Genomic DNA, 181,880 nt, shown 5'->3' on the forward strand with positions numbered 1-181,880 from the left:
GCTGGAAAACACCTTATGAAGTTTTCTATGAAGAAAATGTGCACTTATTTTGACAATTCAAGGCTTTAAGAAAGGATTTTCTTGGTTGCTGGCCTTGAAAACATTGAGCGATTCTATCTCATAGTCACTATCAGTATTAGTTCCCAACCCGTGATATATAAAATGCTTGCAGTTAAGAATTGTCTATACAAAATAAGAAAATTGAGCTATACTAGGAAGGAAAAGGAGGAAGATATGAAAGCAATTCTAAAAAAATTAGAGTACATCCTACTGACTCTGTTTGTCTTATTTCTCAGCCAGATACCATTTATATTTATCCGGCAAATGACTGCTTCTGAAAGGAATTTTTCAGCTGGACAGACTATCTTTGTGCTGGTGGTATATATTTTGATTATCTTTTTTGTTCTGAGAATGGCTAAGCAAGAAGAACTGCTGAGCCTTGACTTTAGCTTTTTTAAATGGTCTTCGTTTGGCTGGTTAGCTGTTTCTAATGTTGTCATGATTGGCGTCAACATGCTGGGAGCAATTATCATGCTACTAGAAGGTCAGGCTATTTCCACTGCTAATCAGGATGCCTTGAATGCATTATTTCAGCATGTACCCAAGATTTTATTAGTGGTAGGAGCCGTGATTCAGGCTCCTATTTTGGAGGAAGTGGTCTTTCGCGGCCTGATTCCTCAGAAGATTTTTACCAAGCATTATGTTTGGGGATTGGTTGTAGGAGTTATTCTTTTCGGTCTTTTTCATGGTCCGACCAATATCGGCAGTTTTGTTATATATGCAGGTATGGGTGCTGTTTTAGCCGCAGTTGCTTACATATTTAAGCGTTTGGAAATGTCTATTTTAGCGCACATGCTGAGAAATGGAGTTGCAGTACTCATTATGATACTGACAGGTTTGGTGAACAAGTAAGAAAGCAGAGAATATCTGCTTTTTTGGTCATTTGAGGCACAAATTAGGACATTTGAGGGGATTTCTACCAGCTTGCTCTTACTTCTTCTATAATGATAAGAGAAGAATGGAGAGAATATGTTGAAATTAGAAAAAATCATCCAATTGTTATTGCTGGCTATGTTGACTCAGACGGGACTGCTGCTCATGCTTCATCCAATGCCTCATCGCTTGGTCTTTAGTCAGGCTAATCTGCTTTTTATGGTGGGCTTGCTGGGGTTGCTTTTTTGTTGCGCCTTTTATTTTTCCAGAGAACTTCAGGAAATCAAAGGTTCCTTGCGTCAGTCAAGCAATTATCGACACTTGCTTTTCTTGTATTTTTTGATGATTTTGGTCAATGCTGCGGGGATTCTTCTGCTGTGTGGCAAGGAGGTGCAGTCAGGACAGGCGGTGGAGCAGATGCTGACGGAGAGTTTTCTGTCATCTTCTCTTTTGCTTCTGGGGATTGACATCGCCGTTTTATCCCCCGCGGCACCGAAATTTGTTAACAGGGACTGGTCTCTTCGCTATCGGAAGAGCTGGGGGATTGCACTAGGTTTGCTCTGCTTTTCCCTTGCGAAAAATCCTCAGGAAACTCTGTGTTTTCTGTCCTATCTGGTTTTGGGACTGGTCTTTGCCCATCTCCTCAGGCCTTATTTTCAGCGTTTGGAGCTGTCTATGCTGGCCCATATTCTCCGAAATATGATTATTCTCAGCCTTTTACCCTTTTGCTTTTAGAAAGTGTTTTGTCAAATAGAAGAATTATGGTAAAATGGTAAATGAAACAAGGGACTAGATAAGGTTTTCTTGTGAAGTCGAGTGCAGTTCATAGGACTGGATGCTGCATCTGCTGAGAGCTTTGCGGTACACTAGATGAGTGTGCCTTTTTTGTTGAAGAGCAGGGCAGCCGATAGAAATGAGATGAAAGTCAAATGGTGAATCTAAAAGCAATTGCTCCAGATGGTCGAACGGGCCTCTGTGGCATTATCAATGCGACGCCGGATTCCTTTTCAGATGGTGGGCGCTACAATACGGTTGAGACGGCATTGGCTCAGGCTAGAAAGCTGATTGCTGAGGGAGCTCACATGCTGGATATCGGTGGTGAGTCTACTCGGCCAGGCAGTCATTTTGTGGTTATTCAAGAAGAGATAGAGCGGGTCGTACCAGTCATTGAAGCTATTCGTCAGGAAAGTGATATTCTGATTTCTGTGGACACTTGGAAGTCGGAAGTGGCTGCAGCGGCATTGGCTGCGGGTGCAGATATCATTAACGATATTACCGGTCTTTTGGGTGATGAAAAGATGGCAGAGACTGCTGCGAAATATGGCGCGCCAGTCATTGTCATGTTTAATCCAGTGATGGCTCGTCCTCAACATGCCAGCTCAAAAATTTTCCCAGAATTTGGCTTTGGTTCAGCCTTCACAAAGGAAGAGTTATCTCTTTTTGCAGAGCTGCCGATTGCAGAACTAATGTGGAAGTGTTTTGAGAAATCTTTGAAGGTGGCTGAAAATGCTGGCCTTTCGCGTGATAATATCATGCTGGATCCAGGGATTGGTTTCGGTTTGACCAAGCGGGAGAATCTTCTCATTTTGCAGGAGCTGGGTAGTCTCCATCAGGCTGGTTTTCCTATTTTTCTTGGGGTTTCCCGTAAGCGGTTTCTAGTTAGTATCTTAGAAGAAAACGGCTTTGAGGTCAATCCTGATACTCAGGAAGGCTTTGAAAACCGAGATACAGCTTCAGCCTATCTGACTAGCCTTGCGGCCAGCAGAGGCGTTGAAGTTGTCAGAGTGCACGAAGTGGCTAAGCACCGGATGGCTGCTGCCGTTGGCGACGCGATTCGTCTAGCACAGCAGACAGAAGATCTCAATCTAGGTCAGTATAAGTAAGATGAAAAAACAAGAATTACCTGATTTAAGCTGGCTGGAAGCCTATCGGACAGCCAGTCCCAATTTTGGCTTGGAGCGGATGGAGCGTTTACTGGAGTTGCGGAGGAATCCGCATTTGCAGCTGCCAGTCATTCATATTGCAGGGACTAATGGCAAGGGTTCAACCATTGCCCATCTGCGCCAACTTTTGGAGGTGCGAGCCCTGCGTGTTGGCACTTTCACCTCTCCCTACCTAGTCAGCTACAATGAGCAGATTGCCATTAATGGCAATGCGATTTCCGACCAAGATCTTCAGCGATTACTGTCTCTTTACCAAGAGCTTTTGGCCCAGTATGCGGCAGACTCTAGCTTGCAGGGGGTGACTGAGTTTGAGATTGTGACTGCTCTGGCTTATGATTATTTTGCTCAGCAGCAGGTGGATGTGGCTATTGTCGAGGTCGGCATGGGTGGGCTTTTGGACAGTACCAATATCTGCCAGCCCTTGCTGACTGCAATCACAACAGTCGGTCTGGATCATGTGGCCTTGCTAGGTGACAGTCTAGAGGCTATTGCCCAGCAGAAAGCTGGCATTATCAAGCATGGAGTTCCCATTGTGACCGGTAGGTTGGAGCCAGAGGCTCTGGCAGTAGTCGAGCAAAAGGCTGCTGAAAAAGATGCTCCGCTCTTTTCTTGGTCTCAAGCTTATCAAGTGGAACCTCAAGAGTCAGAGGAGGGGGAGTGCTTTTCCTTTTCGAATGCCTATCGGGCCAAAGACTCGTATCAAACAGCTCTGATGGGATTGCATCAGGCAGATAATGCTGGACTAGCTCTGCACTTGTGTGACCTATACTGTCAGTTGCAGTCGCTGCCCTTATTGACAAAAGCAGAGGTTGAGAGGGCTTTGCTTGCTGCTGTATGGCCAGGGCGTTTGGAAAGGATATCGGATCAGCCGCTTATTCTTCTGGATGGAGCCCATAATCCCCATGCCCTGCGGTCGTTAGCAGCGACACTGGACCAGCATTATCCGACTTATAAGAAGCACATTTTATTTGCTTGTATCCAAACCAAGGCCTTGGATGATATGGTGGAGCTGCTGCAAAAGATTCCCAAAGCAGCTATAAGCTTGACAGCCTTTGCTGATCCGCGGAGTTTTTCTAAAGAGAGCATGCAATCCTTGGCTGAGCAGCAAGGGCTGTCTTACAAAGAATGGCCGGATTATTTAGCAGATTATTTAGCAGTAGAGCATGAGTCAGATGAGCTTTTGCTGATTACGGGTTCTCTTTATTTTCTAGCTCAGGTTAGAAAATCAATCCTTGAGAATCGCAAGTTAGACTTTGCTGAGCGTCCTTCTCAGTCAAGTCAGTTATCAAAAAATAAAAATGAACATAGGAGCGTATATGGACACGAAGAAAATTGAAGCAGCTGTTGCCCAGATTATTGAGGCGGTTGGAGAAGACGGAAGCCGCGAAGGTTTGCAGGAGACGCCACAGCGCATTGCTAAAATGTACCAAGAAATCTTTGCTGGGTTGGGCGAGACTGCTGAGGAGCATCTGGCCAAGTCTTTTGAAATCATTGACAATAATATGGTAGTGGAGAAGGATATTTTCTTTCATTCCATGTGTGAGCACCACTTCCTGCCATTTTACGGGAAGGTTCACATCGCCTATGTGCCTAATGGTCGGGTAGCAGGCTTGTCCAAGCTGGCTCGAACGGTAGAGGTCTATGCCAAGAAACCGCAGATTCAAGAGCGATTGACCGTAGAGATTGCTGAGGCCTTGATGGACTATCTGGGTGCTCAAGGGGCCCTGGTCTGGGTGGAAGCTGAGCATATGTGTATGAATATGCGAGGAGTCAGAAAGCCTGGCACTGCAACGGTTACTACAGCGGCGCGTGGCATTTTAGCGACGGACAAGGACCTAAAAAATGAAGCTTACAAACTGATGGGACATTGATTTTATCAGTGGTGGAGCATGTCAGGAAAGACCAAATAGTTTTATCAAGGATAAAATGCAGAAACTTGAATCAGAAAGGATAAGAGAATGGATCAGCTGCGCATTAAGGATTTGGAAGTGTATGCCTATCACGGTCTGTTTGGAGCAGAGAAGGAATTGGGCCAGCGTTTTGTGCTGGATCTGATTTTGGACTATGATATGACTCGGGCTGCCAAAACAGGCGACCTGACAGCTTCTATCCACTATGGAGACTTGGCTCATGATTTGACCCACTGGTGTCAGGAAAGCAAGGAAGACTTGATTGAGACGCTGGCTTATAAGCTGATTGATCGGATTTTTCTGACTCATCCTTTGGTGCAAAAGGTCAGCTTGGAGGTCAAGAAGCCTTGGGCACCGGTGCCGCTGCCTTTAGAGACCTGCTCAGTTAAGTTAGTGCGTCAAAAGCGGAAGGCTTTTATCGCTCTGGGAAGCAATCAAGGCAACCCAGCTGCCAATCTGGATGCAGCTCTGGAAAAAATGGCAGAGCAAAATATAAGAATTTTGCAGGCATCAAGCCGTATCGAGACAGAGCCTTGGGGTGGCATTGAGCAGGATCCGTTTCTCAATCAAGTTGTTGAAGTTGAGACTTGGCTCAATCCTGAGGAGTTAATGCAGACGCTCTTAGCTATCGAAGCGGATATAGGGCGCGTGCGGGAAATCAAATGGGGTCCGCGTGTGATTGACCTGGATATTCTTTACATAGGACAGGAAGAGCTATACAGTCCGGACTTGATTGTTCCTCATCCTTATGTGGCTGAGCGAGCTTTTGTCTTGCAATCTCTGGTGGAAATCGCGCCACACTTTGTCGATCCCGTGCAGAAAAAAAGCATCCACCAGCTCTGGGATGCGGTTGAAAAATGAGAAAAGAAACTTGTCGCAAGGCAAGTTTTTTTATTGTCTGAACTTTCTCTGAACTTGCCCCTGTATACTAAAGAAAAATCAAAAGGAGTTCAGTATGGAACATATAGTGAAAATAGAAGGAGTCTGCAAAAAGCATGGCAGCAAGCAGATTTTAGAAGATATTTCTTTTACAGCTAGAAGCGGGCGGATTACAGCCTTTCTGGGCCCAAATGGTGCTGGTAAAAGCTCGACCTTGAGGATTCTCTTGGGGTTAGATCGGGCGACAGCAGGGACGGCGACTTTTGATGGGCAAACCTATCAGTCAATGACCTATCCGCTCAGAACGGTAGGTGCAGCCTTTGACGGCATTGGCGGTCTGCCAAATCGAAAGGTTTATGACCACCTGAGAATTATTGCGGCGAGTAATGCTATTCCCAAGTCTCGGATCGATGAGGTTTTGGAGATGACTGGAATCGCTCATAAGAGGAAGGACCTCTTGTCAAGCCTGTCTTTGGGAGAAGGTCAGCGGTTAGGTTTGGCCGCAGCTTTGCTGGGTGATCCTCAGTTTCTTATATTAGATGAGCCGACTAATGGCCTGGATCCAAGTGGGATTAAGTGGTTTAGAACGTTCATCCGTCAGCAGGCTGATTTAGGGAAAACGGTACTTCTATCTTCTCATATCCTATCAGAGGTGCAAATGGTGACAGATGATGTAGTCTTGATTCATCATGGGCGAATTATTGAGCAGGGACGATTGGAAGAGGTGCTGCAAGATTCAGACAGTCTAGAAGATCTCTTCTTTGATTTGACAGAGGAGGTTTAAGATGAAAGAAACGATGTCTTTATTGCATTCAGAATGGTTGAAAATTCGCTCAACCAAGGCTTTCAAAGTGAGTATGGCCTTCATGCTGCTATTGGTGCCTGCCGTATCCTGGCTAGAGGGCCGACAGTATTTATCTGTCGGCTTGGATGCCACGCCTGAGACGGTTCCCGGCCTGGCAGAAGCCATTGACCCGTTGGAATATCTAGGTCTCAATGGGGCTTCTATGGCAAGCATGGTTTTGGTCATCTTAGCTGGAATTTTGGGAGCTATGGAATTTCAGTCTCATAGCTTGAGAACCAGTCTTTTGACCTGTAATAACCGCCTGAAGTTGCTTGTGGGGAAACTCATGACCTTTGCTTGCTTTTCTCTTGCCAGTAGCTTTTTATCAATCTACTTTAGTTATATGGTCATGCATCTGGCTTTAGGAAAGGAAGGGCTTGATCCGATTCTGCTCAATCAGGCAGCTTGGAGTTTGATTTTGTGGAAAACCTTATCTCTAACCTTATTAGGAATCCTTTCATTTTTATTAGGTTTATTGGCTCGGACCATGATAGTTCCTCTGCTATTTCTCGTACCCCAGATCTATAATCTGGGAAACTACCTGGCAGCTCACACGAGCTGGGGAGCTTATTTACCACAGCCAGCAGGAGAGTTGTTTGCTGCAACGCCAACTTCCCAATATGCCAACAATCCCTTGCAAGGACTGTTGATACTTGGTGCATGGTTACTAGTCATCGGCGGTATGACCTCTCTGTGCTTTTTGAAGACGGATTTAGGAGGACGATACTGATGATAAAAGCTCTACTTAGAAGCGAATGGATTAAGTTCCGTTCTTACTATCTCGCTCTTGGTGCAGCCTTGGTGGCTCTGGTAATCGTTCCATTTTTTCTAATGAATCTTGACTACAGTCAAACAGCAGTTGGCCAGACGAAGGCTCTGAGCGAGGCTTTGCATGCCCTCTATCTGGCGCAGCCTGTCATCGTCATCTTTACTTCCCTCTATTTTGCCCAGGAGTTTGTCAAGTCTGGGATGCGAACGAATTTTCTAACCGTATCAAATAGAAAGGCTTGGTTAGCTGGGAAAATCCTTTTTCTGGCCATGCTGCTCCTGATCCTCTACAGTATCATGATAGGCAGCTGTTTCCTTGTTATGCTGGCTCGTTTTGACCTAGACTTTAGCTGGTCCTTACTGGGGAAATTCCTTTATTACAGCTTTTTTGGTCTTCTCAGCAATCTTTTTCTGGCTTTTTTAACTGCCGGCCTCGCTTTGCTATTTCAATCTTGGGTTGTGCCGGTGTCGGTGCTCTTTCCTCTCTTGATTGGTCTTAGCCGTTTATTGGCAACTTTTATCAAAGAAGCAAAATACCTGCCCGATCTGGCTACCCTAAATCTCTTTGAGTATGAAGGGCTTCAGCATTCAATAGATTTATCAGGTCTGGGGATACAGCTGTTCTGGCTAGCTTTGGTTTGGAGCTCTGCTATATTCTTAAGCTTGAAACGAGATGTTCGCTAGAGGTATGCTATAATGGAAATTATGAGACAGTATCGTATTTTGGTGGTTGATGACGACCGGAGCATTTTGAAGCTGGTGAAAAATGTCCTAGAGCTCGATGCTTATGATGTGACGACGCTTGACCGGATAGAAGAGCTGGAGCTGACGCATTTTGTCGGATATGACTTGATTCTGCTGGATGTGATGATGGAGCCTGTTAATGGTTTTGAGCTGTGTTCCTACATTCGTCCTCATCTTTCGTGTCCAATCATCTTTCTGACGGCCAAGGAGTTGGAGGCGGACAAGGTGGAAGGGCTCTTTCGCGGAGCAGATGACTATATTGTCAAACCTTTTGGGACCAAAGAATTGCTGGCGCGTGTCAGAGCTCATCTTCGGCGGGAGGAAAGACGTGAGGAGCGATATTCTGAAATTGCTTCTTGTCAATTTTATCCTGAGCGTTATGAAGTTGCTTATTTTGGTAAAGTCTTGAAATTTTCAGAGCGAGAGTTTAAGTTACTGCATTTACTTGCTAGCAATCCCAAGCAGACCTTTTCAGCTGAACGCCTGCATACCTTGCTTTACCCAGAAAGCTCAGAAACACAGCTTCGCTCCATCTCAGAATACGTATATCAGATTCGCCAAAAATGCAAACAAGAAGGGCTGCAAGCAATCGCAACAGTGAGAGGAGTAGGCTATAGATGGCAATTAGAACTCGAAATTTTCAAAGCCTAGTCTGGACAACCAGCTTGAAAATCGTCTTTTTTCATGTTTTGATTTTTGTGCTTATAGGCTATGAATTTACGCAAGGAAGTGATCATGTTCTTTTTACCTTGTTCTTTTGGGCAGGGAGCTTGCTACTGATTACTTTTTATCATATTTTGAAATTGCTCCGAAAAATCGACAGGGAAATAAAAATGCTAACGAGCAAGAAGCTTTTAGAAGAAAATCAAAGCCAGCTTTTTCGGATCGAGGAAATGCTCGAAGTCTATAGCGATTTACGGAGCAGCCACCAAGAAAATGCTCGTCTTCTAGAAAGAGAGCAGCAGCATAATCAGGAGTTGATTTTACAGCTATCAGCGACATCGCACGATTTGAAGACGCCCCTAACTGTGATTAAGGGGAATGCTGAGCTCTTGGAATTGGCGCAGTTGGGCCAGCCACAGGCAGACTATGCTGCTGAGATTTTGCAGGCCAGTCACAAGATGGAAGAGTATTGTGGCTCTTTGATTGATTACGCTAAGACTTTTCAGATTGATTCTAATCAGTTCAGTCAGCTTTCCTTAGGGGACTTTTTGGCTTATCTCCAGGACGATTGGGCACTGTTCAGCAAACAGGAAAGATATCGTTTTTATCTCCAAGAAGATTGTGATCTTAGTCTGATTTTGTCAATTCATTTGGACTATCTCAAACGAGCTTTGCTCAATATTTTACTGAATGCGCTTGAACATGCTGACCAGAACCAAAAGGAAGTCAAGCTGACGGTATCAGTGCAGCAGGACCAGTTGGTTTTTTCTATCTGGAACAACGGCCCTGCATTTTCAGAGGAGATGCTGCTAGGAGCGGAACAGCTCTTTTATCAGAGTGACCAAAGCCGCAATTCAGCTAATCCCCATCATGGTATCGGCTTAGCCTTTTCTAAGCAGGTAGCTCTCTTGCACGGTGGTCGTCTGACCCTGCTCAATCCAGACCAAGGAGGAGCCTGTGTCAAGTTGACTGTAGCTTTAAAAGGCAAATAACAAAGGAAATCAATAAAGATGATAAAAGAGAGTGGGACAGAAATCGGTAATTCGTTAGAATTCGATTTCGTCGTCCCACCTCCGCACAGTTGAGTAGGGCTGTAAAAGCTGATGAAATCAGCGTAGTAGAGCCCACTCAACCACTGCGTCTTGCTCGACGATCCAAAGACAATTGAGAGGCTAGGACTTTTGTCCCAGCCTCTTTTTTGCCGCTTTCTTCTTGACAAAAGATGTAAAGGAGACTATACTATATTTGAAAAGTAAAGTTTGTTTTACATTGTGGAAAGGAGGCAGCCTTGGAAAATCGAATTCAAGAATTACGAAAAAGAAAAAAGCTCAGCCAGGAGGAGCTGGCTGAGAAGCTAGAGGTCACGAGACAAACGATTATTTCTTTAGAAAAAGGCCGCTACAATGCCTCGCTGCTTTTGGCTCATAAAATTGCATCCTTTTTCAATTTAAGGATTGAAGAAGTGTTTCTCTTTGAGGAGGATAAATCATGAAATTGACTTATTTGTGTAAATGGATATTGGCTATTTTGGTGGTGGTTGGCTTATCTTATCTCCATTTTCAAGCCAATTTTATCCCTAAGGAAATCCTGCCTTTTGTGGGAGTTATATTGATTGTGGTGATGTTGAAAATTTTTCAAGCGTATGAAAAATAGGAGGTTGACATGGAAACACTAACGAAACAAGAATTTAGGAAAAAACTTCAAAGGAAAGTTATCGTGGGGCGTATCTTAATCTTTATCATCTTAGTAGGACTGGCCTGGAGCCACTTTCATTCTCTGGATGATCAGCAGGAAGGAGTCATGGTCGGCATACTGCTGGGGCTTTCTTTGATGACCATTCGGTATAATCTGGCCCTAAGACGGGAGGAAAATTTTGAGAAGCTCTACATTCAGGTGACTGACGAGCGCAATCGCATGATTGACGAAAAGACCCGCACTTTGCTTTTTAATATCCTTTTGCTGCTGGCAGCGTGCTTGAGCGTTTTGTCTATGGTTTTCCCAATCATTTTAAGTCTCAATCAGTTTCTGACCTTGGCCATTATCCTGGTTTTGGGACTTTACTATCTCTTGCGTTTTCTCCTGTCTAAGCGTTATTAACAAAAAAAGCTGGCAGAGCCAGCTATCTCAACAAGCTTATAATAGAGCTTGTTTTTTCTACTATTTCAAACCAAGGAATGGTTCATTTAAATCAATCAGTACCTCTCCCATATAATCTGGGAAACTAGTCATCATAGCCTTTTTATATTGACTGAAGGTCTCTACTTTGCCTAAGGTTTCCTGCGCTAAGTTTAGGTAATCTGTCATGTGTATAAAAACGTCCTTATTTGTTGGTAAACCATGACCTGGTAATATGAGATTCCAGTCGCGACCATTTAAGTTAGCTAAAACTTCCTTCCAATTTTCTAACTCTTGTTGAGCAACAAAGAGATGAATGCCGTTGTAAACAATATCCTGCGTGATAATGACCCCCTGCTCTACCAATTCTAAAGTCGTGATGAAGCTGCTTTCAGTATCTGCTACTTTTGCAACACGGATGGTTACACCATCAACCTCAAAATCTCCCTCATCTAGAATCAAGTTTGGAAGAACAGCTTCTTCTTGAGTTGGGACTAGATCACCCAAGGCTTGTCTGTTACGCTCAATTGATTCTGCACCGATTTCATCTAGCTCACTTATCACTTCTTTGATAGCGTAGATTTTTTCACCTTCAAATACAGAGGTACCAAACCAGTGGTCAGGGTGACTGTGTGAGATGATGACTTTTGCAATCGGCTTGTTCAAACGATCGATAAAGGCTTTCACTTCCTTAGCGTATGGTAAGAGCATTTGAGTATCAACTACGATTAAATGATTTTCTGTTTCAATAATATGTGTGTTGACCAGAGCGCCGTCTTCTGGCGCGGTATAGGTATGGGTAGTAACTTTATCAAATTTTCTGCTTGTCATTGTCATATAAATGATCTCCTTTAATTTTTCTTGCTTTTTTCAAGCTATGGGTATATAATATCATCGATAGTTACTTTTGAAAAGTATGCACCTTAAAGTACCCTAGTAACCAAAAAGTTACTATTGTTTGTTTTCAAAGAAAGTTCAACGATATTTTAAAAAATAGGAGAAGACATGACTAGTAAAAAACTACCAAAAGATTTACCAGCTTGCCCAATAGAAACAACCTTGCTCCTTATTAGTAGCAAATGGAATATTCTTATCCTGCGTGATTTAATGGAGGGAACGAAGCGCTTTGGAGAATTGCAACAATCAATTGGTCTCATCAGTCAAAAAGTCTTAACAGCTAGCTTGCGAGACCTAGAAAATAAGGCTATTGTTGACCGAAAGGTCTACGCAGAGGTACCTCCTCGTGTTGAATACTCTCTGACTGAATTGGGTCGTTCCTTAAAGCCAATCCTAGATTCAATGTGGGATTGGGGGAGTTGGTATCAAGAACAACAATCGTAATCAGAAAAACCTTAGACGTGAGTGCTATCGTCTAAGGTTTTTATATTGTATTGCCCTCAAAAAGTGAGTTTTTGTGTTTAAGTTTTGGGGTGCAGTTCAATTTCTGTATTAGAGTTGTTTTTATTTTCTATAGAGTCGATCATACTGGTAAACGGGGTCCATGGTAACGTGGATGCCTAGCTTGCGCAGGACGTTTTTGTCTTCATCAGTCAGAGTGACGGTGGAGTGGGCCTCGCTGCCCTTGAGATTGCCGAGTTGTTGCATAGCATTTGCCGCATCTTGATTTTCCATGGCTGTGATTGCCAGAGCCATCAAGATTTCGTTTGAGTGGAGGCGAGGATTACGGCTGCCCAGATGATTGATTTTCAGGCCTTGGATTGGTTTGACATACTCAGGCTCAATCAGCTTGGTCTCTTTGGCAATATTGGCTAATTTCTTAATGGCATTAATCAATACAGCTGCCGTAGGACCAAAGAGTTCAGAGGTCTTACCAGTTACGATTTCACCGTTTGGCAATTCCAAGGCCAGAGCTGGCTCACCAGTGCTTTCAGCCTTAGCACGCGCAGCAACTGTTACCTTACGGTCCAGTGGTGTGATGCCCAAGTCGTTCATCAAGAGTTCGATTTTCTTGACAGCAGATTCAGAAACGCGCTCCGCCTTGAAGTCCAGAATAGTCTGGTAGTAGCGACGGATGATTTCCTGTTGAGATGCCTCAATAGCTGCATCATTATCTACAATGGCAAAGCCGACCATGTTGACGCCCATATCCGTTGGGGATGCATAAGGTGATTTTCCAAGGATACGTTCTAGCATACGCTTTAGGACTGGGAAAATTTCAATATCACGGTTGTAGTTGACTGTAGTCTTGCCATAAGTCTGCAGATGGAAAGGATCAATCATATTAACATCGTCGAGGTCTGCTGTCGCTGCCTCATAGGCTAGATTGACTGGATGGTGCAGGGGCAGATTCCAAACTGGGAAGGTTTCAAACTTGGCGTAGCCTGATTTGATGCCATTGATTTGGTCGTGGTACATGTTGGACAAGCAAGTAGCTAACTTCCCAGAACCAGGACCAGGTGCGGTAACAACGACTAGATTACGGCTGGTTTTGATGTAGTCGTTTTTCCCCATACCTCCAGGTGAGATGATATGGTCCATGTCGGTCGGATAGCCCTTGATTGGGTAGTGGATGTAGGAGGCGATGCCATTCTTTTCCAGCTGGCTGCGGAAGAGGTCAGCTGCTGGCTGGCCGGAATACTGGGTGATGACCACGGAGCCCACATAAATATCCAGCTCGTTAAAGGTATCGATTAGTCGTAGCACTTCCTGGTCGTAGGAAATGCCCAAATCACCACGCGCCTTTGAGTGCTCAATATTATTGGCATTGATAGCAATGACAATCTCTACTTGGTCCTTGAGCTCTTTGAGCAATCTGATTTTATTGTCCGGCTCATAGCCTGGCAGGACACGGGCAGCATGGAAGTCTTCCAGCATTTTACCGCCGAATTCCATGTAAAGTTTGCCCTCAAATTGATTAATGCGCTCCAAGATATGGTCGCGCTGCAGGTTTAAGTATTTCTCAGAATCAAAAGCAATTTTTTTCATGTATATTTTCACCTCTGCTAAGCATTATAACAAAATTTTCTTTAAATTGGAAAGTTGAAAGGGAAAGTATCAGACAAAAGAGATAGCAGCCCGAATGAAGAACGGACTGCCTTTTGAAATTAATAGTTGGTAATCGTGTCCACCGTTGAGCGATCCAGCTTTTTGACCAAAGCTTGCAGAAAAGCTTGGGCTTGCAAGAAATCGTCCATAGCATAGAGAGTTTGGTGGGAATGAATGTAACGAGCGCAGACACCGATTGTAGTAGAGGGCACGCCGCCGCTTTGGAGATGGGCAGCACCAGCATCCGTTCCGCCCTTGCCGCAGTAGTATTGATACTTGATACCAGCTTCCTCTGCGGTTGTCAAGAGGAAGTCCTTCATAGCTGGCAGCATGAGATGACCAGGATCAAAGAAGCGAATCAACGTTCCATCGCCAATGGCCCCTTGACCGCCGTAGATGTCGCCCGCTGGGGAGCAGTCCACAGCTAGGAAGACTTCAGGGGCAAATTTTGTCGTAGAAGCATGGGCACCACGAAGGCCAACCTCTTCTTGAACATTGGCGCCGATATAGAGTTGGCTGCCTAGTTTTCGACCAGACAAGGCTTGAGCTAATTCGCTGACCATAAGGACGCCGTAGCGGTTATCCCAGGCTTTGGAGATGATATTTTTACCGTTAGCTGTGAGAATAGCAGAGCTGTCTGGTACGATCGTGTCTCCTGGACGGATGCCATAGCTCTCAGCTTCGGCCTTGTCCGCAAAGCCACCGTCAAAGACAATATCTGCAATTTGTGGCATAACTGGTCCGCCAGATCCGCGCGTTAGATGAGGAGGAACTGAACCTGAGATAAGAGGAATTTTCCGACCTTCACGGGTGAAGAGTTTGAAGCGTTGGCTGCTAACGACCAGAGGGTTCCAGCCACCGATTTCCACCACGCGGAAGGTCCCGTCAGATTTGATCTCGCTGACCATAAAGCCAACCTCGTCCATGTGAGCCGCTACCAACACACGGGGAGCATTTTCAGCTTCTGCATGGCGTACCCCAAAGATACCGCCCAGGCCGTCGGTGACAACCTCATCGACATGGGGAGTTATTTTTTCCCGCAGGTAGCTGCGAACAGGTGCCTCGTGACCTGAAATAGCAGAAAGCTCTGTTACTTCCTTGATTTTTGAAAATAATGTTGTCATAAACTTACCTTCTTTCTGCCCCCTATTTTATCACTTTTTGCGGTAAATGAGTAGGGAAATCTTATAGCTTATATGAATCAAGAGGGCTGCCCACACAAGAATCCAGCTTCTCCCAGGAAAATCTGGAATATTGTTTGTCGCCTCTGCTCTTTTGTGTTAAAATATTCTACATGAAAGCTAAAAAAATCATTTTAACCACAACCGCCCTTTTGGGGGCTGGAGCGCTGGCTTTTGGGGCAGCCAAAGTCGTACAGGAACAGAAAAGACTGCGTAATCGGGAGGAAATCGTTGAGCTTGTGCGAGATTTCTTTTCCAGTCAGGGTAGTATTTCCTGTCTCTATGTCAAGCTCTACGAGTCCACAGATGACCGCTTGGTTGGTGGTCTGACCCTGGAAGACGACCGTCATTTCACCTTTGTCTATGAAAATGGCCAACTAAGCTACGAGGAAGAAGCATGATTTTTCCTGTAAATATAGAGGAATTGGCTTCTTATGTCAGTGATGGGGAGAAGACTGTCTTCTTTTTCACGGCTGACTGGTGCGGAGATTGCCGATTTATCCAACCTTTTCTGCCAGAGATAGAAGCGGAAAATCCTGACTATCGCTTTATCCAAGTGGATCGTGATACCTATCTGGAACTGGCCAAGGAGTGGGACATTTATGGGATTCCCAGCTTAGTAGTGCTGGAAAAGGGACAGGAGATTGGCCGTCTGGTCAATCGTGATCGCAAGACCAAGGGACAACTCAATGAATTTTTAGCTAGTATAAGAGAAAAAGGGAGCGTAAAATGATTTTTACCTATAATAAAGAATATGTCGGTGATGTGCTGATGATTATTGCTGCGGACAATCAAGGAGCTAAACTGGCGGCTGAGCGCAAGGGACGGATAGCGCGTGTTTACCGCCAAGACAATGGCCAGACAGTAGCTTGGAATATTTTTGAGCAGTCAGACCTTTTTGAAATTGCAGAGCGCGGACAGGTCTTTTTGACAGATGAGCAAGTGGCCATTCTCAATCAGGAGTTGAGCAAGGCAGGCTTCCCAGCGGACTTGGTTAATGACAATCAGCCGAAGTTTGTGGTTGGAGAAATCGTTGATATGGTAGCTCATCCAGATAGTGACCACCTGAATATCTGCCAAGTGCGGGTAGCTGCTGATAAGACTGTTCAAATCGTGGCCGGTGCTCCTAATGCCAAAGTCGGCCTCAAAACGATTGTGGCTCTGCCAGGTGCCATGATGCCTAAAGGAAATTTGATTTTTCCTGGAGAATTTCGAGGCGAAAAGAGTTTTGGTATGATGTGCAGCCCACGGGAACTTCAGTTGCCTAATGCGCCTCAAAAACGCGGCATCATTGAATTAGCCGATAGCGAACTAGTTGGAACTGCCTTTGACCCAGCTAAACACTGGACTGCCTAGGAAGTTGTCAGTATCTGATACACCAGATAGGAGGGAATAAGGTGGCGAAAAATGTTGTGATTACAGGAGCGACATCAGGAATTGGTGAAGCGATTGCGCGTGCTTATATGGAAATGGGTGAGAATGTCGTTCTAACAGGGAGACGGACAGACAGACTAGAAGCCCTCAAGTCGGAGTTTGCAGAAACTTTTCCAAATCAAACGGTTTGGACTTTCCCACTGGATGTGACGGATATGGCCATGGTGAAGACCGTCTGTTCCGATATTCTAGAAACGATTGCTCAGATAGATATCTTGGTCAATAACGCTGGACTGGCTTTAGGACTAGCTCCTTATCAGGACTATGATGAGTTGGATATGCTGACTATGCTAGATACCAATGTCAAGGGTTTGATGGCGGTTACTCGCTGTTTCTTGCCTTCCATGGTAGCAGTCAATCAAGGTCATATTATCAATATGGGATCAACAGCAGGAATCTACGCCTATGCGGGTGCAGCGGTCTATTCAGCCACCAAGGCTGCCGTCAAGACTTTTTCAGATGGGCTTCGAATCGATACCATCGCAACAGACATCAAGGTGACAACCATTCAACCGGGGATTGTTGAAACAGATTTTTCTGCAGTACGTTTTCATGGTGACAAAGAGCGGGCTGCGACGGTTTATCAGGGAATCGAAGCCTTGCAAGCTCAAGATATCGCAGATGCAGTGGTCTATGTGACCGGTCAACCTCCTCGTGTGCAGATTACAGATATGACCATTATGGCCAATCAACAGGCGACAGGATTTATGGTTCATAAAAAGTAAAAAATTTTCATCGAAAAGTTACAAATTTCTGTAACTTTTTTTGATTTCCTGCGAATAAATAGATAGGAGGAAAGAATATGTATAATAAAGTAATTGTAATCGGCCGGCTGACGGCTACGCCTGAACTTCACAAGACTGCGAATGAAAAATCTGTGGCCCGCGCAACGGTCGCGGTTAATCGCCCTTATAAATCTCAGAACGGTGAGCGTGAGGCGGATTTTGTAAATGTGGTTGTCTGGGGGCGCCTAGCTGAGACTTTAGCCAGCTATGCAAGTAAGGGCAGCTTGATTTCTCTGGATGGTGAGTTGCGGACTCGTCGCTATGAAAAGGAGGGGGCCACTCATTATGTGACAGAGGTGCTTTGTCATAGCTTCCAGCTGCTGGAAAGTCGGGCTCAGCGCGCTCTGCGTGAAAATAACAGCGGAGCTGATTTGGCAGATTTAGTATTGGAAGAAGAGGAACTTCCCTTTTAAGCAAGAAGCAAAGACTGGGAAATGACCTTGCTCTAAAAAATCATCATTCAGTTTTGCAGGATGCAAGATCTGTTTGACTGAATTCTATTTCTCTCAAGCTTTTAAAAGTTTAATTATGATTGTCGAGGTGGGACCAAGAATCAAAAATCATGGATTTTTTAGATTCTGTCTTGCCTCTTTTATTATAACCATTTCTGGAAAGATTTTGCTTTTTGGCGGCTTTGTAATATAATAATCCTATATGTTTCATAAAGGTGCTTACGGCATGGGGGGTGAAAAATGATATCAGCTAAAGTCAAAAAACGGATACAGCATTATCAGAAAAAGGCTCTCTGGCCGCTTTTCATTCTGCTTATCTTGGGTTTGCTTTTTGTTTATTTCAAGGGCGTTTTGCCAGATGAGAAGCAGGTCAAGATTGGGGTGACTTACATGACCATGAACAATGACTTTTACAAGACCTTAAATGCGGAGCTGGAGAAGAAAACCAACCAGCAGGGCAGCAGACTCTACGTTCGGGATCCTGAGCTAGATGAGGGCAAGCAGAGCCAGCAGATTGACTTTTTTGTCCGAGAAAAGGTTGATGTCATTGTCATCAATCCGGTAAAAAGCAATAGTCCAAGTATTATTTCCTCTCTTCAAAAGGCCAAGAAAGCTGGGATTAAAATCATCGTAGTGGATGCGCCTATCAGTCAGGATGTAAAAGTGGATACGACCATTGTGTCTGATAACTACCAAGCAGGCGTCCTGATTGCCCAGGACATGATGAAGCGTCGGCCTTCTGCCAATATTCTCCTTCTAGAGCACCGTAATGCCGTCTCTGCCATGGACCGGATTCAGGGATTTATTGATACGATTGAAAAACAGCCCGGCTACAAGATTATTTCCCAGAAAGAAACACTAGGCCAGACCGAGGAAACCATGCCACAGGTCAAAGGGGCTCTAGACGAAGGTTTGGACTTTAATGTGGTTATGGCGCTCAATGATCGGGCAGCCATCGGGGCCTTGGCTGCTATTAAAAATCAAGGTCTTGATAAGAAAATCTCAATCTATGGCGTGGATGGTTCACCAGATATCAAAAACTTTCTGGCTACGACTAGCGACATAGAGGGGACCGTGGCCCAATCGCCCATTCAGATGGGACGCAAGGTGGCGCAGGTAATTGAGCTGATGCAAGAGGGGAAATCCTACGACAGCCAATACCTGATTCCCGTTCACTTAGTCAACAGGGATAATATCAGTCAATACACAGTTACAGGGTGGCAATAATGAGACCTCAAAAAAGTATATTTTACAGCAAAATAGCCTTGATGGTCATCAATCTGGTTGCCATTGTCTATAATGCGTCCATCTATCTCTTTGCGACCAACTATGTAGCAGCTAAGGGCTTCAGTCACTCGCTTTTGGAGCGTTTGGATGCTATTCCGGGCTCTCCCAGCTTGATTTTCTGGGTATCAATTAGCCTCTATGCCTGTCTGCTTTTGGTCATGTACTACCGGGAGCGCCACCCCAATCAGCTGTCCGTCTATGACAAGGCGACTATTATTGAAATCCTGCTCATGCTGGTCATCTTTTCCGTCTTGCACTCGTCCTACAATGGCTTGATTCTCTTGGTGTTTGCGGATATTTTCTATGGCTCTAAGGAGTTCAATTCTTCCAAGGACAAGAAGTACTGGTTTTCTTTCATTATTTTGAGCTTTGGCATGCTACTCTTGTCCAACTATGACCTCATGTCGCTCTTTATCAAGTTGCCTTCGCTGGATACCTATATTCGGTTTTACCCAGAGTCCGTCCGGTTGTTGCTGCTTTTTGGCAAGAACTTTCTCTACTCCCTCAATATCGTTGTCTTTATGATTTCCTTGCTCTTCTACATCTTGTCGGCTATTACAGAGCGTCATCGGATTGAGGAAGAGCTGCGCATGGCTTCTCAGGCCAATCGCGAGTTGAACTCTTATCTGGCCTTGTCCGAAAAAATAGCAGAAGATCGAGAGCGGAAGCGGATTGCCAGAGAAATTCATGATACATTGGGCCATGCCCTAACGGGAATTTCAGCGGGTATTGATGCGGTCAAGGTCTTGGTTGATATTGATACCAATCGGGCTAAGGAGCAGCTCAATAATGTCTCTGTCGTCGTTCGAGATGGTATCCGTGATGTCCGCGGCTCGCTCAATAAGATGCGACCGGGAGCTCTGGAAAATAACACTTTGAAGGAAGCTCTGATTAAGATTATCCGTGAGTATGAAGCCATCTCTAATTTGGAGATTCATCTCCGCTACGAATGGGATAATATTGACTTGGATATCGCCAAGGAAGACATTGTCTTTCGGGTGATTCAGGAGTCTATTACCAACTCTGTCCGCCATGGGCATGCCAAGACTATCTGGATTGAGTTACTGGAGGAAGAGTCCTATGTAACGACCATTCAGGATGATGGTGTTGGTTTTGATGAACTCCACTATGGCTATGGCCTCAAGCAGATGCAGGAGCGCCTAATGATTATTGGCGGAAGCGTCCGTTTTGAAAATCGGGACGGTTTCTACACGCATATCGAAATCCCAAAAATAGGAGGAAGACATGATTAAGGTTTTAATAGCAGATGATCAGGCCTTGATTCGCGAGTCTCTGCAAATCATCTTGTCAGCCCACGCTGATATTGAGGTTGTCGGGACAGTTGGAGACGGCAAGGAAGTGCTGGAAAAGCTTCATCGGGTGCGCCCAGATGTGATTCTGATGGATATTCGCATGCCAGTCATGGACGGTGTTCTCTGTACCAAGGCTGTCAAGGAGCAGTATCCAGATGTTAAGATTATCATTCTGACGACCTTTGACGACGATGAATTTATCTTCTCCGCTCTTAAATACGGTGCGTCTGGTTATATTCTCAAAGGAGTTTCGACAGAAGAGCTTCACGAAGCCATTCAGACAGTCTATCGAGGCGGAGCTATGATCAATCCCAATATTGCCACCAAGGTCTTCAAAATCTTTTCACAGATGGCCCAGTCCAACTTTGCTATCACGGTGACGGAGGAAAATATAGAGGACATGAGCCGGACGGAGTGGAAGATTATCCAGCAGATTGGCTTTGGGATTTCTAATAAAGAAATTGCTGCCAAGCTCTTTCTGTCAGAAGGGACAGTCCGAAATTACCTGTCAGGCATCCTAGCCAAGCTAAACTTGCGCGACCGAACCCAGCTGGCTATCTGGGCTGTGCAGACCGGAGTCACCCAGAGAGATTTTAGTAAGGAAAGCGACAAATGAAGTGGAGACTGAGACATTTGGCCCTACTGGTTGTCCTGATTATATCTGTTGCTTTGGCTTTTGTCTTTTGGGCTTCAGCTCAGGAAAAAGTCCTTCGTATCGGTGTCTATGCTGGCTCTAGCTGGGATGTGCCTAACAGCCGTGAAAACAAGGTCTTGGACAGCCTGATTAAAAAATTTGAAAAGACGCATCCTCATGTCAAGGTCGTCTACGAAAGCGGTATTCCCAAGGATGATTACGCTGACTGGCTGGCAGAGCAAGTCTTGAAAGGCGAACAGCCAGATCTCTTTACGGTACCGGAAAACGACTTTAGCATGTTGGCTTCGACTGGCGCGCTCAAATCCTTGGATACCCTTTTAACGGATGATGAACGAAAGGCTTTTTATCCGGTGGCTTATGAAGCTGGGCGATATCAGGGAGTCAGCTATGCTCTTCCAGTTGAGAGCAATCCTATCATGATGTGTGTCAATAAAGACCTGCTTGAAAAAGAAGGGATTAGCATTCCTGAGTCAGGTTGGACCCTGGCGGATTTCTATGCGATTTGCAAGAAAGTAACCAAGGATACCAATGGCGATGGTGTGGTGGATCAGTACGGTATTACGGATTACACTTGGCAGCAGGCTCTGGTAGCTTATGGCGGCCACCTTATCGATAAATCCGGTATCAATGTAGACAGTTCAGAGATGCACCAAGCCTTGGCCTTTATGAGCAAGCTAGACATGCTCAGCCAGCATTATAAGGTGACTTCTAATGACTTTGATGAGGGGCGGGTGGCCTTCTATCCTATGAGTCTGGCTCAGTATCGGACCTACAAGCCCTACCCATACCATGTTGCCAAGTATTCTAGCTTTTCTTGGACCTGTATCCCGATGCCGACAGCCAATAGCCAGGTGATGGGAACACAGGTTAAGACTTCGCTCTTTGCCATGTCTTCCAATACCAAGCAAGAGAAGCTGGCTTGGGAATTTATGCTCTTGCTGTCACAGGACAAAGAAAGCCAGCAGGCCTTGTTTGAAAAATCGCAGGGAACCTCAGTTTTACCATCTGTGGTGAAAAGTCAACAGGCTAGAGAAATCTTACAGGCTGATGATTTTGGCTTGGATTCCTTGACTTCTGAGAGGCTAGACCACATGATGAATCGCTCTATCATTGACATCAGTCTAGAAGTAGACCGTCATACGATGGACCGGATGGACTATCTGATTCAAAATGCTATGCAGAATCAAGAGATTGACAGTGCCTTGCCGAGCATTCAAAGAGAAATAGAAAGCGGAAAATAATCTGCTTTCTTTTTTATTGCTAATTAAGCCAGAAAAAGCACAGCTGACTAGACCAATATGACAAATGTCATATTTTTCCTAACAAATGTCATCTGGGCAAAGTGACATTTGACAATATGAAACCGGTTCCATATTCTGTACAATAAAATCATCAATAAATCCTTCGTCATCTAAAGCCTGACTTGGCTAAGAAGTTGAAGGATAAAGGAGGCAGGAAAGATGAAATACCTTGTACTGGTCAGCCATGGGGGACTGGCTGCAGGCGTGCAGAGTTCCTTGAAGATGTTTGCCGGAGACAAGACGGATCAGGTGATTGCGGTCGGTCTTCAGGAAGGCAAGTCAGTTGATGATTTTGCAGTTGATTTTACTCAGGCCTTGTCTGGCTTAAGCGCTGATGACAGTGTCTTAGTTCTGGCTGATATTGTAGGAGGCAGTCCTCTGACGACAGCAGCTAGCGTCTTAGCTGACATGGGTAAGCTCGACTCAGCAGTTATCTTGGGAGGTTTGAACCTAACCATGGGACTGACTGGCTTGGTTATGAAAGACATCCTAGATGGAAAAGATCTGGCTCAGGCTATCCTTTCCGAGGCCACAGCTGCTTTGCAGGAATTTGAAGTCATAAGCGATGCAGCTGACGAAGATGAAGACGACATTTAGTGCTTCCGCCATACATTATAAAAGATAAAAGGAGATTTTAAAGATGACAGTATCATTTGTACGGATTGACGACCGCATGATCCACGGTCAAACAGTCACTCGCTGGGCTAAGGAATACCCTTGTGATGGCTTGATTGCAGTTAATAATGCTGCAGCAGGAAACAAGGTTTTGATTCAGGCCTACAAGGGAGCTTCTGACAAGAAGACTTTTGTTTGGACCAAGGAAGCCTTCAAGGAAAAATCAGGTAAGGTTACAGAGTCAGACAGCCGCTATTTCCTCATTACGAAAAATCCTGTAGACATGAAGGAAATCCTAGTGGACCAAGGTTTTGTACCTGGGGATGTTAAGGAAATCATCATCGGTCCTGCTAATGACCGTCCGGGAGCTGTTAAACTGGGCAACAACCAGTCCATCACTCAGGAAGAAGCAGAAGCGATTGAGGCGATCGAAAAAGCTGGCTACAAAGTCAAATTCCAGCTCTTACCAGATGTTTCCATCGGTTACTGGAGCGATTTCAAGTCTAAATTTGGTTTTTAATTACAATAATGAAAAGGAGAGTCTATTATGACAATTTCTTGGCTGCAAGCCGCTTTACTGGGTCTTTTTGCTAGTTTAGCTTCTATGCCTGGTATGGGTGGTTCTAGTATTGGTAACTACACTCTGGGACGTCCTCTGGTCGGAGGTTTGATTAGCGGGTTGATTCTTGGAGATTTAAAAACAGGGATTATGGTTGGGGTAGCCCTTCAGGTCCTCTATATCGCTCTGGTAACACCAGGTGGTACAGTTTCCGCTGACGTGCGGGCGATCTCTTACATTGGGATTCCTCTCGCAATCTTGTTTGTTCACTCTAAAGGAATCACGTCTGAATCTGCTATCGCTGCAGCAGCTGCACCAATCGGAGCAGCAGTTGGTACTATCGGTACAGTTCTCTTCTATGGAACAGCAACTACAAACTTGCTTTGGCAGCACATTGGCTGGAAAGCTGTTGAAAAAGGCGAATTCAAAAAGCTTTACGCTGTTGACTGGGTCTATCCTTGGATTTCCCACTTTGTCTTCTCTTTCCTTCCAACTATGATCATCACGAAGTTTGGTCCCAATATGGTTGAACTGATGAAGACCCACCTGCCAATGGATGGCTTCATCATGAAATCCCTCTTTACAGTCGGAGCTCTTCTCCCATGTGTCGGTATTGCCATTCTTTTGAAACAAATCGTTACGAAAGCTGCTGACTTTATCCCATTCTTTGTGGGCTTCACCTTGGCTAAGTCACTTGGTCTTAATTTGGTTGCCAGTGCAGTTGTTTCATTGATTTTTGCAGTAATTTACTATGAATTGGAAGTAATCAAATCAGCTCGTGTAACCGCGCCAGCTGGTGGGGCTGACTTTGATGACGATGAGGAGGATATCTAAGATGGCTGAAAGAAAGAAAATAACTAAACAGACTTTAGCGAAATCATTCCACCATTGGTACTATGGTCATTTGACTTGCTTCTCTCAAGAGCACATGCAGACTTTCGGCTACTTGACCTCTATGCTGCCAATCGTGGAAGAACTCTACAAAGACAAAGCAGAGCAGAAAGAAGCTATGCAGACCTACACGGCTTTCTTCAATACAGAACCTCAGCTTGGAGCTTTGGTAGTGGGGATTACAGCTGGTTTGGAAGAAGCACGTGCCAATGGTGACGCTGTTGATGGCGAAACTATCAATGGTATGCGTGCCGGTCTCATGGGACCTATCGCAGGTATCGGTGACTCTTTGGCGGTTGGAACTTTGATTCCAGTTCTACTGGGGATTGCCCTTGGCCTCTCGAAAGGTGGAAATCCTATTGGGGCTCTCTTCTACATCCTTGTCTGGAATGTTCTCATCTATGGCGGTATGCGCTTTGCCTACTTCAAAGGCTATGAATTAGGAGACAAGGCGGTTGAATTCCTTGTAGGACCTAAAGGACAGGCCCTTCGTAAGGCAATCAGTGTCATTGGTGGTATGGTTATCGGGGCAGTTGCTGCAACTTGGGTATCTGTAACGACTTCATTAGAGCTGAAAAATGCTGATGGCGAAGCCTTCCTGAAGCTGCAAGAAAAAATTGACGGTGTTTATCCAGGTCTCTTAACAGCTGGCTTTATCACCCTTTGCTGGTGGCTGATGGCCAAGAAAAAAATATCACCAAACCTCGTTATGCTCCTCTTGGTTGTCATTGCTTTGATTGGTGTAGCTCTTGGCATCTTTGACCCTCAACTGAAATACTAATCCTCGCTCAATTTTAGGCTAGCAGTAAGTCCGATGTGCTGCTAGTCTAATACAAATTTTTTTGAGCAGAGTAAAAGAAAGAACGGAGAAGATCATGACAGAACAAGAATTGATTCAAGGCTATGAAACAGAAATTCACTACCAGAAGCATATGATTGAAAATCTAGGACGCTGGTTCAGTCTCTTCTTTGCCATTGCCAGCATGGGTCTTGTTCTGATTTATCTCTTTCATGAGACCAATCTCCTAGCGCTGATTGCAGGAATCGTCCTAGCTCTACTGGGTATTTTAGCCATGCTTTTGTTTGGCTATGGTATCTATAGAGGACGCCTAAATCTGCAAAAAGTGATTGATGATTTTGAAGCAAAACTAAAACTTGCAAGATAGACATTCCCCCTAAAGACAAGTCTGAGAGGATTTTAGCTCGGACTTGTTTTTTTCTTTGACTTTAGGAGGCAGTGAAGAAAAAAATAAAATTTTTCTTTCATCTAGCCGGTTTTTTTCTTGACTATTTCTGACCAAGTGATAAAATAATAACTATAGATTAGCACTCGATAGTTTAGAGTGCTAAAAATTCAATATTTGGAGGAAAACCATGTTAAAACCATTAGGAGACCGTGTGGTCTTGAAAGTAGAAGAAAAAGAGCAGAAAGTTGGCGGATTTGTCATTGCAGGCAACGGCCAAGCAGCGACTAAGACAGCAGAAGTTGTCGCAGTCGGTCAAGGCATTCGTACTTTGAACGGTGAGCTGGTAGCCCTGAGCGTTAAGGAAGGGGACAAGGTTCTCGTAGAAAATCACGCTGGTGTGGAAGTCAAGGACGGAGATGAAGCTTATCTCTTAGTCAGTGAAGCCAATATTCTAGCAGTTGTCGAGTAAGATTAGAAGAGAGGAATAATAAAATGGCAAAAGATATTAAATTTTCAGCAGATGCAAGAAGCAGTATGGTTCGTGGAGTTGACATCTTGGCGAATACTGTCAAGGTGACTTTGGGTCCTAAAGGTCGCAATGTCGTTTTGGAAAAATCCTTTGGCTCACCCCTTATCACCAATGACGGTGTAACCATTGCCAAGGAAATCGAACTGGAAGACCATTTTGAAAACATGGGCGCTAAGCTGGTGTCAGAAGTTGCTTCAAAGACCAACGATATCGCTGGTGACGGAACAACAACAGCAACTGTTTTGACCCAGGCTATCGTCCGTGAAGGGATTAAAAATGTTACAGCTGGTGCTAATCCAATCGGTATCCGCCGCGGGATTGAAGCAGCCGTTGCGACAGCTGTTGAAGCCCTGAAATCTAACTCAGTTCCAGTTTCTAACAAAGAAGCTATTGCTCAGGTTGCTGCCGTATCTTCTCGCAGCGAGAAAGTCGGTGAATATATCTCTGAAGCTATGGAAAAAGTTGGAAATGACGGTGTCATTACTATCGAAGAGTCCAAAGGAATGGAAACTGAGCTGGATGTAGTTGAGGGAATGCAGTTTGACCGCGGCTACCTGTCTCAATATATGGTAACTGACAATGAAAAAATGGTAGCCGAACTGGACAATCCTTACATCCTGATTACTGACAAGAAAATTTCTAACATTCAAGAGATTCTGCCATTATTGGAAAATATCTTGAAAACCAACCGTCCGCTCTTGATCGTTGCGGATGATGTGGATGGAGAAGCTCTGCCAACGCTGGTTCTTAACAAGATTCGCGGAACTTTTAATGTTGTAGCTGTCAAGGCACCAGGCTTTGGCGATCGTCGTAAGGCTATGTTGGAAGACATTGCTATCTTGACAGGCGGTACAGTGATTACAGATGATCTTGGCCTAGAGCTCAAAGATGCTACGATTGAAGCGCTTGGACAAGCTTCTAAAGTCACTGTTGATAAAGACAGCACTGTGATTGTGGAAGGTTCTGGAAATCCTGAAGCTATTGCCAACCGTGTGGCAGTCATTAAGTCACAGATTGAAAGCAGCACTTCTGAGTTTGACCGTGAAAAACTGCAAGAACGTTTGGCTAAATTGTCTGGTGGTGTAGCTGTGATTAAGGTTGGAGCTGCCACCGAAACAGAACTCAAAGAAATGAAACTCCGCATCGAAGATGCCCTTAATGCAACTCGTGCAGCGGTAGAAGAAGGAATCGTATCCGGTGGTGGTACAGCCTATATCAACGTACTGGACGCTGTCGCAGGTCTTGAGTTGGCAGGGGATGAAGGGACTGGACGTAACATCGTTCTTCGTGCCTTGGAAGAGCCTGTTCGTCAAATCGCTTTGAACGCAGGCTTTGAAGGATCAATCGTCATTGACCGTCTGAAAAACTCTGAAGTTGGTACAGGCTTCAATGCCGCGACTGGCGAATGGGTTAACATGATTGAGGCTGGAATCATTGACCCAGTTAAGGTGACTCGTTCAGCCTTGCAAAATGCCGCTTCTGTTGCTAGTCTTATCTTGACAACTGAAGCAGTAGTGGCTAATCAACCAGAACCAGCAAGCCCAGCTCCAGCTATGGATCCAGGCATGATGGGCGGTATGATGTAGATCACAGTCACAAAATGCTAAATGATAAAAATAGAAGATTGCCCCAGTCTGATGGTGACTGGGGCAATTTTTTGTTAATCTTTCTACATCGTCTAGATATGCTTGAAGGATTTGCTCTTAGCTTTTTAAATTATCTTTATAAACATACTTTAAAATTCCAGCAAAACCCGGAAATAATTGTAGCTTTCATATATAAAAACAGGTAAAAACTTAAATATATTAGAAGAAGTTGACAATTTGTATACTAATTCCGAACTTTGTACAAAAATACGGTCTAATATTTGACTTATATAAAATCCTATGATAGGCTAATATATGTAGTACACCAGAAAAGTAAGCTGGATTTAATCTAATTTCAACATTTCTGGTAAAAAAGTAATATTGGAGGGATTATTTATGAAAAAAATATCTCATACTATTGCACGCTTTTTCTCAGTGGCCTTTGTGCTCCTCTTTAGCCTGTTTTCTAGCAGTCAATCTGCCAGAGCTAACACGGTAGATGATGTTATCACATCAATCAATGTCTACAATCAGAAGGGTGAAGATCTGACTGACGGCCTTTCCCCTTGGGAAAAATTTCAAATTGACGCAAACTTTGCCTTCAATTACGGCAAGGTTCAGCCAGGAGATACTACTACCATTGGACTTCCTGTTGAGTTTGCTTTGGAGGGAGCTGATTTTGAAGTCAAAGATGATGACGGTAATCTCGTAGCGACAGCTGTGGTTGATGCAAGCTCTAAGCAGCTTACACTGACTTATACAGACTATGTCCTGACTCGCTCTCATATTGAAGGGAAAGTTCACCTTTTAGCACGCGTTGACCATAATGTGGTTCGAGAAAAAGGTTCTATCCCTCTGAAACTTATCGTTGGCAAGAAGATCATCGAGTATGGGAAAATTGACTTCAAAGGTCTTCCTGGCCAAGCAACTCCTTATACTTTCATAAAATACGGTTGGAATAATGCGGATAATATTAAGAGCATTACTTACAGCCTGAATATCAACCAACAAAATCAAGAACTGGATAATGTTGTTATTTCGGATACTCTGGGCTTTAATACCGGAGAAATAGATCTCAACAGCTTCCAAATCCTTAAAGGCTCATGGGTTGTTGACCCAGCTGATAACTCTTACCGACTAAGCCAGCAGCGCGAGGATGTGACAGGAAACTATACGATTAATCTTGCGGCTGACAAGCGCTCCTTTACCATTAACATGGGACATATCGGTGCTAATGAAGGCTTCTATGTCCGCTACCGTGTTAATTTCCCAACAATTCCGGCTGACGGAACAGTCTTCCCGAATGATGCTATCTTGCGAGCAGATAATATTGAAGAGCAAAAATCTTCGGTTGCTGTCCGCTACCAACGTGCAAACGGCTATGCACATGGGGATATCTATGGTGTACAGGTGACTAAGAAAGATGAAGCTGGTAAACCTTTGGCAGGTGCTGAATTTACATTGTACGATGAGGATGGTGTAACCATTGTTCAAAAAGCAACTAGTGATGCTAATGGGATTGCTTCCTTCAGTAACTTGATTAAAGAGCATTATGTGATTAAGGAAACCAAGGCACCAGCAGGCTACCAACTGTCAGATGAAGAGATTCAGGTCAATGCTGCTCAGCTCAAGAATTATGGTTCTGGTATTATTTACAAAGACTTCACCAACCGTCAGGCCTTGATTACCGCTTCAGGTACCAAGACTTGGAATGACGACAATGATAAAGATGGCAAACGTCCAGACAAGATTACGGTTCGTCTCCATGCTAATGGTGTTGAAGTTGCTTCTAAGGAAGTTGGTCCAAATGCGCAGGGTGAGTGGAAGTATGAGTTTACTGACTTGCCAGCGACCGGCGCAGATGGAAAAGATATTGTCTACTCTGTTACTGAAGACCGCGTTTATGGTTATACATCTACTGTTGATGGTATGAGCATTACCAATACACCAGTTCCAGGAGTTCCAAGACCGCCGAAGCCTAGCTCAGACAGTAGCTCTAAGTCTAGCAGCAGCAGTAGTTCCAGCTCAAGTAGCAGTAGCACGACTTCTAGCTCAAGCAGCAGTACAGGAAGCACTGATGTGATTATCGAATCAGATAATGGTAGTGGCGGAGGAAATGCCTATAATGTTGTAACTAAGAAGGCTCTTCCTAAGACTGGTGAGAATGCCAGCTGGATTATGATTGCTGCCGGAGTAGCTCTGGTAGGCTTGGTAGGCTTCATTGCCTTCCGTGCGAAGAAGAAATAAATTTTATCTCTGTTCCCTTAAGGGACAGAGATTTTTTATCAACAGTTGTTTTTTAGAAAGTAGGAACAAGCAAGCTTTGTTTTACAATCGGTCATTATCTTGTATTCTTTTATTAATCAATACTATGATATTCCGTAATATAATTGTTTTAAAATAAAAAGCAACTAAGATGTTTCCTAGAACAGATTAGTTGCTCAAAACTACGGGGAAAGCCGCTTGGATATGCAAGCGTGAGGCACATCAAAACTTGATATATATAATCTTTCTTAATTCCTAAACCAAAAAATTTATAAGACATCCTTAGGAATATGCTCGGTGTGTGATCATCTTTATCAAGTTTTCGTCAAACTTATTTTACTTCAGTCTTCTCTCGTAGTTTTTGCTATGCAATGCCCCCTCCTTTCTTGTGTCAAAAGGAAGGGAATTTTTTTGTGTGGAAATGATATAGAGGATTATATGTATGCGTTTTCATTTATCTTCTTTTCTGTTATACTTGTACTAGAAACCTGAGGAAAAGATTCACTCAATTTGAGGAACAATCATTTGGAATAAGGAGATATAAAAAATGTCAGAGGAGCTATTGAAAGAGACTGTTATTGAACTAAGTATTGCGGATAATTGGGAAGAGGCAAAAATGTAGTGGACAAAAGCAGAACTTGTAAAAATTGATGCTGATAGAAAACAAAGTTGTTTATGTGGTCATAAAAGCCTCAAGAAAGTATTTGCTATTACTAGGAATGATGGCTCTGGTATAGAGCTTTCTCCAATCGGTTCTTCCTGTATTGAGAAGTTTGAAAATGAAGAACTAACTAAAAGTATAAAGAGAGCAGAAAAAACTTATAAATTAAAAAAGAATCTAAAGTTTGAAGATCTTCGTGAAGTGATGGATGAAGAGATGCTGGAAGATTTTTATAGTAAGGGTTATTTTAAAGAGGATAAAGAAAATGAGTTTAATCCATGGAACGATTATATTCTTTTTAAAATGGCTTTAAGCAGAAAAAATGAGGAACGTTAGTTGGCGTATAATAAGATTGAGCGTATCATTTATGTCATAAATGATTATCTTCATCCAGAACTTAATGAAATATTTGATATTGAAAGCTACAAAGAAAAATTGAAACAGTGGAGGAAGGAGGCGAAGCAAGAGGAGCAGGAGGCTGAGAAGAGGAATAGAGTTGCTAAACAAAAAGAAGAGGAGAGGCTTGCTCGGTTGCGGGAACAAGAGGAAATTGAACGGAAAAATAAGTTAGAAGAGGAAAGGAAATTAGAGGAGGAGCGGCTCCAAAGAGAAGAGGAGATAAAGCTGCTAAAACGGAAGAACCTTTATGAGAGCTTTGAAGAATTAAAAAAATGGCTACAACAACAAGGAAACAGTATAAGAAGCGAATATGAAGAAAAGCTGAGTAATTTAACAGATATTGCTGAAAAAGTAAAGGTATTAAAGGAGCTAAAACAATCAGAATTGAAGCAATCCCAAGAAGAAGCAAAGAAAGATGAAGATCTGGTATTAGAGGCATTAGAAATGAGGGAAAAGATAAAGGCTCTATATTCAGTCACTCCTAGAGCTAGGAAATGCTTGGAATACCTAGATGCTAATGTACATACAAATAAAGGACACTTGATCTATATGACAAGATTTTTAAAAGAGATAGAGGAAGGGAAGCTGTGATATACGTTTTAAAATTGAGAAAGATTTGAATAACCAATAAAAGTACAAACAAAAAAGCCTTGTAAATCAAGGCTTTTTTCTTCTCTATTTCTATGCCCCCTGCAGGGATCGAACCTGCGACCCACGGATTAAGAGTCCGCTGCTCTGCCAGCTGAGCTAAGGAGGTAATAGAAAAAGCTGTATTGGTGCCGGACCTTCACGATTTGTATTGAACCCGCGCAATTAAGCAGGTGGGCAACTCGCTCTAACTGAAGCTGCTTCCGCGTGACACGGCTTGCATGCTGTTAGAAGTCTTTTGTTTCCCTAATAATACAAAAAATAGTCGGTCAACACTTAAGTGTGAAGTCGTACACCACAGCGTTTCTATAATTATGATACCATAAATTTTGAAAAATTCAAGAGAAAAATGTGATTTTTTGCAAACGATGTCATCATTTTTTTAAGTCATCAATCTTATCCTTGGTCATTCCAAGGGCTCGCTCATATTTGCCATTCTCATTAGGAGTGAAATAATTGGCGTCTTTGATTTTATCAGGCAGATAGTCCTGCTTGACCCAATTGCCAGGATAAGAGTGAGGGTAGAGATAGTCCTGTGCGTTGCCCAATTCCTTGCTGCCGGCATAGTGGCTGTCTCGTAAATGGCGGGGAATAGGAAGATTTCCATTCTTTCGTAAGTCAGCTAGGGCCTTGTCCATGGCTAGATAGGCTGAGTTGGACTTGGGCGATAGAGCCAGATCAATGACAATATTGGCAATGAGGATCCGGGCTTCAGGAAAACCAATCCGCTGGGCAGCCTCCAGAGCTGTGACAGTGTGGACTTGGGCGTCGGGATTTGCCAGGCCGATATCTTCGTAAGCGATAACGGTCAAGCGTCGAGATAGGCTAGGCAGGTCTCCAGCTTCAACGAGGCGAGCTGCGTAGTGGAGGCTGGCATTGACATCGGAGCCACGGATGGACTTCTGCAGGGCAGAGAGGACATCGTAATGGCCGTCTCCGTCCTTATCCATGGTGATATAGCTCTTTTGCAGGCTGTTTTCCATGACATCGAGCGTGATGTGGCGGATGCCCTTGCCATCTTCTGGGGTAGAGAGTACGGCTAGGTCCAGCGAGTTATAGGCGGAGCGCAGGTCTCCGTTGGTAGAGATAGCAATGAAGTCTAGAGCTTCATCGTCTAGCTCCACTGGGAAATCAAATCCTCGTTCCTTATTCGTCAAGGCTAGCTGAATGGCTGTCCGGATGTCGTCGTTGCTGAGGGGCTCAAGTTCAAATATCTGAACCCGGCTTCGAATAGCAGGGGTGACAGAAAAGAAAGGATTTTCTGTCGTCGCTCCAATCATGATGACCAGACCGCTTTCTAATAGCGGCAGCAGGAAGTCTTGCTTGGTCTTGTCCAAGCGGTGAATCTCGTCCAGCAGGAGCACCAGTCCGCCGGAAAATTTCGCTTCTTCAGCGATTTCCTGCAGGCGTTTCTTGCTATCTACGGTGGCGTTAAAGGTCCGAAAGGCGAACTTGGTTGTGCCGGCAATAGCTGAGGCGATAGAGGTCTTGCCGATGCCGGGTGGTCCGTAGAGGATCATCGAGGACAGGCGGTTAGCTTCAACCATGCGACGGATGATTTTTCCAGGTCCGACCAGATGCTGCTGGCCGATGATCTGATCAATGTCAGTAGGCCGCATGTGCAGGGCGAGGTTTTCTGGCATAAGATTTCCTTTCTGCAAGTGTTTTTCTTGGCTTTTTGTGTTACTATTGTAGATAGTAATATTTTATCACAATGAAAAGAGGAAATCATGGCTAAGTACGGTTTTTTGGAGATATTGGACGAGGAAATGGGGAAGAGTTTTCCTTTTGACTATGAGATAAACTGGGACAAGAAGAACCACGTAGTGGAAGTAGCCTTTCTCCTTGAGGTGCAAAATCCAGGCGGAGTTGAGACTGTTGATGCTGAGGGCAATGCCTCGGCTGAGGATATTTACTTTGAGGAAGCCGTGCTTTTCTATAATCCGACCAAGTCTCGTTTCGAGGCTGAGGACTATCTGGCAGCCCTGCCCTATGAGCCTAAGAAGGGCCTTTCGCGGGAGTTTCTGGCTTATTTCGTGGATTTCCTAACCCAAACGGCTGAGTCTGGTCTCGATGCACTCATGGACTTTTTAGCAGATCCAGAGGCAGCAGAGTTTGAGATGGCTTGGAATGCTGAGGCTTTTGAAAATGGCAGAGCAGATTTGACTGAGACTGACTTTTATTCCTATCCGAGGTATTAGGAGGCGCTTATGGAAAATGCAGAAGGACTAGATTTACTGCACAAACAGATGGAATTTTCTGGCTGCAAGATTGCTTTGCTCTGTGATGACAAGTTGCTGACTATCTTGCGAGATGATATTTCAACCATTCCTTGGCCCAATATATGGGAGCTGCCGGGCGGTGGCCGAGAGGACGAGGAGACACCTTTTGAATGCGTCCAACGAGAGGTTTTTGAAGAGCTTGGTTTGAAGCTTGAAGAAGCGGATATTCTCTGGGCTAAGGACTATCAAGGAATGCTTGATCCAGACAAAATCTCTATTTTTATGGTAGGAACCATCACTCAGGAAGAATTTGCTGGCATTGTCTTTGGCGATGAGGGCCAGGCTTATCAGATGATGGATGTGAGCCAGTTTTTAGCAGATGAAAAGGTTGTTCCGCAGCTGCAAGACAGGTTGAGAGATTATTTGGAGGTGCGAGCATGATTTATATTGAACGGGCAGGAGCTGAGGATTTAGAAACCATTATTGCCATTCAGCGAGCGAGTTTTAAGGCCGTTTATGAGAAATATCAGGATCAATACGATCCCTATCTGGAGGAGCGTGAGCGGATTCGCTGGAAACTGGTTGAGCGGCCCAATAGTTTTTATTATTTTGTCAAAGACGGCGAGAAGATTCTGGGCTTTATTCGATTGAATACAAATGACGAACATACAGCAGGCTGGATTGGGACAGTGGCGATTTTGCCAGAGTACCAGAACAAAGGATATGGCTCTGAGGGGCTTGGTCTGATTGAGGAGAAATTCTCCACCATTATGCAATGGGATTTGTGCACGGTTTTCCAAGACAAAGGTATGGTAGTTTTTTATGAGAAAAACGGCTATCATCAGACTCATACGGAGCCCGAAAAAGAGGGCATGGATATGGTTTACATGACGAAGACAATGAAATAAACAAAGAAAGGATTGTTCAGTTAAATTTCTAAACTGAACCCGCCCTAAATACTATGCCAAAAAGATAAAGTTCTCTTATACGCAAGCGTCGTCAGAGAATTTCCTATTTTGGCTTTGTGTTTTACGGGCCTGGTATTTAATAATGGACACTTGGCAGGAATTAACGATTGAAGTGAAGCGTGAGGCAGAGGAAGCGGCCTCGAATATTCTGATTGAGCTGGGCAGTCAGGGCGTGGCTATCGATGACAGCGCAGATTATCTGGGGCAGGTTGACCAGTATGGTGAGCTTTTTCCAGAAGTGGAGCAGAGCGATTGGGTCAAGATTACCGGCTACTACCCGGATTCGGTGGATATAGAGGCTGTTGCGGCTCAGGCCAATGAGCGTCTGGCTGAGCTGGATGGCTTCGGTTTGGAGACGGGAAATATTCAGCTGACTCGGCAGGAACTGGCTGAGGAAGACTGGGCGGACAATTGGAAGAAGTACTTTGAGCCGACTCGTATCACCCATGACTTGACCATTGTGCCGTCATGGACGGACTATGAGGCGACAGCTGGTGAGAAAATCATCAAGCTGGATCCTGGTATGGCCTTTGGTACAGGCACTCATCCGACGACCAAGATGAGCCTCTTTGCTCTGGAGCAGGTCTTGCGGGGCGGAGAAACGGTGCTGGATGTAGGCACAGGCAGTGGGGTCCTCTCCATTGCCAGCTCTCTCTTAGGCGCTAAGGACATCTATGCCTATGATTTAGACGAGGTGGCGGTGCGCGTGGCCCAGGAGAATATTGAGCTCAATCCTGGTATGGAGAACATTCATGTGGCGCCGGGGGATCTTCTCCGAGGTGTAGAAATCGAGGCGGACGTCATTGTTGCCAACATCTTGGCCGATATTCTCGTCCATCTGACAGAGGATGCCTACCGTCTGGTCAAGGATGAGGGCTATCTGATTATGAGTGGGATTATTTCTGAGAAGTGGGAAATGGTGCGCGAGTCAGCAGAAACGGCAGGATTTTTCTTGGAAACGCATATGATTCAGGGCGAATGGAATGCCTGTGTCTTTAAGAAAACGCAGGACATTTCAGGCGTGATAGGTGGTTAGATGCAGCAGTATTTTATAAAAGGAAATTCTCAGACCCCTCTGGTGGTTACGGATAAGGACACGGCCAAACATATGTTTTCAGTCATGCGGCTCAAAGCGGGCGACCAAGTCACATTTGTCTTTGATGATGGTGTGAAACGGCTGGCTCGGGTGTTAGACCCCAGTCAGCAGAGCTTGGAAATCGTGGAGGAGCTAGCAGACAATACCGAGCTGCCGGTTCAAGTGACCATTGCTTCAGGCTTTCCCAAGGGTGATAAGTTGGAATTTATCACTCAAAAGGCAACGGAGCTAGGAGCCAGTGCTATCTGGGGCTTTCCAGCTGACTGGTCGGTGGCTAAGTGGGATGGCAAAAAGCTGGCCAAAAAGAGTGAAAAACTGGAGAAAATTGCTCAGGGAGCAGCTGAGCAGAGCAAGCGCAATCTGATTCCAGAAGTTCGGCTTTTTGAAAAAAAATCAGATTTTTTGAATCAGCTGGCTCAATTTGACACAATCGTTGTAGCCTATGAAGAATCGGCCAAAGCAGGAGAATCTGCAGCTCTAGTCCGGGCTCTGTCAGGCTTGGAAGCCGGCGCAAAAGTTCTCTTTATCTTCGGACCGGAGGGCGGTCTCTCGCCAGAGGAAATAGCAGCCTTTGGCCAAGCAGGCGCTGTGTCAGCAGGCCTAGGCCCACGCATCCTGCGGGCTGAAACAGCTCCGCTCTATGCCTTGACCGCAGTCAGTGTTTTGTTAGAATTGAGCAAGGACAGTCTTTAAAAAGTAAAATCAGCAACCAGAATGGTTGCTGATTTTTTAATCATTATTGTTTTTCTCGTTTTTTGAAGGCGAAGATTCCTGCAAGTCCGGTCATGACAAGTCCCAAGAGTCCAAGTGAGGACGTCTTTTCTCCGGTTACTGGGAGGCTTTCTGCTCCTGCCTGTCTGTGGGACGCTTGCTTGTTCGTGCTAGGGTCAACAGCAGTCAAGACAGGGAAGTCTACTCTACTATGCTGCAGGTTGGCTGCTTCGACAGCGATAGTAGGAGAGCTTGGTTGCTCAATAGGAACCGGTTCAGTTTTCGGTGCGACGTAGACGAATTTGTATTCGCCGAATCCTTCTTGGGCAGATGCCGCTAGATAGACGATGTCTCCGTCAGTACCAATCAAGTTCTTGGCCTTATCAGCTGTCAGGAAGCGCAGGTCCAGTCCCTTGATGGTATCAGCGAAATGCCAGTTCTGATCAGCACTTGGATTGATATTTTTGACAGCCAAGATATAGTTGATGATAGCTTGACGGTTTTCCAGATTGAGGAGACGATTGAGGCTGGCTTCTCGAACACCAGGGAAGTTACCGTTAGACCGGTAGTTGTTGGTCACGACGATAAATTCCTGATTTGGGTCAATCTCCTTGCCTTGGTATTTCAGGTTGCGGACCCGGCTGGCAGTTGGATTGGCCAATTTGCCTTCGCGGTCGTATTTGTTCGGCTGGGTAATGTCAAACTCATAGGTAACACCGTCGATAACATCAAAGTTATAAGTCCGGTAGTCAGTATTGACCAGATTTTGCGGTTGGCTATTATTTGGGTCAATGGTATTGAACTGACCAGCTGACATTTCCAACCATTCTTTGAGCTGAGCACCGTTGACCTTGAGGATAGCTGTGACATTATCGTAGAGATAGAGGTCTGCTACATTCTTGATGGCAATAGGACCAGCTGGAATGTCTGTGTAGGCCGTTGCATCCCCACGAGTTCCTGCCTTGAAAGGAGCTGCTGCAGACAGGATAGGAAGGTTGGCTTCAGGCGTGCCAGCTAGCTCTTGCTTAGCATACCAAAGCTGAGCATTATTGACGATTTGCACGGATGGATCGTCTTTGACCAGAGAGAAGTAGCTTGTAATCGGTGCAGTCGTAGTACCGACTTGCTGGCGGACATAGTTAATAGTCCCTTGATGGGATTCCTTAGCAATGTCAATGACGCGCTGATCGGCTACATTAGACTTAGTATCCACCTTACGGATGGAGCCCTTGCTGTCAGTAACTTTCCATTTGCCGTCGGTATAGTTTAGCTTGAGGTCAATGACGCCCAGATGGTCGCCGTATTTTCCAGCCATGGTTACTGGAGTACCGTTGATTTTCCCGTTGACACCGTCTACGCCAGGGTATTTTTCGTAGAAGCCAGTTCCGTTTCCACTTGGGAATTCGGCGTGGGAGTGGCCTGTTACAACAGCATCCACACCTGGCAGGCTGGCGATTTGATAGCCTTCATTTTCCTCGCCTTTTTCATACTTGTCATCTCCGATACCAGAGTGAGAAAGCACCAAAGTGATGTCTGCACCAGCCTTGCGCATCTCAGGAATGATGTCTCGAATAGCTTCAACAGAATCGCGAACGACCACTTTTCCTTCTAGGTTTGCCTTATCCCAGTTGAGGATTTGAGGCGGTACAATCCCGGTCACACCAATCTTGACAGTCGTCAAGCGGCCCTGAGTATCCGTAAAGGTCTTTTCGATGATTTTGTAAGGCTGATAGATGAATTTACCAGTCGCTGGATCCAGCACATTGGCATTGACAATAGGCAGGCCAGCAGTCTCAATCACACGATTCAGGTAGTCCAGACCGTAGTTAAATTCATGGTTTCCTAGTGTACCAGCTTCAAAGCCCAGAGCCTGCAGAGCAGCGTACATAGGGTGCTGCTCGTCCTTCTCCACAGGATTCACAATGGCCTTATAGGTTCCCAGCGGCGTTCCTTGAATGGTATCGCCATTGTCGACCAAGAGGACGTTCGGATTTTCTTTCTTGGCCTTCTCGATTAGCACGGCTGTTTTAGCCAGTCCTAAGGTCTCCACCGGCTTGTCCTGATAGTAGTCGTAGTTGACCAAGTTGGTATGGAGGTCGGTCGTTGCCAAGATACGAACATCGACAGTCTGTCCCTCCACGGGTTTAGTATCCTCAGTAGCCGCGACATTGCGAGCCATAGCCATCAGAGCATCAGCGTTTCCGCTGGCATTTTCTGGGGAAATAGCAGAGTTAGGCTCCGCGCTCTCTGGTGTCGCAGTAGCTTCAGTAGGATTTGCAGCAGTCGTTGGTTTTGCTTCCGCTGCGCTGCTTTCTACTGGGGCAGGATTAGCAGTGACTGCTGGAGCATTCTCATCAGCCTGAACAGCATTTACAGCTGCCGCAAGAGCCGCTGCGCTCAAAAGCACAACCGTTTTTTGAAGGGATGATTTAGACATAATATCTCCTTTGTTAAAATGAATTTCAGACTTATATTATACTATATTAAAGCGCTATCATCAAGAAGAAATTTCCAGTTTAGAGATTTCATACTTTCTAATATTGGTTTGAAAATGTTGAATGAAGACATCAGCGGATAAGTGAATAATCGGATGGAGGCAGAATAAAATAGAGTTTCAAAAATTTATGGTACACTATACAGTGACTGAAATAAGTTACTTTGTTAAGCATAATAATCAAGGAGAATATCATGAAGAAGAGAATTTTTCTCAAAATATTGCTTTTAGGGGGAGCCATGATAGGATTAATAGGATGCGGAGAAAAGAGGAGCAGCCGAGATTGGATTGAGAATAAGGTAGCTGAAGTGAGTCGCGTCTATCCCACTGAAAATCTATTTGATTTGTTTAAGCAATTTCCGGATGGGTTTAAAGTAGAGCAAGTGTATATCAAACGTGGGACTTATCTTATCGAAATAACTTTACAAGGGGATAGTAGCAATCACACAATTTCTGGAGTGCTAACCAAGACACGGGCTTCTGATGATATTACTGAAAAACCAGAAGAAACAATAAGAGTTGATTATATAGATGGGAAATTTATCTTTTCTGATGAGGGGAAAGCGAAAGAATTATGGCCTTTTGATGGATTCTTATTTCAAAAGTTAACGATTAATCAGTCTTTTCTATCTTCTTTATCTATGAAATCCAAAAGTTATAATGGCAACAACGGGGCGTTTGATATTGATTATTCGATTCAAAATCAAACTATCAATCAGTATTTTCACAAAAATGAAAGAGAGCAGGCGATTTTAGGTTTTGGAAGCTCAAACCGAAACGACGATTATTACTATTATTCAGTGACTGTCAACTATGATAATGTTTACTCATTTAGAGAAACCGTGTCAAATTAAAAGGAGATAAAAAATCTGTTAACAGTGATATTCCTACGTTAGATGCTTCAAATTTAGCATGTTATCTACTTTGATAAAATCATTATTGGGAGTAGCTGTCTCACTGTCTTGTATCCGCTTTCGTGTTTTGGTATAATAGTGATGAGCTCACTTAGGTAAGTCGGAAAGGAAAATAAAACGGAAAAAATCAGACTGCCTAAGCTGGGAAGCGTATCTGCATTCTTTGCCTGATAAGGAGAGGAGGTTCGCCATGACTATGTCTGCCTTATTTGAGTTGTTTGTCGCCCTTTTAGGTGTGGCATCTACTTGCTACCTTGTCTACGCTTATTGTCAATTTATCAAGGAAGAAGTTCATCACTTTCTTCACCACAACCCGCCCGTTTAAGGCGGGTTTTTGCTTTTGGGAAAATATATTATATAATGAAACTGATAAAGATTGAGGAATGTTTATATGTCTAAGAGAAGAAATAGGATTATGGGGCTTATTGGCCTAACTGTATTGATATTGCTGGGAGGAGGCCTCTGCCTAGCTCATAAAAATCAGGAATTCCGGAATGAGATGACAAGAATTGTCCACAGTAAGAAAGTGAAGAATCTAATAGAAAAGAAATTAAAAAAATTAGATCCTCGTGCTTTAACGGACAAAGGGAAAGTTAGGTCCTATAAAATTGATGATAGAAGCATTCGCCATAATCCAATGGGAGGCATTATGTTTGATATTATCATTAATGATGACCCTGATATTGTTGGGTCAACAGGCCTTAGAAAATATGGAGAGAATGAGGACATACGAACTGTTGGTATGGATAGGTCAAAAGATCTTCAGAAGTTGCTAGGGGAGTGATGGCCAAAGAGTCATAAGGTGATTTCTTTTTTTAGAGGTGAATACATGAAGCAAAAACATAAAATTATCTTATCAATTGTTAGCTTGTTTGTGGCTGCTTGCATAGGAGTAGGTCTCTACTTAGCTCACAAAAACCAAGAATTTCAAAATGAAATGTTCAGGATTGTTCATAGTGAGGAAGTAAAGAAATTGATTGTGGAAGAATTAAAAGCAATTGATCCAAATGCTTTAACGGAGAAAGGGAAAATCCATTCTTATAAAATAGATGATAGCTCCATTAAGCATAATCCGATGGGAGGTATTATGTTTGATGTTGTCATTAATGATAGTATAAGTATGGTTGGGAAGACTGGTCTTCAAATGGATGGAGAGAATGGGAAAATTCGTACGGATGGTATGACTGAATCAGCGGGTTTGCGGGCGTTGTTGGAAAGTGATGACAAGTGATTCACTATTCTAGTTATAGCGAAAACCTCTTGCTTTAATTGGAATTGCAAAATCTATACCACATACTAAATTATAATAGTCGTAGGAGTATCTCATGAAGAAAAAGCATAAAATTATACTAATTATAGTCAGTTTGTTTGTGGCTGTTTGTCTAGGAGGAGGAGTGTATATGGCTCACAAAAATCAAGAATTTCAGAATGAAATGACCGAAATTGTCCACAGTGAGGAAGTGAAGAATCTAATAGAAAAGAAATTAAAAAAATTAGATCCTCATGCTTTAACGGATAAGGGGAAGATTCGCTCTTATAAAATAGATGACAAGACCATCCGTCATAATCCTATGGGCGGAATCATGTTTCATATTGTGATTAATGAAAACCAAGATGTTATAGGTAAATTTGGCATTCAAAAATATGGGGAAGACGAACCAATTAGTACAGTGGGAATGTCAAAATCAAAGAAATTTCAAGATTTGCTTAAGGAGTGATTTCGATGTTTTACAATGATGAAGAAAAGAATAAGATTGCTTGGCAAGAATATGCTAGTTATAAAATTGGTGATAAGTCAAAGAAAGTGCCCAGCAAAAGAGAAGTGGCATTCAGGAATTGCAGGATAATAAGTAAGGCTTTGTTTTTACCGGCCTCACACCGGATAACTCCCGCCCGTTTAAGGCGGGTTTTTATATGGACCGTCTTCTAGGTTTTCATATTGGGTTAAAAGTGATAAAATAGTAGGCAGGAATTGGAGAGACGAGATGCCAAAAGAAGTGAATTTGACGGGCGATCAGGTATTGGCCCTTACGAGAAAATATCTGGTTGCGGAGGATGTGGCCTTTATACAGAAAGCTTTGATCTATGCGATTGACTGTCACAGTGGGCAGTTTCGCAGGTCAGGTGAGCCTTATATTGTGCATCCCATTCAGGTGGCAGGGATTTTGGCCAAGCTCAAGCTGGACGCAGTAACGGTCGCCTGCGGCTTTCTGCATGATGTGGTTGAGGATACCCGTGCGACGCTGGATGATTTGGAAAGAGAGTTTGGGACTGATGTTCGCGTGATTGTGGATGGGGTTACCAAGCTGGGTAAGGTCAAGTACAAATCCCATGAAGAGCAGCTGGCGGAAAACCACCGTAAGATGTTGATGGCCATGTCGGAGGATATCCGGGTTATTTTGGTCAAGCTGGCAGACCGTCTCCACAATATGCGGACGCTCAAGCACTTGCGCAAGGATAAGCAGGAGCGGATTTCTCGAGAGACAATGGAAATTTACGCACCCTTGGCTCATCGCTTGGGGATTTCCAGTGTCAAGTGGGAGCTGGAAGATTTGTCTTTCCGTTATCTCAATGAAGTGGAATTTTACAAAATTTCCCACATGATGAAGGAGAAGCGTCGGGAGCGTGAAGAACTGGTAGAAGAGGTGGTTCAGAAGATTGAGACCTATGCTGGCGAACGCAATCTGCACGGTAAAATTTATGGCCGGCCCAAGCATATCTACTCGATCTATCGTAAGATGCAGGACAAGAAGAAGCGTTTTGATGAGATTTATGATCTGATTGCTATTCGCTGTATCTTGGATACTCAAAGTGATGTTTATGCCATGCTGGGCTATATTCATGAGCTTTGGCGTCCTATGCCAGGGCGGTTCAAGGATTATATTGCCAACCGCAAGGCCAATGGCTACCAGTCTATCCATACGACCGTTTATGGCCCCAAAGGTCCGATTGAGTTTCAGATTCGGACCAAGGAAATGCATGAGGTCGCTGAGTATGGGGTTGCGGCTCACTGGGCTTATAAAAAAGGTGTTAAAGGACAGGTAGACAGCAAAGAATCAGCCATCGGGATGAACTGGATCAAGGAGCTGATGGAGCTGCAGGACCAGTCTAACAATGCCAAGGACTTCGTTGACTCGGTCAAGGAGAGCTATCTGGCTGAGGAAATTTATGTCTTCACACCGGATGGAGCGGTGCGCTCTCTGCCTAAGGATTCGGGTCCCATTGACTTTGCCTATGAGATCCACACCAAGGTCGGTGAGAAAGCCACGGGGGCCAAGGTCAATGGTCGCATGGTTCCTCTGACAACCAAGCTCAGGACAGGTGATCAGGTGGAAATCATCACCAACGCTAACTCCTTCGGACCGAGCCGCGACTGGCTTAATATTGTCAAGACCAGCAAGGCCAGAAATAAAATCCGCCAGTTCTTTAAAAATCAAGACAAGGAGCTGTCTATCTCCAAAGGGCGGGAGCTCTTGCAGGCTCAATTTCAGGAGCATGGCTATGTAGCCAATAAGTACATGGATAAGAAGCACATGGAAGAAGTGCTGCAGAAGACCAGTTATAAGACTGAAGAGGCTCTTTTTGCAGCGATTGGCTTTGGTGAGATTGGTGCCATTAGTATTTTCAACCGTTTGACAGAAAAAGAGCGCCGTGAGGAAGAACGGGCCAAGGCCAGAGCAGAAGCGGAGGAATTGGTCAAGGGCGGCGAAGTCAAGGTCGAAAACAAAAAAGACACACTCAAGGTTAAGCACGAAGGCGGTGTGGTTATTCAGGGTGCGTCTGGTCTCCTCATCCGGATTGCCAAATGCTGTAATCCTGTACCGGGTGATGACATTGTCGGTTATATTACCAAAGGACGAGGTGTAGCCATTCACCGGCAGGACTGCATGAATCTCAAGGCCCAGGAAAATTACGAGCAGCGGCTGATTGATGTGGAATGGGAAGATAACAACACGACCAAAGAGTACACGGCTCACATTGATATTTACGGTCTCAACCGCTCTGGTCTCCTCAATGATGTGCTGCAAGTCCTGTCCAATACTACCAAGAATATCTCAACAGTTAATGCTCAGCCGACCAAGGATATGAAATTTGCCAATATCCACGTTTCTTTTGGTATTGCTAATCTGTCCATGCTGACGACGGTGGTGGATAAGATCAAGAGCGTGCCGGAGGTCTACTCGGTCAAGCGGACTAATGGTTGATCCATTTCGGAAATCATTATCTAGCTGTAAGCTACTCTTGGTGATTTGCTTAAATCAAAGGAAAAGATATGAAAATAGTGATTCAGCGCGTAAAACGTGCTCAGGTCAGCATTGACCAGCAGCTGCACAGCAGCATTGGACAAGGCCTCCTGCTCCTAGTCGGCGTAGGCCCTGACGATAGTCAGGAAGATATGGACTATGCAGTCAGGAAGATTGTCAATATGCGGATTTTTTCCGATGCTGAGCGCAAGATGAACCTGTCTATCAAAGACATTGACGGAGAGATTTTGTCGATTTCTCAATTCACTTTGCATGCAGATACCAAAAAGGGTAATCGGCCAGCCTTTGTTAAGGCTGCTCCGCCAGAGATGGCTAGCAATTTTTATGATGCTTTCAATCTCGCCTTGCAGCAGGAGGTGCCGACTCGGACGGGGATTTTTGGGGCAGACATGCAGGTAGAACTAGTTAATGATGGTCCAGTGACCATTATCTTAGATACAAGGAATCGCTGATAAGAAGCATGAAAAGGAGTTTGAAAAGAGGCTGGGACAAAAGTCCTAGCCTCTCAATTGTCTTTGGATTGTCGAGCAAGACGCAGTGGTTGAGTGGGCTCTACTACGCTGATTTCATCAGCTTTTACAGCCCTACTCAACTGTGCGGAGGTGGGACGACGAAATCGAATTCTAACGAATTACCGATTTCTGTCCCACTCTCTAATTTTTTCAGCTTTTGCAGCAATGAATAGATAGTTTTCTACAACATTACTAAAAACCATCAATAATTTCTTGAGGAATGACTTCTTTGATGGTCGCCGCTAGCTGATTGATAAGGTTTATGGCTTCAGCGGGTTCTGTGTAGAGTTTTTGAAAATAGGTCTGTATATTTTCTTCAAAATGTTGAGGTAATAGCATGCAGTTGGTTTTTGCAAACTCTAGCATTCTCTTTTCTCCAGGGTGCGTCTGTTCGTTTAGGGCGAAGAGCAAGTCAAAATAGGAAGCAAAAAATTCACTGCTACGGTGATTGATACTGAGCAAGTCCTGACGCTTGAGCGCTTTTTCTATTTGTTTGGAGAAAGCTGGCATGGCTTGATCGAGTAGGAGGAGCTGCTTCTTAATAATATTCTTTTTCAGCTCAGCTGGATAAGGTCGTCTGTATTTGTTCTGAAGTGCCTCATAGCGACCATTTCGGTCGTAGATGATTTTGCTGTGGAGCAGATTGTGCCACATACAGGTGGTATAGGCATTCTGGGCTTGGTGGTTTAGGACTACAGTCTGCAGGTCTTTATCAAAGCTGTCCAGTGTACGGTAAATGAGCTCAATTTCGATGTTACTCTTCAGCACACAGTCATCCTCTAGTTCCCAAAACTGATTGCCGATTTCCATGTAGGAGCAGTACTTGTTGAGGATATCGCGTCGAGTCGTGGGAGCAATGGAATCTGTCAAGTAGATATAAACATCATAGTCTGAGTCTTTGTCAAAATGCTGTCCAGCACGAGAGCCACCGAGAACAATAGCTTCCACTTGATCTAGCTGCGCAAATTCTTTAAAAAGTTGTTGTGGCATAATTTTTCCTTACTGATTTTTGACATCATTTTAGCAAAATGTAAGCGAGTTGGCAAGAAGGAAAAAAGCTTTTGGCATGGTTCCGAGCCTGTAAAATTAAGACCCTGAGGGGGATGAAATGGATGAGCAGGAGCTGGAAGTATTGGACTAAAAAGAAAATAATCTAGGATCGATAGGCTGAAAATTTGACTTTGTGTGATAAAATTTTAGGGCTTTTTTTCTTTAACTCATTGTCAGTTTTCTATTTTTTTAAACTCATCGCCTTATTTTTATCTGCAACTTTTCTTAGATTTTGAGATAAGTTTTTAAAGATTTTTTGATATCATTTAGTCCAAAAATGAGAAGCATAGTAGACAAGTGGAAGTGGCAGTAATCGTTGATTTATTTATGATTTCTTTCATTCTTTAGAAATATTTTAGAATTACTTTATAAATTCTTGAAGTTCGTCTTGTATAATCATATTAAAGAAAAGAAAGGAGTCTCTTACCATGGGAAATCTAGTTCAACAGATGCTGAATGCTCTGATTCAAATTGCTTTGTTTGCGTTTCTTCCTTTTGTTTGGTGGTTGATAAGGGCTAGAAGAAAAAGTCCATTTTTAGAATGGCTTGGCTTAAAACCGCTAAAAGATACTGGCAGCCGGAAGATCTGGCTGTGGATTTTGTTGGGTTCGCTATTTTTCCTGTCCCTTTCGTTTTTGCTACTATATACGACTGTAAAAAGTCTTAAGACAGCGACTTCAAACTTTTCAGGCCTCGGCTTTCAAGCCTTGCCTGCTATTCTGATTTATGGTCTGTTTCAAACTGCTCTGCCAGAAGAACTGCTATTCAGAGGTTTTCTTTTAAAGAGATTGGCTAGCCGCTTACCCTTTGTAGTGGCCAATAGCATACAAGCTGCTCTTTTTGGTCTGATCCATGGTCTGATGTTTATAACAATACTCTCTTGGCATCAAACCCTGCTCATCATTTTGTGTACGGGTGGCATCGCGGCTTATCTGGGCTTTGTCAATGAAAAGAAATCTGATGGCTCCATTTTAGCCAGCTGGATCATGCATGCCCTAGCAAATGTAGTTGTGGGTAGTTTATCGGCATTTATGCTGATTTGATAAATCAATAATTTCACTTCAAATCAAAAAGTTCCGTTTTTCCTTGAGAATCGGAACTTTAGATTTGATGACAGGTGAGCAAAGGTTTAGGTGTAAGTCAAACGAAGCTGTTTCTACTGATTTGTAGGGCTGTCCAGTTTCATTTGCTCAAAAACATAAAGGAAGAAGTCTTTCGAAACTTCGAAATGTCCGTATCTTATCTGAGAAGCATACTTTCGCCACTGAGGATGTTGGCGGACTTGGTCAATGGGGCAGTCTTTGACAGGTTGGTAGTAGCTGACATCTCGCCGAAATGGGACAAAGCCTTCGAACATCTCTACTTGGTAGGCAGTGTCATCTAGAATCTTACCAACTGCTGTAAAGGCCTGCAGCTTTTCCTGACCATTCAGTTGATACTTGGGACTGTAGTACAAAAGATAGTCCCCCTTTTTCATTCGGTTCAATGGTGCTTTCTTTCCATGGCAGACTTGGCAAAAACCACCTTCCACACCTCTTAGTACATGTTCTTTTGATACGACACCAATCCAAAATCTAGTCATTTTCTGCCTCCAGTTCTATTAAGAGTTGGTTTAGTGTTTCTGTATTATTTCCTAATTTTCCGAAGAACGCCTGATCGATGCCTTCTACCAGAGGAAGGGCTTGGTTGACCTTTTGCAGCCCCATATCCGTTAGAAGTATGATGTTGGCGCGGCTGTCCTTGGGATGGACTTCCCGCATTATCAATTCTTTTTTGACCAAGAGGCGGATGATTTGGGATATGGTCATAACATCCATGTCAGAAAATCGGGCAATATCGGTCTGACTCACCCATTCTTGCTGACGCAGAAGCGCTGCAAGAGTGGTTAGAACGACAAACTGGGGATGGGTCAAATCAATCGTTCTCAGTTTGTTTTTTATCAACCCATGCCACTTGTGGTAGGCACGGATAAAGAGCAGACCGGTTGATTTTTTGTATTCATCCTTGTAGATGGAGTTAAACTGCGATTTTTCCATTAGCTTTCCCTCTAGACATTTTGTAAGTATGCTTATTATAATTCGACATCTTATTTTTGTCAATAAAAACCCAGTTTAGACTAAAAAGTCCGAACTGGGTTCTGTTTATAGTTTTTCTACATAAATCTGCTGGGCAATCATAGGATTGATTTGGATTTCTTGGGTTTCTGTCTTGAGAAGATAGACCTGAGCGAAAGAATCGTATTGGATGAAGGTGATGGTTTGGCCGATTTGCAGGTTGTATTTTTCCAAGTATTTGAGCAAGTCAAAGTCGTCGTGCACCCGTTTGATGATATAGTCGCCAGGGGCAGAAGCCTCTTCCAGAGTCAGTTGGTTTTCTTCGTCCAGAAGCTCTCCCTTGGCTGGGATGGTGCCTCCGTGAGGACAGATCTTGGGGTACTGGAGCATGGCATCCAGACGCTCAACGAAGCGCTCAGAAACAGTATGCTCTAGGACTTCGGCTTCCTCATGGATTTCATCAGTCGAGTAGCCGAGATGGTTGACCAGAAAGACTTCAATCAGCCGGTGCTTGCGATAGAGGTCAGAAACTAGCCTTAGCCCCAAATCAGTCAGCAGGTAGCCGGCTTTTTTATCCTTGACCAGAAGTTCTTCCGCCAGCATTTTTTTCATCATTTCCGTCACAGCCGGAGGTGAAACCTGCATGAGCTGGGCGATTTCTTTATTGGTGATTTTTTTGTGGCGACTGCCAATCTCATAGATACACTTGAGATAGTCTTCTTTATTTGGGGTCATCTTGCATCCTCGCTGAACTTTCTATCATTAGTATAACAAAAATCGCTGCAAGAATACAGTGTCTAAGCCTTTCTTTGATGTTTAGATTTTCTTCATTCGCTTGTAATCGTTTTGCGATTATTATATAATCAAAGCGTACGATTTAAAAAATAAAAAGTAAAAATTCTTTAGCTGGTTTGCAGAAAATTGGCTTGCTTTTTACTTTTTTGCAAAAGGAGAATCCTATTATGAAAAAAAGACGAATGATGGCGTCTCGAGCAGAGAAGTTTACTCGTTTTGGCATTCGCAAATGCAGTCTGGGAGCAGTCTCAGTAGCGATTGCGACTGGTCTGGCCTTTCTTGGAAGTGGAGCAGTGCAGGCAGAACAGCTGGCGCCTAGCCAGACAGCTGACAGTGTCGCTGTCAGCCAGGCTGTGGAGGACCAAGCTAGCACAGCTACAACTCCGACTGTGACAGAAACCAGTCTGTCAAGCATGGATAAGGCTGCACCAGCAACGGAGGCTGTTAGTCCTGACGCTAGTCAGATACCTGCGTCTTCCGATACCAGTGCTCAGTCTACTTCTTCAGATCCTGTAGAAAATGCCCAGCCGAAAAGTGACACTGTAGCTTCGACAGAAAATCAACCTGCTGTGGCTGAGAACTCAGAAAAAAGTGATGCTTCTAATCAGCCAGCACAAGCAGCTTCTGCTACAGAGCGCCCCTTGGCAGCAGCAGAAGTCAAAAAGCCTCAAGGCAAGATTACCATTCAGAACAACAATTCACAGACAGGTGAATTTGATATTGTCGTGTCCGATATTATCGCTCCAGATGGTCTGAAGTCTGTTTATCTACCGACATGGTCAGCTGCTAACGACCAAGATGATGTGCAGTGGTACACAGCCGAAAGACGCGCTGATGGAACCTATTTTAAGCATGTCAGCTACCGCAATCATAAGAACTCTCTGGGGGAGTATAATGTTCACCTTTATTTCGTGAATAATGCAGATCAGCTGCAGGGTGCAGGCTCAACAAAGACGGTGGTTGACCGCGTGCAACCAAAAGGCAAGATTACTATTCAGAACAACAATCCGCAGACAGGTGAATTTGATATAGTCGTGTCAGATATTGTAGCCCCAGATGGCCTGAAGGCGGTCTACCTGCCGACTTGGTCTGTTGCTAACGACCAAGACGATGTGCAGTGGTACACAGCCGAAAGGCGCGCTGATGGGACCTATTTTAAACATGTCAGCCACCGCAACCACAAGAACTCCTTGGGCGAGTATAATATTCACCTCTATTTTGTGAATGATGCAGGCCAGCTGCAGGGAGCGGGTTCAGCTAAGACAGTGGTTACTCGCGCACAGCCTCAGGGTAAAATCACCATTCAGAACAACAATCCGCAGACAGGTGAATTTGATATTGTTGTGTCCGATATTGTCGCCCCAGATGGTCTGAAGTCTGTTTATCTACCGACTTGGTCAGCTGTTAACGACCAAGACGACGTGCAGTGGTACACAGCCGAAAGGCGCGCTGATGGGACCTATTTCAAGCATGTCAGCTACCGCAATCATAAGAATTCTTTGGGAGACTACAATGTTCACCTCTATTTTGTGAATGATGCAGGCCAGCTGCAGGGAGCGGGTTCAGCTAAGACGGTAGTTACTCGCGCCCAGCCACAGGGCAAGATCACCATTCAGAACAACAATCCACAGACAGGTGAATTTGATATTGTTGTTTCTGATATTGTCGCACCGGATGGCCTGAAGGCGGTCTACCTGCCGACTTGGTCAGCTGCTAACGACCAAGACGATGTGCAGTGGTATATCGCTGAGCGCCAAGCTGACGGAACCTATAAGAAACATGTCCGAGCTCAGGATCATAAGTTTTCAGTGGGTGAGTACAAGGTTCATCTTTACTATCTGAACGAGGATGCCCAGATGCAAGGTGCAGGTGGCGAGAAGCTGATGGTTTCTGTAGCACCTGAGAACATCCGTGCAACTGGAAAAATCAATATCCAAAACAATAATGCTCGAACAGGAACTTTTGATGTAGTTGTGACAAATATCTCCAATCCAGGCGGAATTCAAGCAGTCTATCTGCCAACTTGGTCCACAGATAAGGATCAGGATGATGTCAAGTGGTATTTAGCTCAAAAGCAGGCGAATGGTACCTATAAGATCACAGTCCGAGCTAGTGACCATAAGCTTTCTACCGGCGAGTACAAGATTCATCTTTACTATAAGCAGGACAATGGTCAGCTCATCGCTGTTGATGCTACTACGACCCAGGTCTCCAAAGCAGTTTACAATACTCCATACTACTCACAGCGTGATGGTCGCTGGGGCGGCAGGAAGTATGGTTCTTACAGCATGGATGCGACAGGATGCGTGCCGACAACGCTAGCCATGGTTATTTCTGGAATTACTGGGACAGAAGTGCTTCCGACAACCGTTGCGGATTACCTATATAACTATACCAATGAATTTAATAAAGATGGATTTGGTACTAGCAGCCGTGGTATAGTCCGAGCTGCCCAGCACTGGGATCTGACGACTGAGACCCTGTTTACAGCCTCTGCAGTCAAAGAAGTGCTTTCACAGGGACATCATGTCCTAGGTGCCGTTGGTACTAGCATCTTTGCCCATTATCCAGTGACTCATGAGCTAGTTCTTAAAGGCTATGACAATGGAAAAACCTATGTCCGTGACCCTTATAATGCGGCTAATAATGGCTGGTATCCAGTAGACTATCTCTTTGGAGTCAAGAGTGTAGATCCGACGGATAATACTGAAGGCTCCCCCTTTATTGCCATCAAAGGATAAGAAATTCGTGAATAAGAAGATCGCTCGTTGTTTGACGGGCGGTTTTCTATGTGGGTATAATAGAAAAAAGAAAGGAGGGGAGCCATGTATCCAAAAGAAAGGAAAGAACAGCTTTTTCAGCAATTGCAATCAATCGGTTGGTCTCAAGCGGCGCTAGAACAAGTTTTTGCAGGGTTCAATAACGGGCAAGGAAAAACAGTGTCAGAAGAAAGAAATTACCTGCAGGAGGCTCAGCTTTTTGGCAGTCCCTTCTTTCAAGAGCTTTGGCTAGCTGAGGAGGTTCAGAACAGCAGGTTAGGAGCTCAGGAGCTGCTGGTTCTGGCTATGAGTCTTGTTAATATGCCTGAGGAGTTGAGCGGAGATAAGACAGAGGCGAATCTTTTACTGGCTCGAATTGCTCCAGACCTAACACCGCATGATCGTTTTTGGAAGATTTTTTCAAGTACCTTACGCCAGGCTTTTCCGGCAGATGATTTTAGCCAAAAGGATGGCAATCAAAGGCTCAAGCGCCAACTGCATCAGTTTCGCTATGTCATTTCCTGCCAGCAGGCTCAGTGGGTCAGAGATCACTACCGTCAGACTGGTATGACAGATGCAGAAGCCTTGGCGGCTTATTTCAAGGCCGACCCCGGACTGCCCTACAGTTTTCAAGAATCTTCTCGCTTGCACAATAAAGCCTATATTGATAAGAGATCAGAGCAAGCTATCTATCCGGATGGTCAAGCTAGTCAGACCAATATAAAAATCCTGATTGATTTTCATACAGAGTTTATTCTGAATCAGACAGGTCGTTTTCTCAATATTATCGATCCAGAGGGGGCTAGCCAAAACGGTATTGTGAATGGCGCCAGCTTTAACTACGGTGAGCGCAATCGTCCGGTCAATCAGGCTTCTCATACCCGCTATGACGTCAAAACACCTGCAGTATGGGATCCTTGCTTTCGCAGGCTTGCCATTGAAAATAGCGGCTGCAAGTTCAAGTCACCTCAGAATAATCGTGGTCCGCTGGGCTATCGCTCGGCTAAGAGCCCTTATGCTCGAAAGGGGCGGAGTGCTTATAAACAGGTAAAGGCAGAGATTGCTCGGTTCAAGAAATTGCTGAATCGACCATCCTTTCTCTTGCGTTCATGGGCTTGCTTCCGTCAGTTTTGGCAGAAGTTTTTCGCACAAAAAAATACGGACTAGCAGGTCCGTATTTTTATCTTTTACAAGCTTTTAACTGCGGCTATAGCAGCTTCGAAGTCAGGCTCAGTGTTAATATTGTCGACATATTCAGCGTAGGTCACAGTGTTGTTTTCATCCAGAACTAGAACTGCACGGGCTAAAAGGTGCCATTCATTGATGAGGACAGCATAGTCGCGACCGAAAGAATGGTCGAAATAGTCAGAGAGCATGACAGCATTTTCGATGCCTTCAGCAGCACACCACTTACCTTGAGCAAAAGGCAAGTCAACTGAAACCGTGATAACAACGGTATTATCCAAGTCAGAGAGCTCTTGGTTGAAACGGCGAGTCTGAGTCGAGCAGACACCAGTATCGATAGATGGGATGATGCTCAGGACTTTCTTTTTGCCAGCAAAGTCAGCCAGAGTTTTCTTTGAAAGGTCAGTAGCTGTCAGGCTAAAATCGTGGGCGGTGTCGCCGACTTGCAGTTGCTTTCCAGTAAAGGTTACAGGATTTCCGAGAAAAGTTGTCATAGGAAGTCTCCATTCATGTTTGATAGCTTCATTGTACAGCGAATAGTGATTTTTTCGAATAATTTGACCGGAAATTTGAGATCGACTCCATGTGAAGCTCCTTCTCCAAAAATAAAGAGGTTAGGATTTTGTCTTCCTAACCTTTTATCATTATTTGGCCAATCCTTCGGAAATTTTATCCAGATTGTATTTCATCATGCTGTAGTAGCTGTCGCCTTCTTCTCCTTCATCAGCGATTGAGTCAGTGAAGATTTTAGCGTAGATTGGGATCTTGGTGTCTTTAGAAACAGTCTTCATCGGACGGTCGTCCACACTTGATTCGACAAAGAGAGACGGCACTTTCGTCTTGCGTAGTTTTTCAACTAAGTTTTTGATTTGATCTGGAGTTCCTTCTTCTTCGGTGTTGATTTCCCAGATATAGGCCGATGGCACATTGTAGGCCTTAGAGAAGTACTTGAAGCATCCTTCACTGGTCACAATCATTTTCTTTTCTTCTGGAATATTGTTGAATTTCTCCTTGGCTTCCTTGTCCAAAGCGGTTAGCTTTTCCACATAGGCTTTAAGATTTTTCTCGTAAGTGGCCTTATTGTCAGGGTCTTTTTCAATCAAATGCTTGGCAATATTTTGCGCATAGATAATGCCGTTTTCCAAGTTGAGCCAAGCATGGGGGTCTTCCTTGCCTTTTTCACTTTGCCCTTCAAGGTAAATGACGTCAACGCCATCGCTGACAGCATAGTAGTCCTTGTTTTCTTCCTTATTGGCATTTTTGACCAACTTGGTAAACCAAGCATTGCCGCCGGTTTCTAGGTTGATACCATTGTAGAAGATGAGGTCTGCTTGAGAAGTCTTTTTGACGTCTTCAGGCAGGGGTTCGTATTCATGGGGGTCCTTGCCGACTGGTACAATGCTGTGCAGGTCAATCTTATCGCCAGCTATATTTTTGGTAATATCAGCGATAATGGAGTTGGTCGCAACAACCTTGAGCTTGGACGAGTCACTGGACGCGTTCTTCTGACCGGAGCAGGAAAAGAGAGCGCAGACTGCTAGCAAAAGCAGGGATAAAAAACCTAATTTTTTCATGGGATTCCTCCATTGATTTTTATTTTAGTTTAGGTCGGTTTTTAAGTTTTAAATAGCGTTGCTTAGGGGCAATAAAGAAAGAGATGAGAAAGATGAGAGCCGATGTCAGGACAATGCTGGATCCTGCAGCGACATTAAAGCTATAGCCGATAAAGAGGCCCAGCACAGAAGCTAGAGCGCCTAGCCCTGAGGACAGCAGAATCATGGTTTTTAGACTGTTGGCATAGAGGTAGGCCGTTGCTGCCGGTGTTATCAAGAGAGCGACAATCAGAATGGTTCCCACGCTCTGCATGGCTGTCACAGAGACCAAGGTCAATAGAATCATCAGCAGATAGTGATAGAAGCTGACCGGCATGCCCATAGCCTGAGCTAGCAGGGGATCAAAGGAGGTAATCAATAGCTGCTTGAAGAAAAGGGTGATGATTAGGAGCACAGCTATTCCGACTCCAATACTAATCCACATATCAATATCCTGCACGGCCAAAATATTCCCAAAGAGAATATGAAAGAGGTCGGTGGAGCTATTGGCTACGCCTATCAGAATCACCCCCAGAGCTAGAAAGGAAGAAAAGGTAATCCCAATGGCCGTATCGCTTTTGATAATGGAATTGCCCTTGATGTAGGTGATAATAATTGAGGCCAAAAGTCCGAAGGTGATGGCTCCGATAAAGAAATTAATCCCTAAAATGTAGGAGAGAGCCACACCGGGCAGAACCGCATGAGAGATAGCGTCCCCCATGAGCGACATGCCGCGCAGAATGATAAAGCAGCCGACAGCCCCAGCAACAATCCCAATGACGATGGCTGTAATGAGGGCATTTTGCAGAAAGTGAAAGTCCCGCAACCCTTGGAAAAATTCTAAAATCATCCTAGGCACCTCCATTCATAAAGAGCTGGGAGCCGTAAGTCTTTTTCATATTGTCCTTGGTAAAGCTGGTCTCGGTAGGACCGAAGGCAATCAGCTTACGATTGAGCAGGATAACTTGGTCGAAATAATCAACAACCTTACTCAGGTCATGATGGACAATCAGGATAATCTTGCCTGCGGCTTTGAGGCTGCGCAGCGTAGACATGATAATCTCTTCGCTGACAGAGTCAATGCCGACGAAGGGCTCGTCCAAAAAGATACAATCCGCCTCTTGAACCAAGCAACGAGCAATCAAGACACGCTGGAATTGGCCGCCGGATAGCTGGCTAATCTGCCGCTCTGCCAAGTTTTCTAAACCGACAATTTTCAATGCCTCAGCCACCTTGTCCCAATGGGAACTCTTCATGCCCTGAAAGAGCTTGAGCTGTGGGTAAAGTCCCAAAGAGACGCACTCTTTGACTTTGATAGGAAAATGATAATCAATATTAATCTTTTGCTCCACATAGGCAACCCGTTGGAGAGAGTTCTGCAGTGGCTTTTGATCCAGCAGAGTCTGGCCTTGGTGGTCAATAATCCCTAGCATACCCTTGAGCAGGGTGGATTTTCCGGCTCCGTTAGGACCAATAATCCCAGTAATGGTTGGCTCCTTAATGGTTAATGAAAGGGGCTCAAGAGCCAGCGTATCCTGATAGCTGACAGTCAAATCTTTAATCGTAATCATCTCATACACCTCTATGTATTTAATATACATTAAAATAAAAATTAAGTCAAGTTAATTTTTAATAAATCTCTAAAATTAATATAAGAAATGTTTGAAAAAATAAGTGGATTTTGATAAGGTTATATCAAAAGCATGAAAGTGAGAAGAAAATGACACGACTACAAGATGATTTCTATGATGCAGTTAATGGCGAGTGGGCCAAGACGGCGGTCATTCCTGATGATAAGCCAGTGACGGGTGGCTTCATGGATCTGGCAGATGAGATTGAAGATCTTATGCTCGCCACGACTGACAAATGGCTGGCTGGCGATGGAGTGCCAGAAGATGCCATTCTGCAGAACTTTGTTGCTTACCATCGCTTGGCAGCGGATTATGACAAGCGGGAAGCGACAGGGATTGAGCCTGCGCGTGCTTACATTGATGAAATTCGCAATCTAACATCTTTTGAAGACTATGCTTCTAAGATTGCTGATTTTGAGTTGGCTGGTAAGCCGACTTATTTCCCCTTTGGTGTGGCGCCTGACTTTATGGACGCTCGTATCAATGTGCTCTGGGCTGACGGACCGGGAACGATTTTGCCAGACACGACCTACTATGCGGAGGACCATCCGCAGAAGGATGACCTGCTTGCAAAATGGCGCAAGGCTCAGGAAGATTTGCTAGCAAAATTTGACTTTGCGGAAGAGGAAATCAAGGATCTTTTGGATAAGGTCTTGGAGTTGGATGCTGTTTTTGCTCAGTATGTTCTGTCTAGTGAAGAAAGCTCTGAGTATGCTAAGCTCTACCATCCTTATAAGTGGGACGATTTCAAGGCCTTGGTACCAGAATTGCCTCTGGCGGATATTTTCACCAAGTTAATCGGTCAAGAACCCGACCAAGTCATTGTGCCGGAAGAGCGTTTTTGGCAGGCAGCTAAGGATATCTATACAGTCGCTAACTGGGATAAACTCCATGCTCTGCTGATTCTCTCTGCGGTCCGCAATACGACACCTTATCTAACGGATGACATCCGTGTCTTGGCAGGAGCTTATCACCGTGCTCTATCAGGGACCCCTCAGGCTCAAGACAAGAAAAAAGCAGCCTTTTACCTGGCCCAAGGTCCCTTTAATCAAGCTGTCGGTCTCTGGTATGCCGGTCAGAAGTTCTCTCCAGAAGCCAAGGCTGATGTGGAGCAGAAAGTGGCGACGATGATTGAAGTTTATAAAAATCGCTTGGCTCAGAATGACTGGCTGACACCAGAAACTCGGGACAAGGCTATTGTCAAACTCAATGTCATCAAGCCTTATATTGGCTATCCTGACGAGCTACCTGAGCGCTATTCCCGCAAGGTCGTGGATGAAAAGCTGACTCTCTTTGAAAATGCTCAGAAGCTGAGCCAGATTGATATTGCTTATAGCTGGAGCAAGTGGAATAAACCGGTGGATTACAAGGAATGGGGAATGCCAGCCCATATGGTCAATGCCTACTACAATCCGCAGAAAAACCTGATTGTCTTTCCAGCGGCTATCCTACAGGCCCCTTTCTATGACTTGCACCAGTCCTCGTCAGCCAATTACGGTGGTATCGGAGCGGTCATCGCCCATGAGATTTCTCATGCTTTCGATACTAACGGAGCTTCCTTTGATGAAAATGGTAGCCTCAATAACTGGTGGACGGAGCACGACTACCAAGCCTTTACCGAACGGACTCAAAAGGTCATTGATCAGTTCGAAGGACAGGATTCCTATGGTGCTAAGGTCAATGGCAAGCTGACTGTTTCAGAAAACGTGGCAGATTTGGGGGGGATTGCAGCAGCCCTAGAAGCAGCCAAGAAAGAAGCGGATTTTTCTGCTGAGGAATTCTTCACTAACTTTGCCCGCATTTGGCGAATGAAGGGACGCGAAGAGTATATGAAGCTCTTGGCAAGCGTTGATGTCCATGCGCCAGCCAAGCTTCGGACCAATGTGCAGCTGCCTAACTTTGACGACTTCTTTACGACCTTTGATGTCCAAGAGGGAGACGGCATGTGGCGGAGCCCAGAAGAGCGGGTGGTCATCTGGTGATGCAGAGATAAGACGTTTATTGAATCTTGATCAATTCAAAAATAATCGAGCTCATTTCAATAGTCTGCTTTTGTTTGTGAAAGCAGACTATTTTATCAAAGAAAATATAAAGCGTTTACATTTATCTAACCTTGTGCTATACTGTAGTTGATAACAAAAAATAAACAAAATATCCAAATAGAATAGATTTCAAAGTGTTTATTAATGAATAATAAAGAAAAGAGATATTCTTATGGTAAAACGATTCATTAGTTCAAATGCTTCAGAAATTTTAAGTATGACTGCGCCGGAGCTGAAACAGAACATCAAGGCCAGTGAGGGCCGCGTTATCCTGTCTGAAAACGTAGCTTTTAAAGAATCTTATATCGGTGATGTGACCAATGCAGAGATTGCTCGGTCTTTTGGTGCTGACTTGATTCTGCTGAATGGGATTGATATCTTCCAGCCTTTTGTAGCTGGTTTGGACGCTAAGGAAGATTTTGTTGAGGAGCTACACCGCTTGGTAGGCCGTCCTATCGGTATCAATCTAGAGCCGGTGGATAGTCAGGCCCAGATGGCAGGAGAACGCCTGATCATTAATGAGGGGCGTCAGGCTAGTTTAGCGACCATTCAACGAGCAGAAGAGCTGGGCGTTGACTTTATCTGCCTGACGGGTAATCCGGGGACTGGTGTCACCAATCAGGCTATTATTGATACCATTCGAGTAGTCAAGGAGAATTTTTCAGGCCTGCTGATTGCGGGCAAAATGCATGCTTCAGGTGTGGATGAGCCGGTAGCAGACCTGGAAGCAATCGCTCAATTTATCGAGGTTGGTGTTGATATTGTCCTAGCACCGGCAGTTGGCAGTGTGCCTGGCTTTGACGAGCAGGACTTGAAGCAGATTGTCCGACTGGCCCATCAAAAGGGGGCTCTGGTTATGAGTGCTATCGGTACCAGCCAGGAGAGTGCTGATGAGGATATCGTCAAGCAAATGGCCATCCGCAACAAAATCTGCGGTGTAGATATCCAGCATATCGGGGATTCTGGTTACGGCTGTCTGGCCCCGGTTGAAAATATCTTTGCCATGAGCAAGGCTCTTAGAGGACAGCGCCACACCATTTCCATGATTTCACGTTCGATTAATAGATAGTAAAAAGAGACAGACTTTTAGGGGGGAAGCTCCTAGAAAGCCTGTCTCTTTTTTTGTAAAAGAAAGACCGAGATGGATTTCTCGGCCTTTATAGGTTTCCTTTTTTATCCAAAAATTCATGATAGACACAGAGACTGACTGCAGAGCGGGCAATGCTGTATTTAGAGTAGGGGATAATGACAATCTCTGCTTGTTTTTGTTTTGGAAAGAGAGGTACTTCCTGCTCTAACTGAGCCAGGACCTGCTCGGCAATCACCGGATAGGAGAAGATCTGGCCGTCCAGATAAATCCTTTCGCTATCAATAAGCTGCCAGAGATTAGAAATGGAAATGGCCAGATAGCGGCAGGCAGTATGAATCAACTCAATGCTGCCCAAATCTCCTAAGCGATAGGCGGTCATCAGACTTGTCAAATCAATATCATTAGCATCCTCTACAAGGGTCTTTAAGAGCGAGGTCTGGGAAGCCCGATACAGGATAGCTGCTTTATCAATCAGAGCGCTCTCGCTGGCATAAACCTGCAGGCAGCCGTGCTTGCCGCAAGGACAGCGCTCGCCTTCAGGATTGATGACGGTATGCCCCACCTCCCCGATAAGATAATTATCCTGACTGTAAATGCTGCCCATGTACATGTAAGAGCAATGAATACCTCTGGCGACATGATAGACGATAAAATTACTGTCTGTCGGATGATAGCTAAAGAGGCGTTCAGCCAGTGTCAAACAGTGCGACTTATTGGCAAAGTAGACAGGAAGGTCAAAGGCTTCTTGAATAGTCCGCAGGTTAATCTGTCCCCAGTGGGGATTTTTAGAAATGATAAAATCACTCTCAGAGAGATTCACATGCCCCGGCAGCCCGAGGGCAATCGCTGAGATAGAGTATTGGCTGTTCTTTTTCAGAAAATCTTGAATGAGTCGGATGATTTCCTGGTCAGACGGGCCGCCGGTCACCTCGACCTGATAAGTCCGAATACTGCTTTCTGCAATCTCACCGGTATTGTCAGCAATGACGATGGCTAGCTGTTTTTCAGAAATCTCAAAGCCCAGATAGTAGCGGCTATGAGGCGCAATGTCTAGCAGGGTTTTCTTGCGGCCTACGCTCTCGTCATTGAGCTCGCCCAGCTCCAGTACCAAGCCTTCCTTGATCAGTTCATTGATGATGCTGCCGGTCGTGGCTGGTGTAATTTGAGTTTCTTTTGAAATATCAATCCGGGAAATCGGTCGTTTGGCATAGAGCCGATCCAGGACAGTTGCCCTTAGCTCATTTTGTTTTCTAGTTCGTGTCATCTTATTTCCTCTGCTGCTATACTATCAAAAAAAGCTAGAAATCTCAAATGTAAGCGTTGACATAATACAGAAAAATAGTTATAATCTTTATAGAATATTAATAACATGGTTGAAAATATTCTTTTTTTGGATTTTTGTTTATATATTGAAAATAAATAGCAAGCGTCGTTGCAGGCTAGGTCAGATTCATAAAGGAGGATGCCGATGGAAACAAAACAGATTATGTTAGTCTGTGCGGCTGGGATGAGCACCAGTCTCATGGTCAATAAAATGCAGAAAGCTGCAGAGGAGCGAGGTTTAGCTGCGACGATATTTGCGGTGCCAGTATCAGAAGCAGAAGACTATCTAAGCGAGAAAAAGGTTGATGTCCTTTTGCTGGGGCCTCAGGTCCGCTATCTATTGGAGGATTTACAGGAAAAACTAGCTTCAAAAGGCATTCCGGTGGATGTTATCCCTATGACGGACTACGGAATGATGAAGGGGGATAAGGTCCTGGATCTGGCAGAGTCGCTCATGAAGTAGGTATTCTTATGGAAAATAAAGATTCCTTAGAGGTCGCTATGACCCTCATTATGTATGGCGGAGAGGCTAAGTCTTGTGCTATCGAAGCCATTGCTGCAGCTAAAAAGCAGGACTTTAATCGAGCTCAGGAGAGGCTGAGTCAGGCTCAAAAGGCCCTGCTGCAAGCCCATCACGCTCAGGCTGAAATGCTGAGCAAGGAGGCACAAGGAGAAAAGACAGAACTTAGTTTATTTATGGTGTATGGGCAGGATCATCTCATGACCAGTATCGCCTTTGTTGATTTGGCAAAGGAGATTGTTGATTTGCATAAAAAATTTGATGAATAGGAGAAATGCAGATGAGTAGTTTGGTTGATAAATGGCAAGCACGTCTCATGCCTATTGCCAATAAAATCGGCAACCAAAAATTTCTGGTTGCCCTGCGGGATTCCTTTATCGGGACCATGCCTGTGATTATGACGGGCTCTTTCGCCCTCATGGTCAACGCTTTTCTATCTGACTTGCCAGGACAGTTTGGCTGGACCTGGATTTCCTCTACCTTCCAGTGGCTGATTGATATTAACTGGCTGGTATTTAAGGGCAGTATTCCTATTGTTACCCTCTTGTTCCTCTTTACCTTCGGGGTCAATATCGCTAAGATTTACAATACTGATAAGGTATCTGCCGGTCTGGTAGCTGTTGCTTCCTACATCATTACCATTGGTGGATCAGTTACTAAAACCTTTGAGTTGGCTGGCAAAACACCAGGGCTGAGCAAGGCAATTTCAAAACTTCCAGAGCTAAAACTTGACGGCAGTGACCTGTCTGTGACGATTAACAGTGTCATTCCAGGTGACCAGATCAGTGCGCGTGGTTATTTTACTGCCATTCTGATTGGTTTTGTGTCTGTCATTATCTTCTGTAAGGTTATGAATCGTAACTGGACGATCAAGCTTCCAGATTCTGTTCCGCCAGCTATCATGAAGCCGTTCCTGTCTATCATTCCAGCTGCGATTGCCATGTATGTCGTGGGAATTGCGACCTATCTCTTTAATCTGGTGACAGGCGAGCTCTTGATTGACTGGATTTACAAGATTCTTCAGGCGCCGCTTCTCAGTTTGTCTCAAAGCTTCTGGGCTGTGCTGCTCATTGTCTTTCTCAATAAGATTTTCTGGTTCTTCGGACTGCACGGCGGTAATGTGCTAGCGCCAGTTATGGCCAGTCTCTTTGGTGTGACCATGCTGGCCAATCTGGAAGCTTATCAGGCTGGGCATGCGATTCCTTACATGTGGACGGATAATTCTTTTGGTGCTTTTGTCTGGTTTGATGCGATTGGGGTTGCCATTGCCATTCTCTGGCAATCTCGAAACAAGCACTACCGTGAAGTGGCCAAGTTGGGAATTTTCCCAATGGTCTTCAACATCGGTGAGCCGGTCATGTACGGTCTGCCAATCGTTTTGAATCCAATTATGTTTATTCCATACGTCCTGACGCCAATGGTCATGGTGACAGTAGCCTACTTTGCAACCTCTATGGGCTTAGTTGCGCCGGTTACTCAAAACGTCACCTGGGTAATGCCGCCGGTTCTCTACGGTTTCTTTGCGACAGCCTTCGACTGGCGGGCAATTATTCTTTCGCTGGTTAATATCGCTATTTCAACCGCTATATATCTGCCCTTTGTCAAGATGGCAGATAAACAGGAGGAGCTTGGATAGATGGCAAAATTTGAAATTAAAGAAGAATTTTACCTGGATGGCAAGCCTTTTAAGATTTTATCGGGAGCTATTCAGTATTTCCGGCTTCATCCAGACCAGTGGCGAGATACCCTTTACAATCTTAAAGCTTTAGGCTTTAATACGGTAGAAACCTATATTCCTTGGGCATTGCATGAACCTCAGGAAGGTCAGTTTCAGGCAGAGGGCATGCTGGATTTTGAAGCATACTTCAAGTTGGTTGAGGAGATGGGGCTTTATCTCATTGTCCGTCCGACGCCTTACATCTGTGCAGAGTTTGACTTTGGCGGCCTGCCGGCTTGGCTCTTGAGATATCCTTCAATGCGCCTGCGGGTCAATCATCCGCTTTTTCTGGAAAAGGTCAGTCATTTCTATGACTGGCTCTTTCCCAAGCTTCTGCCCTATCAGAGTGATCAAGACGGACCTATCCTCATGATGCAGGTGGAAAATGAATACGGTTCTTACGCCGAGGACAAGGCCTACATGCGTAGCATTGCGCAGATGATGAAGGTACGTGGAGTTACGGTTCCCCTCTTTACCTCTGATGGGACTTGGATTGAGGCCCTGGAGTCTGGCACCTTGATTGAAGACGATATTTTTGTGACGGGGAATTTCGGCTCTCAGCCCAAGGAAAACACGGATAATCTGCGAGCTTTCATGGAGCGGTACGGCAAGAAATGGCCGCTTATGTGTACAGAGTTCTGGGATGGCTGGTTCAGCCGCTGGAGCGAGGAAATCGTTCGGCGAGAGGCAGAAGATTTGGCTCAGGATGTCAAAGAAATGCTGCAGCTAGGCAGCATGAACCTTTTCCTACTGAGAGGTGGGACCAATTTTGGTTTTATCAGCGGCTGTTCTGCCCGCAAGACCAAGGATTTGCCACAGATTACCTCCTATGACTTTGATGCTCCTATTACTGAGTGGGGGCAGCCGACCGAGAAATACTACGCTGTTCAGCGGGTGACCCACGAGGTCTTTCCAGAGCTTGAGCAGATGGAGCCGATTAGCCGACAGGCCAAGGCCTATGGTAGTTTTCCGCTGCTTGGGACTGCAAATCTGCTGGATGTTGCAGCGGACATCACAGAGGAAATTCAGCTGGATTATCCGCAGCCTATGGAGCAGATTGGGCAGAATCATGGCTATATTCTCTACCGTTCCGATATCAAAAATCAATACCATGAGGAAAGGCTCAAGGCATTGGAGACTCATGATCGCTGTCATTTCTATATCAATCAGGAGCACCTAGCTACCCAGTATCGGGAAGAAATCGGTGATGAAATGCTCTTCTCAGCTGACACCGAACGGATTCAGATTGATGTGTTGGTGGAAAATATGGGGCGGGTCAACTATGGTTACAAGCTGGGTGCACCCAGTCAATCCAAGGGAGTCAAGGGTGGTATCATGATTAACCACCAGTTCCGCAAGGGTTGGAAGCATTATGCGCTCAAGTTTGACCAGGAAATGCTGGCCAAGCTAGACTGCTACTCAGCTCCACCTGAAAGAGTTAAAGCACCGACCTTCTATCGCTTTGAAGCAGAGTTAGATGATATCGCTGATACTTTCATTGACTGCTCTAAGTATGGGAAGGGCTGTATTTCGGTCAACGGCTTCAACCTTGGCCGCTACTGGAATGAAGGACCAATTCACTATCTCTATGTGCCGTCTGGCCTACTTAAGGAAAAGAATGAATTTATCGTCTTTGAAACTGAAAATGTCAAGATTGAAGAGTTGACCTTGCTTGATCATCCGGTCTATAAGAAATGAGGTGTTGCGATGAAATATATGACAGTCGGGAATGAACTGAAAGAAGCCAGTCAGCTGATTTTGGGCTGCATGCGATTGGCAGAGCACGATCCTAAAGAGGTCGTTTCCGTTCTTGAAACAGCATTAGAAGTGGGAATTAATTTCTTTGACCACTCAGATGTTTATGCTGGTGGGCAATCTGAAGCCAAGTTTGCGCAGGCTCTTCGCTCAGCTAAAATTCCCCGAGACCGAGTTCTCATCCAGTCCAAGTGCGGACTGCGGGATGTTCACACCAACTACCATTTTGACTTTTCTAAGGATTATATTATTCGTTCGGTTGAAGGCAGCTTGGAGCGTTTGCAGACAGACTATCTGGATGTGCTCCTCCTACACCGGCCAGATGCTCTTGTGGAGCCGGAAGAGGTGGCTGAAGCTTTCTCACAGCTACACCAAGCTGGTAAGGTCCGCTATTTCGGAGTCAGCAATCAAAATCCTTATCAGATCGAGCTGCTGCAGAAAAGTGTGGAGCAGCCCTTGATTGCCAACCAACTGCAGTTTGGTCCAGCCCATACTCCGATGCTGGATGCTGGGCTCAATGCCAATATGCTCAATCCTTTGGCAATCGTTCGGGATGGTAGTGTATTGGACTATTGTCGATTGCATCATATCACGATTCAGCCTTGGTCACCATTTCAGGTCGACTTGAACCAGGGACTGTTTATGGAGCATCCTAAATATGCTCGGCTTACAGAAACTCTGCATGCTTTTGCGTCAGACTATCAAGTTTCCTTTGAAGCCTTAGTTCTCGCCTGGATTTTGCGTCATCCGGCTCAAATGCAGCCAATTGTTGGCTCCATGAATCCGCAGAGAATTCGCTCAATGGTGGCTGCTTTTGATATTGAGCTCTCTCGGGCTGACTGGTATAAGATATACAAGAGCGCAGGGAATCCTCTGCCCTAAGCTTGTTTTTGCAGGGAGATTATTTGTTATTCAGAATCAATGAAGACTAAGAGCAGCGAGTCAGTCTGCATACTTCATTGATTAACCTCGAATCTGCACCTTATGAAAGGAGAATGATATGAATAATAAGTTTTCTTGGCAAGGCCTAGCAAAATCTGCTTCTGCTGCCAAGTATGGAAGCGGCTTGCTGCTATGTGCTTCCCTCTTGTCCTTAGCAGCTTTGACGTGCGTGTCAAGAGTTGAAGCAGAAGATGTTGCGCCTGCCCCTGCCGCAGTAGCTGAAACGCCGACTTCTCCAGCAGCCCAAGCAAGTCCTGAGGCTGAAAATCCAGCTGTGGCTGAACCCCAAGCAGCTCCTGCAAGTCAGGCCGAATCAGCTACAACTGCTAGCGAGTTGCCAGCCAGTCAGGTCATGTCCGATGAGCAGAAGCAGCGCGCCATTGCTCAGATGGGAGCCAATCAAGGGGATGTCTGGGTTTGGTCGGAGGAAAATGTCGTTGAAGAAAATGGGGAGCGTCAAAAGCGCGGTCCTAATGGCGGCCCCGGCCAATTTAATGGCGGAGCCGTCGTGTTAGGCGGTCGTCCGACTTATGACCCCGCAGCTGATTGGTACTACCTAGCTTATAAAGGCGAAGGGATGACCGACGAAGAAGCGCAGGCTGTCTTTGACAAGGAACGCGGCAAATGGATGAATGAATTTGATCCTTGGGGCGTTGTGATGGAAATGACGGACAATAAGGCTGGCAATGCTTGGGCAGATGTTCGTAACATGCAGGCTTTCGTCCTTCGGAAGAACTCCAATGTCTGGGAGAAAATTGTAGATCACCCTCAAGGGGTTCAATGGGTTTCTCAATTCAAGGGGAATATGTCCAGCAACGTAGGAGATGCACGGCAGGAAGCCTTGGCTGGCGGGGGAACAGCTATTGAGGTATTACCTAAGCAGGATCGGGTTGCCCACTGGGGTTCTGATCAAGCCCGTGATATTCCGGATCCTCAAAGCATTCGAGCTGTTTTAGTTTCCGTAGAGGCTCGTATTTCTGAAAAATCTGACCCAGATGCCAAGCTTGGTATTCAAGTTGGCGGTGACTGGAAATTTGCTGAAGAAGTGAGTAAGCCGCTCTGGTATCCAGGAGCTGGTCTGGCTGGTATTCAGCGACTGACCAAGGATTGGGCTCGTTACTATTTTGTCAGCCTCACTGGTATTCAAGATGCAGTTGAAGAAAGGGCCATTTCACAAGATGAGTTTATGAAGAGTATCGTGCCGTTGGCCGATATGGAACAAACCTCACAAAATCAAGCTCAGCAGCCAACTCCTGCGAGGCCTGATCCAAAGGGTAGCCAAACGGAAAATCTGACCTATAAAGCAAGCGGCCAGACTGATTCTCAAGCAGTGTCTCAACAGCCAACTCTTCAACAAACTTCTTCCAAACAACTGCCTAAGACTGGCAGCCAAAGCAGTCTATTGACCAATCTGCTTGGATTCGGGCTCTTAGGACTGGGTGCTGGCTTCCTTGGCTTGAAGAAAAAATCTTAGGTTTTACAAGCTAGAGGAAAAATAATCTACAAAAAAGCAACAGCAGATTCTAGCTGTTGCTTTGTGTTTGGTTTAGGTTTTGCACGACAGTCTGTTCAAAATTAGGTACTTGCGCAACCTGCTCGGCAATCGGACTGCAGACAGGGGCTTGGTATTTTTTAGTAAAGCGGCATCTTGGGAAATTGGAGCAGCCCCAAAATTGCTGGCCAGCCTTAGAACCTTTGGATGCTGTACGGAGCACCAATCCATGCTGGCAGCGAGGGCAGATCTTTTCTGCTTCTCTACGCTGTTTATTCTGAGTAATGCTGTTAATATGGCGCTCTTTGATGACCTGCTTTCGCTTGGTCAAAGGCAGGAGCATACGATAAAGGTCGTCAATCTGCTCAGGCGACAGGTAGACTTGACTTTGGCAGGCCTGCCAGTCAATTGTCCCAATCACTTGCCAGATCTGAATAACTTTATGCTTATCACTGTTTAGATGGATTTCCTTAAGCTGACAGTCATTGCCGAAGACGATATAGGAGTATAGATTGGGTGTGTACTTGTTGAGATAATAGCTGAGCCATTTGAGATGAACTTTATTTTGAATAACGGGATTGAAAAAAGAATGTTTGTAAGATTTTCCGCGTCCACCGGAAAGAACCTGAGTCCAGTATTGCTGGTTTTCTGAGCCGAAGATCCAGCCCTTGTAGTTTTTTGACTCAAAAATGTAAATTCCAGATGGATGAATCAGCAGGGCATCAATCTCAGTAGTAGTGCCATCTTCTTTGAAGATGTAGAGATTGTACAAAATCTTTTTGTAGCCATAGAGCTGGTTCAAGACCTGACCAAGCTGGTACTCTCCCTGTTTTCCCTTGTTGTATTTGAGTTCCCAAGGGGCAGTCTGGGTTTGCTGGAAATAGTCAGGCTCTGGACTTTGGCTGGATGACCAATCCGAGTCCGTGTTTTCTCGGTCTTCAAGTAGCTTATAACTGATAAAAAAGACGATGCCAAAGACAGCCACAAATGCGACGAAAAAGAATCCAAACATTTCCTAATCTCCCTTAAAATCCCTAATTCGAGTATAGCACAAAATAAAGAACGAAAGATTTTTATAAGTGTAAAAACACAGCAATTGAACAACTAACAAAAATGTGTCTAAAAAACGGAAACTATCCTTTAAAAACTTATTTTCTAAAAATACCTCACAAACCTAAAAAATCATGTATAATAAAAAGACAGGAAAAGAATAGGAGTTATTATGCCTCAGGAATTAATCAGTGTTATCATCCCTGTTTACAATGTTGAGCAGTATTTAGCAGAATGTGTGAACAGCGTCTGTCGTCAGACCTATCAAAATCTGGAAATTATTCTAGTCAATGATGGTTCAACAGATGCTTCTGGCCAGGTTTGCCAAGAGCTGGCTGACCAGGATGTGAGGATTCGTCTCATTCATCAGGACAATCAAGGCTTGTCCGGTGCCCGCAACACAGGGATTGAGCACTCTAGTGCAGACTATTTGATTTTTGTTGATTCAGATGACTGGCTGCCTGAGCAGCATGTTGCCCGTCTTTATGAAAAGCTGAAAGAGTATGATGCGGACATTGCCATTGGTCACCACTGTAGTTTCCGTGCTGAGGATTCAGCCTTCCTCTACTATTCGACAGAGCATTTTGAAACCCTCTATACGCGAGAAGAGATAATCGAGGAGTACCCTAAACGACGCATGGTAGACGGTGTCTTTCTCTGTGCCTGGGCCAAGCTCTATAAGCGTAAGCTCTTTGATACAGTGCGCTATCCAGTCGGCCGAGTGGCCGAAGATGCCTTCACGACTTATAAGCTGTACCTTCAGTCAGAAAAGATCATCTATCTCAATGAACCGCTCTATTACTATCGCTTGCGGCCAAATAGCATCTCCATGACTTGGAATGAGCAGTGGTTTCGAGACTTGATTGTAGGTTTTGAGGAGCAGCTAGCCATTCTAGGTAAGCTGGGCTATGACCTGAGCTTCTACTACAAGTACTACACCTTCCTGCTCCAGTATTGTCGCGACAGCGCTGCAGCCGTCGGTATGCAGTCCAGTCTGGTCTATCAGGAAATTGAAAGCAAACTCAAACTATTTGGAGAATAAATAAAACAAGCTACCTTTCAACCATAGGGCTGAAAGCGTGGCTTGTTTTTTAGTGTTTTAAAAATTGAAGACTAAAAATAACAATTAATGTCATGCTTCAAAAAGACATCTTGGTATTCAAATAAGTCTTCAGGGTGCAAGGCCTTGACATCCTCCATGGCATACTTTCGGTCGAGTAATTTGTATTTGTTTTCGCCAAATTGATGGAAAGGCAGCAGCTGGACTTGATCGATGGATAGCTCATTAAACAGGGTCGCAAACTGCTCTGCATCTTCTAAAGAGTCGTTAAAATCTGGAATGACAGGAATGCGCAGAACAATCGTCTTTTGATGAGTAAAAGCGTAGTGGATATTCTGAACAATCAATTCGTTTTTTACTCCAGTCACCTTGCGGTGGTTGACAGAGTTATAATGCTTCAGGTCTGTATAGATAAAATCAACGTATTGGATGAGATCCACGAATTTTTCGTGTTCTACAAAGGCAGTTGTTTCGATAGCGGTATGAATCCCTTTGTCCTTAGCGGCTTTGAGAATGGCCTTGGCAAATTCAAACTGAGCGAAAATCTCTCCGCCAGATAAGGTTAGGCCACCGCCAGATTCTTCATAAAAATCTCTGTCCTTTAGGACTTCGTCGATAATCTCCTCAACGCTTCTTTCTTCCCCCATAGTGATGCTTTTTTTGGTAGTAGCATCCAGCATAGGCTCGGGTCTGTGTTGCTGTGATTCTGGATTAGAGCACCAAGGGCAGCGTAGAGGACAGCCCTTGAGGAAAACCGTTGTACGAATCCCTGGTCCATCATGAATACTGAAATGTTGGATGTTGAAAATAATTCCTTTTGTTGTTTCCATACTCAGGCCTCCTTTGGATACAATCATTATAACTTATTTTAGAAAGAAAAACAATTACGAATGAAAGTTATTTTTATTTTATTTTTAAGGCGTCTTTTGTTACAATAATAGCAGAGGTGATAGAATGGAACGTTTAGATGAAATTGTTAAATTAGTATCTGAATTTGAACGAATCGATGTCAATACTTTATCTGACCGCTTAAAAGTGTCCAAAGTAACGATTCGCAAGGACTTGGATAAGCTGGAAACCAAAGGTCTGCTGCGCAGAGAGCATGGCTATGCTGTTTTAAATAGCGGCGATGATCTGAATGTCAGACTTTCCTTTCATTATGATACCAAACGACGGATTGCCCAGAAAGCAGCAAAAATCGTTCAGGATAATGAAACCATTATGATTGAATCTGGTTCGACCTGTGCCTTGTTAGCTGAGGAAATCTGCCGAACGAAGAACAATGTCAAGATTATTACCAATTCTTATTTTATTGCGGATTATATAAAGCAAGCTGATTCTTGTAAAATTATTTTGCTGGGTGGAGAATTTCAGAAAGATTCGCAGGTGACAGTAGGGCCTCTTCTCAAGGAAATGATTCGCTTTTTCCACGTAGAACATGCTTTTGTCGGAACAGATGGCTATGATGAAAATCTAGGCTTTACAGGCAAGGACCTGATGCGGAGTGAGGTTGTACAGTATATGTCAGAGGCATCTGACCAGATGATTGTTTTGACGGATTCAAGCAAGTTCACCAAAAAAGGTACGGTTAAGAGATTCGGCTTCAAGCAGATTGCCCAAGTGGTGACTGACAAGGCGATTCCTAAAGAGGCTGTTGAGCGCTTGAAAGCTGCGGATATCAAGCTGACTCTAATCTAGCAGAGAGAAGGAGATAAGATGAAAAATGAAAGAAAAAAACTATTGGCAAAAATTGCTTATCTCTACTATATAGAAGAAAAAAGCCAGTCTGACATTGCGGCTGAGACAGGGATTTATCGCACCACCATCAGCCGAATGCTGGCAGAAGCTAAAAAAGAGGGCATTGTAAAGATTGAGATTGAAGACTTTGATACTCGCTTGTTCCACTTGGAAAACTATGTAAAAGAAAAATACGGGCTCAAGGGAATCGAGATTGTCAGTAATTTAGTGGATGAATCTCCAGCAGATCTGGAAGAGAGATTGGCGCAAGCTGCTGCGGGTATGCTGCGCGGCCTGATTAAAGACAATGATAAAGTGGGCTTTTCTTGGGGAAAGAGCTTGAGTCTTTTGGTAGAGCACTCCAGCAGCAAGCATTTGACAAATGTCCATTTCTTTCCTTTGGCGGGTGGCCCCAGTCATATCCATGCACGCTACCATGTGAACACCCTCATCTATAGCATGGCTGGGAAATACCATGGGGACTGCCGTTTTATAAATTCCACGATTATTCAGGAAGATGAGCAGCTGACAAATGGAATTTTAGCTTCTAAATATTTTGAAGAGCTAAAAAGCAGCTGGCAGGAGCTGGATGTGGCTGTGGTTGGTATTGGCGGGCAGGTTGACACGAGAAATCGTCAATGGCTGGACATGCTGACCTTAGAGGATTTTCTTGCACTAGAGAGCCATGCTGCTGTCGGAGAAATCTGCTGTCGCTTCTTTAATAAAAAAGGGGACATGGTCTACCAGCATTTGCAAAATCGAACGATTGCCATCTCTTTGGAAAATTTGAAAAAAGTGCCGCTTAGTCTAGCCTTTGCTTATGGCAGTCAAAAGTCTGCTGCTATATTAGCTGTGTTGCGAGCTGGATATGTCAATCACTTGGTCACAGATGAAGCGACTATTTTGAAAATGTTAGACTTGGACGGAGATAGGAGTTTCTTCACTTCTTGATGACAGTAGAATCTCAGGTGAAATAAGACTTCCAAGACGGGATTCAGGGATCCTATTTTTTATAGTAAACTAGCACTTATATATGGAGGTGGATTGTTGATTTGAAAAAGCTTATGAAACAAAAATTGACTAGTTTAGCCACAGGAGAGCTAGTCGCTGTGCTAGTATTTTGGATGAATTTTTTCCTGCTCAAAAAATGGATTCTTACTACTGGAGCTTTGATTTCTATTTCTTTCTCCTTGTTTGTACTTAGTTTTATTCTGATACAGGGCTCTGTTTTCTGGTGGATTTTGATAAAAAGGATTTCCAATCCAGGATTTGCGGAAAGATATACAGGCAAAATTTACAAGATACTAAAGCTCTTAGACCTTATTTTACTGGGTGTGGGAGCCCTGATAATTATTTTAAATTACAGTGAATTTTCCACAGGTATAATCTCTTTAGCAATTTGGTTTTTTGCTGTCATCGAGTGGATTAATTATTTTAAATTGCAATTATCCTACAGTCTGAATCCTGCTGTTTTATTGAAATGCATCCTCCAGAGGAAATTGCGGAAAAGTAAAATAGCAAAGGAAATTGAGAAGGCCGTATAAAAAGATAAGTTTCCGTTTCTTAAAATAGCATATATGAGGAAGTAGAAGCAAATAGCTGCTGCTTCTTTTTTGTGCCGAATCTGCTGATCGTTCTTATCTAATAGAGTGCCTTTGATTCGCAGATAAATACAGCTGTACAGAATTGTCCTTTATGGGGGGTATTTTTGCACAAATGTGCGAAAAAATTTAAATAAGCTAATTTGTTCTATAATATATTGACGGACTGAGATAAAGGTGATACATTTTAGTTACAAACAAAAATAAATCACTTTCAAACAAAAGAACAAGTTTTTGTTAATCATAAAGATAGGAGCGGTTGTAACATATGGAAATGATTGTAGCAGATCAAATTATCATGGGCCTTATCTTAGACGCTGGTGATGCCAAGCAGCATATTTATCAAGCTTTATCACTAGCTAAAGATGGTAAGTTTTCAGAATGCGATGAGCAGATTGAGCTGGCAGATAAGGCGCTGTTAGAGGCCCATAACTTGCAGACCAAGTTCCTAGCTCAGGAAGCTGGAGGAACGAAGACAGAGATTACAGCGCTGTTTGTTCATTCTCAAGATCATTTGATGACTAGCATTACAGAGATTAACCTCATCAAAGAAATCATCGACTTGAGAAGAGAATTACAAGGGAAAAAATGAATCATCAGGAGGATGAAAAGATGGTTAAGATTGGTTTGTTCTGCGCGGCAGGTTTTTCAACAGGAATGTTGGTCAATAACATGAAGATAGCTGCAGCTGAAAAAGGGGTAGAAGCTGAGATTGAAGCCTACTCTCAGGCTAAGCTGGCTGATTATGCAGCGGATCTGGATGTCGCTTTATTGGGCCCGCAGGTAGCCTATACACTAGACAAATCTACAGCTATTTGCGACAGCTGCCATACTCCGATTGCAGTTATTCCGATGGCTGATTACGGTATGCTAGATGGTAAAAAAGTGCTAAACCTCGCTTTGAGTTTGTTGGATAAACATTAAAATCAAGGAGCTTCGTTATGTCTAAAGTGGATACTCAAAAAATCATTGCGCCGATTATGAAGTTTGTCAATATGCGCGGGATTATCGCCTTAAAAGACGGTATGTTGGCAATTTTGCCTCTTACAGTTGTGGGAAGTCTATTCTTGATTGTAGGGCAATTACCATTTGAAGGTCTAAATCAAGCCATTGCTGGTGTGTTTGGGGCAGACTGGACAGAACCGTTTATGCAGGTTTATTCAGGAACCTTTGCCATTATGGGGCTGATTTCTTGTTTTTCAATCGGCTATTCTTATGCTAAGAACAGCGGTGTAGAGCCTCTGCCGGCAGGGGTGTTGTCTCTTTCTTCCTTCTTTATCCTTTTGAAATCCTCCTACATACCAGAAAAGGGTGAAGCGATTGGAGATGCGATTGCCAAGGTCTGGTTTGGTGGTCAAGGAATCATTGGGGCCATTCTTATTGGTTTGGCAGTTGGCAGTATCTATACGATTTTCATTCAAAAGCATATTGTCATCAAAATGCCAGAGCAGGTTCCGCAAGCAATTGCCAAGCAGTTTGAAGCCATGATTCCAGCTTTCGTTATTTTCTTGCTGTCGATGCTTGTTTATATTATTGCCAAGATAGCGACTGGTGGCGGTACCTTTATTGAGATGATTTACGATGTCATTCAGGTGCCTCTGCAAGGTCTGACGGGCTCTCTGTATGGAGCTATCGGTATTGCTTTCTTCATTTCTTTCCTGTGGTGGTTCGGCGTCCACGGCCAGTCCGTTGTCAATGGTGTCGTAACAGCCTTGCTGTTGTCAAATCTAGATGCTAATAAGGCCCTGCTTGCTGCAGATAAGCTGTCTGTCAGTCAAGGCGCTCATATTGTGACTCAGCAATTTTTGGATAGTTTTCTTATCTTGTCTGGCTCCGGAATCACTTTCGGAGTGGTCGTGGCCATGCTCTTTGCTGCCAAGTCCAAGCAGTATAAGGCTCTGGGGAAAGTTGCAGCTTTCCCGGCAATCTTTAATGTCAATGAGCCAGTTGTCTTTGGTTTTCCGATTGTGATGAATCCGGTCATGTTCCTGCCCTTCGTTTTGGTACCGGTTCTAGCTGCTTTGATTGTCTACATGGCGATTGCAGTCGGCTTTATGCAGCCATTCGCAGGTGTGACTTTGCCTTGGAGTACACCGGCTATCATTTCTGGCTTTATGGTCGCTGGCTGGCAAGGGGCAGTCATTCAAATTGTGATCCTAGCCATGTCTGCCTTTGTCTATTTCCCATTTGTGAAGTTTCAGGATAAGATTGCCTATAATAACGAATTGGAAAATGAAGAATAATTTGACTTTGATGAATAAAAACACAAAAGTTTCTTGGCTCAGATGGCACAAATGTGCAAAAAATCTTTAATTCTGTAATCGCTTATAAATGATTGAATTCTAAGATTTTGCATGTTACAATAGTTACGAAAGAAATAAATTAATTTTCATAAGAAAGGTCGTGGCCAAATGATCCAAGTAAAAGAAGTAGAAAGAACAACAATAAAAACAGACTATTTTGGCAGTTTAACAGAGCGGATGAATAAATATCGGGAAGATGTTTTAAATAAAAAGCCCTATATTGACGCAGAGCGTGCTGTCCTAGCTACTAAGGCCTATGATAAGCATAAGGAAAAACCAAATGTGTTGAAACGTGCTTACATGCTCAAAGAGATTTTGGAAAATATGACGCTTTATATCGAAGATGAAACGATGATTGTCGGTAATCAGGCTTCATCTAATAAAGATGCGCCTATCTTCCCAGAGTATACTTTAGAGTTTGTACTCAATGAACTAGATCTTTTTGAGAAGCGGGACGGAGACGTCTTCTACATCACAGAGGAAACCAAAGAGCAGCTCCGTAGTATTGCTCCTTTCTGGGAAAACAATAACCTCCGTGCTCGAGCAGGGGCTCTACTTCCAGAAGAAGTTCAGGTTTATATGGAAACTGGCTTCTTTGGTATGGAAGGAAAGATGAACTCTGGGGACGCCCACTTGGCGGTCAACTATCAAAAACTCTTGGCCTATGGGCTGAAAGGTTTTGAAGAAAAAGCTCGCGCAGCTAAGGAAGCTTTGGATTTGACCGATCCGGCTAGTATTGACAAATACCACTTCTATGATTCCATTTTCATCGTAGTAGATGCTGTGAAAGCTTATGCGGAGCGTTTTGTAGCCTTGGCCAATCAGCTGGCTGAAAAAGCAGAGCCTAGGCGCCGTCAGGAGCTCTTAGAAATCGCTAGAATCTGTTCTAAAGTGCCGTACGAGCCAGCATCAACCTTTGCTGAAGCTGTTCAGTCTGTTTGGTTTATCCAGTGTATCCTTCAGATTGAGTCCAACGGACACTCACTCTCTTATGGACGCTTTGACCAGTACATGTATCCTTATGTCAAGGCAGATTTGGAAGCTGGACGTGAGACTGAGGCTAGCATTGTAGAACGCTTAACCAATCTCTGGATTAAGACGATTACCATTAATAAAGTCCGCAGTCAGGCTCATACTTTCTCATCTGCGGGCAGTCCGCTTTATCAAAATGTGACAATCGGTGGCCAAACGAGAGATAAGAGAGATGCAGTCAACCCACTTTCCTACCTTGTGTTGAAATCTGTAGCTCAAACTCATCTTCCTCAGCCGAATCTGACTGTTCGCTATCATGCAGGCCTAGATGCTTGCTTTATGAATGAGTGTATTGAAGTCATGAAGCTCGGTTTCGGTATGCCGGCCTTCAATAATGATGAAATCATCATCCCATCCTTTATTGCTAAAGGCGTTTTGGAAGAAGATGCATATGACTACAGTGCTATCGGCTGTGTGGAAACTGCTGTGCCTGGTAAATGGGGCTACCGTTGTACAGGCATGAGCTACATGAACTTCCCTAAGGTACTCCTGATCACTATGAACGATGGGATTGATCCAGTATCTGGCAAGCGCTTTGCGCCAAGCTTCGGTCACTTTAAAGATATGAAGAGCTTTGCAGAGCTGCAAACGGCTTGGGACAAGACCTTGCGCCACTTGACCCGCATGAGTGTCATCGTGGAAAATTCTATTGACCTGTCTCTCGAAAGAGAAGTGCCGGATATCCTCTGCTCAGCTTTGACAGATGACTGTATCGGACGCGGTAAGCATTTGAAAGAGGGTGGAGCTGTCTATGACTATATTTCTGGCCTTCAAGTCGGTATTGCCAATCTATCAGACTCATTGGCGGCCGTCAAGAAGCTAGTCTTTGAAGAAGGCAGGCTGACTCCGGCAGAACTCTGGCATGCACTTGAAACGGACTATGCAGGTGAGCGTGGTAAAGAAATTCAAGAGATGCTGATTCATGATGCACCGAAATATGGTAATGATGATGATTACGCAGATAAGCTAGTGACAGATGCTTATGATATTTATGTGGATGAAATCGCTAAATATCCAAATACCCGTTATGGCCGTGGTCCAATTGGCGGTATCCGCTACTCTGGAACATCTTCTATTTCAGCTAATGTCGGTCAAGGTCGCGGTACCTTGGCGACACCAGATGGCCGCAATGCCGGAACACCACTCGCTGAAGGCTGCTCTCCGTCCCACAATATGGACAAGAACGGCCCGACCTCTGTATTAAAATCTGTTTCCAAATTGCCGACAGATGAAATCGTAGGAGGCGTTCTGCTCAATCAAAAAGTGAATCCTCAGACCCTGTCTAAGGAAGAAGATAAAGTGAAACTTATTGCCTTGCTTCGTACATTCTTTAACCGTCTGCATGGCTATCATATCCAATACAATGTCGTTTCTCGGGAAACCTTGATTGATGCTCAGAAGCATCCTGAAAAACACCGCGATTTGATTGTTCGCGTTGCAGGCTACTCTGCTTTCTTCAATGTGCTTTCCAAGGCGACGCAAGATGATATTATCGGACGTACGGAGCACACATTGTAAAAGAGGTCCAATTTATGGAATTCATGCTTGATACCTTAAATTTAGAGGAGATAAAAAAATGGTCGGAAGTCCTCCCCTTGGCGGGAGTGACTTCTAATCCGACCATCGCAAAAAAAGAAGGGAAAATAGATTTCTTCGAACGGATTCGTGCCGTTCGGGAAATCATAGGAGAAGGTCCATCTATCCATGTGCAGGTTGTTGCTAAAGATTATGAGGGCATCTTGAAGGATGTCGCTGAAATTCGAAAAAAATGCGGCGATGCTGTCTATATTAAAGTTCCGGTCACACCGGCTGGTCTGGCAGCTATCAAAACTCTCAAAGCAGAAGGTTACAAGATCACAGCGACAGCCATTTATACAACCTTTCAAGGACTATTAGCCATTGAAGCAGGGGCTGACTATCTTGCTCCTTACTATAACCGCATGGAAAATCTCAATATTGATTCAGATGCTGTGATTAGCCAGCTAGCTCAGGCAATTGAGCGGGATCATTCCGCCAGCAAAATATTGGCAGCTTCCTTTAAGAATGTTGACCAAATCAATCGTGCTTTTGCTGATGAGGCCCAAGCCATTACAGCAGGACCAGATATCTTTGCAGCAGCTTTTGCCATGCCGTCTATCGCTAAGGCAGTAGATGACTTTGCCGCTGACTGGTCAGCAATTCACAATCAGGAATACATTTAAAAGGCAGGTATAATGCTCTATCTATAAAAAGGAAAGAGGTGCTCTATGAAAATTTTTGCAAGTCCGTCTCGTTACATTCAAGGAGAGAATGCTCTGTTTGAAAATGCAAAACAGATTCTTCAGTTAGGCAACCATCCAGTCTTGCTTTGTGATGATGTGGTTTACCAGATTGTTGGGGAAAAATTCAATGACTACCTTACCCGTTATGGCTTTCATGTGCTGCATGTCGCTTTTAACGGAGAAGCTTCTGATGCTGAAATAGATCGGGTCGTTGCTTTGGCTGAAAAAGACGGAGCAGACTTGGTTATTGGTCTAGGCGGTGGAAAAACGATTGACAGTGCGAAGGCGATTGCAGACATACTAGGTCGTCCCGTGGTCATTGCGCCAACCATTGCCTCTACAGATGCCCCAACCTCAGCACTTTCTGTTATCTATACAGAAGATGGAGCCTTTGAAAAATACATTTTCTATAGTAAAAATCCTGAACTCGTCTTGGTGGATACGAAAGTAATTGCTGGAGCGCCAAAACGGCTTCTGGCTTCTGGGATTGCAGATGGTTTAGCGACTTGGGTAGAGGCGCGTGCTGTCCAGCAGAAAAATGGGACTACCATGTTGGGACAAAGACAGAGTCTGGCTGGTGTAGCAATTGCGAAGAAGTGTGAAGAAACACTGTTTGCAGATAGCCTGCAGGCTATCGCAGCTTGTGAAGCAAAAGTTGTAACTCCAGCTCTGGAAAATATCATTGAAGCCAATACCCTTCTCAGTGGCGTTGGCTTTGAGAGCGGAGGTTTAGCAGCAGCCCATGCTATCCACAACGGCTTTACAGCTCTCACAGGCGATATTCATCACCTGACCCACGGTGAAAAAGTTGCCTATGGAACCTTGACCCAGCTCTTCTTAGAAAACAGACCTAAAGAAGAATTGGAAAAATATATTCGCTTCTATCAAAAGATTGGTATGCCGACAACTCTGAAAGAAATGCATTTAGAAAATGCTAGCTATGAAGATTTGCTCAAAGTTGGTCAGCAAGCGATGATTGAGGGCGAAACCATTCATCAGATGCCATTTGAGATTTCAGCTTCTGACATTGCAGGTGCCATCCTAGCAGTCGACCAATATGTCAGAGATTTGGATAAATAAAAGCAAAATATAAAACAAGCCACCTTTCAACCGTAGGGCTGACAATGTGGCTTGTTTTTTGGTGGAGAGCTCCCTTGTCTGATGTGTCTGGCAGTCATGAAATTCCGTCTTTCAAAATCCCTTGAAAATGGTATAATAGAAACAGTACAAAAAATGGAGAAAAGAATGGCTTATTATAATCACAAAGAAATCGAGCCCAAGTGGCAGAAATATTGGGCGGAGCACCATACATTTAAGACAGGTACGAATAAGGACAAGCCTAACTTTTATGCGCTGGACATGTTTCCTTACCCATCAGGAGCTGGGCTCCATGTAGGGCATCCGGAGGGCTACACGGCGACAGATATCCTCAGCCGCTACAAGCGGGCTCAGGGCTATAACGTTCTTCATCCTATGGGCTGGGATGCTTTTGGTCTGCCGGCTGAGCAATACGCCATGGATACAGGCAATGACCCAGCTGACTTTACAGCGGAAAACATTGCCAACTTTAAGCGTCAAATCAATGCTCTGGGCTTCTCCTATGACTGGGACCGGGAGGTCAATACAACTGACCCCAACTACTACAAATGGACCCAGTGGATTTTTACTAGGCTCTACGAAAAAGGCCTGGCTTATGAAGCTGAAGTGCCAGTAAACTGGGTGGAAGAGTTGGGAACGGCTATTGCCAATGAGGAAGTTCTGCCAGACGGTACATCTGAGCGCGGTGGCTATCCGGTTGTCCGCAAACCTATGCGTCAGTGGATGCTGAAAATCACAGCCTATGCAGAACGTTTGCTCAATGACTTGGAGGAGCTGGACTGGCCAGAGTCTATCAAGGATATGCAGCGCAACTGGATTGGCAAGTCAACCGGTGCTAATGTAACCTTCAAGATTAAGGACACAGACAAGGATTTCACTGTCTTTACGACTCGTCCGGACACCCTTTTTGGTGCGACCTATGCTGTTTTGGCTCCAGAGCATGCTCTCGTCGATGTCATTACAAGTCCAGAACAAGCCCAAGCAGTTGCAGACTACAAACATGCAGCCAGTCTCAAATCCGATCTGGCTCGGACTGATTTGGCTAAGGAGAAGACTGGTGTCTGGACAGGAGCTTATGCCATCAATCCTGTCAATGGCAAGGAAATCCCCATCTGGATTGCCGACTATGTGCTTGCAAGCTACGGAACAGGGGCTATCATGGCTGTTCCTGCGCATGACGAGCGCGATTGGGAGTTTGCTAAGCAGTTTGATTTAGAGATTATTCCGGTTCTAGAGGGTGGCAATGTTGCAGAAGCTGCTTACACAGAAGACGGTCCGCATATTAACTCTGGCTTCCTAGATGGCTTGGACAAGGCTGCCGCGATTGAGAAGATGGTTGCTTGGCTGGAAGCAGAAGGTGTCGGAAATGAAAAAGTCACCTATCGCTTGCGCGACTGGCTCTTTAGCCGTCAGCGCTACTGGGGTGAGCCGATTCCCATCATTCATTGGGAAGACGGGACTTCAACAGCAGTTCCTGAAAATGAATTGCCGCTAGTCTTGCCTGTAACCAAGGATATCCGTCCTTCTGGTACCGGTGAAAGCCCTCTGGCTAATCTGACTGACTGGCTGGAAGTGACTCGGGAAGATGGTGTCAAAGGACGCCGCGAAACCAACACCATGCCTCAATGGGCAGGTTCCAGCTGGTATTACCTGCGTTACATTGATCCGCACAACAATGAGAAATTAGCAGATGAAGATTTGCTCAAGGCTTGGCTGCCAGTTGACATTTATATCGGTGGCGCAGAGCACGCTGTGCTCCACCTCCTCTACGCTCGCTTCTGGCACAAATTTCTCTATGATATCGGAGTGGTTCCGACCAAAGAACCTTTCCAAAAACTCTTTAACCAAGGGATGATTCTGGGGACTAGCTACCGTGATAGCCGCGGTGCTCTAGTGGCGACAGACAAGGTGGAAAAACGCGATGGTTCTTTCTTCAACATCGAAACGGGAGAAGAACTGGAGCAGGCGCCTGCTAAGATGTCTAAGTCTCTGAAGAATGTGGTCAACCCAGATGATGTAGTGAAGCAATATGGTGCTGATACACTGCGTGTCTATGAAATGTTCATGGGGCCGCTGGATGCTTCTATCGCTTGGAGCGAGGAAGGTCTGGAAGGCAGCCGCAAGTTCCTGGATCGGGTCTATCGTCTCCTTAACTCTAAGGAGCTGGTCTCTGAAAATAGCGGAGCTTTGGACAAGGTCTACCATGAAACAGTCAAGTCTGTCACAGAGCAGATTGAGGAGCTCAAGTTTAACACAGCCATTGCCCAGCTCATGATCTTTGTTAATGCAGCCAACAAGGAAGAAAAACTCTATGTCGAATATGCTAAAGGTTTCATTCAATTGCTTGCGCCTTTCGCACCGCACTTGGCTGAAGAACTCTGGCAGGCAGTAGCTCAAACTGACAAGAGCATTTCCTACGTAGCTTGGCCAACTTGTGACGAAAGCAAGCTGGTTGAGGCAGAGGTCGAAATTGTAGTTCAAATCAAGGGTAAAGTCCGTGCTAAGCTAATCGTAGCTAAGGACCTGAGCCGGGAGGAATTGCAGGAAATCGCTCTGGCAGATGAGAAAATCAAGTCAGAAATTGTCGGCAAAGAAGTTGTTAAAGTGATTAGCGTTCCAAATAAACTAGTTAATATTGTGGTTAAATAATTACTTTTTATAGTATGCTTATAAAGGAGGAGTCGTGAAAAGGTCTCCTCTTTTTTCAATAGAAATCTTGTCTTAAATAGTAGAACTTTTCTCATTTTTCGATTTTCTCTTGTATTACTTCTAGATTTTATTTATAATCATTATAAATAAAAGAGAAGAGAAAATTTAAATCGTGGAAGAACATAAAATTGATACGAACTTTAGTGGTCAGCTGAATATCTTGCGGGCAGGGGTTTTAGGAGCCAATGATGGTATTATTTCCATAGCAGGTGTGGTTATTGGGGTGGCTAGTGCGACGGACGATGTCTGGATTATATTTCTATCTGGTTTGGCGGCAGTCTTTGCGGGCGCCTTTTCTATGGCTGGTGGAGAGTATGTATCAGTTTCTACTCAAAAGGATACAGAGGAAGCTGCTGTTGCCAGAGAGCGGGAGCTTTTAGAGAAAAATCCAGATATTGCTAGGCAGTCTCTCTATGCTGCCTATGTTCAAAATGGCGAGTGTGAGACTTCTGCCCAGCTCATGACCAATCGGGCTTTTCTCCAAGATCCGTTGGAGGCTTTGGTGCAGGAAAAATATGGAATCGAGATTGAGGAGTTCACTAATCCCTGGCATGCTGCCCTATCAAGCTTTTTAGCCTTTGCTGTTGGTGCGCTTTTCCCTATGATTACCATTATTCTGCTTCCAGCCAGCGTCCGTATCTGGGCAACCGTTCTAATCGTGGCCTTGGCCCTTTTGGGAACAGGCTATACCAGCGCTAGATTGGGCAAAGCACCACTCAAAAATGCTATGATTCGCAACCTCGTTATCGGTCTTTTAACCATGGCAGTCACTTATGCAGTAGGGCAAGTCTTTGCAATTTAGATAGTAGAAAAAGTTGAAGTCAGTAGTTTTACTGACTTTTTGCATTATCGAATCTAGAGAAAAAATCCAGCTTTAACTATTGTCTGAATGAGTTTAGCGCCCTTTTTCCTATTCTCTAATTCCAAAGTTCGCGAAAAAGAAGTGCGTGGCACTTCTTTTTTGTGAAAATTTTCCTTATATCAAGAAAACTTTTGGAAAATATGATATAATAGTTGCGTATAAAATATAAAAAGGAGTTTTTGTAACATGGCAAAACTTACTGTTAAAGACGTTGATTTGAAAGGTAAAAAAGTCCTCGTTCGTGTAGATTTTAACGTACCATTGAAAGATGGAGTAATCACTAACGATAACCGTATCACTGCAGCTCTTCCTACTATTAAATATATCATCGAACATGGTGGACGTGCTGTTCTTTTCTCTCACCTTGGACGTGTCAAAGAAGAAGCAGATAAAGAAGGTAAATCACTTGCACCAGTAGCTGCAGACTTGGCTGCTAAACTTGGTCAAGACGTTGTTTTCCCAGGTGTCACTCGTGGTGCTGAATTGGAAGCAGCTATCAATGCTCTTGAAGATGGACAAGTTCTTTTGGTTGAAAACACTCGTTTTGAAGATGTTGACGGCAAGAAAGAATCTAAAAACGATCCTGAACTTGGTAAATACTGGGCATCTCTTGGAGATGGTATCTTTGTAAATGATGCATTTGGTACAGCTCACCGTGCACACGCATCTAACGTTGGTATCTCAGGCAACGTAGAAAAAGCTGTTGCTGGTTTCCTTCTTGAAAACGAAATTGCCTACATCCAAGAAGCTGTTGAAACTCCAGAACGTCCATTCGTAGCTATTCTTGGTGGTTCAAAAGTATCTGACAAGATCGGTGTTATCGAAAACTTGCTTGAAAAAGCTGATAAAGTCCTTATCGGTGGTGGTATGACTTACACATTCTACAAAGCACAAGGTATCGAAATCGGTAACTCACTTGTAGAAGAAGACAAATTGGATGTTGCGAAAGCTCTTCTTGAAAAAGCAAACGGTAAATTGATCTTGCCGGTTGACTCAAAAGAAGCAAACGCATTTGCGGACTATACTGAAGTGAAAGACACTGAAGGTGAAGCAGTGGATCCAGGATTCCTTGGTTTGGATATCGGTCCAAAATCTATCGCTAAATTTGATGAAGCTTTGACTGGTGCGAAAACTGTTGTCTGGAATGGTCCTATGGGTGTGTTTGAAAACCCAGACTTCCAAGCTGGTACAATCGGTGTTATGGACGCTATCGTGAAACAACCTGGCGTAAAATCAATCATCGGTGGTGGTGACTCAGCTGCTGCAGCCATCAACCTTGGCCGTGCAGACAAGTTCTCATGGATTTCTACTGGTGGTGGTGCATCAATGGAACTCCTTGAAGGTAAAGTATTACCAGGACTTGCAGCATTGACAGAGAAATAAGCAGCAAGCTTAGAAACTTTGATTTTGTAGATAACAAGTACAAAACTGTAATAAGGAAAGACTAGTGAAAGCTGGTCTTTTTCTTGTATTCTCATTGTCCTGCTGTAGGGAAAAATCCTACAATAAAAATACGTTTTTCCTTGGATGTCTAAATCTGCATAAAGGTAAATAAAACGAGCATAAAATGCTTGCAAAACTGAGAAAAACTTGTTAGGATATAAGATATATATATTTATTCTGATGCTTAAAGAGGGTCAAAATGAGAAAGAAACTTCTGATTGGTGGTTTCCATTACTTTTTGATTTTCTGAAGGCATGAGAAAACTGCAGACTGTAAAAGTTAGCAGAGGGAGGAGAAAAATGAAGAAAAAAGAAGTTTTTGGTTTTCGGAAAAACAAGGCTGTTAAAACTTTATGCGGTGCTGTTCTAGGTGCGGCTTTTTTAACGTCAACGATGCAAGTAAGAGCAGATGAAGTGGTATCTGATACCGATAGTCCTGTCAATACTGAAATGGTGGGCACTGGAAATGCAGCGACTAATCTGCCTCAAGCTCAAGGGCCAGCCAGTCAGGCATCTAAAGAGAGTCAGGCGCGAGCAGGTCAGGCAGATGGCGGTGTGACAGTGACTGTTCCAACAGCTGGTTTAGATGAAAGCGTCAAAAAGGCTCAAGAAGCTGGGCTGACAGTGGTCAAAGACCCAGCTGTTGACAATGGAGTAGCCCAGACTGCTCAAGAAACAGCAGACAAAAAAGCGGAGATTGCAGCAGATTATCAAGCGCAGGTAACCGAGATTGATGCCAAGGTCAAGGAGTATAAAGAAAAAGTATCAGCCTACGAGGCGGAAGTAGCTCGGATTACAACAGAAAACAAAGCGACAGCGGAACAATACGCTAAAGATTTGGCTGCCCATCAGGCAGAAGTAGCTCGGATTACAGCAGAAAATGCTCAGCTGAAAGCAGATTATGAAGCTGCCCTTAGTAAATACAAAACAGATTTAGCAGCGGTTCAAAAGACGAATGCGGATAATGCGGCATCCTATCAAGCAGCTAAAGCGGCCTATGATGCAGAATTAGCTCGTGTTCAAAAACTGAATGCGGAAACAAAGGCTAATTATGATACGGCTCTGGCGGCTTATGCTAGTGAACTGGACCGTGTTCAAAAGGCGAATGCGGCAGCTAAGGCCCGGTATGAAAAAGCTTTGGCGGATACTCAAGCTGCCAATGCTAAGATTGCTGCTGATAATGAAGCTATTAAACAGAGGAATGCGGCTGCAAAAGAGGCCTACGAGGCAGCACTTGCCCAATATCAAACAGATTTAGCTACCGTCCGAAAGACCAATGCTGATAATGAAGCGGCATATCAAGCTGCTCAGGCGAATTATCAGGCAGAATTGGCCCGTATCCAAAAGGAAAATCAAGATAAAAAAGCTCAATATGAAGCAGATTTAGCAGCTTATGAAGCTAAAAAGACTCAAATTGAAGCTGAAAATGCAGCAGCTCAAAAAGAATATGAGCAAAAGCTGGCAGAGAACCAAGCTAAGAATGCCACTATAGCAGCTGAAAATGAAGAAATCAAGAAGCGTAATGCTCAAGCCCAAGCAAATTATCAAGCTCAGTTGGCCCAGTATAATGCTGATTTGGCTGTCTATAATACAAAATTAGCCAAGTATCAGCAAGATAAGGCTAAGTATGATGCTGAACAGGCCAAGATTAAGGCTGGACTGGCTATCGCAGAAGCAAAGAAGACTGAAGACGGGCATCTGAGCCGTCCAATTGCGCAAAGTCTGGTTTTCAAATCAGAACCTAATGCTGATCTGTCACTGACTACAACTGGTGAGTTTGTCAGCTATGCTGGCATGGAAGCCGCTGTGAAGAACACTGCAGAGTTTTCTAAGAAACTCTTCCAGTTGGACAACTTCAAAGTAACAGATATTCAAAATGCTAACTATCAGACCAATCAGCAGGAAAGCTTTGGTACGGTTGGCAAGTATGCAGACTATAGTTCTAACGTAACAAGTGGTAAAGGGCCGACTGAATGGTCTTCTGTTTTGCTGAGCCGCGGTCAGTCTGCAACAGCAACCTATACAAATCTTCAGGGAACTTATTATCGAGGGAAAAAAGTTTCTAAAATCGTTTATACTTATACTCTTGATCCAAGCTCCCAATTCCGCAATGATAAGGCTTGGTTAGGTATTTTTAAAGATCCAACCATGGGAGTGTTTGCTTCAGCTTATACAGGAAATTTTGAAGATGCAACCTCTCTCTTTGTGAAGACGGAATTTGTCTTTTATGATGATAAAGGCCAACCGATTAATTTTGACCAGGCCTTGATGTCCGTGGCTTCCCTCAACCGTGAAGCTAACTCTATCGAAATGGCCAAAGATTATACCGGAACTTTCAACAAGATTTCAGGTTCATCTATTGGTGAAAAGAACGGCCAAATTTATGCGACTGAGTCTGAAAACTTCAAAAAAAGGAGTTGGCGGATCTCGCTTTACCATGTATAAGAATGCTCAGCCGGACTCAGGCTGGGACACTACAGATGCTCCTAACTCATGGTATGGAGCAGGAGCGGTAGAAATTTCTGGCACAACCAACAGTATGACGATTGGAACAATTTCCTCTTCTGAAGTGTTAGGCCAGCCAGAGGCTACTGATCCACGTAGGGCTGACAAACTAGCTCCTAAGAAACCAAATATTTGGTTTGCGATTAATGGTGATGTTCGAGCGAATGATCTGCCAATCATCACAGTAGAAGAACCGGAAGCGCCAGTAGCTCCTACAGCTCCTGCAGTGCCAACTGAAGAAGCGCTTAAGCCTTTGGATCCAACTCCAACTACACCAACACCGAAGGCTCTTCCAACACCTCCGGCAGCACCGACTTATGAAAAAGATCCGACGCCACCGACGCGTACACCAGATACACAAGAGCCTAGTAAGCCTTCTGAGCCAAGCTATGAAGTAGAAAAAACTGTCCGGCCAGCAGTGGTAGAACCGACCTATGAAAAAGAGCCAACACCTCCGGCAGCACCGACTTATGAGAAGGAGCCGGAAGCGCCAACTCCTACACCAGATACACCGGAGCCTAATAAGCCGGTAGAACCAACTTATAGCCCGCTGCCAACCTTACCAGCAGAACCTGTTTATCAAAAAGAGCCAGCAGCGCCCGTAGCTCCGACTGTGCATTATCATTATGCTCTTTTACAATCTCAGCCGCTGATCAATAAAGAAATTCAAAATGACCAAGGCACCAATATTGATAAGACTCTTGTAGCTAAGCAGTCTGTCGTTCAGTTTGCCTTAAAGACAGAAGCTCTTCCAGCTGGACGCAGCGAGACGACTTCTTTTGTCATTGCTGATCCGTTGCCAAGTGGTTATGAAGTTGACTTAGAAGCAACAAAAGCTGCTAGCGCAGGTTTTGACGTCAGCTATGATAGGGCTAGTCACACAGTGACATTCAAGGCAACTCCAGCAACCTTAGCTACTTATAACGCTGATACGACCAAAGAAGTTGCTACGCTCTTTCCAACTGTAGTCGGTCGAGTGCTCAATGATGGCGCGACTTATACCAATAATTTCACCATGACAGTCAATGATGCCTATGGTGTCCGCTCAAACGTAGTACGCGTGACTACGCCAGGCAAGCCTGATGATTCGGATAATCCTAGCAATAATTACATCAAGCCAACCAAGGTCAATAAAAATAAGGCAGGCTTGGTGATTGATGGTAAGGAAGTCTTGGCTGGTTCGACCAACTATTATGAGCTGACTTGGGATTTGGATCAGTATAAGGGAGATAAGTCATCTAAGAGCACGATTCAAAAAGGCTTCTACTATGTAGATGATTATCCAGAAGAGGCACTTGAGCTTCGTCCAGAATTAGTCAAGCTAGTGGATGCGGATGGCAAGGCTGTGGCAGGTGTGACAGTGACCCACTACGAGAGCCTTGAAAAAGCCCCTGCAGCAGTTCGAGAGCTCCTTCAAAAGGCCAATATCACTGTTAAAGGTTCTTTCCAACTCTTTGCAGCAGACGATGCCCAAGCCTTTTATGACCAATATGTTGTAACAGGTAAATCTTTGACCATTACAAGCCCTATGGCGGTCAAAGAAGGAATGGGCCGCACAGGCGGTAAATTCGAGAACCGGGCTTATCAAATTGACTTTGGAAATGGTTATGCGACAGACGTAGTCGTGAACAATGTTCCTAAAATCAGTCCTGAAAAAGATATTACTCTGAGTTTGGATCCGACAAGTGCAGAGAACTTGGATGGCAAGGAACTGACTTTGGGACGGCACTTTAACTACCGTCTCATCGGCGGCTTGATCCCTGCTAACCACTCTGAAGAGTTGACAGACTATAGCTTTGTGGATGATTATGATCAACGAGGCGATGAGTACACGGGTGCTTACAAAACCTTTGCCAAAGTAGACATCACGCTCAAAGATGGTAAGGTGATAAAGGCTGGTACAGATTTGACTGAGTATACAGCTGCGAATATTGATCTTGAGAAAGGGTTGATTTCTATTCGTTTCAAGGAAGAATTCTTAGAGACTATTTCTCTGGATTCAGCTTTTCAGGCTGAAACCTATCTACAGATGAAGCGGATTGCTGCGGGTACTTTTGAAAATACCTACATCAATACCGTCAATCGTGTGGTCTATGCTTCAAATACAGTTACAACAGTCACTCCTAAGTCACAGCATCTGCTTGTTTCGGATGTAAACGATCCAAGAAGAGCCGATCCAACTCCAATGGCTAAAAAGATTCCTGTTTCTCTTCTGCCAGAAACGGGAGCCAAAGATGCAGTCTATCTGCCATATCTAGGTTTAGCAGCCATTGTTGCTGCTTTAGGTCTAGGAAAATTAAAATGTAAAGAAGACTGATAATAGATGAGGCTAGGAAGTCCCTAGCCTTTTTATCTTTAAAAATACTGCAAAATCTCATGTAGCAAAAGTCTAAATCATTTGTAACATGACAAAAACATAACTCTAAAAAAACTGACATGTAAATGAGGTATGATTTTTTTATCAACAAATTATACGGAGAAAAACAGTTATGAAAAAAGCATTTGCTAAAGCAACTCTTGGTTTAACTTCTACAGCTTTTTTGGCGACAATCGGCGCTCAAGCTGTCAATGCAGATTCTTACGTTGTCCAGCAAGGGGACTCTTTTTTTGCCATTGCTAGCGCCAATGGGATGAATCCTTACGAACTTGCTGCCAATAATGGAAAATCAATTTTTGATACGATTAACCCAGGAGATGTGCTGCAAGTAAATGGTACAGCTTTGGCACAGACTTACAATCCATACAGTGCTCCTGCTTATGAAGCGACAAGCGATGCTGCTTTGGTATCTGATACTGAAGATGTTGTCTTAAATACACCAACTGACTATGGCAATTCTTACCCAATCGGTCAATGTACCTGGGGCGTAAAAGAAATGGCTCCTTGGGCGAGTAACTGGTGGGGCAATGCTAATACTTGGGCGATCAATGCTGGTGCTCAGGGTTATGCAACAGGAAATGTCCCAGTAGCAGGGGCTATTGCAGTTTGGGATGGCGGTGAATACGGACACGTTGCTTATGTGACAGATGTGCAAAGCGACAGCTCTATTCAAGTCTTGGAAGCGAACTACAATCGCCAAAAGCAGATTAACAACTATCGTGGCTACTTTAACCCGAATGAATTTATGGGTGGCGTTACCTATATCTATCCAAATTAAAGATAATAAAAACGAGGCTGGGACAGATAATGTCTCAGCTTTTAAATAGTCAATAGCTCTTGATGCGGTAGCTGATAGAGCTTTTTCTTTGTGCGGGAAAAGTCCTGAGCAGAAAGAGTTTTTTTGAGGCGAAATATGTTAAAATGAAGAGAGGGAGGATTTCCTGGAAGGAGACTAATGAGTTATTTCAATAAGTACAAGTTTGATAAATCGAAATTTCGTCTGGGCATGCGTACCTTTAAAACCGGTCTGGCTGTCTTCATCATTCTACTGCTCTTTGGGCTTTTTGGTTGGAAAGGCCTGCAAATCGGTGCTTTGACTGCAGTCTTTAGTCTTCGTGAAGATTTTGATCAGAGTGTCCACTTCGGGACATCGCGAATCTTGGGAAACAGCATCGGTGGTTTTTACGCTCTGCTATTTTTCATTGCCAATAGTGTTTTTAAGGAGCAGTATTGGGTCACCCTCCTTTTGGTGCCGGTCTGTACTATGCTGACAATTATGACCAATGTCGCCATGAACAACAAGGCTGGAGTCATTGGTGGAGTATCTGCCATGCTGATTATTACTCTGTCCATTCGGCCGGAAGATACCATCCTGTATGTCTTTGCCAGAATCTTTGAAACCTTCATGGGGGTCTTTGTCGCGATTCTGGTAAATTCTGATATAGATCGGCTGCGAGCCATCTTTGAAAAGAAAAAATAAAATCTGTGTAAGAAAATCTAACATTATTTCTTGACATAAGATTTATTTCGTCCTATAATAGTGCGTAGAGAGGAATTTGAATGAAGGAAAAAGAGTTTCGCCGAAACATGGCAGTCTTTCCCATCGGCAGTGTTATGAAACTGACGGACCTATCTGCCCGTCAGATCCGTTATTATGAAGACCAGAATCTGATTACCCCTGCTCGGAATGAGGGCAATCGTCGGATGTATTCTTTGAATGATATGGACCGCCTTTTAGAAATTAAGGATTATATTTCAGAAGGTTATAATATCGCTGCGATTAAGAGGAAATATGCTGAGCGTGAAGCCAAGTCCCGCAAGACCATTAGTGACAAAGATGTCCGCCGTGCCCTGCATCATGACATCTTGCAGCAAGGCCGTTTTGCTTCTTCTCTGCCAACCTTTGGTCAGATGCGTCGACCATAGCTATTTTGTTTGAATTACAAGGAGAAATTTAATGTCTATTACAGCAGCTGATATCCGTCGCGAAGTAAAAGAGAAAAATGTTACCTTTATTCGCCTTATGTTCTCTGATATTTTAGGGACTATGAAGAATGTGGAAATTCCTGCTACGGATGAACAGCTTGACAAGGTCTTATCCAATAAAGCCATGTTTGATGGTTCTTCCATTGAAGGTTTTGTCCGTATCAATGAATCAGATATGTATCTTTATCCTGATTTAGATACTTGGACAGTCTTTCCCTGGGGAGATGAAAACGGTAGTGTAGCGGGTCTGATTTGCGATGTTTATACGACAGATCATGTACCGTTTCTAGGGGATCCACGGAGCAACCTCAAGCGTGCCCTCAAGCATATGGAAGAGCTGGGATTTAAGTCCTTTAACCTCGGACCAGAGCCAGAATTTTTTCCTCTTTAAGCTGGATGAAAATGGTGATCCGACGCTGGAAGTAAATGACAAGGGCGGTTATTTTGACTTGGCGCCGACAGATTTGGCAGACAATACTCGTCGGGAAATCGTCAATGTCCTGACCAAGATGGGCTTTGAAGTAGAAGCTAGTCACCATGAGGTAGCAGTCGGCCAGCACGAGATTGACTTTAAGTATGACGAAGTGCTTCGGGCTTGTGACAAGATTCAGATTTTCAAGCTGGTTGTGAAAACTATTGCTCGTAAGCACGGTTTGTATGCAACCTTTATGGCCAAGCCTAAGTTTGGCATTGCAGGATCTGGTATGCACTGTAATATGTCTCTCTTTGATCAAGACGGCAATAATGCCTTCTTCGATCCAGAAGATCCAAAAGGTATGCAGCTGTCAGAAACAGCCTACCATTTCTTGGGTGGTTTGATTAACCATGCTTATAACTACACAGCTATCATGAATCCAACGGTCAACTCATATAAACGTCTGGTTCCTGGATATGAAGCACCAGTTTATATTGCTTGGGCAGGACGTAATCGTTCACCGTTGGTGCGCGTGCCAGCCTCTCGTGGTATGGGTACTCGCTTGGAGCTGCGTTCGGTTGATCCGATGGCCAATCCATATATTGCTATGGCAGTTCTCTTGGAAGTTGGCCTGCACGGTGTTGAGAATAAAATCGAAGCTCCAGCCCCAATCGAAGAGAATATCTATATCATGACTCCAGAGGAGCGTAAGGAAGCTGGAATTACAGACCTACCATCAACTCTTCACAATGCCTTGAAGGCATTGACAGAAGACGAAGTCGTTAAAGCGGCTCTTGGCGAGCATATCTATACAAGCTTCTTAGAAGCTAAGCGCATCGAGTGGGCAAGCTATGCAACCTTTGTCTCCCAATGGGAAGTGGATAATTATCTGGATTTATACTAAACTTAGAGCAGGAGGATTGGCATATCCCCTGCTTTTTCGTGGAGGAGGAGAAAGATGGGAAAATTTCATGATTTTATTAAGCGTGTTTTTGATGAGCAATATGAAGCCTATTTTGGTCCAGATATGCTTGAAAAACTTGGACCTCAAGATTATTATTTAAGGCGGGAGGAAGATGGCCAGTTAATTGCCTTGCTCCATGCCCGGCAGGTGTTGGAAAATATTCATGTCAAGGCTTTGGTGGTGGATAAAGAACATCAGAAAAAAGGTTTGGGAGCCAGTCTGCTGGCAGAATTAGAAGAAAAGGCTGTAGAAGCTGGAGTAACTAGCATTACCTTGTCCACTAAATCTTATCAGGCCAGGGATTTTTACATCAAGCAAGGCTATGAAATCTACGCCAGTCTAACAGATGTCCCACAAAAGGGCATTACCAAATATCATTTTATCAAGCGATTTAAGTGAGCCATTCTCAAATAGATGGAAGTCAATTTTGCTTCTGTTTTTTAACATTTATTTGCATACATTCAGTATGTATGTTAAAATAAAGTTTAAGAAAAGGAGAACAAATGATTACCAGTTTATACCCCGTTTTAATGAGCGAAGCTATCCATCAAGCGGCACAATTTTTCATTGAGCATTTCCAATTTCAGGAAACCTTCCGTTCAGATTGGTATATTAGTTTAAAGAATATTGAGAGTGGTTTTGAGCTTGCTTTTATTGATAGTAAGCATGGGACAGTACCACAAGCCTACCAGTCTAAGGCGAGTGGCCTAATCATCAATATCGAAGTTGACAATGTGGATTGTTTTTATGAAGAATTGCGTCAGCAAGAAGAAATGGAGTTCCTTCTTCCTATTAAGAGTGAAGATTTTGGTCAGCGCCATTTCATTGTGGAAGCGCCGGGTTCTGTTTTGGTTGATGTAATTCAAGTAATTCCACCTAGCGCTGAGTTTACGGCAAATTATTTGGAGAGTGAAGATGAATAAAAAACAGCAGGCTTCTCTAGAGACAAGCAAGAAAATATTAGCTATCGCCCGGAAACATTTTTCTTTAAAGGGTTATGCAGAAACTTCCTTGGAAGAAATTGTAGATGAGTTGGGAATGACAAGAGGCGCACTTTATCACCATTTCGGGAATAAGAAAACTTTATTTACCGCCGTACTGACACAAATTCAGTCCGAACTGGGGTCTTATGTAGAAAAAAATGCCCTGGAAGCACACGATTCTTGGGAGCAGTTGGTGGAAGGCTGTGTTGCTTTTGTTCGTTTTGCGACCTTGACTGAAAATAAACATATTCTCCTGCTTGATGGTCCCAATATCGTTGAGTGGAAAGAGTGGCGTCGTCAGGACGAGGCTAATTCTTTCTTTCATTTGAGAGAGCAATTAGACATTTTATCTAAAGAAGGGAAACTTATCTCTATTGATCTGGATATGGCAGCTCATATGATTTCAGGCGCCTTGAACGAGTTGTCTCTTTTTCTTGCTGAGAAAGAGGAAGAAGCAGAAGTCAGAGAAGCAGTGAGAAGTCTGTTAAGGGGATTTAAAAATCATGGCGAAAAAGGTTAAAGATTATTATGATTTGGTTTATGCCGAGGATCTGAGTCGTCGTCTGCAAGAAGTCACAGATAAATTTGATGCTCAGCATTTTAGATCTCTAGTTGAAAGCGACTTAGAGGCTTTGGAATTTACTCAGCGTCAAGAGCTGCTGGCAAAGAGTATCAAAGAATGCTTGCCGCTTTCTTATGCTGATTCTCTGAAGGTTTTTGAGCAGATACTTGGTCCGGAGTTAGAGGGCGGCTTGGGGATGTTCTCAGAGGGGTACTGGTTGTGGCCGATTGGCAAATACGTAGAACTTTACGGAGGTCAAGAATTCGAGCTGAGTGCAGCCTTCAGTAAGGAATTAACCAAGCGATTTACTGGAGAATTTTCCATGCGGCCCTTGCTGGCTAATTATCCTAAAGTTACGATGGATTTACTATTAGAGTGGAGCCGAGATGAGAATATGCGCGTCCGCAGGTTAGCTAGCGAGTGTATGCGTATCCGACTGCCCTGGGCTAAGAAGCAGACTGTGGTTTTAGATTATTTTGATGAGTTTACCGCTATTCTAAAGAATCTAAAGGATGATGCGGATAAATCAATCCAAAAAAGTGTCGCTAATAATCTGAATGATTTATATAAAGAAGATCCTGAAAAATTCGAGAGGGTGATTAGGACTTGGCAAGAGGAAAAACTGAGTCCGAGTTGCGCTTGGATTATCAAGCATGCTTCGCGAACAAAAAATAAAGCAATAAAATAAGCTTTGCTAGACTAGCAAAGCTTATTTTTTAGTTGTCTTCGTCTGGTGTAAGCACCATCGGAATAATAATAGGTTCGCGCTCGGTACTTTCATAGAGGAAAGGACGCAAGGCGTTGACGATAGCGCCGCTAACAGATTGGACGCTGGCATCTTTATTCTTAAGGGCAATGCGAATGGCATTGAAGAGGATGCGCTGGCTTTGGCGAATGAGGTCGCCTGATTCGCGCATGTAGATAAAGCCGCGGCTGAGAATATCTGGACCGGCTAAGATCATCTTGGATTCAAAGTCAACCGTCGCGACAGCCAGGACAACACCGTCCTCTGACAGGTCTTTACGGTCGCGCAGGACTGCAGCTCCGATTTCACCAATGCGGTTCCCATCAACATAGATATCTTGAGCGTTGAAGCTACCGGCAATACGAGCTGAGTCAGCTGTCAGAGCCAGCACGTCACCATTGCTCATGATGAAGATATTGTCTTTTGGTACTCCAGTATCAACGGCTAGACCTGCATGGACTTTCTGCATACGGTATTCACCATGGACTGGCATGAAATATTTTGGCTTAATCAAGCGGAGCATGAGTTTCTGCTCTTGTTGGCCACCGTGTCCAGAGGTGTGGATGTTGTTAATCTTACCGTGGATAACCTCTACACCGGCCTCGGAAATGATGTTAATCAATTTGTTAACGCTGGTCGTATTACCAGGGATAGGACTAGATGAGAAGATGACCGTATCTCCAGGCTGCAGCTGAACTTGACGGTGGGTACCATTGGCAATCCGAGACAGGGCTGCCATCGGCTCACCCTGACTTCCGGTACACATAATCAGCACTTCGCCAGCTGGATAGTCCTTGAGTTCATTTGGCTCGATGAAGGTATCTTTGGGAACCTTGATATAGCCCAGCTCAATCCCGTTGACAATAGCCTTTTCCATGGAGCGGCCAAAGACCGCAATCTTACGACCGGTCTTGACAGCAGCATCTGCTGCCTGCTGGAGCCGGAAGATGTTTGAGGCAAAGGAGGCGAAAATAATGCGTCCATTAATGCCTTCAATAATCTTCATGATAGATTGCCCGACAACTTTTTCGGAATTGGTAAAGGTTGGAACTTCAGCATTGGTCGAGTCAGATAGGAGGCAGAGAACGCCTTCCTCGCCCAGAGCAGCCATGCGGTGCAGGTCTGCCGGCTCACCAACTGGTGTAAAGTCAAACTTGAAGTCACCTGTACAGACAATCTTACCCTGCGGCGTATGGATGACAATTCCCAAAGGCTCTGGAATAGAGTGGGTTGTCCGGAAGAAAGTAGCTTTCAGATGCTTGAACTGCAGTTCTGTGTTTTGATTGATTTCATAGAGCTTGGCATCGCGCAAAAGTCCATGCTCTTCTAGCTTGCCGCGAATGAGTGCCAGCGCCAAAGGACCAGCATAGATAGGAACATTGGCTTGCTTGAGCAGGAAAGGAATACCGCCGATATGGTCCTCGTGCCCGTGGGTGATGAGGACAGCTTTTACGCGGTCGATATTTTCAACGATATAAGAGTAGTCGGGAATGACATAGTCAATTCCTAGTAGGTCGTCTTCTGGGAACTTGATACCGGCATCCACGATGATGATTTCATTTTGGTATTCAATCCCGTAGGTGTTTTTACCGGTTTCGCCTAACCCACCAATCGCAAAAACGCCAACTTCTTTGGGTTTTAAGGTATATGCCATGGGTTAGAACTCCGTCAATTCAAAAGTGCCTGACTCTTTTTCGTATTCGAGGTGTTTGTCAGACAAGAGCTCAATAAATTCAATATTGTAAGGGGTATTTTCTTCGACTAACTTACGAGCCTGAATGCGGCCTTCCAATTCATTAGCTGCTTCGACATCTAAATAAAGGGCACGTGTCTTTTCACGGCGCGGACTGCGCTCTTTTGTTTCTTGATAAAAAACTTTGTAAATCATTACATTTCCTTTCATATTTTCATGATTAACCTGCAGAAAACAACAGCTGATTAGCTGTTTTCTTTTATTCAATTCTGAGTAGTAGATTAATCCTGATTCGTTACAATTATAATGATTATAACATAAAATAAGGGAATAGTAAAAGGTGGAGATAAGAAAATGTAAGAGTGATTTAGTCTGAAAGCATTCGGATTCCATATTCCTGAAATGCCTGTTCTGGATACTTTTAATCTTATGATAGGTAGCCGTGCTCTTTGTACCAAGCTAGGACATCTTTGAGAGTTTCTTCAAAGGGACGGAAATGGGCTCCCAACTCATTTTGAGATTTTGCAGAATTGAAATGTGTTCGGAGATATTCCTCTTCAGTAGAGGTCACAGCAGCCTTACTCAACAGAATAGGACGTTTTGTTAGACGATGATATAGTTCATTGTATTGAGCAATTATCTTTAGAAGAAAAAGAGGAATCCGTCTAGTTGGAGCGGCAACTCCGCTGACCGCTTCTAGGTTCTTCAATAATTCTTCCATCGTCATATGCCTACCAGCTGCTAAATATCGTTCTCCTTGTCGGCCATACTGCATAGCTAGGATTTCGCAGTCTGCGACGTCTCGGGCATCTACGACGCTGTAGCTGCCGGGAATGATTCCAGGCAGTTTTTTATGAACGAAGTCGAAAATCAACTGTCCCGCAGAGGTAGGACCGATATCGCCTGGGCCAAACATAAATCCAGGCAGGACAAAACTAACAAAAAAATCAGGATGTTTTTTTGAAAAATCTAAGAGAACCTCTTCGCTTAATATCTTACTGCGGTAGTAGTCATTGCTTGTATTCCTGCTGCGTAACATGCTTTCATCAATCAGTTGATTTTGCTCACCATAGAGAACTGCAATCGATGAGGTATGGACCGCCTGACGAATGCCAGCTTTATAAGCGGCTTCAAAAAGTTCCAAACTACCCTTCACATTGGTATTATACAGTTCTTGCCAGTGCTGACCGCCTTTCAAACTATCTCGAAAGAAAGCAGCTGTGTGAAAAAGACTATCACAATCTTGCATATGATTTTGATAGCTGTCTGGCTGGCAAATATCTCCTTCAATGAAATGGATCGGCAGATTGCCAAACTGCTCTAAGGCTTTCTGTCGAGAGCGTACTAAAGCAGTCACCTGAATTCCTTTTTTTAGAAGGGATCGCACCAGATTATTTCCTAGTAAACCTGTTGCGCCAGTAACGAAGGCGTGGTGAATACTTCGGCTTTGGTGTTTTGGGGGCATGGCTCTTCTCCTTAAATTATATTTAGATGACATGTCATCTATTCTCTTATTTTATATTTTGCAAGATTAATTGTCAACAATTAAGGGAATTAGTGTAAAATAGATACAGAAGAAATTTGCAAAGGACGGGAATAGAATGTCATCTTTAGGAGACCGTTTTAGATATTTATTCAGAAGTGCGGAAAATCAAGCGATGAACATTTGGTCACTTGATTTTGAGGGCTGCTTATTTGGCGAAATAGCCGTGCTTGCGGTACCAATCTACCACGTCAGCTAAGCTTTCTTCGAGAGGGCGATGCTGTCCGCCTAGCTCGCTCTCGGTTTTGGCAAAGCTAAAATTACTTTTGAGATATTCTTCGGCCATGAGATGAGCGAGCTCATTGGTAACCAAAATTGGTTTTTTGGTGAGCCGGTGGTAGAGCTCACTTGCTTGGGCATAGATTTTGACGAAAAGAGGGGAGATCTTGCGCTTGGGGGCGGGAACGCCAGTGATTTTTTCCAGTATTTGGTACAATTCTGTCATGGTCACTTGCCGTCCAACTGCCAGATAGCGCTCCTTTGAGCGTCCGTATTTCATGGCGCGGAGATGAATATCTGCTACATCTCTAGCATCCACCATATTATAGCTAGCCTTTAAGATACCTGGAAGTTTTTGCTCTACAAAATTGATAATCAGCTGCCCACTGGAGGTCGGACCAAGGTCTCTAGGACCCAACATTACACTCGGCAAGATGAAGCAACCGAAAACATCTGAATGCTTGTCCAAGAAATCACGAACGGCCTCTTCACTCAAAATCTTGCTGCGATAGTAATCAAAAGGAGTATCTTTTGAGCGAGACATGCTTTCATCGATTAGCTGATTGGCCTCACCTTCCAGTACGACACAGGAGGAAGTATGGACAAATTGGCGGATACCAGCCTCGTAAGCAGCTTCTAGGAGGTTATTTGTGCCTATAATATTAGTGTCGTAGAGCTCCTGCCAGTGCTTGCCGCCTTTATAATTATCGCGGAAAAAAGCAGCGGTATGAAAGAGGCTGTCGCAGCCTGCTAGATAGTCACGATAGCTTTCGGGCTCTAAAATATCCCCCTTGACAATCTGGATAGGCAGGTCGGCAAATTGTTTGCGCGCTTTTTCCTCGGAGCGAACGAGAGCGGTCACTTGAATGTTTTCTTTTAGCAGAGCACGCACGAGATTATTTCCTAAAAGACCGGTCGCACCAGTCACAAAAGCGTGGGTCATTGTTCTAGCTGGTTTTTGATTTGTAGGGTTTGGGGTCATCCGTTTTTCCTCCTTTTGCAAATAGATGATATATCATCTATTTAAGATTTTATATTTTTTAACTAAAATTGTCAACAATTTACCTAATCTAGTGTAAAATAGTATAGAAGTGATTTTTGAAAGGAGAGCAGCGTGGTAGCAGAAGGAATTCGATTTGGCTATTTGTTTAGAAGTGCAGAGAGCTTAGCGACGAGAGAATATGGGAAGTTGCTAGAGCCTTTGGGAATTACGCCCAATCAAAGCGAGGTCTTGCTCGTTTTGGGCGAACATGCTCCGCTGTCTCTCAAGGGCTTGGGGGAATCCCTGATTTGTGAGGAAAAAAGCCCTAGTCGCTTGGTGCAGGCTTTGATTAAAAAAGGCTTGGTCAAGAAGGAAATTTCTAGCAAGGACAAGCGCAGTTCTCGCTTGAGCTTGACTGCTGCTGGAGCGGATTTGCTGCCCAAGATTGCTGAGCAAGAAGCGATTTTTGGAAAACACTTGGCGCAGCAAGTGCCTAATTTGGAGGCTTTTAGCCAGATTTTAGAGGAATTTTTGGTAGATAGTTTCTACGAAGACAAATTAAAACGCCGCTCTCTTTGGTACAGTGAAGAATGAGAGGATTTTTATGAACATTTTAGCGATGGATACGTCCAATAAAGCCTTGTCCTTGGGACTTTTGCAGGATAAGGAGCTCTTGGGACAGGTGACGCTCAATATCAAGAAAAACCACAGCATTACCCTGATGCCGGCTATTGATTTTCTGATGAATAGTCTGGATATGAAGCCGATGGATTTGGATCGTATCGCGGTGGCTCAGGGTCCAGGCAGCTACACAGGTCTGAGAATTGCGGTGGCGACAGCCAAGACTCTGGCCCATACCCTCAAGATTGAGCTGGTCGGTGTGTCTAGTCTGCTGGCTTTAGTCCCAGAGCAGGCGGAAGGTTTGGTCATTCCTGTCATGGATGCCCGCCGCAATAATGTCTATGCTGGCTTTTACCAGTCTGGTCAGGCTGTGCGGCCGGAAGCTCATCTGCCTTTGGCAGAGGTTTTGGAAATAGCTGGCGCTGCTAACCAACCAGTCACCTTTGTCGGAGAGACAGCAGCTTTTACGGAGCAGATTGAAGCGGCTCTTCCTCAGGCTGCCATTCAGCCGACCTTACCAGATGCAGCGGCTGTTGGTCGTCTCGGTTTAGACCTGCCAGCCCAGTCTATTCATGACTTTGTTCCTAACTATCTCAAGCGTGTAGAAGCCGAGGAAAATTGGCTCAAGACCCATCAGGAATCCAGCGATTCTTACATTCAGCGCCTATGATTAAGTTGAGAAAATGGAGCGACAGCTCGGATGTGGACGCGGTCGCTCTCGCCAAAGAGCTGGAACAGCTCTTACTTGCAGTCTATGAGGTCAGCCCATGGACAGCGGCCCAAGTGGCAGAGGTTCTGCGTTCGGATGTGAACAGTTGTGCACTAGCAGCAGATGAGAGTCAGCTTGTCGGCTTTTTAGTCTGGCAGGAGACAGACTTTGAAGCAGAAGTTCTGCAAATTGCTGTATTGCCTAGCTATCAGGGGCAGAAAATCGCGACAGCCTTGTTTAACTTTTTGCCAGCAGATAAAGAAATTTTCCTCGAAGTGAGGGAGTCGAACAAGCCAGCTCTGCTATTTTACAAAAAAGAAAAATTTGAAGAAATCGCGAGGCGGAAGGCCTACTATCATGCGCCGGTGGAAGATGCGATTGTCATGAAAAGAGAGATCCATGAAAGATAGATATATTTTAGCTTTTGAGACGTCTTGTGACGAGACCAGTGTGGCGGTTCTGAAGAATGAGACGGAGCTTTTGAGCAATGTCATTGCCAGCCAGATTGAGAGCCACAAGCGTTTTGGTGGAGTGGTACCGGAAGTGGCCAGCCGTCACCATGTGGAGGTCATTACGGTTTGCATTGAGGAGGCTTTGGCAGAAGCAGGGATTAGCGAGGAGCAGGTCACAGCAGTGGCCGTTACCTATGGTCCTGGTCTGGTTGGGGCGCTTCTGGTCGGCTTGGCAGCGGCCAAGTCCTTTGCGTGGGCTCATGATATTCCCCTGATTCCAGTCAATCACATGGCTGGACACCTGATGGCGGCCCAGAGCGTGGAGCCCTTGGAATTTCCCTTGCTGGCTCTCTTGGTCAGCGGCGGCCATACTGAGCTGGTCTATGTCAGTCAGGCTGGTGATTATAAGATTGTGGGGGAGACCCGCGATGATGCAGTCGGTGAAGCCTATGACAAGGTGGGTCGCGTTATGGGGCTGACCTATCCAGCAGGACGGGAGATTGATCAGTTAGCTCATGAGGGACAAGATATTTACGATTTTCCGCGGGCCATGATTAAGGAAGACAATCTGGAATTTTCTTTTTCCGGTCTCAAGTCGGCCTTTATCAACCTGCACCACAATGCTCAGCAAAAGGGAGAAGTCTTGTCTAACCAAGACCTGTCAGCAAGCTTTCAGGCAGCGGTCATGGATATTCTCATGGCCAAGACTAAAAAAGCGCTGGAAAAATATCCAGTCCAGACTCTGGTCGTGGCGGGCGGTGTTGCAGCCAATCAAGGCCTGAGAGAACGCTTGGCAGCTGAGATTCAGGATGTGAAGGTGATTATTCCGCCTCTGCGCCTTTGCGGTGACAACGCTGGTATGATTGCCTATGCCAGTGTCAGCGAATGGAATAAGAAGAATTTTGCCAGTTTGGACCTGAATGCTAAGCCGAGTCTGGCTTTTGAAACGATGGAGTAAAGGAGAAGAATGCGCGGACAGACATTTAAACAAGGGACACAAGCAGCAGTGCCAACAGCTCTGGGCTATATTGGGATTGGCTTAGCCTGCGGCATCATGGCGGCGCCTTATATGAATCCCTTGGAGATGGGGCTGATGAGTATTCTGGTTTATGCGGGCAGTGCCCAGTTTGCCATGATTGGTTTATTTGCCCAGAAGGCGCCGGTCTTGGCTATCGCACTGACTGTTTTTCTCATCAATATCCGACATCTTTTGCTCTGTCTGCATGCATCTACTTTTTTTCGTAAGTCTAGCTTGATGCAGAATATTGTCATTGGCTCTTTTTTGACGGATGAATCTTATGGGGTCTTGATGGGAGAGCGGGCACATACAGAGGAAATCGCTGCTGCTTGGATGATGGGCAATAATTTCATGAGTTACGCTTCCTGGATTTTGGGTACTGTTTTGGGAACAGCCCTCGGTGCCCTTCTGCCCAATCCTGAGAGCTTTGGCCTGGACTTTGCCCTAGTTGCTATGTTTATTGGTATTTTTTCTTCTCAGTTTACAATTATGCTACGCCGTGTCAGGATTAATAAACTCTTTTTAGTCTTGAGTGTGGTGGGGATTGCCTACCTGCTTCTGACCATGCTGCTTCAAAATTCGCTGGCGGTACTGTTTGCAACCTTGCTAGGCTGTACAGTGGGGGTGATTTTGGATGATAAGTAAGTATATTTTGCTGGCTATTCTTTTTTCGGCCCTAGTCACTTGGATTCCGCGGGTTTTGCCCTTTATCCTAGTCAAGTACAAGGGGCTTCCGCCCATGGCAGAGCGTTTCCTCAAATATTTGCCAGTTTCCATTATCTTTGCCCTTATCCTGTCTAGTGTCACCAATGCTAAAACAGGTCAGCTGCCGAGTTTTAAATGGCTGGATTTAATGGTCGTTTTTCCGACTAGTTATGTGGCATTTAAGTATAAAAACTTAATTGCAACTGTTGTGTTTGGTGTAGTCTTGGTGGCCTTGCTGCGCTATCTAGCTGGATTTCTTGGCTTGTAAAGAGAGTACAAGACAGATTGAATCGGTCGATTCGGTCTGTTTTTTGCTAAATTCTAAGAATTATCTGAAAATATAATATTTTATGCTATAATGGAACCAATCAAAATCATGGAGGTTCGGAAATGGCAGAAGCAGGTCATAAATTTTTAGCAAAATTAGGAAAGAAACGTCTTCGTCCCGGTGGCAAGCTGGCAACAGACTGGCTGATTGAGCAGGGGCAGTTTTCCAGCGACAAGAAGGTTCTAGAAGTTGCTTGCAATATGGGAACCACAACGATTGAGCTGGCTAAAACATATGGCTGCCAGATTACTGCAATTGATTTGGATAAGGCTGCGCTGGCTAAGGCGCGGCTTAATGGAGAAAAGGCTGGTGTTGGTGAGCTCGTCACATTTGAGCAGGCTAATGCCATGAAGCTGCCTTATGATGACAATTCTTTTGATATCGTTATCAATGAAGCCATGCTGACCATGCAGACAGATAAGGGGAAGGCCAAATGTATGGATGAGTACTACCGGGTGCTGAAGCCAGGTGGAGTGCTCCTCACCCACGATGTTATGCTCAAACAAAGAGATGAGAATGTCCGAGAAGAGCTATCTCGTGCGATTAATGTCAATGTGGGGCCTCTGACAGAGGGTTCTTGGATTCAGCTAGCGCGCTCTCATGCTTTTGACCGTGTAGACACCTTTGTCGGCGAAATGACCTTGATGAGTCTTCAAGGTATGATTTATGACGAAGGACTGGGCGGCACACTGAAAATCTGCTTTAATGCCCTCAAGAAAGAAAACTACAGTCAATTTATGAAGATGTTTAAGATGTTCCAAAAGAATCAAGAAAAACTGGGCTTTATTGCTATGGTTTCTCGTAAATAAATACTTGCCGCTTTGGAAACTCTAAGTCGGTTTAAAAAATTTCTAAAAAAGCTTGACCCTGACCTTTGGTCAGGGCTTATACTATAGTGGTAAGGAGATCTATCATGTACCATATCAAAGAAGCTGCGCAACTTTCGGGAGTCTCTGTCAAAACCCTGCATCATTACGACAAAATCGGACTTTTAGTACCTGCTAAATCAGAAAATGGCTATCGGACATACAGCCAAGATGATTTAGAGCGGTTGCAGGTCATCCTTTACTATAAGTATCTGGGTTTTTCTTTGGAGAAAATAGCCGAGCTGCTGAGTCAGGACGAACAGGCCTTATTGCCGCATCTGGTTAGGCAGTTAAAGTATTTGCAGCAGGAAAGAGATCGCTTGGACACCTTGATTTCCACCTTACAAAAAACCATTCAAGAAGAAAAAGGAGAAAGAAAGATGACAATGAAAGAAAAATTCGCAGGCTTTACCTACGAAGACAATCAAAAATACCATCAAGAAGCTGTCGAAGAATACGGTCAAGAAGTCATGGCGCAAGCATTGACTCGTCAAAATGGACGGGAAGAAGAATCTGCTGCAGCCTTCAATCAAGTTTTTCAAAGTCTGGCAGAGAATATGGGACAAGGCTTGCCAGTTGAAGCAGCAGAAAATCAAGAGCAGGCAGCGCGTCTCTTACAAGCCATTCGCACTTACGGCTTTGACTGCTCGCTGCAAGTCTTTGCTTACATCGGTCAGGGCTATGTCCACAATCCAGAATTCAAGAAGAATATTGACAAGTTCGGATTAGGCACTGCCCAGTACACAGCAGATGTCATTGCAGCTTATGTTCGGACAAATGCGAAATAAATAGGCTAGGAATTTCCTAGCCTATTTATTTCTACTTCAAGTCATAAAGCCAGTCGTCACCGTCTTTATAGTAAAAGAATTCACTTAAATCGTCTTCTAAAAAAACACGCAGCATATCAGACATGTCACTTGTTGCTAGCTTTAAATGGGACAGATTTTTAAAATCTTCCCACCAGACCTTTCCTTCGTCTGAGGATTGCAGCACACCGGAATAGTGCTTTGTCTTGTAGAGCAGGACGACATAACGAAAATCTTTATCATCATACCAATTCTTTATGCCGCAAAGTTGAGGATTGAATATGGTTAATCCAGTTTCTTCTTTGATTTCTCTGATAACTGCATCGGCAAAAGATTCTCCGCGCTCTACATGCCCGCCAGGAAAAGTGATGCCGGGCCAGTCAGACTTGACTCGTTCTTGTACGAGAACTTTTTCTCCGTCATAAATCATGCACATGTTGACGAATTCTACATTTTCTAGTCGATTCATTTGCTTATTCCTTTTGTTTGACCTGAATGGATAAATATGAGCCATCACTCATAATGCAAGCTCCCTGCCACCCAGCCGGTACAGAGGGCAGATGTGATGTTGAAGCCGCCCGTGTGGGCATTGATGTCTAGAACTTCTCCAGCGAAGTGGAGGCCGGGAACCAGTTTACTTTCCAGAGTTTTGGGATTAATTTCTTTGAGGCTGACGCCGCCTTTGGTTACAAAGGACTTGGCCAGGGACATTTTGCCAGTGACAGGGGTGGCTAGTTCCTTGATTTGTTTGATGAGAGCCTCTTTTTCACTGAGATTGAGTTGTTTGACTTTCTCGGGAAAGGGTTGGGCAAAAAAGTCTGCCATTCGCTCGGGCAGGAGAATTTTCAGGCAGTTCTTCAGGGATTTTTCCCGATGTTCTTCTAAAAAATCCGTCAGAGCCTGCTGACTCATCTGTGGCAAAAGGTCCAGATAGATGGTTTCACCGCCCTTGACAAAGCTAGACAAGCGCAGAGCTGCCGGACCTGATAGGCCAAAGTGGGTAAAGAGCAAGTCGTGGGTGATGACATGCTTGCCATAGCTGAGGGTCACATCGTCCAGCGAAATCCCCTGAAGCGCTTTGTGAGGAAAGTCAGTCAGAAGAGGACTTTCAGCAGCTTCCAGGTCAGTTACTGTGTGCTTGAAGTGTCGGGCGATATCGTGGCCGAAGCCTGTCGATCCAGTTGAAGGATAGGACTTGCCGCCAGTCGTCACAATCAATTTCTGGCAGGTCCAAATCTGGCCGCTGGATCTGACAGTGAAAAGGCCATCGGATTTTTTGACAGAGACGATTTCGGTATTGGTGATGACAGTGCCACCCAGCTCTGCAATTTTCTTTTCCAAAGCTTCGATAATGGTGCGGGACTTGTCTGTCGCTGGGAAAACACGGCCGTGGTCTTCAACCTTGAGTTTGACGCCGTTCTCTGTAAAGAAGTTGATGATATCATGGTTGTCAAATTGGGAAAAGACACTGTAAAGAAAGCGCCCGTTGCCAGGAATACCGGCCATGAGGTCATCTAGGTTTCCGTTGTTGGTCACATTGCAGCGCCCGCCGCCTGTACCGGCTAGTTTCTTGCCCAATCGTTTATTTTTCTCGAGGAGCAAGGTCTTCTGTCCGTAGAAAGAACTGGAAATGGCAGCCATCATGCCAGCCGGTCCTCCGCCGATGATTATTGTGTCGAAATGGTTCATTTATGGTTTCCTTTCAGAGATAAGTTCGGCTAAGACTAGGTTGAGTTTTTTATCAGCTACTATTATCTAGGAGTTAGCCATTGCTTACCTGTTTATTTTGGCTGTGGTATCTTATTCGTTTTTAAGTCACTTAATCTGTCTCATTGTATCATAAAAAAGGGCTAAAAAGATAGGAGTCAGGCTCAAAAAATATTGTGAAATTTGACAGTTAAGGCTTGATATGATAAGATTTAGGTATCTACAAACTAGAAAAAGTTTTTGAGGAAATTATGGCAATTGAAAAGACAGTCAGCGAGTTAGCCGAGATTCTTGGAGTTAGCCGCCAGGCGATTAACAATCGTGTCAAGGCACTGCCGCCAGAAGATACGGAAAAGAATGAAAAAGGAGTCACGGTGGTGACCCGCAGCGGCTTGATTAAGCTGGAAGAGATTTATAAGAAAACTATTTTTGAAGATGAACCTGTTAGCGAAGATGTGAAGCAACGCGAGCTGATGGAAATCTTGGTGGACGAAAAAAATGCTGAGATTGTGCGTCTCTATGAACAGCTTAAAGCCAAGGATAGCCAGCTGGCTAAGAAAGATGAGCAGTTGCGCATCAAGGATGTCCAGATTGCTGAAAAGGACAAGCAGTTGGACCAGCAGCAGCAGCTGACAGCCAAGGCCATGAATGAGCGTGAAACCTTGCTGTTGGAGTTGGATGAAGCCAAGGAAAAGGTGCAGGAGCAGGAAAGCAAGGGCTTCTGGGCACGTTTATTTGGAAAGTAAAAATAAGGTTGGGACATCTGTCTCAACCTTGTTTTAAATAAGAATCAATTTTTAGCAAGTTTTGTATCGTTCACAACATAAAGGAGGAAAATGAAATCACAAAGACTGGGACTTTTACGTCTCTATCGCAATCTTGATAAAATTCTGTTGCTCTTTTTCACAGTCTTTATGCTCATGGAGCTGGCTTGGGTGCCTTTCAACTCCTTTGCAGCAGAGACTCTGCTCAAGCAGACAGGCTACCTCTTCTTATCTTATACGAATGCCTTGAAGGTTCTGACTTCAAATGTCTGGGTTGGCTTGGCCTTTCTAGTGCTTTTTGCGGCCAACCTCTTTGTCGCTTATTTTCAGATTGGGCTGATATTTATGGGGCTCCGCAATCTTCTGGACGAGGAAGAACGAAGCGCCTTTCAGTTTATCAAGAAAAGTTTCAAAGACAGCGGATCGCTGATTCGCTACGCCCGACCCAGCAAGGTCCTCTTTATTGCACTGTATATGGGCTTCATCTTTCCTTTTCTGCGGCAAATTCTCAAAATCTACTACTTGAATAAAATTCTGATTCCAGAATTTATCGTTACCTATCTCAAGACGGCCTTATGGATGAAATTATCAATCTATGCTTTAGGTTTTCTGCTATTTTTGATAGCTGTCCGCCTGATGTTTGCCCTGCCCAAGCTCTTTTTTGAGCATTTCCGCCTACGAGACGCAATTAGGTATAGTTTGGAGAAGACCAAGGGGCACCTGATTCGCTATACTTGGCAGCTCTTTTGGATACTGGCTAAGAGCTTTCTCTTCTTTCTTTTAAGCAGCATTCCTATTTTAGTGTTGCAGCAGTATGCGGATGGCCAGTCCAATCAGATAGCCTTGATAGCAGCGGTTGTTAATTACTGCCTCATCAAGCTGGCTTATTACTTTATGGTAGCCTACTTTCTGATTAAGTTTGTGGCTTTTCTGACAGACAGCAAGCTGTCTGAGTATCGCTATAGAAAAGGCCTGCCTCTCATGCGCTGGTTTATCCTTCTGGTCACCAGCTCTGCCTTTGCCCTTGAAGGATTTGTCTATCTCAATCTGCCCTTGGAAAACGTCCCTCTGACCATCTCTCACCGTGGAGTTTCGCAGGGAAATGGTGTCCAGAATACGGTTGAGTCGCTAGAGAAGACCGCCTTGCTTAAGCCAGACTATATCGAAATGGATGTACAGGAGACCAAGGACGGACAATTTGTCATGATGCACGATGCCAATCTAAAAGCCTTGGCTGGCGTTGATGCTAAACCGCAAGAGTTGACTCTGCAAGAGCTGACAGCTTTAGATATTTCGGAAAATGGACACACTGCCAAAATTTCCAGCTTTGATGCTTATCTCAAACGAGCCAATCAGATGGGCCAGAGACTCTTGATAGAAATCAAGACCAGCAGCTTGGAGTCAGACGATATGATGGACCGTTTCCTGAGCCAATACGGAGCCAACATCAAGGTTTATGGCCACCAGATTCAGTCATTGGACTATCAGGTTATTGACAAGACTGTCCAGTATGATGAGAGCATACCGACCTTCTTTATCCTGCCCTACAATACTATTTTCCCACGAACACAGGCTTCCGGCTATACGATGGAGTACTCGATCCTCGATGAAAACTTTGTCGACAAGCTATGGACGACGGATAAGCAGCTCTATGACTGGACCATCAATGATGCAGACAGCATTGGCAAATCCTTCCGTCTGGGTGTTGACGGCATGATTACCGATGATTTGGAGCTGGTGCAGAGCTCTATCAAGGAACTGCAGAACAATCCTGACTATGCCCTGCTTTTGATGAGTAAGGCAGCGGATTTGCTTAATTTTGTGTAGTGGACTAGTGAAGAAACGACTATAAATCAAAAAAAGACTGAGATTCTTCAGTCTTTTTTGCTGGTTCGAGTATCTCTTGATTTATGTTTAGTCAAGAGGTAAGGTTATTTATCTTGCTTAAAAAGGCAATTTGCCTGCGAAAGCACCCATTTTCTTCTGAGTGGCCTCATCAATCTGAGCCAGCGCGTGATTCAGAGCTTGCGCAGTCATCTCTGACAGAGTTTCCAAATCTTCAGGATCCACAACGGCTGGATTGAAGTCAATGCTGACTACCTTTTTATCGCCTGTCAGTTTAGCAACGACTAAATCTTGGGCTGATTTGCCAGTGAATTCTGTTGCAGCTAGTTCTGCCTGTCCTTTTTCCATTTGCTTTTGAAGCTTTTGTGCTTGCTTCATCATGCTTTGCATGTTCATCATAAGATTTTCTTTCCTTTCTCTAATAAGGGCTCAGCCCTCGGTAATCTTCACTCTTCAAATTATATCATTTTTTGAAAAAGTGGCAAGAAGCAGAGCCAGAGTTTTTCCATAATGAAAAGCAGGCTATGCTCTTATAAGAGGAATGTGTATCGTATTGAGAATTTTTAATGAAACATAGTTGACGCGAGCCGCGCTCTTTTAATCGCTTGTTTCGTCTAAATCTTCGTTCATATTAAAGTTCATGGTCGGCAAATCCAGACTAGATTGCTCCAAATCTACTATCAGCTGATAGTCGGTCTTATCACGAACGGTATGCTCAAAGTCTGTAGTGTAGAGGACGAGGCGCAGTTGGTCGCCTTTTTTCATTTTATAGATAGTTGGTTGCAGTTCAAAGGAGAATTCCAGCCATTGGTCAGGAGTGACTTCTTCGACAGTCAGTAGGTTGGTCCGGTTTTGCAGGTTGATGAAGCCTTTGGTGATGACGCGATGAGGCGTTTCAGTATGGGGGAGTTCAACCAGATTGTCCAGCATATAGTAGCGGCCGTTGTCCATGACTCTAGGCTCAATAGGAGTAGGAATCGGTGTGAGGCGTTTAGCTGGTCCGAAGTCCAGCAATTGAGCAGAAATCAATCCCTTGTCGGTGCTGGATTTGAGGCGAAGATTGAGCTGGCTCGCTCCGTTGAGAAAGAGGTCCTTTTCCAAGGTCCAGTCCAGAGTAATCTGGTTGACCTTACCTTTAAAAAGCTCAGTCTTGAAGCTTTGGTAATTTTTAGCAAAACGATTATAGTCTTCTTCTGGATATTGATTTTGGATAGACTGGCAATCTTGGCCTAGTTGGAGATGAAGATTCTGCTCTTGCCCGCCGAAGTCTTCCAAGGTCAGCCAGCTTTGAGCCTGACTGTTGTCCTGCCAGATGACTGGTGGCAGCTCGAAGTCTGATTCATAGCCTAGCAGTTTCTTGCTCAGTAGAGCATTGATAGACTCACGGAAGTCGATGGACTGCCAGTTGTTTATGTAGACATGGGCGCCATTGTGAAAGAAGAGGTGTTTCTTGATGTGGGAGGGTAGGGCTCTAAACATCTGATAGACGTGAAGGGGCTTGACATTCCAGTCTTGAGAGCCGTGGGTAAAGACGACTTCGGCCTTGACCTTATCTGTCTGGAGCAGGTAGTTGCGGTCATGCCAAAATTGATTGTAATCCCCGGTTTGCCGGTCTAGGTCTTTGCGCTGCTGCTCTAGGCTTTGCTGATAAGCGTCGTTGTTGCGCAGGTAGTCACCAGCCCTCAGGTTGCGGGAGTAGGTCAGTTCGGTCAGGGATTCAAAATCCTCTCCTGGATAGCCGCCAGGGCTTGTGACAAGACCGTTTTCGCGGTAGTAGTTGTACCAAGAAGAAATTCCAGCTTCAGCGATAATGACCTCCAAACCATCTACGCCAGTCGTTGCCAGCCCGTTGGACATGGTGCCCAGATAGGAGATACCGGTCGTAGCCACTTTTCCGTTGGACCAAGTGGCCTTGATTTCCCGTTGGCGAGTGTGGTCGGTGAAGGCTTGGCAGCGGCCGTTGAGCCAATCAATAACGTTCTTATAAGCCTCAATCTGCTGATAGTCGCCGCTGGTCATCAGTCCTTCAGAGTCTTTAGTTCCTACGCCAGACACATAGAGATTGGCAAATCCGCGAGGCAGCAAGTAATCATTGAGCGTGTAGGTGCCGATATGACCCAGTTTTTCCTCGGCTTCAGAGACTTCTTGGGCAGAATCCGGCGAATCCAGCTGGAGCAATTTGAGCTCAGGATCTTGTACTGTGATTTGATGAGGCTCTTTTTTTACTAAGTCCACATTCATGTCGTGGAGAGCCTTGTCGCTTGCGGGGTCATTGGTTCCTTGATGATAAGGAGAAGCTGTCATGACAGCAGGGACTTGTCCTTGATAGCGGGGGCGGATAATGCTGACCTTGATGAGATCCGGACGACCGTCTCGATCAGTATCCACGCGTGATTCCACGTAAACCACCTCTCGGATATCATCATGGCTGGAAAAGGTTGCCAGGCTCTTGCCGTTGAAGTAGTGGTAGGTATTGTCCTCAGGAATCAAACCCTCACTGACTAGCTTATCAACTAAGAGGTTGCCATTTTTTGTCCGAGTGTTGAGCAGCTGGTAGAGATTTTCCAACAAGTCTCCAAATGTAATGGGAAAGCCTGTTTCCTTGCGAAAGGCCTCAACATCTGTAAAATCAATAAAGGGCGAGAACTCAAGCAGTTGAAAAGCCACAGTGTAAAAGATAGGTGCTGTCAGTTCTCTGTCAGACTGGAAAAAGCTCAGCAGGTCTGTTTGGCTGTCAGCAGCCCAGGATTTCAAGGGATAATCTGTATTTTTATAAGTGAAAAAGCTGGTGCGGAGAAAATCTTCAAGATTTTCCTTGTCAGAGCGATTGCTGTCATAAAAAAAGCCTAATTCAGCTAATTCTGTCAACATATTTTCCCGATTCGTTCTTGTATAACTATACTGATTAAAACGCATATCCTTCCCTCTTTTTCTTATTTTTATTAAAAATGACCTTTACATTATCCATTATACTTGATAAAATAGACTTTGTCTAAAAAATATTTAAGGAGTATCATTAAATGGATTTCGAATGGGTCGTTAAATACGCCACAGAATTTTTAGGAACAGCTATCCTCATTGTCTTGGGGAACGGAGCTGTTGCCAACGTTGAATTAAAAGGAACTAAGGGACACCAGAGCGGTTGGTTGGTCATCGCTGTCGGTTACGGTATGGGGGTCATGATTCCAGCTTTGATGTTTGGTAATGTGTCCGGTAACCATATCAACCCTGCCTTTACTTTGGGACTTGCTGTCAGCGGGTATTTCCCTTGGGCACAGGTTGCGCCATACATTGCAGCACAGATTTTGGGAGCTATCTTCGGACAGGCCTTGGTCGTTGCGACCCACCGTCCTTACTATCTGAAAACAGAAAATCCTAACAATATCTTAGGTACTTTCTCTACTATCTCTAGCCTAGACCATGGCACACCTGAATCACGTAAAGCTGCCTTGTTCAATGGTTTTATCAATGAATTTGTTGGTTCTTTTGTTCTTTTCTTTGCTGCTCTAGGCTTGACTAAGAACTTCTTTGGAGCAGAAGCGTTACAATATTTGAAACCATTTATTGAGCAATCTGGTCAGCAGTTGACAGATGCAGCAGTGAAAGCACAAGTGGCTCCGCATACTGCAGCTGGTCTTTCAGTCGCTCACTTGGCACTTGGTTTCTTGGTAATGGCTTTGGTAACCTCACTGGGAGGCCCTACTGGACCAGGACTGAACCCAGCTCGTGACCTTGGACCTCGTATCCTCCACTTCATCCTGCCAGAAGCTGTTTTGGGTAAACACAAGGGTGATTCAAAATGGTGGTATTCTTGGGTTCCAGTTGTGGCACCGATTCTTGCAGGTATCACAGCAGTCCTCTTGTTTAAAACAATCTACGGATAAGCACATAAGATCAGAGTTGGGGGATTTCCCCAGCTCTTTTTTCGAACGATAGAGGAGGCAAAGATGGAGATGCAAGTGTCAAAATTTCATAAGATCAGTGGCCGTAGAACCTTACTCTTTGGTCTTTTAGCTCTTGTTTTCGGCCTGATTATCATTGTCAATGGCTTCAGTTTTACCCAGCTGGGCTTCGATTTTATTTCGCTTTATCTGACGGTTGTTGGCTTGGCAAATATTGTTCTTCATGTTTTTACGCGCAAGAAAGAAGGGGCTGTCTGGCCTAGTCTGCTTCAGATTACAGTCGCTATGGGTATCGGCTGGCTCAACCGAATCAGTGATGTGCCTGTCAATATTGTGATTATCAGTTTGGGTAGCTACCAGCTCTTGACTGCCGGTATTTACGGAGTGACCTACCTCCTTTATCGGCAAAATCATGTCAAGGGCGGCTTGCGCTATCTATTTGATACCGTTCTCTATGGTGGAATTGGGCTGACCAGTATTCTTTCGCCTGCGACTGACGGACACTTGCAGTTTTTGATTTTGGGAATCTATTTGATGATGCTGGGAATGTCCAATATTCGGGATGGCCTCTTTTTTGATAATGATCGGGAAAAACATCGGCTGCGTAGGCAAATTCGTATTAACCTACCTATTATTTTTGCAGCTTTTATTCCGGTAGAAAATCTGAAGCACTTTAATCGACTGATTCAGGGAGAAGCAGCTTCTGATCGTAAAAATGTTTATAGTCTTGTTAAGGACGGAGAGAAAAAGGCGGACTTAGAGGTCTTGGTTCATACTTCAAAGACAAGTTTATTAGGGGCCATTGGCCATGTAGATATTTGCTATCAGGGACAAGTGATTTCTTATGGCAGCTATGATGTTTTTTCTGAGCGATGCAAGGGTATGATTGGAGACGGTGTTCTCTTCAAGGTTCCTAAAGACGCCTATATCGAGCTTTGCAAAAAAGAAAGTAAGAAAACACTCTTTGGTTATTCTTTGGCTTTGACGGATAAGGAGAAGGAGTCGGTTGAAAAGCGCTTGGCTGAAATCGATCAGCTGTTGGTGGAATGGGAGCCGCCAGCAGAACTGAAAAATGGCCAGCCAACATACTCCTACAAGTTGAAGCATGAACTAGGAGCGCAGCTATATAAGTTTAAAACCAGTCGTTTCAAGACATATTTTGTCCTGTCGACCAACTGTTGCCTGCTAGCAGATTCGATTATTGGGCAGGCTGGGACAGATATTCTGGATATTCGCGGGATTATTGCGCCCGGTACCTACCAGTCCTATCTGCAGTACGAGTTTGAGTCCGCTAGAGGTTTGGTCATTGCTCAGACCATTTACCAATAAATCCAAGTCCTTCTTGTTTTAAAAATTGTTTATTTGCGCATAATTTCTTGTCAAAAAGATGAAAATCCATTACAATAAAATGGTTTGGAGGAATTATGAGCGCGAATCATATTATTAGAATTATCCCTGTATTAAAGATAAATAATCGTCATTTAAATCAAGAATTTTTTGTAAATCAGCTGGGCATGAAGGCTCTTTTAGAGGAAGCTGCTTTTCTGTCCTTGGGAGATCAGACTAAGAAAGAGAAACTGCAGCTGGAAGAATCGCCCAGTATGCGGTCTCGGCGAGTAAAAGGTCCTAAAAAATTAGCCAGAATCGTTGTCAAGGTTGCAGATGCTAAAGAAATCGAGTCTCTATTGGCTCAAAAGCCTGCTTGGACAAAGCTGTATCAAGGAGAGAAAGGCTATGCTTTTGAAGCCCTGTCGCCAGAAGGCGACCTAGTTCTCCTGCATGCAGAAGAGAATAGAGCAAGTCTGCAAGAAGTGGCGGAGGCTCCTGCCTTTGAAAAGCAAGAGGACTTCATCGGTCTTAGTCAATTTGAGATAGAGACAGTAGAAATTCGTGTGCCTGATGCCAATGCAGCCCAAGAATTTTACAGCAAGATTGAAAATGCGCTGGATTTTCTGACCTTTACAGAAGCAGAGGGACAAGACTTGCAGGCAGACAGTGCCCTAACTTGGGATTTGACCATGCTCAAAGCTCAGGTCAATCGTTTAGAAACCGCTGCGCTGCGTCCTGTCTTTGAAGGACGCGAGGTCTTTGTACCCAAGTCAGATAAGTTCCTGCTGAGTCAGGATTCTAGCAAGATTGAATTGTGGTTTGAAGCATGACTCTAGAAAAAATCATCAGTAAAATCCAAGAACAGCTGAAAGACGGTATCTATCCCGGTGCTAGTCTGGCCTTGTATCAAGCTGGCCGGTGGCAGGAATTCTACTTTGGTCTAGCTGATCCGCAAGAAAAAAAGGCCACTCAAGCGGGTTTAGTCTATGACTTGGCTAGCGTCAGTAAGGTGGTCGGAGTTGGTACTCTGGCAGCCTTTTTGTATGAACAGGACAAGTTGGAGCTGGATTTGCCCTTGCAGCATTATTATCCGGCCTTCCATCGAGAAGATGTGACCTTGCGTCAGCTCTTGACCCACACATCTGGGCTGGATCCCTTTATTCCCAATCGTGACCAGCTGACAGCTCCCGAGTTGAAAGTAGCGCTTAATCATTTGATAGTGCTTGAAGATAAGACCTTCCGCTATACAGATGTAAATTTTCTGCTCTTGGGCTTTATGCTGGAAGAGATCTACGGTCAGGCCTTGGATCAGATTTTTCAAAGTCAGATTTTCCGGCCTTGGGGTTTGGCTGAGACAGGTTTTGGACCAGTTCCAGGAGCTGTGCCGACCGTTCGCAGTATCCAGGATGGTCAGGTTCATGACCCTAAGGGACGTGTACTGGGACGACATGCTGGCAGTGCAGGCTTATTTTCCACTCTCAGGGATTTGGAAATATTTCTGGAACATTATCTGCAGGATGACTTTGCGGCCAATCTGACCCAGAATTTTTCTAAAGAGCCGGGTAAAAGGCGCAGTCTAGCCTGGAATCTAGAAGGCAGCTGGCTGGACCACACTGGCTACACGGGAACCTTTATCATGTATAATCGCGAGGAGCAAAAGGCGGCTATTTTTCTGTCCAACCGAACCTATGAAAAAGACGAGCGTGCTCAATGGATCTTAGATCGGAACCAGCTGATGGATCTGATAAGAATAGAACTTTAAAAGACTCCGGCTGCAAGCCCCGGAGTTTTATCATGTCTGCCTATATAAATATCGGTCTCAAGCCCCAGTGATTTCCTCTTAATAAAAATCGCTTTTTTTGCCAAAGTATATTAAAATAAGATAGAGAGAATCTACAGATAAGAGAAGACTATGACAAAAGAAATCGGTGTCGGCAAGGCACACAGTAAAATTATTTTAATGGGAGAGCATTCGGTGGTCTACGGCTATCCGGCCATTTCCCTGCCTCTTAATCGCATTGAAGTGACCTGTCAGGTCTTTCCGTCTGAGCGGGCCTGGACCCTCTATGCTGAGGATACGCTGTCTATGGCTGTTTTTGCCTGTCTAGAACATCTCGGTCGGCAAGGGGCTAAGATTCGCTGTCAGGTGGAGTCCATGGTCCCTGAGAAGAGGGGAATGGGGTCTTCAGCCGCGGTTAGTATTGCAGCTATTCGGGCGGTCTTTGACTACTTTGAGGAAGAACTGGATGGCCAAACACTGGAGATTCTAGCCAATCGGGCAGAGATGATTGCCCATATGAATCCCAGCGGCCTTGATGCCAAGACCTGCCTCAGCGATGTGGCTATTAAGTTTATTCGCAATTTCGGTTTCAGTAAAATTGAGCTGGATCTGGATGCCTTTTTAGTCATTGCAGATACTGGTATTCACGGTCATACCCGCGAAGCTATCCGTGCTGTAGAAAGTCAGGGTCAAAAGGCTCTGCCCTTGCTTCAGGAATTGGGGAATTTAACGAAAATTCTTGAGAAAGCCATTTCTATCAAGGACCTGATGACAATGGGACAAGCTATGACCAAGGCTCATGAGAAGCTAGCCAAGCTAGGGGTTTCTTGCCAGAAAGCAGATGAGCTGGTATCGGCAGCTCTTGAAAACGGAGCTTTGGGAGCTAAAATGAGCGGCGGTGGTCTGGGCGGCTGTGTCATTGCTCTTGTAAGAGAAAGAAGTCAGGCGGAGGCCTTATCCGCCTTATTGAGAGAGAAAGGGGCCATTAACACATGGATCGAAAGTCTGTAAGTGTCAAATCCTATGCCAATATTGCAATTATCAAATATTGGGGGAAAAAAGACGCAGAAAAGATGATTCCGTCTACCAGCAGTATCTCGCTGACACTTGAAAATATGTATACCGAGACCCAGCTGAGCCCTTTGCCGGATTCAGCGACTGGAGATGAGTTTTATATTGACGGTCAGCTACAAAGCCCGGCAGAACATGCCAAAATCAGTAAGATTATTGATCGTTTTCGCTCTCCAGAAGATGGTTTTGTCCGCGTTGATACCAGCAACAACATGCCGACTGCAGCGGGTCTGTCTTCCAGCTCCAGTGGTCTGTCTGCCTTAGTCAAGGCCTGCAATGCTTATTTTCAGACGGGCTATCAGACACAAGAGCTGGCTCAGCTGGCCAAGTTTGCTTCAGGGTCCTCTGCTCGGTCTTTCTTTGGTCCGCTAGCGGCCTGGGATAAGGACAGTGGGGCCATTTATCCAGTCAAGACGGATTTGAAACTAGCCATGATTATGTTGGTTCTGCACGATGAGAAAAAGCCCATTTCCAGCCGCGACGGCATGGAGCTCTGTGCTAAAACTTCCACCATTTTCCCAGATTGGATTGCCCAGTCTGCCTTGGATTATCAGGCTATGCTAGGCTATTTACGAGACAATAATTTTGCCAAGGTGGGTCAGCTGACGGAAGAAAATGCTCTTCGGATGCATGCCACGACAGAGAAAGCTTATCCGCCCTTTTCTTATCTGACAGAGGAGTCTTACCAAGCTATGGATGCTGTCAGAAAGCTGCGGGAGCAGGGCGAGCGTTGCTACTTTACCATGGACGCGGGGCCAAATGTCAAGGTGCTCTGCTTGGAGGAAGACCTAGACCATTTGGTGGCTATTTTTGAGAAGGACTACCGGCTTATCGTCTCCAAAACAAAGGACTTGTCAGATGAAAGCTAGTGCAAGAGTCCAAACCTGCGGCAAGCTCTATCTGGCGGGTGAATATGCAGTGCTGACGGCCGGTCAGCCGGCCATTATCAAGGCCATTCCTATCTATATGACGGGAGAAATCCAGACAGCCTCTGCCTATCGCTTGACATCAGATATGTTTGAACACAGCTCTAACCTAGAGCCAGACCCTGATTATGCCTTGATTCAGGAGACGGTGGGGGTTATGAACACTTATTTGTTAGCCTTAGGCTACCAACTTCAGCCTTTTTCTTTGAAGATTTGCGGGAAGATGGAAAAAGATGGCAAGAAGTTCGGGATTGGCTCCAGCGGTAGTGTGGTTATTCTGATTCTCAAGGCCATGGCGGCGCTTTATGAGCTGGACTTGGAGTCGGAGCTACTCTTTAAACTGGCTTCTTACGTTCTCCTCAAGCGCGGAGACAATGGCTCCATGGGAGATCTAGCCTGCATTGTCTATGAAGACCTGATTTACTACCAGTCTTTTGATAGAGAGCTGGTTCGCAAGCGTATGGGCAAAGTTGATTTACAGCAATTACTAGCAGAGGATTGGGGCTTTGAAATTCGCAGTATTAAGCCTTGCTTAGCCATGGATTTTCTGGTTGGCTGGACCAAGCAGCCGGCGATTTCTAAGGACTTGGTCAATCAGGTCAAGTCAGCTATTTCAGAGTCCTTTTTGACAGGCAGTAGGACGCAGGTTGATGCTTTGGAGAGAGCTTTACGAGCAGGAGAGAAGCTCGCTATTCAGTCTAGTCTGGAAAATGCTAGTCAGCTTTTAGAAAGGCTCAGCCCAGCTATCTATACAGACAGGCTGAAAGTCCTAAAAGAAGCGGCAGAGGGGCTGAACTGTGTGGCTAAGAGCAGTGGTGCCGGAGGTGGCGACTGCGGGATTGCTCTCAGCTTTGATGCTGTGTCTAGCAAGCAACTGATTCAAGCCTGGCGAGCAGCTGGCATTGAGCTATTATACAGAGAAAGGATGGGCCATGATGAGCCAGAATCGTAAGGATGACCATATCAAATACGCTTTAGAGCAGCGTCTAGGTTACAACAGTTTTGATGAAATGGAACTGATCCACCGTTCTTTGCCCAAGTATGATTTGGCTGAGATTGACCTATCGACTCACTTTGCTGGTCGTGACTGGGAGTTTCCTTTTTACATCAATGCCATGACTGGCGGCAGCCAAAAAGGTGGTCAGATCAATGAAAAGCTGGCTCAAGTAGCTGAAAGTTGCGGCCTTCTTTTTGTAACTGGCTCTTACAGCGCAGCCTTGAAAAATCCTTCTGATCCTTCCTATCGGGTGGCGGCTGGTCGGCCTAATTTATTGCTGGCTACCAATATCGGCTTGGACAAGCCTTATCAAGCCGCCCAGCAGGCAGTAGCTGATTTGCAGCCCCTCTTTTTGCAGGTCCATGTTAATCTCATGCAGGAATTGCTGATGCCAGAGGGCGAGCGGGAGTTTCGTTCTTGGCGCCAGCACTTGACTGATTATGGTCAGCGTCTGGATCTTCCCCTAATTCTTAAAGAAGTTGGCTTTGGCATGGATCGCTCTACTGTTGAAGAAGCGCGCTCCTTGGGGATTCAGACTTTTGATATTTCCGGCCGGGGTGGCACTAGCTTTGCCTATATTGAAAATCAGCGGGGTGGCAATCGTGACTACCTCAATGATTGGGGACAATCTACTCTGCAGAGCATGTTGGCGCTTCAACCATTGCGCGATGAGGTCGAACTCTTGGCTAGTGGAGGTGTCCGTCATCCTTTGGATATAATCAAAGCCTTGGTCTTAGGAGCCAAGGCGGTCGGCCTTTCTCGTACCATGCTGGAGTTGGTGGAAAATCACTCAGTGGAAGAAGTTATTGATATTGTAGAAGGCTGGAAATCAGATCTGCGCCTCATCATGTGCGCCCTGTCCTGCCGAAACTTGCAAGAATTAAAGGGTGTACCCTATCTACTCTACGGTCGGCTGAAAGAAGCTCAGGAACAGATTAAATAAATAGAATAAAGACATACAAAAAAGGCCATTAAGGCCTTTTTACTTGTTCTGTTTTCGTAAGTCAGCTAGTATATCTTGAGCAGCAGCTAGGTTGAAAGTCTTCATAGTTGTTAAGCGACTGGCTACAGCAGCAATTTCTTCGTCCTGGGCTCCAGCTTGTAATGCTAAAGATTTGGCTTGCAATTTCATGTGTCCGGCTTGGATGCCAGTGCTGACCAGGGCTTTGAGGGCAGCGAAATTTTGCGCCAATCCGACTGAAACGATGAGGGAAGCCAAGTCCTTGGCCTGAGGCTGCCCTAGCAAGTCAAAGCTGGCTGCCACTGCTGGATTGAGACCGATGGAGCCTCCCTTAGTCGCAATGGGCATGGGCAGGGTCATCTGACCACGAAGCTGGCGTGTGACTGGGTCTGCCGTCCAAGTAGAGAGGCTGCGGTAGCTTCCTTCTCGGCTGGCATAGGCATGGGCACCAGCTTCTATAGCCCTCCAGTCATTTCCAGTAGCCAGCACCAAAGCATCAATGCCATTAAAGATGCCTTTATTGTGGGTAGCTGCTCGGTAAGGGTCGACCTGGGCTAGCTTGCTGGCTAGCTGCATCTTATCCGCAAGTAGTTCCGCCTCAGCCTTATCCCGGCTGAGAAAGCGATAATCAATGACACAGCGGGCTGTTACTAGGCTATCTGTTGCATAGTTTGACAGGATAGCCATCAGACTCTTACCGCCAGTCAGCTCTTCCAGAGAAAGGGTGAGGGCCTCCAGCATAGTGTTGAGCATATTGGCTCCCATGGCTTCCTGCGTATCCACAGATAGATAGAAAATGAGGAAGTCATTCTTTGGCTCCAGCCAGAGATCTCTAGCACCGCCGCCACGGACCACAATCGATGGATAGGCTTGGTTGGCCTGTTCCAGCAACTCTTTCTTTTTCCTGAGAACATCTTTAATGGCTTGGTCAACCTTTTCAACCTGATAGAGGGCGATTTGCCCAATCATCTGGCGTTTGTGGACCTCTGTCTCAAATCCGCCTGAACGTTTGATAATCTTAGCTGCAAAGCTAGCCGCTGCTACCACAGATGGCTCTTCTGTCACAAAAGGAACTTGATAGGTCTTACCATCCACCAGAAAGTCTGGCACCAGAGAGTAGGGCAGGGCCAGAGTGGCCAGTACATTTTCACTCATCTGGTTGGCTGTTTCCAGAGGCAAAGTCTGCTGACTGTCTAGCAGCTGCCAATGTTCATCTTGTAAAAGCCCCTTTTCTTTCAGCATCTGCAGCCGCTCAGCAGGAGTTTTTTTGGAAAATCCAGTCCAGTTTACTTTCATGATGATTTCTCAACTTTGATATACTTACGCTGGTGCTCTGAAATTTCCGCCAGAGCAAAGCTTTGGTTTTCATAGCCAGAGAAGCGGGCATTGCCCTCTGTATCCAGCTCAGCTTCTTCAAAAAAGATGCGCTCGTAATCCGGGATGGAAAGAGCCTGACGCTGGTCTAATTCCTCTAGGCGTGTCTTGGATAGATGCTTTTCATAGCCCTCTACCAAATTGGCACTAAAGATTTCAGAGACAACTCCACTGCCATAGCCGAAAAGAGCAATCCGATCGCCAGCCTTGAGGTTGTCTGAGTTTTCTAGGAGAGACAGGAGGCCTAGGAAGAGGGAGCCTGTATAGATATTTCCAACCTTTTGGCTGTAGAGAATAGAGGCTTCAAAGTTCTTTCTAAGCTGGTCTTGCTGTTCTTGGGGTAGGCTTTTATCCATGATTTTATTGAGACCTTTGAGAGCCAATTTTGGATAAGGCAGGTGGAAGCAGTAGGCCGCAAAATCTTTGAGAGCCAGCTTGTGGCGCTTCTGGTACTCCGCCCAAGTTGTCTTTAAGCTATCCAGATACTGCTGGGTTGAATAGAGGCCGTTGACATAAGGTGTTGTCGAGTAATTTGGGCGCCAAAAATCCATGACATCGCGTGTCTGAGCTACATTATCATCATTGAAAGCGAGGATACGAGGATTGCTGCTAATCAGCATAGAAATAGCTCCTGCTCCCTGCGTTGGCTCGCCAGGTGTATGAATGCCATACTTGGCAATATCGCTAGCTAACACCAAAACTTTGCTGTCTGGGTGTTTTTCGATATGGAGCTTGGCATAGTCCAGTGCTGCAGTCGCCCCATAGCAGGCTTCCTTGATTTCAAAGCTACGGGCAAAAGGCTGGATGCCCAAAAGGCCGTGGACAAAAACGGCTGCAGCCTTGCTCTGGTCAATCCCTGACTCAGTAGCCACGATGACCATATCAATCTTTTCTTTGTCCTCTGCTATTAGGATGGGCTCTGCTGCCGCCGCTCCCAAGGTAACAATATCCTCAGTCAGAGGAGCAATGCTTAGTTCCTTGAGCAAGAGTCCTTTGCTAAGCTTTTCTGGGTCAGTCCCACGGGCTGCCGCTAGATCATTTAATTTTAAGACATAATTACTGGTCGCAAAACCGATTTTGTCGATTCCGATTGTCATTATAAGACCTCTTTAAATCCTTTTATTCTAGTATATTCCGAAGACTATTTTACCATACTTAGGAATAAAACTCTTACAAAAACATCCAATCTCAGCTAAATCAGGCTTAAGATGTATTTTCCAAAATAAAAACAGCAGATGCTTCTACTGTTTATCAGATGCGAGTTTGGGTTGACGCTTTTTTAAGTAATGATAGAGCTTGAGTACGACAGTGCCACTGGCCATGCCAATCGAGATGACCAAGGCCAGAATGACCACCAGAGTGGCGTTAATCATAGCCTGGCTGTAGTCACCAGTGACAAAGAAGGCAGTCGTCCGATAGGAAATGTAGCCCGGGACCAGAGGCGCTAGAATAGCCAAAATAAAAACAACAGCGGGCGTTTTATAGATGATGCTGAGGATTTGGCTGACGCAGGAACCGACGATAGCAGCCACAAAGGTTGCTATGATGACGTTGGTCGGTCCTTTGAGCAGGAGATAGAGCAGCCAAATAGCCATGCCCAGCACTCCGCCAGGAATTAGCATACTGCGCTGGACATTTAGAACGATTAAAAAGGTAATGATGGCCAGCAGGCTGGCAACTGCTTGCAGTAAGAAAGTCAAGATTGTCATAGGCTTATTTCATAATAAGGAGGGCGACAGAGGTACCTGCACCGAGAGCAAGAGTGATGAGGAGCGATTCAAAGAGCTTGCTCATCCCAGAGTTGATATGGTTGGTCATGATGTCACGCACAGAGTTGGTGAGAGCAATGCCGGGCACAAAAGGCATGACAGAACCCGCAATAATCAAATCATCTGTGGAATTAAAACCAGAATAGCGTGTCCAGATATGAGCCAGCAGTCCAAAGACGAAGGCTCCAGCAAAAGCTGTCAAAAAAGGGATACGGATATATTTGTCAACATACAAAGAGAAGGCAAAGCCAAAGAAGGTAGCAATGGCCGCCCCCAAAGCATCGTAGAAATTTCCACCAAACATGATGGAGAAGAAGGGAGCACTGAGCGTTGCTGCTGCAATCAGCTGCTTGTTGTTATAGGGCAGCTCCTTCACCTTGAGGCGATTCAGCTCATCAAAAGCCTCTTGAAGGCTAATTTCTCCTGTTACCAACTGACGGGATACCTGATTGACATCGCAGACCTTCTCAATGTTGTAGTTGGTCTTGAGATTACGTTTCATCCGTGAAACATTTGTATTTTCAATCGAAAAGAAAATAGCCACTGGCATTGCTAAGGCATTGCAGTCGATGATCCCTTGTGAATGTGCGATGCGAATCATGGTGTCTTCTACCCGATAGGTCTCGGATCCGCTCTGCAACAGCAGAGTTCCGGCTAGCATGATAACATCTACTGCCAGATTGAAATCTTTGGCTTCTTCCCTGATACCTTTCTCTGTCATTTCCCCAATCCTTTTCCTAGTATAGCAATAGAACCATTATACCATAAAGCCTCTTAAAAATATCATCAAGTTGGCAGCCATTTGGACCCATAGATACAAAAAAGAAGATTGGGGATTTCCAATCTTCTTTCAAATGGTTTGTAAGTCTTTAGTCGTTTATTAGCTCAAAGCATCGTCCATAGAGAGCACTTCGTGGAAGACACGTTGAGTCAATTCAGTCTTTTGCTCTGGAGTCAAGTACTTAGTGTTTACACAGTAACCTGAGATACGAACGATAACATCTTCGCCAGACATAATCTTCTCGTAAACATCCTTCAAGTCCATAACGTTCAAGTTAACGTGTTGTCCACCGTTTTCAAAGTAACCATCAAGGATTGTTACCAAGTTGTCTACTTGTTCGTCGTGAGTCTTACCAAGCGCACGAGGTGATACTTGAGTTGTCAGAGAAATACCATCAGCTGCGTAACTGAAGTCCAAGCTAGCAAGTGAGTTCAAGTTTTGCAACCAGCCACCTTTTGCCTTGTTAGATGGGTTAGCACCTGGTGAGAAGAATTCCAATTTAGACAAGTTTACGCTGCCATCTTCGTTGAGGTACACTCCTTTATGGACTGGTGAGTTACCAGTTTGTTTAGAGTAAGCAACGTTAGATGTGATAGTCAGAAGAGACACAGTAGCTTCTGCATTCTTATACAGTTTGTGGCTGCGCAGACGAGTTGTGTAAGCTTCAACCAACCATTCAGCCAATTCGTTTGAACGAGGATCGTCTTCACCCCAACGTGGGTATTCACCGATTGTTTCGTAATCGTAGATGTAGCCATTTTCGTCACGGATTGGCTTAACTGTAGCGTACTTGATAGCTGACAAGGTATCAACAGTGTTGGCAAATCCACAGATACCGAATCCCATGTTAGCGCGTTGGTAAGTTGGCAAGAAGGCCATTTGAACAGCTTCGTAGTTGTACTTGTCAGTCATGTAGTGGATGATGTTCAAGGCATCTACGTAAGTGTCAGTCAACCAGTCCAGAGATTTTTCAAAGTTTGCTTTAACTGATTCGAATTCAAGAACTTCGTCACGGATAGGCTCGATGTCAAATACCTTGTAGTCTTTATGAACATCGTCGTAACCGCCGTTGAGACCTGTCAGAAGGGCTTTCAGAACGTTTACACGAGCACCGAAGTATTGGATGTTGTGGCGTTGTTCTTCGTTTTCAGGGTCAAGTGGAGACACACAGCAAGAGATACAGCTCATTTCACCGTAGCCGTCTTTAGCCATTGTTGTCACACCTTCGTATTGGATAGAAGAGTGCTTGTGACTCATATGCATACAGTAGCGACGGAATGAGTATGGAAGTTTGTCAGTCCAGAGAACGGTCAAGTTTGGCTCTGGAGAGTTACCAATGTTGTCAAGTGTGTTAAGGAAACGGTAGTCCATCTTAGTAACACGGTGACGGCCGTCGTTGCCCATACCTGCCATAGAAGTAGTGATGAAGGTTGGGTCACCAGAGTAAAGTTGGTCGTAAGCTTTTGTACGGGCAAACTTCACTGTACGAAGTTTCATAACGAAATCATCAACAAATTCTTGGATTTCTGATTCAGTGTAAGTACCGCGAGCCAAGTCACGTTCTGCGTAGATGTCCAGAACGATTGGTACACGTCCAAGAGATGTTGCAGCACCGTTGATAACACGGCAGACAGCCATAAAGGCGATGTTAGTCCATTGGATAGCTTCTTTAACGTCAAAAGCAGGACGGCGAACATCTACTCCGTAAAGGTCACCAAGTTTTACAACTTCACCAAGTGCTTGGTATTGCAGGTTGATTTCTTCGCGCAGACGGATTGTTTCTTCGTCAATATCAGTCAAACCATTCCAGTCGCGAACTTTTTCAGCCATGAGGTAGTCAGCTCCATAAAGAGCAAGACGTGCGTAAACCCCGATGATACGTCCACGTGAGTAAGCATCTGGAAGACCAGTTACAGTGTGGGCGTGACGAGCACGGCGGATGTTAGAAGTGTAAGCACGGAAGATACCGTCATTTACTGTAGTAACATATTTAGTAAAGATTTCATGAACAGCAGGATCTGGTTCGTATCCATTTTCTTTCAAAGTAGTTTCAGCCATGCGGATACCACCTTTTGGCATGAAGTTCAATTTGAAGAGTTCGTCGTTTTGGATACCGTAAATTAGTTCGTTGTCCTTGTCAATGTAACCAGCGTCGATATCAGCGATAGATGCTGGACGAGTGTCCATTGGGAAACGAGTTTCTTCGTAGTGAGCTTTTGTTTCTTCTACGATTTTCTTGATGTGGAGTGAGCGCTCAGTAGGACCTGCCAAGAAGCTTTCATCTCCATCATAAGGTGTGTAGTTAGCTTGAACGAAGCGAGAAACACTTGCTTTCTCTTTCCAGTCTTCACCTTTGAAGCCTTCCCAAGCTTTGTCAAAAATATCTTGAGCTTCAACAACTGTTTTTACAACCATTTGATTTTCCTCTTTATTCTAGCAACATAAACTGTTACATTTATAAGTAAAGTATATCATACGGTAATCGGTTTCACAAACCATTTTCGGCAGAAAGAAAGACTTTCTTTTATAATACAGAAAGTAAAAAGTCGCGGATGTGTACTATAGATTTGAAAAACATAACTCTTTTCAAATATTTTGGAAAAATGGGTAAAAAAGTTATAATAAAAGTAATTAAAATGTCATATAAAAATTACTGACGAAGAATCTTACTTTTAAAATACTTTTTGACAGAACGAAAAACTGTTTCAGATTTATTTGAGCAAAAAGGGCCGACTTTGTGAAAGCCTGTAAGCTGAGATTGATGGCAGGAGAAAGGAGGAGGGCATGCTGATTTTTCCACTGATTAACGATACATCTCGGAAGATTATCCACATTGATATGGATGCTTTTTTCGCTTCGGTGGAAGAGCGGGATAATCCTAAGTTAAAGGGGCATCCAGTCATTATCGGCAGCGACCCACGCTTGACTGGCGGTCGTGGTGTCGTCTCCACCTGCAATTATGAGGCCAGAAAGTTCGGAGTTCATTCGGCTATGAGCTCCAAGGAAGCTTATGAGCGTTGCCCCCAGGGGATTTTTATCTCGGGGAATTACGAAAAATATCAGGCAGTCGGATTGCAGATCCGAGAAATTTTCAAACGCTATACGGATTTGATTGAACCCATGAGCATCGACGAGGCTTATCTGGATGTAACGGAAAACAAGCTTGGGATTAAATCTGCAGTCAAAATAGCCAAGCTGATTCAGCACGATATCTGGAATGAGCTGCAACTGACGGCTTCGGCAGGCGTTTCTTATAATAAGTTTCTGGCCAAGATTGCCAGTGACTATGAGAAGCCTCATGGTCTGACTGTTATTCTGCCTGAGGAAGCAGAGGCCTTTCTGGCTCCTATGGACATTGCCAAGTTTCATGGAGTTGGTAAGAAAAGCGTTGAGAAACTGCATGAAATGGGAGTTTATACTGGTGCAGATCTGCTCAAGATACCGGAAATGACCTTGATTGATAAGTTTGGTCGCTTTGGTTTTGATCTCTACCGGAAAGCGCGTGGCATCAGCAATAGTCCGGTCAAATCCAATCGTATTCGTAAGTCGATTGGGAAGGAGCGGACCTATGCCAAACTGCTCTATAGTGAGGAGGATATCAAGAAAGAGCTGACCCTGCTGGCGCAGAAGGTAGAAAATAGCTTGACTAAGCATGATAAGAAAGGGCGAACCATCGTTCTGAAAATCCGTTATGCAGATTTCTCCACCATGACTAAAAGGAAAAGTTTGAATCTAGCCACTCGAGACAAGGAGCAAATCGAGCGAATGGCTCATGAGATATATGATAGCTTGGAAGAGCAACCACGAGGTATCCGTCTGCTAGGACTGACAATGACGGGGTTTGAATAAAGATAAAGGCTTGGTTCGTTACCGGGCTTTTTTAGATATAGCTTTTAGTATGAGAGAGTTGCTTGTGACGAGTTTCTAAGTTGTCTGATGATTTTCATTGACTAAAAATAATCTTTTTTGAAAAAATACTGGACAAAGTTTTCTGTGTCTGTTATACTAGGTCTATAAAATAAAAAACCGTCTGGTCGGTTTTTTGAAAAGAAAGGAGCAGAAATGAAGAAATCTGTAGTAGAAAAAACAAGCGAGCACATCCTCAAGTTGAATCAGGAGATGGATCGGCAGCTGGAAGGTCAGAAAGAGTTTTTGCAGCAGCATGCAGAAAAGCTGAAAAAGATGTCACAGGGTGAGAATGGCATACGCTATTCTAAGTGGGGAGTCAAAGCTGGATATGCTGTCCTTGCTGGTGGCTTGCTGACTTCTGTCTTTAGCCCATGGCGAGGACTGGGTATTATGGCAGTAGGCGGTCTGAGCCTTGCCTCCAATCTCTGGCATATCCGGCGATTGCAAAATAAAGAAAGGAGCAAGTAGCAGAGAGATGACCTGTTTTAAGCATCAGAGTCAGGACAACTTAGAAACTAAAAGCAGCAGGCAGTAGCTAAACGGTGCTGACATAACTTTTAGCATTATTTAGTCTATCTTTGCTTTTTATTTTAGGCAAGGACTAAAAGACTACGTTTTCTATTTGGCGCAGGTCTTTATTTTTTATAACAAAACAAACCGAATGGTCGGATTTTAAAAATCTGCGTTTCAAAACAGGCAATCATCTGAAAGACTGAGAGTAAAGGATGCCTTTGTCCAGTTTTCGGATGACTTTTCACTATTCTACATTTGATAAGGAGTTATCGTATGAACAAACAAACACATGTAGAGCCAGAGACAAGGCATATCCTGCCCTTTCTGGCCTGGACTTTTGGCATTACCTGGGGAGCCTGGCTGCTTCAGTATATTTTAACCGCCCTGAAGCTGACCAGCGGGGCTGAGCCTTTGGGCCTTGCTCTCAATTTCATCGGGGGCTTCGGACCGGCCTTGGGAACTTTTATCAGCCTCAAAATTTCTCATCCTAAGAAGATGCTGGACTTTATCTTTTCTCATGCTAAGGGCTGGTGGATTTATATGCTGGCCTTCTGTCTGGTTCGGGTTTTGACCCTTTTTATCGCCAATCCTGTATTACCGCCGCTCAATGCCGTTCTGATGTTTCCTCTGGGCTGGACCTTTGTCACGTTTGCTGGAGGCGGGAACGAAGAGCTGGGCTGGCGGGGCCTCCTGCAGCCGGCTCTGGAGAAAAAATTCTCCTTCCCTCTGGCAACTGTCATCACGGCTCTGGTCTGGGTGGCCTGGCATCTGCCCCTCTGGCTGATTCCGGGAACGAGTCAAAGTCAGATTTCTTTGCCCTTCTATCTCTCCTTTGGTATCTTGCTCTGTTTCTGTCAGGCGGCTCTCTACAAGCAGACGGCCTCTGTCTTTGCCTGCATGGTCTTTCACGGCTGCATTAACTTTGCTCAGGCGACGATTGTCGGCAGTGCTACAAATGGCGGAAGGTATCTCAGCTTCCAGGTTGCTAATCTGGTCATGACCGCCCTGCTGGTCGGCTGGTGGTATTGGAAGGGCAATCGGAAAGGAGTTCAGAAAGATGCAAGCTAAAAATCTTGGCGATCGCTCTTCTGCCAAAGAAAAAGGAGTAATCATATGAAAACACAAACACATGTAGAGCCAGAGACAAGGCATATTTGGCCTTTCTTAGCTTGGACCTTTGGTATTAGCTGGGGATCCTGGCTGATTCTGTATATTTTAGCCGCCCTGAAGCTGACCAGCGGGGCTGAGCCTTTGGGCTATGCTCTCATTATCATCGGTGGCTTCGGACCGGCCTTGGGAACTTTTATCAGCCTCAAAATTTCTCATCCTAAGAAGATGCTGGACTTTATCTTTTCTCATGCTAAGGGCTGGTGGATTTATATGCTGGCCTTCTGTCTGGTTCGGGTTTTGACCCTTTTTATCGCCAATCCAGCCCTGCCGCCTCTGAATGCCATTCTGATGTTTCCTCTGGGCTGGACCTTTATCACCTTTGCTGGGGGTGGGAATGAAGAGTTGGGCTGGCGGGGAGTGCTGCAGCCGGCTCTGGAGAAAAAATTCTCCTTCCCTCTGGCAACTGTCATCACGGCTCTGGTCTGGGTGGCCTGGCATCTGCCCCTCTGGCTGATTCCGGGAACGAGTCAAAGTCAGGTTTCTTTGCCTTTCTATATTTTCTTTTGTATCCTGCTCAGTTTCTGTCTGGCGGTTCTCTACAAGCAGACGGCCTCTGTCTTTGCCTGCATGGTCTTTCACGGCTGCATTAACTTTGCTCAGGCGACGATTGTCGGCAGTGCTACAAATGGCGGAAGGTATCTCAGCTTCCAGGCTGCTAATCTGCTCATGACCGCTCTGCTGGTCGGCTGGTGGTACTGGAAGGGTAATCGGAAAGGAGCTGAGAAAGATGCAAGCTAGAAACTATAAAGATTCCTCATCTGTCAAGCAAATTCTAATTTTTCTGCTCTGGACTTTTGGCATCAGCTGGTCTGCGTGGATTCTCTCAGCTGTGCTGAAAGAACGAGTGCCGCTGCTTTATCCGCTTCTCATGATAGTGGGAACATTTGGTCCTGCTATAAGTGCCAAGCTTGTCTTAGGTAAGTCTTTGAAAGAAATGCTGGCTTTTATCAAGTTTACTAGGAAAAGAAGCTGGCCTTATCTATTGATTTTTGTGGGGCTATACACGATTTCCATTGCCTTTGTGACCAGGCCGCTGCCAGGTTTGAATCTTTTGAATGTCTTGGTTCTGGCTCTGGTAACGACTCTTCTGACAGGCGGCAATGAAGAGATTGGCTGGCAGGGCTTCCTGCAGCCAAGTATGGAGAAGATCCTGCCCTTCCCTTTGGCAACTGTAGCAACTGGGTTAATCTGGGCTGTCTGGCATCTGCCCCTCTTCTTTATGCCCGGCAGCAGTCAGGCGGGGACCTCCTTTCTGGTCTTTACAGCCGCTTGCCTGCTCAGCCGTTTCTGGCTGGCAGCTCTTTACAAGGTCAGTCAGTCTGTCCTCTATTGTGTCCTCTTTCATGGGCTCATTAATACTATTGGCGAAGCCATCTTTGTAGGCAAGGGAACGGAAAATCCCCTCTTTTTCCTAGGCTATATCTTGATGGCGGCTTACAGTATCTATCTTTGGTATCAAAGGGATCAGCAAGACAAGGCTTAAAGATATTTTTATGATTTTGTATTTCTCCGGCTTTTTTGGTAGAATAAAGCTATATTAGAAACAAAGGGGAACAGAATGGCGCAGCGAAAAGACAAATCCCAGGCCATGAGAGAAAAAATTTTAAATACAGCAACCCAGCTCTTTATCCAAAAGGGGTCCGAAAAGACCAGTATGCAGGACATCGCCCAGACGGCGGGCATCTCCAAGGGGGCTATCTACCATCATTTCAAGTCAAAAGATGAGATTGTCCTTGCGGTGATTAGGAGCCGGCAGGAGCTGATGGAAGAAGAGATGAAGCAGTGGTTCAAGGCTACGGAAAATCTGACCGGCAGGGAGCAGCTGCAAGCCATCCTCAAGTCCAATCTGGAAAGTCAGACAGCCCGGGCCATAGACGGCATTGTGGATGAGTACGAGCAGGATGCAGGTTTTATTTTGACCATGATGCGGGACAATCTGCGGATAGGCGCCCCTCTGGTCAGCAATATTATCAAAAAAGGCATGGCAGATGGGTCTATCCAGACTCAGTATCCGGACCAGACTGCGGAAGTCTTTCTGCTGCTGGTGAACTTCTGGATGAATGAGACCGTTTTTGAAAGCGATCCTGAAAAACTGCCAGAACGCTTCCATTTTCTGCAGTTTATGATGACCTCGGTCGGCATGGATATCTTTACTGACGAGCTCCTGCAGCTCTTTAGCCAGAAAAATAAAGCATAAAAAAAGGCGATAGGACAGAACTAAAAAATTTAATTCTGTCCCAGCCTTTTTATTTATGTGCTGAATATACTGTGGATATCTTCCTCGGTCAGGCCGATTAGGGGGTCAATTTTCTGGAAGTTTTCTTCAGTCAGGACATAGTTTTCCACAGGCGTTTTCATTTTATCCACAGGATTGTGAATATTGCTCTCGGCTTGCAGAAAGTCGCCAAAGCGCTCGATTAGATAGGTTTTACGGGCGGTGCCAGTGTTTTTTGCAGCATAGTCAAAGGCAGCTTTTTCCCCAAGTAAGATCAACTTGCTCTTGGCGCGGGTGATAGCGGTGTAGATGAGATTGCGCTGCAGCATCCGGTGACTGCTCTTGGTGATGGGCAAGATGACCACGGGAAATTCACTGCCCTGAGACTTGTGGATGCTCATAGCGTAGGCCAAGCGAATCTTATACCACTCGCTGCGCTGATAAACAAGTTCATTGCCATCAAAGTCAATGGTCAGCTCGTCCTGCTTGGAGTCGCTGTACTTAGCAGGCAGCAGGTCGCTGATGTAGCCTAAGTCACCGTTGAAGACATTGCTTTCAGCGTCATTGACCAAGTGGATAACCCTATCTCCTTGGCGATACTGACAGTCGGGAGCTTCGAAGGTCAGCTCGTCTTTCTCTACAGGATTGATGAGATTTTGCATAAGATTGTTAATCTGGTCAATGCCGGCTGGCCCCCGATACATAGGTGCCAATACCTGAACATCTTGAGCTGGGATACCGCTGCGAATGGCTGCGCTAGTGATTTTCTCAATCATAGGCGGGATATGCTCATTTCTAGCTTCAAAATATGAGCGGTCCGCTTTTTTCTCTGTAAAGTCTGCTGGTAAAATGCCCTTCTGAATCTGGCTGGCTAGTGTGACGATTGTAGACTCTTCGCTCTGCCGATAGATGGTTTCCAGCTTGGTCTGTGGGATAGTCGGTATCTGCAGCAAGTCTGCCAGAACCTGACCTGGACTGACAGACGGAAGTTGATCCGCATCTCCGACAATCAAGAGTTTGGTTTGAGAGGAGATATTGCTGAGGAGCTGATTAGCTAACCAAGTATCCACCATGGAAAATTCATCCACAATGATAAAATCAGCATCCAGATAATCATCCAAATGACTGGTATCATCATCGCCAGTCATTCCCAAATGGCGGTGAATAGTGGCGCTAGGAAGACCGGTCAATTCGTTCATGCGCCGAGCGGCGCGCCCAGTGGGAGCCGCTAGCAGAATAGGCAGAACATTGACCTTTCGCAGATCTAAACTGCGAAGCTGGGCGTAGACTGCGATGATACAGTTGATAACGGTAGTTTTTCCAGTGCCCGGTCCGCCGGTTAGGATAAAGACCTTCTGATTGATAGCCTGACGGATGGCTTCCTTTTGGATGCTGTCATAGGAGATGCCGGAGTTCTCCTCCACTTGCTGGATAGCCGCAGTAATCTTATCTTGGTCGAAAGAATCTTGCTTGCCTTTTTCCAGCAGACGGACTAGATTACTCCTTATTCCTTCTTCAGCAAAGAAGAGGCTGTTTTCAAAGATTTTAGTATCGACATTCTGGACCTTATCCTCCTCGAGCAGATGAGTCAGCTCGTCAGCGACCAGACTGGGGTCCAGCTCTACCTGACGTGAGCTTTCTAAGAGTTCGATGGTATGCTCTAGTAAATCACGAGCTTCGACATAGGTATCTCCCCGCTCCATAGACTGGGTCAGCAAGGTGTGGACAAGGCCAGCCCGAAAACGCTCAGGGGCATCACTTTGAATACCCAGCTCTTCTGCCAGATGGTCAGCAATTTTAAAGCCGATTCCCTGAATGTCCTCTACCAGCTGATAGGGATATTTTTCGACAATATCCAGCGTTTCTTCCTTGTAGGTATCCTGGATTTGAAAAGCCAGCTTATTGGGAATGCCGTAGGCTGCCAGTTTGGCTAGTACCATCTCAGTTCCGTAGTTGAGTCTGAGCTTGGCGACAAAGGCCTCGCGGTTCTTAGCTGCTAAGCCGTTTATCTGGGTCAGCTTTTCCGGCTCTGCTAAAATCTTGTCAATGGTGTCCTCAGTATCTTCTCCGTAGAGTTGGACGATTTTTTGAGCAGTCTTGACCCCGATGCCCTTGAAATGGTCACTGGAGAAGTATTTTACTAGGCCTTTACTGCTGGGTTTGGCTCGCTCATAGCGGGAAATTTTCAGCTGCTGGCCATATTTGGGGTGCTGGACAAGACTGCCCCAGAAAGTGTAATCTTCGCCTTCCATGACATCTGCCATAGATCCGGTGACAATGATTTCAAAATCTTCAAAATCCTCGGCATCTGTATCCTCAATATCTAAGAGCAGGATGCGGAAAAAGTTGCTGGGATTTTCAAAAATAATCCGTTCAATCGTTCCTGAAAAGTAAAATTCCATAGTTTATAGGTTCTTCTTTTAAAACGAACCCAGCTGATGTTCAACTGAGTTCGGTATGCTTAATAGGTTTTAAAGGGCAGCAGCGGCCAGAAGCGGAACTTGGCTTCGCCCTGGATTTGTTCTTTTTGGAAGGTACCGACTTGGCGACTATCCTTGGAAACAATCCGGTCGTCACCCAGAAGCAGGTATTCATCATCCAGAAGCTTGATGGTGAAGACAGGGCTGCCTTCACTATCAACAGTGAAAGCTTGAGCCTGAGCAGCGAGTTTTCTGAAAAACTCACCATTATCATCATAATCGTCCCCAGTATAAGTTGATTGGAGCTTGTCTTCTTTAAATTTCTTGATGTAGTCCGTCAGGTAAGGCTCGTCTGTTTTTTTGCCGTTGATGTAAAGAGTATCATTTTCATACTGAATAGTGTCGCCCGGCATACCGATGACCCGTTTGACAATCTCCTTGGTCGTTCCGTCATTATCTGTCTCAGTGGCGACAACGATATCAAAGCGGTCAATAGACTGATGTTTGAGGACAAGCAGGTATTCCCCATTAGCCAGCGTAGGGTCCATAGAGTGGCCATCTACCTTTACAGGGGACCAGAGAAAGAGCCTTGACAGGATAATGACAGAGATAAAGAAGATAAAGAGTCCCCATTCTTTGAGAATGACAACAGCAGTATTTGATTTTTTCATAGGTTACCTTTCTAGAAGTTTTTGTGCTTTTTCAGTATTTTTAAAGTGGAGTTTAGCAGAATGCTGCAGACCGGCCATTCCATAGGATTGAAGAATCTGGCTGGCAACTTGGTCGCTCTTGCTTCCGGCTCCGCTAGGCAGGGTATAGCCTAACTCTCGACTGAGATTTTCTAGATTTTCCAGAAAGAGGTCACGAGCGATAATAGAGCTGACTGCAACAGCTAGAAACTTTCCTTCAGCCTTTTCAATCAGACTTACCGGATTTGGGAAATGATTTTTTTCCTGCTTTAGGTATTTATTGTAGTTTTGCTGGCTGGTAAAGGCATCGATGACGATTTTTTCAGGATTGATGCCTTTTTGCAGCAGTAGATAAATAGCTTGATTATGTAAGGCCACCTTGACAGAGACGGCGTTGTAGCCAGAAGCGATGACTTCGTTGTACTTCTCTGGCGATAGGAGCAGAGCTTGGTGGGCAATCTTTTCTTTTAAGACCGTTGCCAGTTGGCGAATCTTGCTATCGTTCAAGGTTTTAGAATCGCCAACGCCCAGTTTCATCAGAAAGTCGTGCTGGTCTGGAGTGACGAAAGAAGCTACGACGGCTAGACATCCAAAGTAGGAGCCGTTTCCGACCTCATCTGTCCCAATGAGGGCAAAATTCTGAGAAGCAGGACTAGAACTGGATTTGCCTGCTTGATGGCCAAAAAAGCCAGCGTAGTGAACAGCTTTTGCCCCCTGAAAGAGAACTTTTCCGGAGCTAAAGACACTGACCGTCGCCTGATTCAGCCGGAAGAAATATTGAATATGTGGGTTCTTGCTGGGAGCCAGCTGGTCCTGATATTTCTCAACAAAAGCCTGAATTTCTTGCTGTTTGGGACTGAGGGTGATACTTTCCATACCCCCTATTGTACCATAAAAAGGAAAAGTCGAAAGACATAAGATTGAAAAACCTACAAAAATTTTGTAGGAGAATACCGCTGTTTACAATATCAAAAAAGATGAAAAAGAAAGTCCCTGTCTTGTCCCAAGTGTTTTTATAACTGACAAAGGGCTTCTTTTTTGATATAATACAATGAGGTGATTTTATGGCAAATTTGAATCGATATAAATTTACATTTGGAAACAAGACCTTAACTCTAACAACAGAACACGATAATCTCTTTATGGAAGAAGTAGAACGGGTAGCAAAGGAAAAATACAAGGCTATCAAAGAGCAGATGCCTGCGGCAGATGATGAAGTCCTGGCGATTTTGCTGGCGGTCAATAGCCTATCTACCCAGCTTAGCCGCGAGATTGAGTTTGACGACAAGGAAAAAGAACTAGAAGATTTTCGTCACAAAATGCTCAGTGATTTGAGAGAAAAGTCGGGTAAATAGAGGAGAAATAATGTTTTCTATTGTTATTTTACTAATATTGGCCTGGAGCTTTTATATTGGCTACTCGCGTGGCATTGTTCTGCAGGGCTATTATGCTGCTGCGACCATGGTTTCTATGCTGGTGGCTGGAGCTTTTTATAAGAGCTTGGCTAAGTTTATCAGCCTTTGGGTGCCTTATGCCAGCGCAACTCAGGGCTCTTCGACCTACTTTTTCCCTAGCTCCCAGCTCTTTCAGTTGGACCAGGTTTTTTATGCTGGTTTGGCCTATCTCATTATTTTTACGGCTGTCTATATCCTTGGGCGCTTTTTTGGGATTTTTGCGAATCTGATTCCCTACCCCAATAAGCTGGATACCAAATGGTACAATGTGACCAGCGGAGCCATCGCTGTTTGTATCTCTATTTTTGTTTTGGGAATGTGCCTGACTATTTTAGCGACGGTGCCGATGGAGATGGTTCAGGAGCGGCTCAATAGCAGCTTCATGATTCGCTTTATTGTCAAGTATACCCCTATCACATCCAATATCCTCAAAGATCTCTGGGTGAATCAAGTTATCGGATAAAAGACGACTCAGTTGGCCTGCTAGCTGGGTTCTTTTTTACTAGAAAAGAAAATTATGAACACAAAAATTTTAGAAACCTTAGAATTTAAGAAGATAAAAGAACTTTTTGCTCCCTATCTTTTGACAGAGCAGGGGCAGCTGGAGCTGGGTCTGCTTTTGCCGACTAGCAAGAAGGAGACGTTAGCCTCAGCTTTTCTGGAAATGACAGATATGCAGCAGATTTTTGTGCAGTATCCGCACTTTAGTCTGGCTGCGACTCAGGATATTACTGCCTTGACCAAGCGTTTGGAGCTGGAAAGCGACTTGAATATTGAGGAGTTTTTGGCTCTCAAGCGCGTCTTGGCTGTGACTCAGGAGCTCAAGTCCTTTTATGAGGACTTGGAAAATGTGCACTTGGAAAAGCTGGACCGTCTGTTTGATAATCTAGCTGTGTTCCCTAAGCTGCAAGGAAGTTTGCAGGCTGTTAATGATGGCGGCTTTATTGAAAGCTTTGCCAGCGAAAGTTTGAGCCGTATCCGCCGAAAAATTCAAGAAAATGAAAACCAGGTGCGGGAAATTCTGCAAGAGATTCTCAAAAACAAGGGAGAGATGCTGGCGGATCAGGTAGTGGCCAGCCGGAATGGCCGCAATGTGCTGCCTGTGAAAAATACCTATCGTAACCGCATTTCTGGTGTGGTTCACGATATTTCAGCCAGCGGGAATACCGTCTATATCGAGCCTAGAGCGGTTGTCAATCTCAACGAAGAAATTGCCAGCAGTCGGGCAGACGAGCGTTATGAAATTCAGCGGATTTTGCAGGAATTATCAGACCTCTTCCGTCCCCATGCAGCTGAAATTGCCAACAATGCTTGGATTATCGGACATCTGGATTTGGTGCGTGCCAAGGTCCGCTTCATGCAGGAGACGGGAGCGGTGGTGCCAGACCTTTCGGAGGAGCAGGATATCCAACTGCTCAGTGTCCGCCATCCCCTGATTGAAAATGCAGTGGCTAATGATTTGCATTTCGGGCCAGACTTGACAGAGATTGTCATTACGGGGCCTAATACGGGTGGTAAGACCATCATGCTGAAGACCTTGGGCTTGGCTCAGATTATGGCCCAGTCAGGTCTGCCGATTCTGGCGGACAAGGGGAGCCGCGTCGGGATTTTCAGTCAGATTTTTGCAGACATTGGTGATGAGCAGTCCATTGAGCAGAGCCTGTCAACTTTCTCTAGTCACATGACCAATATCGTCTCTATTTTAGAGCAGGTGGATAGCGATAGCTTGGTCCTGCTGGATGAGTTGGGAGCTGGGACTGACCCGCAGGAGGGTGCAGCTCTGGCTATTGCTATCTTGGAAGATTTGCGACTAAGACAAATTAAAACCATGGCGACGACTCACTATCCTGAGCTAAAAGCCTATGGAATTGAGACGGACTGGGTAGAGAATGCCAGCATGGAATTTGATACAGATAGTTTAAGGCCGACCTATCGCTTTATGCAGGGAGTGCCTGGCCGCTCCAATGCCTTTGAAATCGCTCTGCGTTTGGGCTTGGCAGAAGTTATCGTTGGCCATGCCCAAGAGCAGACTGACACAGACAGTGATGTCAATCGAATCATTGAGCGCCTAGAGGAGCAGACGCTGGAGAGCCGCAAGCGCTTGGATAATATCCGCGAGGTGGAGCAGGAAAATCTCAAATTTAACCGAGCCCTCAAAAAGCTATATAATGAGCTCAATCGAGAAAAGGAAACCGAGCTCAATAAGGCGCGGGTGGAAGCCCAGGAAATCGTTGATTTGGCTTTGTCAGAGAGTGAGAGCATTCTCAAAAATCTCCATGATAAGTCTAGTCTCAAACCACATGAGATTATTGAAGCTAAGGTTCAGCTTAAAAAGTTGGCACCAGAAACGGTTGATTTATCAAAGAATAAGGTGCTCAAACAGGCCAAGAAAAATCGGGAGCCCAAGGTGGGGGATGATATTCTGGTTACCAGCTATGGTCAGCGGGGAACCTTGGTCAAGCAGCTCAAGGACGGCCGCTGGGAAGCTCAGGTCGGTCTGATTAAGATGACTCTGGAAGAGCAGGAATTCAACTTACTCAAGGCTGAAAAGGACCAGCAGCCTAAGCGCAAGCAGGTCAATGTGGTCAAGCGGGCCAATACTGCTGGCCCCAAAGCCAGACTGGATCTGCGCGGCAAACGCTATGAAGAGGCTATGGAAGAGCTGGATGCCTTTATCGATCAGGCTCTCCTCAATAACATGGCTCAGGTGGATATTATCCACGGTATCGGGACCGGCGTCATCCGTGAAGGGGTGACCAAATATCTCCGCCGCAACAAACATGTCAAGTCCTTCGGCTATGCCCCGCAAAATGCCGGCGGCAGCGGTGCGACGATTGTGATATTTAAGTAAGAGGCCAGAAATGAAAATACAAATCTATAACTCGACTTATGAGAAAAGTTGGGTTTATACAAAAGCTTTGAGTTATCTCTTTTCGCCTTTCTTTGATGATGTGAGCCGCAGCAAGGATGAGTTTACTGAAGAGCCTTACCAAGATTCGATTGAGCTCATAGCAGTGGAAGATGATCAGGTTGTAGGGCTTCTAGATATTGGGATTTACACCGAAGAAGCAAGTCGTTCTTATCCATATTATCCAGGAGAAAAGATAGCTTACTTCGCTAATCTGGCTGTCCATCCTGATTTTCAGAATCAAGGGATAGCCGGCCGACTCTTTCAAACTGCTCGAGAGAAACTGCATGAAAAGAAAGTTGAGGCCTTGATCATCTTTACCAGAGACGGAGAGCAGGCAAATTACCTCTACCAGAAGTGGGGCGGCAAGCTGATTTGTCAAGATTATTTAGTTGTTGGACGCCCCAAAGATCAAACACCGTTTTCTTTCAGCGTTGATAGGAAGCAGCAGACAATCTGTCTGACAGATAAGTTGGGAAATTCCTTAGGCTATTATCAAAGAGAAGGGCATTATATTGTCTCAAGGAAAGAAGATTTGGAGCATTTTGATATTGATGAGCTTTACAAAGAGCATACCTATGTTTTGAAAATCGAATAGGGTATTGGAAGTTTCAGCGAAGAGATAGCAGCAGGTTCTTTTATGAGGGCTTGCTTTTTGCTATAATGTAAGCAGCATAAAGTGTTTCGGAGGGGAAATAATGAGAATAAAGCATGCATCAGATTCCTGCACGACTATTTTGGTGGGCAAGAAGGCCAGCTACGACGGTTCAACCATTGTCGCTCGTACAGAGGATTCACAAAATGGGGTCTTTACGCCCAAGAAATTTGTCGTAGTGGAGCCACAAGACCAGCCCCGCCATTATCAGTCAGTTTTGACCTCTTTTGAGATGGATTTGCCGGACAATCCAGTCCGCTATACGGCAGTACCAGATGCAGTTCCCAAGGACGGGATTTGGGGAGCAGCTGGAATTAACAGCTATAACGTTGCTGTTAGCGCGACAGAAACAATTACGACCAATAGCCGCGTGCTGGGAGCTGATCCTTTGGTAGAGTCAGGTATTAGCGAGGAAGATATCCTTACGCTGGTTCTTCCCTATATCAAGACGGCTCGAGAAGGGGTTCTACGCTTAGGGAAAATCCTAGAGGAGTACGGCACTTATGAGTCCAATGGGATTGCTATCTCAGATGTCAATGAAATCTGGTGGCTGGAAACCATTGGCGGCCACCATTGGATGGCGCGGCGCGTGCCAGATGATGCCTATGTGACCAATCCCAATCAGCTGGGCAGTGATTACTTTGAATTTAACAATCCAGAGCACTTCCTCTGTCATCCAAATCTCAAAAACTTTATCAAGGAAAACCATCTCAATCTGAATTACTCGGACGAGGGTTTCAATCCACGCTATGCTTTTGGCAGCCAGAAGGATAAGGACCGCCATTACAATACACCGCGAGCTTGGGATATCCAGCGTTTTCTCAATCCAGAAGTGGAGCAAGATCCAAGGAGTTTCTTCATTCCATGGTGCCGCAAGCCTTACCGCAAGATCACGATCGAAGATATCAAGTATGTCCTGAGCAGTCACTATCAGGATTCGCCTTATGATCCTTACGGAGCAGAGGGCGATCGCCACAGCAGACGGGCCTTCCGGACTATTGGCATCAATCGGACCAGTCAGACAGCCATCTTGCAGCTGCGCCCTAATCAACCCCAGGAAACGACGGGTATCCAGTGGCTATCTTATGGCTCCATGGCTTACAATACAGCTGTTCCTTTCTTTACTCAAGTCTCAACAACGCCAGACTACTTTGCCAATACGACGGACAAGGTTTCGACAGATTCCTTCTACTGGGCCAATCGCTTGATTGCTGGTTTGGCTGATGCTCATTTTAGCAGTCATGTCGGTGATTTGGATGATTACCAAGAGCAGACTATGGCTTGGGGACATGAAATGATTGGTCGGGTAGACCGGGCTCTGGCCAAGGGCGAGGCTGTGGACTTTGAGGCTGAAAATCAAGCCATGAGCAATAAGGTGCAAGAAGCGACAAACCAGCTCTTGGAGAAAGTTCTCTTGGATGCCAGCAATCTCATGACCAACCATTTCTCACTGAGTGACTAAGGTCCTACCCGTAGCAAATATTTTTCTTTCTGATGTTTTTGGTGTAAAATGTTATCAAAAGTAAGCAATAAAAGGAGAAGATTTATGGTAGCAGCAGTTACAGATGCAACATTCACAGAAGAAACAAAAGATGGACTGGTTCTGATTGACTTTTGGGCAACTTGGTGCGGTCCGTGCCGTATGCAGGCACCTATCTTGGAGCAGTTGGCAGGAGAAGTCCATGAGGATGAATTGAAAATCCTTAAAATGGATGTGGATGAAAATCCAAATACTGCCCGTGAATTTGGCATTATGTCCATTCCGACCCTTCTGTTCAAGAAAGACGGTCAAGTCGTTAAGCAAGTCGCAGGTGTTCACACCAAAGACCAGCTCAAGGCTATTATCGCGGAATTGAGTTAATATCATAGATAAAAAAATCGTTACATGACGTAACGATTTTTTCATTTAGCTGATGACAGTAAAGGTCATACAGAAGAGCAAGTATACTCTCAGAGTGTGCAAAATAGCAAGGAAGTATTTGCTCAGGCGTTTCCCTATTACTTATCATAGGCGCTTATTGTGAAATGTGCAAAATTTCAAATGTTGGTAGTTGTGTATCGGGTTTATTGGTATAAAAAGTAAAAATACATTTTTTCCATTTATCAGGATTGAAAATAACGACTTTGCCGCTTTCGTTGTTTTGCATTTGCTCGTGAATGGCAAAGGATTTTAAACTTTCAGATGCTTCTATATCAATGATTTCCAATGTAGCATATTTACTTGAATTAAAATGATCAGATATTTCGACTGATGAAGTCACTCCGATTTCAATATTCTGCCAGCCAAAAGAATTTAAAATATGATCAAAGTAACCATCAAATATGAATTTTGTCATTCCGTTGGTATTTTTCCAAACATATAGCGGACAGTAACTGTTAAATAATTGGCCTTCAGACTCTTCAGAGATTAAATAAACTTTGAAAAACAAATCGTCGAACCCATCCATTAAATGACCTGTATTTTGGACACGTTGTCTAATGATATCCATGTCATAATCTGATGGTAATTTTATAGTATATTGCATTGCTTGCATTGCAGTACCTCTTTTCTAATTAACTATTGACAGTATAAATGATTTATATCATGTTGAATAATACTTAAAAATGATATAATTATCATAAAAAGTGATAAGGTATTTTAAATGAATTTTAATGATATGAGCATTTTTGTGACAATCTATGAGACAAGATCAATAAACAAAAGTTCAAAGATCTTACAATATGCGCAATCTAATCTCAGTGCTAGATTGAAGGTGCTTGAAACTGAATTAGATACGAAATTATTTTACAGAAAATATAATGGTTTAATTCCGACAGAAAGTGGAGACTTATTTTATCAATTTTGTAAGGAAACTTCTAACAATTTGGAGAAATTAAAAAAGAAATGTGAAACTTCGAAAATATCCATCTTAATTTCAGAATTGTTATTCAATCACGATATTAATAATTCGCAAACAATTGATTTGGATAAAAGTGAGATTAATATCCAAAAAACTTCGGATATACCAATCATTGCTCATCAGGAAGACTTTGATAAAATTTTTTGCTTTCAAAAAATTGAAAATTTAAAGCATTATGATGAGACTATCGGACATATTGAGTCAGTTTATGCTTGTTCGAGTATCATAAAGTCTAGTGAGGGAATGCCCATATTCGTTAATAAAGATGAAAATTGTCCTTTTAGAAAACAAAGCTTAATGAGGTTTGCTCATTTAAAATCAGTTGTAGAAATTGATTCTTTTGAAAACATTATCAGCTTAGTTGAGAACGGGAAAGGAATCGCACTATTGCCTAAATGGTTAAACAAGAGAGCGAATATCAAGCCATACGACCAAGATATCGTTCTTATCCCATTTTATCAGTATGAAAAGCAGAACCAAAACAAGTAGACTATTTTAGAAGAAATACTAGTGCTAGAAAGAAAAAATGTTTGACAAATATTGTAAATATACTTACAATAAGTATACGTATTATAAAGGAGTTGTTGTAATGGAATTTAGTTTCAGTTTAAGCATGAAAGCAGCAAAAGAAGATGTATGGTCCTACTATGAAAATATTGAAAAGTGGTATGAATGGGAAGAAGATTTAAAAAATATTACATTAAATGGTGGATTTAAGACAGGTTCTTGTGGGATGATGGAACTCGAAGGAATGCCCCCAATGGAATATCAGCTGACACTTGTCAAGTCCTTTGAGGAATTTTGGGATAAAACAGCGACCCCGTTTGGAGATATCCTTTTTGGTCATCAGATCATTGAGAACGATGATGGCACTGTAAATGTCAAGCACACCGTAGCTTTAGATAGCAAAGATCAGCAACATTTGGAATTTTTAAGCCAAGTTTTCTCAGATGTTCCTCAATCTATTTTTATTTTAAAAAATTGTTTGGAAAAATAAGAATTCTCTACTTAGCTAGAGAATTTCAGACCGAAGACAAACACCATTTGGAATGTTTGCCTTCGGTCTGAAGAAGCCTTTAGGCTTCTTTTTTGTATCAAAAAACGTTTACATGCTCAAAAAATTTCATAAAACATTGACAAAAGGCGAATGTTCTTTTAGAATAATAGAAAATTAATAATCAACACCGAACGAAGTTTTTCAGAAAGAGGTAGGCGTCTCTGACTGTGAAATGGACGGAACTCTGGAGAGACCATGAATGGCACCGAAGGGGCAAGGCGGTTTAGAACCGCTCAAACTCTCAGGTAAAAGGACAGAGCGAAGAGGCAGGGATTTCCCTACTCCAGCACATCCAGAGTACATGTTTTTCATGTGCTCTTTCTTTTTCTCGGTGTGAAAAGGAGCTTATATCATGTTGGAAATATTGAATCGTCTGGATTCTTTGGTTTGGGGTCCGCCCCTGCTCATTTTGCTGGTCGGTACTGGTATCTATCTCAGTCTGCGTCTGGGCCTGCTGCAGATTTTTCGTCTTCCGCGTGCCTTTCGGCTAATTTTTGTATCAGACGAGGAGCATCAAGGCGATGTCTCTAGCTTTGCGGCTCTATGTACAGCTCTAGCCGCGACTGTTGGGACAGGAAATATCATCGGAGTGGCAACAGCCATTAAAACCGGTGGACCGGGTGCCCTCTTCTGGATGTGGGTAGCTGCTTTCTTTGGAATGGCGACCAAGTATGCCGAAGGTCTCTTGGCTATCAAGTACCGGCGCAAGGATGCTCATGGAGCCATGGCAGGAGGTCCTATGCACTATATCTTACTAGGGATGGGCGAGAAGTGGCGCCCGCTGGCCATCTTTTTCGCGACAGCTGGTATCTTGGTGGCTCTTTTGGGGATTGGGACCTTTACGCAGGTCAATTCCATCACAGAGGCCATGCAGAATACCATTCAGCTGCCTCCAGCTGTGACAGCTTCTATCTTGGCTATTTTAGTAGCTCTGGTTATTTTCAGCGGCATCCAGTCTATTGCTCGAGTATCGACCAAGGTTGTGCCCTTTATGGCAGCGATTTATATCTTGGGGACTGTGACTGTCCTAGCGGTCAATCTAGATCGATTACTGCCGACTCTCCAGCTGGTCTTTAGTTCAGCCTTTAGTCAGACAGCAGCTGTCGGTGGCTTTGCCGGTGCGACCATCCAGATGGCCATTCAAAACGGGGTTGCGCGTGGAGTTTTCTCCAATGAATCTGGCTTGGGATCAGCGCCCATTGCAGCGGCGGCAGCTCGGACTAAGGAACCGGTAGAACAGGGCTTGATTTCCATGACCGGAACCTTTATCGATACCTTGATTATCTGTAGTCTGACAGGCTTGACGATTTTAATCACAGGGGTCTGGGATGGCAATCTCAACGGTGTGTCCCTGACTCAGGCAGCCTTTGCGACTGTTTTTGCTAATTTTGGTCCAGTTCTGCTTTCAGTCTTTCTAGTTCTGTTTGCCTTTACGACTATCTTGGGTTGGAACTACTATGGTGAGCGCTGTTTTGAATTTCTCTTTGGGGTGCGCTATATCCGCGTTTATCGTCTGCTATTTGTCCTTATGATTGTACTCGGTGGCTTTGTGGGTCTAGAGGCGGTCTGGATTATTGCAGATATTGTCAATGCTCTCATGGCCTTGCCAAACTTGATTGCCTTATTAGTCTTGTCTCCAATTGTCATCAGTGAGACGAAGAAATATTTTGACAAGCATCGAAAGAATTAATTTTCACACATAAAAAAGCCTCTAGCTTTCCGTAATGATGGAAGTCTAGAGGTTTTTTGTCGAAATTAATAGCGTTTTTCTTTTGGCCAGCTGCTCATCTCGGCCACAGCTGTAAAGAGAACGTCAGTAGAAGAGTTGAGGGCTGTCTCGCAAGAGTCCTGAATGACACCAATAACGAAACCGACGCTGACTACCTGCATGGCCAAATCATTGGAAATCCCAAAGAGGCTGCAGGCGACCGGAATGAGCAGAAGCGAACCGCCAGCTACGCCGGAAGCCCCGCAGGCAGAAATTGCCGCTACAATACTGAGAACTAGAGCCGTGCCAAAGTCAACCCTGATACCCAGCGTGTTGACAGCAGCCAAGGTCAGGGTATTGATAGTAATAGCAGCCCCTGCCATGTTGATAGTGGCTCCCAGAGGAATAGAGACCGAGTAGGTCTCTGGATTGAGCCCCAGATCCCGACAGAGTTTCATATTGACGGGGATGTTTGCCGCAGAGCTGCGCGTGAAAAAGGCAGTCACGCCACTGACTCGCAAACAGCGCCAGACCAAGGGATAGGGATTTTTCCGCAGCATGATAAAGGTAATCAAAGGATTGATAATCAGAGCGACAATCAGCATACTGGCTATCAAGGCCAGCAGCAGGATGCCATAGCTTTGTAGCGCTTGGAAGCCTTTTCCGGAAATGGTCGTGTAGACCAGGCCTAAAATACCAAGAGGGGCTAGATTGATAATCCACTCGACAATCTTAGAAGTGATATCTGCCAAGGTCTGCAACAGTTCCTTGCTGTGGTGGCTAGCTTCCCGCATGGCAATTCCAAAGATGACAGACCAGGACAGGATACCAATGTAGTTAGCGGTGATGAGGGCGTTGACGGGATTGTCCACCAGCTGAAGCAGAAGATTGCTGAGAACTTGTCCGATTCCATCTGGCGGAGAAACCTTTTGGGAGGACGAAGCCAACTCTATACTAATGGGAAAGAAGAAGTTGACTAGGACTGCGACTAGGGCCGCCGCAAAGGTTCCCAGAAGGTAGAGCAAGATAACGGTCTTCATATTGCTTTTCTGGCCTTTTTGCTGCTGGGACAGGGCGTTTGCCACCAGAGCGAAGACGAGGAGTGGCGCGATAGCCTTGAGACCGCCAACGAAGATTTGGCCCAGAAGTCCGATGGCCTGTGCTTGGGGGAAGATGATAGCCAGCAGGACACCAATGCTAATACCGATGGAAATCCGCTTGATTAGATTGGTTTTATTCCAAATGGTGATGAAGCGATGGAGCATGTAAGTTCCTTTCTTGTCTTGGATACTTATTTTATTATACGATAGAAAGGGAGTGAAAGCAATGCTAGGTCGGACTAACCATTCTATGTCCGCGCTGATTGGTCTTTGTGGTATAATGGTAGTAATCTTTTTGGAGGTAGCCTATGTCTAAGACCGGAAATGTCTTTTCCCGCTATATCCAGCAGTTTGACTGGAGCAAGATTGCAGATGACCTTTTTTCCAAGCTGGTCTCTTTACTTCTGCTTTTTATCTTATTTTACATCGTTAAGAAAATCCTGCATTTGTCAGTGACCAAGATCATTGCCCCCTCTCTCAAGCTATCCAAGCAGGATGTAGCCAGACAAAAAACCATTACTCGTCTGATTGAGAATCTGCTTAATTATGTCTTGTATTTTCTCTTGATTTACTGGGTTTTATCCATCTTGGGACTACCGGTTTCCAGCCTTTTGGCTGGTGCCGGGATTGCCGGAGTGGCGATTGGGATGGGAGCTCAGGGCTTCCTGTCGGATCTGGTCAATGGCTTCTTTATCCTTCTCGAGCGACAGTTAGATGTCGGTGATAATGTTCGCCTGACTAACGGTCCTATCAACATCGCTGGAACAGTAATCAGTGTCGGGATTCGGACGACGCAGGTACGGGACGCGGACGGAACGCTGCATTTTGTTCCAAACCGCAATATCATGGTTGTCAGTAATCTTTCCCGTGGAGATATGCGGGTCTTGATTGATATCCCCATTTATGCCCAGACGGATTTGGACGAGATTTACCGCATCATTGCCAAGGTCAATGAAGAAGCTGTGCCAGAACATCCAGAGATTCTCAAGGAACCGAATATCTTGGGGCCGCAGATGGCTTCAAATGGCCAGTTCAACTTCCGTATCAGTATGATAGTGCAGGGAGGTATGCAGATTTCTATTTACCATATCTTCTACCGTCTTTACCATGAGGCGCTTTTGCGAGAGGGGATTGAGCTTCCGACGCTTGGACCCCTTTCAAAAGGCAAGTAATTATTGATTTAGAAAGGTCCATATGAATCAGCGAATTCAGCAGGAGATTGTCAGTGAGGACAATCTTGTTTACCGTTTAAAACGTCCTCTCCACAAGCAGGGTCTCTTTTGGGCAGCTCTGGTGTCTGGTATTATCATCTTTCTTCTGGCCTTGCTTAGCATTCTCCTCGTCATCACTACGATTGGCCTCATGGAGGAAAATGACCATCTCAAGTCTCTCACAGGCTACCATAACTCGCCTTTAGAGACCTATTCCAGCCATGCTTTTGAGAAAACAGTTGAATTTTCCAGCGGACTCAAGGTGACAGTTCATTCGGCAGTGGAAGATAGCAAGCGAGTCATGAGCGATGAGTCAACAGGAGTAGCTGTCGTTGCGACTATCACAGTTGAAAATACTTCTAAAAAGCCCATTCTGGTCAGTCCTTATGACTTTGGACTTTATGACAAGAAGGAAAATGTTTATATTTTGGACGGCTCAACCTTTGACAATACACAAATCGGCACCAATCTGGCGCCAGGCAAGTCTATTCGCTTTGACTTGGTTTTTGACGGGGAAGGTGGCGATGAGGATACCTATACCGTGACCTACGAAAATGCTAAGTGGCAAAAGGAGAAAAGCAAGCCAAAGCAAGAGAAAAAGAAGGAGCAATAGGGAAAATTATCCTATTACTCTAATACCTTTGCTACTTTCCGCACCCAGATTTGAAAGTGGAGGCAGCAAATGTTATAGATGAAAGAGGATTTGAGACAAAAGTTTCAAATCTTTTTCTTGACTATGACCTTAGGGGAGGGTGTATACTGGTGAAAATTAGAAAAGGAGAACACTATGCAAATTAATATTATTCGCTCTGATAAAGTTTATCAGGAGTTGCTTGAACTTCCATTTGATAAAAGGGAGGGCTGTTTTCGAGCGAAAACACTCGCTCCATTTGCTCCTAAATACCAAACTCAGCATATTCCTTTAAAAGCGAAGTATCCTGGAGGATTTGATGCTCTATTTCTACTTGGCTTTATGAATCAGATGCCTGGAACTCTGTCGGAAAAGGATAGACCAGCTATCGACTCTCTGAGCTCTGATCAACTCTGGCAAGACTGCCAGGATACCATCAAAAGGAGTATTGGTCTTTTTGAACAGGCTGGCTATGATTTAGAGGTTGAAGATTACCATTTTACTATTTTATTGGGCAATCCAGACAAGCCTATGCTACAGCTCAATAAGGGTTACAGCGGAGATGGTGGAATCCCAGGCTACCTCATGCTTAGTCTACTACCAAATGACTATACTTTGCCACGTGTGCAGGCGGCATTAGCCCACGAGTGCAATCACAATGTCCGCTTCCAATTTATCAAATGGAATCAGCAGACGACATTAGCAGACTGGGTAGTTAGTGAAGGATTGGCAGAGTCTTTTGCTGCCGAGCTCTATGGTAAAGAGCTCATTGGACCTTGGGTAACTTCAACCAGTTCAGAGCAATTAGAGGAGATTAAGCCCATCATCTCAAGTCAGCTTCAGCTAACGGGGATGGCGGAAATGGCTCCTTATCTCTACGGTGATGAAATCGCTGAGATACAGGGTCAGATACCAGTTGGAATGCCTTATGCTGCGGGCTATGCTTATGGCTATCATTTGATACAAGCCTATCTGAAAAATACTGGCAAGAGCATTATTGAAGCGACAGTAACATCGACAGAAGAGATTTTAGAGGCGACGAAAGACTTTTGGCAATGACACATTTTTGCTTGAAAATCTGCCTGAACCTGATATAATGTAGGTAATTTCTGGAGGTGACTATATGCACTATAAAAGAGTCGAATTGAAAGTTACAAATCAAGGTATCCATGAGCGCAAGATTTTTCAAGGTGTCAAGATTTTCAATCGTAGCAAGCTGTCCAAAGATCAGAAAAGCATTCTGACGCAGAAGCTTTACCTGACACCAAAGCAAAACATCGTTTACTATCAGCGAACAGATGTCAATTATGACCCGAACTGGCATCATAATAAGGACTATTACGAACTCGCTTTTGGCCAGTTGGACAGAGAAACTGTCTTTAAGGTTTGTCAAGATTTTGACGAACTAAGTCCTTTTCTGGAGAATGAGCTGCTGGAGAAGCTAAAAGAAAAACAGTCATCAGGCAAGTTTTTTGAAAAATTAGATATATAAAAATCCGACCGCTTTTATAAGCAGTCGGATTTCTTTGAGTTCTAGTTTTATAATCTTTTATAAGGAAATATAGAGCTATTAAGCCAGCAGTTTTTTTATTTACCAAGATACTGAAATTCGATCCATTTTTATTATGAACATCTAACTTAGTTAGATGTTGTGGGAACAGTATAGTTGACATCTTTGAAGAATAAACGTATAATCAAAAAATGATTGAGTACTCACTCAATACGTGAGGGGTAAAGGAGTTTATAAAATGGTTGTTCAAGCAATACAATATAGTCGTTTCGGTAATGAAGAAGTGTTAAATTTGGTGAATATTAAATCTGATTCTTTAGAAGCGAATCAAGTTAGGGTAGAAGTTCATGCTGTTGGTTTAAATCCTATTGATTATAAAACTTTTGAGGGTGCAAAGCCACTTAGATTTTTATCTTTTATTGCGAAACTAAGGAATCCCAGTCGTTGGTTTGAGTCAAAATCATCTCTTTTTCCAAGAGGTGTTGGTAGGGATTTTGCTGGAGTCATCACAGAAATTGGTGAAGGAGTAAATACGTTTTCAGTAGGGGATAAGGTTTTTGGATCAATGATCAGTGACCCTGGATTGGGGACCAAGAGGGGAGCTTTGGCAACAGAAATTTGTGTCAATGTATCGGAAATTGTATTAAAACCAAAGATGATTGATATGAACCACGCAGCTACTATGGGTGTAGCCTCTCTAACTGTGGGTGGTGCTTTTAGAAAAATTGAGTTAAATTCTAAAGATGTTGTAGTTATTTCAGCAGCGACAGGTGGTATTGGAAGTATTGCAGTACAGTATGCAGTTGCTAAGGGTGCAACGGTTATCGGAATTGCAAGTAAGAAGAATTCAGAATATCTGAAGTCCTTAGGTGCCATACCAGTAGCTTACGAAGAGAACATCCAAAATGCTCTTCTATCAGCAACTCCAAAGCCGATTACAAAATTCTTGGATTGCTATGGAAGTGATTACGTTAAGTTAGCTTTTAGTCTAGGTTTGAAGGGGAGTGAGATCGGAACTCTAGTACCTTCTCCATATGTTATAATAAGAGGAGCTCAGTTCACGGGTCCGAGACACTCTACATATGATGATTTTAAGACTCTAGCGGAGATGGTCTCAGATGGTAAGGTTCAGCTAAATATTGATCAAGTGTATGACTTTTCTCTAAAGTCAGTTAGAGAAGCATATCGTAGTCTGAAATTGGGACACACTCGAGGTAAGAAAGTTGTAAAAGTAAGAGAGTAGCAGAGAGGTGCTAGTGATGGAAAGTTTAGAACAAAAGTATGCCCAGACATTAGAAAATAGCAATTTGAGTTTAAAACAACGTCAAGTACTGTTATCAAGTCTAAAGTTATTTTCAGAAATTGGTTTTGAAAACACAACAGCCAGTCTTATCGCCAAGGAAGCTGGAGTTTCAGAAGGGACGGTTTTTAGTTACTTTAAGACTAAGGAAGGCATCTTAGAAGCAATTTTATCGACTTTTCTTGAGCAAGTTATTCCAGATGTGATTGCTGATTTTTCTAAGAAGAAATTTACAGCAAACCAAGAGACTTTTTCAGTATTTTTGAGAAGTATTGTTCGTGATAGACTAGTTTTTATTCAGGAGAATCAAATGCAAGTTAAAATTCTCTTGAGTCGTTCTTTTATTGATAATACTATTTCTAACCAGTTAGGGAATGTTATTGTTCACTCTATCATTAGGCCAATTAGTCCAGTTCTGAATCAGTTTAAAGAAAAGGGCCTCATCAGAAATTGGTCAAACGAAAGAATCGTTCGCTATATTTTAGCCTTGAGTCTTTCTTATGTTCTTCCAATGATGTTGAATGATAATGAGGACCTAGATATAGATGAGACAGTAAATGAAATAGTTGAATGCCTGTCTTTTGCATTAGTAGAAGTAAAATAAATCTTGATTTTAAGCTTACTATTTTAAATAGTGAGCTTTTTTGAAGCCAACATAAAAATCCCCAATCATAATGATTGAGGATTGAGCAAATGAATCTTAAACAATACCTTGGGCAATCATAGCCTTGGCTACGTTTTCGAAGGCGGCAATGTTAGCACCAGCCAGGTAGTCTTTACCAAGCCTGTAAGTTTCAGCGGTAGTCTTAGCTGTGTTGAAGATGTCGGTCATGATGTTCTTGAGACAGCCAGGGTATACCGATATCTATTCATCGGATAAGAGGGATTTTATCATCCAGATATTCATAGCTGGGTGGCCGGCAGCGTTAGAAATTGGTTGTTGCAGTGATGTAAAACCATAGTGTTGATAGACGGTCACGGCCGTAGCCAGTTCAGTAGTGGTTTCTAGATAAAGCTGTTCATAACCTGCTAGGCGGGCTTCTTGGAATATCTGCTTTATCAGCCGACTGGAATAACCTTTGCCACGACTGTTTTTAGTGACATACAGTTTTTGTAATTCAGCAATTTTATCAGACACAGGTGCAAAGCCACCGCAGCCAACGAGATGACCTTCATCTTCCAGAACAAAGTAAGCTGCCCTCTCTTGATGTTGATAATAGTCGGCCAAATGATCTAGATGAGAATCAAAGTAGACAGTTCCTGGTTTGTCAAGCCCGAATTCTTCTAGGCTGGCTCGAATGAGCTGCGCTACAGCTGGATTGTCTCTCACTTCCATTGGCCGTAAGTTCATGATTTACCCTCCGATAGGATGTATCAACTAGTTAAACAATACCTTGCGCAATCATAGCATTGGCTACGTTTTCGAAGGCAGCGATGTTAGCACCAGCCAGGTAGTCTTTGCCAAGTCCGTAAGTTTCAGCGGTCGTTTTAGCTGTGTTGAAGATGTTGGTCATGATGCCTTTAAGACGTCCGTCAACTTCTTCACGAGTCCATGAGAGGCGAAGGCTGTTTTGACTCATTTCCAGAGCGGATACAGCTACACCTCCAGCATTGGCAGCTTTGGCAGGTCCGTAGAAGATACCATTTTCTTTGTAAACAGCGATAGCATCCAGGTCGCTCGGCATATTGGCACCTTCAGATACACAGATAACTCCTTGAGCTACCAAGCGTTTAGCTGCGTCACCATTGATTTCATTTTGTGTGGCGCATGGCAGAGCAATGTCATATTTCTCAGCATAGGTCCATACAGAGCCTTCATGGTAAGTAGCAGTTGCTTTTTCAGCAGCATATTCTGTCAAGCGAGCGCGGCGTTTTTCTTTGACATCAACCAAAAGATCGAAGTCAATACCGTTTTCATCGATAACATAACCGTTTGAGTCAGAAACAGAGATAACAGTTGCACCAAGCTCAGTTGCTTTTTGAAGAGCGTATTGGGCTACGTTACCAGAACCGGAAATAACCACCTTCTTGCCAGCAAAGCTTTGGCCGTTAGCCTTGAGCATTTCTTCTGTGTAGTAAACCAAGCCATAGCCTGTTGCTTCTGGACGGATCAAGCTGCCGCCAAATCCAAGAGGTTTACCAGTCAAGACACCAGCATCGAATTGGTTAAGGCGTTTGTATTGACCGTAGAGGTAGCCGATTTCACGTCCGCCGACACCAATATCACCAGCTGGAACGTCAAGAGATGGGCCGATGTGTTTTTGCAATTCAGTCATGAAGCTTTGGCAGAAGCGCATCACCTCAGCATCAGTCTTACCTTTGGGATCAAAGTCAGATCCGCCTTTACCACCGCCGATTGGCAAGCCAGTCAAGACGTTTTTAAAGATTTGCTCAAATCCGAGGAATTTCAAGATCCCTTGGTTTACAGTTGGGTGGAAACGAAGTCCGCCTTTATAAGGACCAACTGCTGAGTTAAATTGTACGCGGTAACCACGGTTAACTTGTACTTTACCTTCGCGGTCAACCCAAGGAACACGGAAGCTGATAACGCGCTCAGGCTCAGTAATACGTGCTAGGATATTTTCTTCAATGTATTCTGGATGTTTTTCAAAAACGGGCTCCAGGGTATTGAGAAACTCTTCAACAGCTTGAAGGAATTCTGCCTCGTGTCCGTTACGTGCTTTTACGGTCTCGAAAGTGCTTTGGATATATTCTTTAGCAGTTGTCATCTGTCATTCTCCTTTAAATAAAATAGTAAACCATCCTGTCGGAAGCTGCTTGCAACTTGTATGACGAGGATGTGTTTAAATCTTTAAAACAGACATCTTTTAAATGTCATATTTTATTACATGGAACATTATAGCAGACTTTTTTTCCCTTGTAAAGAAAAAAGTTGAATTTTCTAAAAATTTCCACAATTTGTTTTCTGAAATATTTCAGAAAGAGGGTCAATCGAACTGGATATTTTCCGAACGTTAGTCAGGAATTGCCGGTTAAAAAAACGAAAAAACGGAGTTTGGTGATATAATAGGGGAAATGAGCTAAAGGCACTCGCCTTCAGAAGAAAAAGGAGCGTTTTACTATGGTTTCGACATCTACACAGATTGCTGGTTTTGATTTTGATAACTGCCTGATGAATGCAGCTGGGGTTGCCTGCATGACAAAAGAGGAATTGGCAGAAGTCAAAGATTCTGCTGCGGGAACGTTTGTGACCAAGACGGCGACGCTGGACTTTCGCCTGGGAAACCCAGAACCGCGCTATCAGGATGTTCCGCTGGGGTCTATCAACTCCATGGGCCTGCCTAACAATGGTTTAGACTACTATCTTGACTACCTGCTGGAACTCCAGGAAGGCGAACCAAATCGTACTTTCTTCCTCTCTTTGGTCGGTATGTCGCCAGAAGAAACCCACACCATTCTTCAGAAAGTGCAGGCAAGTGACTTTAAAGGCATTACTGAGCTCAATCTCTCCTGCCCCAATGTTCCTGGCAAGCCGCAGATTGCCTATGACTTTGAAACGACGGAAAAGATTTTGTCAGAAGTTTTTACTTATTTCAAAAAGCCCCTAGGCATCAAGCTGCCTCCTTATTTTGACATCGTGCATTTTGACCAGGCCGCGGCGATTTTTAACAACTATCCGCTCAAGTTTGTCAATTGTGTAAACTCTATCGGAAACGGTCTTTATATAGAAGATGAGTCAGTGGTCATTCGTCCGAAAAATGGCTTTGGCGGTATCGGTGGTCAGTACATCAAGCCGACCGCCCTGGCCAATGTCCATGCTTTTTACCAACGCCTTAAACCGGAAATCCAAATCATCGGAACTGGTGGCGTTCTAACGGGGAGTGATGCCTTTGAGCATATCCTCTGTGGAGCCAGTATGGTGCAGGTCGGAACAACTCTTCATAAAGAAGGAGTGCCAGCCTTTGAGCGTATCACTGCAGAACTCAAGGCTATTATGGAAGAAAAAGGCTATGAAAGCTTGGAAGATTTCCGAGGAAAATTGAAATATATTGAGGGGTAATTAAAATACGACTATTTCAGATTGAAGAAAGCTCCAGATTTGAAGTTTTTCTTCAATCTTTTTTAAAGCGATGGTAATATCTGAGAATTACTAACCTCCACCTTTTAAAGGATATCCTAAAGCTGGGTTATACTACAAATAAAATAAATTGAGAAGATAGTGTGAAAGGGAAATTACAATGAATAAAAAATTATTATGGAGTGTACTCAGTATTCTAGTGGTTACGGGACTGGTTATCATAGGATTTAGTATATACCAAAACCAGAAGAAAAAAGAGATGATACGAATTGCGACTAGTAAAGGAGCAAGAAAGGTTTATGAAGAACATATGAGAGCGAATGATTCTAATGCTTTAACAAGAGAAGGAGTTATTCAATCTTATGAAATTGATACTGAGACGTTAGAATATAATCCGATGGGGGGACTGATGGTTCGATTGTATTTTAATAACAATAAAGAGTTGGACTTTCATTTTGGATTGATAAAAAATGACAATGGAGAGTATGAAACATATGGATATACCGTATCACCTAAATTATCAGCTTTGTTAAAGAAAAATGTAAAATGATCCAAAAATATATGAATGATCAAAATCTTCAGACGGCTATGACTGAAGATAACGGTAGTTCTCTTAATCGTGAAGTAAAAGATAAATAGGATAGAAGTGTTGGCACAGTCACTCAAGTTTACGATAATACTGGTCACGCTGTCCTTCCACCTTATTTACGAATTGCTCTAGTTTGGTTAAGCAGACTCGTATAATCTTCTACGATAATTTTATTGTAATATAGAGTCATTCCCTATTAAATCATTTTATAGTATAAAGAGGTAAAGGGGGTTATGTAGAAATGAAGAAATTACTATCTATTTTGGGAGTTTTTGGAATTATTATTTTTATGGGAGGCTGTAGTATGAATAAGCAAATGCAAGAAGATAAGCAAAGGGAAGAGATGCTTAAAGTTGTAAGAAGTGAAGAAGTAAAACAATTAATTGAAGAAGGGATAAAGAATTTAGATAGTCAGTATTTAACTGAAACGGGTATTATAAAGTTATATAAAATTGATTATAATTTCGTAGAACTTCATCCAATGGGTGGTATTGTGATTACTACACATATTAACAATGACAAAGATTTGTATATTAAAGATACTATCAATGAAGATTATGTATCAAAAAAATTAGAAATTGGTGGTAGCATTGTATCAAAAAAATTAAGTGATTTACTAAAGGGTAGATGATTATGGTGTATTTTACTGATAAACAAAGACTAAATATTGCTAAATAACAATATGTTGACACTGAAATTGATGGATAAGTCTGGGTTGATGGTCATTAAGACCCAGCTTTCTCATATCATTCTGAAGAAAGTTCTAATCAAATCGCTATAATTTCCTTTCCTTTTATGAGAAAATAGATGCAAAGAAATGAGGTGTTTTCATGGCAGAAATTTATTTAGCAGGCGGATGCTTCTGGGGATTGGAAGATTACTTTTCCCGCATTAAGGGTGTTGAGGAGACTACAGTGGGCTACGCCAATGGACAGGTGGAATCAACTAACTACCAGCTGATTCACCAGACGGATCATGCAGAGACGGTTCATCTGATTTATGATGAAGAGCGGGTCAGCCTGCGGAAAATCCTGCTCTATTATTTCCGAGTTATTGATCCTCTGTCAGTCAATAAGCAGGGAAATGATGTAGGGCGTCAGTATCGGACAGGCGTTTACTATACCAATCAAGCCGATAAGACAGTCATTGAGCAGGTCTTTTCTGAGCAAGAAAAGCAGTTGGGACAAAAGATTGCTGTTGAGCTAGAACCTTTGCGCCACTATGTCCTAGCAGAAGACTATCATCAGGATTATCTCAAGAAAAATCCCGGTGGCTACTGTCATATCAATGTTAATGATGCCTATCAGCCCTTGGTCGATCCAGGACAGTACGAGAAGCCTACTGATGAGGAACTGAAAGAGCAGCTGACAGAAGAGCAGTACCAGGTAACACAGCTTAGTGCGACAGAACGTCCTTTCCATAATGCCTACAATGCCACTTTTGAAGAAGGGATTTATGTAGATGTGACGACTGGAGAGCCCCTTTTTTTTGCTGGTGACAAGTTTGAATCTGGCTGCGGCTGGCCTAGCTTTAGCCGGCCTATTGCCAGAGAAGTTCTGCGATATTATGAAGACAAGAGCCATGGCATGGAGCGGATCGAAGTGCGCAGCCGTTCTGGCAATGCCCATCTGGGGCATGTCTTTACTGACGGCCCAGAAGCAGCAGGAGGCCTACGTTACTGTATCAACTCAGCTGCTCTGCAATTTATTCCAAAAGAAAAAATGGAAGCAGAAGGATATGGATATCTGCTGACTTTCATGCAGTAAAAGGGCATGAAATCAACTCAAATGTTTCAATCAGTCATATAAATTTTTTATCACGGCGATAAATTATTTATATAAGCCAAGTCTCCTTGAACATGGTAAAATGAGAAGTAATCTTATAAAATAGAAGATTTAGAATTTTATCCATTAAAGGAGAATCAATGATGAATTTGAAAAAATCTTTTCAGTAGGCTTAGTAGGCCTTGCAGCCTTGGGTTTGGCAGCTTGCGGAGGCTCTTCTAGCAAGGAGAGCAAATCAGCAGACGGACCTGTAACCGTCAAGGTTGGGGTAATGAGCCTGAGTGATACAGAAGAAGCGCGCTGGAACAAGGTTCAAGAGATTCTTGACAAAGAAAATGCAGGCATTAAGTTAGAGTATACGCAGTTTACCGACTACTCTCAGCCTAACCAAGCTCTGCTTGACGGTGATGTGGATATCAATGCTTTCCAACATTACAACTTCCTTGAAAACTGGAACAAAGAGAAGGGAGCAGACCTTGTGTCTGTTGCGGATACCTATATCGCTCCTATTCGTCTCTACTCTGGTACAAAGGACGGCAAAAATAAATATACAGATGTGAAAGACATCCCAGAAAATGGTACGATTGCCGTTCCAAATGATGCGACAAATGAGAGTCGCGCTCTTTATCTTCTTGAATCAGCTGGCTTGATCAAGCTTGATGTTAAAGGTAAGGAACTTGCAACTGTTGCCAATATCAAAGAAAACAAGAAGAATCTGACAATTTCTGAGTTGGATGCTTCTCAAACACCAGCTTCTCTGACTTCAGCAGATGCTGCCGTTGTTAACAATACCTTCGTTCGTGAAGCAGGCATTGACTACAAGAAGGCCCTCTTCAAAGAAGAAGCTAATGAAAACTCAAAACAATGGTATAACCTGATTGCAGCGAAAGCAGATTGGAAGAAATCAGACAAGGCTGACGCGATTGAAAAAATTATCAAGGCTTACCACACTGATGAAGTGAAAAAAGTTATCGAAGAATCATCAGATGGTATGGATCAGCCAGTGTGGTAATTTTTACCAGCAGAAGGTCATTGTATTGAATAAATGAAATGATTAAGAAGGGCGGAGATTAGCTTCTCCAGCCCTTTATCTGCTATTATGGTCATTTAGTTTGAACAGTATCTGGCTTTGGGTTAGGTCGGTAAAGATTGCGGCTTGTGGCATCACATTTCCCTAGTCAAGTGACAGGCGGAAAGCAAATTAAAAGGCTATAGTGGCTAAATCTCATATTGGACAAATCAAGGAGTGAATCGGAAATTATGGGCAAAGAAATTATCAAATTGGATCACATTGATGTCGTTTTTAATCAAAAAAAGCGAGACATTAGGGCCGTAGAAGATGTGACCATTCATATTAATCAGGGAGATATTTATGGAATTGTAGGTTATTCTGGTGCCGGGAAATCTACTCTGGTCCGTGTCATTAACTTGCTGCAGGTGCCGTCTGCCGGTAAGATTACGGTGGATGATACGGTTTTCTATGATCATCATCAGGTTCAGCTTACTGCGGCTCAGCTACGCCAAAAGCGTAAGGATATTGGGATGATTTTCCAGCATTTTAACCTCATGGCTCAGATGACAGCCAAGGAAAATGTTGCCTTTGCGCTTAAGCATTCACCTTTATCAGCTGCTGAAAAAGAGAAGAAAGTTCATACGCTTTTAGACTTGGTAGGCTTAGCGGATCGGGCGGACAATTATCCTGCCCAGCTGTCTGGCGGTCAGAAGCAGCGGGTGGCTATTGCGCGGGCCTTGGCCAATGATCCCAAAATCCTAATCTCGGACGAGTCCACATCCGCTCTGGATCCTAAGACAACCAAGCAGATTCTGGCTTTATTGCAGGATTTGAATCAAAAATTGGGCCTGACTATTGTCCTCATTACCCACGAAATGCAGATTGTCAAGGACATTGCTAACCGGGTAGCAGTCATGCAGAATGGTCGGCTGATTGAGGAAGGCTCAGTTCTGGATATTTTCTCTAATCCCAAGAATGATCTGACCCAAGATTTCATTACGACCGCAACCGGTATCAATGAGGCCATGATCAAAATCAACCAGCAAAAGATTGTGCAAAAACTGCCGGAAAGTTCCATTCTGGCCCACCTGAAATATTCAGGTGTGGTGACGGACACAGCCATTATAAACGACATTTACAAGCAGTATCAAATATCTGCCAATATTCTTCACGCCAATATTGAGATTTTAGATCATGTACCGGTCGGAGAAATGGTCGTTATCTTATCTGGAGAGGCCAAGCAACTGACGGCGGTGCAGGAAAGTCTGCGCGAAACAGGAGTAGAGCTGCATGTTCTGAAAGAAGGGAGTAACTAATGCTACAGATGATTCAACAATTTATGCCCAATGTTTATAGAATGGGCTGGTCTGGGCAGGCTGGTTGGGGAACAGCTATTTACCTGACCCTGTATATGACTATCATTCCTTTCTTTATCGGAGGGATTCTAGGCTTTATCGCCGGCCTCTTGCTCGTCTTGACAGGGCCGAGAGGTATTTTGGAAAATAGACTTGTCTTTTTCGTCCTAGACAAAGTTACCTCAATCTTCCGAGCTATTCCTTTCATCATTCTCCTAGCCCTTATCAATCCTTTTACTCGGATTATTGTGGGAACTGGGATTGGACCGACAGCGGCCTTGGTGCCTCTTTCGTTGGCTGTCTTTCCTTTCTTTGCCCGTCAGGTTCAGGTGGTCTTATCCGAACTAGACCGAGGAGTCATTGAAGCAGCGCAGGCTAGTGGAGCAACCTTCTGGGACATTGTCGGTGTTTACCTTCGGGAAGGTCTGCCGGACTTGATTCGTGTGACGACTGTTACACTGATCTCTCTGGTTGGGGAGACTGCTATGGCTGGAGCGATTGGTGCCGGTGGACTGGGAAATGTCGCTCTGACTTATGGTTATCAGCGTTTCAACCATGATGTGACCATTCTTGCGACTATTCTCATTTTATTACTCATCTTCTTTATTCAGTTTGTTGGGGATTTCCTGACGCGGAAGATTAGTCATAGATAATGATTGACAACTAGGGCCTCAGCTGGGGCTCTTTTTTATGCCATAATTTTATAAAAAGACTTGCACAATTAGATTAGGCTTGCTATAATAGCTAAAATCTCTTGAAACCAAGTGTTGGGAAAGTGAGGATATGGCGGATGAAAGCTTATACAAATGTCAATCTGGTGACCTGTGACAGCGCATTTCATGTTTACCGGGACGGGCTGCTAGTGGTTGAGGACGACCGTCTTGCCTACTGCGGTTCCTATGATGAAAGCTGGCTAGGGAAATGCAGTGAAACAGTGGATTATGAAGGTGCTTGGCTCATGCCAGGACTGGTTAACTGTCATACTCACTCGGCCATGACCTTGCTGCGCGGGATTCGTGATGACAGCAATCTGCATGAATGGCTAGAGGACTATATCTGGCCAGCAGAAAGTCAATTCACGGAGGATCTAACGACCCAGGCTGTTCAGCTGGCTCTGGCTGAAATGATGCTGTCAGGAACAACGACTTTTAACGACATGTATAATCCTCAGGGAGTGGATGTTGACCGGATTTATCAGACTGTGCGGCAGTCTGGTATGCGTTGCTATTTCTCACCAACACTCTTTAGCTCAGAGGCGGAAACGGCAGAAGAGACTCTGGCTCGTACTCGGGCCATTATTGAGAAAATTCTCTCCTACAATGATGAAGATTTTCAGGTCATGGTGGCGCCTCATTCGCCTTATGCCTGTGAAGAAGAACTGCTCAAGGGCAGTCTTGAGCTAGCGCGTGAGCAGGACTTGAAGCTTCATATCCATGTAGCTGAGACACAGGAAGAAAATAAAATCATCCTTGAGCGTTATGGTAAACGGCCTCTGGCTTTCTTAAAAGGCCTGGGCTACTTGGAGCAGTCAGCCATTTTTGCTCACGGAGTTGAACTAAATCCGTCAGAGATTGCGGATTTAGCTGCTTCACCAGTCAGCATCGCCCACAATCCTATCAGCAACCTCAAGCTGGCTTCCGGTGTAGCTCCGGTGACCGACTTACTAGCCGCTGGGGTGACCGTTGGCTTAGCGACGGACTCCGTCGCTTCGAATAATAATCTGGATATGTTTGAAGAAGGTCGGACTGCAGCCCTCCTTCAGAAGATGCGGGCAGGCGATGCGACTCAGTTTACGATTGAGCAGGCTTTGAAAGCTTTGACCATTGAAGGAGCCAAAGCTCTGGGCTTAGAGAAGACAATCGGAAGTCTGGAAACGGGCAAACAAGCCGATTTCATTGTCATTCAACCTAAGGGACGACTTCATCTTTATCCTTTGGAAAATATGCTATCGCACCTAGTGTACGCAGTCAAAGGCAGCGATGTTCAGGACGTCTACATTGCAGGGCGACAGGTTGTCCGAGATGGACAAGTGCTGACGGTAGATCTAGGAAGTTTTGGGTAAGAATGAAAGCCGATTTTCAGCTCGTTGATCAGCTCTTAGAATTGAAAAAATAGAAAATGAAGCAGGAGAGTGGGAGAGATTGCCGCAATTTGGAGATTGTAGCACGCTTCTCCCCGCTCCTGCTTTTTGCTTTGCTTTCCTTTTGACGGTAAAAATAGTACAATATAGTAAATATTGATGCACTATTATCAAGTAAGAAAAAGCGGAGAGATGTGATGGATAAAAAAATTCTTTGGGAGAAGATTCAGACTTTTTTTCAGGAACTTTGGAAGAAGATATCTGCTTTTGCTACGGAGCATACTCTCCTGACAGATGCCTACCAAGCTTGGCGGGACTGGTTTATGGAACTTCCATTTCCTCGTCCCAAAATCTTTCAAAAACAGCTTAGCAATCGCCAGTTTGTCGGAGTGCTTTTGACCGTAGTAGGGCTGTCAGCCAGCTTAATCCTCTTGTCAGAACATTTGCAGGATTTTACCTTTCTGTCTCCTAGTAAGAAAGAGCAGCAGTCAGATTCCTCTCAGAATCAGACGGTTCGCATCATGGCAACTGGGGATTTGCTTTATCACGATGGCCTTTATCTGAGCGCTCAGAAAGAAGATGGCACTTATGATTTTTCTGAGAATTTCCACTATGCTAAGGAATGGCTTCGGCAGGGAGATTTGGTCTTAGGGGACTTTGAAGGCACGATTCGGCCGGACTATCCCTTGAATGGCTATCCGCTCTTTAATGCTCCAGAAGCCGTAGTTCCAGCAATCAAGGATGCTGGCTATCAGGTGATGGATCTGGCTCATAATCACATTTTAGACTCTGGCTTGGAGGGAGTTTTCACTACAGCTCAGGCTTTTGAAAAAGAGGGAATCACTCCCGTCGGTGTTTATCCGCATGAAAGCCGCAGTCAGGCACCGCTCTTGATAAAGGAAGTAAAAGGCATTAGGATTGCACTGCTAGCCTACTCTTATGGCTACAATGGCATGGAGGGGCTTCTCAGTCAGGAAGACTATGACAATCGACTGTCCGATCTGGATGAAGAAAAGATGCGAGCCGAGATTGAGCGGGCAGAAAAGGAAGCAGATATTACAGTCGTCATGCCTCAGATGGGGATAGAGTACCAGCTGGAGCCGACAGAGGAGCAGATGACCCTCTACCATAAAATGGTTGACTGGGGAGCAGATATCGTCTTTGGAGGGCATCCGCATGTGGTTCAGCCGGCAGAGATTTTAGAGAAAGACGGCCAGAAGAAGCTGATCATGTATTCTATGGGGAATTTCATTTCCAATCAGCGTATTGAAACCATGGAGGGAATTGAAAATGCTCATTGGACCGAGCGCGGAGTGCTGATGGATGTTACCATTGAAAAGACACCAAAGGGCACACAGATAAAAAGTGCCCAGGCTCATCCGAGCTGGGTCAGCCGAGTGGAAAAAGGCACTACTTCGGCAGACGGTCTACCTTTATACACTTATCAGACCTGGATTTTGGACGACTTTGTCGAAGGTGGCAAGTATCGAGACAAACTGGATCAAGAAACCAGAGCACGGATTGATACCGCCTATCAGGAAATGAATTCTCATGTTGGACTGAATTGGCCGGGGCAATAAATTGCTTGAATATGATTTTAGCCAGATTGGATTTACCAATCTGGTTTTTGCTGTTTTGAAATTTAAGATTTTGTTATAATTAAAAAGGATTATAGAACTGTTAATGAATGAAACTGACCGCTTTCGAGCTCGTCTATTATGTTATTGGAAAGAAAATGAAATGTATTTTGGTTTGTGGTTGCTTTTGTATCTTATACCTATGTTTATCTTGTTTTTGTTGCTAGTGTGCTCCCTGGTCTTGTTGATTTTCTGCCTGTTTCTGAGAAGAAATCTCTTCAAGGAAAAGCAGGGACGCAATTTGTTGCTAGCTATCTTTTGGCTGGGGCTCTTCAATCTTCTGCTGAACTTGCTAGTATAAAAACGATGAGGTCGTAAGGAGAACAATCGAAAGACTTAGGTCTTAGCTGACTTATATGTAAAAACATACTATTATTTCTGCCTTTCTTTGACATCAGCATAAAAAACGAATACCTCAAAGTTCACTTAGCTTAGTAGGTATTCGTTTTTTATTTTCTATTTAGAGCTTCATTTCTTCCGATACTGGCTGGGTGTCATTTGGTAGTATTTTTTAAACTGGCGGTTGAAGTTGGACAGGTTATTAAAACCTGCTTGGCTGGAGATTTCCAGTACAGAGAGATTGGAGTGCTGCAGGAGTTCGGCTGCTTTTCGCAAGCGGAATTGGATCAGGTACTCAATGCAGGAAACGCCCAGATGCTTCTTGAAGAAGTTCATGAAATGAGTGGAGCTGTAGCCACAGATGCCAGCCAGTTGGTCAATATTTAGGTCTTCTTGGTAGTGGGCATTGATGTAGTCAATGATGGAGCGAATTTTTTCTTCCTTGCGGTAGCCTTCGGGTGACAGGTCTTTGGAAATGACATAGCCGTTCTCAAAGAGCAGGTAGAAGAGTTGGTTGAGTTGGGCTTTGAGCTGAAACTCGTAGTGAGATTTGCGGAAATAGCCTGTTTCCATAGCTGCTAAGAGGCACTGGCGAATCTCCGCATAGGCTGTATCATTGGGCTTGATAACATGAGTCAAGTCCAGCTGACCATTGTAGAGGGGCTGCAGATAGTTGATGCTGGCCTGATCCATGGCAGAGTAGCCCATCAGATCCAGATGAAAATTAATGGCGTCCATATAATGGCGCTCGTCGTTGATGGGGTGGATGGAGTGCAAGGCATTGGGGCGGATCAGGATAATATCACCTTTTTCGCTGTTAAAGTAGTCGTCGTCAATATGAAATTGTGCTTTTCCTTCGTGGACATAAATCATTTCAACATCGGTATGCCAGTGGAAAAGAATATCTGGATGACCATTCTCAGTGATGGTGCGGGTCAGAGAATAAGGGGTTCCTTGGTTTTTAAAAACGGTATTTTTATGTAGTTGGCCTAAATCAATCATGGGGACACTCTTTCATGGAATAGTACAATTTATTAAGATAATTGTGTTAGAAAATATGTTTGACAACTATTATAATATAAATATAAAAAAACGAAAGCGAGAAAATGCAAATGGGTAAATTTCCGCAGAATTTCCTCTGGGGCGGTGCAACTGCAGCCAACCAGTATGAAGGCGCCTATAATCTGGATGGAAAAGGCCTGTCTGTTCAGGATGTGACTCCAAAAGGTGGAGTGCCAGCCAAGCCAGGTGACCGCAATCCTTTGATTACCGAGGGGCCGACACCAGATAATCTCAAGCTGGAAGGGATTGATTTCTATCATCGTTATAAGGAGGACATTGCCCTCTTTGCAGAGATGGGCTTCAAGGTCTACCGGACTTCCATTGCCTGGTCTCGGATTTTCCCAAACGGAGACGAGCTGGAACCCAATGAAGCTGGCCTGCAATTCTATGACGATCTTTTTGATGAGCTGGCCAAATATGGCATTGAGCCTCTGATTACCCTGTCTCACTATGAAACGCCCCTGCATTTGGCGCGTCAATACAATGGCTGGGCCAACCGCGATTTGATTGGCTTCTACGAGCGCTATGTCCGCACGGTTTTTACCCGCTACAAGGATAAGGTCAAGTATTGGCTGACCTTTAATGAAATCAACTCTGTCCTCCATGCGCCTTTTATGAGCGGAGGCATTGCCACGCCAGCTGAAGAACTATCCAAGCAGGACCTCTATCAAGCAGTCCATCATGAGCTGGTGTCTTCTGCCTTGGCAACGAAAATCGGTCATGAGATTAATCCTGATTTTAAGATTGGCTGTATGGTCCTAGCTATGCCGGCCTATCCTATGACGCCTAAGCCAGAAGATGTGCTGGCAGCACGGGAATTTGGAAATCAAAACTACCTCTTCTCTGATATCCATGCGCGTGGGAAATACCCTGCCTATATCAATCGTTTCTTCAAGGAGAATGGGATCGAGATTCAGTTTGCGCCAGGTGACAAAGAGCTTTTGGCTGAAAATACTGTGGACTTCATTTCCTTCTCCTACTATATGAGTGTGGTTGCGGCTCATGATCCGGAAAATTATTCTTCCGGCCGAGGCAATCTTTTAGGTGGTATCATGAATCCTCATCTAGCTAGCTCGGAATGGGGCTGGCAGATTGACCCAGTTGGCCTGCGCTTGGTGTTAAATAGCTTTTATGACCGCTATCAGCTGCCTCTCTTCATCGTGGAAAATGGTCTCGGAGCCAAGGATGCCTTGGTGGATGGTTCAACTGGCCCAACGGTTGCAGATGACTACCGCATTGATTATCTCAAACAGCATTTGCAGCAGGTAGGAGAAGCGCTGGAAGATGGCGTAGAACTGCTAGGTTACACAACTTGGGGCTGTATTGACCTGGTCTCAGCCAGCACGGCAGAACTCAGCAAGCGCTACGGCTTTATCTACGTTGACCGCAACGATGACGGTAGCGGAACTCTAGCCCGTTATAAGAAAAAATCTTTTGATTGGTACAGAGAAGTCATCGCGACAAATGGAGACAGTCTCTATCAGGATTGAATGACTTAAACAAAATAGAATGGCTCCTTATAAAATAAAGGATGAATCTTTTGATTCATCCCTTTTTTCTATGCTTTTATTTCTTCCAGCTTTCGACTTCTTTTTGGTGGTTTTTGATCCACTCTTTGGCTGCAGCTTCTGGTGAGCTGCCTTCGTTAATCTTAAGCATGACTTCTTCCATGTCCTTTTGAGTCCAGTTGAAGTTGTCTAGGACCTTGTTGACTTCTGGTAAGTCCTTGTCTAGATTTTTTCGAGTAATAGTGTGGATAGCTTCCTTGCCGCCCATGGTTCCCTTAGGATCCTTGAGGTATTTGAGGTCGTATTTGGAGAACATCCAGTGAGGTGACCAGCCGGTTACGATGATATCTTCTTTATTCTTGATAGCCTGATCCAGAGCAGTGGTCATGGCTCCTGTTGAGGAAGAAGAAAGATTCCAGCCACTGAGATTGCTGTATTCTTTCATAGTCTTCTCAGTCGCGGTCATGATACCAGCGCCGGGCTCAATACCTGTGATGGTTTTCTTGGCTTGGTCTGACAGGTCTTCGATAGAGTCAGCATCCATATAGCTTGGTACGACTAGCCCTGTCTTAACGCCCTCAAGGTTTGGCCCCAAGTCCACTAGCTTGTCCTTGTACTCCTCATAGAGAGCAGCGTGGGTGGTCGGCAACCAGGCAGAAACCATGGCATCGGCTTCGCCATTAGCAACGGACTTCCACATAACGGCATTGTCCAGCGGTGTGATGGTGACATCGTAGCCCATTTCCTTGAGAGCTTCCGCTACGACATTGGTTGAGGCAACTTCGGAGTCCCATTCAACATAGGCAAGATTGACCTTTTCTTTTTTGCTTTGCTGAAGCTTGGTCATTTGATTTCCGACAAAGGCTGTCAGGATAACAGCAGCCAGAGCAGACCAGAGCATAATCTTGTTGCGTTTTTCCTTGGCAGTGACCGGTGTTTTTTTAGCCAGAGGCTGATTGAGCTTCTGGGTCAGGCGGTCAATGATAATGGCCAGGATAACCAGAGATACCCCATTGACAAAGCCCGAACCGATGTCGGCATGCTGCAGGGCAGAGAGGACGCCACGGCCCAGTCCTGGTGCTCCAATCATAGAGGCAGTAACGACCATGGACAGAGCTAGCATGATGGTCTGATTAACCCCAGCTAGGATGGTATTTTTAGCCAGAGGCAGCTCGACTTTGAAGAGCTTCTGCTTGCCAGTGCCCCCGAAGGAGTCTGACGCTTCAATCAGCTCGGTTGGAATCTGACGAATGGCTAGATTGGTAAAGCGGACAGTTGGTGGCAGGGCAAAGATGACAGAGGCAAAGATCCCAGGCACCATACCAATACCGAAGAAGGCAACGGCTGGTATCAGGTATACAAAGGCCGGCATGGTTTGCATAAAGTCCAGCAAGGGCTTGATGACAGCTTCGACACGATTGCTCTTAGCCATCCAAATTCCCAGTGGAATACCGATGATAATGGAAATGGCACTGGAGACGATGACCAAGGTCACAGTGTTCATGAGATTTTCCCAGAGGCCTTGGTTGTAAACAAAGAGCAGGCCTAGGAAGGTGAGCAGGGGCAGCCCCAGCTTACGCTTGGAAATCAAATAGGTAAAGATAGTGATGACTGCGATAAAGAGCAGGGGCGGAATGAAGAGCAGGGTGTCTGTCATTCCATTCATGATGGCATTTCCGATAGCCTGAAGGACTGAGAAAAGTCCGGAGAAGGTATCAGTTACCCAGTTAGTAAAGGCCTCAACCCATTGAGAAACGGGGATTGGCTGTTGTAAAATATTCAAAATGCGAACCTCCCTTATTCTTCAGATTCAGTAGTATTGGCCAAGGCTTCGATGACTCGACCTTTGATAATAACGCCGACTAATTTGTCCTTATCATCTACAACGGCCAAAGGCGCTGGTGAATCGTAAATCAGCGGGAAAATATCAGTAATCAGGGTTTCCTGAGTGACCTTGCGGACATTCTTATCAATGACTTCAGCCAGTGCTTGATGCTGCTTGCGGGCATCGCGGGCGGCTTCGGCAGTCAGACTGCCCTTGAGGTGGCGCTTCCTATCCACAGCCAGCAGCATACTGACCTCTTCTTTTTTCATGCGATTGAGAGCCACGGTTGGTCCGTCGATGTCAATGTTGGTGGTCAGTGGCGTTGTCATGATATTCTGGGCAGTCAGGACCTTGGAGCGGTCCACATCCTCAACGAACTCTCGAACGAAGTCATTGGCTGGATTGGTCAGGATTTCCTCACCAGTTCCAATCTGCATAATCTGACCGTCAGCCATGATGGCAATGCGGTCACCGATACGCAGGGCCTCATTGAGATCGTGGGTGATAAAGATAATGGTACGCTCATGCTCTGCCTGCAGATCCAGCAGTTCATCCTGCATTTCGCGTCGGATGAGAGGGTCTAGAGCTGAGAAGGCCTCGTCCATGAGCAGAATGTCAGGATTGTTGGCCAAAGCTCGAGCTAGGCCGACCCGCTGCTGCATTCCACCAGAGAGCTGATCAGGGTATTGATCCTTGAAGGACAGGAGACCGGCATTGTCCAGAGCTTGTTCAGCTAGGCGCGTGCGCTCCTCTTTATCAACACCTCGGACTTCCAAGCCGAACTCAGTATTTTCTAGAATAGTCCGATGCGGGAAGAGTCCGAAGTTCTGGAAGACCATGTTGAGCTTGTGGCGCCGAACCTCACGCAGCTCCTCTTCGTTCATCTTAGCCACATCTTGGCCGTCGATGTAAATGTCGCCTGATGTCGGGTCAATCAATCGGTTGAGCAGGCGGATAAGAGTAGACTTCCCACTACCGGACAGTCCCATGATGACAAAAATTTCTCCGGTCTGAACCTCAAAGTTTACATCGTAAACTCCGACAGTAGCACCGGTTTTTTCTAAAATTTCCGTTTTGCTTTTGGCTTGCTGGACCATTTCTAGTGCCTGCTTTTGCCTTTTGCCGAAAATTTTAGTCAAATGTTTTACTTCTAGTTTATTCAACGTATTTCTCCTTTTGCACAAGTGACTACATGTTTATTTTGATAAGTTGTCACTTAAAAGACCATCACAGTATAACATCGTGTGGTCACTTTGTCAAACCCAAAAGACTGTCAGGCCGGCCTTTTTCGGCTATTATAAAAAAGGGAGAGTGATTTTCTGGAATATTTTTGAAAGCCGCAAAAACCTTGTCAGACAGCGGATTTTCCTGTCTATTCTGTTTTTTAGACAAAGAAAAAACAAGCGCTGTTTCACTTGTTTGTTTCAATTTCATTAAAAAATAAATTATGCATCAAACCGACTGATAATTCGTTGCCAACAAAGTAGATGGTATTGCCGGCTTCCAGCTTGGTATAAGGACCAGGCGAGATTAGGAGTTGGTCGCCCTGCTGGACTGCGACAATGGTAGCGCCAGTCGAGTGCCAGATATTGAGCTCATTGATAGATTTTCCTAGGTTGATGGCGTCTGCTGAGAGCTGGAGCTCATAGGGATTGAAAGGAAAGCGCTGCTGGACATCCTTAGTTCGGCTGAGAAGCTGATTAAGCAACTGGGAAAAGTTGGCAAATTCTTCCTCTTGGCGCTGGATGCTCTGGTGGAGCTTGCTTTTGAGGTCCTGCAGAGAGTTGACATCTTTATAGGTTTCGAGAAACTGCTGAGCTTTTTCCTTGGAGGAAATGAAGGCTCCACTGCCATGGCGGACTTCCATGATTTCCAGATCTACCAGCACATTGATAGCCTTGCGGGCTGTCTCAGGGGAGACATTGAAGTTGCTGGCTAGGGTAGAGCGGGCATAGATCTTGCTGCCGATGGGATATTTGCCGTCAACGATTCGCTCGGCAATAGCGACAGCTATCTGCTGGTAGCGTGGGAATGCGACTTCTTTTTTGCTCATGAGGACCTCCAATTTTACGACAGGAATATAGCTATGATTATAATATAAAACTGGAGGATTGAAAAGTGCCCTTTGTAAAATCGACCGTCCTAACGGCTTCTTCTTGCCTTTCTTTTTACTTTTTTAAGTAGTATAATATGTCTAAAAGTCAGAGGTTTTCTGGAAGGGGTGAGGACATTTATGTCACAATTTATCTTGGTATTACTGGGCTTTTTGGCGGTACTAGTGCTTGTCATAGCCTCTGCTATTCGGAGAAAGCTTCGCTTTAAGAAGCGTTTAGCTGCTGCTTGGGGAAGTCGTGAGCGGGTGGATTGCCGGCCAGACAGTGAATCCAGTCTATATGAGTCTTTTTTGCTAGACGAAGAAGCTGGAACCTATGATAGTCTGGTGGACGACCAGACTTGGGGAGATTTGGACTTTTTTGATATTTTTCAGGATATTGATACAGCAGCCCAATCCAGTCTAGGTTCAGAGTACCTTTACAGCAAACTTCGCCTGCTACATTTCGAGGCAGATCAGGACTTTGATGATTTGCAGTCCTATTTGGCCCAGCATGCAGAGGTGCGCAGTCAGCTGCAGCTACTTTTTTCTGAGATTGGCAAGAAAAATCACAATCAAGCCAAGAAACTGATCTATAAACCAGCGCAAGCTAATCACAGGGGAAGTTTTTACCTGTTTTTGGCTTCGATTCCGCTACTTTCTCCTTTCCTCTATTTTATCAATCCAAGTCTGGGATACATAGTTCCCATCATCAGCATGGCCTTTAATATTGTTTACTCCATGGCCACACGCTGGTCGCTCGAGATGAAGTTGGACAGCATGAGCTATCTGGTACGGATCTTCTATATTGGTAAAAAGATTGCCCGCCTGCCCTTGCCCCAGCAAGCTGCCCTGAAAGAAGCGTTGGCTTCTTTTAGCCGAATAAAGCTTTTTGGAGAAGTCTTTCGGCCCCAGTCGGGTGCCTCTGAGCTGGAGATTTTCTATCTTTATCTCAACTCCGTCTTGCTGATACCTCAGTTGGCTCAGGCCTATATCTCCAATCGTCTGGTCAAGGCCAATCAACAGGCTAGGCAAGTGCTGGAGATTCTAGGTCGCTTAGAGGCAGCGATTGCTGTACTTAACTACAAGGAAAGCCTGCCAATTTATGCGAAACCTAGTTTTACAAGCTCATCTGGAATGAAGGGCAAGGGTCTCTATCACCCACTCTTAGAGCGACCTGTCAGCAATGATTTGGACTTTTCTAAGAATATGATGATTAGTGGTGATAATGCTTCTGGAAAATCGACTTACCTGAGAATAGCAGCTATCAATGCTATCTTGGCTCAGGGCTTAGGCTTTGCCTGCGCAGAGAAGATGACCTTGCAGCATGGTCATGTCTTGAGCTCAATGGATGTGACCGATGACATCGGCTCTGGGGATAGTTACTTTATCGCTGAGAGCAGGGCTATTGAGCGCATGATAGATTCCTTGGAAGAAGAGGGCTTGCACTACTTTTTCATCGATGAGCTTTTTAAGGGAACCAATACTGTTGAGCGGATAGGTGCAGGGCTGGCAATCATTGATTGGCTAGCTCAGAAGCCCTGTCTTTACATGATTTCGAGTCATGATGTGGAGTTGGTAGCAGCCTCTGGTCAGCTCAATGCTCAATATCACTTTGACAGTCAATATATAGCAGGAGAGATTGTCTTTGACTATAAGATTAAGCAAGGCAGCGCTTTGACCAAGAATGCGGTTAATACACTAGAGAGCCTGAACTATCCAGAAGAGATTACGGATACAGCTAGGGAGATAATCAACGCCTACGAAGCCAGTGGTAACTGGAGTTTGCTGGAAAAGGGGCAATCCAAATTGGATGATAAAAATAGAAATGGATAAAAAGATGACTATAAAGATGATAGCGACAGACATGGATGGAACCTTGCTGGACGGACAGGGACAGCTGGATTTGCCGCGTCTGACTACTATTTTAGATGAGCTAGATAAGAGAAACATTCGCTTTGTGGTGGCTACTGGTAATGAAATTCCACGGATGCGTCTGCTATTGGGAGATTTGGTAGAACGAATGACTTTGGTAGTCGCCAACGGAGCGCGGATTTTTGAAAAGAACCAGCTATGTATGAGCAGCTTCTGGGAAGCCGGATTGATAAGGGATGCGCTGGCTTATTTTTCCGGTCATGAAAGGGAGCATCAGCTTGTTGTGACCTCTGAAAGAGGCGGCTTTGTTCAGGAGGGGACAGAGTTTCCCTTGATTGAAAAGGTTATGACTAAGGAAATGGCCCAGCTTTTCCACAAGCGGATGAACTTTGTGCCAAGCCTTCAGGATTATCCCTTTGACAAGGTCTTGAAAATGAGTATGATGGTAGAAGAGGCTGCAGTAGCAGAGCATGCTCGTTTGATTAATCAGCATTTTGCTGGCCGATTGAGCGCTGTTGCTAGTGGTTACGGAGCCATTGACATCCTCCAAGATGGGATGCACAAGGCTTGGGGCTTGCAGCAGCTGATGGCTAAGTGGCAGATTCAAAGCTCGGAAATCATGGCTTTTGGGGATAGTGAAAATGATATCGAAATGCTGGAAATAGCAGGTATTTCTTATGCCATGGAGAATGGCGATGAGCGAGTCAAAGGGGTGGCAGATTACCTAGCACCAGCCAATACAGATGCCGGTGTTCTACAGGTGCTTGAGCAATACTTAGAAGAGGAAAAAGGATAATGGCAGTACAATTACTAGAAGAATGGCTTCTCAAGGAGCAGGCAAAATTGCAGCAAAACTACAGAGAGCTCAATCAACTCTCTGTCAAGGAGCCAGACATCATCTTTATCGGAGACTCTATTGTGGAATACTATCCGCTCCAGGAACTCTTACAGACGGATAAAAGACTGGTCAACCGCGGTATTCGGGGCTATAAAACCGATTTACTTTTAGAGCATTTGGATGCCCATCTCTTTGGGCAGGCTTTGGATAAGGTCTTTATTCTGATAGGTACCAACGACATTGGCAAGGAGATGCTTCAGACAGAAACGTTGGCCAATTTGGAAGCCATTATTCAGGAGATTTCTCGTGATTATCCTCTGGCTCAGATCCGTTTGCTGTCGGTCCTGCCGGTCAATGAAGCTCCAGCCTACAAGAGCACGGTCTATGTCCGCAGTAATGAAAAGATTCAGGCTCTCAATCAAGCCTATCGCCAGCTGGCTAACGCCTACATGAATGTCCAATTTATCGAGCTCTACGATGCTTTTCTGAACGAGGAAGGCCAGTTGTGCCCAGATTATACAACTGACGGCCTCCATCTGACCATTTCTGGCTATGGAGCCCTGTCCAAGATTTTGCAGGAATATTTGTAGTTTCTTAGTAAGAATACAGCTCTGTTTTGCCAGAACAGAGCTTTTTTATTTTCTTAAACTTACAAAAGTTTTCTGTGAATGATGCTTGATTTCAAAGGGATTATGAAAATTATTATAAAACACATTGGACTTTGTGAAAAAATTTAGGGCTTTGTGTTATGTAATAGTTCTATATCATCTATGAGCATATTCTTATACAAGAGCGAAAAAACATGATAAATTGATAGAGTAAAGTTTCTTGAAGCGTTTTCATTCACAAATGGAAATGTTTTCAACAACTGAAAATTTATTTTATTGAAAGGGAGTTATTATGACTCAAGGAAAAATTACTGCATCTGCAGCAATGCTCAACGTATTGAAGACATGGGGCGTAGACACCATCTACGGTATCCCATCAGGAACACTCAGCTCACTCATGGATGCTTTGGCTGAAGACAAAGATATCCGCTTCTTGCAAGTTCGCCACGAAGAAACTGGTGCTCTTGCAGCGGTCATGCAAGCTAAATTCGGCGGCTCAATCGGGGTTGCAGTTGGTTCAGGTGGTCCAGGTGCGACTCACTTGATTAACGGTGTTTACGATGCAGCTATGGACAACACTCCATTCCTTGCTATCCTTGGATCACGTCCAGTCAATGAACTCAACATGGATGCCTTCCAAGAGCTCAACCAAAACCCAATGTACAACGGTATCGCTGTTTACAACAAACGTGTCGCTTATGCTGAGCAATTGCCAAAAGTTATTGACGAAGCTTGCCGTGCTGCAGTTTCTAAAAAAGGTCCAGCTGTTGTTGAAATCCCAGTAAACTTCGGTTTCCAAGAAATCGACGAAAACTCATACTACGGTTCAGGTTCATACGAGCGTTCATTCATCGCTCCTGCTTTGAACGAAGTTGAAATCGACAAAGCTGTTGAAATCTTGAACAATGCTGAACGTCCAGTTATCTACGCTGGTTACGGTGGTGTTAAAGCTGGTGAAGTGATTACGGAATTGTCACGAAAAATCAAAGCACCAATCATCACAACTGGTAAAAACTTTGAAGCGTTTGAATGGAACTATGAAGGTTTGACTGGTTCTGCTTACCGTGTTGGTTGGAAACCAGCTAACGAAGTTGTCTTCGAAGCAGACACAGTTCTTTTCCTTGGTTCAAACTTCCCATTTGCTGAAGTTTACGAAGCTTTCAAGAACACTGAAAAATTCATCCAAGTTGACATCGACCCATACAAACTTGGTAAACGTCATGCCCTTGATGCTTCTATCCTTGGTGATGCAGGTCAAGCAGCGAAAGCAATCCTTGACAAAGTAAATCCAGTAGAATCTACTCCATGGTGGCGTGCTAATGTGAAGAACAACCAAAACTGGCGTGATTACATGAACAAACTCGAAGGTAAAACTGAGGGTGAATTACAATTGTACCAAGTTTACAATGCAGTTAACAAATATGCTGATCAAGACGCTATCTACTCTATTGACGTAGGTAACACAACTCAAACATCTACTCGTCACCTTCACATGACTCCTAAGAACATGTGGCGTACATCTCCACTCTTTGCGACAATGGGGATCGCCCTTCCTGGTGGTATCGCTGCTAAGAAAGACAATCCAGATCGCCAAGTATGGAATATCATGGGTGACGGAGCATTCAACATGTGCTACCCAGACGTCATTACAAACGTTCAATATGACCTTCCAGTTATCAACCTTGTCTTCTCAAATGCTGAGTACGGCTTTATCAAGAACAAATACGAAGACACAAACAAACACTTGTTTGGTGTAGACTTCACAAACGCTGATTACGCGAAAATCGCTGAAGCTCAAGGCGCTGTTGGATTTACGGTAGACCGTATCGAAGACATCGACGCAGTCGTTGCAGAAGCTGTGAAGCTCAACAAAGAAGGCAAGACAGTTGTCATCGATGCCCGCATCACGCAACACCGTCCGCTTCCAGTAGAAGTTCTTGAACTTGATCCGAAACTTCACTCAGAAGAAGCCATCAAAGCCTTCAAGGAAAAATACGAAGCAGAAGAACTCGTACCATTCCGCCTCTTCTTGGAAGAAGAAGGGTTGCAATCACGCGCAATTAAATAATTCCTCTCGCTGAAAATCAAATTTAAACTGTGTCATCTTCATCTTGCTGCATAGCAGTACTGCCTGCGCTTCGATGTCTTGTTTATAACTTGATTTTCTTAGAGCGGAACTTGAAAAGATCGGAGCAATCTGGTCTTTTTCTGGAGAATAGTCAATGAATTTAAATCAATTAGATATTATCGTTTCAAATGTTCCCCAAGTCTGTGCTGACTTGGAACGTATTTTGGATAAAAAGTCAGACTATGTTGACGACAGTTTTGCTCAGTTCACGATTGGCAGTCACTGTCTCATGTTGTCAGAGAATCATTTGATTCCTTTGGAAAATTTTCAGTCAGGCATCATTCTTCACATCGAGATTGAGGATGTAGAGCAGAACTACAAACGGTTGAAAGAGCTTGGTGCCGAGATTTTACATGGCCCAGCTGTAACTGATTGGGGAACAGAGTCCTTATTAGTTAGAGGACCTGCTGGTCTAGTCATTGATTTTTATCGAATGAAATAGGACGATTAGTCATTTGAAGTTGACCTTAATCATTCTTAAAACAGAATGTGAGAATATGAACAATTGAAAGATCGGAGAAACCCGGTCTTTTTTAGGTAAACCTAATAGTGACTTCTGAGCTTGACTATCGTGAGGTAACGGATTAAAACAGTCTCGTGATAGACCGTTTTAAGTATGGCGCTGGACATAAGAATCGTCAGAGGAAGGAATAGCGAGATTGTGTCTCTACGAACAGAAATGTGATAGTAAGGCATGTATAGTAGTAGATAAGGAGATTTGAAATTAGTTTGTACTTGATTGAAAATTATTAAAATGTAGACCTTTTCTAATTTTCTGACTTTTGCTTGAATTATCATTTTAATAGGTATACAATGTATTTAAAGAAATCAAAGAATAAAGAGGTGGTAATATGAAATTATCACGATATGTCTTAAGGTATGATACTGAAGATGGTAGTGTATATTTTAATACCAAAAATAATCATTCATTTTTGATTACTAATGAATTGAAGAAGAATATACAAGAAAATAAAACAACGGAAAGTGAATATATTGCCTATTTGGAAGAGAATAAATATTTACTTGAAGAAAATGAGGTAAACAAATATTTAAAACAGATAGAAGATAGGAATAATGAGATACTAGAGTTTACAATTCTTAATATTTGTTAAGTTTATATAATAAAAATGGAGAGGAGTGCTAGCCTCTCTCTTTTTCTAGGAGGGCATTATGAATAAAATATTTCACTATCTGGATAAGAAAACGAAGTTTTATACTATCATCGGTGCACTGGCAAATGGAGGTTTAGCTCTTGCTCAACCCTTAGTCGTATCACAAGCCTTGTCCTTAAATCAAGGAGAACTGACTTATTCTAAAATCATACAGTTTGCTATTTTTGGCTTTACAGTATACTTCGTCTTGTATAGCTTAATGCTCTTTTGTAATCATACACATAATGTTTTTCGACGTGAAATTCAAATGAATATGAGGGCAGATTTATTTGACAAGCTGATGATAAAAAAAGATTTTAACGAAGATGAAAAAATCACCATGCTCACACAAGATATGGAGTATTTGGGGGATAATTACTTAGAAAAATACGTCAATATCATTTGCTGGAGTTTTGTAGCAATACTAACAGCGATCTATATTATTTCGCAAAATTTGTTACTAGGTAGTATTTTTGTCTTTTTCACTATTTTACGTCCTATTCCTCAGTTCTTGATGAGTAAAAGACTCAAACATACTGGTGATGACATGGCTCAAGGCAGAGTAGAAGTGCATAATCAAGTATCTGATAGTATCCGAGGAGCACATACTCTACTCATGAACCAAGCAATTTCTGAAAATCAGAACAGATTTTGGAAGATTAATCGACATTATCAACTAGCCATTCAAAAATTTTGCTTTACCCATAATATAATTTTCTTTTGCAACGGTTTCATGGTCTTTTTAAGCCAAGTTTTACCACTTGTTTTAGGTTTTTACTTTGCTATGGCTGGGCAGAAAGTGTCAGTGGCAAGTCTTGTTGCCATGTACATCGCAGCAGGTCAGCTAGTGAGCCCTATTCAGACTATTATGTATGATGCTGTAGATATACAAGGGGCAAAAACGACAGCAGATAAGATTTTTGGAGTATTAGAAATTGGAGATGTAAAACAGATAGATAAAAAAGATGCGCAAGAATTGAATGCTCTACACATTAAAAATTTAAGTAAATCCTATGGTGACAGACAACTTTTTACTCATCTAAATTTGGATGTTCAAGCAGGTCAGAAAGTTTTAATCAAAGGACCGAGTGGTTGTGGTAAGTCAACCTTGTTTCGACTCATTACTGGAGAAGAAATAGCAGATGAGGGAGAAATTATCGGCGTTACAACTGTTAATGAATGTACATCAAGTTTTGTATCCAGTATAGGAATTATTAGTCAACATCCATTTCTCTTTAATGATACAGTGCGTTATAATTTGACCTTAGGACAAGAATTTTCTGAGGAAGAGTTGCTTGCTGTTTTGAAACAAGTCAAACTAGATTTTGAATTGACGGGTGGGATGGATTTTATTATCAAAAATAACGGGGAGAATATTTCTGGGGGACAAAGAGTAAGGATTGAATTGGCACGTTTTCTTCTTCGTAGAAAAAATCTGTTATTGGCTGATGAAGTGACCGCAACCCTAGATAAAGAAAACGCCCTCATGGTACATGAACTACTATTTTCTCTTCCTGTTATGATGTTAGAAATTGCCCATCATATTGATGATGAAAGTAGATATCAACAAGTTGTAGATTTAGGAAAATATTGAATCTGGCTTAAAAGTCAGTTTTATCAGAAAATAAAGTAAATATTTCAGCAATAAAACACCCAGTATCAAGATTTTTCAATGCATAGTAATATGCGTTTTTCTGATTATATATACTTTTTCTAACCTCACTCTTCTTTCTTATCACAAGATTGTGATAAGAAAGAAGATTATAGAATAAGATACAGCAAAAATGAAAGAGGTTTTGGAAATGACTGAAAATCAAATGAGAATACTAGGTTGGGTTGCAACCTTTATGTCCGTGATGATGTATGTGTCTTATTTTCCACAAATCATGAATAATCTAGCTGGGCAAAAAGGAAACTTCATTCAACCACTTGTTGCGGCTATTAACTGTAGCCTCTGGGTCTACTACGGCCTTTTCAAGCAAGAAAGAGATATTCCGCTTGCAGCAGCAAATGCACCAGGGATCATTTTTGGGCTAGTAACTGCAATTACTGCCTTGATTTAAAATAAAAGGAATAGGAGGAGACTGTTTTTTTCAGTCTTCTTTTTTTCTTTTTCTCAGTTTGCAGAAAAATCTTGTTTGATGTCTGGGCTCATTGGAGAAAAGATGAGTTTATTTTAAAGAGCTGGAGAAAGAATCAGAGTGAAAATAAGTTGGTAAAAACTAGAATAGTATCACTATTTCGCAGTATTTCACAAGTAAAGGTCTTGAGATTGCGGTATAATATAAGTAAATGAACAATCAAAATAAGAAAGTGAGTAGAGATATGACTGAAAAACTGACTTTTCCTGATGGTTTCTTGTGGGGCGGAGCGACAGCTGCCAACCAGTGCGAGGGCGCTTATGATGCGGATGGTCGCGGGCTGGCCAACGTAGATGTGGTGCCGATTGGTGAGGACCGTTTGGCCATCATCACGGGTAAGAAAAAGATGTTTGACTTTGAGGAAGGCTATTTCTACCCAGCCAAGGAAGCTATTGATATGTACCATCGCTTTAAGGAGGACATTGCCCTCTTTGGCGAGATGGGCTTTAAGACCTATCGTCTGTCCATTGCTTGGAGCCGGATTTTCCCGAAAGGAGATGAGTTGGAGCCCAATGAAGCTGGCCTGAAATTTTACGAAGACCTTTTTAAGGAATGCCACAAGTACGGCATTGAGCCCTTGGTGACCATTACTCACTTTGACTGTCCCATGCACTTGATTGAGCAATATGGCGGTTGGCGCAGCCGTAAGATGCTGGAATTTTACGAGCGTCTCTGCCGCACTCTCTTTACCCGCTACAAGGGCTTGGTCAGGTACTGGCTGACCTTTAATGAGATTAACATGATTCTCCATGCACCATTTATGGGGGCGGGGCTCTGCTTTGAAGAAGGTGAAAATGAAGAGCAGGTCAAATACCAAGCGGCTCATCATGAGCTGGTCGCGTCAGCCATTGCTACTAAGCTGGCTCATGAGATTGACCCGGAAAATAAGGTTGGCTGTATGCTGGCAGCGGGCCAAAATTATCCTAACACCTGTCATCCACGCGATGTATGGGCTGGTATGGAGGAAGATAGGAAAAACTATTTCTTCATCGACGTGCAGGCGCGTGGCGAATATCCCAACTATGCCAAGAAAGCTTGGGAGCGTGAGGGCATCACTGTTGAAATGACAGAAGAAGACCTGCGGCTTCTCAAGGAGCATACGGTGGACTTCATTTCCTTCTCTTACTACTCTAGCCGGGTAGCTTCGGGCGATCCTAAGGTCAATGAGCTGACGGAGGGCAATATCTTCGCTTCTCTCAAGAATCCTCATCTGGAAAGCTCTGAGTGGGGCTGGCAGATTGATCCTCTGGGCTTGCGCATTACGCTTAATACCATCTGGGATCGCTATCAAAAGCCCATGTTTATCGTGGAGAATGGTCTGGGTGCAGTGGATAGTCCGGATGAAAATGGCTATGTTGCTGATGATTACAGGATTGACTACCTGGCGGCCCATGTCAAGGCCATGCGGGAAGCCATCAATGAGGACGGTGTAGTGCTGTGGGGCTACACGACCTGGGGCTGTATCGACCTGGTATCAGCCGGCACTGGCGAGATGAAGAAGCGCTACGGCTTTATCTATGTGGATCGGGACAATGAAGGCAAGGGAACACTCAAGCGCTCCAAGAAGAAATCCTTTGACTGGTACAAGGAAGTCATCGCGACTAACGGAGCATCTGTGAAATAGAAACAAGGCTGAGATATGAATATCTCAGCCTTGTTTAAGGATGTATTTTTAATAGGAACTTTAGTCTAACTGAAATTTAAATACTTTTCAAGATTTATTATTTCAAGAATTCCTTTATTTGCTGGGCGATTTCCTCTGGCTTTTCGTCATGGATATAGTGGGAGCCTTCTAATGTCACAAGTTTGGCTTGGGCATTTTGCGCAACAAACTCTTCCTCTAGCTTGGGAGCTTCTCCGCCTTTCTGGACAGCCGCAAAGATAAGAGTCGGAATCTGCGGCACGGGTTCTTTGTTAATCGTTTCAACATTTTTCTTCCGATTCTTGACTTCGTTCATGACCGCCTGAGTGATTGACCGCTGGTGGAACAAGGCTTTAAAGATAGCTTTTTCCTGATCATTGAGGGCCCCAGACTTTATGGCTGGGCTGCTATTTTCATCAAAGAAAATCGGTAGGCGAGCTAAGCCTAGCATTCTCCCCAGCTGGATAGTCTGATAAGAACCATAAAATTTCTGCTGGTCGGCCACCTCTGTATGAGGCATGGTCATATCCAGCCCGATAATAGCTTCTACTTCTTCTGGGTAATGATTGGCCCAGTGAATCGTTTCTAAACCGGCAATCGAATGCGGAACCAAAACATAAGGACCGGATATCTTAGCAGCTTTGAGGGCCTTACGTGTCTGCTCCACTTGTCTATCCAATGAGCGGTCATCGTTCCCATCATCGCTGTAACCATAGCCTAGACGTTCTACCACGACGATGCGATAATCCTCCTCTAGCTTGGAATAAAGAGCCTTGAAATCCAGCACCGGAGCATTGGTGCCTAGACCTGCTAGAAAAACCAAGGTCTTCTTGCCCTTTCCGGCAGTGTAGACATTAAGCTTCTTACCCTCTACCTCGACTAGCTGACCAATCGGCTTCTCAATGAGTTTGCTTTCCTGAGCTATTTGAAAGCGGTGATAGAGAAAGATAGCCAATAAGGCCAGAGCTAAGAGTCCTACCAGCCAAGTGATTGTTTTAAGGATAAATATAAAGATTCTTTTCAACATAGAGATTCCTTTCTGTTCATCATATTTTAGACTCGCATACTTTTATTGATAATCTTTACTCCAAGCGGTCGTATAGTGATTTACACTAAAAGCGAATAGAAGTTTAATCAGGTAAAGTGATAAAAGAGCTGTCATACTGATTGGCAATTTACTGTAACTAATAAGAAGAATGCAACCCAACCCCGCCATAGAAGCACCAGTTAATGCTTGCTCCCTGCAATCTCTCGCATAGAAACAGCTCCAAAGCCCTTAGAGCGAAACAGCTCCCCTACCACT

The 181,880-nt window shown here is 44.3% G+C and carries 177 protein-coding genes, 1 tRNA gene, 3 pseudogenes and 1 riboswitch; of the genes and pseudogenes, 138 read left to right on the forward strand and 43 right to left on the reverse strand.

Annotated features, from left to right (window positions below; translation table 11 throughout):
- Positions 1 to 162: 162 nt before the first annotated feature.
- From RG608_RS01480 to RG608_RS01545, 14 genes are all read left to right on the forward strand, one after another.
- On the forward strand, positions 163 to 912 hold the full coding sequence (locus RG608_RS01480) for a CPBP family intramembrane glutamic endopeptidase (RefSeq protein ID WP_268687065.1): 750 nt from the start codon (positions 163 to 165) through the stop codon (positions 910 to 912).
- A gap of 117 nt (positions 913 to 1,029) precedes the next feature.
- Positions 1,030 to 1,668: a type II CAAX prenyl endopeptidase Rce1 family protein gene (locus RG608_RS01485; RefSeq protein WP_268687064.1), complete on the forward strand. Its 639-nt coding sequence runs from the start codon at positions 1,030 to 1,032 to the stop codon at positions 1,666 to 1,668.
- Between the two features lie 194 nt (positions 1,669 to 1,862).
- A complete protein-coding gene (folP, locus tag RG608_RS01490; RefSeq protein WP_268687063.1) occupies positions 1,863 to 2,816 on the forward strand; it encodes a dihydropteroate synthase in 954 nt (317 codons plus the stop codon).
- 1 nt (position 2,817) lies between these two features.
- On the forward strand, positions 2,818 to 4,212 hold the full coding sequence (locus tag RG608_RS01495; RefSeq protein WP_268687062.1) for a folylpolyglutamate synthase/dihydrofolate synthase family protein: 1,395 nt from the start codon (positions 2,818 to 2,820) through the stop codon (positions 4,210 to 4,212).
- A complete protein-coding gene (folE, locus tag RG608_RS01500; protein WP_002903492.1) occupies positions 4,193 to 4,747 on the forward strand; it encodes a GTP cyclohydrolase I FolE in 555 nt (184 codons plus the stop codon). The genes RG608_RS01495 and folE overlap by 20 nt, the downstream gene beginning before the upstream one ends.
- A gap of 87 nt (positions 4,748 to 4,834) precedes the next feature.
- Positions 4,835 to 5,647, forward strand: coding sequence for a 2-amino-4-hydroxy-6-hydroxymethyldihydropteridine diphosphokinase (folK, locus tag RG608_RS01505; protein ID WP_268687061.1), 813 nt, complete (start codon positions 4,835 to 4,837; stop codon positions 5,645 to 5,647).
- A gap of 94 nt (positions 5,648 to 5,741) precedes the next feature.
- Positions 5,742 to 6,449, forward strand: coding sequence for an ABC transporter ATP-binding protein (locus RG608_RS01510; RefSeq protein ID WP_268687060.1), 708 nt, complete (start codon positions 5,742 to 5,744; stop codon positions 6,447 to 6,449).
- A gap of 1 nt (position 6,450) precedes the next feature.
- Positions 6,451 to 7,239 carry a lantibiotic ABC transporter permease gene (locus RG608_RS01515; protein WP_268687059.1) on the forward strand — a complete coding sequence of 263 codons (789 nt, stop codon included), beginning with the start codon at positions 6,451 to 6,453 and terminating at the stop codon, positions 7,237 to 7,239.
- Positions 7,239 to 7,961, forward strand: coding sequence for a lantibiotic ABC transporter permease (locus tag RG608_RS01520; RefSeq protein WP_268687058.1), 723 nt, complete (start codon positions 7,239 to 7,241; stop codon positions 7,959 to 7,961). The genes RG608_RS01515 and RG608_RS01520 overlap by 1 nt, the downstream gene beginning before the upstream one ends.
- Positions 7,962 to 7,973: 12 nt before the next feature.
- The gene (locus tag RG608_RS01525) at positions 7,974 to 8,672 is read left to right on the forward strand and encodes a response regulator transcription factor (protein ID WP_268687057.1); all 699 of its coding nucleotides are present in this window, start codon (positions 7,974 to 7,976) and stop codon (positions 8,670 to 8,672) included.
- The gene (locus tag RG608_RS01530) at positions 8,639 to 9,676 is read left to right on the forward strand and encodes a sensor histidine kinase KdpD (protein WP_268687056.1); all 1,038 of its coding nucleotides are present in this window, start codon (positions 8,639 to 8,641) and stop codon (positions 9,674 to 9,676) included. The genes RG608_RS01525 and RG608_RS01530 overlap by 34 nt, the downstream gene beginning before the upstream one ends.
- A gap of 296 nt (positions 9,677 to 9,972) precedes the next feature.
- Positions 9,973 to 10,176, forward strand: coding sequence for a helix-turn-helix transcriptional regulator (locus RG608_RS01535; protein WP_002907433.1), 204 nt, complete (start codon positions 9,973 to 9,975; stop codon positions 10,174 to 10,176).
- Positions 10,173 to 10,337 carry a hypothetical protein gene (locus RG608_RS01540; protein WP_268687055.1) on the forward strand — a complete coding sequence of 55 codons (165 nt, stop codon included), beginning with the start codon at positions 10,173 to 10,175 and terminating at the stop codon, positions 10,335 to 10,337. Before RG608_RS01535 ends, RG608_RS01540 begins: the two co-directional genes overlap by 4 nt.
- 9 nt (positions 10,338 to 10,346) lie before the next feature.
- Positions 10,347 to 10,781 carry a hypothetical protein gene (locus tag RG608_RS01545; protein WP_268687054.1) on the forward strand — a complete coding sequence of 145 codons (435 nt, stop codon included), beginning with the start codon at positions 10,347 to 10,349 and terminating at the stop codon, positions 10,779 to 10,781.
- Positions 10,782 to 10,841: 60 nt separating this feature from the next.
- On the opposite strand, the gene RG608_RS01550 is transcribed toward RG608_RS01545, so the two are convergent.
- Positions 10,842 to 11,636 carry an MBL fold metallo-hydrolase gene (locus RG608_RS01550; protein ID WP_268687053.1) on the reverse strand — a complete coding sequence of 265 codons (795 nt, stop codon included), beginning with the start codon at positions 11,634 to 11,636 and terminating at the stop codon, positions 10,842 to 10,844.
- Positions 11,637 to 11,804: 168 nt separating this feature from the next.
- Between RG608_RS01550 and RG608_RS01555 the strand changes: the two genes are divergently transcribed.
- A complete protein-coding gene (locus RG608_RS01555) occupies positions 11,805 to 12,140 on the forward strand; it encodes a helix-turn-helix domain-containing protein (protein WP_268687052.1) in 336 nt (111 codons plus the stop codon).
- Between the two features lie 120 nt (positions 12,141 to 12,260).
- On the opposite strand, the gene RG608_RS01560 is transcribed toward RG608_RS01555, so the two are convergent.
- Both RG608_RS01560 and pepA read right to left on the reverse strand, forming a co-directional pair.
- A complete protein-coding gene (locus tag RG608_RS01560; protein ID WP_268687051.1) occupies positions 12,261 to 13,745 on the reverse strand; it encodes a DUF1846 domain-containing protein in 1,485 nt (494 codons plus the stop codon).
- 119 nt (positions 13,746 to 13,864) lie between these two features.
- The gene (pepA, locus tag RG608_RS01565; protein ID WP_268687050.1) at positions 13,865 to 14,929 is read right to left on the reverse strand and encodes a glutamyl aminopeptidase; all 1,065 of its coding nucleotides are present in this window, start codon (positions 14,927 to 14,929) and stop codon (positions 13,865 to 13,867) included.
- Positions 14,930 to 15,099: 170 nt separating this feature from the next.
- Here pepA and RG608_RS01570 point away from each other — a divergent pair, with 170 nt between their 5' ends.
- The 19 genes from RG608_RS01570 (at position 15,100) to RG608_RS01660 (ending at position 31,496) form a co-directional block, all read left to right on the forward strand.
- Entirely contained in the window at positions 15,100 to 15,387 is a 288-nt protein-coding gene (locus tag RG608_RS01570) for a DUF4651 domain-containing protein (protein WP_125355540.1), read from the forward strand.
- A complete protein-coding gene (locus RG608_RS01575; RefSeq protein ID WP_125355542.1) occupies positions 15,384 to 15,719 on the forward strand; it encodes a thioredoxin family protein in 336 nt (111 codons plus the stop codon). The genes RG608_RS01570 and RG608_RS01575 overlap by 4 nt, the downstream gene beginning before the upstream one ends.
- On the forward strand, positions 15,716 to 16,342 hold the full coding sequence (gene ytpR, locus RG608_RS01580; RefSeq protein ID WP_268687049.1) for a YtpR family tRNA-binding protein: 627 nt from the start codon (positions 15,716 to 15,718) through the stop codon (positions 16,340 to 16,342). The genes RG608_RS01575 and ytpR overlap by 4 nt, the downstream gene beginning before the upstream one ends.
- A gap of 41 nt (positions 16,343 to 16,383) precedes the next feature.
- A complete protein-coding gene (locus RG608_RS01585) occupies positions 16,384 to 17,145 on the forward strand; it encodes an SDR family NAD(P)-dependent oxidoreductase (RefSeq protein WP_002928958.1) in 762 nt (253 codons plus the stop codon).
- A 77-nt stretch (positions 17,146 to 17,222) separates the two neighbouring features.
- Entirely contained in the window at positions 17,223 to 17,618 is a 396-nt protein-coding gene (locus RG608_RS01590; RefSeq protein ID WP_125434493.1) for a single-stranded DNA-binding protein, read from the forward strand.
- A 279-nt stretch (positions 17,619 to 17,897) separates the two neighbouring features.
- Entirely contained in the window at positions 17,898 to 18,884 is a 987-nt protein-coding gene (locus RG608_RS01595) for a substrate-binding domain-containing protein (protein ID WP_268687048.1), read from the forward strand.
- Positions 18,884 to 20,197, forward strand: coding sequence for a sensor histidine kinase (locus tag RG608_RS01600; protein ID WP_308946462.1), 1,314 nt, complete (start codon positions 18,884 to 18,886; stop codon positions 20,195 to 20,197). The genes RG608_RS01595 and RG608_RS01600 overlap by 1 nt, the downstream gene beginning before the upstream one ends.
- Entirely contained in the window at positions 20,190 to 20,873 is a 684-nt protein-coding gene (locus RG608_RS01605; RefSeq protein WP_002896732.1) for a response regulator transcription factor, read from the forward strand. The genes RG608_RS01600 and RG608_RS01605 overlap by 8 nt, the downstream gene beginning before the upstream one ends.
- Positions 20,870 to 22,153 carry an ABC transporter substrate-binding protein gene (locus RG608_RS01610; RefSeq protein ID WP_268687047.1) on the forward strand — a complete coding sequence of 428 codons (1,284 nt, stop codon included), beginning with the start codon at positions 20,870 to 20,872 and terminating at the stop codon, positions 22,151 to 22,153. Before RG608_RS01605 ends, RG608_RS01610 begins: the two co-directional genes overlap by 4 nt.
- Positions 22,154 to 22,372: 219 nt before the next feature.
- Positions 22,373 to 22,810 (forward strand): PTS sugar transporter subunit IIA, encoded by a 438-nt coding sequence (locus RG608_RS01615; protein WP_125331856.1) that lies wholly within the window; start codon positions 22,373 to 22,375, stop codon positions 22,808 to 22,810.
- Between the two features lie 43 nt (positions 22,811 to 22,853).
- Positions 22,854 to 23,348 carry a PTS sugar transporter subunit IIB gene (locus RG608_RS01620; RefSeq protein ID WP_126435978.1) on the forward strand — a complete coding sequence of 165 codons (495 nt, stop codon included), beginning with the start codon at positions 22,854 to 22,856 and terminating at the stop codon, positions 23,346 to 23,348.
- A 27-nt stretch (positions 23,349 to 23,375) separates the two neighbouring features.
- Entirely contained in the window at positions 23,376 to 24,221 is an 846-nt protein-coding gene (locus RG608_RS01625) for a PTS sugar transporter subunit IIC (protein ID WP_002896728.1), read from the forward strand.
- Positions 24,205 to 25,059, forward strand: coding sequence for a PTS system mannose/fructose/sorbose family transporter subunit IID (locus RG608_RS01630; protein ID WP_308946504.1), 855 nt, complete (start codon positions 24,205 to 24,207; stop codon positions 25,057 to 25,059). The genes RG608_RS01625 and RG608_RS01630 overlap by 17 nt, the downstream gene beginning before the upstream one ends.
- Positions 25,060 to 25,153: 94 nt before the next feature.
- Positions 25,154 to 25,444 (forward strand): DUF202 domain-containing protein, encoded by a 291-nt coding sequence (locus tag RG608_RS01635; RefSeq protein WP_268687046.1) that lies wholly within the window; start codon positions 25,154 to 25,156, stop codon positions 25,442 to 25,444.
- 208 nt (positions 25,445 to 25,652) lie between these two features.
- On the forward strand, positions 25,653 to 25,934 hold the full coding sequence (gene groES / locus RG608_RS01640) for a co-chaperone GroES (RefSeq protein ID WP_002898579.1): 282 nt from the start codon (positions 25,653 to 25,655) through the stop codon (positions 25,932 to 25,934).
- Positions 25,935 to 25,957: 23 nt separating this feature from the next.
- A complete protein-coding gene (groL, locus tag RG608_RS01645) occupies positions 25,958 to 27,580 on the forward strand; it encodes a chaperonin GroEL (protein WP_002914472.1) in 1,623 nt (540 codons plus the stop codon).
- A 396-nt stretch (positions 27,581 to 27,976) separates the two neighbouring features.
- Complete coding sequence (locus RG608_RS01650) at positions 27,977 to 29,827, forward strand: Cna B-type domain-containing protein (protein ID WP_308946463.1); 1,851 nt, start codon at positions 27,977 to 27,979, stop codon at positions 29,825 to 29,827.
- Between the two features lie 883 nt (positions 29,828 to 30,710).
- Positions 30,711 to 30,842, forward strand: a complete 132-nt coding sequence (locus tag RG608_RS01655) for a hypothetical protein (protein ID WP_308946464.1) — start codon at positions 30,711 to 30,713, stop codon at positions 30,840 to 30,842.
- A complete protein-coding gene (locus tag RG608_RS01660; protein WP_268687043.1) occupies positions 30,843 to 31,496 on the forward strand; it encodes a hypothetical protein in 654 nt (217 codons plus the stop codon).
- Between the two features lie 93 nt (positions 31,497 to 31,589).
- On the opposite strand, the gene RG608_RS01665 is transcribed toward RG608_RS01660, so the two are convergent.
- Both RG608_RS01665 and RG608_RS01670 read right to left on the reverse strand, forming a co-directional pair.
- Positions 31,590 to 31,661, reverse strand: a tRNA-Lys gene (locus RG608_RS01665).
- Positions 31,662 to 31,927: 266 nt separating this feature from the next.
- Positions 31,928 to 33,196, reverse strand: a complete 1,269-nt coding sequence (locus tag RG608_RS01670) for a replication-associated recombination protein A (protein WP_308946465.1) — start codon at positions 33,194 to 33,196, stop codon at positions 31,928 to 31,930.
- 87 nt (positions 33,197 to 33,283) lie between these two features.
- Here RG608_RS01670 and RG608_RS01675 point away from each other — a divergent pair, with 87 nt between their 5' ends.
- The 5 genes from RG608_RS01675 (at position 33,284) to RG608_RS01695 (ending at position 36,532) form a co-directional block, all read left to right on the forward strand.
- Positions 33,284 to 33,754, forward strand: a complete 471-nt coding sequence (locus RG608_RS01675) for a DUF3013 family protein (protein WP_268687041.1) — start codon at positions 33,284 to 33,286, stop codon at positions 33,752 to 33,754.
- 9 nt (positions 33,755 to 33,763) lie between these two features.
- Positions 33,764 to 34,216, forward strand: coding sequence for an NUDIX hydrolase (locus RG608_RS01680; protein ID WP_308946466.1), 453 nt, complete (start codon positions 33,764 to 33,766; stop codon positions 34,214 to 34,216).
- The gene (locus RG608_RS01685; protein WP_268687040.1) at positions 34,213 to 34,683 is read left to right on the forward strand and encodes a GNAT family N-acetyltransferase; all 471 of its coding nucleotides are present in this window, start codon (positions 34,213 to 34,215) and stop codon (positions 34,681 to 34,683) included. Before RG608_RS01680 ends, RG608_RS01685 begins: the two co-directional genes overlap by 4 nt.
- 142 nt (positions 34,684 to 34,825) lie before the next feature.
- Positions 34,826 to 35,779, forward strand: a complete 954-nt coding sequence (gene prmA, locus RG608_RS01690; protein WP_268687039.1) for a 50S ribosomal protein L11 methyltransferase — start codon at positions 34,826 to 34,828, stop codon at positions 35,777 to 35,779.
- Positions 35,780 to 36,532: a 16S rRNA (uracil(1498)-N(3))-methyltransferase gene (locus RG608_RS01695; RefSeq protein ID WP_308946467.1), complete on the forward strand. Its 753-nt coding sequence runs from the start codon at positions 35,780 to 35,782 to the stop codon at positions 36,530 to 36,532. It begins immediately after the preceding gene.
- A gap of 43 nt (positions 36,533 to 36,575) precedes the next feature.
- Here the strand turns inward: RG608_RS01695 and RG608_RS01700 are convergent, their stop codons facing one another.
- On the reverse strand, positions 36,576 to 38,987 hold the full coding sequence (locus RG608_RS01700; RefSeq protein ID WP_268687037.1) for a bifunctional 2',3'-cyclic-nucleotide 2'-phosphodiesterase/3'-nucleotidase: 2,412 nt from the start codon (positions 38,985 to 38,987) through the stop codon (positions 36,576 to 36,578).
- Between the two features lie 251 nt (positions 38,988 to 39,238).
- On the opposite strand from RG608_RS01700, the gene RG608_RS01705 reads away from it, so the two are divergent.
- The 7 genes from RG608_RS01705 to dtd all read left to right on the forward strand — a co-directional run bounded on the left by RG608_RS01705 (position 39,239) and on the right by dtd (position 44,675).
- Positions 39,239 to 39,898, forward strand: coding sequence for a hypothetical protein (locus RG608_RS01705; protein WP_268687036.1), 660 nt, complete (start codon positions 39,239 to 39,241; stop codon positions 39,896 to 39,898).
- A gap of 256 nt (positions 39,899 to 40,154) precedes the next feature.
- Positions 40,155 to 40,283 (forward strand): hypothetical protein, encoded by a 129-nt coding sequence (locus tag RG608_RS01710; protein ID WP_260468515.1) that lies wholly within the window; start codon positions 40,155 to 40,157, stop codon positions 40,281 to 40,283.
- A gap of 66 nt (positions 40,284 to 40,349) precedes the next feature.
- Positions 40,350 to 40,742, forward strand: a complete 393-nt coding sequence (locus tag RG608_RS01715) for a DUF1310 family protein (RefSeq protein ID WP_268687035.1) — start codon at positions 40,350 to 40,352, stop codon at positions 40,740 to 40,742.
- Positions 40,743 to 40,787: 45 nt separating this feature from the next.
- On the forward strand, positions 40,788 to 41,189 hold the full coding sequence (locus tag RG608_RS01720) for a DUF1310 family protein (protein WP_268687034.1): 402 nt from the start codon (positions 40,788 to 40,790) through the stop codon (positions 41,187 to 41,189).
- A gap of 94 nt (positions 41,190 to 41,283) precedes the next feature.
- Complete coding sequence (locus tag RG608_RS01725; protein ID WP_268687032.1) at positions 41,284 to 41,676, forward strand: DUF1310 family protein; 393 nt, start codon at positions 41,284 to 41,286, stop codon at positions 41,674 to 41,676.
- Between the two features lie 267 nt (positions 41,677 to 41,943).
- Positions 41,944 to 44,163, forward strand: coding sequence for a bifunctional (p)ppGpp synthetase/guanosine-3',5'-bis(diphosphate) 3'-pyrophosphohydrolase (locus RG608_RS01730; RefSeq protein ID WP_268687031.1), 2,220 nt, complete (start codon positions 41,944 to 41,946; stop codon positions 44,161 to 44,163).
- A 68-nt stretch (positions 44,164 to 44,231) separates the two neighbouring features.
- The gene (gene dtd / locus RG608_RS01735; RefSeq protein ID WP_268687030.1) at positions 44,232 to 44,675 is read left to right on the forward strand and encodes a D-aminoacyl-tRNA deacylase; all 444 of its coding nucleotides are present in this window, start codon (positions 44,232 to 44,234) and stop codon (positions 44,673 to 44,675) included.
- Positions 44,676 to 44,927: 252 nt separating this feature from the next.
- Here dtd and RG608_RS01740 read toward each other — a convergent pair whose 3' ends face one another.
- A complete protein-coding gene (locus RG608_RS01740; protein WP_268687029.1) occupies positions 44,928 to 45,725 on the reverse strand; it encodes a DUF4037 domain-containing protein in 798 nt (265 codons plus the stop codon).
- Positions 45,726 to 46,213: 488 nt separating this feature from the next.
- Here RG608_RS01740 and RG608_RS01745 point away from each other — a divergent pair, with 488 nt between their 5' ends.
- Positions 46,214 to 46,828 (forward strand): CPBP family intramembrane glutamic endopeptidase, encoded by a 615-nt coding sequence (locus RG608_RS01745; RefSeq protein ID WP_268687028.1) that lies wholly within the window; start codon positions 46,214 to 46,216, stop codon positions 46,826 to 46,828.
- Positions 46,829 to 46,941: 113 nt separating this feature from the next.
- Here RG608_RS01745 and RG608_RS01750 read toward each other — a convergent pair whose 3' ends face one another.
- From RG608_RS01750 to RG608_RS01760, 3 genes are all read right to left on the reverse strand, one after another.
- Positions 46,942 to 47,367: an EVE domain-containing protein gene (locus tag RG608_RS01750; protein ID WP_268687027.1), complete on the reverse strand. Its 426-nt coding sequence runs from the start codon at positions 47,365 to 47,367 to the stop codon at positions 46,942 to 46,944.
- Positions 47,360 to 47,821 (reverse strand): MarR family winged helix-turn-helix transcriptional regulator, encoded by a 462-nt coding sequence (locus RG608_RS01755; RefSeq protein ID WP_268687026.1) that lies wholly within the window; start codon positions 47,819 to 47,821, stop codon positions 47,360 to 47,362. The genes RG608_RS01750 and RG608_RS01755 overlap by 8 nt, the downstream gene beginning before the upstream one ends.
- A gap of 105 nt (positions 47,822 to 47,926) precedes the next feature.
- Positions 47,927 to 48,574, reverse strand: a complete 648-nt coding sequence (locus RG608_RS01760; RefSeq protein ID WP_061595015.1) for a metal-dependent transcriptional regulator — start codon at positions 48,572 to 48,574, stop codon at positions 47,927 to 47,929.
- Positions 48,575 to 48,801: 227 nt separating this feature from the next.
- Between RG608_RS01760 and RG608_RS01765 the strand changes: the two genes are divergently transcribed.
- Both RG608_RS01765 and RG608_RS01770 read left to right on the forward strand, forming a co-directional pair.
- The gene (locus tag RG608_RS01765) at positions 48,802 to 51,375 is read left to right on the forward strand and encodes a GBS Bsp-like repeat-containing protein (protein WP_308946468.1); all 2,574 of its coding nucleotides are present in this window, start codon (positions 48,802 to 48,804) and stop codon (positions 51,373 to 51,375) included.
- Positions 51,376 to 51,459: 84 nt separating this feature from the next.
- Complete coding sequence (locus tag RG608_RS01770) at positions 51,460 to 52,560, forward strand: DUF3114 domain-containing protein (RefSeq protein WP_268687024.1); 1,101 nt, start codon at positions 51,460 to 51,462, stop codon at positions 52,558 to 52,560.
- A 20-nt stretch (positions 52,561 to 52,580) separates the two neighbouring features.
- Here RG608_RS01770 and tpx read toward each other — a convergent pair whose 3' ends face one another.
- The 4 genes from tpx to RG608_RS01790 form a co-directional block, all read right to left on the reverse strand.
- Positions 52,581 to 53,072, reverse strand: a complete 492-nt coding sequence (gene tpx / locus RG608_RS01775) for a thiol peroxidase (RefSeq protein ID WP_002896683.1) — start codon at positions 53,070 to 53,072, stop codon at positions 52,581 to 52,583.
- 150 nt (positions 53,073 to 53,222) lie between these two features.
- Complete coding sequence (ssaB, locus tag RG608_RS01780) at positions 53,223 to 54,152, reverse strand: metal ABC transporter substrate-binding lipoprotein/adhesin SsaB (RefSeq protein WP_308946469.1); 930 nt, start codon at positions 54,150 to 54,152, stop codon at positions 53,223 to 53,225.
- Between the two features lie 19 nt (positions 54,153 to 54,171).
- Positions 54,172 to 55,020, reverse strand: a complete 849-nt coding sequence (locus RG608_RS01785; protein WP_032909779.1) for a metal ABC transporter permease — start codon at positions 55,018 to 55,020, stop codon at positions 54,172 to 54,174.
- Between the two features lies 1 nt (position 55,021).
- The gene (locus tag RG608_RS01790; protein WP_308946470.1) at positions 55,022 to 55,741 is read right to left on the reverse strand and encodes a metal ABC transporter ATP-binding protein; all 720 of its coding nucleotides are present in this window, start codon (positions 55,739 to 55,741) and stop codon (positions 55,022 to 55,024) included.
- 149 nt (positions 55,742 to 55,890) lie between these two features.
- Between RG608_RS01790 and RG608_RS01795 the strand changes: the two genes are divergently transcribed.
- Both RG608_RS01795 and RG608_RS01800 read left to right on the forward strand, forming a co-directional pair.
- Positions 55,891 to 57,783 (forward strand): M13-type metalloendopeptidase, encoded by a 1,893-nt coding sequence (locus RG608_RS01795; RefSeq protein ID WP_308946471.1) that lies wholly within the window; start codon positions 55,891 to 55,893, stop codon positions 57,781 to 57,783.
- Between the two features lie 232 nt (positions 57,784 to 58,015).
- A complete protein-coding gene (locus RG608_RS01800) occupies positions 58,016 to 58,912 on the forward strand; it encodes a haloacid dehalogenase-like hydrolase (protein ID WP_308946472.1) in 897 nt (298 codons plus the stop codon).
- 88 nt (positions 58,913 to 59,000) lie between these two features.
- Here the strand turns inward: RG608_RS01800 and RG608_RS01805 are convergent, their stop codons facing one another.
- Positions 59,001 to 60,197 (reverse strand): ROK family protein, encoded by a 1,197-nt coding sequence (locus tag RG608_RS01805; protein WP_308946473.1) that lies wholly within the window; start codon positions 60,195 to 60,197, stop codon positions 59,001 to 59,003.
- 204 nt (positions 60,198 to 60,401) lie between these two features.
- Here RG608_RS01805 and RG608_RS01810 point away from each other — a divergent pair, with 204 nt between their 5' ends.
- The 6 genes from RG608_RS01810 (at position 60,402) to RG608_RS01835 (ending at position 66,664) form a co-directional block, all read left to right on the forward strand.
- Positions 60,402 to 60,719 (forward strand): PTS sugar transporter subunit IIB, encoded by a 318-nt coding sequence (locus RG608_RS01810; RefSeq protein WP_004188921.1) that lies wholly within the window; start codon positions 60,402 to 60,404, stop codon positions 60,717 to 60,719.
- 8 nt (positions 60,720 to 60,727) lie between these two features.
- The gene (locus RG608_RS01815) at positions 60,728 to 61,045 is read left to right on the forward strand and encodes a PTS lactose/cellobiose transporter subunit IIA (protein WP_308946474.1); all 318 of its coding nucleotides are present in this window, start codon (positions 60,728 to 60,730) and stop codon (positions 61,043 to 61,045) included.
- Positions 61,046 to 61,050: 5 nt separating this feature from the next.
- Positions 61,051 to 62,412, forward strand: a complete 1,362-nt coding sequence (locus tag RG608_RS01820; RefSeq protein ID WP_002929041.1) for a PTS sugar transporter subunit IIC — start codon at positions 61,051 to 61,053, stop codon at positions 62,410 to 62,412.
- Positions 62,413 to 64,191, forward strand: a complete 1,779-nt coding sequence (locus RG608_RS01825) for a beta-galactosidase (RefSeq protein WP_308946475.1) — start codon at positions 62,413 to 62,415, stop codon at positions 64,189 to 64,191.
- A 9-nt stretch (positions 64,192 to 64,200) separates the two neighbouring features.
- A complete protein-coding gene (locus tag RG608_RS01830; RefSeq protein WP_308946476.1) occupies positions 64,201 to 65,130 on the forward strand; it encodes an aldo/keto reductase in 930 nt (309 codons plus the stop codon).
- Positions 65,131 to 65,248: 118 nt separating this feature from the next.
- On the forward strand, positions 65,249 to 66,664 hold the full coding sequence (locus tag RG608_RS01835) for an LPXTG cell wall anchor domain-containing protein (RefSeq protein WP_308946477.1): 1,416 nt from the start codon (positions 65,249 to 65,251) through the stop codon (positions 66,662 to 66,664).
- 49 nt (positions 66,665 to 66,713) lie between these two features.
- Here the strand turns inward: RG608_RS01835 and RG608_RS01840 are convergent, their stop codons facing one another.
- Positions 66,714 to 67,694 (reverse strand): nuclease-related domain-containing protein, encoded by a 981-nt coding sequence (locus RG608_RS01840; protein ID WP_268687013.1) that lies wholly within the window; start codon positions 67,692 to 67,694, stop codon positions 66,714 to 66,716.
- A gap of 210 nt (positions 67,695 to 67,904) precedes the next feature.
- Between RG608_RS01840 and RG608_RS01845 the strand changes: the two genes are divergently transcribed.
- Positions 67,905 to 68,774: a glycosyltransferase family 2 protein gene (locus tag RG608_RS01845; RefSeq protein ID WP_268687012.1), complete on the forward strand. Its 870-nt coding sequence runs from the start codon at positions 67,905 to 67,907 to the stop codon at positions 68,772 to 68,774.
- A gap of 71 nt (positions 68,775 to 68,845) precedes the next feature.
- On the opposite strand, the gene RG608_RS01850 is transcribed toward RG608_RS01845, so the two are convergent.
- A complete protein-coding gene (locus RG608_RS01850) occupies positions 68,846 to 69,622 on the reverse strand; it encodes a glycyl-radical enzyme activating protein (RefSeq protein WP_268687011.1) in 777 nt (258 codons plus the stop codon).
- Between the two features lie 124 nt (positions 69,623 to 69,746).
- On the opposite strand from RG608_RS01850, the gene RG608_RS01855 reads away from it, so the two are divergent.
- From RG608_RS01855 to RG608_RS01955, 21 genes and pseudogenes are all read left to right on the forward strand, one after another.
- Positions 69,747 to 70,490 (forward strand): DeoR/GlpR family DNA-binding transcription regulator, encoded by a 744-nt coding sequence (locus RG608_RS01855; RefSeq protein ID WP_268687010.1) that lies wholly within the window; start codon positions 69,747 to 69,749, stop codon positions 70,488 to 70,490.
- 18 nt (positions 70,491 to 70,508) lie between these two features.
- Positions 70,509 to 71,480: a sugar-binding transcriptional regulator gene (locus RG608_RS01860; RefSeq protein ID WP_268687009.1), complete on the forward strand. Its 972-nt coding sequence runs from the start codon at positions 70,509 to 70,511 to the stop codon at positions 71,478 to 71,480.
- 101 nt (positions 71,481 to 71,581) lie between these two features.
- The gene (locus RG608_RS01865; protein ID WP_268687008.1) at positions 71,582 to 72,073 is read left to right on the forward strand and encodes a hypothetical protein; all 492 of its coding nucleotides are present in this window, start codon (positions 71,582 to 71,584) and stop codon (positions 72,071 to 72,073) included.
- A 325-nt stretch (positions 72,074 to 72,398) separates the two neighbouring features.
- The gene (locus RG608_RS01870) at positions 72,399 to 72,722 is read left to right on the forward strand and encodes a PTS lactose/cellobiose transporter subunit IIA (protein ID WP_002907360.1); all 324 of its coding nucleotides are present in this window, start codon (positions 72,399 to 72,401) and stop codon (positions 72,720 to 72,722) included.
- A 20-nt stretch (positions 72,723 to 72,742) separates the two neighbouring features.
- Positions 72,743 to 73,054, forward strand: coding sequence for a PTS sugar transporter subunit IIB (locus RG608_RS01875; protein WP_002929056.1), 312 nt, complete (start codon positions 72,743 to 72,745; stop codon positions 73,052 to 73,054).
- Between the two features lie 17 nt (positions 73,055 to 73,071).
- A complete protein-coding gene (locus RG608_RS01880) occupies positions 73,072 to 74,373 on the forward strand; it encodes a PTS sugar transporter subunit IIC (RefSeq protein ID WP_126435945.1) in 1,302 nt (433 codons plus the stop codon).
- A gap of 168 nt (positions 74,374 to 74,541) precedes the next feature.
- The gene (locus RG608_RS01885) at positions 74,542 to 76,983 is read left to right on the forward strand and encodes a glycyl radical protein (RefSeq protein WP_308946478.1); all 2,442 of its coding nucleotides are present in this window, start codon (positions 74,542 to 74,544) and stop codon (positions 76,981 to 76,983) included.
- A 14-nt stretch (positions 76,984 to 76,997) separates the two neighbouring features.
- The gene (locus RG608_RS01890) at positions 76,998 to 77,666 is read left to right on the forward strand and encodes a fructose-6-phosphate aldolase (RefSeq protein WP_308946479.1); all 669 of its coding nucleotides are present in this window, start codon (positions 76,998 to 77,000) and stop codon (positions 77,664 to 77,666) included.
- 45 nt (positions 77,667 to 77,711) lie between these two features.
- On the forward strand, positions 77,712 to 78,806 hold the full coding sequence (locus RG608_RS01895; RefSeq protein ID WP_268687005.1) for a glycerol dehydrogenase: 1,095 nt from the start codon (positions 77,712 to 77,714) through the stop codon (positions 78,804 to 78,806).
- Between the two features lie 165 nt (positions 78,807 to 78,971).
- A complete protein-coding gene (leuS, locus tag RG608_RS01900) occupies positions 78,972 to 81,473 on the forward strand; it encodes a leucine--tRNA ligase (RefSeq protein ID WP_308946480.1) in 2,502 nt (833 codons plus the stop codon).
- 172 nt (positions 81,474 to 81,645) lie between these two features.
- Positions 81,646 to 82,335: a VIT family protein gene (locus tag RG608_RS01905; RefSeq protein WP_101771819.1), complete on the forward strand. Its 690-nt coding sequence runs from the start codon at positions 81,646 to 81,648 to the stop codon at positions 82,333 to 82,335.
- Between the two features lie 246 nt (positions 82,336 to 82,581).
- On the forward strand, positions 82,582 to 83,778 hold the full coding sequence (locus RG608_RS01910; RefSeq protein ID WP_268687003.1) for a phosphoglycerate kinase: 1,197 nt from the start codon (positions 82,582 to 82,584) through the stop codon (positions 83,776 to 83,778).
- A gap of 314 nt (positions 83,779 to 84,092) precedes the next feature.
- Positions 84,093 to 88,659 (forward strand): annotated as a pseudogene (locus RG608_RS01915) (antigen I/II family LPXTG-anchored adhesin).
- Between the two features lie 172 nt (positions 88,660 to 88,831).
- The gene (locus tag RG608_RS01920) at positions 88,832 to 89,497 is read left to right on the forward strand and encodes a CHAP domain-containing protein (protein ID WP_002898473.1); all 666 of its coding nucleotides are present in this window, start codon (positions 88,832 to 88,834) and stop codon (positions 89,495 to 89,497) included.
- A 177-nt stretch (positions 89,498 to 89,674) separates the two neighbouring features.
- Entirely contained in the window at positions 89,675 to 90,199 is a 525-nt protein-coding gene (locus RG608_RS01925) for an aromatic acid exporter family protein (protein ID WP_223314795.1), read from the forward strand.
- 80 nt (positions 90,200 to 90,279) lie between these two features.
- Positions 90,280 to 90,645, forward strand: a complete 366-nt coding sequence (locus RG608_RS01930) for a MerR family transcriptional regulator (protein WP_002896641.1) — start codon at positions 90,280 to 90,282, stop codon at positions 90,643 to 90,645.
- A 31-nt stretch (positions 90,646 to 90,676) separates the two neighbouring features.
- Positions 90,677 to 92,024, forward strand: a pseudogene (glnA, locus tag RG608_RS01935) (type I glutamate--ammonia ligase).
- A 54-nt stretch (positions 92,025 to 92,078) separates the two neighbouring features.
- Positions 92,079 to 92,483, forward strand: coding sequence for a GNAT family N-acetyltransferase (locus RG608_RS01940; protein WP_125330851.1), 405 nt, complete (start codon positions 92,079 to 92,081; stop codon positions 92,481 to 92,483).
- 104 nt (positions 92,484 to 92,587) lie between these two features.
- Positions 92,588 to 93,007, forward strand: coding sequence for a VOC family protein (locus RG608_RS01945; protein ID WP_125330852.1), 420 nt, complete (start codon positions 92,588 to 92,590; stop codon positions 93,005 to 93,007).
- On the forward strand, positions 93,000 to 93,587 hold the full coding sequence (locus RG608_RS01950) for a TetR/AcrR family transcriptional regulator (protein ID WP_125330853.1): 588 nt from the start codon (positions 93,000 to 93,002) through the stop codon (positions 93,585 to 93,587). Before RG608_RS01945 ends, RG608_RS01950 begins: the two co-directional genes overlap by 8 nt.
- Positions 93,571 to 94,317, forward strand: coding sequence for a DNA alkylation repair protein (locus tag RG608_RS01955; RefSeq protein WP_268687001.1), 747 nt, complete (start codon positions 93,571 to 93,573; stop codon positions 94,315 to 94,317). Before RG608_RS01950 ends, RG608_RS01955 begins: the two co-directional genes overlap by 17 nt.
- Positions 94,318 to 94,345: 28 nt before the next feature.
- Here RG608_RS01955 and rnjA read toward each other — a convergent pair whose 3' ends face one another.
- The 4 genes from rnjA to RG608_RS01975 form a co-directional block, all read right to left on the reverse strand.
- Positions 94,346 to 96,028 (reverse strand): ribonuclease J1, encoded by a 1,683-nt coding sequence (gene rnjA, locus RG608_RS01960; protein ID WP_308946481.1) that lies wholly within the window; start codon positions 96,026 to 96,028, stop codon positions 94,346 to 94,348.
- 3 nt (positions 96,029 to 96,031) lie between these two features.
- Positions 96,032 to 96,262 carry a DNA-dependent RNA polymerase subunit epsilon gene (locus RG608_RS01965; protein WP_032906349.1) on the reverse strand — a complete coding sequence of 77 codons (231 nt, stop codon included), beginning with the start codon at positions 96,260 to 96,262 and terminating at the stop codon, positions 96,032 to 96,034.
- A gap of 232 nt (positions 96,263 to 96,494) precedes the next feature.
- Positions 96,495 to 97,532 carry an SDR family oxidoreductase gene (locus RG608_RS01970; protein WP_002929091.1) on the reverse strand — a complete coding sequence of 346 codons (1,038 nt, stop codon included), beginning with the start codon at positions 97,530 to 97,532 and terminating at the stop codon, positions 96,495 to 96,497.
- A 226-nt stretch (positions 97,533 to 97,758) separates the two neighbouring features.
- On the reverse strand, positions 97,759 to 98,811 hold the full coding sequence (locus tag RG608_RS01975; protein ID WP_002903702.1) for an SDR family oxidoreductase: 1,053 nt from the start codon (positions 98,809 to 98,811) through the stop codon (positions 97,759 to 97,761).
- A 132-nt stretch (positions 98,812 to 98,943) separates the two neighbouring features.
- Here RG608_RS01975 and RG608_RS01980 point away from each other — a divergent pair, with 132 nt between their 5' ends.
- The 8 genes from RG608_RS01980 to RG608_RS02015 all read left to right on the forward strand — a co-directional run bounded on the left by RG608_RS01980 (position 98,944) and on the right by RG608_RS02015 (position 104,298).
- Positions 98,944 to 99,405, forward strand: a complete 462-nt coding sequence (locus RG608_RS01980; RefSeq protein WP_002929093.1) for a MarR family winged helix-turn-helix transcriptional regulator — start codon at positions 98,944 to 98,946, stop codon at positions 99,403 to 99,405.
- A gap of 10 nt (positions 99,406 to 99,415) precedes the next feature.
- On the forward strand, positions 99,416 to 100,102 hold the full coding sequence (tsaB, locus tag RG608_RS01985) for a tRNA (adenosine(37)-N6)-threonylcarbamoyltransferase complex dimerization subunit type 1 TsaB (RefSeq protein ID WP_268687000.1): 687 nt from the start codon (positions 99,416 to 99,418) through the stop codon (positions 100,100 to 100,102).
- On the forward strand, positions 100,099 to 100,551 hold the full coding sequence (rimI, locus tag RG608_RS01990) for a ribosomal protein S18-alanine N-acetyltransferase (RefSeq protein ID WP_268686999.1): 453 nt from the start codon (positions 100,099 to 100,101) through the stop codon (positions 100,549 to 100,551). The genes tsaB and rimI overlap by 4 nt, the downstream gene beginning before the upstream one ends.
- Positions 100,541 to 101,551: a tRNA (adenosine(37)-N6)-threonylcarbamoyltransferase complex transferase subunit TsaD gene (tsaD, locus tag RG608_RS01995; RefSeq protein WP_268686998.1), complete on the forward strand. Its 1,011-nt coding sequence runs from the start codon at positions 100,541 to 100,543 to the stop codon at positions 101,549 to 101,551. The genes rimI and tsaD overlap by 11 nt, the downstream gene beginning before the upstream one ends.
- 9 nt (positions 101,552 to 101,560) lie before the next feature.
- Positions 101,561 to 102,256, forward strand: a complete 696-nt coding sequence (locus RG608_RS02000) for an AzlC family ABC transporter permease (RefSeq protein WP_268686997.1) — start codon at positions 101,561 to 101,563, stop codon at positions 102,254 to 102,256.
- The gene (locus RG608_RS02005; protein ID WP_268686996.1) at positions 102,246 to 102,584 is read left to right on the forward strand and encodes an AzlD domain-containing protein; all 339 of its coding nucleotides are present in this window, start codon (positions 102,246 to 102,248) and stop codon (positions 102,582 to 102,584) included. The genes RG608_RS02000 and RG608_RS02005 overlap by 11 nt, the downstream gene beginning before the upstream one ends.
- Before the next feature lie 122 nt (positions 102,585 to 102,706).
- A complete protein-coding gene (locus tag RG608_RS02010) occupies positions 102,707 to 103,453 on the forward strand; it encodes a class I SAM-dependent methyltransferase (protein ID WP_308946482.1) in 747 nt (248 codons plus the stop codon).
- Between the two features lie 104 nt (positions 103,454 to 103,557).
- Complete coding sequence (locus RG608_RS02015; protein WP_268686994.1) at positions 103,558 to 104,298, forward strand: MerR family transcriptional regulator; 741 nt, start codon at positions 103,558 to 103,560, stop codon at positions 104,296 to 104,298.
- A 31-nt stretch (positions 104,299 to 104,329) separates the two neighbouring features.
- Here RG608_RS02015 and RG608_RS02020 read toward each other — a convergent pair whose 3' ends face one another.
- Together RG608_RS02020 and RG608_RS02025 are read right to left on the reverse strand one after the other, a co-directional pair.
- Positions 104,330 to 104,785 carry an 8-oxo-dGTP diphosphatase gene (locus RG608_RS02020; protein ID WP_032910635.1) on the reverse strand — a complete coding sequence of 152 codons (456 nt, stop codon included), beginning with the start codon at positions 104,783 to 104,785 and terminating at the stop codon, positions 104,330 to 104,332.
- 44 nt (positions 104,786 to 104,829) lie between these two features.
- Positions 104,830 to 106,005, reverse strand: coding sequence for an NAD(P)/FAD-dependent oxidoreductase (locus RG608_RS02025; RefSeq protein ID WP_268686993.1), 1,176 nt, complete (start codon positions 106,003 to 106,005; stop codon positions 104,830 to 104,832).
- 269 nt (positions 106,006 to 106,274) lie between these two features.
- On the opposite strand from RG608_RS02025, the gene RG608_RS02030 reads away from it, so the two are divergent.
- Together RG608_RS02030 and RG608_RS02035 are read left to right on the forward strand one after the other, a co-directional pair.
- On the forward strand, positions 106,275 to 106,769 hold the full coding sequence (locus RG608_RS02030; protein WP_002896624.1) for a DUF536 domain-containing protein: 495 nt from the start codon (positions 106,275 to 106,277) through the stop codon (positions 106,767 to 106,769).
- 90 nt (positions 106,770 to 106,859) lie between these two features.
- Positions 106,860 to 108,614, forward strand: a complete 1,755-nt coding sequence (locus RG608_RS02035) for a glycerophosphodiester phosphodiesterase (RefSeq protein WP_308946483.1) — start codon at positions 106,860 to 106,862, stop codon at positions 108,612 to 108,614.
- Positions 108,615 to 108,731: 117 nt separating this feature from the next.
- Here RG608_RS02035 and RG608_RS02040 read toward each other — a convergent pair whose 3' ends face one another.
- Together RG608_RS02040 and RG608_RS02045 are read right to left on the reverse strand one after the other, a co-directional pair.
- The gene (locus tag RG608_RS02040; protein WP_032906355.1) at positions 108,732 to 109,031 is read right to left on the reverse strand and encodes a YbaB/EbfC family nucleoid-associated protein; all 300 of its coding nucleotides are present in this window, start codon (positions 109,029 to 109,031) and stop codon (positions 108,732 to 108,734) included.
- A 198-nt stretch (positions 109,032 to 109,229) separates the two neighbouring features.
- Positions 109,230 to 111,548, reverse strand: a complete 2,319-nt coding sequence (locus RG608_RS02045; RefSeq protein WP_268686991.1) for a Xaa-Pro dipeptidyl-peptidase — start codon at positions 111,546 to 111,548, stop codon at positions 109,230 to 109,232.
- 104 nt (positions 111,549 to 111,652) lie between these two features.
- On the opposite strand from RG608_RS02045, the gene gla reads away from it, so the two are divergent.
- The 8 genes from gla to fni all read left to right on the forward strand — a co-directional run bounded on the left by gla (position 111,653) and on the right by fni (position 119,580).
- Entirely contained in the window at positions 111,653 to 112,516 is an 864-nt protein-coding gene (gla, locus tag RG608_RS02050; RefSeq protein ID WP_002929119.1) for an aquaglyceroporin Gla, read from the forward strand.
- 63 nt (positions 112,517 to 112,579) lie between these two features.
- Entirely contained in the window at positions 112,580 to 113,863 is a 1,284-nt protein-coding gene (locus RG608_RS02055; protein WP_268686990.1) for a DUF308 domain-containing protein, read from the forward strand.
- 95 nt (positions 113,864 to 113,958) lie between these two features.
- The gene (locus RG608_RS02060; protein WP_268686989.1) at positions 113,959 to 114,693 is read left to right on the forward strand and encodes a CppA N-terminal domain-containing protein; all 735 of its coding nucleotides are present in this window, start codon (positions 113,959 to 113,961) and stop codon (positions 114,691 to 114,693) included.
- On the forward strand, positions 114,690 to 115,625 hold the full coding sequence (locus RG608_RS02065; RefSeq protein ID WP_268686988.1) for a serine hydrolase domain-containing protein: 936 nt from the start codon (positions 114,690 to 114,692) through the stop codon (positions 115,623 to 115,625). The genes RG608_RS02060 and RG608_RS02065 overlap by 4 nt, the downstream gene beginning before the upstream one ends.
- Positions 115,626 to 115,775: 150 nt before the next feature.
- Positions 115,776 to 116,654, forward strand: coding sequence for a mevalonate kinase (gene mvk / locus RG608_RS02070; protein ID WP_268686987.1), 879 nt, complete (start codon positions 115,776 to 115,778; stop codon positions 116,652 to 116,654).
- The gene (gene mvaD / locus RG608_RS02075) at positions 116,636 to 117,583 is read left to right on the forward strand and encodes a diphosphomevalonate decarboxylase (RefSeq protein ID WP_268686986.1); all 948 of its coding nucleotides are present in this window, start codon (positions 116,636 to 116,638) and stop codon (positions 117,581 to 117,583) included. The genes mvk and mvaD overlap by 19 nt, the downstream gene beginning before the upstream one ends.
- A complete protein-coding gene (locus RG608_RS02080) occupies positions 117,573 to 118,592 on the forward strand; it encodes a phosphomevalonate kinase (protein WP_268686985.1) in 1,020 nt (339 codons plus the stop codon). The genes mvaD and RG608_RS02080 overlap by 11 nt, the downstream gene beginning before the upstream one ends.
- Positions 118,573 to 119,580, forward strand: coding sequence for a type 2 isopentenyl-diphosphate Delta-isomerase (gene fni, locus RG608_RS02085; protein WP_268686984.1), 1,008 nt, complete (start codon positions 118,573 to 118,575; stop codon positions 119,578 to 119,580). The genes RG608_RS02080 and fni overlap by 20 nt, the downstream gene beginning before the upstream one ends.
- 39 nt (positions 119,581 to 119,619) lie before the next feature.
- Here fni and RG608_RS02090 read toward each other — a convergent pair whose 3' ends face one another.
- From RG608_RS02090 to pflB, 5 genes are all read right to left on the reverse strand, one after another.
- The gene (locus RG608_RS02090) at positions 119,620 to 120,894 is read right to left on the reverse strand and encodes a hydroxymethylglutaryl-CoA reductase, degradative (RefSeq protein WP_268686983.1); all 1,275 of its coding nucleotides are present in this window, start codon (positions 120,892 to 120,894) and stop codon (positions 119,620 to 119,622) included.
- A complete protein-coding gene (locus RG608_RS02095; protein WP_308946484.1) occupies positions 120,891 to 122,069 on the reverse strand; it encodes a hydroxymethylglutaryl-CoA synthase in 1,179 nt (392 codons plus the stop codon). The genes RG608_RS02090 and RG608_RS02095 overlap by 4 nt, the downstream gene beginning before the upstream one ends.
- 144 nt (positions 122,070 to 122,213) lie before the next feature.
- Complete coding sequence (locus RG608_RS02100; protein WP_268686981.1) at positions 122,214 to 122,681, reverse strand: threonine/serine exporter family protein; 468 nt, start codon at positions 122,679 to 122,681, stop codon at positions 122,214 to 122,216.
- 4 nt (positions 122,682 to 122,685) lie between these two features.
- Positions 122,686 to 123,462 (reverse strand): threonine/serine exporter family protein, encoded by a 777-nt coding sequence (locus tag RG608_RS02105; protein ID WP_268686980.1) that lies wholly within the window; start codon positions 123,460 to 123,462, stop codon positions 122,686 to 122,688.
- Positions 123,463 to 123,621: 159 nt separating this feature from the next.
- Complete coding sequence (pflB, locus tag RG608_RS02110) at positions 123,622 to 125,937, reverse strand: formate C-acetyltransferase (protein ID WP_268681613.1); 2,316 nt, start codon at positions 125,935 to 125,937, stop codon at positions 123,622 to 123,624.
- Between the two features lie 369 nt (positions 125,938 to 126,306).
- Here pflB and dinB point away from each other — a divergent pair, with 369 nt between their 5' ends.
- The 6 genes from dinB (at position 126,307) to RG608_RS02140 (ending at position 131,311) form a co-directional block, all read left to right on the forward strand.
- Positions 126,307 to 127,371, forward strand: a complete 1,065-nt coding sequence (gene dinB / locus RG608_RS02115; protein ID WP_268686979.1) for a DNA polymerase IV — start codon at positions 126,307 to 126,309, stop codon at positions 127,369 to 127,371.
- 213 nt (positions 127,372 to 127,584) lie between these two features.
- A complete protein-coding gene (locus tag RG608_RS02120; protein WP_061594398.1) occupies positions 127,585 to 127,899 on the forward strand; it encodes a hypothetical protein in 315 nt (104 codons plus the stop codon).
- A gap of 318 nt (positions 127,900 to 128,217) precedes the next feature.
- Positions 128,218 to 129,012, forward strand: a complete 795-nt coding sequence (locus tag RG608_RS02125) for a CPBP family intramembrane glutamic endopeptidase (protein WP_061599791.1) — start codon at positions 128,218 to 128,220, stop codon at positions 129,010 to 129,012.
- 45 nt (positions 129,013 to 129,057) lie between these two features.
- The gene (locus RG608_RS02130) at positions 129,058 to 129,852 is read left to right on the forward strand and encodes a CPBP family intramembrane glutamic endopeptidase (protein ID WP_268686978.1); all 795 of its coding nucleotides are present in this window, start codon (positions 129,058 to 129,060) and stop codon (positions 129,850 to 129,852) included.
- Positions 129,842 to 130,597, forward strand: coding sequence for a CPBP family intramembrane glutamic endopeptidase (locus tag RG608_RS02135; RefSeq protein ID WP_268686977.1), 756 nt, complete (start codon positions 129,842 to 129,844; stop codon positions 130,595 to 130,597). The genes RG608_RS02130 and RG608_RS02135 overlap by 11 nt, the downstream gene beginning before the upstream one ends.
- A 75-nt stretch (positions 130,598 to 130,672) precedes the next feature.
- Positions 130,673 to 131,311: a TetR/AcrR family transcriptional regulator gene (locus tag RG608_RS02140; protein ID WP_308946485.1), complete on the forward strand. Its 639-nt coding sequence runs from the start codon at positions 130,673 to 130,675 to the stop codon at positions 131,309 to 131,311.
- Positions 131,312 to 131,364: 53 nt separating this feature from the next.
- Here the strand turns inward: RG608_RS02140 and RG608_RS02145 are convergent, their stop codons facing one another.
- Genes RG608_RS02145 through rnhC form a run of 3 tightly spaced genes read right to left on the reverse strand, consistent with a single transcriptional unit; the run spans position 131,365 to position 135,314 of the window.
- Positions 131,365 to 133,731 carry an ATP-dependent RecD-like DNA helicase gene (locus RG608_RS02145; RefSeq protein ID WP_268686976.1) on the reverse strand — a complete coding sequence of 789 codons (2,367 nt, stop codon included), beginning with the start codon at positions 133,729 to 133,731 and terminating at the stop codon, positions 131,365 to 131,367.
- 59 nt (positions 133,732 to 133,790) lie between these two features.
- Positions 133,791 to 134,420, reverse strand: a complete 630-nt coding sequence (lepB, locus tag RG608_RS02150; protein WP_268686975.1) for a signal peptidase I — start codon at positions 134,418 to 134,420, stop codon at positions 133,791 to 133,793.
- A gap of 3 nt (positions 134,421 to 134,423) precedes the next feature.
- On the reverse strand, positions 134,424 to 135,314 hold the full coding sequence (gene rnhC / locus RG608_RS02155) for a ribonuclease HIII (protein WP_308946486.1): 891 nt from the start codon (positions 135,312 to 135,314) through the stop codon (positions 134,424 to 134,426).
- Positions 135,315 to 135,502: 188 nt separating this feature from the next.
- Between rnhC and RG608_RS02160 the strand changes: the two genes are divergently transcribed.
- The 6 genes from RG608_RS02160 (at position 135,503) to trxA (ending at position 141,316) form a co-directional block, all read left to right on the forward strand.
- Positions 135,503 to 135,793, forward strand: a complete 291-nt coding sequence (locus RG608_RS02160) for a hypothetical protein (RefSeq protein WP_002896593.1) — start codon at positions 135,503 to 135,505, stop codon at positions 135,791 to 135,793.
- 10 nt (positions 135,794 to 135,803) lie between these two features.
- On the forward strand, positions 135,804 to 136,355 hold the full coding sequence (locus RG608_RS02165; protein ID WP_002929159.1) for a CvpA family protein: 552 nt from the start codon (positions 135,804 to 135,806) through the stop codon (positions 136,353 to 136,355).
- A 54-nt stretch (positions 136,356 to 136,409) separates the two neighbouring features.
- Positions 136,410 to 138,743: an endonuclease MutS2 gene (locus RG608_RS02170; RefSeq protein WP_308946487.1), complete on the forward strand. Its 2,334-nt coding sequence runs from the start codon at positions 136,410 to 136,412 to the stop codon at positions 138,741 to 138,743.
- 10 nt (positions 138,744 to 138,753) lie between these two features.
- Positions 138,754 to 139,398, forward strand: a complete 645-nt coding sequence (locus RG608_RS02175; RefSeq protein ID WP_268686972.1) for a GNAT family N-acetyltransferase — start codon at positions 138,754 to 138,756, stop codon at positions 139,396 to 139,398.
- Between the two features lie 100 nt (positions 139,399 to 139,498).
- Positions 139,499 to 140,917: a C69 family dipeptidase gene (locus RG608_RS02180; RefSeq protein WP_268686971.1), complete on the forward strand. Its 1,419-nt coding sequence runs from the start codon at positions 139,499 to 139,501 to the stop codon at positions 140,915 to 140,917.
- Positions 140,918 to 141,001: 84 nt separating this feature from the next.
- On the forward strand, positions 141,002 to 141,316 hold the full coding sequence (trxA, locus tag RG608_RS02185; RefSeq protein WP_125445396.1) for a thioredoxin: 315 nt from the start codon (positions 141,002 to 141,004) through the stop codon (positions 141,314 to 141,316).
- Between the two features lie 154 nt (positions 141,317 to 141,470).
- Here trxA and RG608_RS02190 read toward each other — a convergent pair whose 3' ends face one another.
- Complete coding sequence (locus tag RG608_RS02190; RefSeq protein ID WP_308946488.1) at positions 141,471 to 141,989, reverse strand: DUF4865 family protein; 519 nt, start codon at positions 141,987 to 141,989, stop codon at positions 141,471 to 141,473.
- Between the two features lie 108 nt (positions 141,990 to 142,097).
- On the opposite strand from RG608_RS02190, the gene RG608_RS02195 reads away from it, so the two are divergent.
- The 3 genes from RG608_RS02195 (at position 142,098) to RG608_RS02205 (ending at position 145,102) form a co-directional block, all read left to right on the forward strand.
- The gene (locus RG608_RS02195; RefSeq protein WP_308946489.1) at positions 142,098 to 142,844 is read left to right on the forward strand and encodes a LysR family transcriptional regulator; all 747 of its coding nucleotides are present in this window, start codon (positions 142,098 to 142,100) and stop codon (positions 142,842 to 142,844) included.
- A 100-nt stretch (positions 142,845 to 142,944) separates the two neighbouring features.
- Positions 142,945 to 143,352: a polyketide cyclase gene (locus RG608_RS02200; protein ID WP_308946490.1), complete on the forward strand. Its 408-nt coding sequence runs from the start codon at positions 142,945 to 142,947 to the stop codon at positions 143,350 to 143,352.
- 234 nt (positions 143,353 to 143,586) lie between these two features.
- Positions 143,587 to 143,679: riboswitch (glycine riboswitch) on the forward strand.
- Positions 143,680 to 143,764: 85 nt separating this feature from the next.
- Complete coding sequence (locus RG608_RS02205; protein ID WP_268686968.1) at positions 143,765 to 145,102, forward strand: sodium:alanine symporter family protein; 1,338 nt, start codon at positions 143,765 to 143,767, stop codon at positions 145,100 to 145,102.
- A 65-nt stretch (positions 145,103 to 145,167) separates the two neighbouring features.
- On the opposite strand, the gene sstT is transcribed toward RG608_RS02205, so the two are convergent.
- The gene (gene sstT / locus RG608_RS02210; protein WP_268686967.1) at positions 145,168 to 146,385 is read right to left on the reverse strand and encodes a serine/threonine transporter SstT; all 1,218 of its coding nucleotides are present in this window, start codon (positions 146,383 to 146,385) and stop codon (positions 145,168 to 145,170) included.
- Between the two features lie 143 nt (positions 146,386 to 146,528).
- On the opposite strand from sstT, the gene RG608_RS02215 reads away from it, so the two are divergent.
- From RG608_RS02215 to RG608_RS02240, 6 genes are all read left to right on the forward strand, one after another.
- Positions 146,529 to 147,392 carry a mechanosensitive ion channel family protein gene (locus tag RG608_RS02215; protein WP_002896584.1) on the forward strand — a complete coding sequence of 288 codons (864 nt, stop codon included), beginning with the start codon at positions 146,529 to 146,531 and terminating at the stop codon, positions 147,390 to 147,392.
- A 22-nt stretch (positions 147,393 to 147,414) separates the two neighbouring features.
- Positions 147,415 to 148,044, forward strand: coding sequence for a DUF4352 domain-containing protein (locus tag RG608_RS02220; protein ID WP_002896583.1), 630 nt, complete (start codon positions 147,415 to 147,417; stop codon positions 148,042 to 148,044).
- A gap of 174 nt (positions 148,045 to 148,218) precedes the next feature.
- Entirely contained in the window at positions 148,219 to 149,121 is a 903-nt protein-coding gene (locus RG608_RS02225) for a DUF2268 domain-containing protein (protein WP_308946491.1), read from the forward strand.
- 64 nt (positions 149,122 to 149,185) lie between these two features.
- The gene (locus RG608_RS02230; protein ID WP_268686965.1) at positions 149,186 to 149,554 is read left to right on the forward strand and encodes an EXLDI protein; all 369 of its coding nucleotides are present in this window, start codon (positions 149,186 to 149,188) and stop codon (positions 149,552 to 149,554) included.
- A 256-nt stretch (positions 149,555 to 149,810) separates the two neighbouring features.
- Positions 149,811 to 150,815: an NADP-dependent oxidoreductase gene (locus tag RG608_RS02235; RefSeq protein WP_268686964.1), complete on the forward strand. Its 1,005-nt coding sequence runs from the start codon at positions 149,811 to 149,813 to the stop codon at positions 150,813 to 150,815.
- Between the two features lie 16 nt (positions 150,816 to 150,831).
- Positions 150,832 to 151,476, forward strand: a complete 645-nt coding sequence (locus RG608_RS02240; protein WP_268686963.1) for a TetR/AcrR family transcriptional regulator — start codon at positions 150,832 to 150,834, stop codon at positions 151,474 to 151,476.
- Positions 151,477 to 151,572: 96 nt separating this feature from the next.
- Here RG608_RS02240 and RG608_RS02245 read toward each other — a convergent pair.
- The 3 genes and pseudogenes from RG608_RS02245 to gdhA all read right to left on the reverse strand — a co-directional run.
- Positions 151,573 to 151,722: pseudogene (locus RG608_RS02245) on the reverse strand (NADP-specific glutamate dehydrogenase); the annotation flags it as partial.
- A gap of 15 nt (positions 151,723 to 151,737) precedes the next feature.
- Positions 151,738 to 152,223 carry a GNAT family N-acetyltransferase gene (locus RG608_RS02250; RefSeq protein WP_268686962.1) on the reverse strand — a complete coding sequence of 162 codons (486 nt, stop codon included), beginning with the start codon at positions 152,221 to 152,223 and terminating at the stop codon, positions 151,738 to 151,740.
- Positions 152,224 to 152,254: 31 nt separating this feature from the next.
- Positions 152,255 to 153,601 carry an NADP-specific glutamate dehydrogenase gene (gdhA, locus tag RG608_RS02255; RefSeq protein ID WP_268686961.1) on the reverse strand — a complete coding sequence of 449 codons (1,347 nt, stop codon included), beginning with the start codon at positions 153,599 to 153,601 and terminating at the stop codon, positions 152,255 to 152,257.
- Positions 153,602 to 153,954: 353 nt separating this feature from the next.
- On the opposite strand from gdhA, the gene RG608_RS02260 reads away from it, so the two are divergent.
- The 10 genes from RG608_RS02260 (at position 153,955) to RG608_RS02305 (ending at position 163,686) form a co-directional block, all read left to right on the forward strand.
- Positions 153,955 to 154,893, forward strand: coding sequence for a dihydroorotate oxidase (locus tag RG608_RS02260; RefSeq protein WP_268686960.1), 939 nt, complete (start codon positions 153,955 to 153,957; stop codon positions 154,891 to 154,893).
- Between the two features lie 178 nt (positions 154,894 to 155,071).
- The gene (locus tag RG608_RS02265) at positions 155,072 to 155,461 is read left to right on the forward strand and encodes a DUF1310 family protein (protein ID WP_308946492.1); all 390 of its coding nucleotides are present in this window, start codon (positions 155,072 to 155,074) and stop codon (positions 155,459 to 155,461) included.
- A gap of 280 nt (positions 155,462 to 155,741) precedes the next feature.
- Positions 155,742 to 156,131, forward strand: coding sequence for a DUF1310 family protein (locus RG608_RS02270; protein WP_268686958.1), 390 nt, complete (start codon positions 155,742 to 155,744; stop codon positions 156,129 to 156,131).
- Positions 156,132 to 156,330: 199 nt separating this feature from the next.
- The gene (gene msrB / locus RG608_RS02275; protein WP_268686957.1) at positions 156,331 to 157,266 is read left to right on the forward strand and encodes a peptide-methionine (R)-S-oxide reductase MsrB; all 936 of its coding nucleotides are present in this window, start codon (positions 156,331 to 156,333) and stop codon (positions 157,264 to 157,266) included.
- A 154-nt stretch (positions 157,267 to 157,420) separates the two neighbouring features.
- Complete coding sequence (locus RG608_RS02280; RefSeq protein WP_308946505.1) at positions 157,421 to 158,296, forward strand: MetQ/NlpA family ABC transporter substrate-binding protein; 876 nt, start codon at positions 157,421 to 157,423, stop codon at positions 158,294 to 158,296.
- Between the two features lie 248 nt (positions 158,297 to 158,544).
- Positions 158,545 to 159,612: a methionine ABC transporter ATP-binding protein gene (locus RG608_RS02285; RefSeq protein ID WP_308946493.1), complete on the forward strand. Its 1,068-nt coding sequence runs from the start codon at positions 158,545 to 158,547 to the stop codon at positions 159,610 to 159,612.
- Positions 159,612 to 160,304, forward strand: a complete 693-nt coding sequence (locus tag RG608_RS02290; protein WP_268686954.1) for a methionine ABC transporter permease — start codon at positions 159,612 to 159,614, stop codon at positions 160,302 to 160,304. The genes RG608_RS02285 and RG608_RS02290 overlap by 1 nt, the downstream gene beginning before the upstream one ends.
- Before the next feature lie 137 nt (positions 160,305 to 160,441).
- On the forward strand, positions 160,442 to 161,713 hold the full coding sequence (locus RG608_RS02295; RefSeq protein ID WP_268686953.1) for a TRZ/ATZ family protein: 1,272 nt from the start codon (positions 160,442 to 160,444) through the stop codon (positions 161,711 to 161,713).
- A gap of 215 nt (positions 161,714 to 161,928) precedes the next feature.
- Positions 161,929 to 163,311: a CapA family protein gene (locus RG608_RS02300; protein WP_268686952.1), complete on the forward strand. Its 1,383-nt coding sequence runs from the start codon at positions 161,929 to 161,931 to the stop codon at positions 163,309 to 163,311.
- A gap of 174 nt (positions 163,312 to 163,485) precedes the next feature.
- Positions 163,486 to 163,686, forward strand: a complete 201-nt coding sequence (locus tag RG608_RS02305; protein WP_308946494.1) for a RhtB family transporter — start codon at positions 163,486 to 163,488, stop codon at positions 163,684 to 163,686.
- Between the two features lie 150 nt (positions 163,687 to 163,836).
- Here the strand turns inward: RG608_RS02305 and RG608_RS02310 are convergent, their stop codons facing one another.
- On the reverse strand, positions 163,837 to 164,709 hold the full coding sequence (locus RG608_RS02310; protein WP_002932053.1) for an AraC family transcriptional regulator: 873 nt from the start codon (positions 164,707 to 164,709) through the stop codon (positions 163,837 to 163,839).
- A gap of 104 nt (positions 164,710 to 164,813) precedes the next feature.
- On the opposite strand from RG608_RS02310, the gene RG608_RS02315 reads away from it, so the two are divergent.
- On the forward strand, positions 164,814 to 166,259 hold the full coding sequence (locus RG608_RS02315; protein WP_308946495.1) for a glycoside hydrolase family 1 protein: 1,446 nt from the start codon (positions 164,814 to 164,816) through the stop codon (positions 166,257 to 166,259).
- Between the two features lie 76 nt (positions 166,260 to 166,335).
- Here the strand turns inward: RG608_RS02315 and RG608_RS02320 are convergent, their stop codons facing one another.
- From RG608_RS02320 to RG608_RS02330, 3 genes are all read right to left on the reverse strand, one after another.
- Positions 166,336 to 168,060, reverse strand: coding sequence for an ABC transporter permease/substrate binding protein (locus tag RG608_RS02320; RefSeq protein ID WP_268686950.1), 1,725 nt, complete (start codon positions 168,058 to 168,060; stop codon positions 166,336 to 166,338).
- 14 nt (positions 168,061 to 168,074) lie between these two features.
- On the reverse strand, positions 168,075 to 169,265 hold the full coding sequence (locus RG608_RS02325) for a glycine betaine/L-proline ABC transporter ATP-binding protein (protein ID WP_176799445.1): 1,191 nt from the start codon (positions 169,263 to 169,265) through the stop codon (positions 168,075 to 168,077).
- A 248-nt stretch (positions 169,266 to 169,513) separates the two neighbouring features.
- Positions 169,514 to 170,155, reverse strand: a complete 642-nt coding sequence (locus RG608_RS02330) for a GntR family transcriptional regulator (RefSeq protein ID WP_002896558.1) — start codon at positions 170,153 to 170,155, stop codon at positions 169,514 to 169,516.
- Positions 170,156 to 170,335: 180 nt separating this feature from the next.
- On the opposite strand from RG608_RS02330, the gene RG608_RS02335 reads away from it, so the two are divergent.
- The 9 genes from RG608_RS02335 to RG608_RS02375 all read left to right on the forward strand — a co-directional run bounded on the left by RG608_RS02335 (position 170,336) and on the right by RG608_RS02375 (position 180,559).
- The gene (locus tag RG608_RS02335; protein WP_308946496.1) at positions 170,336 to 172,030 is read left to right on the forward strand and encodes a hypothetical protein; all 1,695 of its coding nucleotides are present in this window, start codon (positions 170,336 to 170,338) and stop codon (positions 172,028 to 172,030) included.
- On the forward strand, positions 172,008 to 172,865 hold the full coding sequence (locus tag RG608_RS02340) for a Cof-type HAD-IIB family hydrolase (protein ID WP_308946497.1): 858 nt from the start codon (positions 172,008 to 172,010) through the stop codon (positions 172,863 to 172,865). The genes RG608_RS02335 and RG608_RS02340 overlap by 23 nt, the downstream gene beginning before the upstream one ends.
- Complete coding sequence (locus RG608_RS02345; RefSeq protein ID WP_308946498.1) at positions 172,865 to 173,497, forward strand: SGNH/GDSL hydrolase family protein; 633 nt, start codon at positions 172,865 to 172,867, stop codon at positions 173,495 to 173,497. Before RG608_RS02340 ends, RG608_RS02345 begins: the two co-directional genes overlap by 1 nt.
- Positions 173,498 to 173,807: 310 nt before the next feature.
- The gene (gene spxB, locus RG608_RS02350; RefSeq protein WP_002918127.1) at positions 173,808 to 175,583 is read left to right on the forward strand and encodes a pyruvate oxidase; all 1,776 of its coding nucleotides are present in this window, start codon (positions 173,808 to 173,810) and stop codon (positions 175,581 to 175,583) included.
- Between the two features lie 154 nt (positions 175,584 to 175,737).
- Entirely contained in the window at positions 175,738 to 176,085 is a 348-nt protein-coding gene (locus RG608_RS02355; RefSeq protein WP_308946499.1) for a VOC family protein, read from the forward strand.
- Positions 176,086 to 176,494: 409 nt separating this feature from the next.
- Positions 176,495 to 176,755, forward strand: coding sequence for a hypothetical protein (locus tag RG608_RS02360; RefSeq protein WP_308946500.1), 261 nt, complete (start codon positions 176,495 to 176,497; stop codon positions 176,753 to 176,755).
- 58 nt (positions 176,756 to 176,813) lie between these two features.
- Positions 176,814 to 178,388 (forward strand): ABC transporter ATP-binding protein, encoded by a 1,575-nt coding sequence (locus RG608_RS02365; protein ID WP_125332610.1) that lies wholly within the window; start codon positions 176,814 to 176,816, stop codon positions 178,386 to 178,388.
- A gap of 208 nt (positions 178,389 to 178,596) precedes the next feature.
- The gene (locus RG608_RS02370; RefSeq protein ID WP_308946501.1) at positions 178,597 to 178,857 is read left to right on the forward strand and encodes a SemiSWEET family transporter; all 261 of its coding nucleotides are present in this window, start codon (positions 178,597 to 178,599) and stop codon (positions 178,855 to 178,857) included.
- Between the two features lie 262 nt (positions 178,858 to 179,119).
- On the forward strand, positions 179,120 to 180,559 hold the full coding sequence (locus RG608_RS02375; protein ID WP_308946502.1) for a 6-phospho-beta-glucosidase: 1,440 nt from the start codon (positions 179,120 to 179,122) through the stop codon (positions 180,557 to 180,559).
- A 97-nt stretch (positions 180,560 to 180,656) separates the two neighbouring features.
- Here the strand turns inward: RG608_RS02375 and RG608_RS02380 are convergent, their stop codons facing one another.
- Positions 180,657 to 181,604, reverse strand: coding sequence for an alpha/beta hydrolase (locus RG608_RS02380; RefSeq protein ID WP_308946503.1), 948 nt, complete (start codon positions 181,602 to 181,604; stop codon positions 180,657 to 180,659).
- Positions 181,605 to 181,880: the final 276 nt, after the last annotated feature.

The sequence above is a fragment of the Streptococcus sp. IsoGale022 genome, from assembly GCF_031142805.1.
Taxonomy (GTDB): Bacteria; Bacillota; Bacilli; order Lactobacillales; family Streptococcaceae; genus Streptococcus; species Streptococcus sanguinis_A.

Excerpts from the sequence above, each read along its gene's own strand:
- RG608_RS01480 (WP_268687065.1), top strand. The coding sequence starts at position 163 with ATGCTTGCAGTTAAGAATTGTCTATACAAAATAAGAAAATTGAGCTAT.
- RG608_RS01485 (WP_268687064.1), top strand. The coding sequence starts at position 1,030 with ATGTTGAAATTAGAAAAAATCATCCAATTGTTATTGCTGGCTATGTTG.
- folP (WP_268687063.1), top strand. The coding sequence starts at position 1,863 with ATGGTGAATCTAAAAGCAATTGCTCCAGATGGTCGAACGGGCCTCTGT.
- RG608_RS01495 (WP_268687062.1), top strand. The coding sequence starts at position 2,818 with ATGAAAAAACAAGAATTACCTGATTTAAGCTGGCTGGAAGCCTATCGG.
- folE (WP_002903492.1), top strand. The coding sequence starts at position 4,193 with ATGGACACGAAGAAAATTGAAGCAGCTGTTGCCCAGATTATTGAGGCG.
- folK (WP_268687061.1), top strand. The coding sequence starts at position 4,835 with ATGGATCAGCTGCGCATTAAGGATTTGGAAGTGTATGCCTATCACGGT.
- RG608_RS01510 (WP_268687060.1), top strand. The coding sequence starts at position 5,742 with ATGGAACATATAGTGAAAATAGAAGGAGTCTGCAAAAAGCATGGCAGC.
- RG608_RS01515 (WP_268687059.1), top strand. The coding sequence starts at position 6,451 with ATGAAAGAAACGATGTCTTTATTGCATTCAGAATGGTTGAAAATTCGC.
- RG608_RS01520 (WP_268687058.1), top strand. The coding sequence starts at position 7,239 with ATGATAAAAGCTCTACTTAGAAGCGAATGGATTAAGTTCCGTTCTTAC.
- RG608_RS01525 (WP_268687057.1), top strand. The coding sequence starts at position 7,974 with ATGGAAATTATGAGACAGTATCGTATTTTGGTGGTTGATGACGACCGG.
- RG608_RS01530 (WP_268687056.1), top strand. The coding sequence starts at position 8,639 with ATGGCAATTAGAACTCGAAATTTTCAAAGCCTAGTCTGGACAACCAGC.
- RG608_RS01540 (WP_268687055.1), top strand. The coding sequence starts at position 10,173 with ATGAAATTGACTTATTTGTGTAAATGGATATTGGCTATTTTGGTGGTG.
- RG608_RS01545 (WP_268687054.1), top strand. The coding sequence starts at position 10,347 with ATGGAAACACTAACGAAACAAGAATTTAGGAAAAAACTTCAAAGGAAA.
- RG608_RS01550 (WP_268687053.1), bottom strand. The coding sequence starts at position 11,636 with ATGACAATGACAAGCAGAAAATTTGATAAAGTTACTACCCATACCTAT.
- RG608_RS01555 (WP_268687052.1), top strand. The coding sequence starts at position 11,805 with ATGACTAGTAAAAAACTACCAAAAGATTTACCAGCTTGCCCAATAGAA.
- RG608_RS01560 (WP_268687051.1), bottom strand. The coding sequence starts at position 13,745 with ATGAAAAAAATTGCTTTTGATTCTGAGAAATACTTAAACCTGCAGCGC.
- pepA (WP_268687050.1), bottom strand. The coding sequence starts at position 14,929 with ATGACAACATTATTTTCAAAAATCAAGGAAGTAACAGAGCTTTCTGCT.
- RG608_RS01570 (WP_125355540.1), top strand. The coding sequence starts at position 15,100 with ATGAAAGCTAAAAAAATCATTTTAACCACAACCGCCCTTTTGGGGGCT.
- RG608_RS01575 (WP_125355542.1), top strand. The coding sequence starts at position 15,384 with ATGATTTTTCCTGTAAATATAGAGGAATTGGCTTCTTATGTCAGTGAT.
- ytpR (WP_268687049.1), top strand. The coding sequence starts at position 15,716 with ATGATTTTTACCTATAATAAAGAATATGTCGGTGATGTGCTGATGATT.
- RG608_RS01590 (WP_125434493.1), top strand. The coding sequence starts at position 17,223 with ATGTATAATAAAGTAATTGTAATCGGCCGGCTGACGGCTACGCCTGAA.
- RG608_RS01595 (WP_268687048.1), top strand. The coding sequence starts at position 17,898 with ATGATATCAGCTAAAGTCAAAAAACGGATACAGCATTATCAGAAAAAG.
- RG608_RS01600 (WP_308946462.1), top strand. The coding sequence starts at position 18,884 with ATGAGACCTCAAAAAAGTATATTTTACAGCAAAATAGCCTTGATGGTC.
- RG608_RS01605 (WP_002896732.1), top strand. The coding sequence starts at position 20,190 with ATGATTAAGGTTTTAATAGCAGATGATCAGGCCTTGATTCGCGAGTCT.
- RG608_RS01610 (WP_268687047.1), top strand. The coding sequence starts at position 20,870 with ATGAAGTGGAGACTGAGACATTTGGCCCTACTGGTTGTCCTGATTATA.
- RG608_RS01615 (WP_125331856.1), top strand. The coding sequence starts at position 22,373 with ATGAAATACCTTGTACTGGTCAGCCATGGGGGACTGGCTGCAGGCGTG.
- RG608_RS01620 (WP_126435978.1), top strand. The coding sequence starts at position 22,854 with ATGACAGTATCATTTGTACGGATTGACGACCGCATGATCCACGGTCAA.
- RG608_RS01625 (WP_002896728.1), top strand. The coding sequence starts at position 23,376 with ATGACAATTTCTTGGCTGCAAGCCGCTTTACTGGGTCTTTTTGCTAGT.
- RG608_RS01630 (WP_308946504.1), top strand. The coding sequence starts at position 24,205 with ATGAGGAGGATATCTAAGATGGCTGAAAGAAAGAAAATAACTAAACAG.
- RG608_RS01635 (WP_268687046.1), top strand. The coding sequence starts at position 25,154 with ATGACAGAACAAGAATTGATTCAAGGCTATGAAACAGAAATTCACTAC.
- groES (WP_002898579.1), top strand. The coding sequence starts at position 25,653 with ATGTTAAAACCATTAGGAGACCGTGTGGTCTTGAAAGTAGAAGAAAAA.
- groL (WP_002914472.1), top strand. The coding sequence starts at position 25,958 with ATGGCAAAAGATATTAAATTTTCAGCAGATGCAAGAAGCAGTATGGTT.
- RG608_RS01650 (WP_308946463.1), top strand. The coding sequence starts at position 27,977 with ATGAAAAAAATATCTCATACTATTGCACGCTTTTTCTCAGTGGCCTTT.
- RG608_RS01655 (WP_308946464.1), top strand. The coding sequence starts at position 30,711 with ATGGATGAAGAGATGCTGGAAGATTTTTATAGTAAGGGTTATTTTAAA.
- RG608_RS01670 (WP_308946465.1), bottom strand. The coding sequence starts at position 33,196 with ATGCCAGAAAACCTCGCCCTGCACATGCGGCCTACTGACATTGATCAG.
- RG608_RS01675 (WP_268687041.1), top strand. The coding sequence starts at position 33,284 with ATGGCTAAGTACGGTTTTTTGGAGATATTGGACGAGGAAATGGGGAAG.
- RG608_RS01680 (WP_308946466.1), top strand. The coding sequence starts at position 33,764 with ATGGAAAATGCAGAAGGACTAGATTTACTGCACAAACAGATGGAATTT.
- RG608_RS01685 (WP_268687040.1), top strand. The coding sequence starts at position 34,213 with ATGATTTATATTGAACGGGCAGGAGCTGAGGATTTAGAAACCATTATT.
- prmA (WP_268687039.1), top strand. The coding sequence starts at position 34,826 with ATGGACACTTGGCAGGAATTAACGATTGAAGTGAAGCGTGAGGCAGAG.
- RG608_RS01695 (WP_308946467.1), top strand. The coding sequence starts at position 35,780 with ATGCAGCAGTATTTTATAAAAGGAAATTCTCAGACCCCTCTGGTGGTT.
- RG608_RS01700 (WP_268687037.1), bottom strand. The coding sequence starts at position 38,987 with ATGTCTAAATCATCCCTTCAAAAAACGGTTGTGCTTTTGAGCGCAGCG.
- RG608_RS01705 (WP_268687036.1), top strand. The coding sequence starts at position 39,239 with ATGAAGAAGAGAATTTTTCTCAAAATATTGCTTTTAGGGGGAGCCATG.
- RG608_RS01710 (WP_260468515.1), top strand. The coding sequence starts at position 40,155 with ATGTCTGCCTTATTTGAGTTGTTTGTCGCCCTTTTAGGTGTGGCATCT.
- RG608_RS01715 (WP_268687035.1), top strand. The coding sequence starts at position 40,350 with ATGTCTAAGAGAAGAAATAGGATTATGGGGCTTATTGGCCTAACTGTA.
- RG608_RS01720 (WP_268687034.1), top strand. The coding sequence starts at position 40,788 with ATGAAGCAAAAACATAAAATTATCTTATCAATTGTTAGCTTGTTTGTG.
- RG608_RS01725 (WP_268687032.1), top strand. The coding sequence starts at position 41,284 with ATGAAGAAAAAGCATAAAATTATACTAATTATAGTCAGTTTGTTTGTG.
- RG608_RS01730 (WP_268687031.1), top strand. The coding sequence starts at position 41,944 with ATGCCAAAAGAAGTGAATTTGACGGGCGATCAGGTATTGGCCCTTACG.
- dtd (WP_268687030.1), top strand. The coding sequence starts at position 44,232 with ATGAAAATAGTGATTCAGCGCGTAAAACGTGCTCAGGTCAGCATTGAC.
- RG608_RS01740 (WP_268687029.1), bottom strand. The coding sequence starts at position 45,725 with ATGCCACAACAACTTTTTAAAGAATTTGCGCAGCTAGATCAAGTGGAA.
- RG608_RS01745 (WP_268687028.1), top strand. The coding sequence starts at position 46,214 with ATGGGAAATCTAGTTCAACAGATGCTGAATGCTCTGATTCAAATTGCT.
- RG608_RS01750 (WP_268687027.1), bottom strand. The coding sequence starts at position 47,367 with ATGACTAGATTTTGGATTGGTGTCGTATCAAAAGAACATGTACTAAGA.
- RG608_RS01755 (WP_268687026.1), bottom strand. The coding sequence starts at position 47,821 with ATGGAAAAATCGCAGTTTAACTCCATCTACAAGGATGAATACAAAAAA.
- RG608_RS01760 (WP_061595015.1), bottom strand. The coding sequence starts at position 48,574 with ATGACCCCAAATAAAGAAGACTATCTCAAGTGTATCTATGAGATTGGC.
- RG608_RS01765 (WP_308946468.1), top strand. The coding sequence starts at position 48,802 with ATGAAAAAAAGACGAATGATGGCGTCTCGAGCAGAGAAGTTTACTCGT.
- RG608_RS01770 (WP_268687024.1), top strand. The coding sequence starts at position 51,460 with ATGTATCCAAAAGAAAGGAAAGAACAGCTTTTTCAGCAATTGCAATCA.
- tpx (WP_002896683.1), bottom strand. The coding sequence starts at position 53,072 with ATGACAACTTTTCTCGGAAATCCTGTAACCTTTACTGGAAAGCAACTG.
- ssaB (WP_308946469.1), bottom strand. The coding sequence starts at position 54,152 with ATGAAAAAATTAGGTTTTTTATCCCTGCTTTTGCTAGCAGTCTGCGCT.
- RG608_RS01785 (WP_032909779.1), bottom strand. The coding sequence starts at position 55,020 with ATGATTTTAGAATTTTTCCAAGGGTTGCGGGACTTTCACTTTCTGCAA.
- RG608_RS01790 (WP_308946470.1), bottom strand. The coding sequence starts at position 55,741 with ATGATTACGATTAAAGATTTGACTGTCAGCTATCAGGATACGCTGGCT.
- RG608_RS01795 (WP_308946471.1), top strand. The coding sequence starts at position 55,891 with ATGACACGACTACAAGATGATTTCTATGATGCAGTTAATGGCGAGTGG.
- RG608_RS01800 (WP_308946472.1), top strand. The coding sequence starts at position 58,016 with ATGGTAAAACGATTCATTAGTTCAAATGCTTCAGAAATTTTAAGTATG.
- RG608_RS01805 (WP_308946473.1), bottom strand. The coding sequence starts at position 60,197 with ATGACACGAACTAGAAAACAAAATGAGCTAAGGGCAACTGTCCTGGAT.
- RG608_RS01810 (WP_004188921.1), top strand. The coding sequence starts at position 60,402 with ATGGAAACAAAACAGATTATGTTAGTCTGTGCGGCTGGGATGAGCACC.
- RG608_RS01815 (WP_308946474.1), top strand. The coding sequence starts at position 60,728 with ATGGAAAATAAAGATTCCTTAGAGGTCGCTATGACCCTCATTATGTAT.
- RG608_RS01820 (WP_002929041.1), top strand. The coding sequence starts at position 61,051 with ATGCAGATGAGTAGTTTGGTTGATAAATGGCAAGCACGTCTCATGCCT.
- RG608_RS01825 (WP_308946475.1), top strand. The coding sequence starts at position 62,413 with ATGGCAAAATTTGAAATTAAAGAAGAATTTTACCTGGATGGCAAGCCT.
- RG608_RS01830 (WP_308946476.1), top strand. The coding sequence starts at position 64,201 with ATGAAATATATGACAGTCGGGAATGAACTGAAAGAAGCCAGTCAGCTG.
- RG608_RS01835 (WP_308946477.1), top strand. The coding sequence starts at position 65,249 with ATGAATAATAAGTTTTCTTGGCAAGGCCTAGCAAAATCTGCTTCTGCT.
- RG608_RS01840 (WP_268687013.1), bottom strand. The coding sequence starts at position 67,694 with ATGTTTGGATTCTTTTTCGTCGCATTTGTGGCTGTCTTTGGCATCGTC.
- RG608_RS01845 (WP_268687012.1), top strand. The coding sequence starts at position 67,905 with ATGCCTCAGGAATTAATCAGTGTTATCATCCCTGTTTACAATGTTGAG.
- RG608_RS01850 (WP_268687011.1), bottom strand. The coding sequence starts at position 69,622 with ATGGAAACAACAAAAGGAATTATTTTCAACATCCAACATTTCAGTATT.
- RG608_RS01855 (WP_268687010.1), top strand. The coding sequence starts at position 69,747 with ATGGAACGTTTAGATGAAATTGTTAAATTAGTATCTGAATTTGAACGA.
- RG608_RS01860 (WP_268687009.1), top strand. The coding sequence starts at position 70,509 with ATGAAAAATGAAAGAAAAAAACTATTGGCAAAAATTGCTTATCTCTAC.
- RG608_RS01870 (WP_002907360.1), top strand. The coding sequence starts at position 72,399 with ATGGAAATGATTGTAGCAGATCAAATTATCATGGGCCTTATCTTAGAC.
- RG608_RS01875 (WP_002929056.1), top strand. The coding sequence starts at position 72,743 with ATGGTTAAGATTGGTTTGTTCTGCGCGGCAGGTTTTTCAACAGGAATG.
- RG608_RS01880 (WP_126435945.1), top strand. The coding sequence starts at position 73,072 with ATGTCTAAAGTGGATACTCAAAAAATCATTGCGCCGATTATGAAGTTT.
- RG608_RS01885 (WP_308946478.1), top strand. The coding sequence starts at position 74,542 with ATGATCCAAGTAAAAGAAGTAGAAAGAACAACAATAAAAACAGACTAT.
- RG608_RS01890 (WP_308946479.1), top strand. The coding sequence starts at position 76,998 with ATGGAATTCATGCTTGATACCTTAAATTTAGAGGAGATAAAAAAATGG.
- RG608_RS01895 (WP_268687005.1), top strand. The coding sequence starts at position 77,712 with ATGAAAATTTTTGCAAGTCCGTCTCGTTACATTCAAGGAGAGAATGCT.
- leuS (WP_308946480.1), top strand. The coding sequence starts at position 78,972 with ATGGCTTATTATAATCACAAAGAAATCGAGCCCAAGTGGCAGAAATAT.
- RG608_RS01910 (WP_268687003.1), top strand. The coding sequence starts at position 82,582 with ATGGCAAAACTTACTGTTAAAGACGTTGATTTGAAAGGTAAAAAAGTC.
- RG608_RS01920 (WP_002898473.1), top strand. The coding sequence starts at position 88,832 with ATGAAAAAAGCATTTGCTAAAGCAACTCTTGGTTTAACTTCTACAGCT.
- RG608_RS01925 (WP_223314795.1), top strand. The coding sequence starts at position 89,675 with ATGAGTTATTTCAATAAGTACAAGTTTGATAAATCGAAATTTCGTCTG.
- RG608_RS01930 (WP_002896641.1), top strand. The coding sequence starts at position 90,280 with ATGAAGGAAAAAGAGTTTCGCCGAAACATGGCAGTCTTTCCCATCGGC.
- RG608_RS01940 (WP_125330851.1), top strand. The coding sequence starts at position 92,079 with ATGGGAAAATTTCATGATTTTATTAAGCGTGTTTTTGATGAGCAATAT.
- RG608_RS01945 (WP_125330852.1), top strand. The coding sequence starts at position 92,588 with ATGATTACCAGTTTATACCCCGTTTTAATGAGCGAAGCTATCCATCAA.
- RG608_RS01950 (WP_125330853.1), top strand. The coding sequence starts at position 93,000 with ATGAATAAAAAACAGCAGGCTTCTCTAGAGACAAGCAAGAAAATATTA.
- RG608_RS01955 (WP_268687001.1), top strand. The coding sequence starts at position 93,571 with ATGGCGAAAAAGGTTAAAGATTATTATGATTTGGTTTATGCCGAGGAT.
- rnjA (WP_308946481.1), bottom strand. The coding sequence starts at position 96,028 with ATGGCATATACCTTAAAACCCAAAGAAGTTGGCGTTTTTGCGATTGGT.
- RG608_RS01965 (WP_032906349.1), bottom strand. The coding sequence starts at position 96,262 with ATGATTTACAAAGTTTTTTATCAAGAAACAAAAGAGCGCAGTCCGCGC.
- RG608_RS01970 (WP_002929091.1), bottom strand. The coding sequence starts at position 97,532 with ATGCCCCCAAAACACCAAAGCCGAAGTATTCACCACGCCTTCGTTACT.
- RG608_RS01975 (WP_002903702.1), bottom strand. The coding sequence starts at position 98,811 with ATGACCCCAAACCCTACAAATCAAAAACCAGCTAGAACAATGACCCAC.
- tsaB (WP_268687000.1), top strand. The coding sequence starts at position 99,416 with ATGAACATTTTAGCGATGGATACGTCCAATAAAGCCTTGTCCTTGGGA.
- rimI (WP_268686999.1), top strand. The coding sequence starts at position 100,099 with ATGATTAAGTTGAGAAAATGGAGCGACAGCTCGGATGTGGACGCGGTC.
- tsaD (WP_268686998.1), top strand. The coding sequence starts at position 100,541 with ATGAAAGATAGATATATTTTAGCTTTTGAGACGTCTTGTGACGAGACC.
- RG608_RS02000 (WP_268686997.1), top strand. The coding sequence starts at position 101,561 with ATGCGCGGACAGACATTTAAACAAGGGACACAAGCAGCAGTGCCAACA.
- RG608_RS02005 (WP_268686996.1), top strand. The coding sequence starts at position 102,246 with ATGATAAGTAAGTATATTTTGCTGGCTATTCTTTTTTCGGCCCTAGTC.
- RG608_RS02010 (WP_308946482.1), top strand. The coding sequence starts at position 102,707 with ATGGCAGAAGCAGGTCATAAATTTTTAGCAAAATTAGGAAAGAAACGT.
- RG608_RS02015 (WP_268686994.1), top strand. The coding sequence starts at position 103,558 with ATGTACCATATCAAAGAAGCTGCGCAACTTTCGGGAGTCTCTGTCAAA.
- RG608_RS02020 (WP_032910635.1), bottom strand. The coding sequence starts at position 104,785 with ATGAATCGACTAGAAAATGTAGAATTCGTCAACATGTGCATGATTTAT.
- RG608_RS02025 (WP_268686993.1), bottom strand. The coding sequence starts at position 106,005 with ATGAACCATTTCGACACAATAATCATCGGCGGAGGACCGGCTGGCATG.
- RG608_RS02030 (WP_002896624.1), top strand. The coding sequence starts at position 106,275 with ATGGCAATTGAAAAGACAGTCAGCGAGTTAGCCGAGATTCTTGGAGTT.
- RG608_RS02035 (WP_308946483.1), top strand. The coding sequence starts at position 106,860 with ATGAAATCACAAAGACTGGGACTTTTACGTCTCTATCGCAATCTTGAT.
- RG608_RS02040 (WP_032906355.1), bottom strand. The coding sequence starts at position 109,031 with ATGATGAACATGCAAAGCATGATGAAGCAAGCACAAAAGCTTCAAAAG.
- RG608_RS02045 (WP_268686991.1), bottom strand. The coding sequence starts at position 111,548 with ATGCGTTTTAATCAGTATAGTTATACAAGAACGAATCGGGAAAATATG.
- gla (WP_002929119.1), top strand. The coding sequence starts at position 111,653 with ATGGATTTCGAATGGGTCGTTAAATACGCCACAGAATTTTTAGGAACA.
- RG608_RS02055 (WP_268686990.1), top strand. The coding sequence starts at position 112,580 with ATGGAGATGCAAGTGTCAAAATTTCATAAGATCAGTGGCCGTAGAACC.
- RG608_RS02060 (WP_268686989.1), top strand. The coding sequence starts at position 113,959 with ATGAGCGCGAATCATATTATTAGAATTATCCCTGTATTAAAGATAAAT.
- RG608_RS02065 (WP_268686988.1), top strand. The coding sequence starts at position 114,690 with ATGACTCTAGAAAAAATCATCAGTAAAATCCAAGAACAGCTGAAAGAC.
- mvk (WP_268686987.1), top strand. The coding sequence starts at position 115,776 with ATGACAAAAGAAATCGGTGTCGGCAAGGCACACAGTAAAATTATTTTA.
- mvaD (WP_268686986.1), top strand. The coding sequence starts at position 116,636 with ATGGATCGAAAGTCTGTAAGTGTCAAATCCTATGCCAATATTGCAATT.
- RG608_RS02080 (WP_268686985.1), top strand. The coding sequence starts at position 117,573 with ATGAAAGCTAGTGCAAGAGTCCAAACCTGCGGCAAGCTCTATCTGGCG.
- fni (WP_268686984.1), top strand. The coding sequence starts at position 118,573 with ATGATGAGCCAGAATCGTAAGGATGACCATATCAAATACGCTTTAGAG.
- RG608_RS02090 (WP_268686983.1), bottom strand. The coding sequence starts at position 120,894 with ATGAAAGTAAACTGGACTGGATTTTCCAAAAAAACTCCTGCTGAGCGG.
- RG608_RS02095 (WP_308946484.1), bottom strand. The coding sequence starts at position 122,069 with ATGACAATCGGAATCGACAAAATCGGTTTTGCGACCAGTAATTATGTC.
- RG608_RS02100 (WP_268686981.1), bottom strand. The coding sequence starts at position 122,681 with ATGACAATCTTGACTTTCTTACTGCAAGCAGTTGCCAGCCTGCTGGCC.
- RG608_RS02105 (WP_268686980.1), bottom strand. The coding sequence starts at position 123,462 with ATGACAGAGAAAGGTATCAGGGAAGAAGCCAAAGATTTCAATCTGGCA.
- pflB (WP_268681613.1), bottom strand. The coding sequence starts at position 125,937 with ATGGTTGTAAAAACAGTTGTTGAAGCTCAAGATATTTTTGACAAAGCT.
- dinB (WP_268686979.1), top strand. The coding sequence starts at position 126,307 with ATGCTGATTTTTCCACTGATTAACGATACATCTCGGAAGATTATCCAC.
- RG608_RS02120 (WP_061594398.1), top strand. The coding sequence starts at position 127,585 with ATGAAGAAATCTGTAGTAGAAAAAACAAGCGAGCACATCCTCAAGTTG.
- RG608_RS02125 (WP_061599791.1), top strand. The coding sequence starts at position 128,218 with ATGAACAAACAAACACATGTAGAGCCAGAGACAAGGCATATCCTGCCC.
- RG608_RS02130 (WP_268686978.1), top strand. The coding sequence starts at position 129,058 with ATGAAAACACAAACACATGTAGAGCCAGAGACAAGGCATATTTGGCCT.
- RG608_RS02135 (WP_268686977.1), top strand. The coding sequence starts at position 129,842 with ATGCAAGCTAGAAACTATAAAGATTCCTCATCTGTCAAGCAAATTCTA.
- RG608_RS02140 (WP_308946485.1), top strand. The coding sequence starts at position 130,673 with ATGGCGCAGCGAAAAGACAAATCCCAGGCCATGAGAGAAAAAATTTTA.
- RG608_RS02145 (WP_268686976.1), bottom strand. The coding sequence starts at position 133,731 with ATGGAATTTTACTTTTCAGGAACGATTGAACGGATTATTTTTGAAAAT.
- lepB (WP_268686975.1), bottom strand. The coding sequence starts at position 134,420 with ATGAAAAAATCAAATACTGCTGTTGTCATTCTCAAAGAATGGGGACTC.
- rnhC (WP_308946486.1), bottom strand. The coding sequence starts at position 135,314 with ATGGAAAGTATCACCCTCAGTCCCAAACAGCAAGAAATTCAGGCTTTT.
- RG608_RS02160 (WP_002896593.1), top strand. The coding sequence starts at position 135,503 with ATGGCAAATTTGAATCGATATAAATTTACATTTGGAAACAAGACCTTA.
- RG608_RS02165 (WP_002929159.1), top strand. The coding sequence starts at position 135,804 with ATGTTTTCTATTGTTATTTTACTAATATTGGCCTGGAGCTTTTATATT.
- RG608_RS02170 (WP_308946487.1), top strand. The coding sequence starts at position 136,410 with ATGAACACAAAAATTTTAGAAACCTTAGAATTTAAGAAGATAAAAGAA.
- RG608_RS02175 (WP_268686972.1), top strand. The coding sequence starts at position 138,754 with ATGAAAATACAAATCTATAACTCGACTTATGAGAAAAGTTGGGTTTAT.
- RG608_RS02180 (WP_268686971.1), top strand. The coding sequence starts at position 139,499 with ATGAGAATAAAGCATGCATCAGATTCCTGCACGACTATTTTGGTGGGC.
- trxA (WP_125445396.1), top strand. The coding sequence starts at position 141,002 with ATGGTAGCAGCAGTTACAGATGCAACATTCACAGAAGAAACAAAAGAT.
- RG608_RS02190 (WP_308946488.1), bottom strand. The coding sequence starts at position 141,989 with ATGCAAGCAATGCAATATACTATAAAATTACCATCAGATTATGACATG.
- RG608_RS02195 (WP_308946489.1), top strand. The coding sequence starts at position 142,098 with ATGAATTTTAATGATATGAGCATTTTTGTGACAATCTATGAGACAAGA.
- RG608_RS02200 (WP_308946490.1), top strand. The coding sequence starts at position 142,945 with ATGGAATTTAGTTTCAGTTTAAGCATGAAAGCAGCAAAAGAAGATGTA.
- RG608_RS02205 (WP_268686968.1), top strand. The coding sequence starts at position 143,765 with ATGTTGGAAATATTGAATCGTCTGGATTCTTTGGTTTGGGGTCCGCCC.
- sstT (WP_268686967.1), bottom strand. The coding sequence starts at position 146,385 with ATGCTCCATCGCTTCATCACCATTTGGAATAAAACCAATCTAATCAAG.
- RG608_RS02215 (WP_002896584.1), top strand. The coding sequence starts at position 146,529 with ATGTCTAAGACCGGAAATGTCTTTTCCCGCTATATCCAGCAGTTTGAC.
- RG608_RS02220 (WP_002896583.1), top strand. The coding sequence starts at position 147,415 with ATGAATCAGCGAATTCAGCAGGAGATTGTCAGTGAGGACAATCTTGTT.
- RG608_RS02225 (WP_308946491.1), top strand. The coding sequence starts at position 148,219 with ATGCAAATTAATATTATTCGCTCTGATAAAGTTTATCAGGAGTTGCTT.
- RG608_RS02230 (WP_268686965.1), top strand. The coding sequence starts at position 149,186 with ATGCACTATAAAAGAGTCGAATTGAAAGTTACAAATCAAGGTATCCAT.
- RG608_RS02235 (WP_268686964.1), top strand. The coding sequence starts at position 149,811 with ATGGTTGTTCAAGCAATACAATATAGTCGTTTCGGTAATGAAGAAGTG.
- RG608_RS02240 (WP_268686963.1), top strand. The coding sequence starts at position 150,832 with ATGGAAAGTTTAGAACAAAAGTATGCCCAGACATTAGAAAATAGCAAT.
- RG608_RS02250 (WP_268686962.1), bottom strand. The coding sequence starts at position 152,223 with ATGAACTTACGGCCAATGGAAGTGAGAGACAATCCAGCTGTAGCGCAG.
- gdhA (WP_268686961.1), bottom strand. The coding sequence starts at position 153,601 with ATGACAACTGCTAAAGAATATATCCAAAGCACTTTCGAGACCGTAAAA.
- RG608_RS02260 (WP_268686960.1), top strand. The coding sequence starts at position 153,955 with ATGGTTTCGACATCTACACAGATTGCTGGTTTTGATTTTGATAACTGC.
- RG608_RS02265 (WP_308946492.1), top strand. The coding sequence starts at position 155,072 with ATGAATAAAAAATTATTATGGAGTGTACTCAGTATTCTAGTGGTTACG.
- RG608_RS02270 (WP_268686958.1), top strand. The coding sequence starts at position 155,742 with ATGAAGAAATTACTATCTATTTTGGGAGTTTTTGGAATTATTATTTTT.
- msrB (WP_268686957.1), top strand. The coding sequence starts at position 156,331 with ATGGCAGAAATTTATTTAGCAGGCGGATGCTTCTGGGGATTGGAAGAT.
- RG608_RS02285 (WP_308946493.1), top strand. The coding sequence starts at position 158,545 with ATGGGCAAAGAAATTATCAAATTGGATCACATTGATGTCGTTTTTAAT.
- RG608_RS02290 (WP_268686954.1), top strand. The coding sequence starts at position 159,612 with ATGCTACAGATGATTCAACAATTTATGCCCAATGTTTATAGAATGGGC.
- RG608_RS02295 (WP_268686953.1), top strand. The coding sequence starts at position 160,442 with ATGAAAGCTTATACAAATGTCAATCTGGTGACCTGTGACAGCGCATTT.
- RG608_RS02300 (WP_268686952.1), top strand. The coding sequence starts at position 161,929 with ATGGATAAAAAAATTCTTTGGGAGAAGATTCAGACTTTTTTTCAGGAA.
- RG608_RS02310 (WP_002932053.1), bottom strand. The coding sequence starts at position 164,709 with ATGATTGATTTAGGCCAACTACATAAAAATACCGTTTTTAAAAACCAA.
- RG608_RS02315 (WP_308946495.1), top strand. The coding sequence starts at position 164,814 with ATGCAAATGGGTAAATTTCCGCAGAATTTCCTCTGGGGCGGTGCAACT.
- RG608_RS02330 (WP_002896558.1), bottom strand. The coding sequence starts at position 170,155 with ATGAGCAAAAAAGAAGTCGCATTCCCACGCTACCAGCAGATAGCTGTC.
- RG608_RS02335 (WP_308946496.1), top strand. The coding sequence starts at position 170,336 with ATGTCACAATTTATCTTGGTATTACTGGGCTTTTTGGCGGTACTAGTG.
- RG608_RS02340 (WP_308946497.1), top strand. The coding sequence starts at position 172,008 with ATGATAAAAATAGAAATGGATAAAAAGATGACTATAAAGATGATAGCG.
- RG608_RS02345 (WP_308946498.1), top strand. The coding sequence starts at position 172,865 with ATGGCAGTACAATTACTAGAAGAATGGCTTCTCAAGGAGCAGGCAAAA.
- spxB (WP_002918127.1), top strand. The coding sequence starts at position 173,808 with ATGACTCAAGGAAAAATTACTGCATCTGCAGCAATGCTCAACGTATTG.
- RG608_RS02355 (WP_308946499.1), top strand. The coding sequence starts at position 175,738 with ATGAATTTAAATCAATTAGATATTATCGTTTCAAATGTTCCCCAAGTC.
- RG608_RS02360 (WP_308946500.1), top strand. The coding sequence starts at position 176,495 with ATGAAATTATCACGATATGTCTTAAGGTATGATACTGAAGATGGTAGT.
- RG608_RS02365 (WP_125332610.1), top strand. The coding sequence starts at position 176,814 with ATGAATAAAATATTTCACTATCTGGATAAGAAAACGAAGTTTTATACT.
- RG608_RS02370 (WP_308946501.1), top strand. The coding sequence starts at position 178,597 with ATGACTGAAAATCAAATGAGAATACTAGGTTGGGTTGCAACCTTTATG.
- RG608_RS02375 (WP_308946502.1), top strand. The coding sequence starts at position 179,120 with ATGACTGAAAAACTGACTTTTCCTGATGGTTTCTTGTGGGGCGGAGCG.
- RG608_RS02380 (WP_308946503.1), bottom strand. The coding sequence starts at position 181,604 with ATGTTGAAAAGAATCTTTATATTTATCCTTAAAACAATCACTTGGCTG.